The organism is Streptomyces sp. NPDC085900 (assembly GCF_044540925.1).
Classification (GTDB): Bacteria; Actinomycetota; Actinomycetes; order Streptomycetales; family Streptomycetaceae; genus Streptomyces; species Streptomyces gilvifuscus.
Window position 1 is genome coordinate 1 of the sequence record NZ_JBITSP010000002.1, and the last position, 224,229, is coordinate 224,229.

Sequence of the window (224,229 nt, forward strand, 5' to 3'; positions counted from 1 at the left end):
AAACGCCCGGTTACATTTCGAACCCGGAAGCTAAGCCTTACAGCGCCGATGGTACTGCAGGGGGGACCCTGTGGGAGAGTAGGACGCCGCCGAACTCCTTTTAGAGCTCTGGCTCTTGGGCAATCAAGCCCAAGAGCCAGAGCTTTTTTGCGTTGAGGTAGGGTCAGGGGGCATCGTTGGCTCGTTTCCCACAGGAGGCCCCCGGGTGGAGGTCCAGGAGACCCGTGTCCAGACGGACCGGGTCCTCACCATCCCCAACATCCTCAGCATGGCGCGACTCGTCGGCGTGCCGATCTTCCTGTGGCTGATCCTGAGGCCTGAGTTCGGAGGGCCGCAGAGTGACGGGTGGGCCCTGCTGGTACTCGCTCTGAGCGGCATCAGCGACTATCTGGACGGCAAGCTGGCGCGGCGCTGGAACCAGGTCAGCAGCCTTGGCCGGCTGCTGGATCCCGCAGCCGACCGGCTCTACATTCTCTCGACTTTGGTCGGTCTCACCTGGCGCGAGATTCTCCCGCTGTGGTTGACCGCTGCACTTGTCGCGCGAGAGCTGCTCTTGCTGGTGATGGTGGGCATCCTCAGGCGGCACGGCTATCCGCCGCCGCAGGTGAACTTCCTGGGGAAGGCCGCAACCTTCAACCTGATGTACGCCTTCCCGCTGCTCCTGCTCAGTGACGGAACTGGCTGGCTCGCGTCACTCGCTGCTATTTTCGGATGGGCGTTCGCCGGATGGGGTACAACGCTGTATTGGTGGGCAGGAGTCCTCTACGTGGTACAAGTCCGCCGCCTGGTCCGTGCGGACGCCATGGCCGACTGAACCCCTGATTGCCGCGGCCCTAGCGGCTGGATGGCCCCCGGTGCAAAAGTGCGGGACAATCTCAACGGGTGAAGTCGGCTAGACCGTCGTCTCTTGAGGAGGACGCTTCCGACATGAAGGCCGTCGTGATGGCCGGAGGCGAAGGCACCCGCCTTCGTCCCATGACTTCGAGTATGCCCAAGCCGCTCCTGCCCGTGGCGAACCGCCCGATCATGGAGCACGTGCTGAGGCTGCTCAAAAGGCATGGGTTGAACGAGACCGTCGTAACTGTCCAGTTCCTGGCCTCATTGGTCAAGAACTACTTCGGTGACGGCGAAGAGCTCGGCATGGAGCTTTCCTATGCCAACGAGGAGAAGCCGCTCGGTACCGCCGGGAGCGTGAAGAACGCCGAGGCGGCGTTGAAGGACGATGCTTTCCTTGTCATCTCCGGCGATGCGCTGACCGACTTCGACCTCACGGACCTGATCAATTTCCATAAGGAAAAGGGCGCGCTCGTCACTGTATGTCTGACACGTGTGCCCAATCCGCTGGAGTTCGGCATCACGATCGTCGACGAGGAAGGCAAGGTCGAGCGTTTCCTCGAGAAGCCGACCTGGGGGCAGGTCTTCTCCGACACCGTGAACACCGGAATCTATGTGATGGAGCCCGAGGTCTTCGATTACGTCGACCCCGATGTGCCCGTCGACTGGTCCGGTGACGTCTTCCCGCAGTTGATGAAGGAAGGGAAGCCGATCTACGGGTATATCGCGGAAGGCTACTGGGAGGACGTCGGCACCCACGAGAGCTATGTGAAGGCGCAGGCCGACGTCCTTGAGGGCAAGGTCGACGTCGAGCTCGACGGTTTCGAGATCTCCCCGGGCGTATGGGTCGCCGAGGGTGCCGAGGTGCATCCCGACGCGGTTCTGCGCGGGCCGCTGTACATCGGCGACTACGCCAAGGTCGAAGCCGGCGCGGAAATTCGTGAACACACGGTCATCGGATCCAACGTCGTCGTGAAGAGCGGGGCCTTTCTGCACAAGGCCGTCGTGCACGACAACGTGTACGTGGGACAGCACAGCAATCTGCGCGGCTGTGTCGTCGGCAAGAACACCGACATCATGCGAGCTGCACGCATCGAGGACGGCGCGGTCATCGGTGATGAGTGCCTGATCGGTGAAGAATCGATCGTGCAGGGCAATGTTCGGGTCTACCCGTTCAAGACGATCGAGGCCGGTGCGTTCGTCAACACCTCGGTCATCTGGGAGTCCAGGGGACAGGCGCATCTCTTCGGGGCCCGTGGTGTCTCGGGCATCCTGAACGTGGAGATCACCCCGGAGCTCGCCGTCCGCCTCGCCGGCGCCTACGCGACGACCCTCAAGAAGGGCTCCACCGTCACCACGGCCCGCGACCACTCCCGCGGTGCCCGGGCGCTCAAGCGCGCGGTGATCTCGGCGCTGCAGGCCAGCGCCATCGACGTACGAGACCTGGAGAACGTGCCGCTGCCCGTCGCGAGGCAGCAGACGGCGCGGGGCAGTGCCGGCGGGATCATGATCCGGACCACGCCCGGGGTGCCGGACTCCGTGGACATCATGTTCTTCGACGGCAACGGCGCCGACCTGTCCCAGGGCAGTCAGCGCAAGCTGGACCGGGTGTTCGCGCGTCAGGAGTACCGGCGGGCGTTCCCCGGCGAGATCGGTGACCTGCACTTCCCGGCCAGCGTGTTCGACTCGTACACCGGGTCGCTGTTGCGGAACGTCGACACGACCGGCATCAGCGAGTCCGGGTTGAAGGTCGTCGTGGACGCGTCCAACGGCAGTGCGGGGCTCGTGCTGCCCAGCCTGCTCGGCAAGCTGGGCGTGGACTCCCTGACCGTCAATCCCGGCCTCGACGAGGCCCGGCCCACCGAGACCGGTGACCAGCGGCGGTCCGGGCTGGTCAGGCTCGGCGAGATCGTGGCCTCGTCCAGGGCGGCATTCGGCGTCCGGTTCGACCCCGTGGGCGAGCGGCTCTCCCTCGTCGACGAGAAGGGCCGGATCATCGAGGACGACCGGGCCCTGCTGGTGCTGCTCGACCTGGTCGCCGCCGAGCGGCGCAGCGGTCGGGTGGCGCTTCCGGTGACCACGACGCGGATCGCCGAGCAGGTGGCGGCGTACCACGGGACCCAGGTGGAGTGGACGACGACCTCGCCCGACGATCTCACCCGGGTCGGGGGCGACGACTCGACCATCTTCGGCGGTGACGGCAAGGGCGGCTTCATCGTCCCGGAGTTCAGCAGTGTCTTCGACGGCACGGCAGCCTTCGTGCGGCTGATCGGGCTGGTGGCGCGGACGCAGCTCACGCTGAGCCAGATCGACGCGCGGATCCCTCGTGCGCACGTCCTCAAGCGGGACCTGGCGACTCCCTGGGCCGTCAAGGGACTTGTGATGCGACGGGTCGTCGAAGAGGCCGGAGACCGCTTCGTGGACACCACGGACGGCGTGCGTGTCGTCGAGACCGACGGCCGTTGGGTGATGGTGCTGCCCGACCCCGCCGAGGCCGTCACCCATCTGTGGGCGGAAGGGCCGGACGACGCCTCCGCGCAGGCCCTGCTCGACGAGTGGGCGGCGGTCGTGGACAGCGCCGGGCGCTGAAAAACCCTGCACGCGTGCGTGCCGGACAAGTGTCCCCAAGGGGGCCAGTCCGGCACGCAGGTGGGGTCATTCGGAGGTAGCGGTCGCAACGTGCGACGATGTGCGGCATGCCGCAGCAGCCCCCCATTCGGAGCACACCGACGCGCCCTTCGCGGCCGGACGCGTCCATGTTCCTCCTCACCAACGTCATGGATCACAGCCTCGACGACGGCTACGCAGAGGCGGCCGCCCGGAAGAAGGCCGCGGGCGCCGGCGGCATGCCCAGGACGCTGCGGGCCAGGCTCGGCCTCGCGGCCGGGCTGGTGCTCGCGGCGCTGGTCGTGACGGTGGGGGCGGCACAGGCGCGGGTGGCGGCTCCCGTCGTCGCCAAGGAGCGCCAGGAACTGATCGACCGCATCGACCGTGAGACGGCGACCGCGGACAAGCTGGAGCACTCCGTCGACAAGCTGCGCGACGACGTGAGCGCCCGGCAGCGGGAAGCTCTGAAGAAGAGCGGTGGCGGCGACCAGTCGGAGCTGGTGGGCCTGCTCTCGGGCGCCGTCGAGGTGCACGGCCCCGGGGTGCGGCTGGTCGTGAACGACGCCAAGGAAGCGACCTCCGGGGGCAATGGCAACCCGCGCGAGACCTCTGACTTCTCCGACACCGGCCGGCTGCGGGACCGGGACATGCAGCGTGTGGTGAACGGGCTGTGGGAGTCGGGGGCGGAAGCCATCTCCATCAACGGGCAGCGGCTGACCGCGCTGTCGGCGATCAGGGCCGCGGGTGACGCGATACTGGTCGACAACCGGCCGCTGGTGCCGCCCTATACCGTGCTGGCCGTGGGCAACGGGAAACAGCTGAGCACCAGGTTCCAGAACAGCGCCGACGGGTTGTACCTGCACGCCCTGCAGGAGAACTACGGCATCAGGACCGGCATCTCGGTGCAGGGCGACCTCCGGCTGCCCGCCGCACCCAGTGTGATCGTACGTACAGCACAGCCGAAGAACGAGAAGACGGAGAAGGGCACATCGTGATCGCCGTACTGGGCCTCGTCGTAGGAGTCGTGGCCGGACTGTTGGTCCGGCCTGAGGTTCCGGCGGTCGTCGAGCCTTATCTGCCGATCGCCGTCGTCGCGGCGCTCGACGCCGTGTTCGGCGGGCTGCGGGCCATGCTGGACGGCATCTTCGACGACAAGGTCTTCGTGGTGTCGTTCCTGTCCAACGTGGTCGTGGCCGCGCTGATCGTCTTCCTGGGCGACAAGTTGGGCGTGGGAGCCCAGCTGTCCACCGGTGTCGTCGTGGTCCTGGGCATCCGCATCTTCTCGAACGCCGCGGCGATCCGTCGGCACGTGTTCAGGGCGTGAGGCCGATGAGCGACGCAAAGGACGAGCCCGAGAACAGGCTGCGCAAGGAACTGCCCGAAGAGGTGCCCGCGACGATCCCCGAGGCCGCTGACGAGGCAACTGAGGCGAAGCCCGAGGAGACGCCTGCGGAGACGCCCGAGGAGGCGCCCCGGCTGACCGGCCGGCAGCGGCTGGTTCAGGGGCTGTGGCCGCCTCGGGTGAGCCGCGCTCAACTGATCGTCGCGGTGCTGCTGTTCGGCCTCGGCTTCGGCCTCGCCGTCCAGGTGGCGTCGAACAGCGACAGCGACAGCGCGCTGCGCGGAGCGCGTCAGGAAGATCTTGTTCGCATCCTCGATGAACTCGATGACCGTACTCAACGTCTTGAGGACGAGAAGCAGGGGCTGCAGAAGCAGCGCGACGAGTTGGAGAACAGCTCCGACCAGGCCGAGGAGGCCCGCAAGCAGACCGTCGAGAAGGAGAAGCAACTCGGCATTCTGGCGGGCACGGTGGCGGCGCAGGGGCCCGGCATCACGATGACGATCGACGACACGAAGGGGACGGTCCAGGCGGACATGCTGCTCGACGCGGTCCAGGAGCTGCGCGCGGCGGGGGCCGAGGCGATCCAGGTGAACGGCGTACGCGTCGTGGCCAGCACCTATCTCTCGGACTCCGGCAAGAGCGTGAGCGTCGACGGGAACAAGATCAACGCGCCCTATCGTTTCAAGGTCATCGGCAAGCCGGAGGACCTCGAACCGGCGCTCAACATCCCTGGAGGCGTGGTGCAGACTCTCGAGAAGGAGCAGGCCACCGTCACTGTCGACCGATCGAACAAGATCGTCGTGGACGCCTTGCGAGCGGCGAAGCGGCCTGACTACGCTCGGTCGTCCTCCCAGTGAACCGGCGGTGCATGGGGGGCGACCGGCAGGGGCATGAGGTTGCGGGGGGTCGGCGCACCGATTGGGTGGTGCGTGGTGGAAACTGTCTGGTGGATACGGACGTTGTGAGGATGTCCGGGTCGGCCGGCGTATTGAGTCAGGGTTCGTCCTGCCCCACGGGCGGGTCTGTTTCGGTCAAGGGGAATCGCCCGTGAAGTTGTTTGCGAAGTTGTTCGGCAAGAGCGCGCGAGAGGGCAGCGACAATGCCACTGCTCGTCATCGCGCACAGCCCGAGGCGGAAGGCCAGCGGCCCCTCTTCCGGGACCAGGTCCCTGGGCCGGGCGGTGACATTTCCGGAGGTCAGGGCGCGCCGTCGGTTGACCCTGCGCAGTCCGGCGGCATAGGTTTCGGGCAACCGTCAACCTCAAGTACGGGTGGAGGGTTTTCCCCTATGTCGGCCCTGGTGTGTACGAGGTGCGGTAACCGCAACGCGGAGAACAGCCGCTTCTGTTCCAACTGCGGCGCCCCGCTGCGCGGCGGAGCCGCCGCCGAACGGCCGTCCGAGACGACCTCCACGATCTCCATCTCCGGTATCGAGGCCTACGACGCCGAGGTCACCGGCCAGACGCAGCTGCCGGCGCTCTCCCCCGAGGCGCAGGCGGCCGTGGACGCGCTGCCGCTGGGCTCCGCCCTGCTGGTCGTGCGTCGCGGGCCGAACTCGGGAAGCCGCTTCCTCCTGGACGGCGACCTGACCACGGCGGGCCGCCATCCGCAGAGCGACATCTTCCTGGACGACGTGACGGTCTCGCGTCGTCACGTGGAGTTCCGCCGCGGTGCGGACGGCACGTTCACGGTGGCCGACGTGGGCAGCCTCAACGGCACGTACGTCAACCGAGAGCGGATCGACCAGGTCGCCCTGAACAACGGCGACGAGGTCCAGATCGGCAAGTACCGGCTGGTCTTCTACGCGAGCCAGCAGGGCTACTGACCGCTCCCGGACTCCGTCCGGGGGGACCCCAGGGAATGTCCATGCTGCAAACACCGAGCGGTGGTGCCGGCCACGGCACCGCCGCCACGGACGGTCTGATGAGCATCGGCGCAGTGCTGAACGTGCTGCGCGAGGAGTTTCCCGAAGTCACCATCTCCAAGATTCGCTTCCTGGAGTCGGAAGGGCTCATCGAGCCGCAGCGGACCCCTTCCGGGTATCGCAAGTTCACCGTCGGCGACGTCGAGCGTCTAGGCCACGTCCTGCGGATGCAGCGCGACCACTACCTGCCCCTCAAGGTGATCCGAGAGCACCTGGACGCCATGGAGCGCGGCGAGGCCGTGGCGCTGCCCGCGGTGGGCCGCCAGCGGGACGGTGAGGTCGTCCTGGAGCCCCTCGAGGGGCCGACGGCCGCCAGGATCGGAAAGGACGAGCTGCTCGCCGCCGCCGAGATCGGTGAGGAGCAGCTCAAGGAGTGGGAGTCCTACGGTCTGCTCACTCCAATGCCGGACGGGTCGTACGACGCGGAGGCGGTCACCGTCGCCTCGCTCGTCGTGGAGCTGGGGCGGTTCGGGATCGAGCCGCGGCACCTGAGGGCCATGAAGGCCGCCGCCGACCGCGAGGCGGGGCTCGTGGACCAGGTGGTGGCCCCGCTGAAGCGGCACCGCAATCCGCAGACCAGGGCCCACGCGGAGGCCCGCACGAAGGAGCTGGCGGCGCTCACGGTGAGGCTGCACGCGGCTCTCGTGCAGACCGCGCTCGGTGTGCGACTGCCCTGAGCCGGGCCTGCGTCGCGGGGCCGGATCGTCCCCCCGTTTCCTGCCCGACTACCCAAACGTCCCGGGCACGTCCTAGGGTTGCTGTGTGAACGAGCTCGATGTCGTAGGTGTCCGGGTCGAAATGCCCTCCAACCAACCGATCGTGCTCCTGCGTGAAGTGGGAGGCGACCGCTACCTCCCCATCTGGATCGGGCCCGGGGAGGCGACGGCGATCGCCTTCGCCCAGCAGGGCATGGCCCCCGCGCGACCGCTGACCCACGACCTGTTCAAGGACGTGCTGGAGGCCGTCGGCCAGGAGCTCACCGAAGTGCGCATCACCGACCTGCGTGAGGGCGTCTTCTACGCGGAGCTGGTGTTCGCCAGCGGAGTCGAGGTGAGCGCCCGTCCGTCCGACGCCATAGCGCTGGCGCTGCGCACCGGAACGCCGATCTACGGCAGCGACGGCGTGCTCGACGACGCGGGCATCGCGATTCCGGACGAGCAGGAGGACGAGGTGGAGAAGTTCCGCGAGTTCCTCGACCAGATCTCGCCGGAGGACTTCGGAACCAGCAGCCAGTGAGGCGAGGCCGGCCCGGCGGACACCGGTGGTCCGTCAGCGGCCGGTTCGCAGGCGATCACGGCTCAAATGCCCGCATTTGCCGGCGGCCAGTGCGAGCGTCCTGCGGCTCGCTCCGAGCTCATTCGGCTAGCCTTTCCCCGCGGTGGGGCACGGTAAACCACTCTCAGGGTGATTATCACTCGGCGTGCCGAGTGTGGCGGTCGTTGACGCACCCCTGGTGGCTGCCTACCGTCGAGGAGGCAGGTCAAGGACGGAGGTCGGCGTGAGAAGCAGCGGCGACGGTACGGCTGGGGGTGCCCCCGGACGAGGTCCGGAGGACAGCGGATCGTACCCTCCCCCGAGCTCTCAGCTGCGTGCGAGTTGGGGGGACCCCCATCACGGCAGCGCGGCCGATCACGTTCCGCAGCGACCTGCGGCCGTGCCGACCAGCGGAGGGGCGGCGTCCATGGCGTCCGAGCAGATCGGCTACCGCGGGCCGACGGCCTGCGCGGCCGCCGGCATCACCTATCGGCAACTGGACTACTGGGCGCGCACGGGGCTCGTCGAGCCGAGCGTGCGGCCCGCGTACGGCTCGGGGACGCAGCGGCTCTACAGCTTTCGGGACGTCGTCGTCCTGAAGATCGTGAAGCGGTTCCTGGACACCGGTGTGTCGCTGCAGAACATCCGCAGCGCGGTGCAGCACCTGCGGGAGAGCGGGTTTCGGGACCTGGAGCGCATGACGCTGATGAGCGACGGCGCCACGGTCTACGAGTGCACCTCGCCGGACGAGGTCCACGCACTGCTCCAGGGCGGCCAGGGCATCTTCGGGATCGCCGTCGGGGTGGTCTGGCGGGACGTAGAGAGCGCGCTGTCCCAGCTGCACGGCGAGCGGATCGACACCGGCGAGACCCTGGTGGGGCCCAACCCGGCCGACGAGCTGGCGCGGCGGCGCAACCGGGCCGTCTGAGGCGGGAGCGACGGCAGTCCGGCCGTCGCACGGGGGCATTGTCAGTGGCGTAGGGCAGCATCGGAGTTGTGAGAAACGCGCCCACGATCCTGCATCTCGACATGGATGCCTTCTACGCCTCGGCGGAGCAGGGGTCCAAGCCGAGTCTGCGCGGGAAGGCCGTGGTCGTGGGCGGACTGGGGCCGCGCGGGGTCGTGGCGACGGCCTCGTACGAGGCGCGGGTGTTCGGGGTGCGGTCCGCGATGCCGATGGCCCAGGCGCGGCGGCTGGCGCCGAACGCCGCGTATCTGGTGCCCCGGTTCGGCTTCTACCGGGCGATCAGCGTGCAGGTCATGGGGCTCCTGCACGCCCTGTCGCCCCTGGTGGAGCCGTTGAGCCTGGACGAGGCGTTCGTGGACCTGGAGGCCGGTGGGGTGGCCTGGGACGCGGTCTCGGCGCGGCTGGTGGGGGAGAAGCTGCGGGCCGACATACGGACCGTCACGGGGCTCACCGGGTCCGTGGGACTCGCGGCGTCCAAGATGCTCGCGAAGATCGCCTCCGAGGAGGCCAAGCCGGACGGGCTGGTGCTGATCGAGCCGGGGACCGAGCGGGCGATGCTCGGGCCGATGTCGGTGCGGACCCTGCCGGGGGTCGGGCCGGCGACGGGGGACCATCTGCGGCGGGCCGGGATCACCACGGTCGACGACCTCGCCGAGGCCGGGGAGGACGAGCTCGTACGGCTGCTGGGCAAGGCGCACGGGCACGCGCTGCACGCCATGGCGCTGGCTCACGACGATCGGCCCGTGGTGGCCGAGCGCGAGGCGAAGTCGGTGTCCGTCGAGGACACGTACGACGTGGACATCCATGACCGGCTGCGGGTGGGGCTGGAGGTGCAGCGACTCGCCGACCGGTGTGTGCGGCGGCTGCGGGCGGCGGGGCTGTCGGGGCGGACCATCGTGCTGAAGGTGCGGCGGTACGACTTCTCCACCCTGACCCGGTCGGAGACGCTGCGGGGGCCGACCGACGATCCGGCGGTGGTGCGGGAGGCCGCCGCGCGGTTGCTGGACTCCGTGGACACGACGGGGGGTGTGCGGTTGCTGGGGGTCGGGGTCAGCGGACTGGCCGACTACACACAGGAGGACCTGTTCGCCCAGGCGGCCGGGGAAGGGGCGGCCGAGCAGGTGGCGGAGGAGGGGGTCGAGGAGGCGGTCGAGGAGCAGCAGGTGGTCGTCGAGCGCCGGTGGCCCGCGGGGCACGACGTGCGGCATGCCGAGTTCGGGCACGGGTGGGTGCAGGGGAGCGGGCTGGGCAGGGTGACCGTGCGCTTCGAGACACCCGGGTCGGAGCCGGGGCGGGTGCGGACGTTCCGGGTCGACGATCCCGACCTGGAGCCGGCCGATCCGCTGCCTTTGGTCGAGGGGGCGGCGGGGGTCTCCGTCGAGGGGGTCGGCGCGTGACCGGGTACGCGGTCGGCCCTAGGCGTCCGCGTCCTCCGTTCCCGCGAGCTTGCCGAAGCTGCGGTCCGGGAAGGACGGCGGGGGTGCCACGTCCAGGCCGTAGTGGTGGTAGAGCTGCAGTTCCTGTTCGGGGGAGAGGTGGCGGCCCACACCGAAGTCGGGGGCGTCCTTGATGAGGGAGCGCTCGAAGGGGATGTGGAGAGTGCCCTCGACCAGTTCGCTCGGTTCCAGGGGGACGAAGGCGTCGCGGGAGAACAGACCGGTGCGTATCGCCGCCCACTCGGGCACGCCGGTCGCGTCGTCCAGGTAGACCTCGTCGACGGTACCGATCTTGGTGCCGTTGCGGTCGAACGCCTTGCGGCCGATCAGGTTGCGCGGATCGATGTCGGTCTGCACGTGCCCTCCTGTTGCTCGCAACTCGTCCTAAGCACTACAAAAGAGCACAACGGGACGGGCGGCCACTCGAAAGACCCCTGTGTTGTGCCCGCTGGTACGCTGGCACTGGCTGCTGACCCCGTGCGGGAGAGTCCTCCGGAGAACTCCGGAGGCGCCGAAGGAGCAAATCCTCCCCGGAATCTCTCAGGCTCACGTACCGCACGGACGAGGTCACTCTGGAAAGCAGGGCGGGTGTCGACGGCTTCCGCTCTCACCGACGGTGAAAACCGGGCGCCCCTGGGCGATCCGGTGAAGCTCTCAGGTTGAGATGACAGAGGGGGAGGCCGTCCGGGTACCCGCGCCGTGGTGCCCCTCGAAGGTCGTGTGTCAGACCAGGAGGCCTCCGCAATGACCGCCCACCGCATTCCGCTCTCCGAGCTCGAACAGGGAATCCCCTTCGAGCAGCGCCACATCGGCCCCGACCACGAGGCGCGGGCGAAGATGCTCGCGCAGGTCGGGTACGGCTCGCTGGACGAGCTGACCGCCGCCGCGGTACCGGACGTGATCAAGAACGCCGACGCGCTCGATCTGCCGGGCGCGCGGACCGAGGCCGAGGTGCTCGCCGAGCTGCGTTCGCTCGCCGACCACAACCAGGTCCTCGACTCCATGATCGGGCTCGGGTACTACGGCACCTTCACGCCGCCGGTCATCCTGCGGAACGTGATGGAGAACCCCGCCTGGTACACGGCGTACACGCCGTACCAGCCGGAGATCTCGCAGGGCCGGCTGGAGGCCCTGCTCAACTTCCAGACCGTGGTCGCCGACCTCACCGGCCTGCCCACCTCCGGTGCCTCCCTGCTCGACGAGGGGACGGCGGCCGCCGAGGCCATGGCGCTCTCCCGGCGTATGGGGAAGAACAAGAAGGGGCTCTTCCTCGTCGACGCGGACGCGCTGCCGCAGACCATCGCGGTCATCGAGACCCGTGCCGAGCCGGCGGGCGTGGAGGTCGTGGTCGCCGACCTGCGGGACGGCATTCCGGCCGACCTCGCCGGACGCGAGATCAACGGCGTACTGGTGCAGTACCCCGGCGCCTCCGGTGCCGTGAGCGACATCAAGCGGGTCATCGACCAGGCGCACGAGCTCGGCGCGCTCGTCACCGTGGCCGCCGACCTGCTCGCACTGACGCTGCTGAAGTCGCCCGGCGAGCTCGGCGCGGACATCGCCGTCGGTACGACGCAGCGCTTCGGTGTGCCGATGGGCTTCGGCGGACCGCACGCCGGCTACATGGCCGTACAGGAGAAGTTCGCGCGCAGCCTGCCCGGGCGGCTCGTCGGCGTGTCCGTGGACGCGGACGGGCACAAGGCCTACCGGCTGGCGCTGCAGACCCGTGAGCAGCACATCCGCCGTGAGAAGGCCACCAGCAACATCTGTACGGCCCAGGTGCTGCTCGCCGTCATGGCCGGCATGTACGCCGTCTACCACGGGCCGGAGGGCCTGAAGGGCATCGCGCGGCGCACCCACCGGTACGCCGCCATCCTGGCCGAGGGGCTGCGGGCCGGCGGGGTCGAGGTCGTGCATGGCGCCTACTTCGACACCCTGACCACGCGCGTCCCCGGGCAGGCGGCCGAGATCGTCGCCGCCGCCCGGGACAACGGCGTCAACCTGCGGTTCGTCGACGCCGACCACGTCTCTATGGCCTGCGACGAGACCACCGGCCGGGCCCAGCTGAGCGCCGTGTGGAGCGCCTTCGGGGTCAAGGGCGACATCGAGGCGCTGGACGCCGTCGTCGAGGAGACGCTGCCGCAGGAACTGCTGCGCGACGACGACTTCCTCACCCACCCCGTCTTCCACCAGCACCGCTCCGAGACCGCGATGCTGCGCTACCTGCGCCGCCTCGCCGACCGGGACTACGCGCTCGACCGCGGCATGATCCCGCTGGGCTCCTGCACCATGAAGCTCAACGCGACGACCGAGATGGAGCCGGTCACCTGGCCCGAGTTCGGGCAGATGCACCCCTTCGCGCCCGCCGAGCAGGCCCAGGGCTACCTGACGCTCATCCGCGAGCTGGAGGAGCGGCTGGCCGAGGTCACCGGGTACGACAAGGTGTCGTTGCAGCCCAACGCCGGGTCACAGGGCGAACTGGCCGGTCTGCTCGCCGTCCGCGGCTACCACCGGGCCAACGGGGACGAGCAGCGGACCGTCTGCCTCATCCCGTCGTCCGCGCACGGCACGAACGCGGCCAGCGCCGTCATGGCGGGCATGAAGGTCGTCGTCGTCAAGACCGCCGGGGACGGCGAGATCGACGTCGAGGACCTGCGGGCGAAGATCGAGCAGTACCGCGACGAGCTGGCGGTGCTGATGATCACCTACCCGTCGACGCACGGTGTGTTCGAGGAGCACGTCGCCGACATCTGCGCGCAGGTGCACGACGCCGGCGGGCAGGTGTACGTCGACGGCGCCAACCTCAACGCGCTCGTGGGGCTCGCCAAGCCCGGTCACTTCGGCGGCGACGTCTCGCACCTCAACCTGCACAAGACCTTCTGCATCCCGCACGGCGGCGGCGGTCCGGGCGTCGGCCCGGTCGGCGTGCGCGCGCACCTGGCGCCGTACCTGCCCAACCACCCGCTGCAGCCGGCCGCCGGGCCGGAGACGGGCGTCGGCCCGATCTCCGCCGCGCCCTGGGGCTCGGCGGGCATCCTGCCGATCTCCTGGGCCTACGTCCGGCTCATGGGCGGCGAGGGGCTGAAGCGGGCCACGCAGGTGGCCGTGCTCTCCGCCAACTACATCGCCAAGCGGCTCGAACCCCACTACCCGGTGCTCTACACCGGCCCCGGTGGGCTGGTCGCGCACGAGTGCATCATCGATCTGCGGCCGCTGACCAAGGCGACCGGCGTGAGCGTGGACGATGTCGCCAAGCGGCTCATCGACTACGGCTTCCACGCGCCGACGATGTCCTTCCCGGTGGCCGGCACGCTGATGATCGAGCCGACCGAGTCCGAGGACCTCGGCGAGCTCGACCGGTTCTGCGAGGCGATGATCGCCATTCGCGCGGAGATCGAGAAGGTCGCCGCGGGTGAGTGGCCGGCGGACGACAACCCGCTGCGGGGCGCCCCGCACACCGCCGCCGCGCTGGGCGGGGAGTGGGAGCACGCCTACTCGCGTGCGGAGGCCGTCTTCCCGGGCGGGGTCTCGGCCGCCGACAAGTACTGGCCGCCGGTGCGCCGGATCGACCAGGCGTTCGGCGACCGCAACCTGGTCTGCTCCTGCCCGCCGCTGGACGCGTACGAGGACTGAGCCGGCAGGCTCCAGGTTCGGAGGAGGGCCCCGCTTCGGCGGGGCCCTTTCGCGTGGGGTGCGGGCGCCGCGTGTGCTGTCCGTCAGGCCGTGGCGAGCGAGATCTCCGTCGCCTTGATCAGGGCGACGACCGAGGTGCCGGACGCCAGACCGAGGTCCTGTGCGGCGTCCTTGGTGATGACGGACGTCAGTTCGGCGCCCTGGACGGCCACCTTGACGGAGGCCATGGCGCCGCCGGTGGCGAGGCCGGTGACCGTCCCGGGCAGCTGGTTGCGGATGGACAGGCCCGAGACCGGGGCGGTGGCCAGGGAGATCTCGGTCGACTTCACCAGGGCGCGTACGGCGGTGCCGGTGGTGAGGCCGAGGTCCTCGACGGACTCCCGGGTGATCGCCGCGGTGATGTCCTGGCCGCCGGTGAGGCGCACCTTGACCGTTGCCATCACCTCGCCGGGGGTGACGGCGGTGACCGTGCCGGGGATCTGGTTGCGGATGCTCAGGGTCATGGGCAAACCCTAGGGCCGGGCGCCCTTCATGCCGGGTATGCGTGTGTCTGCGTCGCCTTGACCGTCGCCCAGACCACGGAGCCGGGGTGCAGGTCGAGTTCGGCCGCGGCGACCGTGGTGAGGTCGGCGGCCAGCGGGAGTTCGCCGGTGAGGTCGGCGCGGATCTGGTCGCCGTGGGTCTCCAGACCGGCCACCTCGCAGCGCCAGTGGTTGCGGGCGCTGGAGCCGGTGGGCGGGTCGCGGAAGAGGGTGACGGCGCTGGGCGGGAACGCGACGAAGACCGGGCCGGACAGCATTTCGGTGGTGGTGATGGTGGGACCCGAGTCGAGGCGGACGGTGTGCCCGTCGGCCCGGCCCTTGTAGAGGTTCAGGCCGACCAGTCTGGCGATGTAGTCCGTACGGGGGTGACGGGCGATGTCGGACGGGTTGCCCTCCTGGACGACCTCGCCGTGCTCGACGACCACCAGCCGGTCGGCCAGCACCATGGCGTCCAGGGGGTCGTGCGTGACGAGGACGGCCACGGCCTCGAACTCCGCCAGGTGGCGGCGGAGTTCGGCGCGTACGTCGAGGCGGGTGCGGGCGTCGAGGGCGGCGAGGGGTTCGTCGAGGAGGAGCAGTCGCGGGTTGGTGGCCAGGGCGCGGGCGAGGGCCACGCGCTGGGCCTGGCCGCCGGAGAGGCGGCGGGGCCTGGCGGTCATGTGGTCCGCCAGGCCCATGCGGGTCAGCCACTCGGTGGCGCGGGCCCGGGACTCGGCCTTCGAGGCGCCCTGACAACGCGGGCCGAAGGCGACGTTGTCCAGGGCGGTGAGGTGGGGGAAGAGGAGATAGTCCTGGAAGACGACGCCGACGGGGCGGTTCTCGGGGGGTGTACGGGTCAGGTCGGTGCCGTCGAGGCGGAGGTGGCCGTCGGTGAGGGGGGTGAGGCCGGCGAGGGCGCGCAGGGCGGTGGTCTTGCCGGCGCCGTTGGGGCCGAGGAGGGCGACGACGTCACCGGGGGCCGCGGCGAGGGTGATGTCCAGGCGGAAGTGGGGGTGGGCGACCTGGAGGTGGGCATCCAGGGCGGCGGGGGTGGACTTCGGGGTGGGGTGCGGGTGCGTTCTCAGGCCTTCGGCCGGAATGGGGTTCCCACCCGCACCACGCGTGACGGGGTCGGGCGCGGGTGGCCCCTGTGGGGGCCGAGCGCCATCGGCGGCTGCGGGGTGGGAGTTCGGCATCACGTGGCGCTTTCGCTTGTCACGAGGTTGTCATCCAGCGGTCCCGCAGCCCTGCCAGTACCGCGATCGAGACCGCCAGGAGGACCAGGCTGAGGGCGATGGCCGCCTCCGGGTCGTTCTGGAGGGCCAGGTAGACCGCCAGGGGCATCGTCTGGGTGCGGCCGGGGAAGTTGCCCGCGAAGGTGATCGTCGCGCCGAACTCGCCCAGTGCCCGGGCCCAGGCAAGGACGGCGCCCGCGGCGATGCCGGGGGCGATGAGGGGCAGCGTGACGCGGCGGAACGCGGTGAAGCGGGAGGCGCCCAGGGTGGTGGCCGCCTCCTCGTAACGGGGATCCGCCGCGCGCAGGGTGCCCTCGACGGAGATGACGAGGAACGGCAGCGCCACGAAGGTCTCGGCGACCACGACGCCGGTCGTGGTGAAGGGGAGGGTGATGCCGAACCACGAGTCCAGCCACTGGCCCACGATGCCGTTGCGGCCGAGGGCGAGGAGGAGGGCGACGCCGCCGACGACCGGGGGCAGGACGAGGGGCAGGGTCACCAGGGCCCGTACCAGACCGCGGCCGGGAAAGTCGGTGCGGGCCAGCAGCCAGGCCAGCGGGACGCCGAGGACCAGGCACACCAGGGTCGCCGACGTCGCGCACACCAGGGACAGCCGCAGCGCCTGCCACACCTCGGCGCTGGTCAGCTGGTCGGGGAGGGTGCTCCAGGGGGCCCGGACGAGGAGGGCGAGCAGTGGGAGGAGCAGGAAGGCCAGCCCGAGCAGGGCGGGGAGCAGGAGGGGCAGCGGGACCCCGCGGCCTCGCGGGTGCCGCCCGTACGACGTCCGTCCGCGTGGGCCGCGCGGGCGGGAGCCGGTCTCGCCCCGGCGGCCCTCGTGCCGGGACGATCCGGTCTTGCGGACGCGGCCGCGCCGCGGGCCGCCCTCGAGGGTGTCGGCCGCGGCGTCGGGCTCGTCGTCGGAGGTCATGGCTTGAGGAACCCGGCCCCGCTCAGCACCTTCTGGCCCTCGGCAGACTTCACCAGCTGGATGAAGGCCTGGGCCGCGGCGGCGTTGGGCGCGTTCTTGAGCAGGGCGATCGGGTAGTCGTTGATGGCGTCGGCGGACTCGGGGAATTCCACACCCTCCACCTTGTCACCGGCGGCCTTCACGTCCGTCTTGTAGACGACGGCCGCGTCGGCCTCCTTCAGCTCGACCTTCGTCAGGGCGCTCTTGACGTCCTGCTCGTAGGAGACCGGGGTGAGCTTCAGCTTGCTCGCGTCGAGGGCCTTCTGAGCCGCGGCGCCGCAGGGCACTGTCTTGTCGCACAGGACAACCTTGAGGCCCGACCTGGTGAGGTCCTTCAAGGAGGCCACCTTGTCGGGGTTGCCCGGCAGGGTGGCGATCTCCAGCTGGTTGCGGACGAAGGTGGCCGGGGTGCCGACCGCGTCCTTCTTGTCGGTCACGATCGCCATCGTCTTGGGGCTGGCGGCGGCGAAGACGTCGGCCGGGGCGCCGCCGGTGATGCTCGCCGCCAGGGTGTCGCTGCCGCCGAAGTTGAAGGTGACCTTCGTGCCCGGGTGTTCCTTCTCGAACTCCTTGCCCAGGGTCGTGAAGCTCTCCTGGAGGGAGGCGGCGGCGAAGACGGTGACCGTGCCGGACAGCTTCGCCGACGAGGACGGCGAGGACGCGGACTTCGTGTCGTTCGAGTCGGAGGACGAGCAGGCGGTCAGGGCCAGCAGCGCGGCGGCTCCAGCGCCGGCCGCCCGCAGGGGCCGGCGCGCGGAACGGGTCATCACGGGGTCCACTCCCTCGGTTGCCTCCGTGGAGGAGCCCGTCGGGTCCCTCCCATGCGTCGATCATACTGGCGCATATGCGAGGCGTAAGTCTCCTGTCGCTTCGCATGAGCTGGCCCAATGGGCGCTGGGGGCGCGCATGTGCGTTTCTACGGAACGCGCGGGGCGGACGGGTCAGGCGCGGTCGATGTGGACGTTGGTCGACTTCACTCGGGCGGTGGCCTCCATGCCGACCTCCAGGCCGAGTTCCTCGACCGCCTCGCGGGTCAGCAGGGAGACCAGGCGGTGCGGGCCGGCCTGGATCTCGACCTGGGCGGCCACGTCCCCGAGTTTGATCGCGGTGACGATCCCGGGGAAGGCGTTGCGGACCGAGGTGTACGGGGCTTCGTCCTCGGTGCTGCCGGTCTTGGCGAGTTCGACGGAGAAGGCCGCAAGCGCCCGGCCGTCGATGAGCCGGCGTCCGCCCTCGTCGCGGTGGGTCGCGACCCGGCCGGCGTCGGCCCAGCGGCGCGCGGTGTCCGGGCTGACGCCGAGCAGCCGCGCTGCCTGGCCGATCGTGTAGCTCTGCATGCGGTCACGATAGGGCCGGGAACGGATCGCGGCGGAAAAGGGGTTGAGCCCGGGGCCCGTCCGGCGGACGGCTCGGGCGGCCCCGTCCAGCCGCGCGTCGAGATACTGGGCCGGATGAGCTTCGGGCGGTGGTGGTGCGGCCGCAGCGGCGTCGGCGGATCAGGAGAGCCCGGACTGTCCGAGGACCGCCCGGACCGTCTCGTCGTCGATGCGCCGGCCGAGGCGCCGCAGGACGTCGAAGCCCTGGTGCAGGGTGCCCCGTTCCAGCGAGCGGCGCGCTCCCGTGTCCAGTTCGTGCCACAGCAGGGGGTTGGCGATCAGGACCCGGGGGTCGAGTTCCAGCCGGTGGCCGTGAACGTCCCGGAGCACCAGGTGGGAGGAGACGCCGCCGTACTGCGTCACCGCCGTCAGGGCGTCCGTGTGGATGGTCCGCCGGTACAGGGGGCCGCGTGTGGTGAGGAGGCCCGGGCCCGCGCTGACGTGCGGCGGAAGCAGGACCGTGAAGACCGCGAGGGAGAGGGTGAGCCAGACCAGGGCGCGCAGGGGCGTCAGGGTGTGTGCGTCCCAGTCGACCAGTTCGGCCAAGGCGCAGAAGACGAGCGCGCAGCACCCGGCCAGCCGTGCGCTGCCACGCCAGTGGCGGTCGCCGGCCGGGCTCGGCGGTCCGCTGCCTCGCATATCGAGACCGTAGGCCGAGGCGCGTGCGGGGACGACGGGCCTTGACGGGGTCCTGACGGAGGGAGGCCCGGTCTTGACGCGATGCTGACGCGTGCCTCAGCCCGTGTGCACGCGCGGCCGGCGGGCGCGGTCCGGTTCCGCCTCGCGCAGCACCTCCCTGGTGACCGGGGCGACCTCGCCCTGGCCGAAGAGGAAGAACCGCAGGAAGTTGGCGAAGGGGGTGCCCTCGGTCCACTCGAAGTAGATGTGCGGGATGCAGCCGGTGGTGTCGCGGACGTGGAGGAGGAGCGCGGCCAGGGCGTTCGGGATGGAGGAGGACTCCAGGGTCAGCACGCGGTAGCGGTTGTGCAGGACCTCGCCGCGCACCGTGAGACCGGCCTCGAACTCGGAGGGGTCGGTGACCGTGACCTCGACGAAGACGAAGTCCTCCGCCTCGGGCATGTCGTTGTCGGCGCGGATCTGCTCGATCTTGTCGCGGTACTCGGCCTTGTCCCGCTGATCGGGCTCATTGGCGATGAACCGTATCTTCCGGCTGGCCATGTCCCGGATGAATCGTTGCGCCATGTCGTCGAGCTGGACGTCGGTGACGCGCAGCTCGAAGGCGCGGGCCAGCCGTGACAGCAGGGAGACCAGGATGATCCCGGCGATGAAGCAGGCGCCGATCTTGACGCCGTCGGGGCGTTCGACGACGTTGGCGCCGGTGACGTAGAGCAGGACGGCCGAGACGACGCCGAAGCCGATCGTCCAGCCGCGCTGCCCCGCGCGGTGGGCGGCGATGGTCACCGCGATCGCCGCGGAGGACATCAGGACCAGTACGCCGGTGGCGTAGGCGCCGCCCTGGGCGTCGACGCTCGCGTCGAAGACCCAGGTGACCAGGAAGGCGATCAGGGTGAAGACGATCACCATCGGGCGGACGGCGCGAGCCCAGTGCGGTGCCATGCCGTAGCGGGGCAGATAGCGCGGCATCAGGTTGAGCAGGCCGGCCATCGCGGAGGCGCCCGCGAACCAGAGGATGGCGATGGTGGAGACGTCGTAGACCGTGCCGAAGGCGTTGCCCAGGTATTCGTGGGCGAGGTAGGCGAGGGCGCGTCCGTTGGCCTGGCCGCCGGGCTTGAACTCGTTCTCGGGGATCAGCACGGTGGTGATGAAGCTCGTGACGATCAGGAAGACGCTCATGATCAGGGCGGCGGTCGTGAGGAGCTTCTTCGTGTCGCGGATGCGGCCCTTGGGGTTGTCCTCGGTGTCGCCCGGGTCGCCCTGCACGTGCGGCATGACGGCCACGCCGGTCTCGAAGCCGGACAGGCCCAGTGCGAGTTTGGGGAAGACCAGCAGGGACACGCCGATCATGGCGAAGATGTTGCCGTGCTCGGCCGTCAGGGCGCTGGTCCAGTCGGTGATGACGCTCTCCGCGGTGAGCACGTGCCACAGGCCGACGGCCACGACGACCGCGTTGAGGCCGAGGTAGGCCACCACCAGGGCCACCGCGACGCCGATCGCCTCCAGGAAGCCCTTGAGGAAGACCGCGCCGAGCAGGGCGACGAGGACCAGCGTGATCAGCATCTGGCGGCCGTGCAGCACGCTGGTCAGGTGCGGGTTCTCGACCATGTGGGTCGCCGCGTCCGCCGCGGAGAGGGTGATGGTGATCAGGAAGTCGGTGGCGGCGAAGCCGAGCAGCGCCAGGACGAAGAGCTTGCCCTTCCAGAACGACAGCAGGCGTTCCAGCATGGCGATCGAGCCCTCGCCGTGCGGGCTCTCCTCGGCGACGCGGCGGTAGACGGGCAGTGCGCCGGCGAGGGTGACGATCACGAGCACGATGGTCGCCACCGGTGACAGCAGTCCGGCGGCGAGGGCCGCGATGCCCGGCTGGTAGCCCAGGGTCGAGAAGTAGTCGACGCCGGTCAGGCACATCACCCGGTACCAGCGCTGGCCCTTGTGCGGGGGTTCCGGCTTGGCGTGCGGCGCCTGCTGGACGCCCTTGCCCATGTCGGAGAGCCCCTCCAGCATCCAGGCGCGCAGGCGACTGGGGGGTGGGTGCTCGGTGGTGGCCATCGACGTGCTCCTGAGGTGCGGCTCGGCGTGTGGTGGGGGCCATCACGCGGACGGCGGCACCAGCGTAAGCGGAGCGTGACGTGCGGGCCCATGGATGAGGGGGGTGAGGGCGTCAAGCTTGCGTTAAGACCGGCCTGGTGAGAGCTGTCCGCAGGGCCGGGTCGGAGCGTGCGGCCGTGGCGGGCGTCGGATGGGCTGGACGGGGGAGGGGCGTGGGCGGACACCCAGCGTCATCTCCGGGCGCCATGGCGAGCCCGGCCGTCTTGGAGCGTCCCGCAGAGTGGGGGCGGCCGTCTTGGTGCGTCACCGCAGGGTGAGCCCCGCCGTCTTGGCGCGTCCTTGACGCAATCTTGGACTCTGTCAGGTACACGGCCGGAACAGCCCGCACGGTCCGAGCCGTTCGCCTGATGTGACGTCGACCCACCCCGCCCGCACGGAGCCCGGCCAGAGATCCCGGCACATGGTGATCTGCGGCGACGACGGACTCGCGCACCGGCTCGCCGTCGAGCTGGACGCCGTGTGCGGTGAGATCGTCACCGTCGTGCTGCCGTCGGCGAGCGACCAGCACGGCGCCCAGGTCGCCGAGCTGCACGAGGACCCGCGGTCACCGGTCGAGCTGCACGTCTCCGCCCGCCCGGACGAACGCACCCTGCGCGCGGCGGGCGTGGAGCGGGCGGCCGCGCTCGCCCTCACCTACCGTGACGACCAAGTCAACATGACCGCCGCTCTGCTGGCCCGCACCGTCAACCCCTCCGTCCGGCTGGTCGTCCGGATGTTCGACCGCGAGCGTGGCCGTCATCTGGAGCGGCTGCTGGACCGGGCGGCCGGGCTGAGCGAGGACCTCGCGCGGGACACCTCCACGACGGTGCTCTCCGACGCGGACACCGCCGTACCGGAGCTCGTGGCGGCCGCGGCGCTGGGCCGCGGACACACCCTCCAGGTCGAGGGCAGGGTCTTCCGCGGTGTCGTACGCCCCGCCGGCACCCCCTCGCACGCCACCGACCTGACCACCCTGGCCGTCCTGTCCGGCGCCCACCAGGACGACCCGGCCAGCCAGGACAGCGCGGAGACGGCCGGTGAGGAGGGCACCCAGCTGTTGCCCGACATCGGTACCGCGCGGCACCGGCAGGGTACGCACGGCCGGCTGATGCTGGAGGAGGTCGGCCGGCATCCGGCCGAACCGGCCGTCCGTGCCCGGCGCTTCCGCCCCCGCAAATGGCTGCGGGCGCGCCTGGCGCACCTGCCCTGGAAGGTCTTCCTGTCGCACCAACTCGCCGCGGTGTACGGGGCGTTGGCGGCCGTCGTGGTGGCCCTGTCGACCGCCACCGCGCTCTTCACCGACGAACATCCGTGGTGGAAGAACTTCTATCTGCCACTGCTGGACATCTTCACCATGGGCGACCCGGCCACCGAGGAGTCCCCCGCCCGCCGTGTGCTCCAACTGCTGGCCGGTTTCGTGGGGTTGGCGGTACTTCCGCTCGTGGTCGCCGCGACCATGAACGCCACCGAGGCCTTCCGCACCGCCTCGGCGAGCCATCCCCCCGACGAGGACGTCAACGGTCATATCGTGCTGGTCGGTCTCGGCATGGTCGGCACCCGGGTGCTGGCCCGGCTGCACGGCACCGGTCACCAGGTCGTGGCCATCGAGTGCGACCCGCAGGCCCGCGGTGTCGCCCTCGCGCGCGAACTCGGCATCCCGCTGATCCTGGACGACGCCACGATCCCCGGGGTGCTCGAACGGGCCCGGGTCCGGCACAGCCGCTCGCTGCTCGTCCTCACCCGCGACGACGGCCGCAACCTCGACATCGTCATGGCGGTGCGGGAGACCGACCCCGAGGTGCGCGTGGTGACGCGGTTGTACGACGACGGGTTCGCGGCCACCGTCCAGCGCACCCTGCGCGCCTCCTACCCGGATGCCCTGACCCGGAGCAGGAGCGTCTCCGCGCTGGCGGCGCCGTCGTTCGCCGCCGCGATGATGGGCCGCCATGTGCTGGGGGTGATGCCGGTGGAACGCGGGTCGCTGCTGTTCACCTGCGTCGACGTGGCCGGGCACCCGGAGCTGGAGGGGCGCTCGGTGCACGAGGCGTTCCGGGAGAACGAGTGGCGCGTGCTGGCCGTGGGCACCGCCGCCGGGCCCCTTCCGCAGCCCGCGGCCGCTGAGGCCCCGGCCGGGACCCGTCCTGATCGGACCGGTTTCGACTGGCGTCCTGAGCAGGGCCGTCTTCTGCGAGCGGGGGACCGGGTGGTCCTCGCGACCACACGGCGCGGCCTGGACATCCTCCTGGCGGACGTGCACCCGTAGCCCGGGAGGGGGCGTACTGCCGGCCGCCGGGCTCGGCACGGACTCCCTGAACACGCGGCACAGGCTGTTGCTGTCCGCGGCCACCGACCTCTCCGCAGACATCCGGCCTCGACCCGGACATCTCACCCCGCTACGCCGCAGTCGGTGTGTCGGGTCTCTTGCGGGACACCCGCACGACAGCTGGGCGTGGTAGACAACGCCGATGACGGTACGGAGCGTTCACGGCCGTGGTGAGAGGACTGGGTGACCGGTGATGCTGAAGACCTTCCGTTGGGCGTTCGCGGTCACCGCGCTCGGTCTGGCCGCAGGGGTGCTCTACGGAGGCTGGACCGCGTTCGGCATCGTGGCGATCCTGGCCGTGCTGGAGATCTCCCTGTCGTTCGACAACGCGGTGGTCAACGCCGGGATCCTGAAGAAGATGAGCGCCTTCTGGCAGAGGATCTTCCTCACGGTCGGCGTGCTCATCGCGGTCTTCGGTATGCGGCTGCTCTTCCCGGTCGTCATCGTCGCCGTCACCGCCAAGCTGAACCCGTACGACGCCGTCCATCTGGCGCTGACCGAGAAGAACCGTTACGAGCAGCTGGTGACCGACGCGCACCCGGCGATCGCCGCCTTCGGTGGCATGTTCCTGCTGATGATCTTCCTGGACTTCATCTTCGAGGACCGTGACATCAAGTGGCTGGGCTGGATCGAGCGCCCGCTGGCCAAGCTCGGCAAGGTCGACATGCTGTCGGTCTGCATCGCCCTGATCGTCCTGCTGATCACCTCCTTCACCTTCGCCACCCACGCCCACCAGCACGGCGGCGCGCATGCCGACAAGGCGCAGACCGTCCTCGTCTCCGGCATCGCGGGCCTGGTCACCTACCTGGTCGTCGGCGGCCTGTCCGGTTACTTCGAGAACAGGCTGGAGGACGAGGAGGAGCGGGAGCAGAGCAATCCCTCGGCCGGCACCCTCGTGGGCCGTGCAGCGTTCTTCATGTTCCTCTACCTGGAGGTCCTGGACGCGTCCTTCTCCTTCGACGGTGTGATCGGCGCGTTCGCCATCACCAACGACATCGTGCTGATGGCGCTGGGTCTGGGTATCGGCGCGATGTACGTCCGTTCGCTGACGGTCTACCTGGTGCGCCAGGGCACCCTCGACGACTACGTCTACCTGGAGCACGGCGCCCACTACGCGATCGGCGCCCTGGCCGTGATCCTCATGGTCACCATCCAGTACGAGATCAACGAGGTCGTCACCGGACTGGTCGGCGTCATCCTGATCGCCTGGTCCTTCTGGTCCTCCGTACGCCGCAACCGCGCACTCGCGGCCGCCGAGGGCGAGACGGAGCGGGCCGACTCGGTCTCCGTGCGGTAGCACCGGGACTCGGTCTCCGTGCGCTAGCACCGCCTGATCGGTTCCGTAATGTTCGCGTGCGGAGCCGAATGTTTCGACCGGTCGGGAAGTGACGGGCGAGAATCGTCGCCCCTGTCGGGCCGGGCCTGAGTCCCCCATTGTCGCCGCTGGGCGAAGTCGCGTGCAGATTCACCGCGTACAAGGGGTTGCCACCGTTTGGGAGCTGTCTCTAGGGTGCGGCAACAGCGAAGCTTTCTGGATCATCTCCGAAACTTTCGGTCCCAGTGGACGGTCGTGGACGCGCCGTCCCTACCCCAAGGAGCACAAAATGGGCGACCGGGCACTGTCCCGCCGCGGGTTCCTGGCGGCCTCCGCCGCGGCCGGTCTGGGCATGACGGCTCTGAGCGCATGCGGCGGCGACTCGGACGGAGGGTCGGCCGACGGGAAGACCACGATCGAGTGGTGGAACATCTCCACCACCGAACCCACCAAGACCGTCTGGGCGGGGCTGGCCAAGAAGTTCGAGGCCCAGAACCCCAAGGTCAAGGTGAAGATCGTCCAGATGGAGAACGACGCCTACAAGTCGAAGATGACGGCGCTGACCGCCTCCGGGAAGCTCCCGGACATCTTCCACACCTGGGGCGGCGGCGTGCTCCAGCAGCAGGTGGACGCCGGACTCGTCGAGGACCTCACCGACCGGACCAAGCCGTGGGCCGACGGCATGCTGTCCGTCGCGAAGCAGGCGTACATCCTGGGCGACAAGGTGTACGGCATCCCGTTCGACATCGGCATGATCGGCTTCTGGTACAACAAGGCGCTCTTCAAGCAGGCCGGGATCACCGCCCCGCCCACCACCTGGAGCGGCTTCCTCGACGCGGTCAAGAAGCTGAAGGCGAAGAACATCACGCCCATAGCCCTGGCCGGCAAGGAGAAGTGGCCCGGCATGTACTACTGGGCCTACCTCGCGATGCGCACGGCCGGCATCGACGCGCTGAAGAAGGCCAACGACGACAAGGACTTCACCGCCCCCGGGCTCGTCCAGGCCGGACAGCACCTCCAGGACCTGGTCAAACTCCAGCCGTTCCAGAAGGGCTTCCTCGGCGCCGCCTACTCCACGCCCACCGGCCAGGCGGCCACCATGGGCAACGGCAAGGCGGCCATGGAACTCATGGGCCAGTGGGCCCCGGTCGTCGAGGCCGACTCCGGCAAGGGCCTCGGCTCCGACCTGGGCTTCTTCCCCTTCCCGGCGGTCGAGGGCGGAAAGGGCGCCATCACCGAGGTCTTCGGCGGCGGCGGCGGACACGCCCTGCGCAAGGGCGCCCCGCAGGCGGCCGTCGACTTCCTGAAGTTCTTCGCCTCCGAGGCCACCGACCTGGTGCTGGTGAAGAAGACCAACACCCTCCCGGTGGTCCCCGGCGCCGAGAAGGGGCTCTCCGACCCCAACACCAAGGCCGTACAAGCCCAGTTGAAGGCGGCGACCGGCTTCCAGCTATACCTCGACCAGGCCTACGCGCCCGCCGTCGGCCAGGAGGTCAACGACAGCGTCGCCGCGCTGATCTCCGGCTCCAAGTCGCCCGAGCAGGTCACGCAGTCGATCTCCAAGACCGCGAAGGAAGAGCAGTAACCGGCGATGACCTCCACTTTCCTTCCGGACAAGCGGACGGGCCCGGACGTCGCCCTCCCCGCCCCGACCACGACGTCGGGGCGGGGGCGGGCGCGCCGGCGCCTGATGAACTGGCTCACCGCGGTCGGCTTCCAGGTGCCCGCGCTGGTGCTGTTCATCGGGCTGGTCCTGCTGCCGATGCTGTTCGCGCTGTACGCCGCGTTCTTCCGCTGGGGCGGCTTCGGCATGCCCTCCGACTACATCGGCGGCGACAACTTCACCCGCCTCTTCCAGGACGACGTCTTCCTCGGCGACCTGTGGCGCTGCGCACTCCTGGTCGCGCTCTCGCTCCTGCTGCAACTGCCGTTCGCGCTGGCCATGGCGGTGGCACTGAACCAGAGGCTGCGCGGCCGGGCCGTCTACCGCATGCTGTTCTTCGCGCCCTACGTCCTGTCCGAGGCCATCACCGGCGTGCTGTTCAGCATGGTCTTCGCTCCGGACGACGGGCTCGCCGACCATGTCCTGGGCGCCGTCGGGCTGGACGGCGTCGGCGGTGAGTGGTTCGCCGACCCCTCCTACGTCATGGCGACCCTCTTCCTCGTCATGACCTGGAAGTACTTCGGCTTCCACATGATGCTGCTGCTGGCCGGACTTCAGTCGATCCCGGCCGAGTTGACGGAAGCGGCGCTGATCGACGGCGCCAATGCCTGGCAGCGCTTCCGCAACGTCACCCTGCCGCTGCTCGCGCCCACGATCCGCATCAGCGTCTTCCTGTCCGTCATCGGGTCCATCCAGCTCTTCGACCTGGTGTGGGTGATCACCCAGGGCGGTCCCGACCACCACTCCGAGACGATGGCCGTGACCATGTTCCAGTACGGCTTCAAGCGCTACCAGGTCGGCTACGCCAGCGCGATCAGCGTGGTCATGTTCGGCATCTGCCTCGTCTTCGCCCTCGCCTACCAGCGGTTCGTGCTCCGGCGCGACCTCGAGGGCGCCACCACGAACATGAGGGGAGACGGCAGGTGAAGACGCTGCGCACAATGCCGCTGCACGTGGTCCTCGTCGTCGTCGGCTCGGTGATCGTCGTACCGCTGCTGTACGCCGCGCTGTCCGGCTTCAAGTCCACCGACGAGCTCTCCCGCAACCCCTTCGGGCTGCCCGAGCGCTGGCTGACCGGCAACTACACCGACATCCTCGGGTCCGGCGACTTCTGGCGGCTGCTCGGCAACAGCACGCTGGTGGCGGTCGCGACGTGCGTGCTCGTGGTCGCCGTGTCCGCCCTCGCGGCCTTCTCCTTCGCCCGGTTCGCCTTCCGCGGCCGGGAGTTGATGTTCACGTTCTTCACGATGGGGCTGATGTTCCCGCCCGCGGTGGCCGCGCTGCCCCTGTTCCTCCTGCTGCGCTCCCTCGGCCTGCTGGACAACCCCCTCGGCGTGATCCTGCCGCAGGCCGCCTTCGGCCTGCCGATGACGATCATCATCCTGCGCGGCTTCTTCCGGCAGATCCCCGGCGAACTGGAGGAGGCGGCCACCCTCGACGGCTGCAGCGCCTTCGGCTTCTTCTGGCGGGTGCTCCTGCCGATGGCACGGCCCGCGCTCGGCACGGTCTCCGTCCTCGCCGTCGTCACCAGCTGGAACAACTACATGCTGCCGCTGCTGGTCTTCACCGACTCCAAGTGGTGGACGCTGCCGCTCGGCGTCGCGCAGTTCCAGGGCCAGTACTCGGCCGAGTACGCCCGTGTCTTCGCCTACCTCGTCCTGGCGATGGTCCCCGCCCTCGCCCTCTACTCGGTCGCCGAGCGCCAGCTCGTCGGCGGCCTCACCGCCGGCGCCACGAAGGGATGACGCGCGCCGCCGGATGTACGGCCCCGCACCCCACCCCGTGAGGAGTCGCACCATGCCCAAGACCCGTCTCAGACTCGTCGGAGCCCTCGCCGCCGTCCTGGTCGCCGCCGGCGTCACCACCGGCACGCCCGCCCAGGCGCACGAACGGCCCGCCACCCTCGCCGAACTCGCCCACCGCCACGGCCGCTACTTCGGCAGCGCCACCGACAACCCCGAACTCACCGACACCGCCTACACCTCCGTGCTGGGCAGCGAGTTCGACATGATCACGCCCGGCAACGGCATGAAGTGGTACGCCACCGAGCCCCAGCAGGGCGTCTTCGACTGGACCAACGGCGACGAGATAGTCGACCTCGCTCGCAGGCACCACCAGCGGGTGCGCGCCCACACCCTGGTCTGGCACAGCCAGCTGCCGGACTGGCTCACCGGCCGCGACTGGACGGCGGACGAGCTCAAGGCCGTACTGAAGAAGCACATCCAGACGGAGGTGCGGCACTACCGCGGCAAGGTCTACTCCTGGGACGTGGTCAACGAGGCGTTCAACGAGGACGGCACCTACCGCGACACCATCTGGTACCGCACGCTCGGCCCCGGCTACATCGCCGACGCCCTGCGCTGGGCCCACCAGGCCGACCCGCACGCCAGGTTGTACCTCAACGACTACAACATCGAGGCCGTCGGCCCGAAGAGCGACGCCTACTACCGGCTCGCCCAGGAGCTGAAGGCACAGCACGTCCCGCTCGACGGCATCGGCCTGCAGGCCCATCTGGCGCTGCAGTACGGCTATCCGACCACCCTGGAGGACAACCTCCGCCGCTTCTCCCGGCTCGGGCTCGACACCGCGCTCACCGAGGTCGACGTCCGCATGATCCTGCCGGCGACCGACGAGAAGCTGGCCCAGCAGGCCGACTGGTACCGCGACCTGACGTCGGCCTGTCTGGCGGTGCGGCGGTGCGTGGGGATCACGGTGTGGGACTACACCGACAAGTACTCCTGGATCCCGGCGTTCTTCCCCGGGGAGGGTGCCGCGCTGCCGTACGACGAGCAACTGCGGCCCAAGCCCGCGTACTTCGCGATCCGGCAGGCGCTGGGCGGCAAGTAGCCCTCGAGGGAGGGGTTTCCGGAACGCCCCGGCGGTGCATTGGGGAGCACCGCCGGGGTCCCGGCACCCCCGGTGAGTCAGGGTGCCGGGGGTGCCGTGCTGGACCGAACCACCAGCTCGGTGCCGAGTTCCACGCGCGGGGAGTCCGGCTGTTCGCCGCGGGCCAGCCGCAGGACCGTACGGACGGCCAACTTGCCCATGTCGGCGAGCGGTTGACGGACCGTGGTGAGGGGCGGTGCCGACCAGCGGACCTCCGGGAGGTCGTCGAAGCCGACCACGCTCATGTCCTCCGGCACCCTCAGACCCCGCCGGCGCAGTGCCTCGATCGCGCCGAGCGCCATCTGGTCGCTGGCCGCGAAGAGCGCTGTGGGCGGTTCGGTGAGGGCGAGCACGGCGTTGCAGCCGGTGAACCCCGACTCTGGGTGGAAGTCCCCGGGAACGACGAGGGAGCCGTCGGGGGCGATGCCGGCGCCCTCCAGGGCGGCGCGATAGCCGTCGAGGCGGGCGCGGGAGCACAGCAGCCGCGGCGGGCCGGCGATCAGACCGATCCTGCGGTGCCCCAGGGAGAGCAGGTGCTCGGTGGCCGCCATACCGCCCGACCAGTTGGCGGCGCCGATCGTCGGGACGTCCAGGGCGGGGGAGCCCGCCGGGTCGACGACCACCAACGGGACGCCCAGGGCGCGCAACTCCTCGTGCAGCACCGGCTCCAGCGCCGAGGTGACCAGGATGACGCCGTCGGAGGCGCGGGCTCGCAGGTTGCGCATCCACTCACGGGCGTCGCCGGAGCGCCCGTGGATCGCCGACACCACCGTGCCGACCCCGGCGGCGTGGGCGACCTCCTCCACGCCGCGCAGGATCTCCACCGCCCAGGGGCTGTCGAGGTCGTTGAAGACCAGGTCGAGCAGGGCGGCGCGGGAACCGGAGGCGCTCGCGCGCTTGCGGTAACCGTGCCGCAGCAGCAGATCCTCCACCCGTGCCCGGGTCCGCGGCGAGACGTCGGAGCGGCCGTTGACGACTCGGGAGACGGTCGGCACCGATACCCCGGCCTGCCGGGCGATCTCCGTGATCGTGACCTTCCCCCGGCTCTCGGCCACCGCCTCGGCACCGGCCTCGTCTGCTGCCAATTCCCCCACCTCCGTGGACACTCGCCGTGAAACTTCCAGAAGTCTTCCGGAAGACGCGCGCCACAGGGAAGGGCGATCGGTACCGGGATCGCCGGGTGATCGGTACTTGGATGACCGGGGGGCAGTACCGGCCCGCCACCGGCGTCACCCCATGACCCTGGTACGCGCGCGTAACTACGGTGCGTGATCGGCGCCGGACGTGCGTCGGGGCCGGCTCGCGGCATGTCCTCCGCTACCGGCCCCCGGAAATTCGCCGGGCGGCTGGTCGGCCGCCCGGATGCCGCCTCAGGCGGCCGTCATCACCTGGCTGGCGCCCAGCGGGCGGTGCGGGGCGATGATCTGGCCGTCGGGCAGCAGCTCACCGGTGTCCTCGAAGAGCAGAACGCCGTTGCACAGCAGACTCCACCCCTGCTCCGGGTGGTGCGCCAGGAGTCGGGCGGATTCCCGGTCGGCGGAGTCTGCTGAAGGGCACGGTGGCTGATGCTGGCACATTGGTGGGATCTTTCGCTGTGTCGTGGTGTCGGAGATGGCTGTCGTGTCTGTGCTGCGGCTTGAAGCGTTGTCCATGGCCGCCCCCCGTTGGTTTAAGTCGGTCCAGTCCAGTGTTGCCCCACGGAGGCGAATCCGCAGGCATTTCGGCGCACCACTTCTTCACAGGTTGATGACGCGTCGGCCGCCCGGACGGTTCAGTTCAACTGCACTGTCCCTTCGGGTGGTTCGCACTGGTCGGATGGGGCTAGTCCGTACCGGTCGGGGCCGCTTTCAGGCTCGTACGAGCATTTATTCGCTCGTACGAGCGTAGTGGCCTCCGTGTATGGCGTCGGGTAAAACGTCGTGCCCCGCCGTCGGTGAATTCGACGGCGGGGCACGAGGTGGTTCGTCAGGCGATCTGGCCGAGCAGTGGGGCCGGAGTCACCCGATGGGTCAGCACCGGGAGCAGTTCGGCGACGCGGTGCGGGCGGTGCGCCGCGATGCCGGGCGGGGCAGGGGCCAGCGGGACGAGCAGGTCCGTGGCCGCCGGGTGGCCGGCCGCGCCGTCCGCCGCGCAGTCGCCGTGCAGCCAGAGCGTGAGCATGTACAGGCTCGGCACCGACAGCAGGCGCGCCTGGTAGGGCTGTTTCATCGTCTCGGCCTGGCGCAGCGCGAGCTCGGTGGAGGCGATGTAGGGGCCTTCGAAGAAGTGTGAGAAGGCCCAGCCGTCCGGGGTCAGCATGGTCTCGGCCGCGGCCACCGCACGGTCGCCGCAGCGGATCAGGAACCGCCAGCCGGCCAGCCGGCTGACGGAGGCGCCCTCGGGGGTGAGCTCGTCCAGCACGTGCACGGGAAGCGGCAGTTCCGGTGTGGCGGGTCCCTGGGAGCGCAGCAGGGAGGGTGTTCGGGCCTCGCGAACCGCGGTGGGCGAGCCGAGCGCGGTCAGGACGGTGCGAAGGGCGGGCGCGGGAGCCGGGGGGACATGCAACGGCATGGTGGGTCGCCTCTCATTCGACAGGCACGGTGGCGCGAGGGCGGGGGCGGACGGCGCTGTCTGCTCACGAGGCGAGAGAGACGGGGCGGGGTCCGGGTACGAGGGGTGTGAGTGAGACCTGTCGCTCGTCACCTGACGGCAGGTCTCGAAGACCGGGGGCGCCGACCCTCTGCCTGTTCGCGGAGTTTATACGACACATGTTCAGACGGTGTTTCGTCTAGCCGTTTCCGGAGCACTCGGCAAGGGGTTATCCGGTCGGCGACACGCGGGAATCACCCCCGATTTCGCTCGGCCCGGAGGCGGTGACCTCGGTAAATGCCGAAGGCGCGGTCGGCCAATTCTCGTCGGCGTTTTTCACGAGTTCGTCGCGTACATGAAACTGCGCCGTGCCGCATGCCCGGCGAATGTGCCGCCGGTCACATGTGACCAGAGTAGCGCGCGACCCGCTCGCGTGGGGACGTTACCGATCGCCGACGCTGGGCATTATCCCACGTGACCCGACACCGGCGGCCGGGATCCGAAGCGCCGCCCGATCGAGGAGGGACGCTCCGATGGGGGAGAAGGTCGTGGCAGGTCGTTTCGATCTGTCCGATCGGCAGCTCTACCGCGACAAGCTCCGCAGGTGCCTGACGGGGCTGGAGCGGCTCCTGGCCGAGAAGCGGTTCGACCGCCCCAGGAACCTGATGGGGCTGGAGATCGAATTGAATCTCGCCGGTGCCGACGGCATGCCGAAAATGCTCAATGCGCAGGTCCTGGAACGGATCGCGAGCCGAGATTTCCAAACAGAACTCGCCATGTTCAATCTGGAAGTGAACATAGCCCCACACCGCTTGCAGGGGCGGGTATTCGACCGGCTCGGAGAGGAACTCAGGACCTCTCTGGCATATGCCGACCGAAAAGCCGGTGAGCTCGACGCGGGAATAGTGATGATCGGCATTCTGCCGACTCTCGACCGGGACGACCTGGTCTCCTCCAACCTTTCCGCGGTCGACCGCTACGCCCTGCTCAACGATCAGATCGTCGCCGCCCGCGGCGAGGACTTCGTGCTCGACATCGACGGCGTGGAGCGCCTGACGTGCACCTCGAAGTCGATAGCGCCGGAAGCCGCCTGCACCTCCGTGCAGCTGCACCTCCAGGTCACCCCGGGCCGATTCGCCGACGTGTGGAACGCCGCCCAGGCCGTCGCCGCCGTACAGATAGCCGTGGGCGCCAACTCGCCCTTCCTGTTCGGGCGCGAGCTGTGGCGCGAGTCCCGGCCTCCGCTGTTCCAGCAGTCCACCGACACCCGGCCGCCCGAGCTGCAGGCCCAGGGGGTGCGCCCGCGCACCTGGTTCGGGGAGCGCTGGATCACCTCCGCCCACGACCTCTTCGACGAGAACCTGCGCTACTTCCCGGCGCTGCTGCCCATCTGCGACGAGGAGGACCCCCTGGAGGTCCTCGACGCGGGCGGCACCCCGAACCTGCACGAACTCGTCCTGCACAACGGCACGATCTACCGCTGGAACCGCCCGGTCTACGGCATCGCCGACGGCGTACCGCACCTGCGCGTCGAGAACCGGGTCCTGCCCGCCGGCCCCAGCATCATCGACGTCATCGCCAACGCGGCCTTCTACTACGGTCTCGTCCGCGCCCTCGCCGAGGAACCCCGCCCCGTGTGGACCCGGCTGCCCTTCGAGGCCGCCGCCGCCAACTTCGACGCCGCCTGCAAGCACGGCATCGACGCGCGCCTGGAGTGGCCGCGGCGCGGGCGGTACGGCGGTACTGCGCAGGTCGACGCGGTGAGCCTGGTCCGCGACGAGCTGCTGCCGCTCGCCGAGGCCGGTCTGGACGCGTGGGGCATCGAACCCGCCGACCGCGATCTCTACCTCGGCGTCATCGACGAACGCTGCCGGCGCCGGGTCAACGGCGCGTCCTGGCAGGCGGCCACCTTCCACCGGGCCCTGGAGACCGGCATGTCCCGGGACGCGGCGCTGGCGGCCACCACCCGGCGCTACAGCGAGCTGATGCACATGGGCGATCCGGTGCACACCTGGCCGGTCGGCATGCCGGAGCCGGTGCCGCTGGGGTGAACCGGCGTCCGTGGAGCGAGAGCGGGCGCCGCTGGGGTGAGCGCCGCCGTGTCCCTGAGGTGAACGGCGGTCAGCCGGTGCCGCTGCCCTGGGCGCCTGCCGCCACGATCGCCTTCAGCATCACCGACTGGATCTGTGAGGGGTTGTTCACCGACTGGCCCGAGCCGCCGGTCGCACCGGCGATCTCCTCGGCCTCCTCCCGGTCGGCGTCGGGCCCCACGGCAATCATGATCAGCGGCACCGGGTGCTCGGGGTCCGTGAGCTTCTGCAGCTCACTGATCAGCTCGGCCCGGGAGATGCTGCCGGGGTCCTGGTTGACGCCGTCGGTGAGGACGACGAGCGCGTTGAACTTCCCCTTCGCGTACGACGACGTCGCCGCCCGGTACGCGGCGAGCGTGGTGTCGTACAGTCCCGTCGCGCCGTCGCGGACCGGCTTCAGGGCGCCGAAGGCGGCCGACAGCCGATCCCGCTGGGTGCCGTCGCCGACCCGGTCGCCGAGCCGCTCGGTCGGCACCAGGACCCGGTAGTCCTTGGCGCCGTCCAGCTTCGTGGAGAACTCCCACAGGCCGATCTCGTCCTCCTGCGTGAAGGTGGCGAGCGCCTGCAGCAGCGACGCCTTCGTCACCTCCATACGGGACTGCCCGCCGCTTCCCGGCACCGGCTCGGACATCGAGGAGGAGGCGTCCACGACCGTGGTGAGCCGGGCGCTCTGCACCGTGATCGTCCAGGTGCCCAGGGCCTTCTGCAGCGCCTCGTCCGTGGCCGGCTGGACGGCAGGCTCCGCGTACGGCTGCGGGCTGCTGCCGCCCGCCTCGGCGACCACCGCCTCCGGCGCCTCCTCGTCGGAGGTGCGGAAGCCGTACTTCTGCAGCAGCCGCAGCTGGGCCGGCTGCCGCAGATAGTTCATGAACCGCAGCGCGGCCCGGCTCTGGTCGGTGCTGAGCTGCCCGACCATCGCGTAGGGAAAGTCCAGCTGGGGCGAGCCGTCCTTGGGATAGAACATGTCCAGGCCGTCGCCGCCGTCCGCCGACGAGTTGTACGTGTACGCCGCCTGCTCGCTGAGGATCAGCGCCTGGTTGCGTCTGGGGTTGCCCTGCTCGGTTCCCGAGGTGTTCCTGGGCAGCGTGTCCAGGACCTGACCGTCACTGTCCGAGGTGCGCTGCGACAGCGTCTTCATCATCGCCGCGGCCTGGGTGTCACCGCCCTTGAGCCCGGCCGCGTGGGTGGTCAGCTGGGTGAGCGCGAGCAGCCCGGTGGCGCTGCGCGAGGGGTCGGCCGCGCCCAGCCTGAGCGCGTCGTCCCCCATGGTCGCGCCGGCCAGCTCGATCCAGCTGTACTTCTTCTTCGGCCAGCCCAGCGACTGGGCCGCCTCGGGCACCATGGCCACGCCGACGGGCGTGGAGGCGACCGCGCCCGCCGGGGTCACCTCGGTCGCGGTGTTGTCGTTCGTGATCCGGTCGACCCACATGTCGGAGTCCGCCACCCACACCTGGACGTCGGTCTTCCTGCCCGCGGCGAGCGTGTCCGCCACCTTGTAGGAGTCGCGGGCGGTCACCGAGACCGCGACACAGCGCCCGTCGGAGGTGATGTTCTGGTCCCGGGCCCGCTCGGCCGCGGCCGTCAGGGCGGGGGCGATGTCCGGGGAGGCGGCCAGCCGCAGCCGCACCGCGTCGTCCTGGCAGGACGATCCGAAGGAGAGCAGCCCGCTCTTCACCGCGACGGCCGTGCCCCCGGCCACCGTCAGGACCATGATCGTGGCGACGGCCATCGTGCGGCGGCGCGCGCGGGGACGGGGGTCGCTGCCGCCCGCTCCATAATGATCGGGCAAGCTGTGACGTCCCATGACGGTGGTGCCCCTCCCTGTCGAACCTCGTGCCGGCAAGCGGCCGTACGGCATGCGGAGGGGAGGTACGCCCCGTACGGCGTCCGTCCCCCCTGACGGCCAAGCGCACGATCTTCGTAAGTTCTTTCGAGACCCTAGCGGGGCGAGGATGGGGATGAGGCGGGATTACTGAATTGGAGTCAGGTGTGCAGGCGGAGACGGGTGCGGTGGCCGATTCTGTTCCTCCCGAGCGGCTTTCGCGGCGAATCCTCCGTGACGAGACGCTGCTTGTTCTGGCGCTTTCGCTCGGTGCGAGCGGAGTGTCCGCCCTGATCAGCTTTGTCGGCTCGGTCACGAAACCGGGAGGGCTCAAGGATCAGGCGGCGACCCTCAACGCCTCGGCGGCGCCGGGTCGGCCCTGGCTGGATCTCGCCTGGCAGCTGTTCGGGATCGCGACCGCTTTGGTGCCGGTAGCCCTCGTCGCGCACCTGCTGATGCGCGAGGGCGGCAGCCTGCGCACCCTCGGCTTCGACCGCACCCGGCCCTGGCCCGACCTCGGCCGCGGCGCCGCCGTCGCGGCCGTGATCGGCAGTACCGGAATCGCCTTCTACCTGGCCGCGCGGGGCTTCGGCGCCAATCTCACGGTGGTGCCCGAGGCCCTGCCCGACGTGTGGTGGAAGTACCCGGTGCTGATCCTCTCGGCGATCCAGAACGCGATCCTCGAAGAGGTCATCGTCGTCGGCTACCTGCTGCGCCGGCTCGGACAGCTGGGCTGGACCCCGGGGACCGCCCTGGTGGCCAGTTCCGTACTGCGCGGCAGCTACCACCTCTACCAGGGCATCGGCGGCTTCGTCGGCAACATGGTGATGGGCGTGGTCTTCGTCTGGCTGTACCGGCGCTGGGGGAGGGTGGGCCCCCTGGTGGTGGCGCATTCCCTGCTCGACATCGGGGCGTTCGTCGGTTACGCGCTGCTCGCCGGCAAGGTGGGCTGGCTGCCGACCGCCTAGAGCGTGCCGGGCGGGACTTTCGAAGCACGCCCGGACACGACCCGCCTTCTAGGCCAGCAGCTCGCCGTCGATCACGGTCACCGCGTGGCCGCTCAGCAGGGTGCGGTCGCCGCGCAGTTCGGTGCGGACGCGGCCGGAGCGCTGCGAGGCCTGCAGTCCGGTCAGGACGGCGCTGCCCAGGCGCTCCGACCAGAACGGGGCCAGCACGGTGTGGGCGCTGCCGGTGACCGGGTCCTCGTCGATGCCGACGTTCGGGAAGAAGCAGCGTGAGACGAAGTCGTAGCCCTGGGTCGGGTCCGCGGCGCGGGCGGTGGCGATGATGCCGCGCTCCGAGTAGGCGCCGAGCGCCCTGAGGTCGGGGGAGAGGGCGTGGACCGTCTTCTCGTCGGCGAGTTCGACCAGCAGGTCGCCGACGTTCGGCCCGGTGTCGTACGCGCGGAGCGGTTCGGCGCCCAGCGCGTCGGCGACCCCGGCCGGCACCTCCACCGCCGTGAGCGGCGCGGTCGGGAAGTCCAGCGTGATCGAGCCGTCCTCCCGGGGCGTCGCCACCAGGACGCCGCTGCGGGTCGCGAAACGCACGGTGCCCTCGTGGGCGCCGGTGGTGTGCAGCACGTGGGCGGTGGCGAGCGTGGCGTGGCCGCACATGGCCACCTCGGTCGCGGGCGTGAACCAGCGCAGCGCCCAGTCCGCCTCCCCGCCCTCGGGCAGCCGGTGCGCGAACGCCGTCTCGGCGTGGTTCACCTCCAGCGCGATCTTCTGCAGCCGTTCGTCGTCGGGGAAGGAGTCGAGGAGCAGCACGCCGGCGGGGTTGCCGGCGAAGGCGCGGTCGGTGAAGGCGTCGACGATTCGGATTCGCATGGTTCGACGCTAGGGCGGCGTGGCCTTCGCCACCAAGTCCAATTCGCGGCTCGTGGACCGTTTTTCGGAGCGTGTGCCGCCGAGAACCGGTCATCGGCTGACACCCTGTACAGACAGGCGTTGACAGTTCAGCCCCGCCCAGGAGGCCGTCATGTCCCAGCCGTCCGTGCTTGCCGCCCTTCTCGCGGGGCTGCGCAGCGGCGCCGTAGAAGTCGTCGACCTCACGCAGTCGCTCTCCTCGACCACCCCGGTGATCCAGCTGCCGCCTCCCTTCGGCCAGACCCAGACCTTCGAACTGGAGGAGATCAGCCGCTACGACGACCGGGGACCCGCCTGGTACTGGAACAACTTCCGCAGCGGCGAGCACACCGGCACCCACTTCGACGCCCCCGTCCACTGGGTCACCGGCAAGGACCTCGCCGACGTGGCGTCCGTGCCCGCGAGCCACCTGATCGCACCGGCGGCCGTACTCGACTTCTCCGAGCAGGCCGCCGAGGACCCCGACTTCCTCGTCGAGGTGGACCACATCAAGGCCTGGGAGGCCGCCAACGGGCCACTCCCGGACGGCGGTTGGCTGCTCGTGCGCACTGGTTGGGACGCGCGCTCGCACTCGCAGGAGGAGTTCCTCAACGCCGACGACAGCGGCCCGCACACGCCCGGCCTGTCACCGGAGTGCGCCCGCTGGGTCGCCGAGGAGTCCCCGGTGATCGGCCTCGGCACGGAGACCGTGGGCACGGACGCGGGCCGCGCCCACTCCTTCGACCCGGCGTTCCCCTGCCACTCCCACCTCCTGGGCGCCGGCAAGTACGGCCTGACCCAGCTGCAGAACCTGGCCGTCCTGCCCGCGACCGGCGCCCTCGTCGTCGCCGGGCCCCTGCCCATCGTCTCCGGCTCCGGCGCCCCCGCCCGGGTGCTCGCCCTGGTGGAGCGGTCGTGAAGGTCGCCGAAGCCGTCGGACGGGTGCTCGTCGCGTCCGGGATCAACCATGTGTTCGGGGTGGTCGGCTCGGGCAACTTCCACCTCACCAACGCCATGGTTGCCGCCGGCGCCCGGTTCGTCGCCGCCCGGCACGAGGGCGGCGCGGCGACCATGGCCGACGCCTACGCCCGCACGAGCGGCACCCTCGCCGCGCTCAGCGTCCACCAGGGCCCCGGCCTGACCAACGCCCTCACCGGCATCACCGAGGCCGCCAAGAGCCGTACGCCGTTGCTGGTGCTGGCCGCGGAGGCGACCGCCCAGCGCTCCAACTTCCGTGTCGAGCAGGCCGTACTGGCCCACTCCGTCGGTGCCGTCACCGCCCGCGTGACCACCGCGCACGACGCCGTCGACCAGGCTGCGGCGGCGCTGCGCCGGGCCCGGCACGAGCGCCGCACCGTGCTGCTCAACCTGCCGCTGGAGGTCCAGGCCCTGGACGTCCCCGCGGGCGTCCCGCTCGACGCCGTACCGCCGGCCGGACCGGAGCCGGTCGAGCCGTCGCGGAAGGCGGTGGAAGATCTCGTACGGGCCCTGGAGCGCGCCCGGCGCCCGGTCTTCGTGGCCGGTCGCGGAGCCCGCACCCCCGCGGCCCGGGACGCCCTGATCGCCCTCGCCGAGCGGCACGGCGCCCTGCTGGCGACCTCGGCGGTGGCCCGCGGCCTCTTCCGCGCCAGCCCCTGGTCGCTCGACGTCTCCGGCGGCTTCGCCTCACCGCTGGCCACCGAACTGATCCGGGGCGCCGACCTCGTCATGGGCTGGGGATGCGCGCTGAACATGTGGACCATGCGGCACGGCACCCTCATCGGCCCTGACGCGGCCGTCGTGCAGGTCGACGACGATCCGGAGGCGCTCGGCGCGCACCGGGAGGTGGACCTCGGCGTCGTCGGCGACGTCGCGCGCACCGCATGGCGCGCCCTCGCGGCCGTCACCGACGGCCGCGAGGGCTACCGGACCTCGGGCGTCGCCGCCGCGCTCGCCGAGGGGGCGCGATGGCGGGACGTGCCGTACGAGGACGAGGGCACCCGGGAACGGATCGACCCGCGGACGCTGAGCATCGCGCTCGACGAGATCCTGCCCGCGGAACGGGTCGTCGGCGTGGACTCGGGCAACTTCATGGGCTACCCGAGCGCGTACCTGTCCGTGCCGGACGAGAACGGCTTCTGCTTCACCCAGGCCTTCCAGTCCATCGGACTGGGCCTCGCGACCACGATCGGCGCGGCGCTCGCGCGGCCGGACCGGCTCCCCGTGGCCGCCCTGGGAGACGGCGGTGCGCTGATGAGCGCCGTGGAACTGGACACCGTGCGCCGGCTCGGGCTGCCGATGGTGGTCGTCGTCTACAACGACGAGGCCTACGGGGCCGAGGTGCACCACTTCGGCCCGGACGGGTTCCCGCTGGACACGGTCACCTTCCCGGAGACCGACATCGCCGCCGTGGCGCGCGGCTACGGCTTCGAGGCGGTGACCGTGCGCACCCCCGCCGACCTGAAGGCGGTGGCGGACTGGGTCGCCGGACCGCGCTCGGCACCCCTGCTCGTGGACGCCAAGGTCACCCGGGAGCACGGCGCCTGGTGGCTGGAGGAGGCGTTCCGAGGACATTGACCGAGGGCCCCGGCGGAGCTTCTCCGGCCGCCTGCCCGCTGCTCTTCCTGGATGTCGACGGCACGCTCGTGCCCTATCGCGGCGCACGGCTTCCCACGACGGAAGAGGGGTGGGCCGCCTGGCAGCACGCGTCGAATCCCCAGCTGTCGCGGATGGATCCCGGGCACGGCCCGCGGCTGCTGGCGCTGCCCTGCGCCCTGGTGTGGGCCACCGCGTGGATGGGGGACGCGGACACGGTCATCGCCCCCTTGCTCGGACTGCCCGAGCTTCCGGTGGCCGCGCTGCCGGAGGCGCCGCAGGAGTATCCGGCGGACGTACTGAACTGGAAGACGGCGGCGCTGGTCCGGGTCGCTCGGGGGCGACCGTTCGTCTGGGTCGACGACTCGATCACCGAACTGGACCAGGCGTGGGTGTCGGTCAACCATCCCGGTCCCGCCCTGCTGCACCGCGTCGACGCCTTGGCGGGTCTCGCCGCCGCGGACTTCGCGGTCATCGGCGACTGGCTGCGAGATCACCTCGACTGACAAGCGCGAGGCAGCCCCTTGCCTTGGGTGGGGGCGCCTTCGGCAGGGGCTTGTCATCCGAACGCTTCCGATATATCGTTGACGCATCGCGACAGATCAACGATGGAATGGAGTGATTGCGATGCGTTCCCATGGATTCGAACGTGGACACGGTGGAAAGGGCTCTCGTGGCCGGGGTGGTTTCGAGGGCCGGCGTGGTGCCTTCGGCCCCTTCGGGCCGGGTGGCCCCGGCGGCCCGGGTGGTCCGGGCTTCGGTTTCGGCGGACCCGGCTTCGGCGGCCCGGGCCCCTGGGGGCCGCGAGGACGCGGCGGACCGAGGGGGAGGGCACGGCGCGGCGACGTACGGGCATCGATCCTCGCCCTGCTCAAGGACCGGCCGATGCACGGCTACGAGATGATCCAGGAGATCGCCGAGCGCAGCGGCGGGGCGTGGAAGCCCAGTCCCGGCTCGGTGTACCCCACCCTCCAGCTGCTGGAGGACGAGGGCCTGATCACCAGCGCGAGCGAGGGCGGCAAGAAGCTCTTCTCGCTCACCGAGTCCGGCCGCGCCGCGGCCGACGAGGGCCCGGACGCGCCCTGGGAGGAAGCCTCCCGCGGCATCGACTTCGAGGCGCTCGGTGAGATCCGCCAGGCCGGCTTCGGCCTGATGGAGGCCTTCGGGCAGGTCTGGAAGACCGGCAGCAAGGAGCAGCGCGAGAAGGCGCTGGCCGTCATCAACGAGGCCCGCAAGAAGCTGTACCTGATCCTCGCCGACGAGGACTGAGGGGCTACGGCGACGAAGGCGCCCCGCGGAGCAATCCGCGGGGCGCCTTCCCGTGTCCGCTAGGTCAGGACACCAGCCCGGCGAGCTTGCGCAGCGACTCGTTCAGCGCGGCCGTACCCGAGTCCTTCAGCCTCCCCGCCATCAGCGTGACCGCGGCGCCCGTGAACTCGCCGTCGATACGCACCTTCGTGGCGTCGCCGTCGGGGGTCAGGGTGTAGCGCGTGGCCAGGTTCACGGCCATCGGGCCCTTGCCGGTGATGGCGAGGACCCGGGCCGGGTCCAGCTCCGAGATGGTCCACTCGACCTCGGCCGGGAACCCCATCAGCTTCATGTTCTCCTGGAAGGTCCCGCCCACTTCGAGGGAGGTCGGGCCGCCCTGCGGAAAGCTGGTGTGGGTGGCGTTCCACTCGCCGTAGGCGGGCCAGTCCGTGAGCTGTGCCCAGACCTTCTCGGCCGGCGCCTCGATCCGTGCCTCCGCGCTGATTTCGGGCATGCGACCACCTCTTCGTGTCGGGCTGTGGTGTCGCGGAAAGTAACCGCAGAGGTCGCAACATTCAATACTGATGAACCGTCAGGAATTGTGGAGGGCGACCGCCCTCGGGGCTCAGCCGACCCGGCGGATGACCGCCGCGTCGAACTCGTCCCACGCGCGCGGGAGGGCGCTCTCGTCGTGGCAGTGCCAGGCGTCCCAGAACAGGTCGGCGGGCAGCGCGTCGTCCGGGGCGTACACCCGATACACGTACTGCTTGCCGTCGACGGCCGGCAGGGCGACCAGCCAGCTCCCGCGCTCCATGCACCTGTTGGACGTGAGAGGGGGCATTCCGGTTGCGTGCCGGGCGTGCCGGGGCGCACGCGCCCCTCGGGCCGACTCGGCCTGATCTCATCCGTAGGGAGGAGATTTCGGCGCCCCGGGTCCACTCTGTGTGGGACGCCGAAATGCTTCCCGTCGGGGATGACCGGAGGCGGAGAGCCTGATGGGGTAAGGGGTGTGCAACCCCGTATCCCCCGGCAGCAGGTCGGCGACCAGTCCGCCGGGCCGCGCCCGGACAACGATGCCGGGCTCAGCGACGAGCTGGCCTCGGTCGTCACCGGCGCCCGCCGCCGGGCGCTGCGCGACGGGGACCGGCAGATCGACACGGCCCATCTGCTGCACTCGCTGCTCGAGTACGACCCCCAGGCGCGCGCCGTCTTCGGCGACGGCCCCGGCATCGCCCGGCTGCTCGGGTACCTGGTGCAGCGCAGCATCGGCTACGGGCTGCGCTGGCAGGGCTCGGTCGAGGACTCCGGCGCCGTCCCCGTGGTGACGGCGGCGGAAGGGATGTCGCCGCTGGCCGCGGGCGCCATGGAGTACGCCCGCGAGCGCGCCGCCGCCCGGGGTGACGGCGCCGCGCTCGGCATCGACCTGCTGGCCGCGCTCGTCGCCGACCGGCAGGCTCGCGCCGTGGAGGTCCTGGACCGCGCCGGGATCGACAGCCACGAGATCCTCGCCCGCGTCGAGCGGTTGCCCGCCGAGTCGTGGTGACGTCCGGGCGTCGCGGCGGGGCTCCGCGACCCGGCCGCGCGTCCAGCCGGTGAGACAGGTGTCAACAGGGGTGACGCTCATGTCGTCGCCTGTCATCATGTGGCGGTGCACAGGTCTGAGAGCAGTCGGGGCGGCCACGGCAAGGGAGCCGGGCTCGGGCTGGCGTTGGCATCCGCCGTCGCCTTCGGCGGGTCGGGTGTCGCGGCCAAGCCGCTGATCGAGGCCGGGCTGGACCCGCTGCACGTGGTGTGGCTGCGGGTGGCCGGCGCGGCCCTGGTGATGCTGCCGGTCGCCGTACGCCACCGTGCCCTGCTGCGCCGCCGCCCCGTCCTGCTCGCCGGCTTCGGCCTGCTGGCGGTGGCCGGGGTGCAGGCCTGCTACTTCGCGGCGCTCTCGCGCATCCCCGTCGGGGTCGCGCTGCTCGTCGAGTACCTCGCGCCCGGCCTCGTGCTGGGCTGGGTGCGGTTCGTGCAGCGGCGCCCGGTGACCCGCGCCGCCGCGCTCGGCGTGGTCCTCGCCGTCGGCGGCCTGGCCTGCGTCGTCGAGATCTGGTCGGGCCTGGGTTTCGACGCCCTCGGCCTGCTGCTCGCCCTCGGCGCCGCCTGCTGCCAGGTCGGCTACTTCGTCCTGTCCGACCAGGGCAGCGACGCGGGCGAGGACGCTCCGGACCCGCTCGGCGTCATCGCGTACGGCCTGTTGATCGGCGCGCTCGTGCTGACCGCGGTGGCCCGCCCGTGGACCATGGACTGGACCGTACTGACCGGCACCGCGCGGATGGACGGCGATCCGGTCCCCGCCGGCCTGCTGCTGGCCTGGATCGTCCTCGTCGCCACCGTCCTGGCCTACGTCACCGGTGTGCTGTCGGTGCGGCGGCTCTCCCCGCAGGTCGCGGGTGTCGTTGCCTGCCTGGAAGCGGTCATCGCCACCGTGCTGGCCTGGGTGCTGCTCGGCGAGCACCTCTCCGCACCGCAGATCGTCGGCGGCGCGGTCGTCCTGGTGGGCGCGTTCATCGCCCAGTCGTCGGCGCCGGGGAAGGGCACGGGCGCGCCGGTGGCCGGCGGACCGGCCGGCGCGGAAAGTGGGTTGCCCGCCCGCGAGACCGCCGCCTAGGGTCCGGTCCGTGCGTTCGACCACCTACGTCATCGTCTCTCCGCCCGCCGCCTGAGGCGGGCTCCCGAACAACCGCGCCCGGCACTGCCAGGGCGCTGACGGTGCTGCCCGCGGACGAGGTCCGTTCATTCGTCGACTTCCGCGTGGCCGCCGCCCGAGGGCCGCCGCCACGCGGCTGCGGAGAGACTCGTGTCGAACGCTGTTTCCGGCCTGCCCGTGGGGCGGGGCCTTGGCTGTCTCATCGTCGCCGGTGCCGTCTGGGGCACCGCGGGCGCGGCCGCGTCGCTGGTCGGGAGAACCAGCGACATGGGCCCCGTCGCCCTGTCCTTCTGGCGCTGCGCCGCCGGGCTCCTGCTGCTGCTCGCGGTCCGCGCCCTGCGCCGTACGCCCGGCCCGGCCGACCGGGACCCGCTCGGCCGCCGGATCACGCGGGGTGCCGCGACCGGGCTGGGGCTCGCCGTGTTCCAGGCGGCCTACTTCGCCGCCGTCTCGGCCACCGGCCTGGCCGTGGCCACCGTCGTCACCCTGGGCACCGGCCCCGTCCTGGTCGCGCTCGCCGCGCGGCTGGTCCTGGCGGAGCGGCTCGGACGCGGTGGCGCGGTCGCGGTCGCCGGAGCGCTGCTCGGGCTGGGCGTCGTCGTCCTCGGGGGAGCGGGGGCGACGGTGCGGCCGTGGGGTGTGCTGCTCGCCGTGCTGTCCGCCGTCGGTCAGTGCGCGATGACGCTGCTCACCCGACGGGACGGGGCGACGGACGCCTCCGCGGCGGCCGTGGCCACCTTCGCGGGGGCTTCCCTGTGGCTGCTGCCGCTCGCCCTGACCGCGGGACTGCTGCCGCGGATCGCCGAACCTGGCCCGTTCCTGCTGCTGTTCGCGTACCTCGCGACCGTGCCCACGGCTCTCGCGTACACCCTCTACTTCGCGGGTGCCGCCGTCGTACGGTCGACCACCGTCGCCGTGATCATGCTGCTGGAGCCGGTCGGCGCGACCGTCCTCGGCTTCGCTGTGTTCGGCGAGCGGCTGACCGCGGTCACCCTTACCGGAATCGGGCTGATGCTCGCCTCCGTCGCGGGCCTGGCGCGCGCGGAGACGAGGGAGTCACCGCAGAGGTGAGAGGAGAGGGACCCTCCCCCGTGAGGTCCCTCTCCTCAGTGATCTGCGTCGGCACGGCTGTTCGTGTCACACCTGGTGTCACACCCCGTGCCGGCGCAGCAGATGCTCGCGCGCGGCGGCGTCCCGCGGGCCGCCCCGCTCGTCCAGTCCGGCAAGCACCCGCTCCCGCACCTCGGGCTTGCGGCCCGCGTACTTGAACTTCGCCCGTACGTCGACGACTTCGAGCCGCAGCCCGCGCAGACCGGACAGCAACCTGCCGTACGGCACCTCGCCCACCGCCACCTCCGCCGAACCGCCCTCCGGCTGGAAGTGCCCGAGCTGACGGTTGAGCAGGGCGGCCTTCTCCGCCGGGTCGTCCACCACGTGGGCGCGGCAGCGCAGTTGTACGGCCGCGTAGTAGCTCGTCGGCGTGCCGTGCTCGGTCGGCTCGCCCGGCGCGACCTGCCAGTACCCCGGCGCGTAGACGTAGTCGTCGACCACGCTCAGCAGCACCTCGGGTCCGGCTTCCAGCGCGGGCCACAGCGGGTTGGGCCGGGCGAGATGGGTGAGGACCTCGGCGCGTCCGGCGTCGTAGACGAAGTGCAGCGGCTGGACGTACGGTGCCTCGCCCGGCGGGCCGCTGACGGCGAGCTGCCCGAAGTCGTGCACGGCGAGCCACCGTTGCCACTCGGTGTCGTCCAGTGCCGCGTCCCAGGGGTGGATGAGCATCACGGCACCGCCAGGTAGTCGGGGAGGCCGATGCCGGGGGTCAGGTCGCCGTCGGCGACGGGGGTCTCGTAGCCCTTGCGCAGCGGGACGACGCCGGCCCAGTGGGGGAGGGACAGGTCCTCGGGCTCGTCGTTCACACCGCCGGTGCGGAGCTTGGCGGAGACCTCGTCCAGGTCGAGCCGGATCACGGCGGTCGCGGCCAGCTCCTTCTTGTTCGCGGGCCGGGAGTCCGCCGCCCGCCCGGGCACGACGTGGTCGACCAGCGCGTCCAGCGCCGCGCGCTTCTCCTCGGGGTCGGTCACGTCGTGGGCGATCCCGTGCACCACGACCGACCGGTAGTTGATCGAGTGATGGAAGGCCGAACGGGCCAGGATCAGCGCGTCCACGTGCGTGACCGTCAGACACACCGGCAGGCCGGGGTCGGCCTGGCCGGTCATCCGCAGCGGGCGCGACCCGGTGGAACCGTGCACGTACAGCCGGTCGCCGACCCGCCCGTACAGGGTGGGCAGCACCACCGGCGCCCCGTCCCGCACGAAGCCCAGGTGGCAGACGTACCCCTCGTCGAGTATCGCGTGCACCAGCTCCTTGTCGTACGACGCCCGTTCCGCGGAACGGGTGGGGACGGTGCGGTCGGTCGGCGTGTAGGCGGTGGCCTGCGATGTCGGCTGGGCGGTCCCCTGCATGGCGGTCTCCGTGATTCCTCGACTTGCTGAACAATATTGCACTAGTGCATAATCTGGTTTGTGCTAGGAGGATATCGGATCGAGGGTCGGGGCGCAGCAGGGATTGCGGCCAGCGTCGAGCGCGCGGTGGGCTCGGGCGAGCTGGAACCGGGTCAACTGCTGCCTCCCATGCGGGAGTTGGCGGTCGAGCTGGGGGTGAACCCCAACACGGTCGCGGCCGCCTATCGCATCCTGCGTGAGCGCGGGGTGATCGAGACCGCCGGACGCCGGGGCAGCAGGGTGCGCTCCAAGCCGGCCACGACGGGCCGCGAGTACGTGCGGATGGACGTGCCCGAAGGGGTGCGGGACGTGGCGAACGGCAACCCGGACCCGGCGCTGCTGCCACCGCTGGGCAAGGCTTTCGCGGCGGCGGCCGAACAGCACGACCGGCGGCCCGTCCTGTACGGGGACGCCCTGGTCGACCCGGAGCTGGAGAGGGCCGCGCGGACCCGGCTCGACGCCGACGGCGTCCCGGAAGGCCCGCTCGCCGTGCTCTCCGGCTCGCTGGACGCCATCGAGCGGGTCCTCGCCGCCCACCTCAAGCCCGGCGACACGGTCGCCGTGGAGGACCCGGGCTGGGGCAGCCTCCTCGACCTGGTCCCCGCCCTGGGCCTGCGCACGGCCCCGGTCGGCGTCGACGACGAGGGCCCGCGCCCCGCCGACGTCCGCCGCGCCCTCGACGCCGGCGCCCGCGCACTCGTCGTCACCGACCGCGCCCAGAACCCGACCGGCGCCGCGGTGACCGCCACGCGTGCGCGTGCCCTGCGCGCCGTGCTGCGCGATCACCCGGAGGTCCTCCTGATCGAGGACGACCACGGCCACGGCATCGTCGACCTGCCCCTCCACCCCCTCGCCGGCGTCACCCGCCACTGGGCCTTCGTCCGCTCGGTCGCCAAGGCCTACGGCCCCGACCTCCGCCTGGCCGTCCTCACCGGCGACCCCACCACGGTCGACCGGGTCACGGGCCGCCACCGCCTGGGTCCCGGCTGGGTCAGCCGCATCACCCAGCGCGCCGTGGTCGAACTGTGGAGCGACGACACGCTCGACACCGGAGCTGTGGCGGCGGCCTACCGCGAACGGCGCGACCTGCTGATCGACGCGCTGGCGGACCGGGGCGTCGAGGCACACGGCCGCAGCGGCATGAACGTCTGGATCCCCGTCCCCGACGAGACCGGAGCCGTCGCCCGCCTCCTGCACGCGGGCTGGGCGGTGGCCCCGGGCGCCCGCTTCCGCCTGAGCGCCCCACCCGGCATCCGTATCACGGTGTCGACCCTGGGGCCGCAAGATGTCGTTCCCTTGGCGGACGCGGTGGCCGGGGCGGTGGCCCCGTCACCCACCAGGAATTACGTGTGAGCGGTCGCTGCGACGTCCCAGGGGCGCGGGGAACTGCGCGACCAGCCCCATCGAACCCGCAGCCGCCAACGCTCCCCGCCCCCACCCCCCTAACGCTCCCCGCCCCCACCCCCTAACGCGCCCGCCCCCTCACCGCCCCTTCCCCCGCACCTGCGTCAGCGCCGCCCCGGCCAGTACGATCACGGCCCCCACGGGCGTGGACCAGCTCAACGACTCCCCGAGAATCGCCACACCCGCCCCCGTGGCGATGACGGGTATGAAGTACGTGACCATCTGAGCCGTCGTCGGCCCGACCTCGGCGACCAGCCCGTACTGAATCAGAACGGCCAACCCGGTGCCCAACGCCCCCAGCGCGGCGACCGCGAGCAACGGCACCACGGCGACCCGCCCCGGGAAGGAGGTGAACAGTGGTGTCACGACAGCGAGTTGCACCGTCGCCAGCAACAACTGCGCCCCGGTCAGCGACAGATGCGAATACCCGGATCCGGCCAGCGTGCGACGGACGTAGATCCACCCGACCGGATAGCTCAGCGAGGCCAGCAGCGCCATCGCGGTCCCCCTGCCGTCCAGCCCGTGGAACCCCTGCCAGGCGCCGAGGACCGTCAGCACCCCCAGGAACCCGATCCCCAGCCCCGCGACCCGCACCCGGGACGGCCGGTCCTCGGACAGCGCGACCAGGGACAGCGCCATGCCCCACAGCGGCGAGGTCGCGTTGCAGATCCCCGCCAGCGTGGACGGGATCGTCAGCTCGGAGTACGCGAACAACGAGAACGGCAGCGCGTTCAGCAGGAACGCGGCCACCGCCAGATGCCCCCACGTCCGCAGCCCGCGGGGCAGCCGCGCCCGCTTCACCGCCATCGCCAGCGCGAGCACCGCCGTCCCGAACACCAGCCGGCCCAGCGTGACCTGGAACGGCGCGTAGCCGTCCGTACCGACCTTGATCAGCAGAAAGCTGAAGCCCCAGATCAGGGACAGGGCGCCGAAGCGCAGACGCCAGTCGAGGGCAGGGCGGCGGACGGGAGCGGGCGCGGCGGTCCGGGCCGTGGTCACGGTGGTCATGACCGTAACCATGCGACAGAACAATCTCGTAGCACAATCGAGTTCTTCTCCGGATACCTCGTAGTATTGCTTACATGTTGAACCTGGAGCGCCTGCGCACCCTCGACGCCCTCGCCCGGCACGGCTCGGTCAGCGGCGCGGCCGAGGGTCTGCACGTGACGACGTCGGCGGTCTCGCAGCAACTGTCCAAGCTGGAAAGGGAAGTGGGCCAGCAGCTCGTCGCGAAGAACGGCCGCGGCGTGCGGCTCACCGACGCCGGCCGGCTGCTCGCGGAGCACGCGGCCCGCATCCTCTCCCAGGTCGAGCTCGCCCAGTCCGACCTGGAGGCGCACCGCGGGGAGGTGGTCGGCGAACTCCGCCTCGCCGCGTTCCCGACCGCCGCGCGCGGCCTGTTCCCGGTCGCGCTGTCACAGCTGCGCAAGGCGCACCCGGGCCTGCGCACCACCTCGCGCGAGATGGAGCCCGAGCCGGCCGTGCTCGCCGTGATGCGCGGCGACTTCGACCTCGCCGTCGTCCTGGACTGGTACAACAGGCCGCTGCCCATGCCGGAGGGGCTGGTCAAGGCCGTCATCCTCGACGACACCGCCGACGTGGCCATGCCCGCCGACCACCGGCACGCGGACCGCGCCGAGGTGGACCTGGAGGACTTCGCCGACGACGACTGGGTCACCTGGAACGAGAACGAGTTCTGCCACGAGTGGCTGATCCACACCCTGCGCTCCAAGGGCATCGAACCGCGCGTCGCCCACCGCGCCGAGGAGCACCCCACCCAACTCGCCCTCGTCGGAGCGGGGTTGGGCGTGTGCGTGGCGCCGCGACTGGGCCGCGGTCCGGTGCCGGAGGGTGTACGCACCGTGCCCGTACGGCAGTCGGTGCGGCGCCAGATCTACGCCGTCTGGCGCGCGGACGCCGACCGCCGCCCGTCGATCCGGGCGGCGGTGGAGGCGTTGCAGGAGGCGGGGCGGACGGTGGGCTAGGCGGGCCCCAGCTTGCGGAAGTCCCAGGAGACGATCTTGTCCGGGGTCAGTCGTATCCAGGCGTGGCGGCCGTCGTGCGGCATCTCCTCCAGGCCGAAGTTCTTGCGGGCGAACAGCGTCTCGGGGACGTCGAGTTCGGCGCACAGCTCGCCGGTGCGCGGGAACTCGCCCACGAACTCGACCGATCCGGACAGCTCGACGCCGCGCAGCTCCTCGTACTCCTCGCCCGTGTCCACCACGATCGCCACCCGTGGGTCGCGGCGCAGGTCGGTCCACCGCTTGCTGCGCACGACGGAGTACAGCCACAACGACGTGCCGTCCCAGGCGAACCACAGGGTGCTGACGTGCGGAGCACCGTCCTTCGACACGGTGGCGACCCGACAGGTGCGCTGGCTCACGAGGAACTCGTCCAGCTCGCCGGGCGTCATCATGATCTTCCGGCCTCGACGCTGAGTGACGGTCATGTGTCCCCCTCTTCTCTCACGTCGTGTCAGAGGAACTCGGATGATCCTCTGACATCACGTCAGAAAAGGATGGGTCGTCTTCCGTCCTCGCGCAATGGTGGTTACTCTCGCGCCCGCTGGGGACCGCAGGCGACCAGGGGGAACCGTGCCGTCGTACGAAAAGCTCAGTGAGCTCCTCGACCCCGCCACGACCGTGCTGCTCACCGTCGAGTGCCAGCAGGGCGTCGTCGGCCCGGACAGCGCCCTGCCCGAACTCGCCCGTGAGGCACGCTCGTCCGGCGTCCTCGCCAACATCGCGCGGCTGGTCGCCGCCGCCCACGACAGCGGCGTCCAGGTCCTGCACGCCGTCGCCGAGCGGCGCCCGGACGGCCGCGGCGCCAACCGCAACGCCCGTCTCTTCCGGGCCGCCGAACGCCTCCCCGTCCAGCAGCTGTCCGGAACCACGGCGGCCCGGGTGGCACCCCCGATCGAGGTGGCCGAGGAGGACCTCGTCGTACGACGGCTCCACGGACTGTCCCCGATCCAGGGCACCGACGTCGACGCGCTGCTGCGCAACCTGGGCTGCCGCACCCTCGTCGTCACCGGCGTCTCGGCCAACGTCGCGATCCCCAACGCCGTCTTCGACGCGGTCAACCGCGGCTACACCGTCGTGGTGCCGTCCGACGCCATCGCGGGGGTGCCCTCCGACTACACCCCCGCGATGATCCGCCACACCCTCGCCCTGGTCGCCACGGTCGCGACCACGGACGAGGTGCTGGGCTGTCTGCGACGGCCCCGGGGCGCCCGGGTCACGACAGCGTGATCGAGTCCCCGCTCACCGTCACCTTCTCGGCCGTCAGCCCCGTGGTCGCCGGGCCCTTCTTCACACTGCCGTCCTCGACCGAGAACTGACTGCCGTGGCACGGGCAGACGATGACGCCGTTCGCGATGCTGCTCACCGCGCACCCCGCGTGCGGGCACTTGGTGGAGAAGGCCTTGAAGGTGCCCGAGGCCGGCTGGGTGACCACCACGGCCTGGTCCTTGAAGATCTTGCCGCCGCCCTCGGGGATGTCGGCGGTCTTCGCCAGGGCCGTGCCGCCGCCCGAGCCGGTGGAGGCGCTCGCGCCGGTGTCACCGGTGGTGCCGCCGGTGGTGTTCGCGCCGGCCTGGGTGTTCGAGCCGGACGAGGCGGAGTCGTCGTCGGAGGAGCCGCACGCGGTCAGCGCGACGGCGAGTCCGGCCGCGCCGACCGCCGCCACGACGGTCCGGCGGCCGGGCGCCGCGGTGGGGGGAAGCGATTCGCTGGTCGTCATGCCGACGTCCCTTCATAGCAAGCTTCGTAGATCTGGACAGGGGTACGGGCTGGAGCCGTTGGTTGTTCAGACGATGTCGAGATCTAAACGCGTTCGAGTTCAGGGCGGGGTAAACCTGAGCTGTCGGTTCGCTGTCGGCCAGTAACCTGGGGCGATGCTCAAGGAAGTCATCGCGACCCGGTACATCACGCCCCTGCGTGAGGGCGGCTCGCTGCCGGGACTCGTCGAGGCCGACGACTTCGGGACGTACGTCATGAAGTTCACCGGCGCCGGACAGGGCCGCAAGACTCTGGTCGCCGAGGTCGTCTGCGGGGAACTCGCCCGCAGGCTCGGCTTCCGGATGCCCCGCCTGGTGACGCTCGACCTCGACCCGGTGGTGGGCCTCGGCGAACCGGACCAGCAGGTGCAGGAGCTGCTGAGGTCCAGCGGCGGCACCAACCTCGGCATGGACTTCCTCCCGGGCGCGCTCGGCTTCGACCCGCTCGCCTTCGAGGTGAGCGCCGAGGAGGCCGGGCGGGTCCTGTGGTTCGACGCGCTGATCAACAACGTCGACCGCTCCTGGCGCAACCCCAACCTGCTGATGTGGCGCGGCGAGCTGTGGCTCATCGACCACGGCGCCACCATGATCTGGCACCACAACTGGCCCGGCGCCGAAGCCTCCGCCGCCCGCCCCTACGACGCCTCCGACCACGCCCTGAGGTCCTTCGCGCCGGACGTCGCCGGGGCCGCAGCCGAGCTGGCGCCGCAGGTCACCGAGGACCTCCTGGCCGAGGTCACCGCCGAGGTCCCGGACGCCTGGCTGGCCGGCGAACCCGGCTTCGACACGCCGGACGACCTCAGGCGCGCCTACGCCCGGCCGCTGCTGGCCAGGGCCGCGTCCGTCCACGAGCGCATCACGGGAATCGAGGCAGGCAAGTGAGCGAGCGCCACATCCACATGGCAGGCGCCGTGGTCGAGCGGCACATCATCCGGGGCGGCGAGGCCAACGAACGGGACGTCTTCGAGTACGCCCTGCTGCGCGTCGTGCCCCGCGCCGAGCGCGGCGAGTGCATCAACGCCGGCGTCCTGCTGTACTGCCGCGCGAAGGCCTACGTCGGCGCTCGCACCCACCTCGACGAGGCGCGGCTGCTCGCCCTCGACCCGCAGGCCGACGTGGCCGGCATCCGCGCGGCGCTCGGCGCCGTCGAGCGGGTCTGCGGCGGGGGAGAAGCGGCCGGACAGGCCGCCGGCGAGGACGCCGGACGGCGCTTTCGCTGGCTCGTCGCGCCGCGCTCCACGGTCGTGCGGCCCGGACCGGTGCACACTGGGCTCACCGCCGATCCGGCGGCCGAGACGGAGCGCCTGCTCGACCTGCTGGTGAGGTAATCGATCACACCGGGCCCGTGTGACGTTGACACCGCGTGCCAGGGCTTCTAGCGTCACGTGCGACGAAGGTACTAAGCGGTCGCTCACCGGGCCGCGGGTTCTCTCAAGGGCGAGGAGAAGCAGCAATGTCCACCACTGAGCAGCGGGTCGCCGTGGTCACCGGCGGAGCGCGTGGGATCGGCGCCGCCACCGCCGTACGACTGGCCGCCGAGGGTCGCGCGGTCGCCGTGATCGACCTCGACGAGGCCGCCTGCAAGGACACCGTCGAGAAGATCACCGCGGCGGGCGGCAAGGCCATCGCGGTCGGCTGCGACGTCTCCGACGAGGCGCAGGTCGAGGCCGCGATCGCCCGCATCGCCGAGGAACTCGGCGCGCCGACGATCCTGGTCAACAACGCGGGCGTGCTGCGCGACAACCTGCTGTTCAAGATGAGCGTCTCCGACTGGGACACCGTCATGAACGTCCACCTGCGCGGCGCGTTCCTGATGTCGAAGGCCTGCCAGAAGCACATGGTCGACGCGGGCTTCGGCCGCATCGTCAACCTGTCCTCCTCCTCGGCGCTCGGCAACCGCGGCCAGGTCAACTACTCGGCCGCCAAGGCCGGTCTGCAGGGCTTCACCAAGACCCTCGCCAAGGAGCTCGGCAAGTTCGGCGTCACCGCCAACGCGGTCGCGCCCGGCTTCATCGCCACCGAGATGACCAAGGCCACCGCCGACCGCGTCGGCATGGGCTTCGAGGACTTCAAGGCCGCCGCGGCCACCCAGATCCCCGTCGCCCGGGTGGGCGAGCCCGACGACATCGCCAACGCCATCGCCTTCTTCACCGGCGAGGCGGCCGGATTCGTCTCCGGCCAGGTGCTGTACGTCGCCGGCGGACCGCTCGACTAGGAGAACTCCCAGCCATGACTGAACTCCCCGCACTCTCCGGCAAGGTCGCCCTCGTCACGGGCGCCAGCCGCGGCATCGGCTACGGCGTCGCCGAGGCGCTCGTCGCCCGCGGCGACCGCGTGGCCATCACCGGCCGCAACGAGGACGCCCTGAAGGAGGCCGTCGACCAGCTCGGCGCCGAGCGCGTCATCGGCATCGCCGGCAAGGCGCACGACCTGGAGCACCAGGCCGAGGCCGTCGAGCGCACCATGGAGGCCTTCGGCCGCGTCGACTTCCTGGTCAACAACGCCGGCACCAACCCGGTGTTCGGGCCGATCGCCGACCTCGACCTGAACGTGGCGCGCAAGGTCTTCGAGACCAACGTGATCTCCGCGCTCGGCTTCGCGCAGAAGACGTGGCACGCCTGGCAGAAGGACAACGGCGGCGCCATCGTCAACATCGCCTCCGTCGCGGGCCTCGCGCCCTCGCCCTTCATCGCCGCCTACGGCGTCAGCAAGGCCGCGCTGATCAACCTGACCCAGCAGCTCGCGCACGAGTTCGCGCCCAAGGTGCGGGTCAACGCGATCGCCCCGGCCGTGGTCAAGACCAAGTTCGCGCAGGCCCTGTACGAGGGCCGGGAGGCCGAGGCGGCCGCCGCCTATCCGCTGGGCCGGCTCGGCGTGCCGTCCGACATCGGCGGCGCCGCGGCGTTCCTCACCTCCGAGCAGTCCGACTGGGTCACCGGCCAGACGCTCGTGGTCGACGGAGGCATCTTCCTGAACGCCGGAGTGGCCTGACGCCACCCGCCCGCGAGGGTAACGATCGGGCACCCGAGGGCGCCGTTTCCTTGACGGAAACGGCGCCCTCGTCGTCGTACAGGAGGGGCACACTCCGATGACAACGTCGTCATAAACGAGCTGATCAAGCCCCTTGTGCGAGGCGGGTTCAACCTCCGTTGCCCTGCGGTATGGTCTGCCGACCCTTGGTACGGCAGATCGAGGAGCGAGCGCGTGTTCAACCGGAAGCGACGCCTGCGTCAGATGGCGGCCATCGCGTCCATATCGTCCCTGGTGACGGGATGCGGTGTCCTGTCGTCGGACTCCTCCGACAGCAAGGGGCCGATCACGGTCGGCACCACCAGTGCGCCCAGCACACTGGACCCCGCCGCCTCCTGGGACCAGTCCTGGGAGTTGTTCCGCAACATTTACCAAACGCTCCTCAGCTACCCCTCGGGGGCGACGACTCCACAGCCCGACGCGGCGGACAACTGCCGCTTCGCGGACAGTTCGAACAGAACGTACAGATGCCAGCTGCGTTCCGGACTGAAGTTCTCCGACGGACACACGCTGAACGCCGCGGCGGTCAAGTACTCGATCGACCGCATCAGGAAGATCAACCTCAACGGCGGCCCCGCGGGCCTGCTCGGCAGCCTCGACCGGGTCCAGGTGCTCGGCGACAACGAGGTCGTCTTCCACCTCAACAAGCCGGACGCCACCTTCCCGTTCGTCCTCGCCACACCCGCCATGTCGATCGTCGACCCGGAGGAGTACCCGGCCTCCTCCCTGCGCAAGGACGACAAGGTCTACGGCTCCGGGCCGTACACCCTGCGGTCCTACGAGGACGGCAAGCGGGCCGAACTCGCAAAGAACGACAGCTACAAGGGCGCCGCCGACCGCAGGAACGACGCGGTGACCATCCGGTACTACCGAGAGTCGGCCCCCATGGTCGCCGACCTGAAGAAGGGCAGCCTCGACGTCGCCTTCCGGGGCCTCGACGCCGACGACATCGTCGACCTGCAGAAGCACAACACGGACGGCAGCCTGCAGCTCATCGAGGGCGCCGGCATCGAGATCAACTACCTGGTGTTCAACCCGAAGGACCCCTGGGCCGGGAAGGCCGCGGTGCGCAAGGCGGTCGCCCAGGTCGTCGACCGCGGCGCCATCGCGCACAAGGTCTACAAGGACACCGTCGAGCCGCTGTACTCGATGGTCCCCAAGGGCCTGACCGGTCACACGACCGACTTCTTCGACGACTTCGGCAGCCCCAGCGCGGCCAAGGCACGCAAGATCCTCACCGACGCCGGCATCACCCAGCGCGTCCCGCTCACCCTCTGGTACACCAGCGACCGCTACGGCTCCCAGACCAAGCCGGAGTTCGCCGAGATCAAGCGCCAGCTGGAGGACTCCGGCCTGTTCACGGTCACCCTCAAGAGCCGTCCCTGGAAGACGTACGTCACGGGCTACCAGAAGGGCGAGTACCCGGTGTTCGGGCGCGGCTGGTTCCCCGACTTCCCGGACCCCGACAACTTCATCGCGCCCTTCGTGGGCAAGCAGAACGCGCTCGGCACGCCCTACCCGGCGCCCGAGATCACCGGCGTGCTGCTGCCCCGCTCGCGCAGTGTCAGCGACCGCGCCAACGTCGTCTCGGACTTCGAGCAGGCCCAGCAGATCCTCGTCCGCGACGCCCGCCTGCTGCCGCTGTGGCAGGGCAAGCAGTTCGTGGCCGCCAGCGACGACATCTCCGGCGCGGAGCAGGCGCTGGACCCGTCGACGATCATGATGATGGGGGAGCTGTCCCGCAAGACCAGCTGGTAGCGGGCGCGGTTCGGGGAGCGGAGGACCGTTGTCAGTGGTCGCCTGTAGGTTCTGAGACCTGGAAGTGACCGCACACCGTTCACCGCACATCGTGAGGAAGTTGACGTGACCGACATCGCCATGCTGCCCGAGTCCTGGCGCGGGGTTCTGGGCGACGAGCTGCAGCAGCCCTACTTCAAGGAGCTGACGGAGTTCGTCGAGGAGGAGCGGGCGAAGGGTCCCGTCTACCCGCCGCGCGAGGAGGTCTTCGCCGCGCTGGACGCCACCCCGTACGACAAGGTGAAGGTCCTGATCCTCGGTCAGGACCCCTACCATGGCGAGGGCCAGGGACACGGCCTGTGCTTCTCGGTGCGTCCCGGCGTGAAGATCCCGCCCTCCCTGCGCAACATCTACAAGGAGATGCACGCGGAGCTCGGCACCCCCGTCCCGGACAACGGCTATCTGATGCCGTGGGCCCAGCAGGGCGTCCTGCTGCTGAACGCGGTGCTCACGGTCCGCTCAGGCGAGGCCAACTCCCACAAGGGCAAGGGCTGGGAGAAGTTCACCGACGCGGTGATCCGCGCGGTCACCGAGCGGCCCGACCCGGCGGTCTTCGTGCTGTGGGGCAACTACGCGCAGAAGAAGCTCCCGCTGATCGACGAGTCCCGGCACGTCGTGGTCAAGGGCGCGCACCCCTCGCCGCTGTCGGCGAAGAAGTTCTTCGGCTCCCGTCCGTTCACGCAGATCAACGAGGCGGTGGCGCGGCAGGGCCACGAGCCGATCGACTGGACGGTCCCGAACCTGGGCTGAGCCGCCGCCGGGCCGGTTCCGCGGGGGACCGGCCCGGTGCCGCCTGACCGGGAATGCCGGTCGCTGCGGTTAGCGTCGGTGAGCAGTAGCCGACGAGTGGGCGGAGTACGCGGTGGCCAAGGGACAGGAGCAGACGGCGCCGGACGCCGTGCTGACACGCATCGGACAGGTCGTCATCCTGCACCACGCCGGAGACCGCGAGGAGGCCCGGCACCGCTTCCTCGAACTGTGGGCCGAGATCGGCACGGACGGCGACCCGCTGCACCGCTGCACCCTGGCCCACTACATGGCCGACGCCCAGGACGACCCGTCCGACGAGCTGGCCTGGGACCTGAGGGCGCTGACGGCCGCGGAGGAGCTGGCCGGGGCGCGCTCCGCCGAGCACGTGAGCGCCCCCGCGGTACGGGCGCTGTACCCCTCCCTGCACCTGAACCTGGCCGCCGACTACCTGAAGCTCGGCCGCGACGGCGCCGCCCGCACCCATCTGCGCCGAGCCCGGACCGCCGCCGGGACCCTCGGCGACGACCGGTACGGCGAGGGGGTACGGGCGGCCATCAGCCGGCTGGAGTCCAGCCTGGGGGAGCGGGGCACCGACGGGGACGGGCGATGGGGGCCGCCGAGACAGCGGCCCTGACGGGGCGGGTGGCTCAACGCCCGTACGCCTGCTTGCAGATGACCGACTCCGGGCTGTCCGCGTGCCAGCCCCCGTACTGCCGGCCCAGCGCGCACAGGTCCTTCGTGTTCTTCGGCACCGAGTTGCCCGCGCCCGGGACCTCCACGCGCGGCTGCTGCTGGTGGTGGTGCCGGTGCTTCGGCTGTGGTGCCCGGGGGTGCGGCCGCGGACGTGAGCGGGGCGCCGACGGCTTCCCGGCCGGTGCCGGCGCCTTCGCCGCCGGTCCGTGGTGCTGCGGTGTCCTTGGCTCCGGCCGCCGGGACGGGCCGATCATCTCCAGCGCCTCCTTGGCCGGTGCCTGCACGGTCTGCGGCTCGCGCTCACCGTCCGGGCGTGGTGCCGACGGCTGGGACGGCGCCGTCGGCGGCGGGCCGGAGAGGGGCGGGCGCTGGACCGTCACACAGCCGGTGAGGGCCGCTACAGCGACGGTGACCAGGAGCGTTGCGGTGGTCGTCGTTCGATGCACCCGCTCAACGATGGCCCCTCCGCCCGCCCCGCGGAACAGCGGACGGGCGGAGGATGCCCCGCACGGGTGATCTCCGGCCCCTTACGGACGGCGCGGGAGCGGCCGGGCTGACGTCAGTCGCCGGTGGCGCCGTCGATCCGCTCGCGGAGCAGGTCGGCGTGGCCGTTGTGGCGGGCGTACTCCTCGATCATGTGGGTGTAGATCCAGCGCAGGTTGAACTGCTCGCCGGTGCGCCGGTGCCGCCCCTTGGAGAGGTCGTCCAGGCCGAAGTCGGCCGCGATGGTGCGCGCCGCCTCGATCTCGGCCTGCCAGGTGTCCCGCGCCTGCGCCCAGGTGTCCGCCTCGGTCAGGTGGAACTCGCCGTCGAGGTCCTCGTCGGTGAAGTGGATCGGCCCCGCGTCCTCGTCCGCGAGGACCCGGCGGAACCAGCCGCGCTCCACGTCCGCCATGTGCCGTACCAGCCCCATCAGGGACAGCGTGGACGGCTCCACGGACGCGGTCCTCAGCTGGGCGTCGGTCAGGCCCTCGCACTTCCAGGCCAAGGTCTGCCGGTGGTACTCGAGCCAGCCCTCCAGCATGGTGCGTTCGTCGGCGGTGGTCGATGGTTCACGGCGTTCGGTCGTCATAGGGGCATCCTCGTCCAACCCGTCGGCCGCGACCACGGGTTATTGCCCGGCCCGGTGGCCCGTCATCGGACGCCCAGCATGCCGTCCAGCAGTTCCCGCAGCCCCGCCCGCACCTGCCGCAGGCTCGGCGCCTCGGCGTTGAACGACCCCGCCACGCAGGAGAACATCAGCCCGTCCGCCCAGGCCGCCAGCGACAGCGCGTGCCGGGCCGGGTCCGTCGAACCCAGGTCCGTCACCAGTGCCGTGAGCAGGTCGCGGAAGCGGGCGCCGGCCGCGTCGAAATGGACGCGCAGTTCGGGGCGGCGGGTGGCCTCCAGGGCGAGTTCGTAGCGAGCGAGGGTGAGCTCGCGGTTGCGGGTCAGGGCCCGGTGCGTGGCGAGGGCGAGGGCGTCGGCCGTCGCGGCCGCCCCGGCCCGGGGATCCGGCAGTTCGTGCAACGCCAGCACCCGCGCCTCCCGGTCGGCCAGCCGCCGCACCGTGAGCTCCAGCAGAGCCTGCCGGGTCCGGGCGACATTGGACGTGGACCCCTGGGGGAGCCCGGCCGCCTCGTCGACCGCCCGGTGGGTGAGGCCGCGCATCCCGCGTTCGGCGAGCAGGGCGAGAGCGGCGTCGGCGACGAGGTCGGCGCGGGAGGCGGTGCGTTCGGACATGGAGCTCAACCTACCCGGGTCACTACGCCTGTAGTACATTCGAGGCAAGGCGTCACTACATCTGTAGTGAGCAGAGACCGGCGTCAGGAGGAGTCATGGCTCTGCCGGAACGAGCCGTCGTCATCGGCGGCGGCATAGGCGGCCTGACCGCGGCGGCCGCACTGCACCGGCGCGGCATGGAGGTCACCGTGCTGGAGCGGGCCGGCTCACTGGAACCGGTCGGCGCCGCCATCTCGCTCGCCCCCAACGCCCTGCGCGCCCTGGACGTCATCGGCCTGGGCGACGAGATCCGCGAACTCGCCGCCTGGCAGGGCGACGGCGGACTGCGCGCCCCGGCCGGCCGCTGGCTCTCCCGCACCAGCGCGGAGGCCGCCGCGCAGCGCTTCGGCGGCCCCCTTGTGCTGCTGCACCGGGCCACGCTGGTCAACAGCCTGGCCGCGAGGCTCCCGCCGGGCACCGTCCGCACGGCCGCCACCGCGACCCTCGCCGATCCGGGCGACGCCGACCGCCCGGCCCGGGTGCGCACACCCGACGGCGAGCTGGTGGCCGACCTGGTCGTCGCGGCGGACGGCATCCACTCCGCCGTACGCGGGCGACTCTTCCCGGAGCACCCCGGTCCCGTCTTCTCCGGCTTCACCACCTGGCGGATGGTCGTACCGGTCCCCGGCGTCGAGTTCGCCTCCCACGAGACCTGGGGAAGGGGGTGCCTCTGGGGCACGCACCCGCTCAAGGACGGCCGGGTGTACGCCTACGCCGCGGCCGTCTCCCCGGCAGGTGAGCGGGCGCCCGACGAGCGGGCCGAACTGCTGCGGCGCTTCGGCGACTGGCACGACCCGATCCCCGCCGTCATCGCCGCCACCCGCCCCGAGGACGTCCTGCGCCATGACGTCCACCACCTCGCCACACCGCTGCCCGCCTTCCACCGCGGCCGGGTCGCCCTGCTCGGCGACGCCGCGCACCCCATGCCACCGACGCTCGGCCAGGGCGGCAACCAGGCCATCGAGGACGCCATCGTGCTGGCGCACCACGCCGACGCGCTCGCCGCGTACACGGTGGCCCGCCTTCCCCGTACGACGGCCATCACCCGGCAGGCGGTCCGGGCGGCCCGCTTCAGCATGGCGACCGGCCGCGCCCGGACGGCCGCCCGTGACACCGCCATCGCCGCACTCTCGCGAGCCGTACCCGGCCTCCTGCTGCGGGGCTTCGCCTCGATCGCCGACTGGCGGCCGCCGCGCCCGCCGTATGCTTCCGGCAGGACCACGGCAGGCAACCGTTAGAGGAGCACACCCCGTGAAGGTCGGCTGCATCGGACTCGGCGACATCGCGCAGAAGGCCTATCTTCCGGTGCTCGGCGCCCTGGCCGGGGTCGAGCTGCACCTTCAGACCCGTACCCCCGCCACGCTCGACCGGGTGGCCGACAGCCTCCACCTTCCGGCCGACCGCCGCCACCGCGACCTCGACTCCCTCCTCGCGCAGAACCTCGACGCCGCCTTCGTGCACGCGCCCACGCTCGCGCACCCCGAGATCGTCACGCGGCTGCTCCAGGCGGGCGTGCCGACCTACGTCGACAAGCCTCTCGCCTACGAACTCGCCGACTCCGAACGGCTGGTGGCGCTCGCCGAGGAGCGCGGTGTGTCCCTCGCCGTCGGCTTCAACCGGCGCTTCGCCCCCGGGTACGCGCAGTGCGCCGACCACCCGCGGGAACTGATCCTCATGCAGAAGAACCGGATCGGACTGCCGGAGGAGCCCCGGTCGATGATCCTCGACGACTTCATCCACGTCGTCGACACCCTGCGGTTCCTGGTGCCTGGGCCCGTCGACGACGTGACGGTACGCGCGCGTGTGGAGGACGGGCTCCTGCACCACGTCGTGCTGCAGCTGGCCGGGGACGGCTTCACCGCGCTCGGCGTGATGAACCGGCTCAGCGGCTCGGCGGAGGAGATCCTGGAGGTGTCCGGCCAGGACACCAAGCGTCAGGTGGTCAACCTCGCCGAGATAATCGACCACAAGGGGCAGCCGACGGTGCGGCGGCGCGGGGACTGGGTGCCGGTGGCCCGCCAGCGCGGCATCGAGCAGGCCGCCCTGGCCTTCCTCGACGCGGTACGCGCGGGCAAGGTGCTCAGCGCCCGGGACGCACTGGCGACTCACGAACTGTGCGAGCGGGTGGTACGTGCGGTTGAGGACCAGGGCGCCTGAGGCGGATCCCCCGCATACCCTCCGTCGCGCACCACACGGCGAGGATCAGGATCGCGCCGTGCACCGGCCAGTCGCCGTAGCGGACGTACGGAGTGATCCCGTGGGCCAGCGGAATCTCGAACACCGCCGATGAGCTGCGGTCCGTGCCCACCCACGAGCCGATCCGCTGCCCGCTCGGCCCGTAGACGGCCGACACGCCGGTCAGCGTCGCGTGCACCATGGGGCGGCCGGTCTCGGCGGCGCGCAGGGCGGCCAGCGAGGCGTGCTGCTCGGGCGCCCAGCTCTGCTGGAACGACGACGTCGCCGACTGCGCGACCAGCAACTCGGCGCCGTCCTGGGCGAGGTGACGGCTCATGTCGGGGAACGCCGACTCGAAGCAGACCATGGGGCCGGCGCGCAGCCCGTGTCCGACGTTCATCACGACCTGTTCGCTGCCGCGCCTGCGGTCCTCGCCGGCCGCCTTGCCGACCGAGGTGACCCAGCCGAGCAGCGACCGGGCCGGTATGTACTCGCCGAACGGCACCAGCCGCATCTTGTCGTAGCGGTCGCCGGTGAGGCCGCCCGGGCCCACGAGGACCGAGCTCTTGTAGATGCCCGGCCTGTCGGAGCGCCGGGCGTCGACGTTGACGAGGATGTCGGCCTTCGTCTCGCGGGACAGCGCGGCGATGCGCCGGGCGAGGTCGGGCCGGTGGCCGAGGTCGTAGCCGACGCTGCTCTCGCCCCAGACGATGAGATCGAGGCCCCGTCCGGCGAGTTCGCGGGTCAGCCGCTCCTCGCGGTCGAAACGCCGGTCCGGGCCGTCGATGACACCGGGCTGCACCACGGCGACCCGCACCCGGCCGTCGACGTCCGGGCGGGGCGACCACACCCAGGCCGCGGAGGTCGCCGCGGCCGTCGCGACGATCCCGGCGACGGCCGGCACCCGCGTCTCACGCACCGACAGCAGCACGGCGACGGCCACGTTGACGGCCACCACCAGGAAGCTCAGCAGCCACACCCCGCCGACCGAGGCGAGCCGCAACGCCGGCCCCACCTGCCACTGGCTGGAGCCCAGCACCCCCCAGGGCCCGCCCAGCCCCTGCCAGGAGCGCACCAGCTCCACCATCAGCCAGGCCGACGGCACGACGAGCAGGCCGGCCAGGACCCGCCCCGGCCCGGGCACCCCGCCCAGGAAGCGGCGTACCAGCCAGCCCCACGGCACCCACAACGCGCCCAGCAGCGCCGCCAGGACGAAGATGAAGACGTTCAGGCTCGGCAGCAGCCAGTGGTGCACCGCCACCATGTAGCCGAACCCGCCGCACCAGCCGTCGTACGCCGCCCGTTTCCCGGTCGGCGCGGAGCGGACCAGCACGATCCACGGGACGAGGGCGACGTACGCGAACCACCACAACGACGGCGCGGGGAAAGCGAACACGGGCAGAGCGCCGGCCAGCGCGGCGACGGCCGAGCGGCGCCACGGAGAGGCGAGCCAAGGACCCAAGGTCTTCATACGGCCCCTCTCTACCCAGCTCTGGCTCCAGTGTGCGTGTTTTCGGTGATCCGGGACAGAGCTGCCGCGGTCATTCGGCCACGGCCGCGGGCCGCGGCCCCGGCAGCCGCCGCCACTTCTCCTCGACGACGACCTCTGTCAGCCGCCAGCCGTCGTGCGTGCGCAGCAGGGCGAAGGCGTAGCGCCCGCCGCACACGAAGTCGGGCACGGAGCCGTCCGGATCGAGCCGCATCGGGTTGACGTAGTCGGCCCGCACCCGGGCCGTGTCGCCGGTGTCCTGCTCCAGGGTCCCGAACCGTACCCGGCGGTTGACGATCAGATGCTGCCGCATCGGGAAGAGCAGCATGCTCTCGGCGAGCCAGGCTGCGACGCTCCCCGCGTCGCCCTCGATGCCGCCCGCCGAGCGGTAGTCGGCGCGCCCGTCCGGCGCGAACAGCCCCCGGTACGCCTCCCAGTCGCCGTCGTCCACCGCCGTCGCGTAGTCGGTGACCACCTCGTCGACGGCCAGCCGGTCCAATACGGTCGCGAGCTCCACACGCTGCGTCATCGGCTCAGTGTTGGGCATGAGGCGGGCCGGGCCAAGGGGCGTGGCACCACAATCGACGCTCCCCACTCCCCGGTCCGCGCGGGTCGCAGTGGCGCCGGGGGTGGCCTCGGCCGAACCACCCCTCAACTCCCTTGCCCCGCATACCGATTCCGGCGTGATGCCGGCGCGGGCCCTTCCTATACTGACCGAATGATCACCGTCCCGCTCAGCGCGCTCGAGGTGGCCATGGTCCAGTCGGGCGCCCCGGCCGTCGACACGCTGCGCGACACCACCGAGTTCGCCCGGCGCCTGGAAGGCCTCGGTTACGAGCGGCTCTGGTACGCGGAACACCACCACTCCCCGGCCATCGGGGCGTTCCCGCCGGTCGTCCTGACTGCCCACGCAGCCGCCCTGACCTCGTCACTCAGGCTCGGTTCCGGAGGGGTGCTCGCGCCGAACCACGCCCCGATCATGCTGGCGGAGCAGTTCGGGACGCTCGCCGCACTGCACCCGGACCGCATCGACCTGGGCATCGGTCGCGGCCCGGGCACCTTCGACGAGCCCACGGCCAGGGCCCTGCGCCGGGGAGCGGCCCCGACCACGGACGCGGAGTACCGCGACGACGTCACGGCGATCCTGCGCCTCCTGGAGGAGGAGGTGGCGCTCGGCCCGCTCCCCGAGCCCTGGCTGCTGTCCTCCAGCACCGCCGGTGCCGCGCTCGCCGCCGAACTGGGACTGCCGATCGCCTTCGCGCATCACATCCGCCCCGACAACACCTCGGCAGCGCTCGGCCACTACCGCGAGCACTTCACCCCGTCCCGCTGGTGCGCAGGGCCGCGCGTGCTGGTCTGCGTGGAGACGGTGTGCGCCGAGACCGACGAGGAGGCCGCGCGGCTGGCGGGCCCGATGGACGTCGTCAAGGCCGGGCTGCTGCAAGGGCGCAGCGAGGTCCCCTTCCCGACGCCGGAGGAGGCGGCGGCCCACGCGTTCACCGAGCAGGAGGAGAAGGCGCTGACGGCCTTCCGTTCCCAGCAGGCGCACGGATCGCCGGCGTCCGTGGTGAAGCGCCTGACGGAAGTGGTGGAGTCGACGGGGGCGGACGAGCTGATGCTGGTGACGCCGGTCTACGCGCTCGCCGACCGGCTGAGGTCGTACGAACTCGTGAAGGAGTACGCCCGGGGGTAGGTTTCCCGGAGGGTTCGCCGCCGTCGTCCCCGCCGACACAGACCGGTGGCCGTCGGGCGGCTAGGGTGATCGATGATCGATCATTCGGCTCCAGTTCGGGAGGTCCCATGAAGCGTCTCGTCACCGTCGTCACCGGGGGCAGCAGGGGAATCGGTGCCGCGACCTGTCTGCGGCTCGCCTCCGAGGGGCATGACGTGGTCGTCGGGTACGTCCGTGACGCCGAGGCCGCCGAGAAGGTGGCGGACGGGGTGCGCGAGGCGGGCGCTCGCGCGGTCGCGGTGCGGGTGGACACCTCCGTGGAGGCCGACGTCGAGCGGCTCTTCGAGACGGCGGAGCGCGAACTGGGGCCGGTGACGGGGCTGGTGAACAACGCGGGCGTGACCGGCCTGCTGGGCCGCCTCGCCGACACGGACACGGCGACCCTGCGCAGGGTTGTCGACGTCAACCTCCTGGGGACACTGCTGTGTTCACGCCGAGCGGCACAACTCATGACGGCACGGGGCGCCGGTGTCATCGTGAACGTGTCGTCGGGCGCGGCCACGCTCGGCAGCCCCGGCGAGTACGTGCACTACGCGGCGACCAAGGCCGCCGTCGACGCGCTCACCCTGGGCCTGGCCAAGGAGCTCGGACCGGACGGCATCCGCGTCAACGCGGTCGCGCCGGGTGCGGTCGACACGGAGATGCACGCGGCGATGGGGGACCCGGACCGGGCCTGGCGTATGGCGGAGGGCATTCCGCTGCGGCGTCCGGGGCGGGCGGAGGAGATCGCGGCGGCCATCGCATGGCTGATGTCGCCGGACGCGTCGTACACGACGGGGGCGGTGCTGCGGGTGGCGGGCGGGCGGTGAGGGGCCGGGGCGTTCGGGCTCCGTCGCGCGGTCGGGCGGGCGCCGGGGTGCCGGCGCCGTCAGGCCGCCTCGATGACGTCGCCTCGGATCGCCTCGGCCCACTCGACCACCAACAGCTCGTACTCCGTGCGCTCCTGGGCCGACAACGAGCCGCCCGCACGCATCCACAGCGCCCGGATCTGCTCGTTCACCTCGGCGGCAGAGCGCACGGAACCAGAGGTCACGGAATCGGGGGACATGGGGACAAGCCTAGGGGCAAGCACTGACAGTGCGCTACCGAACGGCTACTGATCCCGTATGTCTTTGCTCACGGGTTCCTTGATCACACCGCACGTACTGACTCGTGGGTCAGCCGATCCGCGGGGAACCCGGCCCGGCCGGACTACACCTGCTTGGCGCCGCCGTCGACGAAGATCTCGGTGCCGGTGATGAAGCTGGCCTGGTCGGTGGCGAGGAAGAGGGCGAGCGAGGCGACCTCCTCCGGCTGACCCAGGCGGCCCAGGGGCACGATGCCGGCGAGGGTCTTGCGCAGCTGTTCGGCACCTTCCTCGTCCGCGGCGAGGCCGTTGAGACCCGGGGTGGTGATGGGGCCGGGGGAAATGGTGTTGACGCGGATACCGCGCCCGCTGAGTTCGTTGGCCCAGGTGCGGGAGAAGGAGCGGATGGCGGCCTTGGAGGCGCCGTAGACGCCGAAGGCGGGGTCGCCGGAGACGCCCGCGACGGAGCCCGTGAGGATCACCGACGCGCCGTCGACCAGGTGGGGAAGCGCCTTCTGGACGGTGAACACGGTGCCCTTGACGTTGCTGTCGAAGGTGCTGTCGTAGTGCTCCTCGGTGACCTGGTCGAGGGGGGCGAACTCGCCGCCGCCTGCGTTGGCGAACAGGACGTCGATCCGGTGTCCGGCGTCGGCGACGGTCGCGTAGAGCCGATCGAGGTCGGCCAGGTTCGCGCTGTCGGCCTGGACCGGGGTGACGTTGCCGCCGATCAGTTCTGCGGCCTGGTCGAGGGTTTCCTTGCGGCGTCCCGTGATGTAGACGTGGGCGCCTTCCTGCGTGAAGCGACGGGCCGTGGCCAGTCCGATGCCGCTGGTGCCGCCGGTGATGACGACCGTCTTGCCGTCCAGCTGTCCCATGGTGTCTCTCCCGATGTGTGCGCCGACGACCTGCCCGGTCGCCGATTCGTTCAACTTTCAATGACCCTAGAACCAGATAGGTGACGTGTCAACTATAAAGGTGAAGCGTCACCTATCTCGGCGTTCTGCGGTGCTGCGAAGGGGCGAGCGAAGGCGCCACCCCGGTCGGCGGCGTCCGCGTGGGCCGCTGCTTCGCCGGGCGGCGCCTTCAGTGGCCCCGGTACGTGGTTCCGGTCGTCAGCGCCAGCCGAGTTCCGGCGCGACGTGCTTCAGGATGCTGTCGAGGACGTGAACGTTGTACTCGACGCCCAGTTGGTTCGGCACCGTGAGCAACAGGGTGTCGGCGGCCGCGATGGCCTCGTCCTCGGCGAGCTGCTTGACGAGCACGTCCGGCTCGGCGGCGTAGGACCGGCCGAAGATGCTGCGCGTGTTGGCGTCGATGTAGCCGATCTGGTCCTTCGAGTCGCGGTCGCGGCCGAAGTACGCCCGGTCCATGTCGTCGACGAGCGGGAAGATGCTGCGGCTGACCGACACCCTGGGGGTGCGGGTGTGGCCGGCGGCCCGCCATGCCTCGTGGTACGCCTCGATCTGCTTGCGCTGCTGCACGTGGAGCGGCTCGCCGCTCTCGTCGTCCTTGAGAGTCGAGCTCTGCAGGTTCATCCCGAGCCCGGCCGCCCATACGGCGGTGGCGTTCGAACCGGAGCCCCACCAGATGCGGTCCCGCAGGCCCTCGGAGTGCGGTTCGATCCGTAGCAGGCCCGGCGGGTTGGCGAACATCGGCGAGGGGTCGGGCTCCGCGAATCCCTCACCGGTGAGCACCTTGAGCAGTTCCTCGGTGTGCCCGCGAGCCAGGTCGGCGTCGGTCCCGCCCTCCGGCGGGCGATGGCCGAAGTGCCGCCAGCCGTCGATGACCTGCTCCGGTGAGCCGCGGCTCAGGCCGAGCTGGAGCCGGCCGCCCGAGATCAGGTCGGCCGCGCCCGCGTCCTCCGCCATGTACAGGGGGTTCTCGTAGCGCATGTCGATCACACCGGTGCCGATCTCGATCCGGCTGGTGCGCGCGCCGATCGCCGCGAGCAGCGGGAACGGCGAGGCGTGCTGCCTGGCGAAGTGGTGAACCCGAAAGTAGGCACCGTCCGCGCCCAGCTCCTCCGCGGCGACCGCGAGGTCGATCGCCTGCAGCAGCGAGTCCGACGCGGAGCGCGTCCGGGAGTGCGGTGACGGCGTCCAGTGTCCGAACGACAGGAACCCGATCTTTTTCATACCGCTTTCAACAATCGTGGGACGTGTTCATTCCGTCCGTCCCGCGAAGGCGGCGTGGCGGCGACGGGCCGGGCCGGGTGAGGGTCCCGGAGGCACACCTCAGTTGATGTCGATCTTCTCGATGACCGTGTCGGTGATCTCCGCCAGCGACGCGATCTGGCCGGGCGACAGGTGGTCCAGAAAGAGACGCCGGACGTCCTCGACGTGCTTCGGCGCGGCGGCCTCCAGTGCTTCCCGGCCGGCCGGAGTCACCATCATGTACGCCCCGCGTCCGTCGTCGAGGCACTCCTCCCGGGCGACCAGACCGCGCTTCACCATGCGTGAGAGGTGGTGCGACACCCGGCTCTTCTCCCAGCCGAGCACCTTCGCGAGCTCCAGCACGCGCAGTCGGTCGCCGGGCGCGCGGGTCAGTTCGGCGAGCACGGAGTAGTCGGTGGCGGACAGCCCGAACTCGCTCTGCATGGTCCGGCCGGCCTGGTTGACCAGCAGGTCGTGCATGCGCAGCATGCCGCGCCAGGCTCGTTCCTCGACGGGGCTCAGCCAGCGGGGTGCTTCCTCCATGGCCCCACCATAGGAGGTGGTTGAGCTTTCCATCACCTCAGCCTGCCGGAAGGCGCGGCGGGGTGAGGCGGGCGGAGTGCCGTCCGCCGTCGTTCGCCGACTGCGGCTGCGTGGGGGCCGGTCGCGCGGTTTCCCGTGCCCCCTCAGGGGGCGGCACGGCACCGGCGTTCACCGGTGCCGTCCTCCCGGGTCAGCCCGCCGACTCCGCCGCGTGCGGGCTCAGGACGCCCGCCGTCACCAGGCCGATGATCACGATGCCGAGCGCGATGCGGTACCAGACGAACGGCATGAAGCTCTTGGTGGAGATGAACTTCATGAACCACGCGATGACGGCGTACCCGGACGCGAAGGCGATCACCGTCGCGAACAGCGTCGGGCCCCATGCCACGTGGTCGCTCTCCAATGCGTCCTTGGTCTCGAACAGACCGGAGGCCAGCACCGCGGGGATGGCGAGCAGGAAGGAGTAGCGGGCCGCGGCCTCGCGCCTGTAGCCCATGAACAGGCCGCCGCTGATGGTGGCGCCGGAGCGGGAGACGCCCGGGATCAGCGCCGCCGACTGGCACAGGCCGTAGACCAGGCCGTCCTTCACGCCCAGGTTCTCCAGTGTCTTGCGCTGCTTGGGCGCGCGGTGCCGGCCGCCCGTCTCGTCCCGCGCCGCCAGCCGGTCGGCCACGCCGATCACGACGCCGACGACGATCAGCATGGTCGCCGTGATCCGCAGATCGCGGAACGGCCCCTCGATCTGGTCCTTGAACAGCAGCCCGAGCACACCGATCGGTATGGAGCCGACGATCACCAGCCAGCCCGTCTGGGCGTCGTGGTCCTTGCGCATCTCCCTGTTGAACAGCGAGCGCGTCCACGCCGAGATGATCCGGCCGATGTCCCTGCGGAAGTAGATCAGCACCGCGGACTCCGTGCCGATCTGCGTGATCGCCGTGAAGGCCGCGCCCGGGTCCTTCCAGCCGGAGAAGGCCGCCGTCAGCCGCAGGTGCGCGCTGGAGGAGACGGGGAGGAACTCGGTCAGCCCCTGGACGAGTCCGAGGATGAGGGATTCAAACCAAGACATGAAGTTACGGCGTCCAAGTGCTCGTCGAGGCAGGCGCGACGAAGCGTCACGCCGCCGGGCGTGGTGATCACGGGTGTGCAGGGCAGCCTAGCGTCCGACGGCGACGGGACCGTCACAGGGGTTTCACCGCCCCCGCCGGGCCTTGGCTGTCGGGTGGTTGACCTTGTGCGGGGGCGGAGCTTACGTTGCAGGGAGGAGAAAGCGCTTGCTGCTCGTCCTCCTCACAAGGCCGCCGTTCCCGGAGGAGTGCTGATCGCGTCCATGTCCACGTCCGAGCCCCGGTCCGGGACCTCCCCGGCCCCCTCCACGCCTCTCGCCGGACGCCGCATCCGGGCCGCCCTCGTCGGCATCGGCGCCATCGGGCGCGGCTCCCACCTGCCTGCCCTGGCCGAGCTCGCCGAGGAGGGCGAGACGGAGGTCGTGGCCGCCGTTGACATCGATGCCACCGCGGTGGGGGAGTTCTGCGCGGCGAACGGGATCCCGCACGCCTACACCGACCTCGACCGCATGCTGCGCGAGCAGCGTCCGGACCTGGTGAGCATCTGCACCCCGCCCACGCTGCACCGCGACCAGACCGTCGCCGCGCTGCGGGCCGGGGCCTGGGTGTGGTGCGAGAAGCCGCCCGTGCCGACCCTCGCCGACTTCGACGCCGTACAGGCCGAGGAGGGCACGGACGGCGGGCCGTACGCCTCGATCGTCTTCCAGCACCGCTTCGGCTCGGGCTCGAAGCACGTACGCCGGCTGCTGGCCGAGCGGGCCATGGGCCGGCCGCTCGTCGCGCACTGCCAGACCACCTGGTACCGCGACGCCGCCTACTACGCGGTGCCCTGGCGCGGCCGCTGGGCGACCGAGGGCGGCGGGCCCGCCATGGGACACGGCATCCACCAGATGGACCTGCTGCTGGACCTGCTCGGCCCGTGGAGCGAGGTGCGCGCGATGGCCGGGCGCATGGTGCACGACGTGGAGACCGAGGACGTCTCCACCGCCCTGGTCCGCTTCGCGAACGGCGCCATGGCCACGGTCGTCAACAGCGTGCTGAGCCCCGACGAGGTCAGCCGCATCCGCATCGACTGCGAGCGGGCCACCGTCGAGCTCACCCACCTCTACGGCCACTCCAACGCGAACTGGCGCATCACCCCCGCCCCGGACGTGCCGGGCGACGAGGCCGACGCCTGGCGGGACTTCGGCGCGGACGTGCCCAGTTCGCACCTGGAGCAGTTGCGGGAGCTGGTCGTGAGCATGCGCGCGGGGCGGCGTCCGCGCAGCAGCGGGGCCGACGGGCGGACCAGCCTGGAACTCGTCGCCGCGCTGTACAAGTCGGCGTTCACGGACACCACGGTGCGCGCGGGGGAGATCGGGCCCGGCGACCCGTTCTACACGGCGATGCACGGGGACGCCCCCGGCTGGGCACCCGTCCACTCCACCGCTCCCGTCGCCGCCGAGGAGGTCTCCGCATGACGGGCCTGCGCCTCGTCCACGCCCACGGCGACCGGATCACGGTCACCGAACCGGTCACCGGCGTCGAGCTGCTCAGCTACGTGTACGCACCGGAGGCGGCCTGGGAGGCACCCAAGCCGTACATCCATCCCCTGCGCACCCTGGCCGGCGACGTCGTCACCGACTACCGCCCCAACGACCACCGCTGGCACAAGGGGCTGCAGCTGACGGCCTCGCACCTGTCCGGCGCCAACCTGTGGGGCGGCAACTCCTACGTCCACGGCGAGGGCTACCTCGAACTCCCCGAGCGCGTCGGCTCGATGGCGCACGTCGCCTTCGACGAGGTCGCCGTGCGCGACGACCGCGTGGTCATCGCGGAGCGGCTGACCTGGCACCCGAACAACGGCGAGCTGTGGGCCGAGGAGGAGCGCCGGATCGAGATCCACGACGTGGACCGCGAGTCCGGATCCTGGGCGCTGACCTGGTCCAGCGCGGTCACCAACCACCGTGACGAGCCGCTGCGCTTCGGCAGCCCCACCACCGCCGGCCGCGAACTGGCGGGCTACACCGGCCTGTTCTGGCGCGGCCCGCGCGGCTTCAGGGGCGGGCACATCATCGGCCCCGACGCCGAGGGCCCGGGCCTGATGGGGGAGCAGGCGCCCTGGCTCGCCTACTCCGGCGAGCACGACGGCGCCGACGGCCACGCCACCCTGCTGTTCGCGCACGCCCCCGAGAACGATCACGACGGCGCCCACGGCACCCACCCCGCCCACTGGTTCGTACGCAACGAGCCGTTCGCCGCCGTGGCCCCGTCCTGGGCGTTCTACGACGAGCTGGAACTCGCCCCCGGGGACACGCTGGCCCGCCGCTACCGGGTCGTCGTGGCCGACGGTGCCTGGGAGCGGGAGGAGATCGCCAAGTACCTGGAGGCGCACCCGTGGTGAGCGGCGCGGGCTTCACCGGTCTACCGAGCGGCGTCGCCGTCTCGCATCTGGCCGTCTACGACTGGCCCGCCGCCGACGGCGTCCGCGGTGGAACTCCCCATATGCACCTGACGTGTTCGGAGGCGTACGTCGTCACCGGTGGGCGCGGCGCGGTGCAGACCCTCACGACGTCCGGGTACGAGGTAACGCCCCTCGTACCCGGCACGGTCGCCTGGTTCACTCCGGGCACCATCCACCGCCTCGTCAACGAGGAGGACCTGCGCATCACGGTGCTGATGCAGAACAGCGGCCTTCCGGAGGCGGGCGACGCGGTGCTGACGCTGCCGCCGCGGTATCTGGCCGACCCCGGCACGTACGCCGCCGCGACCGCCATCCCGCCGGACGCTCCGGAGGAGGAGCAGGCCAGGGCGGCCCGGGCCCGCCGCGACCTCGCCCTGGAGGGCTACCGCGCGCTGTGCGACGCGGACGGCCCCGAGGCGCTGGCCGCCTTCCACCGCGCCGCCGCGGCACTGGTGCGACCCCGGCTCGCCGAGTGGCGGGAGCGCTGGCGGCGGGGCGCCGATGCGGCCGCGGCCGCCACGGGGGAGCAGCTGGACCGCCTCGAGACGGGCGACGCAGGCCACCTCGCCGAGGCCGCCGTACGGGCGGAACAGCCGTCGGCGCACGGGAAGTTCGGGATGTGCGGGCGGCTGGACGTGTACTCGGGACCCGCCTGACGCCCGCGGGCGGCACGCCGCCGTGAGCCCGACCTTTCTGACGCCTACGGGCGGCATGTCGCCGTGAGCCCGGCCGCCTGAGGCCCAAGGGGCGTCACGCCGCCGTAGGACCCGTCACCGTCCAGCCCTCGGCCTGGGGGTGGGCCGTCAGGTCCTCGTGGTGGACCTGTTCGCCGCAGGCCCGGCAGGTGACCACCGGGACCATCTCGTTGCCGCAGGTGTGCTCGACCACCATGGGCAGGTCGACGCCGCCCCGCAGGTGGCGGTCGCCCCATTCCTTGAGGGTCATCAGGACCGGCTCCAGTTCGAGCCCCGCCGGTGTGGGCCGGTACTCGAAGCGCTGCGGGCGTTCGCTGTAGACGCGCTTGGTCAGGATTCCGGCGTCCACCAGCCGGCGCAGCCGCGTGGCCAGGATGTCGCGCGGGGCGCCGATGTTGCGCACCAGCTGGTCGAACCGGCCGTTGCCCAGGCACACCTCGCGCAGGACGAGCAGGGAGTACTTCTCGCCGACCAGTGCGAGGGCGTCGGCGATGGAGCAGGGGCGCGGGTCTTTGGAGGCGGCCATGGCGCCAGTCTAGGGGAGGGTTTGATTTTCCAACCCACCCGGTTATGGTGAGTTCGGATTTCCTACCGACCGGTAGGCCTGTCGGTCGTCCCCGTCGACCCCGTCGACCCTTTGTCCCGGAGGCCCGCACCATGCGTGACGCAGTCATCGTCGAAGCCGTACGCACCCCGATCGGCAAGGGCAAGCCGAACGGCGCCCTCGCGCACGTCCACCCCGTGGAACTCCTCGCCCACACCCTGCGCACCCTCGTCGAGCGCTCCGGCGTGGACCCGGCGCTGATCGACGACGTCATCGGCGGCACCGTCGACCAGGTCGGCGAGCAGGCCATGAACACCACCCGCTACGCCGTGCTGTCGGCGGGCTTCCCGGACACGGTCCCGGCCACCACCGTCGACCGCCAGTGCGGCTCCTCCCAGCAGGCCGTCCACTTCGCGGCACAGGGCGTGCTCTCCGGGGCGTACGACATGGTCGTCGCCTGCGGGGTCGAGTCCATGAGCCGGGTGCCGATGTGGTCCAACGTCCCGCCCGGCAAGGACCCCTTCGGCCCCGGAGTCGCCGAGCGCTACCCGGAGGGCCTGGTCCCGCAGGGCATCAGCGCCGAACTGATCGCCGCCAAGTGGTCGATCACCCGCGAGCGGATGGACGCCTTCGCCGTCTCCTCGCACCTGAAGGCCGCCGACGCCTGGAACCAGGGCCTGTTCGACGCCGAGGTCGCACCGCTGGAGGGCGTCACCCGAGACGAGTGCGTACGGCCCAACAGCACCACCGAGATCCTCGCCGGCCTCAAACCCGCCTACCACGACCCGAACTTCGCCGAGCGCTTCCCGCAGATCGAGTGGAACGTCACCGCGGGCAACGCCAGCCCGATCAACGACGGCGCCTCCGCCGTCCTCATCACGTCCGGTGAGACCGCGGCGCGCCTCGGCCTGCGCCCGCTCGCCCGGCTGCACAGCTTCGCGGTGACCGGCTCCGACCCGCTGCTCATGCTCACCGGGGTGATCCCGGCGACCGACAAGGTGCTGCGCCGGGCCGGACTGAGTCTCGACGACATCGACCTGTTCGAGGTCAACGAGGCCTTCTCCAGCGTGGTCCTGGCCTGGCAGCAGGAGACCGGCGCCGATCTCGCCAAGGTCAACGTGCACGGCGGGGCGATCGCCCTCGGCCATCCGCTGGGCGCCAGCGGCACCCGGCTGACGACCACCCTCGTGCACGCCATGCGCGCGCGGGGCGCCCGCTACGCCCTGCAGACGATGTGCGAGGCGGGCGGTCTGGCCAACGCGATGATCCTGGAAGCCGCCGTGTAGGGAGCCGTACGGGCGGTCAACGGCCCCGGATGTGATGCCGCTTGCGCCATGCCACCACCGCGCCCACCAGGGCCGGTGCGGCGATGCAGGCCATCGCGATCAGGAAGGCGGGAGACGTCGGCGCCGAGGCGCGGGCGCCCGCGACGACGTACGCGGCGGTGTTCGGGATCGAGCCGAGCGCCGTCGCGACCAGGAAGGGCACCCAGCCCATGCGGGAGACGGCGGCACAGTAGTTCGCCGCCCAGAACGGCACCCCGGGGAAGAGCCGGGCCGCCATCATCGAGCGGAAGCCGTGCCGGCTGAGCTGTCCGTCCGCCGCCTTCAGCAGCCGACCCCGCAGCAGCGGGCGCAGCGCGTCCTGCCCCAGCACCCGGCCCAGGCCGAAGGCGATACCGGCCCCCAGGACCGTGCCCACCAGGGTCGTGCCGATACCCAGTTGGGAGCCGAACAGCGCGCCCCCCGCGAGGTTCAGCAGCGGCCGCGGCACGAACGCCACGGTGCACAGCCCGTACGCCCCGGCGAACACCACGGCTGCCGTGGCCCCGTCGAGCTGCGGCGGCCAGCCGTGCGCGAGCAGTCTCTGCGGCTCGAACAGCAGCACGCACGTGGCGGCGGCGGCCAGCAGGAGGACGAGCAGCGACAGCCGCGACCACGGCGAGAGCAGCACGCGTGCGCTGCGCGCGCCCGGGCCGGGCGGGGCTGAGGCGGGGACGGTGGCGACGGCGAGCTCCGTTGCGGCGGCCCGGGGAGAGGCCGTGGCGGTGCCCCCAGAGCGGGTGGTGGCATCGAGCATCCGGTGACACTAACCGACCGGTGTGTGTGATCGCCGTATGGTTCGTCGCATGGGCGTCACGGACGAGGTCACGATGGATGTGCCGTTCAGCACACTCGCCGACACAGTGCTGGAGCGGCTGACCGCCGTCTACGCCGACGCGGCCGACCCCGCGCGGGCCGCGCCCATGCGCGCGTACATGAAGGACGTGGCCCCCTTCCTGGGCCTCACCACACCCGTGCGCCGCGCGCTGTCCCGCGTGGTCGTGGACGGTCTGCCGCGCCCGGACGAGACCGACTGCGCGGCGATCGCGCTGCGGTGCTGGCGGCTGCCCGAGCGCGAGTACCAGTACTTCGCCGTCGACTGTCTGCGCCGCCACGCGCGCGTGTGCTCCTCGGCCTTCCTCCCCGTCGCCCGCCACCTCGTCGGCACGCGCTCCTGGTGGGACACGGTCGACCTGCTCGCGGCGCACGTCGTGGGCGCCCTGGTGGCGGCCGACCCCGCGCTGACGGCGGACATGGACGCCTGGATCGCCGACGACGACCTGTGGATCGCCCGCACCGCCCTCCTGCACCAGCTGCGCTACAAGGAACGCACCGACGCCCGACGCCTCTTCGCCTACTGCCTGCGCCAGTCCGGCCACCCCGACTTCTTCATCCGCAAGGCCATCGGCTGGGCCCTGCGCGAGTACGCCAGGACCGACCCGGAGGCCGTACGGGACTTCGTGGCGCGGGAGCGCGGACGGTTCGCGCCGCTGACGGTGCGTGAGGCGCTGAAGAACATCGGGACGTAGCCGCGCCGGAGCGCGGCGACGCCCGGGCCCGCGGCGCACCTGGGAAAACCATTCGACGCCGGGCGGCCCGTCGGCGATGATCGATCCCATGTTCCGGCACGCCTTCCTCCTCGCAGCATCCGCAGTCGCGGATGCTCCGAAGGCTGCCGTCCTGATCTCCCCGGCCGCAGCCGACGGCGCCCGAAGCTGACCCTCTCCGGATCGTCCGGCGGACCCCGCAGGGGGAGGGTCGGCGAGTCCTTGGGGTCCCCGCTTTCCTTCGAAGAGGCTTCGAGGTACTCAGCCATGCCCAAGACGGCGTACGTACGCACCAAACCGCATCTGAACATCGGCACGATGGGCCATGTCGACCACGGCAAGACCACCCTGACCGCCGCCATCACCAAGGTCCTGGCCGACCGCGGCAGCGGCACCTTCGTGCCGTTCGACCGCATCGACCGCGCCCCGGAGGAGGCCGCCCGCGGCATCACCATCAACATCGCGCACGTCGAGTACGAGACCGACACCCGGCACTACGCGCACGTCGACATGCCCGGCCACGCCGACTACGTCAAGAACATGGTCACCGGAGCCGCGCAGCTCGACGGCGCCATCCTGGTCGTCTCCGCCCTCGACGGCATCATGCCGCAGACGGCCGAACACGTCCTGCTCGCCCGGCAGGTGGGCGTCGACCACATCGTCGTCGCCCTCAACAAGGCCGACGTGGGCGACGAGGAGCTGACCGACCTCGTGGAGCTGGAGGTCCGCGAACTGCTCACCGCGCACGGCTACGGCGGCGACGCCGTGCCCGTCGTACGGGTCTCGGGGCTGAAGGCCCTGGAGGGCGACCCGCGCTGGACGTCCGCCGTCGAGGCGCTGCTCGACGCGGTGGACACGTACGTGCCCATGCCGGAGCGGTACTTGGACGCGCCGTTCCTGCTGCCGGTCGAGAACGTGCTCACCATCACCGGCCGCGGCACGGTGGTCACGGGCGCGATCGAGCGCGGCACCGTGCGCGTGGGCGACCGGGTCGAAGTGCTCGGCGCCGGTGTCGAGACCGTGGTCACCGGCCTGGAGACCTTCGGCAGGCCCATGGACGAGGCGCAGGCCGGGGACAACGTGGCGCTGCTGCTGCGGGGCGTCCCACGGGACGCCGTGCGGCGCGGGCACGTGGTGGCGGCGCCGGGGAGCGTGGTGCCCGGGCGGCGGTTCTCGGCGCGGGTGTACGTGCTGTCGGCGCGCGAGGGCGGACGTACCACCCCGGTGGCGAGCGGGTACCGGCCGCAGTTCTACATCCGGACCGCGGATGTCGTCGGTGACGTCGACCTCGGTGACGTCGCCGTCGCGCGGCCCGGCGACACGGTCACGATGACCGTCGAGCTCGGGCGCGACACACCGCTGGAGCCCGGCCTCGGGTTCGCGATCCGGGAAGGCGGGCGGACCGTGGGCGCGGGGACCGTGACCACCGTGGAGTGAGGCCGGGGTGTGTGGGGGACCGCGGGGCCGTTGCGGCCGGTCGCGCGGTCCCCCCGCGCCCCTTGGGGGCGTTGCCCGGCCGCACAATGGAGGAGTGACCGAACCCATCCCCGTCAGCAGGGCCACCGACCTCGGTGTCGCCAAGCTCATGCCCGACGTCGACCGCGATCGGGCCTGGCTGCTGACCGTCGACGGGGCGCCGCAGTCCTACGTCGACCTCGACGAGCCGGCGTACCTGGAGTTCGAGTACGCGCAGCGGCTGGGACATGTGCTGGACGTCGTCGACGAGCCGGGGCGGGCGCTGGACGTGGTGCATCTCGGGGGCGGCGCGCTGACCCTGCCCCGGTACCTCGCCGCGACCCGGCCCGGTTCCCGGCAGGACGTCGTCGAGGCCGACCGCGCACTGCTGGAACTGGTCGTGGAGCACCTGCCCCTGCCCGAGGACGCCGGGATCGCGCTGCACGCCGCCGACGCCCGCGTCTGGCTGGAAGCCGCCCCCGACGGGTCCGCCGACGTCGTCGTCGCCGACGTCTTCGGCGGCTCCCGCGTCCCGGCCCACCTCACCTCCGTCGCCTACGCCCGTGAGGCCGGCCGGGTGCTCCGCGACACCGGCGTCTACCTGGCCAACCTCGCCGACGCCGCGCCCTTCGACTTCCTGCGCTCCCAACTCGCCACGTTCGCCACGGTCTTCGAGGAACTCGTGCTGATCGCCGAACCGGCCGTGCTGCGCGGCCGCCGCTTCGGGAACGCGGTGCTGGCCGCCTCCCACCGCCCCCTCGACACACTGGCCCTGGCCCGGCTCTCCGCCTCCGACGCCTTCCCGGCCAGGGTCGAACACGGCCAGGGCGTACGGGACTTCATGCGCGGCGCACGGCCCGTCCGGGACGAGGACGCCGTACCGTCACCCGAGCCCCCCGACGGGGCGTTCGGCATCGGCTGAACCGCTCCCGACGGCCACCTCCTTGGTACGGCGCCGCAGGTTGCGCACGTCCGGCACGGTCAGCACGGCCGCCGTGACCAGCACGACCAGCGCGGAGCAGCCCCACAGCGACGCCGTACGCCCGAAGGCCTCCTCGGCGGGACCGGCCAGCGCGGTGGCGAGCGGCACCAGGGCGACCGAGCCGAACCAGTCGTACGCGGAGATCCGCGAGAGCTTGTCCTCGGGTATCTCCTGGTGCAGGGCGGTCATCCAGGACACCCCGAACACCTCGACGAGCGCGCCGGACAGGAACATCACCGCGCACAGCGCGCCGACGGGGACCGGGACGGCGAGCGCGGCCGACGGCAGGGCCAGCGGGAAGACGCACAGCGTGCCGGCGAGGAGCAGGCGGCGCGGCTTCCAGCGGGTCATCAGCAGCGCACCGGCCACCGTGCCGGCGCCGAAGCAGGCCAGCGCCAGCCCCCACGGTCCCGCGCCGCCCAGGTCGTCCCGGGCGACGAGCGGGCCGTAGACGGCGTCGGCGGCGCCGACCACGGCGTTGGCGATCGAGAACTGCACCACGATGCCCCACAGCCAGGGACGTCCGGAGAATTCCCGCCAGCCCTCGCGCAGATCGGCGAGCATGCCGCCGCCCGCCTCGCGCGGGGGGATGTGGCTCACGTCGAGGAAGGCCCGCAGCGCGCCCGCGACCGCGAAGGCCGCCGCGTCCGCGGCGAGGACCCAGCCCGGCCCGAGGGCGGCGACCATGGCGCCGCCGAGCGCGGCTCCGCCCAGGCCCGCTCCCTGCATCGCCATCCGGAACACGGCGAACGCGCGGCCCGCGTGCTCCCCCTGGACCGACGACATCAGCATGCCCTCGGCCGCCGGGCTGAAGAAGGCCTGGCCGGTGCCGCCCAGCGCGGTCAGCAGCATCATCTGCCACAGCTGCGGCTGCCCGGCGAGGACCAGCGCGGCGAACGCGGCCTGGGACAGGCAGTTGAGGGCGTTGGCCGCGACCATCACGCGATGCCGGGGCAGCCGGTCCGCCACCGCCCCGCCGATCAGCAGGAACACCACCAGGGGCAGTGTGCGGGAGGCCGCCACCAGACCCACGTCACCGCCGTCACCGCCCGCGTCCAGCACGGCGAAGGCGGCGGCGATCAGCGCGCCGTTGCCACCGAGGCTGGTGACGACCGCCGCGGCGGTCAGCAGGCTGTAGTTGCGGTGGGCCGCCGGGGGGCCGGGGGAGTGTGCGGAGGCAGGGGTCACCGGCTGACTATCCCCGCTGGTGGCGCCGCCTGCCAAACCGTTTCCCCGGCGTCCGCGGCCCGGACCTCGCGACCGCGCGGCGGCCGGCTCGGTGTGGCGAACGACCATCGCACGGATCTGGCCACTCGCTGCTACTCATGGGTAACATCCCCGCATGAGCGCAGACCAGATGTCGATCGGCGAGATGCTCGCCGCGACGGTGCCGATGGCCCGGACCCTGAACCTGGAGTTCCTGGAGACCACGCCGGAGAAGGCCGTGGTGGTCCTGCCGGACCAGAGCGAGTACCACAACCACGTCGGCGGACCGCACGCCGGCGCGATGTTCACCCTCGGCGAGACCGCGAGCGGGACGATCGTGCTGGCGGCCTTCGGGCAGCAGCTCTCGCGGGCCGTGCCGCTCGCCGTGAGCGCCGAGATCGCCTACCGGAAGCTGGCGATGGGCCCGGTCACCGCCACCGCGACCCTCGGCCGTCCGGCCGCCGACGTGGTCGCCGAGCTGGACGCCGGGCAGCGCCCGGAGTTCCCCGTGTCGATCGAGCTCAGGCGCGAGGACGGCGCAGTCACCGGCGAGATGACGGTCGTCTGGACGCTGCGTCCCAACGGCTGAGGCGGGAATGGTTCGGCGCGGGGCCCGGGGCGTACGCCGCCCGGGCCCCGCGCCGTGTTGTCAGGCCGCCGACCGGCGCCGTTCCGCGGCGGTGCGGCTCTCCAGTCCCGCGACGAACTCCTTGAGCCAGGCCACGAATTCGGGACCCAGGTCGTCCCGCTCGCAGGCCAGCCGGACCACCGTACGCAGATAGTCGGCCTTGTCGCCGGTGTCGTAGCGCAGTCCGTCGAAGACGACGCCGTGCACCGTGCCGCCCGCGGCCAGTTCCTGCAGGGCGTCGGTCAGCTGGAGCTCGCCGCCGCGGCCCGGCGGGGTGCGCTCCAGGGTGTCGAAGACGGCCGGGTCGAGGACGTAGCGGCCGATGACGGCGTAGGTGCTCGGCGCGTCCTGGCGCGAGGGCTTCTCCACCAGGCCGGTGACCCGGACCACGTCGTCCTCGCCGGTCGCCTCCACGGCCGCGCAGCCGTAGAGGTGGACCTGCTCCGGAGCCACCTCCATCAGGGCGACGACGCTGCCCGAGTACTGGTCGCGGACGTCCAGCATCCGGCTGAGCAGGGTCTCGCGGGGGTCGATCAGGTCGTCGCCGAGCAGAACGGCGAAGGGCTGGTCGCCGACGTGGCGGCGGGCGCACAGGACGGCGTGGCCGAGGCCCAGCGGTTCGCCCTGGCGGATGTGGTGGATGTTGGCCAGCCGGGCCGGATCGCGCACGGAGTCCAGCCGTACGGTGTCTCCCTTGGCGGCGAGGGCCTGCTCCAGCTCGAAGGCGTTGTCGAAGTGGTCCTCGATGGCCCGCTTGTGGCGGCCGGTGACCATCAGGACGTCGTCCAGCCCGGCCGCGGCCGCCTCCTCGACGACGTACTGGATGGCCGGCTTGTCGACGACCGGCAGCATCTCCTTGGGCGTGGCCTTGGTCGCGGGCAGGAAGCGGGTGCCGAGCCCGGCGGCGGGGACGACGGCCTTGGTGACGGTACGGACGGAGGCGGGGGCGCTCGTGGCGTGGGGGGCGATCATGCGGCCCATGCTGGCCGACGCGGATGAGAGCGCCCCGGGAGAAACCTCGGAGGACGCTGTGGGTCCGGCCGGACGGAACGTCAGAACTTGAAGGTTTCGTGCGCCGGTCGCCTTTTTCCCCACACAACTTGGCGGCGGTGCGACCGTTTTATCGAATGCCGGTGCGGATACCGCGGGTAACTTATCTGAACTTTCGCGGTTTTGAACTTCGGTCACTCGAACTTCTTGTTTCCCATGCATCAATTGTGCGAAAGTGAACGGCCCTATAGCGGTCCCGGCACTTGACGCGCATAGGTACGCACCAATCAGGTCCCCGCTTTTCGGTGAACCCGCGAATTCCGTACGTCTTCCTGCGGCTTGGAAGGAATCGGTTCAGTGCAATCCCCTTACCCCCCACGTCCCCCCTATCCGCCGCGTCCCGGATCGGGTCCGGGAGAGTCCGACCGCAACCTCGTCGCACAACTGAACCGCGGTGCCGCGGGTGTCCACGCGGGCGCGTTGCTGCTGGCCAGGCACTGGCGAGCGGCATATGACTACGCCGTCGTCTGTCTCGTCGGAGCGGACGACCCGGCGTCCATGGTCACGGCCGCCGCATTCCATCGGGTGCTCGACCGGCCGAACGGCGGCGCACTGCGGCCGCAAATTCTGATGGCGGTGCGCGAGATCGTCAAGGAGTGGGTCGCCGACGACCGCATTTCCCTGGTGCTGCCGGAACTCCGCAAACCGACCGGCGGCCGTGGGCTGCGGGCCGCACGGTCCGTGACGCCCGAAAGGCGGCAGCTCGCCGAACGGGCATTCAGGGCTCTTCCGGGGGCCTCCCAATGCCTGTTGTGGCACGCCGAGGTCGAGGCGGAACCCATAACCATACCAGCCGGTCTGCTGGGCGTGGACGCGCCCACCGCGGCGGTCGCTCTGGAGCAGGCGCGCGAGCAATTCCGGGTCGGCTGTGTACGCGCCCACCGGGAACTCGCGCCCGGCCGGGAATGCCGCTTCTACAACCGGCTCCTCGACGTCCCGATACGCCGCGGGGGCGCCCTGCTCCCGGACGTCCAGCAGCATCTGGCGGAGTGCCGCTACTGCCGGCACGCCGCCGAGCAGCTCAGCCACTTCGAGGGCGGTCTCGACGTGCTGCTCGCCGAGACCGTGCTCGGCTGGGGCGCACAGCGCTACCTCGACTCCCGGCCCGGACGCGGCGGGGACCGACTGGTGCGACCGGGCAGCCCCGGCGCCCGGCCCCCGGGCGGCGGCCGCCACCGCCCCGCTCCCTCGGCCAAGCGCGCCACGGTCATCGCCCTGGGCGTCGGAGTGACGGCCCTCGCCCTGCTGGTGACGGTTCTCGTGGCCAAGGGCTGGACCGACGACAACGGTGTCCCGGCTCCCCACGCCACCTGGGGAGCGCAGATGCACTAGCCGACGGGGTCACCCTGCTCGGGGTGGCCCCGCCCTCCTTTGCCGTCGGCGCCCGCACCGTTCCTTTTCCTGTGCGGGCGCGCCGCCGTGCCGCAGGCCTACGTCGGACGCTCGCCCGACCTCCGACTCGACCAGGCGGTACGGGTGTTGGGCGCTACGGCAGGCTCGAGCTCCGAGCGGGGGAGCTGCGGCGCGTCCGCGTGGAAGTCGCCGCACGCACATTGTCCTCATCGGATCCGAAGCGCCACGATGGGTGCTCGGCACCGATCGGCGCTCCCTCGGGGCGGACCTCTCCCTCAGGACCGCCTCCAAGGGCGGTGACACCCTCAGCACCACCGTGCGCAAGGAGCACCACTGCGACCTCTGGGACCGCCTCGCCGCCGGCTGACCCGGTAGGCTTCCCGGCGTGCACCCCCGTGCGGCGCACGCCGGGAACACGGCGAATTGAGGGTCACGAACCGGGAGGAACCGGCTTTGCACGTCCAGGAGTGGCTCGACACCGTGCCGGCCGCGGCCGTCTACGCCGTGGTGGCGCTGGTCATCGGTCTGGAGAGCCTGGGCATCCCGCTGCCCGGCGAGATCGTCCTGGTCTCGGCGGCCCTGCTGTCCTCACAGCACTCGGGCGTCAATCCCGTGATCCTCGGCGCCTGCGCCACCCTCGGCGCGGTCGTCGGCGACTCCATCGGCTACGCCATCGGCCGCAAGGGCGGCCGGCCGCTGCTGGCCTGGCTGGGCGCGAAGTTCCCCAGGCACTTCAGCGAGGGGCACGTGGCCACGGCCGAGCGGTCCTTCGAGAAGTGGGGCATGTGGGCCGTCTTCTTCGGCCGCTTCATCGCCCTGCTGCGGATCTTCGCCGGTCCGCTCGCCGGTGTGCTGCACATGCCGTACTGGAAGTTCCTGATAGCCAACGTCCTCGGCGGCATCTGCTGGGCGGGCGGCACGACGGCGGTCATCTACTACGTCGGCATCGTCGCCGAGGACTGGCTGAAGCGCTTCTCCTACCTGGGCCTGGTGGCCGCGGTGCTCGTCGGCCTGGCGTCGATGCTGGTCATCAGGCGCCGGGCGAAGAAGGCGGCACAGCAGCAGGCGGCCGAGCCCGAGCCCGTCCCGGCCGCCGACTGACGGCTACGGCTTCTCGTACAGCTCGCCGTGGGCCGTCGCCAGTGACGCGTACAGCGTTCCGTTGAGGGTGACGCCCTCGCGCTCCTCGTCCGTCAGCTGCCGCTTGACCTTCGCGGGGACACCGGCGACCAGTGAGCCGGGCGGCACCTGCATCCCCTGCGGCACCAGCGCCTGCGCGGCGACCAGCGAGCCCTCGCCGATCACGGCCCCGTTGAGCACGGTCGCCCCCATCCCGACCAGGCAGTCGTCGCCGACGGTCGCCCCGTGCACCACCGCGTTGTGACCGACCGACACGCGCTGCCCGATGCTCACCGGGAACCCGGGGTCGGCGTGCAGCGTGCAGTTGTCCTGGATGTTGGCCTGGGCCCCGACGGAGATCCGCTCGACGTCGCCGCGCAGCACCGCCCCGTACCAGACACTCGCTCCGGCTTCGAGCGTCACGTCCCCGATCACCGAAGCGGTCGGCGCCACGAACGCCTCCCCGTCGATCTTGGGCTCCCTGCCGCCGATACCCCTGATCAGCGCCTCGTGCGTCATCGGTCTCTCCTCCTCGTCGGTACAGCACGCACCGTAGGCGATGAGCCACCACGGGAGCGCACCGGGCCACGCGTCAGCCCCTGAGGGACAGGGAGGGGGCCGCCGCGAGCCGTGGGCGGCTTCCTCACGTGGGCGCGCCGTACCGGTCACGGTCCGTGGAGGCGGCGTCAGGTGCCGGCCGTGTTCTCCGGCGCCGCCGGGCGGGTCCAGTCGCCGCCCGGCGGAGTCGCCGCGGTACCCGTCGGGTGCCCGTCGTCCCTCACGGGCGTCCACTCCGCACCCGTCCGCTCGCGGTAGGCGGCGACGGCCGCTTCGACGGTCGGGAAGAAGTGGGCGGGGTCGATGGTGCGGGTCAACTCGTAGCGCTCGATCTTGCGCCGCACGGGATCCTTGAGCTCGGCGAACACCAGGCTCGTGCCCCGCTCGTTGAGCGCCTCGTCCAGCTCCTCCAGCTCGTCGGCCGCGGTGGTGTCCACGTCGGTGATGGGTTCGGCCGCCAGCACCACCCAGACGGGCGCCGGGTCCGCGACGGCCAGCCGCATCACCTCGTGGCGGAACGCCTTGGCGTTGGCGAAGAACAAGGGGCCGTCGAAGCGGTGGATCACCAGGCCCGGGAGTTGCTGGGCCTCGGGGTAGGACCGCACGTCGTGGTAGCCGGGCAGCCCCGGCACCCGCCCCAGCACGGTGTTGTACGGCCACCACGCCCTGCGGAAGACGTTGAGGATCGACAGGCCGACGGCGACCGCGATGCCCGGGAGGACACCGAGCAGGGCCACGCCGAGGAAGGCCGCGATCGACAGCATGAACTCCGCCCTGCGCTGTTTCCACAGCCGCGCGGTCCCGGGGAGGTCGGCCAGCGAGAGCGAGGCGGTGATGACCACCGCGGCGAGGGCCGGCTGGGGCAGGTTGCGGAACAGCCCCGGCAGAAGGACGAGCATGAGGACGATCAGCCCCGCGCCGACCACGCCGGTGAGCTGGCTGCGGGCCCCGGCCCGCTCGGCCACGGCGGTGCGTGATCCGCTGGTGCTGACGGGGAACCCCTGGAACAGCCCAGCGGCGATGTTGGCCGCGCCGATCGCGGTCATCTCCTCGTTGCCGCGCACCTGTTGACCGGTGCGGGAGGCGAAGGCCGAGGCGTTGGAGATGGTGTCCGCCAGCGAGACCACGGCGATGCCCAGGGCTCCGGCGCACAGCGGGGCGAGATCGTCGAGCCGGACGTCGGGGAACGTCAGCGGCGGGAATCCGCGGGGCAGTTCACCGACCAGGCTCACCCCGTGCTTGCCCAGGTCGAAGGCCGAGGCGGCCGCGATGGACAGCACCACCATGACCAGGACGGCCGGCACCTTGGGCAGCCGGCGTTGCAGGACCAGGATCAGCACGATCCCGGCGCCTCCCACGGCCACCGCGGCGGGCACGGCCTTGCCGTCGGCCAGCCCCCGGACGAAGGCGTCGAACTCGCCGATCAGCCCGTCGGCGTCCGTCTTGAAGCCGAACAGCTTGGGCAACTGGCCGATCAGGATGGTCAGCGCCAGCCCGTTCATGTAGCCGATCATGGTGGGCTTGGAGATGAGATCCGCGATGAAGCCCAGCCGGCACACCCCGGCGAGGACCGTGATGGCGCCGACCATCAGCGCGAGCATCGAGGCGAGCGCCACCGCCCGTGCGCTGTCGCCGCCGGAGGCGATCAGGGGCACGAGCGTCGCCGCGATCATCGGCCCCAGGGAGGAGTCCGGGCCGAGCACCAGGATGCGTGACGGCCCGAAGACCGCGTAGGTCAGCAGACAGAGCACCGAGGTGTACAGACCGGTGATCGCCGGCAGCCCCGCCAGCTCGGCGTAGGCCATGCCCTGCGGCACCAGCAAGGTGGTCAGCACCACGCCGGCGACGACGTCCTTGACCAGCCAGTCCCGCCGGTAGGCCAGGAGGATGCGCAGCCCCGGCGGGACGAAGCGGGCCTTGGTGTCGTCACCCGGCATGGCGGTCCTCCAAGGGCGTGCGGCGGCTCAGCCGGTCGGCAGGGCAGCCGTGGGCCGGCGCCGTCGGGCGATGGCCTTGCCCGCCTCCCACAGCCCGAGCAGCGCGAGGGCCGGCAGCAGCGCCCATCCGAACTGCCCCAGGGTGAGGGGAGTGGTGCCCAGCAGCCGGTTGAAGACGTCGGTCTGGGTCGCCAGCACGGCGAGCACGAACTCGCCGAACACCGCCCGGTTCATCTGCCGGCTGTCGAAGGTCGACGTCGTCAGCACCGTCTCGGTCTCGCTGCGGCACTCCAGGGCGGCCACGATCAGGCAGAACGCGAACGACGTGAACGCGATCGAGTTGCCGACGGCCGCGCTGTCGAAGCGCGTCTCCCCGAGCTTGATCATCGACAGCAGGCCGATGGTGATCGCCAGTCCGGCGAGGCCCACCGTGACCATGAGGCGGTTCGTCATCACCGGTTCGCCGCGCGGCCTCGGCCGGCGCTCCATCAGCCCGGGACTGACCTGGTCGAAGCCCAGGGCGAAGCCGAAGGCCGCGTTCACGAAGAAGTGGATCCACAGCACCTGGGGCGGCGTGAACGGCTCCCCTCCCGCGATGTCGAGCAGGGACGCGCCGAGGAAGGTCAGGACGAACACCACCAGCAGCACCAGCACGAAGCGGATGTACTTGGTGAGGTTGTCGTAGATCTTGCGGCCCTGCTCCACCGCGAAAACGATCGTGGCGAAGTTGTCGTCGGACAGGATCAGCCGTCCGGCGTTCTTGGCCACCTCGGTGCCCGAGCCCATGGCGATCCCGATGTCGGCGGCCTTGATGGCGGGGGCGTCGTTGACGCCGTCCCCGGTCATCGCCACCACGTCACCCTTCTTCTTCAGGGTGTCGGCGAGCAGCACCTTGTGCTCGGGGGCGACCCGGCCGATCACGCCGATGCCGTCGATGCGCTCCAGCCGCTCCGCCTCGGAGAGGGCGGCGAAGTCGGACCCGAGCATCGCCTCTCCCTCGATGCCGACCTGTTCGGCGATGGCGGCGCCGGTGATGACGTCGTCACCGGTCACCATGCGCACCCGGATGTTGGCGGCCTGGGCGCCCGCCACCGCCTGTTTGGACTCCTCGCGCGGCGGATCCTCCATGCCGACCAGGCTCGCCACCTGAAGGTTCTCCACGTGGGCGAGCAGATCGTCGGCCGAGAAACCGGCCGGGTCCAGGTCGCGCACGGCAGCGGCCATCACGCGTCGGCCCGCCCGCTCCATCCGCTCCATCTGCGCGTGCGCCCGCTTGTCGAGGTCGGCGTCCCAGGGGATGGACACGCCGGCGGAGAGAGCGGTGGACGCGCGTCCCAGCACCGCGGGCGCCGCGCCCTTGACGAAGCAGCGGACGACGGGCCGGCCGCGGCCGTCCGTGGCCGCGTTGAAGGTGGCCATCAGCTTGTACGAGGGGTCGAACGGCAGGGTGGCCAGTCGCGGGAAACGTTCGCGCGTCGCCTCGACGTCGAGTCCGGCCTTGTGGCCCAGGACCAGCAGCGCGCCCTCGGTGGGATCGCCCAAGACCTTGCCGTCCACCAGCTTGGCGTCGCTCGCGACGAGGTAGGGCAGGATCGCGTCCTCGATGTCCGGCGAGCGGCCGGCGGCGTGGTGCACCCTGCCCTCCAGGCCGTAGCCGGTGCCGGAGACCGTGTAGCGGTCGAAGGCGTCCACGACCTCCACGGCGGTCATCTGGTTCAGCGTCAGCGTGCCGGTCTTGTCGGAGTTGATCGCCGAGGTGAAGCCCAGCGTCTCCACCGACGGCAGGTCCTTCACGATCGCGTGGTGGTGTGCCAGGTCGAGTCCGCCGAGCGACAGGATCGTCTGGGTCACCGTGGGCAGCGCCTCGGGGACGGCCGCGATCGCCAGGGAGACGGCGCTGACGAACAGCGCGTCCCAGGCCTCGCCCCGGCTGCGTCCCAGGACGAACATCACGATCATGGTCAGCCCGGCCGCGCCCGCGATCCACAGGGTCAGCCGGTCGAGCTCCCTGGTCAGCGGCGACGCCTCCCGCGGGGTCGCGGACAGCATCCCGGAGATCTTGCCGAGTTCGGTGCCGGACCCCGTCGCGGTGACGATCATGGTGCCGCTGCCGTGGGTGACGGGGGTGTTCATGAACGCGGTGTTGGTCCGGTCGCCGGGGCTCAGTCCTTCGCCCCGCACCACCGCGGTGTCCTTGGCTGCGGGTGTGCTCTCGCCGGTCAGCGCCGACTCGTCGATCTGCAGGGCGCTCGCCGCGACCAGCCGGCCGTCGGCGGGCACGTCGTCCCCGGCGGTGATCAGCACGACGTCCCCGGCCACGACCTGCTCGGCGGGGATCTCGGTCTCCGTGCCGTCCCGCCGGACCCGGGCGGTCGCCTGCATCATCGACTTCAGGGCGTTCATGGCGCTGGCCGCCTTGCCCTCCTGGCGCATCCCGATGACCGCGTTGAGCACGGTCAGCACCAGCAGGAGCACGGCCGTGGCCCACTCCTGGATCAGCAGCGACACGATCGCCGCGGCGACCAGGATGATCTGCATGTAGCTGCGGTACTGCTCGAGCACCCGCCGCCACCGCGGGGGCGGCTTTTCCTCCGGCAGCGCGTTGGGGCCGTCCCGGGTGAGCCGCTCGGCGGCCTGTGCGGAGGTGAGGCCGACGGCCGGGTCCACGCCGAGCGCCACGGCCACCGCCTCGGGCGACCGCTCGTACCAGGTGCGGGCCGGCTCGGCGTCGTCGCGTGGACCGCCGGTGGAGGAGGTCGAGGAGGTCATCGCCGGTCACGTCCCTTCCGGTCGTCCGCGACCGGCGCCGCGTACGGGTCGGCCGCCGCGCCGGGCGGTGCCGCGGCCACCAACTCCTCCTTCACCACGAACAGTTCGTGCCGGGCCTTCTCGCCGACCTCGGGGTACTGCGGATCGATGTCGATCAGGGTGTGGGCGAGCACCGCGGCCGCGCAGATGCGCGCGAACCACTTGTGGTCCGCGGGGACCACGTACCACGGCGCCCATTTCGTGCTGGTGGCGGAGAGCATGCGGGAGAACGCCCTCTGGTAGTCGTCCCAGAAGGACCGCTCACGCGCGTCGGCGGCGGAGAACTTCCAGTTGCGCTCGGGCACGTCGATCCGTTTGAGGAAGCGGACGCGCTGCTCCTCCTTGGACAGGTTCAGGAACAGCTTGACGATCCTGAAGCCGTTGTCGTGCAGATAGCGCTCCCAGTCGTTGATCTCCCGGTACCGCCGGCGCCACACGCCCTTGCGGCGGGCCCCGTCCGGGAGCCGCTGGCGGTCGAGGTGCTCCGGATGCACCCGGACCACCAGCACCTCCTCGTAGTGCGAGCGGTTGAAGATGCCAATCTCCCCGCGCCGGGGGAGCCGGCGGGCATACCGCCACAGGAAGTCGTGGTCGAGCTCCTCGTCGGAGGGCACCTTGAAGTTCGACACATGGACGCCCTGCGGATTCACCCCGCTCATGACGTGCCGGATCGTGCCGTCCTTGCCGCCGGCGTCCAGCGACTGCAAACACATCAGCACCCCGTATCTGCCTTCGGCGGCCAGGCGACGCTGATAGTCGGCCAGCAGGGTGACACCGGTGCGCAGCAGCTCCCGCCCGTCCTTCTTGCCGCCGATGCCGGCCTTGAAGCCGGGATCGAAGTCCCTGGACAGGTCGACCTCCGATCCCGGCTTCACCCGCAGCGGGGCGATGAACTCGGCGATCCGCTCGGCTCGTTCGTCCGACATGCGCCACCGTCCTCCGCTCTCAGTACGTCGTGTCCCGCTCCACCACGCACAGGCCCCAGATGACGAAGGCGTACAGCGCGATCATGGTCAGCGACCAGAACGGGTAGTACGGGAGGGACAGGAAGTTGGCGATGATCAGCAGCGATGCGATGGCGATGCCCATCACCCGTGCCCAGGTCGCCGCCCTGGTCAGTCCGATGCCGACGCCGACGGCGATCACGCCGAGGACCAGATGGATCCAGCCCCAGCTGGTCAGGTCGAACTGGAACACGTAGTTGCGGGTGTTGACGAAGACGTCGTCGTTCGCGATCGCCATGATGCCGCGGAAGACATCGAGGATGCCGCACATGATCAGCATCACGCAGGCGAATGCCGTCAGACCGCTCGCCGCGGCCAGGGCGCCTTCCGAGCGGTGGTGCTTCGGGGTGGTCGTGGCCATGTCTGGACCTCCGTCGGGGACGGCCGCCGGTGGCGGCCCTTGTCACGATTCGTACTCCGCGCCAGGGACGGCCGCGTCACCTCGTACGGGTGAGGGCGGCGTCAGAACCGGTGGTAGCGGACCGAGGTGGCCACGGCGACGTCCTGGAGCGACGCGCGACGCCGGCTGAAGGGGATCCAGAACAGTCCGACGGGGAACACGAGGCACAGCACGGCCCGCAGCAACGCCCGCGGGACGCCGAGCAGCCGGCCGCCGCGGCCGGTGACCCGGAGACCCATCAGCCGGTCGCCCACGGTGCCTCCGGTCGTCGCCCAGCAGACGGCCAGGTAGAGCACGGCGAGGATCCAGCCGGTCACGCCCGTCAGCCAGTCGGCGAGGTCCGGCATGCGGAACGGCGGCCCGGTGACGAGCAGCCGGAGCGCGGCGTACGCGAACTGCGCGGCCAGGCCGATGCCGGCCACCACCAGCACGTCCACCAGAGCGGCCAGGCACCGTGTGACGACCCCGGCGGCGTCGCCGTACGGACTCCGCTCCCGGCTCGCCGGGCTCATGGCGCCGGTCCGAGCGACCCCCCGCGACCGTCGGCCCGGGTCGTGTCCGGCACCCGCCGCCCTTCGTCGCCGTCGCTGCCGCCGTCGGCCAGGGCCGTCTCTCGCCCGTGCGGCACCGCGTCGCCGCCGGCCCGTGTCGTCTCCCGCGCGTGCGGGCCCCCGTTGCCGTGGGCCCCTGGAGGCTCCGGTGCGGGCCGGTGCAGCAGCCGGTCGGCGACGCGGTTGACGATGTGGTCGGCCCGCGCGCTCCGCAGCCGCAGCGCGTCGACCGTCTCGTCGGCCATGCCGCCGCTGGTCTCCCGCACGATCCGGCCCAGGTCGATCTCCTCCAGCACGGCTCTGGTGAGCGTCACCAGGTCGACCCGGGCGATCACCCCGTCGATGTCAAGGCGCGCGGCGATCCGGTCGACGTCGACCCGCGCCGCGATACGGTCCAGGTCGATCCGCCCCGCCACCGCGTCCACGTCCAGCCGCGCGGCCACCCGGTTCACGTCCACCTGCTCGACGATCCGGTCGACGTCCACCCGTCCGATGATCCGGTCGACGTCGACCCGCTCGATGATCCGGTCGACGTCCACCTGGTCCGCGAGGGCGTCGACGTCGGCCCGGCCGGCGACCCGCATCACGTCCACCCGGTCGGCGACCCGGTTCACGTCGAGGCGGTCGGCCAGGTCGTCGAGGTCGAGGCGGTCGATCACGGCGGCCGTCAGGGTGCGGATCAGCCGGTCCGTCACGTAACCCGCGGTGGACAGTCCGAACCGCGCCGCGCGCTCTATCGTGCGGCGGGGGTCGATGAGACGGAGCAGGGTCACCCGGTCATCGCACCACCGCCCCGCCACGGCCGCCTCATCCGCTACGGGTGAACCGCGCGGAGGCTGCCGTGCCCTCGGTGGGGCGAAGATCACAGCACCACGGCCTCATGGGCGCGCGGCGTGCTGAGTACGGTGACTCCGTGCCGAAGAGCAAGAACACGTTCTCATCCTGGCGGCGTCGCCTCACACAGCGCGCCGTCCACGCGGGCTGGGCCTGGGTGCAGCGCACGGGCTCGGTGACGGCCGAGAGCCCCGGCCGCTTCCGCTTCGGCTCGATCGGCGCCCACACCCGCCTGGCCTTCCCGCTCGGCACGGTCTTCGGCGAGCCCTGGATCCACCTGGGCTCCCACTGCATCGTCGGCGAACAGGTCACGCTCACCGCCGGCCTCATGCCCGACCTCGACCTCGGCCCCGAGCCGATCCTGCGCATCGGCGACGGCGTGGTCCTGGGCCGCGGCAGCCACGTCATCGCCGACACGACGGTCACCATCGGCAGCGACTGCTACTTCGGGCCGTACGTGTACGTGACCTCGACGAACCACTCGTACGACGATCCGCACGAGCCCATCGGCAAGCAGTGGCCGCGGATGGAGCCCGTGGAGATCGGGCCGGGCTGCTGGATCGGCACCGGCGCGGTGATCCTGCCGGGCGCGCGGATCGGACGGAACGTGGTCGTGGCCGCGGGGGCGGTCGTGCGGGGCGTGGTGCCCGACCACGCCGTGGTGGCCGGGGCGCCCGCCCGTGTCGTACGGCGCTGGACGGCCGCCGACGGCTGGCAGCCGCCGCTCAGGACGCCGGCGCCGGTGCCGCTGCCCGACGACATCACATCCGAGCAGCTGCGCGCGCTCTCGGCGCTGGACGAGGAGACGGCCGCGAGGCTCGCCGAAATCGACGAGGAGACGGTGGCCCGGCTCGCCCAACTCGACGCCGACGCCTGACCGGCACGTCTGACGGGCACGTCTGACGGGCACGCCTTATGGGCCGGCTCAGCCCGTCGCCAGCAGGAGCGTGCCGACCAGGGCGAGACCGGCGCCCGCCGCCTGCACGCCCCGCAGGCGTTCCCGCAGCACCCCGCGCGCGGCCAGGGCGGTCACCACCGGGTACAGCGAGGCGAGTACGGCGGCGACGGTGACCGGGCCGTGCTGGGCGGCGACCGAGTACGTGCCGTTCGCCGCGACGTCCGCCAGCCCGACGAAGCCGAGGGCCGGCAGGGAGGCCCAGGGGAAACGGCCGTCGGGGAGCGCCTCGGCGCCCCGCTTCACGGAGGCGTACAGGGCGACACCGCCCGCGGCCACGTTCGTCAGCCGCTGCACGAAGAGGGCGAGGAACAGGCCGGTGACCGTCGTGGAGGCCTCCGCGATCAGCGCGAACACCGCGCCGAAGCCGAGTGCCGCGATCAGGGTGAGCACGATGGCCTGCCGCCGCACGGCCGCGCCCCCGCGCTGCGGGCCGCCCGCCAGGACGACTCCGACGACGGCCACCGCGATGCCCGCGACCTGCACCAGGCCGGGACGCTCGCCGAGGAAGAGGCCCACCCCGACCGGTACCGCCACGCTGAGGGTGGCCAGCGGGGAGACGACGCCCATGGGGCCCAGGGCGAGCGCCTTGTAGAAGGAGATCATCGCCACCGGTCCGGCGAGGCCCGCCGCGAACGCGAACCACAGCCGCGGGCCGGCCTCGCTCCAGCCGCCCGTGGCCGCCACGATCGCGCCGAGCACGGCGGCGGCGATCGTCTGCGAGACGACGACCACGGTGAGCGCGGGCAGACGCCGCGTCAGCAGTCCGCCGCCGAAGTCGGCCAGGCCCCACAGCAGGCTGGTGGCCAGGGCGAAGAGTGCTGTCACGGTCTGCCTCGCAGTACAGTTCGGTGAACGATCGGGTGCACCCCACCGTAGTTCAATGGAGTGAACTCTGTCATCCAGAATATTGACCTCGACCGGCAAGGCATTGGACGGAACGTGTCGGATCTCGATCTGCTGACCCAGTCCCTCGCGCGCAACGTCAAGCGCTGGCGCAACGAGCGTGGCTTCACGCTGGACACCCTCGCCGCCCGCGCCGGGGTCAGCCGCGGGATGCTCATCCAGATCGAGCAGGCCCGCACCAACCCGAGCATCGGCACGGTCGTCAAGATCGGCGACGCGCTCGGGGTCAGCGTCACCACGCTGCTCGACTACGAACAGGGTCCGAAGGTCCGCATCGTCCCCGCCGACCAGGCGGTACGGCTGTGGCACACCGACGCGGGCAGCTACAGCCGGCTGCTCGTGGGCACCGAGGCGCCCGGTCCGCTGGAGATGTGGGAGTGGCGGCTGATGCCGGGCGAGGGCAGCGCCTCCGACCCGCACCCCGCCGGCACGGTCGAGCTCGCCCATGTGACCGAGGGCGAGCTGACGGTCACCGTCGACGGCGCCGATCACCGAGTCCCGGCCGGAGCCAGCGTCACCTTCGAGGCCAACGCCCCGCACAGGTACGGCAACACCGGCACCGTCCCGGTGGAGTTCGTGCTCACCGTCTCCGTCCCGCCGGTGCGCTGAGCGGTCCTGTTAGCGTGCGGTCATGGACGCACCCATCGGACGCTTCGACACCGCGCTGCCCGCCCCCGACGCCCTCGACGAACTGACCGACCCGGTCGCCGACGCCGTACTCCACTGGCGCGGCAGCGTCCCCGCGGAGCAGATCGTGTACGTCGACACCGACCCGCAATGGGCCGACACCACCGTCTTCGTGCAGCACTACGGCCAGGAGCTGCTGGAGCGGTCGGCGAACTGCGTCGTCGTGGCGGGCAGGCGGGGCGGCGAGACGACCCTGGCCGCGTGCGTGGTGCTCTCCACCACCCGGGCCGACGTCAACGGTGCGGTGCGGCGCCAACTCGGCGCCCGCAAGGCCTCCTTCGCCGCCATGGACGTCGCCACGGGGGAGACCGGCATGGAGTACGGCGGCATCACCCCGATCGGACTGCCGGACGCCTGGCCGGTGCTGGTGGACTCGGCCGTCGTCGACCTGCCGTACGTCCTGGTGGGCAGCGGACGCCGGCGCGGCAAGCTGCTGGTGCCGGGCAAGGCGTTCGCGGAACTGCCGGGAGCGGTGGTGCTGGAGGGGCTGGGCGTGGCCTGACCGCCGTCAGGACGCCGATCTCCGGCCCAGGTACTGCTCCGCGAACGCGGCCGCGGCGGCGGGCGACTCGAAGAGACGGCGCAGCCGGGCCAGGGTGGTGCCCGCCCGGTAGGCGTCCCCGGAGGACGCGCCGTGGTACACCTCCGACAGCCACTGCGAGAACTCCTGGTAGTCCCACACCCGGCCGAGACAGGCCGCGGAGTAGCCGTCCAGTCCGGCCGCGTCGCCCTTGGTGAGGTACGCGACGAGGCCGTCGCCCAGCAGGAACGCGTCGTGCAGGGCGAGGTTCATGCCCTTCGCCGCGATGGGGGCGGTGAGGTGGGCCGCGTCGCCGGCCAGGAACAGCCGGCCGAACACCATCGGTTCGACCACGTGGTTGTGCATGTCGAGAACGCGCTTCTCGATCAGCCTGCCCTCGGTGAGCGGCGGCCGGTCGGCGGCGCCCAGGCGTTCCTGCAGCTCCGCCCAGACCCTGTCGTGCGACCAGTTCTCCGGGTCGTCGCCGGGCGGGCACTGGAGGTAGTAGCGGGTGACCTCCGGGCTGCGGGCCATGTGCCCGGCGAAACCGCGCGGATGGATGCCGAACACCACGCAGTCGCTGGACGGCGGCGCCTCGGCGAGCAGCGCCAGCCAGCCGACGCCGTAGTCGTGCCGGGCGATCCGGGCGCCCTGCGGCAGCACGGTCCGCGTCACTCCGCGCGCCCCGTCGCAGCCGGCGACGAAGTCGCAGTGCACCAGGTGCCGTTCACCCGTGGCGGGGTCGGTGTACGACACCGTGGGGCGGTCCGAGTCCAGCCCGTGCAGCTGCACGTCCCGCACGCCGAACCGGATGGCGCCGCCGCGCACGTCGGCGTACCCGCGCACGAGGTCGGTCACCAGCAACGGCTGCGGATAGACGTAGTGGTGATGCCCCGTCAGTTCGTGGTAGTCCAGCCGGTATCGCTCGTGGCCGAACCGGAACTCGCACGCGGTGTGCAGCTGCGCGCGCTCCAACAGGCTCTCCGCCAGCCCTCGTTGCTCCAGTCCGCGGACGGCCCACTCCTCCAGCACGCCGGCCCGGGGCCGCCGTTCGATGAACTCGCGCGTCTCCGTCTCCAGGACCAGGCAGTCGACCGAGGCGGCCCGCAGGATGTTGCCGATGGTGAGGCCGGCGGGTCCCGCGCCCACGATCACGACCGGAAAGCGGCGCGCGGACGGGGACGCGGAGTGGGGTGCGAGGGAGGTCACCGGAGCATTATGACGGTGGACCGTCAGACGCTTCGTGCGCAGCGGAATCCCGTGTGCCGACCGGAGCCGTCCGGTGCGTCGGCGCTGCGGTGCCCGGTCCGCGGCACGTACCTGTGGCCGCCCCGGTGCCCCCGTGCGTCCCGTCAGCCGAGTCGCGGGATCTCGATGGCGGGGCAGCGGTCCATGACCATGTCGAGACCGGCCGCGCGGGTGCGCTCGTACGCGGCCTCGTCGACGACGCCGAGCTGGAACCAGACGGCCTTGGCGCCGATGGCGGCCGCTTCGTCGGCGACCGATCCGGCGAGGTCGCTGTTGACGAAGACATCGACGACGTCGACGTCGAAGGGGATGTCGGCGAGGGAGGCGTACCCCTGCTCGCCGTGCACCGTCTCCGCCTTGGGGTGCACGGGCACGATGCGCTTGCCGAAGCGCTGGAGGACGTCGGCGACGCCGTACGCCGCCCGCCTCTCGTTCGTCGACAGGCCCACGATCGCCCAGGTGTCGCCGAGCTCGGTGAGGATCTTGCGGACTGTTGCTGAGTCGCCGTACACGCTCGGTCTCCTCGTGAATCCGTGAAGGCTTGCGAAGCCGACAACAGAGCGGGGAGCGCGGTGATTCCTCCGGTGCGGTGAGAGCGTGGCCCGGTGCGCGGGCCACGCTCCCCGTCGGCCCTACCGCTGGGTGTAGATGAAGCCGATCTTGTCGACCGCGTCGCCGGAGCGTCCGTGGAAGCCCGCGATCTGCCAGCCGCTCGGGGCGGTACGGGTCACGCAGTCGGAGGTCGTGGTGCCGCCGGCCAGGGTGCGGCCGAGGTTGGTCGTGTACTTGGCGTAGAAGATCCGTGTGTGGCCGTTGTACTGGTCCTGGCAGAGGTAGGCCGAGGTGACGTACTCGCCGCTGCCGAGGGTGAGGGAGGCCGCGGTGCCGCCGGTCCCGCCGTGGGCGAGCGTGGTGCCGTTCGCCAGGGTGAGGCTCATCTGGTCGACGCGGGAGCCGGAGCGCAGGCCGATGGTGGTGGCGCGGGCGCCGGCCGGCACGCTGTCGATGTCGTTGTAGTAGTCGCCGTGCGGGCCGCCGAACTGGTCGCTGAGCTGGAAGGCGGAGTTGCGCGACCAGGTGAAGCCGACGGTGATCGGGTCGTGGTCGGAGAGCATCAGCCCGTCGGAGGTGAGGAACTTGGCGTGCTCGTTGTTGTACGAGGTCGCGTTCAGGGACACGAGCTTGCTGCCGCGGTAGAGGACCTTGTCGACCACCTCGCAGGTGTTGGGCACGGTGGCCCCGGACTGGTCGCAGACCAGCGCGTCGCTGCCCTTGGCGGGCGGGGTGCCGCCCCGTATCAGCTGCACCCAGGCGTCCGTGAGGCCGTTGGCGGAGGCGAACTCGGCGATGGTGTCGGCCGAGCGGGTGTAGCGGGTGTTGGTGTCGCCCATGACCACGACGGCGTTGCCCGCCGAGTGCGCCTTGATGAAGGCGGTGAGCTGGTTGAGGTTGTCGGCGCGGGAGGCCTCGTCGCCGTCGTTGGTGCCGGCGTTGGTGTGCAGGTTGTAGAAGTCGACGTAGACGCCCTCGGCCAGACGTTCGCGCATGAAGGTGAAGCCCTTGGGGGTCAGGCAGTCACCCGAGTCGACCTGGCAGGAGTTCCAGTGGACGCGCTCGAAGTCGTCGGTGTCGTACGGGATTTTGGACAGGGTGTTCAGGCCGCTGCCGATGCCGGCGCCGCCGCTGGTGGGGGTGCGGTAGGCGTGCGCGGTGTCGGCTGCGTAGAGGTACGCGTGGTAGTTGAAGTCCTCCTCGACGTGGACGATGTCGTAGGGCGCGATCCGCTGGCCGATGGCGGTGGTGCTGGTGTCACGCGGCGTGGAGGCGCTGGAGAGGCTCTCGGGCAGGCCGGCGACGTTGTAGCTGAGGACGCTGAAGGAACCCGAGTCCGCGGCGGCCGCGGAGGGGGCGGCCGCGGTGAGCCCGCCGAGCGTGGCGGCGGCCGCGGCCAGGCAGGCGAAGAGTCTGCGCATGGGGTGTGTCTCCTGTGGAGGGAAAGCGGTTGCGGTGAGGAGCGTGACAGAAGTTACCGCCGGTTACCCCAGGCCTGTCGAGTGTTTGGACGCTCTTTCACAGGAGTTGCCTGCCGTACACGGGCGGTTCGGACGACGGTCGAGGGCGTTGCACGTACCGGGGCGCGCCCTCACCTCACGCGCGCGTGCCGTCCGTCGCCCCCGGCATGACCGGACGGGAGACGCGACTCGCGCCCCGCGATCGGTTGTTTGTCGCCGCCTTGTCCCGAATCCGTGCCGGATGCCTGCGCCCGGCCGTTCCGCCGCCTACGCTCACTCCGTGCTGCGCATCACCGACGCCCGAACCGGCGAGTCCCTCGAGGCCGCCCCCGCCCGCCGGGGCCTGACCCGGGTCGAGGCCCACACCGCGGGGGCCGACACCGGCGCCCTGCGCGTGCTGCTCGTCGCCGACCTGCTCGTGCGAGCCCTCGAACTCGGCGGCACCCCCGTGTGGTCCGTGCTGATCTGCGAGCGGGACCGGGCCGAGTTGCAGGCCGGGGCAGCCACGCTCGGCATCCGCCCCTTCGAGGACAGCCGGGACGTGGGTTCCGGGCTGGGTGAGGCACAGGTCATCCATGTCGTCGCGGAGGGGAGCGGGACGCCCGACGGGCCCACGGTCGCCGTCGCCCCGGTCCACGGCACGGCCGAGGGCGCCGACCCGACCGCCCTGCGCCTCGCCCTGCTCGCCCGGGACCGCGCCGCACCGGCCACCCTCGACCCGGCCGGCCTCGACGAGGCCCGCGCCACCCTCGCCCGATGGCGCGGCCGCGTCGCCGCCTGGGCACGGCAGCCGTCCCGGCCCATTCCGGACGAGGCCCGGGCCCGGCTGCGTGCCGCGTGGGAGGACGACCTGGACGTGCCCGCCGTGCTCGACACCCTGACCTGGGTGGAGACTTCGCCGGACCTGCCGGACGGCGCGCGCTTCGAGACGTACGCCTACGCCGACCGGCTCCTCGGCCTCGAGCTCATGCGCGACCTGGGAGCCCCGGCGTGATCGCGCGCATGGGCGCGGGGCCGCTGCGCCGGCTGGTCGTGCTGCGGCACGCCAAGTCCGCCTGGCCGGTGGGCGTCCCGGACCACGAGCGGCCCCTCGCACCGCGCGGCCGCCGGGACGCCCCGGCCGCGGGGCGGGCCCTCGCCGAGGTCGACTGCCTGCCCGATCTCGCCCTGTGCTCCACCGCCGTACGCGCCCGTCAGACCTGGGAACTGGCCTCGGCCCAGTGGGGCACGCCCCCGCCGGTACGGCGGGACCCCAGGCTGTACGCCGCCGAGGTGGCCGACCTGCTGGAGGCCGTGCACGAGGTGTCCCCGGAGGTCGAGACGCTGCTGCTGATCGGGCACAACCCCGGACTGGAGGAACTCGTCCTGGAACTCGCCGGGGACGGCCTCGACGACGCCCTGGACGAGGTGCGCACGAAGTTCCCGACCTCGGCGATCGCGGTCCTGGCCTGGCACGGCACCACCTGGCGGGCGCTCGCCCCGGGCACGGCGCTGCTGACGAGCATGATCGTGCCCCGGGGGAGGAAGAAGGGCGACGGGAAGGGCTGAGTCAGCCCACGCGCACGTGTGGCCGACGCTGCGGATCCGGCTCGGCACGCCTGAGCACCTCCCGGGTGACGGGAGCGACCTCGCCGTCCCCGAACACCAGGAACCGGATCAGATGGCTGACGGGGCCGCCCTCCGTCCAGCTGAAGTAGGCACTGGGCACCTCGCCGGTGCGGTCGCGCAGCTCCAGCAGCACGGCCGCGATCGTGTTGGGCACGGTCGGTCCCTGTACGCGCAGCCTGCGCACGCCGTGCTTCTCGTCGCCGTGCACGGTGATGTCCGACGTGAAGTCGGAGGAGTCGCGCACGAAGACCTCCAGGAACAGCAGCGGGCCGCCCTCGGGGATGTGGGTGTGGGCCCGCTGGTCGTACTCCTTGGCGCGGTACTCCCGGGTGCTGTGCTCCTGCGGCTCGTTCGCGATGAGCCGGAGCGGACCGCTGCGCGCGGCCTCCTCGACGAACCGGGCCGCCGTCTCGTCGAACGTCACCGCGGCGGCACGCAGTTCGAACGCCCGGTGCACCCGCGAGCCGAACGACGTCACCAGGATCGCCACGATGAAGATCAACGCGATCTTGAGGCCGTCCGGCCGTTCGATGACGTTCGTGACCAGGGTGTACGCGAACACCGCCGTGATCAGCCCGAAGCCCGCCGTCGCCGCCCGGTGGCCCCGCCGGTGCACGGCGACCGTGGAAGCGAACGACGCGGACAGCATCAGCACCAGCACACCCGTCGCGTACGCGCCGCTCTGCGCGTCCACGTTCGCGTCGAACCACAGCGTGATGCCGACGGCGGCCACCATGAAGACCAGCACCAGCGGCCGCACGGCCCGCGTCCACTCGGGCGCCATGCCGTAGCGCGGCAGATAGCGCGGTACGAGGTTCAGCAGGCCGGCCAGCGCGGAGGCGCCCGCGAACCACAGGATCGCGATCGTCGACATGTCGTACACCGTGCCGAACGCCTGGCCGAGGTGCTCGTGCGCGAGATAGGCGAGCGCGCGCCCGTTCGCCGGGCCGCCGCTCTTGAAGTCCTTCTGCGGGATCAGGATCGTCGTCGCCAGGCTGGACAGCAGCAGGAAGCAGCTCATGATCACGGCGGCCGTGGTGAGCAGCTTGCGGGTCTCCCGGATGCGGCCGGACGGCTTCGCGTACGTGTCCGTCGGATCCCCCTCGACCTGCGGCATCACCGCCACACCGGTCTCGAAGCCGGACATGCCGAGCGCCAGCTTCGGAAACACCAGCAGTGCCACGCCGACCATCGCGAGCGGCGAGGAGTGCGCGGCGGTCAGCGCGTCGGTCCAGTTCCCGATCCGCACCGGATGGCTCAGCACCTCCCAGACGGAGACGGCCAGGACGACGACGTTGAGGGCCAGATAGGTCCCCACGAGAACCACGGCGATCCCGATGGCCTCCCGGAACCCCTTGAGGAACACCGCGCCCAGCGCACCGACGAGGGCCAGCGTGATCCAGAGGTTGCCGCCCTCCAACCAGTGCGGGGCGAAAGGGTTCTCCACGACGTGCGCGGCGGCGTCCGCGGCCGACAGCGTGATCGTGATCAGGAAGTCGGTCGCCGCGAACCCCAGCAGGACCAGGACGAAGATCTTCCCCGACCACCACGACAGCAGCCGCTCCAGCATGGCGATCGACCCCTCGCCGTGCGGGCTCTCGTGCGCGACCCGCCGGTAGACCGGCAGCGCGCCCAGCAGGGTCAGCGCGATCAGCACCAGCGTCGCGACCGGGGAGAGCAGGCCCGCGGCGAGCGCCGCGATGCCCGGCTGGTAGCCGAGCGTGGAGAAGTAGTCGACACCCGTGAGACACATCACCCGCCACCACTTGTGGCCCTCGTGCTCGGGGCGCGGGGTGGCGTGCGGTCCGGGGTGCCGTGCCGACTGCTCGCTCAGCCCCTCCAGCAGCCACGCCCGGAAGCGGGACCCTGTGGAGGAGGACGCGGATTCGCCGGGATCGGTGGTGCCGGGGCTGTCCACCTCGGTGCCGGTCATGGGGTGTTCTCCCGGTGTGGGGTCATGGCCTCGGGGGCCGTGCGGACGACGAGGAGCGAGTATCCCCGACGCCGCCGCCCGCACCTGCGGCGGGGCCCGGGGTGCGCGGGCCGCATAGGCTGGTCGGATGCAGGACGAGTACCGCACAGTGGCCCGCGCGGGCGTGCACGAGACCGAGGTCAACCGCTCCCGCTTCCTGTGCGCCCTCGCCCCGGCGGCCACCGAGCAGGAGGCCCAGGACTTCGTCGCCGCCGTCCGCAAGGAGCACGCGGACGCCACCCACAACTGCTGGGCCTACGTCATCGGTGCCGACGCCTCGGTGCAGAAGGCGAGCGACGACGGCGAACCGGGCGGCACGGCCGGCGTCCCCATGCTGCAGATGCTGCTGCGCCGCGAGATGCGCTACGTCGTCGCCGTCGTCACCCGCTACTACGGCGGCGTCAAACTCGGCGCGGGCGGCCTCATCCGGGCCTACGGCGGCGCGGTCGGCGAGGCGCTCGACGCCCTCGGCACCCTCACCCGCCGCCGCTACCGGCTGGCCACGGTGACCGTCGACCACCAGCGCGCGGGCAAGGTGCAGAACGACCTGCGCTCCACCGGCCGCGAGGTACGTGACGTCCGTTACGGCGAGGCCGTCGCCATCGAGATCGCCCTGCCCGACGCCGACGTGGACGCCTTCCGGGCCTGGCTGGCCGATGCGACGGCCGGGACGGCGGGGTTCGAACTGGGCGGGGATGCTTACGGGGACGCGTGACGTCGGTCGCTGAGGTGCGTGGCAGGCGTGTGATGTTCTTCGTGAAACGGTCATAACGGGCCGGTGTAAGGCGGCTCATGACGGGCCGATACGGGAGTAACCGCCCGTGATGTCAGACCCGGCCGTTAGGGTCGGGGATCATGAGGCTGTTGCACACTTCCGACTGGCATCTCGGCCGGGCGTTCCACCGGGTCAACATGCTCGGGGCCCAGGCCGAGTTCATCGGCCACCTGGTCACGACCGTGCGCGAGCACGGCGTGGACGCGGTGGTCGTGTCGGGAGACGTGTACGACCGTGCGGTGCCCCCACTGGCCGCGGTCGAGCTGTTCGACGACGCCCTGCACCGCCTCGCCGACCTCGGCGTCCCGACGGTGATGATCTCCGGGAACCACGACTCGGCCCGCCGGCTCGGCGTCGGCGCCGGGCTCATCGGGCGCGCGGGCATCCACCTGCGCACCGAGCCGGCCGCGTGCGGGACACCGGTGGTGCTCACCGACGCCCACGGGGACGTGGCCTTCTACGGACTGCCCTACCTCGAACCGGCCCTGGTCAGGGACGAGTTCGGGGTGGAGAAGGCCGGTCACGAGACGGTGCTCGCGGCCGCCATGGAGCGCGTCCGCGCCGACCTCGCCACGCGCGCGCCCGGCACCCGCTCTGTGGTCCTCGCCCACGCCTTCGTCACCGGCGGCGAGGCCAGCGACAGCGAACGGGACATCACCGTCGGCGGGGTCGCCTCCGTGCCCGCCGGCGTCTTCGAGGGCGTCGACTACACGGCCCTGGGCCACCTGCACGGCTGCCAGACCATCACCGAGCGGGTCCGCTACTCCGGCTCCCCGCTGCCGTACTCCTTCTCCGAAGCCGACCACCGCAAGACCATGTGGCTGGTCGACCTCGATGCCGACGGCGCAGTCACCGCCGAACGCGTCGACTGCCCGGTGCCGCGCGCGTTGGCCCGCGTCCGGGGCACCCTGGAGGACCTGCTCGCCGACCCCCGTCTCGCGCCGCACGAGGAGGCGTGGGTCGAGGCCACCCTCACCGACGCCGTCCGCCCTGCCGACCCCATGGCCCGCCTCGCCGAGCGCTTCCCGCACACCCTCAGCCTGCTCTTCGACCCCGACCGGGCCCCGGACGACCCCGACGTGTCGTACGCCCGACGGCTCGCGGGCCGCAGCGACCAGGAGATCGCAGAGGACTTCGTCGCCCATGTGCGCGGCGCGGGACCCGACGAGCGCGAACGGATGGTGCTGCGGGACGCGTTCGACGCGGTGCGCGCGGACGAGGCCGTGCGGGAGGTGGCGCGGTGAGGCTGCACCGGCTGGACATCACCGCCTTCGGGCCCTTCGGCGGCTCCCAGTCCGTCGACTTCGACACCCTGTCCGCGGCCGGGCTGTTCCTCCTGCACGGACCGACCGGCGCCGGCAAGACGTCCGTCCTGGACGCCGTGTGCTACGCGCTGTACGGCACCGTCCCGGGCGCCCGCCAGAGCGGCCAGGGCCTGACCCTGCGCAGCGACCACGCCGCGACCGGCACCCGCACCGCGGTGACCCTCGAACTGACCGTCGCCGGGCGCCGGTTGGAGGTCACCCGGCAGCCACCCTGGGAGCGGCCCAAGAAGCGCGGCTCGGGCACCACCCTCGAAAAGGCGCAGAGCCGGCTGCGCGAGTACGACGCGACGGCCGCCGCCTGGAAGGACCTCAGCCGCTCCCACCAGGAGATCGGCGAGGAGATCACCCAGCTGCTCGGCATGAGCCGCGAGCAGTTCTGCCAGGTCGTGCTGTTGCCCCAGGGCGACTTCGCCCGCTTCCTGCGCGCCGACGCGGAATCCCGCGGCAGGCTGCTGGGCCGCCTCTTCGACACCCACCGCTTCGCCGAGGTCGAGAAACGCCTCGCCGAGCGCCGGCGTGCCGCCGAGGCCCGGGTCCGCGAGGGAGACGCGACCCTGCTGGCCGACGCACACCGCATGCAGCAGGCGGCCGGCGGCGCCATGACACTGCCGGAACTCCAGCCGGGCGAGCCGGGTCTGGCCGAAGCGGTGCTGACGGCCGCCGCCGTAGCCCGCGCGACCGCCCGCGAGCAGCTGACGATCGCCCGCTGCCGCCTGACGGCCGCGGAGTCCGCGCAGGCGGCGGCCGAGCGGGAACTGGGCGAGGCGCGCGAACTGGCCCGGCTGCAGCAGCGGTTCACCGAGGCCCGGGAGCGTGCCGCACGGCTGCACGAGCACGCCGACGCCCACCGGGCGGCGCAGGAACGCATGGAGCGGGCCCGCAAGGCCGAGGCGGTGGCGCCCGCCCTGGAACTGCGGGACGCGGCCGACGCCGAACACCGCAGGGCGGCCCAGGCGGAGGCACGGGCGCGTGCGCTGCTGCGCGACGCCTTCGCCGCCGAACGGCCGGCCGGCGCGCCGGGAGAAGGTTCCGGGGAAGTCACCGGTGACGTGGACGCGTCGGCCCACGCCGGGGCCTCCGGGCTCGCCGTCGCCGCGCGGCGGGCGGCCGAGGAGCTGGGCGGGCTGGAGTCGGCCCGCCGTGCCGAGCAGCGGCTGGGCGAACTCCTCGCGGAGCGCGCCGGGCTGGACCGGGAGGAGCGGGCCGACGCGGAGGTCCTGCAGGAGGCCGAGGCCTGGCTCGCCGGCTGGGAGGAGATCCGCACCGGCCTCCAGAGCGCCGTCGAGTCCGCCCAGGAGGCGGCCACCCGGGCCGAGCAGCTGGCCGTGCAAAGGGACCCCGCCCGCAGGAGGCTCGCCGCGGCCCGGCAGCGCGACCAGTTCGCGCGGGACACCGACGACGCCCAGCGGCAGGTGACCGCCGCCACGGAGCGCGCCCTGAAGGCCCGCGCCGAGTGGCTGGACGTCAAGGAACAGCGGCTGAACGGCATCGCCGCCGAGCTGGCCGCCCAGCTCACCGACGGTGAGCCCTGCGCGGTCTGCGGCGCCACCGAACACCCGGCACCGGCCCGCAAGGACGCGGGACACGTCGACCGGGAGACCGAGGAACGCGCGCTCGCCGCCTCCCAGCACGCCGACGACCAGCGCGCCGAGACCGAGCGCCGCCTCGGCGTCGTACAACGGGCACTGGCCGCCGCCGAGGGCGAGGCCGGCGACACGCCCACCGAACAACTGGCCTCCCAAGTACAGGAGTTGGAGCGCCTTTACGCCGAGGCGCGAAACGGGGCGTCCGCGCTGCACACCGCGAGCGAGCGGCTGCGCCAGGCCGAGCAGGAACACGAGCGGCGAGTCGCCGCCCGGCAGCAGGCCGCCGTACGGACCGCCTCCCGGGTCGCCCGCCGCGACGCCCTCGACGGGGAACGCGCAGCCCTGGAACAGGAGCTCACCCACGCGCGGGGCACCGCCGCGAGCGTCTCCGTCCGCGCCACCCAGCTGGAGCGCCGGGTCGCCCTGCTCACCGACGCCGCCGACACCGCGCGCGCCGCCGAGGACACCGCACAGCGGCTCAAGGACGCCGACGCCCGGCTCGCCGACGCCGCCTTCCGTGCCGGCTTCGACACCCCGCAGGCCGCGGCCGCCGCGCTCCTCGACGCGGCCGCCCACCGCGAACTGCAACACCGCCTGGACGCCTGGCAGTCCGAGGAGTCGGCGGTCCGCGCCGTGCTCGCCGAGGACGACACCGCGGCCGCCGCCCGGCGATCCCCGGCCGACCTCGCCGGCGCGCAGCAGGCAGCCGCCGCCGCGGCCCAGCGCCTGCGCGAGGCCGCCTCGGCCCGCGACGCGGCGGCCCGCCGCTGCGCCGAACTCGACCGGCTCTCCGCCCGTTCGGCCGAGGGCGTCCGCGCACTGGCACCGCTGCGCGAGGAGTACGACCGCGTGGCCCGCCTGGCCGCCCTCACGGCCGGCACCTCCGCGGAGAACGAGCGCAAGATGCGCCTGGAGTCGTACGTGTTGGCCGCCCGCCTGGAACAGGTGGCCGCCGCGGCGACCGTCCGCCTCCAGCGCATGTCCTCCGGCCGCTACACCCTGGTCCACTCCGACGACCGCGCCGGACGCGGCCGCAGCGGTCTCGGACTGCACGTCGTCGACGCCTGGACCGGACGCGAGCGTGACACGGCGACCCTGTCCGGCGGGGAGACCTTCTTCGCCTCCCTCGCCCTCGCCCTCGGCCTCGCGGACGTCGTCACGGACGAGGCGGGCGGGGTCCGCCTGGACACCCTCTTCATCGACGAGGGCTTCGGCAGCCTCGACGACCAGACCCTCGACGAGGTCCTCGACGTGCTCGACTCGCTGCGCGAACGCGACCGCAGCGTCGGCATCGTCAGCCACGTCGCCGACCTGAGACGGCGCATCCACGCCCAGCTGGAGGTCGTGAAGGGCAGATCGGGATCGCTGGTCCGGCAGCGCGGTCAGTGACCCAGCGGGCGCCGGGGCAGCGGTGAGGAGTACACGACGCTCGTCGTCACCGAACCGAGCGACCCGATCTTCCCCGACACCTCCTCCAGGTGCCGCATCGAGCGGGCGGCGACCTTGATGACGAAGCAGTCGTCGCCCGTCACATGGTGCGCCTCCAGGATCTCGGGCGTCACGGCGACCAGGTCGTGGAAGGGCTTGTAGTTGCCGGTCGGGTAGCGCAGCCGGACGAACGCGAGGATCGGCAGCCCCAGCCGCTCGGGGTCCACGACGGCGGCGTACCCCTGGATGACCCCCGCCTCCTCCAGCCGCCGCACCCGCTCGGTGACCGCGCTCGGCGACATGGACACGGCACGGGCCAGCTCGGCGAAACTGGCCCGTCCCTCACGCTGCAGGACGTCGAGGATGCGCCAGTCGGTGGCGTCCGGGGAAAACACGGTCATGCCCGAGGAATAGCAGGGGAATCCCCGGTCGAGCAAGGAGAGGGCCGTGGAACAAGCCTTCAAGGTGCCGGTCGGCGACCGTAGATTCCTTGCCGTAGCGAGAACGTCGTGGCGAACGTGCGTCGTAGCGGACGTCCCTAGCCGCGAAAGAACGTCGTAGCGAGAGAACGTCGGCGAAAGGCCAGATCATGACCAGCACCACCACCGCCGTGAACCCCGTCCTGCGTGTCGCCCCGGCGGCCCCGGCCGAGGCCGCCGCCCACTTCCGGGCGAGCCTCGCCTTCCACGCCGACGTCTCCGACGTGGCCGCCGCGCTCGCGGCCGACGGCGATCCCGGCTTCGTCGTCCTGGACTCCCGCTCCGCCGAGTCCTGGGACCAGGGCCACATCCCCGGCGCCGTCCACCTGCCGACCGCGCTCATCCCCGAACAGGCGGAAGCGCTCCTCGACAAGTCCGTGCCGGTCGTCACCTACTGCTGGGGCCCCGGCTGCAACGGCGCGACCCGGGCCGCGCTCGCCCTCGCCGAACTCGGCTACCCCGTCAAGGAGATGCTCGGCGGTTTCGAGTACTGGGCACGCGAGGGTTTCGCGTACGAGACCTGGGAGGGCGCCGGCCGCCGCGCCGCCGACCCGCTGACGGCGCCGGTGGGCACGGAGGACTGCGGCTGTTGATGCTTCGCCCGGTATGACCGGTCACGATGGGTGGCCCCTATGGAGGGTTGGGGGACACCGAAAACGTGGGACTTCCCTGCGTGTAGGTTCTTGCGCCATGGTGCGATACGCGGATCCCGGGGCGTTGGAGTGGGTGGAGTCGGGCGGCGGCCCGCTCATAGCGGTGCCGGAGACGGTCCTGCCGTTCTGGGCGGGCGCGGACGGCGAGGAGACCGCCTCCGACTACGACCGCGCCTGCGAGGTCGACGGGGTCGTCGGCCTGCTCCCGGTCGGCGACTCGGCGGCCCTCGTCCTCGGCGACGAACCCGCCTCCACCGCCTACCTGCCGGAACACGGCGCCTTCGTACGGTGGTGCGCCGCGAACTCCGAGGACGAGCTGCTGTCCGGCGTCCCGGCCGCCCTCGCCACGGCAGACTGGGAGAACGAGGTGCGCTGGGAAGTGCCGGGCGCGGTCGTCCTGTTCGACTCGGCCTGGCCCGGCAGTGAGACCGGACGCACGGACTGCCTGAAGGTCCCCCTCCAGCCGGGCAGTTACGCCGTCCGCGCGGCCAACGTCCAGCCCGGCCCCGAAACTTGGCTCGGCCTCGTACAGCTTCGGCGGCTCGACTGACCCGAGTCCCCTCTGCCGACGGGTCGTTGGCAGGAGCTCGACCACCCGGTCCGCCTCGCAGTGTGGCTCTACGTCAACGAGGCGGACCGGACCACCGGGGAGTCAGCGACTCCCCGGGCGGATTCCGGCGCTGATCACAGTCGGGCCAGCTCGTCCACCAGGTCGTCCAGGCCCAGCGAGCCCTGCGAGAGCGCGGCCATGTGCCAGGCCTTGAGGTCGAAGGACTCGCCATGCTGCTCGCGGGCCTTCTCCCGGCCCAGCAGCCAGGCCCGTTCGCCGAGCTTGTAGCCGATCGCCTGGCCCGGGATGGTCAGATAGCGGGTCAGCTCGCTCTCCACGAAGTCCGCCGGACGGCTGCTGTGCGCGCCGAAGAACTCCTGGGCCAACTCGGGCGTCCAGCGCTCACCCGGGTGGAACGGGGAGTCCGCCGGGATCTCGAGCTCCAGGTGCATGCCGATGTCGACGATGACCCGGGCCGCCCGCATCATCTGCGCGTCCAGGTAGCCGAGCCGCTGCTCCGCGTCCTTGAGATAGCCGAGCTCGTCCATCAGCCGCTCCGCGTACAGCGCCCAGCCCTCGGCGTTGGCGCTGACTCCGCCGAGCGTGGCCTGGTAGCGGGAGAGGTTCTCGGCGACGTGCGCCCACTGCGCCAGCTGCAGATGATGCCCCGGCACGCCCTCGTGGTACCAGGTGGAGACCAGGTCGTAGACCGGGAAACGGGTCTGGCCCATCGTCGGCAGCCAGGTGCGTCCCGGACGGGAGAAGTCCTCGGAGGGCGGCGTGTAGTACGGCGCCGCCGCACCCCCGGGCGGGGCGATGCACGACTCCACCTTCCTTACCCGCTCGGCGAGTTCGAAGTGCGTGCCGTCGAGGTCGGCGATCGCCTGGTCCATCAGGCCCTGCAGCCAGTCGCGGACCTCGTCGACGCCGTCGATGTGCTTGCCGTGCTCGTCGAGGTGCGCGAGCGCCACCCACGGGGTCTCGGCGCCGGGCAGGATCTTCTCGGCCTCCCGCTTCATCTCGCCGAGCAGCCGGTGGAACTCCGACCACCCGTACGCGTAAGCCTCGTCCAGATCGAGGTCGGTGCCGTTGAAGTAGCGGGCCCAGCGGGCGTAGCGCTCGCGGCCGACTGTGTCCGGCGCGCCCTCGATCGCCGGCGCGTACACGTCGCGCATCCAGTCCCGCAGCTCCACGACCGCCGCCGTCGCCCCACGGGCGGCCTCGTCCAGCTCCGCGCGCAGCGCCTCGGGGCCGGCCGAGGCGAAGTCCTCGAACCAGCCGCGGCCCTTGCCGTCGGTGTCCGACCACTCGGTGAGCTGTCCGATGAACGTGGCGGTCGGCCGCGGTGCCCCGTACAGCTTGCGCTCCAGCCCGAGCTCCAGGGACTCCCGGTAGCCGGCCAGCGCGGCCGGCACCCCGCGCAGCCGCTCGGCGATCGCCGCCCAGTCCTCGTCGGTCCCGTTCGGCGTCACGGTGAACACCTCGCGCACCGAGTGCACCGGCGTGCCCAGGTTGCCGACCCGGCGCAGGCCCTCCTCGGCCTCGTGCACGGCGAGCTCCGCGGTGAGCCGCTCGCGCAGCAGCCGGCCGCACCGGCGCTCGACGTCACTGTCCGCGCCGGGCTGCCGTTCGGCCTCGTCGAGCCGGGCCAGGGTGCGGCGCGCCAACTGAGCCAGCGCCTCCTGGCCGGCGGGCGAGAGGTCGGGCAGTTTGCTGGAACTCTCCTTCACGCCGAGGTACGTACCGGTCACCGGGTCGAGGGCGATGACCTCGTCGACGTACGCGTCGGCGACCTGACGGGGCAGCATGTTCGTGGTCTGCGACATGCGGTCCATCCTGGTGGACGGTCCGGCGCACGTCACCCCGATTGTGCCGAGGGCGAAGGCGGCAGCAGCGGCCCGCAGTCCCACTGCTGGAAGATCAGGCGCGTCTCCACCCGGGCCACTTCCCGCCGGGACGTGAACTCGTCCAGCACCAGACGCTGCAGATCCGCCATGTCCGCGACGGCCACATGGACGAGGTAGTCGTCCGGTCCGGTCAGGTGGAAGACGGTACGGGACTCCGGCAGGGCCCGGATGCGCTCCACGAACGGTCCCACCAGCTCCCGTCGATGCGGCCTGACCTGCACCGACAGCAGGGCCTCGAGCCCCCGCCCGAGCTTGGCCGGATCGAGCCGCAGCTGGTGTCCGAGGATCACCCCGCAGCGGCGCAGCCGCGTCACCCGGTCCAGGCACGTCGAGGCCGCGACGCCCACCTGCGCGGCGAGGTCACGGTAGGTGGTCCGGGCGTCGTTCTGCAGCAGGCGCAGAAGATGGAGGTCCACCGGATCCAGTACGACAGATTCGGCCATCGGCCGAACGTAGCACGGTGTCCGGCCCGTGTGACCCGGCCGTTGTTCACGCTTCGGGCATGGAGTCCACGAGAGCTCTGGCCACCGAGGCCGTGCACGCCGGCCGCGACGACCTCGCCCGGCAGGGGCTGCACGCCCCGCCCATCGACCTGTCGACCACCTACCCCTCGTACGACAGCCGTGGCGAGGCGGCCCGCATCGACGCGTTCGCCACCACGGGCGCCGAGCCCGACGGCCCGCCCGTCTACGGCCGCCTGGGCAACCCCACCGTCGCCCGCTTCGAGACCGCGCTCGCCCGCCTGGAGGGCACGGAGTCCGCGGTCGCCTTCGCCAGCGGGATGGCCGCGCTGAGCGCGGTCCTGCTCGTACGCGCCTCGCTGGGCCTGCGCCATGTCGTCGCCGTACGCCCCCTGTACGGCTGCAGCGATCACCTGCTCACCGCGGGACTGCTCGGCTCCGAGGTGACCTGGACCGACCCGGCCGGCATCGCCGACGCCCTGCGCCCGGACACCGGGCTGGTGATGGTGGAGTCCCCGGCCAATCCGACGCTCGCCGAGGTCGACCTGCGCGCCGTCGCCCACGCGTGCGGCTCCGTCCCTCTCCTGGCGGACAACACCTTCGCCACACCGGTCCTCCAGCGCCCGGCCGCCCTCGGTGCGCGGCTGGTGCTGCACAGCGCCACCAAGTACCTCGGCGGACACGGCGACGTGATGGCGGGCGTGGTCGCCTGCGACGAGGAGTTCGCCGGCCGGCTGCGCCAGGTCCGCTTCGCCACCGGCGGCGTCCTGCACCCGCTCGCCGGCTACCTCCTCCTGCGCGGTCTGTCGACCCTGCCGGTCCGCGTCCGCGCCGCCTCCGCCAACGCCGCCGAACTCGTCCGCCGCCTTTCCGCCGACCCGCGCGTCACCCGGGTCCACTACCCGCGCATCGGCGGCGCGATGATCGCCTTCGAGACGGCCGGCGACCCGCACGAGGTCATCGCCGCGGTCCGCTTGATCACCCCGGCGGTCAGCCTGGGCAGCGTCGACACCCTCATCCAGCACCCGGCGTCGATCAGCCACCGCATCGTGGACGCGGACGACCGCCGGGGCTCCGGGGTCGGCGACCGGCTGCTGCGGATGTCGGTGGGCCTGGAGGACGTGGACGACCTGTGGGCCGACCTGGACCAGGCGCTGGGGGAGCCCCCGACGAGGGGCACGGGGAACCGCGCGGGCGGGCACGATGCACTCGCGCCCGCCGACGCGGCCCCGGCCGCTACGGCGCTTCCGCGTTGGTGACCCTCACCAGCCCGGCGTCCACCCCCAGCCGAGCCGTGATGACCAGGGTGCCCTCCTCGATCTGGTAGTCGAGGGGGAGCCCCAGGCCCCGCATGGCCGCGACCATCCCGGTGTTGGAGGCCTGCGTCACGGCGTACACGCTCTCGCAGCCGGCCTCGGCGGCCATCGCCACCAGCCGCTCCAGGAGCTCCGCGCCGATGCCCCGCCGCTGCCACTTGTCCTCGACGAGCAGCGCGACCTCGGTCTCGTCCCCGTCCCACAGCAGATGCCCGAGCCCGACGACGCGGCCCGAAGCGGTCTGCACGGCGAGTGTCCGGCCGAAGCGCGGGCTGAGCAGGTGGTTCAGATAGCGGTCCGCGTCCCCGATCGGCCCGTGGTAGCGCATGGAGAGCGTCCGGGAGGAGCACCGTTCGTGCATCTCCCGCGCCGCCTCCAGGTCACCCGGGCCGGCCCGGCGCACCGTGATCTCGTTGCCCTCGGGCAGCGTCAGTACGTCTCTGCCGCGCGGCACCCGCGGCCCGAGCCGCGCGTCCAGCTCCACCAGCGCCCGCGCCCGGGCGAACTCGGTCGGGGTGAACGGCAGATACGGCCGCTCCACGGTGATCACGCCGCCTTCCGGTGCCCGCAGCCGCATCACCGTGTCCTCCAGCACCCCGTCCAACGGCACGCCCTCCGGGCCGCGGCCGCCCCCCACCGGCGTGGCCGGCAGCTGGCGGATGGTGCACCGGCCCAGCAACTGCCTGAGCGCCAGCGGCAGTTCCGCCGCGTCCAGGGCGGTGCGGGCCGCCAGGCCGAGCACCCGGGTCGGCGCGTCCACCAGGTCGTGGGCGTCGGCCCGCTCCATCCAGGTGTCGACGCCCCCGGCCCGCGCGACCACCTGCGTGAGCTTGGAGGCCATGAGACCTTCGGGAGCCCGCAGCAGGAACTCGTCGACGGTGCCCTCGGCCAGCGGATGCGTCTGCAGGCTCAGGATGTCGACGCGCTGCCCGGCGAGCGCCATGCACAGGGCCGCCAGCGACCCCGGTTCGTCCTTCACGGTCGTCCGCATCCGCCACAACACGCTCTCGTCCGGCCCGGCCTGCCGCTCACTGGGCAGCGGCCGGGCACCGGTATCGCCCGCCGGCGGCGCGTGTCCGTGGCGGCGTGACCACCACGTCTGGAACACCGAGGCGAGTCCGGCCACGCCGCTCCGCCCGTGGTGCCCGCAACGGGCCTGTCCCTCTGGTGTCACATCAGACATGTCTCGACTCATGGAACCACTGTGAAGGAAACGTGTTGCGTGATCACGAACGGTTTGTGACTGATCGGTAAAGCGTGCTTATGTTCCTTTTGTTGATTTCTATACGATTGAAGCGTGCGGTTTTCCGCTCATGCGGCGATCTCCCATGTCAGCGCGGTGCGCAACCGCCGAGCCTGCGCCACGATCCGGGACGAGCCGCGCCGGTCCGCGGTCTGCGCGAGGTGCGGTATCTCACCCCGGGCCCCACAACGTTCGGCGGACTCCGCGGCCACGGCGAGCAGTTCCCCGAGCCCCCGGGCCGACGCTCCCGCGCCGCCCGTCGCGAACTCGGCGAGCAGGAGGGGCAGCGTGTGCCGGAGCGTCTCCCAGACGGTGGCGTCGGCGCCCGTGGCCGCCGAGGTCCGGGCCGACTCCGCGAGCCGCAGCGGCTTGACCGCGCCGCGCCGGACCAGCTGCCCGAGGTCCGCGCCGAGCCGCGCCGGGTCGAGCTGACCGCGTGCCGCCAGCGTCAACAGCGCGTCCACGGCGGCGAGCCGGTCCTCCGCATGCCGGGCACCGAGCCCGTAGGCCAGGCCCAGGTGCACGGCCTCGCCGGCCTCGCCGCCGGACTCGGCGAGCTGCGGCAGGACGGCGGCACCCCGGTCGTCGTCCACGGCCAGGGCCGACAGGTCCCGCAGCAGGCGTACGGCGACGAGCTCCCGCCGCTCGGGCAGCACGGCCAGCCAGTGCTGACGTGCGTCGTCGTTCCAGTGGTGGCAGTACCAGCGGTCGGTGAAGACCCCCACCGGCCGGCCCAGATGCCGGTACTCCTCCGGGAAGTCCCGCTGCAACTGAGGCAGTTCATCGCACTCCAGCAGGATGCGGCTGCCCGAGATCCGGCGCCGGGTCACCGGCTGCGCGTCGTCCGGTGCGCCCAGCCAGCCGGCGAGCCGTGCGCCCTCCCTCGTGCCGAGGGCCGCGGCGCGCTCGGCGGCCCGCCCGGCCGCCGGCCGGTCCGCGCGCCGCACTCGCAGCAGCGCCTGCGCGAAGTCCGCCGCCGACACCCGCGCGCCCAGCCGCCGGTACTCGGCCAGCCGGTCCACCAACTCGTCCGGCTCCAGCAGGCCCGTGCTCCAGGTCGGGGTCGACAGCAGGAAGGGCAGTGGGTCCGTCCGCAGGCGGTACGCGACCTCCCACAGCCGGGCGGCGAAGGCCCGGCTCAGGGCGCTGTGCCCGCACTCGCGGGGCGTGGAACCGTGCTGGACGACCGCGTGCAGTGTTCCGAGCTCCACCTTTCCGAGGAGGGTGGCCAGGAGGAGGTCGAGGCCGTCCTCCGCGTCCGAGACGGAGAAGTCGCTCCTGCTGAACCGGCTCTGGTACCGCAGACCGCTGTCGGCGTCGTTCCACCAGCGCCGGGCGAGCACCGGCCCGAGCGCCTCCACCAGGGCCTCCCGGTCGTGGTGGACGTGGCGCACCAGACCGTCCAGCACCCTCTCGAACCCGGCCACACCGGGCTCGGTCTCCATAGCCGCCCCCACCTCCTCGGCGACCTCGGCCGCGGACACCGGAGCGGGTTCGAGGCGCGTGGGCAGCGGGACGGGCGGGAGCACCTCCTCGTACGGTTCGGGGTCCACCGAGGCGGCCGCGGTGCCCAGGAGCCGGACCGCGCGGACGCGCAGACCCGGGATCAAGTTCTCGGCCTCCGCCGCGATCTCCCCGCGCACCTCGGTGCCGTCCGCCTTCTTCAGGTGCCGCTCCACCAGCTTCAGCGCCCGCTCCTGCACGTCCGAGTCCTCGTGGCCGAAGGCGCGGGCGACCACGGGCAGCAGCTCGTCGGCCGCGCCGGCGTCGCGGGCGAGGACCTTGCCGAGCAGCACGAGCTGGGCGCGCACCAGCTTCTTCTCGGTGCGGAAGAGCACAGCGGACGACATCTCCGCCAACCGTCGGCTGCTCAGTTCGCCGTCGAGGGCCAGGGCGGACAGCACCGCCTGGGCGTGCGCGGCCACGGGGGAGACCGCGTCGCAGGCCAGCGCCAGCCAGTCGGCCCTCCGCTGCCGTTCCTCGTCCCCGGTCAGGTCCAGGCCCTTCAACAACCGCAGGAAGAAACGCTGTTCGGTGGTGGTACCGCCCCGCAGCAGACGGGCCACGCACGCGTCGATCATCACCTCGCGCTCCACGAGCCTCTCTGCGGCCAGCCCCGACAGCGCACCCGTCCAGCTGTCCGGCCCGTCGCCCCGCGGCCATTCGAGCAGGCCGCCGATGTCGTTCGTCTCGAACAGCGCCGCCACGAGCTCTTCGAGATGCGGATCCTGGCGCATGCGGTCGAGCAGCGTGCCCCCGCGCTGCCAGGCCCAGCCCACGTGCCCCATCCAGCCCCGCACGTACGCGTCCGTGGTCGGCACCGGGCAGCCCGACAGCCGTACCAGCCCCGACATCAGTTCGTACGGCACCCCGGAGGCGGCCGGGCGCTGGGCGAGCCGGTGCGTCAGATCGGCCAGCCACTCCGGGGAACGGTCGCCGAGCAGCCGCAGCAGCAGGGCCGCGGACGTCCCCGACCAGCGCATGTCGGCGGCGGCGATCCAGGACGCGACGGCTGCCGCACCCGTCTGACAGGCCACCCCGGCCGCATACAGCGCCGGATACGCGCGACGGGACGCCGCGTCCCAGGGGGCTGCTCTGAGCTCCTTGCGCAGGGCCTTCAACTCCGGGAAAGCGGAACGCCGTTCGGCATCCGTCAGCTCGTCGAGCAGACCGACCACCTCGGCCGTCCGGCCGGCCCGTACCGCTTCCATCAACGCGCTCATCGCGCACCCCCGTCGACTCGAACCGTCTCCTGCTGTGCCACGGCACCCCGCCGCACCATCCGCACCGCCAGCGCGTGCTTGCACGGCCCGCGTCCACCCCGGTACCTCGCCCACCACTGGCAGCTGCAGCTGAGCACCCCCGACTCGTCGCGCACCCGGTGCACATGGCCGTCCTCGGCCGTGACCGTCCCCAGGGCGCCCTCCAGCGCGACGGCGCCCGCGGCCACCAGCGCCCGGGCCGAGCGCAGCCGGGGGTTGTGGCGCTCCACGCGCTCGGCGTCGTAGGGGAGTTCACGGTGGAAGTAGGCCGCCTCCGCGGTGTCGTACCCGACGCGGCCCGAGGTGCCCAGGCGCACCAGGGCCGCCCGCACCCGCTCGGCCGTGAGGCCGCAGGAGGCGGCGAGGTCGGCGATGTCGATGCGGGGTTCCCAGGCGAGCAGCACGGAGACCAGCTCCGCGTCCTCGGCGGCCTCGTCCGTGGCCAGCGCGTCCAGCACGCCGCCCTCGCCGGAGAAGCCCCGCGAGGCGTCGGGCGACAGGGTGAGCGTGAGCCGCATCCCCGGCAGCACGGCCTCCCAGGCGCAGGCAGTGGAGGCGCTGCCGGTGGCCGCGGGCCCGTAGACCCGCAGGGCGGTCGCGTGCCGCAGCACGCGCTGCAGCGCGACCAGCCGCTCCGGGCCGGGCAGGCACACCGCGCCCGGCACCGCCCGGGTGGTCGGCCGCAGTCCACGGCCGGCCGGCACCACCCACCGCGGCCCGGTCGTGGCGCCCCGCCCACCCCCGCGGGGCAGGATGCGGAGGAACCGGACGGCCTCGGCGGCGGAGAGCTCGGCCCGCAGGTCGAAGCCGGCCGCGATGACCTGCGCCTCCGCGAACCCGCGCAGCCAGCGGTCGGGCAGCGGCACCTTCTTCTCGACGACCGGCCCGTCCAGCGTGGTCACCGCCAGTTCCTCGGGGCCGACCCGGAGATGAAGCGGGTCGTCGGAACCGATACGGGAAAGGGCCTCGCGCAGCGGGTTGTTGACGTCGACGTTCGTCGTGCCGTGCCCGACCTCGTCGCCGTCGAGGCCCGCCGCCAGCACGTCGAGGCGGGCGTAGACCCCGCCGCAGCCCGAGAACGACTCGAAGCGCAGCCGGTCGCCGTTGCCCGTCACCACCGGGTCCAGCTAGGCGGGCAGCTGCCGCTGGTAGTACCGGGCGGCCGCCACGTCCGCCACCGCCAGCAGCCCCGCGGACGCCGCCTGGGGCGACGTCAGAAAGCCCGCGAAGAAGCGCGGATGGTCCTCGGCGCCGGTGGGCGTCGCACCCCGTGAGGTCTCGAGTCCCAGGCGTCGCCCGCCCGCCGAGGACTCCAGCACGGAGGGTCGGCGATAGGCCACGGCCTGCAAAGATCGCGTCATGGAAAGACCGTAGAGGCGACCACTGACAATCGGCCCTGACCTGTGAAAACGAGCCCTCGGCAGGGGAGTTGGCGGCTACGGGACAGGGCCGCGCGCCAGGGGATGACGCCGGTGCGCGGCCCTGTTGAGAGGGTACGGCAGTTACTGGCCGACCAGCCCCGGCCGCAGGGTCTTCGTGAACAGCACAGTGCCGTCGTACTCGCGCAGCCGCACCGTCAGCTCACCGCTGTCGCCGTCGATGTCGACCTCGCCGAAGAACTGGTAGCCCTCGGCCGGCGACACGTTCGCGGCGGTCGGGGCCTTCACGAACACCCGGTCCGGGCCGAAGGTGCCGTCGAGCGCGTTCGCGGGGAAGGCGCCGGCGTTCAGCGGGCCGGAGACGAACTCCCAGAACGGCTCGAAGTCCTTGAACGCGGCCCGCGAGGGGTCGTAGTGCTGGGCCGAGGTGTGGTGGACGTCGGCGGTCAGCCACACCGTGCCGGTGATCCGGCGGTGCTTGACGAACCGCAGCAGTTCGGCGATCTGCAGCTCGCGGCCGAGCGGCGCGCCCGGGTCGCCCTGGGCGACGGCCTCGAAGTTCGCCTTGCCCTCCACCGGGTCCGGCACGACCAGGCCGAGCGGCATGTCCGCGGCGATCACCTTCCACACGGCACGCGACCGGGACAGCTCGCGCTTGAGCCACCGCAGCTGTTCGGCGCCGAGGATGCCCTGCGGGTCGGTGGTCTGGTCGTCGGGCGAGTTGGCGTTGCGGTAGGTCCGCATGTCGAGGACGAACACGTCCAGCAGCGGGCCGTGGTTGACCACGCGGTAGATCCGGCCGTCCGGGCGGCCGCTGACCGTGGAGATGGGGAAGTACTCGGAGAAGGCCCGCCGCGAGCGCACGGCGAGGTCGTCGAGCCTGGTGCCGGCCGGGTAGGCGGTGCCGGTGCCGATGACCTCACCCGGGTACCAGTTGTTGCGGACCTCGTGGTCGTCCCACTGGACGATGTTCGGCACCTGGGCGTTGAAGCGGCGCAGCGCCTGATCCAGCAGGTTGTAGCGGAAGTTGCCGCGGAAGTCGTCCAGCGTGACCGCGACGTGCGACTTCTCCTCGGTGGTGAGGTTGCGGTAGACGCTGCCGTCGGGCAGTGCCTGCGTCGCCGGGATGACGCCGTCGGCGTAGATGTTGTCGCCGCTGCACAGGAAGAAGTCCGGGTCGACCTTCGCCATGGCGTCGAAGATGCGGTAGCCGCCGATCGACTCGTTGATGCCCCAGCCCTGGCCCGCCAGGTCTCCGGACCACACGAACCGCACACCCTGGCGCCGCTTCGCGGGCGCCGTGCGGAACGTGCCGGTGACCGGCTCGCCGGTGCGGCGCGGGTCGTCCGGGTCGGCGAGCAGTACGCGGTAGTGGATCTGCTCGCCCGCGGGGAGCCCGTGCAGCCGGGTCGTGCCGGTGAAGTCCGAGTCCGCGCCGAGCAGCGGCCCTTGCCATCTGCGCGGGTGGCGGAACGACTCGGTGGCCGACGTCTCGACGACCATCCGGGCGGGACGGTCCGACCGCACCCACACCAGACCGGAGTCCCGGGTGACGTCACCCGCCTGCACACCCCAGTCCGCCCTGGGACGACCGGAGAGCGCGAAAGCCGGTGCCGCGGACACGGCGGTGGGCAGGGCCAGGGCCGCGGACGCGGCGAGGGAGCCGCGCAGCACGCTGCGGCGGCCGGGGAACGGACGGTGTGACATGGATGCGCCTCCAGGGACGGGATCCGGCCGGTGTGCGATGCCACAACTACTGGTGCGCCGCAGCGCACACGGAAACCACAAGTGAACAACTGGCCGCGGGAGCGGGTGGACCGACGCGCGCGAGGAACGAAACGCCGGCTCCGGGAGGAGCAACCCGGCGTGCGGACATGTGAGCCGTACGGCCGGGCGATCCCCCGGTCGTGCCCGGCCCGGAGGGGTCCGGTCGTGCCCGGCCCCTCCGCTCACACGGCCGCCGCCATCAGGCGCACACCCGCCCGGATCCGTCCGGGTGACAGATGCGCGTAACCGAGGACCAGGCGCACACCGTCGTCGCCGTCGCCGTGTTCGGCACGCGCGTGCGTGTACGCGCTCAGCGGGCGTACGGCCACCCCGGCGGCCCGCACGCGCGCGAGGAAGCGCTCCTCGGGGCCGTACCGGGCGGGAAGGGCGGCGATGACGTGCAGGCCCGCGGCGATCCCGGTCAGCTTCGCCCCCGGGAAGTCCTCCGCCAGCGCGGCGACGAGGGTGTCGCGCCGCTCCCGGTAGGCACGCTGGCAGCGGCGCAACTGGCGGTCGTAGTCGCCGCGTTCCACGAAGCGGGCGAACAGCGCCTGGTCCAGGGCGGGATGGCCGAGATCCATCGTCCGTTTGCGTTCGACGATCTCCTCGGACAGCGACCGCGGGACGAGCAGCCAGCCGAGCCGCAGGCCCGGGGCGAGGGACTTGCTGACCGAGCCCGCGTAGGCCACGTGCTCCGGGTCGAGCCCCTGAAGGGCGCCCACCGGGGCGCGGTCGTAGCGGAAGTCGCCGTCGTAGTCGTCCTCCAGGACCAGTCCGTCCACGGACCGCGCCCAGTCGAGGAGTTCGGCACGGCGGCGCGCCGAGTAGGCGATGCCGGTGGGGAACTGATGGGACGGCGTGGCCGTCACGGCCCGCAGCCCCGACTCCCGCAGCGCTTCGATGCGCAGTCCTTCCCCGTCCAGCGGCACCGGAACGGTGGTGACCCCCGCCGAGGCGTACAGCGCGTCGTGCTGAGGGCTCCCGGGATCCTCGACGCCGACCTCGCGCACTCCGCGCGCGTGCAGCACGAACCCGAGCAGTGCCGTCGCCTGCGCCACCCCGGAGACCACCACGAGGCGTTCCGGGTCGGCCACCACGCCCCGGCGCCGCGTCAGCAGCTCGGCCAGCGCCGTGCGCAGCCGGGGCAGTCCGCGCGGGTCGGGATAGCCGAGGTCGTCGTGCGGCAGCCGGGCCAGCACATCGCGCTGCGCGGCCGCCCAGGCGGCGCGCGGGAACAGCGACAGGTCCGGCGTCCCGGCCACGAAGTCGGCCTCGGTGCCGGGGGAGCGCGGCGCGAGGTCACGCGCGCGTGGCGGCGCCGCCCGCACGGCGCCGCCCACCCAGGTGCCGGCGCCCCGCCCGCTGCGCAGATACCCCTCGGCCGTCAGCTGCTCGTACGCCCCGGTGACCAGCCCCCGCGAGACGCCGAGGTCGGCGGCGAGATCCCGGCTCGACGGCAGCCTGGTACCCGGCGGCAGCCGCCCCGAGCGCACCGCCTCCCGGAGCGCGGCCTGCAGTGAACGGCCACGCGTGCGTGCGGGAGCGGAGACGGCGGGCAGCAGCAGCTCCCAGGCGGGCGAGGCACTGTGGTCCGTGCCCGTGCCTCCGGCCGGCTTCTCGGCACCGGCCTCGTCCGGATTGGTCCCCGATGGCGTCATGGAAATGGATCTTAAACCGGGCCGCCGCCGTACCTAGCGTCTCCGGCATGAACGCCACCGCCGCCCGTGGAGCACTGCTCGCCGCGCTCGCCGCCGTCCTCGTCGGAGGTTCCTTCACCGCCAACAGCGTCCTGGGCCAGTACCCGTACGCCGGAGGCCAGTTCCTGCGCTACGGACTGGCCTGCCTGCTGCTGATCCCGCTCGCCGGCCGCGGCTCGGCGGCCCGGTTGCGCATGCTCGGGCTCCGTCAGTGGGGCCGGCTCGCCGCCCTGGCCGCGGTGGGCATGGTCGGCTTCAACCTGGCCGTGCTCGCCGCCGAGCGCACCGCGGAACCGGCGGTCCCCGGCGTCTTCGTCGGCTGCGCCCCGGTCGTCGTGGCCGTCGCGGTGCCGCTCCTGGAGGGGCGCGAACCCCGGCGCACCGTGCTGTACGGGGCCTCGCTCGTCGCGGTCGGCGCGTTCACGGTCCAGGGGTGGGGCCGTACGGACGGCACCGGGATCGCCTTCTCCGCCTGCGCGCTGGCCGGTGAGGTGGGCTTCGCCGTCCTCGCCGTCCCCGTGCTGCGGCCGCTGGGGCCCCGGCTGCTGTCCGCCACGGTGTGCGGCGTCGCGGCCGTCGAGTCGGCCGTCACCGGCCTGCTTCTGGACGGCGCGGCGTGGCTGCGCCGCCCCGACGGCGCCGAGGCCGCCGCGCTGCTGTGGCAGGCGGCGGTGGTCACCGTCGTCGGCTTCGTGTGCTGGTACGTCGGCATGCAGCGGATCGGTGCCGAGCGCGCGACGCTGTTCTCCGGCCTCATCCCGGTCGCCGCCGCCTGCACCGCCCCGCTCGTCGGAACGGGCTCCTACGGGCCCGCCCAGGCCGTCGGCAGCGCCCTGGTGGGCGCCGGAGTCGCCCTCGGCTCCGGCGCGTTGAGCCGGCGGCCGGCCGGGTCAGCGGCTGCCGTCGAGGATGACGCGGGCCACCAGCGCCGGGTCGTCGTTCATCGGGCAGTGCCCGCAGCCGGGCAGCCGCACCAGACGGGCCCGCGGAATGATCTGCTTGGCGCGCACTCCCTGACGGCGCACGAGCAGCATGTCCCTGGTGCCCCAGGCCACGGTGACCGGCAGATCGGGGATGTCGTCGGTGAACTGCACGGCGGTACCGGCGCGGAGCGTCGCGTCGAACCCCGTGGCCCGGGCGAGGGCCAGCGTCTCGGCGACCACGGCGTCGGGTGAACGGCGGCCGGGGCGGGCGTAGATGGTGCTCGTCAGCATCGTCCGGCCGGCCGCCGACCGGGACAGCCGCTGCACCAGCGGAAGCGGCAGGCGCTGCGCGATGCGGCGCATGGTGAGCAGCACGCCGAAGGCGTAACGCCGCTCGGCCTCGGACCAGAAGCCGGCCGGCGACAGCGCGGTGACCGACCGGACGAGCTTCTCGCGGGCCAGCTCCAGGGCCAGCAGCCCGCCGAGGGAGTTGCCCGCCACATGCGGCCGGTCGAGCTCCAGAGCTTCGCAGAACGCGCCGAACACGGCGGTCGTGGTGGCCAGGTCGTAGGCCAGGCCGTCCGGGAGCCCCGGGGAGGCGCCGAACCCGGGGAGATCCACGGTGATCACCTCGCGCTCGGTGGCGAGGATGTCCACCACCGGGTCCCAGGCCTGCCGGTGGTGACCGATGCCGTGCAGCAGGAGCAGCGGTGCGCCGCTGCCCACGCGCGCGTAGGAGACGGTCACGGGCTGCGGGCCGCGTGGAGAGGGGACCTTGAAGGAGACGGTGGCGGACATGGGGGTGCTCCTCGTCTGGGGCTCACTGACGGACGCCGGGTAGACAGCTTGTCAGCAATTGCTACCGACGGGTAGCCCCCAGTTCACGCGACCTCGCGGCCGTACCCCGTTCCGTGCCCCGCTCAACGCGCGGTGCCTCGTGCCCCGCTCAACGCGCGCTGCGGATCTCCATGTTGAACTCGCCGTGCCCGAAGTGCCGGAACAGGTCGACCCACAGCGGCAGCGCCATCTCCACGGCGCGAGCCGACCGGATGCCGCCCAGGTCCAGCACCCGGTGCGACGGCCATCCGAACTCCCCGAGCAGGGCGGTGACCTGCTCCTTGGCCGCCGCGTCCTCGCCGCACACGAAGATCTGGTGTTCGCCCGGTACCAGGGTCGGTTCCACCATCACCTTGCAGTTGACGGTGTTGAGGGACTTCACCACGCGCGCGTGCGGGAACGCCCGCTGGATCTGCTCACCCACGCTGTCCGACTCGACGGGGTCCAGCCGCAGCTGCCCGTCCTCGAACGCCAGGGGATTGCTGACGTCGATGACGACCTTGCCGTCGAGGTTCGCCGCCCCGGCCGCCTCCAGCGCCGACAGCGCCACCCGTCCGCCCACGGCGACGAAGACCACCTCGGCCGACGAGGCCGCCTCCTCGAACGTGCCCGACCGGGCGCCCGCTCCGGCATCCCGCGCCCACTCCAGGGCGGTCGGATTGTCCTTGCTGCGAGAACCCAGCGTCACCTCGTGGCCCAGGTCGACCAGCTTCCCGGCCAGCGTCCGGCCCACCTCGCCCGTGCCCAGAACCGCGTACCGCATCGCAACCTCCGCCACTCCGGTCCGCCGACCACCGGCGGCCCCCACGCCATTCTGCTCCGCGCACGCCGATTTCTCCTGGACATGTCCCCACACGTCGCGTGGGATGGACGACGTGACCACCGACACCGCCACCGACGTCTTCGAAGATCACCGCCCCGTCCTGCTGGGAGTCGCCTACCGCATGCTCGGGCGGGTGGCCGACGCGGAGGACGTCGTCCAGGAGGCCTGGCTCCGCTGGTCCGGCGCGGACCGCGGCGACGTCCGTGAACCGCGCGCCTACCTGGTGCGCGTCACCACCCGCCTCGCCATCGACCGGCTGCGCCAGGTCAAGGCGCGCAACGAGGCGTACGTCGGCCCGTGGCTGCCCGAGCCGTACGCGACCGACTTCGGAGACACCGTCCCCGACACCGCCGAGAAGGCCGTCCTCGCCGACTCCGTGTCCCTGGCCGTTCTGGTCGTCCTGGAGTCGCTGTCACCCCTGGAGCGGGCGGTGTTCGTCCTGCGGGAGGCCTTCGGCTATCCGTACGCGGAGATCGCCTCCATGCTCGACCGGGGCGAGGCCGCGGTGCGGCAGCTCGCCGGGCGGGCCCGCAGGCATGTCGAGGAGCGCAGGCCGCGCTACGAGGTCGACCCCGGCCGACGCCGCGAGCTCACCGAGCGCTTCCTGGCCGCCGCCGGGGAGGGCGACCTGGAGGGGCTGATGGCGCTGCTGGCGCCCGACGTACGTCTCGTGGGCGACAGCGGCGGCAAGTCGCGGGCGCCGCTGCGCGTGCTGGAGACCGCCGACAAGGTGGGCCGGTTCGTCATCGGCGCCGCCGCAAAGGGCCTGCCGGACCCGTCCTTCCGCTTCATGGAGCTCAACGGCGGGCCGGCTCTCGTCGTCCTGTCCGCGGGGAGGCCCGACAGCGTCTTCCAATTGGACGTCTTCGACGGCCGGATCCAGTCGGTCTACATCATCCGCAACCCTGACAAGCTGCTGTCGCTGCCGATCACATAGACAGCGTTTTCTGTCCGTACTTCGCAACCGCTCTCTGCGTTCGCTATGGGATCGAGGATTGGTCTTGACCAAGGGTGGGGGCCGCCCTATGGTCGCAGATAAGTGCAACAACCTTTAATAAACAAGGGCGCTAAAACGCCGCCGGACCACGGCGATTGCGGAGGACAGGGTGGGGACCACGCAGCTGGAAACGGTGCCGGAACCGAAGTACTGGCATCTCAAGACAGTGCTCAGTGAGGCACTGGAGTCCGAATTCTCCGTGGGCGAGATCCTTCCCAACGAGCGCGATCTCGCCGCCCGTTTCGGCGTCGCCCGTGCCACGCTCCGCCAGGCGCTGGAGCAGCTCGAACTGGAAGGCCGACTGCAGCGCCGCCGCGGGGTCGGCACCACTGTTGCGCCCCCGCGCGTGGGCGTCGCCGTCGGCACCGAGCAGCACGCCTGGCCGGGCGCGGGCAACGACGTCTGGCAGGCCGTGGACTGCGCGGTCGCAGCCCCGCCCGCGGCAGTCGCCGCCGTGCTGGAGACCGGCCGGGAGGAGGCCGTGTACACCGTGCGGCGCTCCCGGGTGTCGCACGGCCAGCCCGTCGCGGCGGAGCTGCTCTACGTCCCGGCCTCCTCGGTACCGGAGCTGTCCGCCATAGACGCCCCGTCGGGACCGGCACGCGCGCGTGCGGTCCTGCGCGAGCTGCAGCGACTCGAGCTGGAGGGCCAGGAGAGCGCCGTCGAGCTGGGCTCGGCCCGTGCGGACGACGCCAAGGAGCTGGACCGTCTTCCCGGCGCTCCCGTCCTGGTCGTCACCACTCGCTTCCTCGCCGACGGCCGCACGGCCGCGCTGTCCGTCGCCACCTACCGCGCCGACACCTGCCGGCTGACCTTCGGCGACTCGGGTGGCGTGGAGATCCACCAGGACCCCGAGCGCCGGGCCTCCTGACCCTCGTACCACCACAGGGATCGTGCGCCCCGGAACTCACCCGGGGCGCAGCCGTTTCACCGGCCAGGTGATCCGTTCAGCGGCGTGCCGTCACCGTGCCCTCCACCGCGAAGAGTTGTTCCTCCACGTGGTCGAGGGCCAGGCGCAGCGCGCCGGTCGCGACCGCGGCCTCGCCCAGGAGGGACAGCGTGACCTTCGGCGGGCGCAGGCAGTAGCGGGCCAACTCGCGGCGCAGCGGCTCCAGTACGCCGTCCAGGCCGGTGGCCCAGCCGCCGACGACGACGAGTTCCGGGTCCAGGGCGAGGGCCAGGGCGGCGACGTCGTGCACGAGACGCTGGATGAAGCGCTCGACGGCCGCGCGGGCCCGCTGGTCGCCCTTCCGGGCCTGCGCGAAGACCTCGGCGACGGCCTGTTCGTCCAACGGGTGCAAGGGCTCGTCCGTGGTGGACAGCAGGGTCTCGGGCGTCACCTCGCGGCCCAGCAGATGCAGCGCGCCGATCTCGCCCGCCGCCCCGCCGTACCCGCGATGCAGCCGCCCGCCGATCAGCGACCCGGCACCAGGGCTCAGCCCGGCCAGCACGAACACGACGTCGTCGGACTCGGTCGCCGCGCCCTTCCAGTGCTCGGCGACCGCAGCGGCGTTGGCGTCGTTCTCGACCAGCACCGGGCACTTGAAGGACCGGCTCAGGCGTTCGCCGAGACGCAGCCCCGTCCACTCGGGGAGCGCGGCGCACAGTCGTACGGTGCCGTCGGCCTCGACGACGCCCGGCGAGGCCACGCCCACGGCGCGCAGCGAGTCACGGGCGACCCCGGCCCGGCGCAGCAGCTCGGCCACCGCCGTGCGCAGCCGCTCCAGCCGCTCGTCGGCGGACGCCGACTCGTCGACGTCCTTGGCGACCGCGCCCAGCACCCGCCCGTCCAGGTCTGCAAGCAGCGCGGCGACCCGGTGCGAGCCGATGTCCAGACCCAGCAGATGCCCTGCCTCGGCCCGGAACCTGAACCGCCGCGCGGGCCGCCCCTGACGTCGTACGACACTCTCGTCCGGGGCCTTCTCGACGACGTATCCCGCCTCGATGAGCCCTTCCACGACGCCCTCGACCGTCGGCCGGGACAGTCCGGTCACCCGGGTGATCTCCGTCAGCGTCGCCGCGTCCGTGGCGCGCAACGCGTGCAGTACCACCGCGGAGTTGATCCTTCGCAGCAGCGAGGGATCCCCGCCGGTCAGCCGCCCCAACGTCCGTCCTCCCAGCTCGTGCGCGTGTTGGCCGGATCGTACTCGCAGCGGCGGACACCGGCGAGTGCCGGGCCGCCCGGGCGGCGGATCACCCCGGCGTCACGAACCCCGACTCGTACGCGGCGATCACGGCCTGCGTGCGATCCCGGGCGCCCAGCTTCGCCAGCACGGAGCTGACGTGCGACTTCACCGTCTCCGTGCCGACGACCAGCCGGGCGGCGATCTCCGCGTTCGACAGCCCGCGGGCCATCAGCCGCAGCACCTCGCCCTCCCGCTCCGTCAGCTGTGCCCGCTCCAGCGCCTCCCGGGCCGCCCGGTTCCCGCCCCCGTCCCCGAACTCTGCGGCCAGCCGCCGGACGGACGCCGGGAACAGCAGCGACTCGCCCTCGGCGACCAGCCGTACCGCCTGCACGATCTCGGCCGGCCGCGCCCGCTTCAGCAGGAAGCCGTCCGCTCCGGCCCGCAGCGCCTCGTAGACGTACTCGTCGTTCTCGAACGTCGTCACCACCAGGATCTTCGGCGGGTCCTGGACCGTCCGCAGCACCGCGCGCGTGGCCTCGATGCCGTCCAGGAGCGGCATGCGCACGTCCATGGCGACGACGTCCGGACGCAGCTGCCGCACCAGCGGGATCACCGCCGCGCCGTCGGCCGCCTCCCCGACGACCTCGATGTCGGACTGCGCCTCCAGCACGGCACGCAGCCCCGCGCGTACGAGGGGCTCGTCGTCGACGAGGAGAACGGTCACCGGCATCCGGCCAGCGTAGATCAACTCACCGGCAGCTCCACATGCACCTGCCACTCGCCGTCGGCGGGGCCGGTCCGCGCGCGGCCACCCAGCAGGGCCGCACGCTCGCGTATGCCGCGCAGTCCGCTGCCCCCGCCGGCCCCGGCCGTGTCGCCGGTCAGCGGATTGCGCACCTCCAGCACCAGCCGCCCGTCCGCGACGTCGACGCCGACGCGCACCGGGACGGCTCCCGCGTGCCGCAGGACGTTCGTCAGGGCCTCCTGAAGGATGCGGTAGCCCTCGCGGGAGACCGGGCCGGGGACCGACTCCAACGGGCCCGAGACATCCGCGTCGATCTTGGCCCCGGAGGCGCGGGCGGACTCCAGCAGCCGGTCGGCGTCGGTGAGCGTGGGCCGGCTGCCGACCGGGCGCCCGGACTCGCGCAGCACGCCGAGCACGCGCTCCAGGTCCTCCAGGGCGGCCCGGCCGGTCTCCTCGATGGCGGCCAGCGCCCGGTCCGTGAAGGCGGGATCACCGGCCGCACGGGCGGCGCCCGCCTGCACCACGGCCACGGTCAGCGCGTGACCGATGGAGTCGTGCAGCTCACGGGCGATCCGGGTGCGCTCCAGAAGCTGGTCGGTGCGCTCCTCCAGAGCGGCGAGGCGCTCGGCGGCGGACGGCCCGAGGAGGGCACGGGCGACGGCCGTCGCCAGCCTGCCGAGGCCGACGACGACGCCGTACAGCGCGAGCAGGGGCAGCGGGGCGGCGAGCGCCCAGGCCCAGTGCCCCGGTATGTCCCGCAGGACCGGCACCTCGCCGCCGGGATCGCCGAGGGCGGCCCGGACCAGCCCGTAGCACGTGACGGGCAGCCAGACGCAGGCGAACGCCGCCAACGCGCCCAGCACAAGGCGCACTTCGAGCCAGACCGTGGTGCGCAGCCGGTCGCGCCAGGTCGTCGACGGCGCCATCGAGAAGCCCGCGTCCGGTTCCCCGGGCGTCAGCATCCAGCGGGCCTGCACGCCCTCACCCGTGCGCACGGCCGGGATCAGCCCGACCGGAGCCAGCAGCAGCGCCGGCACCCACGGCCATGACGGGCCGATGAACATCCACACGCTGACGAACAGCATCGGCACCCACAGGTGCAGCAGCCGTGTGTAGGTCGTCCCCCGGAGCAACGGGCGCAGAAAGCGGGCCATTTCGTCATCGTGCCAGCCGCCACCGACAACGGACCTCCCCCGCGCGGGGGAGACGATCTCCACCGGCGGGGGAGGCCGCCACCCCGCCCCACCGGCCACGCTGCTGCCATGACCAGCATCGACGTCCAGAACCTCACCAAGGAGTACGGCACCCGGCGGGCCGTGGACGACCTCACCTTCAGCGTCCGTCCCGGCCGTGTCACCGGCTTCCTCGGCCCCAACGGCGCCGGCAAGTCCACCACCATGCGGCTCGTGCTCGGCCTGGACCGGCCCACCTCCGGCACCGTCACCATCGGCGGCCGCCCCTACGCCGGCCTGCGCGAACCCCTGCGCCACGTCGGCGCCCTCCTCGACGCCCAGGCCGCGCACGGCTCCCGCACCGGAAGGGACCATCTGCGCACCCTGGCCACGAGCAACCGGATCCCCGGCCGGCGGGTCGACGAGGTGCTGGAGGAGACGGGCATCGCCGCCGTCGCCCGGCGCCGGGTGCGGACGTACTCGCTCGGGATGCGGCAACGGCTCGGCATCGCCGCCGCCCTGCTCGGCGACCCCGAGGTGGTCATGCTCGACGAGCCCTCCAACGGCCTCGACCCCGAAGGCATCGTCTGGATCCGGGCGTTGCTGCGCCGGCTCGCGGCGGAGGGCCGCACGGTACTGGTCTCCAGCCACCTCATGAACGAGACCGCCTCCTTCGCCGACCACCTCGTCGTCCTGGGCCGCGGCCGCCTGCTGGCCGACACCCCGATGCGGGAGTTCATCGACACGCGCGTGTGCCCACGGGTCCGGATCAGAACGAGCGACGCCACCGCGCTCACGGGCGTGCTCGCCCGGCACGGTCACGAGGCCGTGCGGCACGAGGCCGGGCACTGGATCGTGGACCACGCACGCGTGGACGACATCGGGCGCCTCGCCTCCGCCGCCGGCGTCCCCCTTCTCGAACTCGCCACGGAGGAGGGCACCCTGGAGCAGGCCTATTTCGATCTCACCGGTGGCGAGGCCGAGTTCACCGCACCGTCCCAGGAGGCCTGATCATGGAGTTCACGCCTGTTCTCCGTTCGGAGTTGCTCAAGATCCGCACGCTGCGGTCCCTCGTGGGCGGCCTGTGCGCGGTGCTGCTCTCGACCGCCCTGTTCTCCGCCCTGGCCGGAGCCGACAGCGACGGCCCGGACTTCGACCCGCTCTTCTCCGTGTTCTTCGGGGTCGGCTTCGGGCAGATCGCGGCGATCGCGTTCGGCACGACGGCCGTTGCCGCCGAGTTCCGGGGCGGCGCGCTGCGGGCGACCCTCGCCGCGGTTCCTCACCGGGGGCGGTGGTTCGCGGCGAAGGCGGTCGCGGTGGGCGTACCCGTGCTGGCGGTGGGTCTGCTGACGGGCGGGGTGAGCCTGGCCGTGGGCAAGGCCGTTGTGGGGGAGAGGGCGGATCTGACCTGGGGCGAGGAGGTTCGGGGCGTCGTCGGCTGCGGGCTCTATCTGACGCTGATGGCCCTGCTCGCGGCCGGACTGACCGCCGTGCTGCGCAGTGGCGTCGCCACGTTGAGCCTGCTGATTCCGTTCCTGCTCATCGTCTCCTTCGTCATCGGCGACATGTCCAACTCCGTCGCCGACCTGCTGCCGGACCGGGCGGGCCAAGTGGTCCTCCACCGGACCTGGGACGGACCGTTCGGCCCGTGGACGGGCCTCGCGGTGACGGCGCTGTGGACGGCGGCCGCGCTGGCGGCGGGGGCGTGGAGCGTGCGCCGGCGGGACGCCTGACACCTCACCAATTGTCAGTGGCGCCCGCTTTACTGGACCGTATGGACATCGCGCACTACATCGCTCTCGTCGATGAGCTGTGCTTCCGCCCCTTTCCGGCGGGACGCGGTGATCACGAGGCCGAGTTGGAGGTCAGCCACGGCCTTCGGGGCGGCGACCTCGCGGAGCGGGCGGTGACGGCGGAGCAGTACCGGAAGTACCGGGACGCCATGTACGACCGCTTGGCGTCGCGCTGGGGCGAGAGGGAGCCCTTCAACCTGCAGACGGTCCTGCTGCGCACGGCGGAGGAGGAGATACCCGAGCCGTGGGCCTCCCTCAGCGCACGCGCCGACGTGGCCTACCTCTGGGAGGTGCCGGACACCGCCCGCTGGGTCGCCGTCGCCGTCGCCGACCGGGACGTCACGGACGAGGTCCAGCTCGTGGCCGTGGTCACCGAGGCCGCGCCGCCCTGACGCACCGAAAACCATGAGCCGCCGACCTCGACCGTCACGAACTCTCGACCGCCGCCGACCTGAGCCGCGCGAACTCCTCCGCCATCGTCTGCGCCGTCCAATGCGCGTTCAGGCCGCTCGGGTTGGGCAGCACCCATACCCGCGTCTCCCCGATCACCCGCTCCTGCGGCCCCACCCGGGCCTTGCGGTCGTCGAAGGCGGCCCGGTAGGCGGTTACCCCCACCACGGCCAGCCACCGGGGCTTGAGCCGGGCCACCTTCAGCGCCAGCTGCCGCCCGCCCTCCTGGTACTCCTCCGCGTCGAGCTCGTCGGCCCGAGCGGTGGCCCGTGCCACGACGTTCGTGATGCCGAGCCCGTAGGACAGCAACTCCCGTTGCTCCGACGGCTTCAGCAGACGCGGCGTGAACCCGGACAGGTGCAGCACCGGCCAGAAGCGGTTGCCGGGCCGGGCGAAGTGGTGACCCGTCGCCGCCGACATCAGCCCCGGGTTGATACCGCAGAAGAGCACGGAGAGGCCGTCCGCGACCACGTCCGGGACGAGACGGTCGCGGGCGGCCTCCAGTTCCGCCGGGGTGAAGCGGGTCAGAGGATCGCCCCCGGCGTGTAGCCCGCTGCCTCCGGGTGCTGCTTGACGATCTCCTCGACGCGGCCGACCACCGCGGCGACCTGGTCGGCGGCGGCGCCGGTGAAGGACAGCTTGTCGGCCATCAGCGCGTCCAGCTGGGCGCGGTCGAGCGGGATGCGCTCGTCGGCCGCCAGCTTGTCCAGCAGTTCGTTGCGCTCGGCACCCTGCTCGCGCATCGCCAGCGCGGAGGCGACGGCGTTCTCCTTGATGGCCTCGTGCGCGAGCTCACGGCCCACGCCCGCGCGGACGGCGCCCATGAGTACCTTGGTCGTGGCCAGGAACGGCAGGTAGCGGTCCAGCTCACGGGCCACGACGGCCGGGAAGGCGCCGAACTCGTCGAGCACGGTGAGGAAGGTCTCCAGCAGTCCGTCCAGGGCGAAGAACGCGTCGGGCAGCGCCACCCGGCGCACCACCGAGCACGAGACGTCGCCCTCGTTCCACTGGTCGCCCGCCAGCTCGCCGGTCATCGACGCGTAGCCGCGCAGGATCACCATCAGGCCGTTGACGCGCTCGCAGGAGCGGGTGTTCATCTTGTGCGGCATCGCCGAGGAGCCGACCTGGCCCGGCTTGAAGCCCTCGGTCACCAGCTCGTGCCCGGCCATCAGCCGGATCGTCTTCGCGAGCGAGGACGGCGCCGCGGCGAGCTGCACCAGCGCGGTCACGACCTCGTAGTCCAGCGAGCGCGGGTAGACCTGGCCGACCGAGGTGAAGGCCTGCGCGAAGCCGAGGTGCGCGGCGATCCGCCCCTCCAGGTCCGCCAACTTGGCGGCGTCCCCGCCGAGCAGGTCCAGCATGTCCTGCGCCGTGCCGACGGGGCCCTTGATGCCGCGCAGCGGGTAGCGGCCCAGCAGTTCCTCGACCCGGCCGTAGGCCACCAGCAGCTCGTCGGCGGCCGTCGCGAACCGCTTGCCCAGCGTCGTGGCCTGCGCGGCCACATTGTGAGAGCGGCCGGCCATGACCAGCTCGCCGTACTCGCCGGCCAGCTTGCCCAGGCGGGCGAGGACGGCCACCGTACGGTCGCGCATCAGCTCCAGCGACAGCCGGATCTGCAGCTGCTCGACGTTCTCCGTCAGGTCGCGGGAGGTCATGCCCTTGTGCACGTGCTCATGGCCGGCGAGGTCGTTGAACTCCTCGATCCGGGCCTTGACGTCGTGCCGCGTGACCTTCTCGCGCTCCGCGATCGAGGCCAGGTCGACGGTGTCCAGGACACGCTCGTAGTCGGCGATCGCCGCGTCCGGCACCTCGATCCCGAGGTCCTTCTGGGCCCGCAGCACGGCGAGCCAGAGCTGCCGCTCCAGCTTCACCTTCTGCTCGGGCGACCAGAGCGTGGCGAGCTCGGCGGAGGCGTAGCGTCCGGCGAGGACGTTCGGGATGCGGGGCTTGGCGGGAGCGGAAGTCACGTAGACGGATTCTACTGGCGATTCGTGCAGGCCAGCGCCAGGGCCCTGTTCGTCGGATGCTACGAGACGCCCGTCACGGCACCTGTGTGTCGGCGAGCTCGGCCAGCACGTCCGCGTGGCAGAGCTCGGGCGCGCACCAGCAGGCCAGCGTCCGGCCGCGCAACGGCGGCACCAGCTCCAGCAGTTCGGGCCGCTCCAGCAGATACGCCCGGTACATGGCCATGACCTCCTCCCGCGTCCCGTCCCGACGGCGCTTGGGGGTGTCGTAGGCGAAGGGGTTGTACAGCGGGTGCTTCGGCAGGTCCCAGCCGCCCATGGTCCAGCGGCGGCCGACGTAGACGAGGTCGGCGGGCGCGTGCTCGAGCCGGGGGCCGTACTCGTGGAGGCGGCCCCTGACGTTGACCACGCGCGTGCGCACCGCGGCCTACCGCTCGTAGGGGAGGAGGTCGGGGCGCTTCGCGGGGCGTCCGTCGCCCGACGAGCGTCCGGTCAGCCGCCGGCCTATCCAGGGCAGCAGGTGCCGGCGGGCGAACCGGGCGTCCGCGATGCGGCGGGCGACCCAGCCGGGCGGCACGGTGGCCGGCATCGGCGTGTGCCACTCGGTGTCCTCGGGGTCGTAGCCGAGGGCCTGCCAGACCGCCTCCGCGACCCTGCGGTGCCCCTCGGCCGTCAGGTGCAGCCGGTCGACGTCCCACAGGCGGGGGTCGCTCAGCGAGGGCGCCCCGTACAGGTCGACGACGAGCGCGTCGTGCCGTGCCGCCAGCTCCTCGACCGTGGCGAACAGCTCCTCCATGCGCGGCCGGAACCGTTCCAGGACCGGCCCCTGGCGGCCCGGGCTGCGCATCAGCACCAGTTGCTTGCAGGAGGGGGCCAGCCGTTCCACGGCCTCGGTGAGCAGGCTCCGCACCCGTCCCATGTCGCACTTGGGTCGCAGGGTGTCGTTCAGCCCGCCCACCAGCGTGATCACGTCGGGCCGCATCGCCGCGGCCACGTCGACCTGCTCCGCGACGATCTGACCGATCAGCTTGCCGCGCACCGCGAGGTTGGCGTACCGGAAACCGGGCGTGACGGCGGCCATCCGGCCCGCGAGCAGGTCGGCCCAGCCGCGGTAGGAGCCGTCGGGCAGCAGGTCCGACATGCCCTCGGTGAAGGAGTCGCCGACCGCGACCAGGCTGGTGTGAGTGGGGTTCGTCTGCATGGCGACGGAAATGGTAACCCGCCTCCATACCCGTCGGTCGGTCGGCCTCCCATCGTCCCGTGGGCTCAGGTCCGTTGCCCGAACAGCTCCCTGAGCACGTCCTCCATGGTCACCAGGCCCGCCAGCCGTCCGTCGTCGCCGAGGACGGCCGCCAGGTGGGTACGGCTGCGGCGCATCGCGGTGAGCACGTCGTCCAGCGGTGTGCCCGCCCGTACGCGCGCGATGGGCCGCATGTCCCGCACCCGGAACGGCACGTCCCGTGGCGAGGCGTCCAGCGCGTCCTTCACGTGCAGGTAGCCGACGATCCGGCGGTTCTCGTCCACCACGGGGAACCGGGAGAAGCCGCTCTCGGCCGACAGCCGCTCCAGTTCCTCGGGCGTGACGCCCACGCGCGCGTAGACGACGCGCTCCAGCGGCAGGACGACGTCGCGCACGGGTCGGCGGCCCAGTTCCAGGGCGTCCCGCAGCCGTTCCTGCGCCCGGTCGTCGAGCAGGCCCGCCTCACCGGAGTCCCGTACGATGCGGATCAGTTCGGCGTCGGAGAAGGTGGCCGCGACCTCGTCCCTGGTCTCCACCCGCAGCAGCTTCAGCACGGCGTTGGCGAAGGCGTTGATCGCGTAGATCACCGGCCGCAGGGCCCGGGACAGGGCCACCAGCGGCGGCCCGAGCAGCAGGGCGCTGCGCACCGGCTCGGCGAGTGCGATGTTCTTGGGCACCATCTCGCCGAGCAGCATGTGCAGATAGGTGGCCAGGGTCAGGGCGATCACGAAGGACACCACGTGGCCCGCGCCCTCCGGCACGCCCACGGCGTGGAAGACCGGCTCCAGCAGATGGGCGATCGCGGGTTCCGCGACCACGCCGAGGACCAGGGTGCACAGCGTGATGCCGAGCTGTGCCGCCGCCATCAGCGCGGACACGTGCTCCAGACCCCACAGCACGCTCTTGGCCCGCCGGTCGCCCTCCTCGGCGTACGGCTCGATCTGCGACCGGCGTACGGAGATCAGCGCGAACTCGGCGCCGACGAAGAAGGCGTTGACGACCAGGGTCGCGAGACCGATCAGCAGCTGTACGGCGGTCATCGCGCCCCCTCCTCGTGCCTCGCGGCGTCCGCGTGGTCGTCGAACGGGGCGTGCAGCAGCACCCGTGCGGCCCGGCGCCCGGAGGCGTCCACCACGTCCAGCCGCCAGCCGTTGACCTGGACGGTGTCGCCGACGGCCGGGATCCGGCCGAGCTCGGCCGCGACCAGGCCGGCCAGCGTCTCGTACGGCCCCTCGGGGGCCCGCAGTCCGACGCGGGCGAGCTGGTCGATGCGGGCCGAGCCGTCGGCGGAGTACAGGGCGTGGCCCTCCTCATCGGTGCCGGCCGGGGCCAGGTCGGGTGTCTCGTGCGGGTCGTGCTCGTCGCGTACCTCGCCGACGACCTCCTCGACGATGTCCTCCAGGGTGGCGACGCCCGCGGTGCCGCCGTACTCGTCGATGACGACGGCCATGGTGCGCCCGCCGGAGAGCCGGTCCAGGAGCCGGTCCACGGTGAGGGACTCGGGGACCAGGAGCGGTTCGCGCATCACCTCGGAGACCGGCACGCGCGTGCGCCGGTCGGCCGGTATCGCGAGCACGTCCTTGATGTGGACGGTGCCCACGACCGAGTCGAGGGTCGAACGGTAGACGGGGAAGCGGGACAGGCCGGTAGCCCGCGTCGCGTTGGCCACGTCCTCGCAGGTGGCGTGGGCTTCGAGGGCGATGACCTGCACGCGCGGGGTCATCACGTTCTCCGCGGTCAGGTCGGCGAGGTTCAGGGTCCTCACGAACAGCTCGGCGGTGTCCGCCTCCAGCGCGCCCTTCCTGGCGGAGTGCCGGGCCAACGCCGCGAGCTCCTTGGGGCTGCGGGCCGAGTCGAGCTCCTCGGTGGGTTCCAGGCCCAGGCGGCGCACCGCGCGGTTCGCGGTGTTGTTGAGGTGGGTGATGAAGGGCCGGAAGGCCGCGCTGAACCATCGCTGCGGGTTGCCCACCCGCTTGGCCAGGGCCAGCGGCGAGGAGATCGCCCAGTTCTTCGGGACGAGCTCGCCGACGACCATCAGGAAGACGGTCGACAGCGCCGTACCGAGCACCAGTGCCAGCGAATGCGCTGTGGACCCGGAGAGGCCGAGCGCCTCGAGCGGGCCCGCGATCAGCTTCGCGATCGACGGTTCGGCGAGCATGCCGACGACCAGGTTGGTGACGGTGATGCCGAGCTGGGCGCCGGACAGCTGGAAGGTCAGGTTGCGTACGGCCTTCAGGGCGCCCGCGGCGCCCCGCTCGCCGCGCTCCGCGGCCCGTTCCAGCTCGCCGCGCTCGACGGTGGTCAGCGAGAACTCGGCCGCGACGAAGGCACCACAGGCGAGCGAGAGCAGGATCGCCACCAGCAGGAGGAGCACTTCGGTCATCGGGTCACCTCCGTCCCATCGTCGGGCAGGGCGGGGAGGACCGCTCGATGTCGGGCACCACGCGTGCTACTGGGGGGCTCGCCCATGGATGGACGCTCACACCTTTCATGGAGGAACGGGTGGTCCGCAAAGGCAGGACCGAACGTTCCCCCAATAGTAAAGGATGAGCAAAGTGCCGGCTCGGGGGTCAGTCGGTGAACGGCTTCACCCAGCGCCGCCAGTGCTCCTCGGGCGCGTACCCGGCCGCCCGCCACGCGTGCTGCGCGGTCTCGTTGCGGACCAGCACCATCGCGTCCCCGCGCCGCCCGCCCAGTCGTACGAACCGCTTCTCGGCCGCGGCCAGCAGCGCCGAGCCGATCCCCTGGCGGCGCCGCTCGGGGTGCACGGCGAGCCGGTAGAGATGGCAGCGCCAGCCGTCGAAGCCGGCGATCACCGTGCCGACGAGCTCGCCGTCCCGCTCGGCCAGGATCAGCGCCTCGGGGTCCCGCTCGACCAGCCGTTCCACGCCCGCGCGGTCGTCGCTGATGCTCGTCCCCTCGGCGGCCGTCTTCCAGAAGGCCAGGACGGCGTCGAGGTCGGCGGGGGTGGCGGTTCGTGTCCGCAGTTCGGTCATGGACCGATCCCACCAGCCACGGCCGCCGCCGGCCCGGAATTCCAGCATCCGGACGGTCGCCGGGGCAGGGGTCCCGGGCCGTCACTCGTGAGCGATCGCCGCCAGCACGTTCATCCGGGACGCACGCAGCGCGGGCAGCAGGGCCGCCACGATGCCCACCACCGCCGAGCCGATCACCACCGCGACGATCGTGCCCCACGGGACGGCCAGCGCCTTCATGCCCTGCAGCGCCAGGACCTGCTGGGTGCACACGCCCCACACCAGGCCGAGCGCCAGGCCCAGGACCGCGCCGAAGACCGCGATCACCACCGACTCCAGCCGGATCATCCGGCGCAGCTGCCGCCGCGCGAGCCCGATCGCCCGCAGCAGGCCGATCTCGCGGGTGCGCTCGACGACCGACAGGGCGAGGGTGTTGACCACGCCGAGCACCGCGATGACGATCGCGAGGCCGAGGAGGGCGTAGACGAGGTAGAGCAGCACGGCGATCTGGTCGTGGATGAGCTTCTTGTAGTCGGCCTGGTCGCGGACCTGGACCTGCGGGTACGACTTGAGGGTGGTCTCCAGGTTCTTGCGCAGCTGGTCGGCGCCGGTCCCGGCGGAACGGTTGACGAACAGGACGGTGTCCTGGCCGTTCGGCACGTACTTCTCCACCGTGGAGATGCCGAAGAAGAGCCCGCCCTCGCTGCCGAAGCCGCTCGAGCCCTCCTGGTCGGTCAGGGCCGCCACCTTCACCTGGGCGGTGTGGCCGCCGGGGAACTCCGCGGGGAGCACGCTGCCCAGCCGTACGCGATGGTCCTCGGCGTACTTGCGGTCCATGGCGATGTTGCCGTCCGCCAGCGCGGCCGCCGTGTCGCCCTGCGCGTAGGCGATGTGGGCGACGTCGTCGAGCCGCGGGTCGAAACCGGCCGCCGTGGTCTCGACGCGCTTGCCGTCGGGCAGTCGTACCGCGATCCCCGTGAACCGCTCCCGCACGACGAGACCGACCCCGTCCGTGGCCCGCACCTTGTCGGTGACCTCCTGGGAGAACGGCATGAAGTTGCTGTTCTGCACCATGAAGTCGGCGCCCAGCGTCCTGTCGATCTGCCGGTCGAAGGACTTGGACATCGAGGCGCTCGCCACGGACATCCCGCCCACCAGGGCCAGGCCGACCATCAGGGCGGCCGCGGTGGCGCCGGTACGGCGGGGGTTGCGCAGGGCGTTGCGCTGGCTCATGCGGCCGACCGAGCCGAACAGCGCCGGGAAGGCGCCGCCGAGCACCCGGATCACGGGACGCACCAGCAGCGGACCGGCGACCACGGTCGCGATCAGCGTCAGGACGACCCCGAGCCCCAGCAGGGAGGCCGCGGGCGCCGTCTTCGAGGAGGTGGCGCAGCCCGCCAGGGCGGCCGCGCCGAGCGCCCCGACGACCGAGCCGACGATCGCCCGGGTCCGCAGCGGCCGGCCGATGCCGGCGGTCTCGGCGTCCGCGAGCGCGGCCATCGGGGAGACGCCCGCCGCCCGCCGGGCCGGCAGGTAGGCGGCCACGAAGGTGACGCCGATGCCGACGACGTAGGCCACCACGGGTGTGCCCCAGCCCACCACCATCTCGGTGGCCTTGAGGTTCATCCCGAACGCGCTCATGAGCTTGATCAGTCCGGCGGCCAGTCCGATGCCGGCCGCGAGGCCGAGCGTGGAGCCGACCAGGCCGAGCAGGACCGCCTCGGTGAGCACCGAGCGCCGCACCTGCCGCCGGTCGGCGCCGAGCGCCCGCAGCAGGCCCAGTTCGCGCGTGCGCTGGGCGATCAGCATCGAGAAGGTGTTGACGATCAGGAAGATCCCGACGAGCACCGCGATCCCCGCGAAGCCGAGCATCACGTACTTGATGACGTCGAGGAAGCCGCCGAGCTGCTCGGCCGAGGACTTGGCCTGCTCGTCGGCCGTCTTCACGTCGTAGGCGCCCGTGCCCGTCACGGCGAGGACGCGGGACTTGAGCTGCGCGTCGCTGACGCCCTTGGCCGCGTCCACGGAGATGCTCGTCGCCCGGTCCGCCGAGCCGAGCAGCTTGACGGCCGCGATGTCGGGGTCCAGGTAGACCAGGGCGGCACCGGGGTTGGTGGTGGTGAACGTGGCGATGCCGGTGACCCGGACCTTGAACGTGCCGGGCTGGGCCATCACCGTGAGCGTGTCGCCGATGCGCACGTGCTTCTTGTCGGCGGTGTCCGCGTCCAGCAGGGCCTCGCCGGGGCCGTGCGGGGCCTGGCCGGAGGTCAGCTTCACGGGGCTGCGGGAGGTGAGGTACCAGTCCGTGGCGATGGTGGGGGCGCCGCTGGTCGGTCCGACCGACTTGTTCTTCCGGTCGACGATGGTGATGTTCTCGACGCCGACGTCGGCGTGCGCGGACTTGACGCCCGGGACCGTCGCCAGCCGCTTCGCGAGCGCCGAGGGCACGGTCTGCGTCTCGCCGGTGGGCACCGACGACTTCAGGTCCTTCCTGGGCTGGACGGTGACGTCGGCGGACGTGTGGGCGAAGAGGCGGTCGAAAGTGCGGGTGACCGTGTCGGAGAAGATCAGGCTGCCCGCGACGAACGCCACGGACAGGATGATCGCGAGGGCCGACAGCATCAGCCGGCCCTTGTGTGCGAGGAAGCTCCGGAGCGTCGCCTTCAGCACCGCGCTACTCCTGTCCGTCCGTGCCCTCGACCTGACCGCGGATGACGTCGAAACGCTTCATGCGCTCCAGCACCGCCTCCGCCGTCGGCCGTTCCATCTCGTCCACGATCCGCCCGTCCCCGAGGAAGAGCACCAGATCGGAGTGGGCGGCGGCGCCGGGGTCGTGGGTGACCATCACGACGGTCTGCCCCAGCTCGTCGACGGCCTGGCGCAGGAAGGCGAGCACCTCGAGGCCGGCCCGCGAGTCCAGGTTGCCCGTCGGTTCGTCCGCGAAGATCAGCTCGGGGCGGGAGACCAGCGCCCGCGCGCAGGCGACGCGCTGCTGCTGGCCGCCGGAGAGTTCGGCGGGCCGGTGCTTGAGGCGGTCGCGCAGCCCCAGGGTGTCGATGACCTGGTCCAGCCACTTCTCGTCGGGCTTCTTGCCGGCGATGTCCATGGGCAGGGTGATGTTCTCGGCCGCGTTCAGCGTCGGGATCAGGTTGAACGACTGGAACATGAACCCGATCCGGTCCCGCCTGAGCCGGGTCAGTTCGCGCTCCTTCAGCCCGGTGATCTCGGTGTCGCCGAGCCAGACCTGGCCCGCCGAGACCGTGTCGAGCCCGGCCAGGCAGTGCATCAGGGTGGACTTGCCGGAGCCAGACGGCCCCATGACCGCCGTGAAGCGGCCGCGCGCGATGTCCACGTCCACCGAGTCGAGGGCCAGGACGGTCGTCTCGCCGGAGCCGTACGCCTTGGTCAGACCGCGTGCGCGGGCCGCTACCCCGTCGGCCGGCGCCTGGTCCGGGGCGTGCTCCGCAGCAGGTGTGGACAAGGCTGCCTCCTCGCTCGCGTGGACGTGCCGACTCCTCGTCGTGGCCGAGGTTAGTGCGAGCCACTCGTACCCGACATCCGCCGAAGGTCCCGGGTGGTCTCCACCGCAGGTCGGGTCCCTGATACGGATGTAAGGGCCACGCTCCACCCGTGGGAGGACCTCGGCCTTGCCCTGCTAGCGTTTCGGCGCTAGCTTCGAGGTATGGCGAAGACCCAGTTGAACGTGCGAGTGGACGAGGGCACGGCCCGCGCCGCCCGTGAGCGTGCCCTGGCGCGCGGCATGAGCGTCAACCGCTACATCGAGGAACTGGTGAGACAGGACACCGGGGAGGTCGGCCAGACGTTCGTCGAGGCCGCGGCCGACTTCATGAAGCAGTACGAGTCCGTCTTCGCTGAGGAGTTCGGCGGCGAGAACGACACCACGCGCGAAGGTCGCCGCTGATCCCTTGAACAACCTCAGCATCGATCTCGCCTGGCTGCTCATGCTCGCCGAGCAGCGGACACCCGGGGACCCCCAGGTCATCGACTGGGGCGCCCTCGTCGCCGCCGTGGCCCGCCACGACGCCCAGATATTCGACGTCCCCGTATACGACAACCCGCACGCACGGGCCGCCGCCCTCCTCCAACTCCTCATCCACGTCCCCGCGTTGGAGCGCTCGAACGCCCTCTTCGCCTCGGCCGTGGCCTACGCCTACCTGGTCGCCAGCGGCCTGCGCGTCTCCACCTCGCCGACCCGGGTCCGCGACCTCGCCCGCATGGTCAAGCGCGGCAACGCCACGGTGTACGACATCGCGGCCGAACTGCGCGCCTGGACGATGTGAGTCAGTCGGGCGTCTCCCCGCGCTCCGGCCGCCAGGCCGTGCCCAGCACGCAGTAGGAGGTGGGCAGCGTGGGACCGGTCTCCGGCATCAACAGCCGCCGGTAGGGGCCGAGTTCGAAACCGGCCTCGCGCAGGGCGGCGACCGGGTCGCGGGCCAGATGACAGCCGCCGCTGAGCGGTGGCCACAGTGTGCGGTCCAGGGCGCGCTGGGTGAAGTGCATCGCCGCTCCGCCGCCCCGGCCGTGCTCGAAGAACCGCACGACACCGCCGGGCCGCAGGACCCGCCGTATCTCCGCGAGGGCCCGCGGCACGTCCCGCACGCTGCACAGCACCAGCGACACCACGACCGCGTCGAACGCCTCGCTCTTGACGGGCAGCGCCTCCGCGGCACCCGGCACCACGTCCACCGGGACGTCGGCGCGCAGCGCGTTCTCGACGGCCAACTGCCGCAGCCGGCGCTCCGGTTCGATGGCGACGACCTCCGAGACCGTACGCGGATACCGGGCGAAGTTCAGTCCGTTACCGGCGCCGATCTCGATCACCCGCCCCGACAGCCCGGACAGCAGGCGGTCACGGATGGCGCGCATCCCCAGCCGGGTCTCGGCGGCGACGCTGGCCCGGGCGTAGTAGCGGGCGAACAGCGGGTGGTGCACGGGATCCCGGAGCGGCCTCGCGGAACCGGGCGACCGTAGCGGCATGGGGACCTCCTCCACCGGACGGGCCTTACCGCGATTGTCCCCCGATCGGGCCCCGCGCACCCCCGCCGCAGGTCACGCGATGAAGCCGCGCACCTGCTGGTACACGCCGGGGTCGTTGTTCATGTCGGTGTGCGAGATGCAGCCGGCGTCGACATTGGTCGCGCCGCTCAGGAGCGCCGAGCTGTTGGGGACGACCGCGCTGTCGCAGTCGGACCAGTAGCTCGCGTAGGACACCGCGCCCGGTGTCTCGTCGCCGGAGTTCAGCGCGGTCAGGAAGGAGCTGCCGGTCTGCATCTCCTTGCAGGACGTGTACAGCCAGGCGCACCACGAGGCCACGGACGTCCCGTGGTTGACGCCGGCGACCGAGACGAAGTCGTCGACGTACGACGTCCCGCCCAGGTTCTTCAGGTAGTAGCGGGAGGACAGCGCGCCCATGGAGTGGACGACCAGGTCCACCTTCGAGGCGCCGGTTCTCGCGAGCACGTTCTTGACCTCGGTGGCCAGCTGCTGGGCCGTGGTGGCGTTCGACTGCGTCCAGTCGTACGAGAACGCGTCCAGCTCGGAGGACGAGTAGCCGTCCGCCTCGAAGTCCGCGATCCAGTCGTCCCAGCTGCTCGCGTCACTGCTCAGGCCGTGCACGAAGACGACGGGGTTGTGGGTCGCCGCCCGAGCGGGGGCGGCGGTGAGGGGGAGGGACAGAAGGAGCGATGCGGCCACGGCCGACAGTGCCGTGGCGATACGACGCGTGTGGCGCTGCATGATGCCTCCTGACACGGGTGGGGTTCGTCAGGAGTGTCGGCGCGGGTCTACGCGCGCCGCATCGGTGAGATCGCCGGTCTTTACGATTCAAGTAACCCGCCAGTAACGTCAATTGTGTGGTGACTCCGGTGAACCCCCCGCCCCTTCCCCGCACTTCGCCACCGCGGCACACGGCGCCCGAACTCCCCGAGGGCGTCCGCCTACGGGTCCTGCACGCCGTCTACGGCGACGCGCGCGCCGCCGCCGAACTCGCCACCCGCCTCACCGACCGCCAGCGGTCCGGCCTCGACCCCCTCCCCACCCAACCCGGCCTGCTTGCACCGCGGTTGCTGCAGAGCCTGCGCGCCGAGATCCGCGCGCTCCCGGACGACAGCCGCCTGCTGCTGCTCCTCGCCGCCGCCGACCAGTACCCGCTCGCCACCCACGCCTTCCTGCGCGCCGTCGCCGCCGCCCGCCTCGACACCCGCCCCCTGGAGGCCGCCGAGGCCCCGGGCATCGCGCACGCCGGTGCGGGCGGCGTCGTCTTCCGCGACGCCTGGACCAGGATCGCCGCCTACGAGTACGGGGCACCGTCGGACCGGCGCGAGGTCCACCGACTGCTCGCCCGCGTCCTGAACGGCGACGGCGAGACCCCGCGCCGCTCCTGGCACCGGGCGGCGGGCGCCCTGGGGCCCAGCGGCCGGCTCGTCGCGGAGCTGGACGCGGCCGCCGGACAGGCCCGCGCGACCGGCCGCCTCACGCTCGCCCGGGCCCTGACGGAACGCGCCGCGGCGCTCTGCCCCGACCCGGCCCGGCAGGCCCGCCTCCGCACCCGCGCCGCCGCCGACGCCTGGCAGGCCGGCGACGCCGACCGCGCCCGCGGGCTGTTCCGCGCCGGGGCGGCCGACGACGCGCTCACCGGCCTGTTCGCGCTACGCGCGGAGAACGCGACGGAGGCGTTCGACGCGCTGCTGACGGCGGCGGTCCAGGCGGGGGACGGCACAGGGCGGCGGGGGGCGCGGATCCAGGGCCGCGACGGTGCCGCTGGCGCGGACGGTCCCGCTCCCGCGGCCGAGCGCGCTCGGGCCGCCGACTCCTCCGCCCCCGCTCGCGTCGCCGGCTCCTGCCACGCGCCTCAGGTCGCCGCTCACCTCCTGGCCCGCGCCACCGAAGCCGTCATCTACACCGGTGACCTGCGTCGATGCCGAGACGTCGTTCGGGTGGCGGGCCGGCTCGGGATCGATGCGCCCGGGGCGCTGGGCGGGCTGGCCGCCGCCGTGGAGGGGCGGTACGAGGACGCGCGGGACCTGCTGGAGGCGGCGGCCGGCCGGTGCGGACCGGGCGGCGACCCCACCCTGCTCCTCCACGCGGGCATCGCCGCGCTCATGCTCGGCGACCACGCCCGCGCCGCCACCGCCACCGTGCGGGCGGCCGCCTCCGCCCGGGCGCGGGGCGCGACCGCCACCGTGGCGCAGGCCCTGGAGTTCCGCGCCTACGCCGACTTCTGGACCGGCCGCCCGGACGCCGGCGCGGCCGCCGCGACGGACGCCCTCCGGCAGGCGTACGCCTCCGGCCAGGACAACGGCGCCTGCCATCTGCAGGCCGCGCTCGCCATGTTCGCCGCGGTCACCGGCGCCGCGGACGTCTGCCGCGAACGGGCGGCGGCCGTACGGTCGTACGCCCTCGCCCGGGGCCTCGGTCTGCCCGCCGCGCTCGCCCAGTGGGCGCTCGCCTTCCTCGACCTCGCGGAGGGGCGCTTCGCCGCGGCCGCGGCCCGGCTGCGCGCCCTCGCCGGATTCGGCCCCGGCCACGGTCACCGCGCCATCCGGCACCTGGCCACCCCGCACTACGTCGAGGCCGCTGTCCGGACCGGGGACACCCGCGTCGCCCGGGCCGCGCACGCCGACTACCACCGCTGGGCGACGGCCGTGCGCAGCCCCGACGAGTTGGCCCTCAGCGCCCGCTGCCGTGCCCTGCTCGCACCTGGCGCCGAGGCGGTCGACCTCTACCACGAGGCCCTCGACCTGCACGCCCTCGGCACCCGTGACTTCGAACGCGCCCGCACCGAGCTGCTGTTCGGCGCCGCGCTGCGTCGGCTGCGCCGCCGTACGGAGGCCCGCGACCGGCTGCACAGTGCCCTGGAGGCGTTCGAGCAGTTCGGTGCCCTGCACTGCGCGGTCCAGGCGCGGGCGGAACTCCGCGCCCTCGGCTCCCCGGCCGCCCCGTCGCGGACCGACGACGGTCCCGGCGGCCGCCTGACCGCACAGCAGCTGGTGATCGCCCGCATGGCGGCCGACGGCGCCACCAACCGGGAGATCGCCACCCGCCTCGCCCTCAGCCCGCGCACGATCGACCACCATCTGCGGGGCGTCTTCGAACGGTTGGGAATCCGCTCACGGATCGAGCTGGTGAGGCTGCTAGCGGACGGAGATCCGTAATCCTCTAATTCGTGATCCCGCAGTCCCCGTCGTAGCGTTCCCGCCGGCCCGGCGGCGTGACGACGGGCCCCTAGGATGCCTCCCGCCCCCGGAACACCTCGGCGTCCCACGTCCCGTTCAGTCGCGGCGCGAGCCAACCCGGCGCCGCGGCGCGGAAGCCGGTGGGATCGAGCGCTCCCGCGCCCATGGGCAGGGCGCCCAGCAGAGGGGCTCCGGCGACGTCCGGCAGGTCCGTGATGTTGCAGCGCATCGCCAGGTCGGGGGAGTCGGGCCAGCCGCCGATGACGACACCCAGCAACTCCACTCCACGGGAGCGGAGTTCACGGGCCGTCAGTTCCGTCGTGTTCAGCGTGCCCAGCCCCGCCGTCGCCACCACCAGCACCGGCGCGCGCAGCAGCTGCGCCGCGTCCGCCAGGGTGCCGCCCGCCTCGTCGAACCGGACGAGCAGCCCGCCGGCTCCCTCCACCAGCACCAGGTCGTGTTCGGCGGCCAGTTTGCCGGCGGCGTCCGCGACGTCCTGCGGGCGCACGGGGGTCATACCGGCCCGCCGGGCCGCCGTCGCCGGAGCCAACGGCTCGGGATAGCGGGCCAGTTCCGCCGTCGTCACGGCTCCCGCGAGCCGCGCGACCTCGTCGGCGTCCCCGCGTTCGTCCGGTCGTACGCCCGTCTGCGCGGCCTTGAGCACGGCCACCGAACGCCCGGCCGCGACGGCCGCCGCGGCCACGGCAGCCGTGGTGACGGTCTTGCCGACCTCCGTGCCCGTGCCCGTGATCACCAGTACCGGCATGTCATCCCTCCCGCGCCGCGGCGCACACCGCGCGCGCGATCCGTGCCACGTCCCCGTCCCCGGTGACGTACGGCGGCATCGTGTAGATCAGGTCGCGGAAGGGCCGCAGCCACACGCCCTCGCGCACGGCCGCGTCCGTGGCCGCCTTCATGTCGACCGCGTGGTCCAGCTGCACGACCCCGATGGCCCCCAGGACGCGGACGTCCCGCACGCCGGGCAGATCTCGGGCGGGCGCCAGGCCCTCCCGCAGTCCCGCCTCGATCCGCTTGACCTCCGCGAGCCAGTCCTGGCCCAGCAGCAGCTCGATCGAGGCGCAGGCGACGGACGCCGCGAGGGGGTTGCCCATGAAGGTCGGGCCGTGGGCGAGCACCGGGACCTCGCCCCGGGAGATGCCGTCGGCCACGCGCGCGGTGCACAGCGTCGCCGCCATCGTGAGGTAGCCGCCGGTCAGCGCCTTGCCGATGCACATCACATCCGGCGTCACGGCCGCGTGCTCCGCGGCGAACAGCGCGCCCGTGCGGCCGAAACCGGTGGCGATCTCGTCGAACACGAGCAGCACGTCGTGCGCGTCGCACGCCTCGCGCAGCACCCGCAGATAGGCGGGGGAGTGGAAGCGCATCCCGCCCGCGCCCTGCACCACCGGCTCGACGATCACCGCGGCCAGCTCGTCGGCGTGCTCGGCGATCGCCGAGCGCAGCGACTCGGCGTACGCCTCCTCGTACTCGGCCGGAGGCGCGTCGACGAACACCTGCCGGGGCAGCACCCCGGTCCACAGCTCGTGCATCCCGCCCTCGGGGTCGCACACCGACATCGGCTGCCAGGTGTCGCCGTGGTAGCCGCCGCGCCAGGTCAGCAGGCGCTGCTTGCCGGTGCGGCCCAGCGACCGCCAGTACTGCAGGCACATCTTCACCGCGACCTCGACCGACACCGAACCGGAGTCGGCGAGGAAGACGTGCTCCAGGCCCTCGGGCGACATGTCGACAAGGAGCTTCGCGAGGCGCACGGCGGGCTCGTGGGTGAGCCCGCCGAACATCACATGGCTCATCCGGCCGAGCTGCTCGCGCGCGGCCTCGTTGAGCACCGGGTGGTTGTAGCCGTGGATCGCCGACCACCAGGACGCCATGCCGTCGACCAGCTCGCCCGAACCGTCGGCCAGGCGCAGCCGCACTCCGCTCGCCGCCTCGACGACGAGCGGTTCGACCCGCCCGGGCATCGGCCCGTACGGGTGCCACACATGCCGCCGGTCGAGCTCCAGCAGCTCGGGGACGGGCAGGTCAGGCATTGGGCGCGAGGTCCGTTCCGGCACCGCGCCGGCGTACGGCGACCAGGTCGGTACGGGGCTCGTTCGCCGCCGGCGCGGCAGCGGCCGTACCGCACACCCCGCCGTCCGCGTGCGACCCGCACCCGCCGCCCTCGTGCGACCCGCACCCGCCGCCCTCGTGCGACCCGCACCCGCCGCCCTCGTGCGACCCGCACCCGCCGCCCTCGTGCGACCCGCACCCGGCGTCCGCGTGCGACCCGCACCCGCCGCCCTCGTGCGACCCGCACCCGGCGTCCGCGTGCGACCCGCACCCGCCGCCCTCGTGCGACCCGCAGCCGGCTTCGGCGTGCGACCCGCAGCCCCCGCCCGCGTGCACCCGGTGCTCCGGCAGGGTCACCTGGTCGGCGCCCTCCACCTCGAAACCGGCGTCCGCGATCATCTCCAGGTCGGCCTTGCCCGCCTGGCCCTCGGTGGTGAGGTAGTCGCCCAGGAAGATCGAGTTGGCCAGGTGCAGGGCGACCGGCTGCATCGAGCGCAGATGGACCTCGCGGCCGCCCGCGATGCGCACCTCGATGTCGGGGCAGACGAAGCGGACCATCGCCAGGATGCGCAGACAGCGCTGCGGGGTGAGGTTCCACTCCGCGGCCAGCGGGGTGCCCTCGACCGGGATGAGGAAGTTGACCGGCACCGAGTCCGGGTCCAGCGCCCGCAGCGAGAAGACCACGTCGACCAGGTCCTCGTCGCTCTCGCCCATGCCCGCGATCAGGCCGGAGCAGGCGGACAGACCCGCCGCGTGCGCCTTGTTCACGGTGTCGACGCGGTCGGCGTAGGTGTGCGTGGTCGTGATGTCGCCGTACGTCGACTCCGACGTGTTGAGGTTGTGGTTGTAGGCGTCCGCGCCCGCCTCGCGCAGCCGCTCGGCCTGGCCGTCGGAGAGCAGACCGAGGCAGGCGCACACCTCCACGCCCTCGTTCTGTTCCTTGATCGCCTTGATGGTGCCCGCGACCCGGTCCACGTCACGGTCGGTCGGACCGCGCCCGGACGCCACCAGGCACACCCGCTTGGCGCCTCCCGCCAGACCGGCCGCGGCGGCCTGGGAGGCCTGCTCCGGCTTGAGCCAGGTGTACTTGAGGATGCCCGTGCTGGAGCCGAGCCGCTGGGAGCAGTAGGAGCAGTCCTCCGGACACAGCCCGGACTTGAGGTTGACGAGGTAGTTGAGTTTCACCCGTCGCCCGAACCAGTGCCGGCGCACCTTCCCGGCCGCGGCCACCACATCGAGCACGTCGTCGTCGGAAGTGGCGAGGACGGCCAGAGCTTCCTCGCGGGTCGGCAGCTCGCGCCGAAGCCCCTTGTCCACCAGCGTGTTCAGCAGGTCCATGAGAGCCGATCCTGTCCTACGGACCCGCCCCGGGCCAAGGAGAGAATGAACAAGACGTGCGCTTCGACGTGTGGGTATTGCCACATCATGGGGTGCGGCCGGTCCGGCTAGTGTCTGTCCACTGCCTACAAAAGCACTCGGAGGAGTCATGGCGTTCGGCTGGATCGACGAGCAGGCGGAACTGCGCCGCCGCGCCGGACTCGTACGGCGGCTTCGTCCGCGCCCGGCCGACTCCCCGCTCCTGGACCTCGCGAGCAACGACTACCTGGGGCTGACCCACCATCCCGAGGTCGCCGAGGGCGCGGCCGAGGCCGCCCGGACCTGGGGCGGCGGCTCCACCGGCTCCCGCCTGGTCACCGGTACGACGGAACTGCACGCCGAGCTGGAGCGGGAACTCGCCGACTTCTGCGGCTTCGAGTCGGCGCTGGTCTTCTCCTCCGGCTACGCGGCCAACCTCGCCGCCGTCACCGCGCTGGCCCCGCACGGCTCGCTGATCGTCTCCGACGCGGGCAACCACGCCTCGCTGATCGACGGCTGCCGGCTCGCCCGGGGCGGCACGCAGGTCGTGCCGCACGCGGACCCGGAGGCGGTGCGCAAGGCGCTGCGGACCCACGACGGCCCGGCCGTGGTCGTCTCCGACACCGTCTTCTCGGTCGACGGGGACGCGGCCCCGCTGGCCGCCTTCGCCGGCGCCTGCCGGGAGCGGGGCGCGGGGCTGCTGGTCGACGACGCGCACGGGCTCGGCGTCCTGGGCGACGGGGGCCGGGGTGCCGTATGGGCGGCGGGCCTCGCGGGCGACGGCGACGTGGTCGTGACGGCCACGCTGTCGAAGTCGCTCGGCAGTCAGGGCGGAGTGGTGCTGGGCCCGGCCAAGGTGATCGACCACCTGGTCAACGCGGCCCGGACGTTCATCTTCGACACGGGTCTGGCGCCGGCGGCGGCGGGGGCGGCCCTGGCCGCGCTGCGGCTGCTGCGCCGCGAGCCCGAGCGGGCGGCGCGGGCTCGCGAGGTGGCGGCGGAACTGCACGCGCGGCTGACCGCCGCGGGCCACGAGGCGGTGCGCCCGGACGCCGCGGTCGTCTCGGTGCGCGCTCCGTCCCCGGAGGGGGCCGTGCGATGGGCGGCCGACTGCCGTACGGCAGGCCTCGCCGTGGGCTGCTTCCGTCCTCCTTCCGTTCCCGACGGCATCTCACGGCTCAGGCTGACCGCCCGCGCGGACCTCTCCGGGGCGCAGATCGAACATGCGGTGAAGGTGATCGGCGAGACGCGACCATGAGTCGGCGTGACACGGCCGTGTGCCGCGCGATCACGGACTGATCAGGACCTGACGACCGCGAGGAAGCCCGCCCAGCTCTCGGGGGAGAAGAGCAGCGCGGGTCCCGCGGTGTCCTTGGAGTCGCGCACCGCGAGCAGTCCGGACCATGGGCCGGAGTGCGGCAGTGCCGTCTCGACGCAGTTGTTCGCTCCCGTGCTGTAGCTGCTGCGCAGCCACCGCACGCCGTGCAGTTCGGTGCTGGAAGGTACGTTCCGAGGCAGTGCGGACATGGTGCCTCCTTACGCGCCGTCAAACTGTCGCGGCGATGTAATCCAACGAGTCCTCGGGTGAAAGGGCATGAATCCGAAGGGCGTTGAAGGCCTGTGTATAGGCCTCCAGGTCTTCTTTCCGTTCGAGGTAGAGGCTACTCGTCAAGTGGTCGAGAACAACCACGTCCAGATCAGAAGTGCGCGAAAATGAGAAGATTACGAAAGGGCCTGTGACACCGACATGTGCCCCGGCGGCGAACGGCAGCACCTGAAGCCGAACTTGGGGCAGACGGGCCGCTTCCAGGAGCCGTTCGCGTTGCCGTGCCATGACGTCCGGACCGCCGATCTCCCGGTGCAGCACCGCCTCGTCCAGGACCGCTGCCAGCTCCAACGGCGGATCCGCGCGCAGTACGTCCTGCCGGGCCAGCCGCACCTCGACCAGAGCGTCCAGCCGTTCGTCGTCCAGTCCGTCGACCGCCGCGCGGGTGACCGCACGCGCGTATTCGGGCGTTTGCAGCAGACCGGGCACGACGGACGTCTCCAGCGTGCGCATCGCGCTCGCCTGCGACTCGAGGCTGATGAAGTCGCGATAGGTGGGCGGGAGAATTCCGCGATAGGCGTGCCACCAGTGGTGGCGCCCGCCCCCCTCGTCGGAGCCCGCCAACACCAAAAGCAACTCGCGCAGTTGGGAGTCCGCGACACCGTAGGCGTCGAGAAGTAACCGCACATCGGCCGGTTTCACCCCGCTGGCGCCCGTCTCTATCCGGCTCACCTTCGACTGGTGCCAGCCCACGAGCCGGGCCGCCTCACCACTGGTGAGGCCCGCCCCCGTGCGCAGGGCGCGCAGTTCGGCGCCCAGCTTGCGGCGGCGCACCGCGGGACCGTTCTGCATGCGGTACTCCTTACTCCTTCCGGGGCGCCCAAATACGGTCTTCCGTCGTAGAGTTCACCGCTTTGAGCGACAGATATATGCATATCTTGGTGGATCGCCACCCGTGACCGTCGCGGTAATGGCAGTCTGGCGAAGAAGCACCAGTCCGGGACCGTACTCGAACCATCCGCTCCATGTCGGACTCCGGTCCCGTGGGAAAGGGACGACGTCGCCATGGCAGACCACCTGGAAGCATCCGTCACTCTGCCGAGCGAGCCGGCCTCGGTCTCCGCCGCTCGCGGCTACGTGGTCACCACGCTGGCGGAATGGGGTCTGCCCGCCCACACCGAAGCGGCCGAGACGATCCGCCTCATTGTCTCCGAACTGGCCACCAACGCGGTACAGCACACCTTCGGGCAGTCCCCCACCTTCACGGTGGACCTGCGGCTCGACCGTGACGAGCAACTGCGGATCGGTGTCACCGACAGCCATCCGCGCTTCCCCAAGCGGCTGCCGGCCGCGGTCCAGCAGGACAACGGCCGGGGCATGGTGATCATCCGTTGGCTGGCGGCCGAGTGCGGCGGCAAGCTGCGGGTGCGGCCCACGAGAGAGGGCGGCAAGACGGTCTCCATCGAACTGCCGTGGACCGTTCCGGCCCAGCCGGTCACGGCGGGGCAGCAGGAGCCGTGAACCAAGACGCCCAGGCGCGATACGCCTGGGTGCGAAGAAGTGTCGAGCCCCGTGGGGGTGACGGCAGGTCAGGGTGCCGCCACCCCCACGGGAGAGTCAGCTGATCCGGCCGTACCAGACGCTCCTGGTCCAGATCTTCTGGAGCTTCACGACGTCCCCGGTCTTCGGGGCGTGCCAGATCTTCCCCTTCCCGGCGTAGATGCCCACGTGGTAGACGTTCGAGCCCGAGTGGAAGAACACCAGGTCTCCGGCCTTGCGGTGGCTCGCGGAGATGTGGTGGGACTTGTTGTACTGCTGGGCCGCCGTACGAGGCAGTTTCTTGCCCGCCTTCTTGAACGAGTACAGCGTGAGCCCCGAGCAGTCGAAGCGGCGCGGTCCGGTGGCGCCCCACTTGTACGGGGATCCCTTTTTGGACGCCGCTACCTGAAGCGCCTTCGTCGCCGTCGTCGCGGCCGCGGCGTCGGTGGCGACGCCCGGGAGCACGACGGAGCCGCCCACTGCGGCGAGAGTGAGGGCCGAGGCCGTGCCGGCCCGGACCATCAGCGACGGGACACGATTGAGCGCAGTCATGCGCAACCCTTCGTCAGCCGCCTGTGAAGGATGACCTGTCGGATTCGGGCTGGCGAAGTTGCCCGGCCGCTGCTGCGGCTTCACCCCAAGGGCTGCTCGGTCCGGTCATGGCGTGACCGTGCCGGCGACCCGTCGTGCTTGGGTCCTCCACTCCTGCCGATCCACTCCTGTCGACCGGTCATCCGGGCGGCGGCAGGACTCGGCGTCCGCCCGGATCGCCCCGCCGCTGTGGCGGGGGCTTGTCGTCAGACAGGGATCTTGGCTCACTGATGTCCGAAAATCCCAATGGAATCGGGGATTTGTGGCGTTACTCACCACTCACCCGTTCGGGTGGACACCCTGTTTTTCGAACAGCCGTCGCGGTATCGAGGAGCCCCGGACCAGGGGCGGAACGTCCCATTCCGCCCTTTGGGTACGCGTGTTGCGCAACCGGAACGGTCCCGAAACAGCAGCCGCGTCTACTCCAAAAGGGGGTACGCCGTTTGGTCCGTTTCAAGCCCGGTCCGGACGGTCGCGTCAACTGTCGGACTGCGGCGGCACGGTGACCCGTGCCGTACGCCGCTCGCCGTCCAGCACCCGCATGGCCCGACCCAGCGTGGGGGCGTGCAGTTCGGTCTCGCCCCGCTGGTGCATCAGCACCAGGGCGTCGCGCAGTTCGGCCGCCTTGGTCACCAGCGCCTGAGCGGCGCGGAGGCCGCGGTACGTGTCTCCGTGGTGCGCCGGGTTGATGCGGCCGAGCAGGTCGACCACGTCGAGGTAACGGTCGATCAACTCGCCCTCGGCGCGCGTGAGGGCGGGCAGCGGCGGGAGTTCGGGTGGCAGCACCGGCCGCTCACCTCCCCGCGGGCGGCGCGAGGGGGGACCTGCGGCTGGGGACGATCCGGTCCACCAGCCCGTACTCCACCGCCTCCTGGGCGTCGAGGATCTTGTCGCGCTCGATGTCCTCGGTCACCTGCTCCCGGGACCGCCCCGTGTGCCGTACCAGCATCTCCTCCAGGCGGGTGCGCAGCCGTGACAGCTCGTCGGCCTGGATGGCCAGGTCGCTGGCCTGACCCTGCACCGGTTCGTACAGCGCGGGCTGACGGATGACCATGCGCGCGCCCGGCAGCGCGGACCGCTTGCCCGGCGTGCCGGCCGCCAGCAGCACCGCCGCCGAGGAGCCCGCCTGCCCCAGGCAGATCGTCTCCACGTCGCAGCCGACGTACTGGATCGTGTCGTAGATCGCCGACATGGCGGTGAACGAGCCGCCCGGGGAGTTGATGTACAGCGAGATGTCCCGGTCCGGGTCCTGGTACTCGAGGTGCATGAACTGCGCCATCACGTCGTTGGCGGAGGTGTCGTCGATCTGCGTCCCGAGGAAGACGATCCGTTCCTCCAGCAGCTTCGAGTACGGATCCATCGTCTTGAGCCCGAAGCTCGTGCGCTCGGTGAACTCGGGCAGGACGTAGCGGGCGGACGGTCGGGTCATGGCATGCCCCTTCTCGCGGCAGAGCGATCTCTCACGCAGCTGTCTGTAAGAAATGTACAGGACGTACGTGACGTTATGATGGGGCTATGGCCTACGAGATTCCGGTGACGCAAGCCAGGGCTGAGCTCGCCGATCTGATCAACCGGGTGGTGTACGGCGGTGAGCGCGTCGTCGTGACACGGCACGGCAAGCCCCTCGTCGCCCTTGTCTCCGCCGCCGACCTGGAACGCCTCGAACAGCTCCAGGAGCCCGACGAGGAGCAGGTGATCAGCTCGGTGTCGGGCGTGCGCGACGTCGCCTCCGCTCCCCGCGAACAGCAGCGCTTCGGCATCGCGGCGCACCATCGGGGAGCCGGCGCCTCCTAGAGCCGCCGCCCGTATACGGCCCCCACGAGGCGCGGGGCCTCGGGGAGCGGCTCGCGTGAGAAGCCGCGGGTCGGTCTACGGGCGTCGACCGGCGAAGCGGGGTCACAGCTCGGTTAACTTGCCTGAAACCCGGCGCAACTAGCCTGCCCATCCACGCCACCAGGCACTTTGCCCCGTGGCCGCGGCAACCGGGCCCGCACGGTCCGGAGCGAGACTGTGAGGTGGGACGTGCAACTGACCCCGCACGAGCAAGAGAGGCTGCTCATCCATGTGGCGGCCGACGTGGCGGAGAAGCGCCGGGCCCGGGGACTGAAGCTCAACCATCCCGAGGCGGTCGCCCTCATCACGTCGCACATCCTCGAGGGCGCCCGGGACGGCCGCGGCGTCGCCGAGCTCATGGCCTCCGGACGCAAGCTGCTCACCCGGGACGACGTCATGGAAGGCGTGCCCGAGATGATCCACGACGTCCAGGTCGAGGCCACCTTCCCCGACGGCACCAAGCTCGTCACCGTCCACGACCCGATCGTCTGACGGGGAGGCCGCCATGATTCCCGGAGAGATCCTCTTCGCCGAGGACCCGATCGTCTACAACGCGGGCCGCGAGGTCACCCGCCTGACCGTCCTCAACGCCGCCGACCGGCCGGTCCAGGTCGGCTCCCACTACCACTTCGCCGAGGCCAACCCCGGCCTGGACTTCGACCGCGCCGCCGCCCGCGGCAAGCGGCTCAACATCGCCGCCGGTACGGCCGTGCGCTTCGAGCCCGGCATCCCCGTCGACGTCGAACTCGTCCCCCTCGCCGGCGCCCGTGTCGTGCCCGGCCTGCGCGGGGAGACCGGAGGTGCCCTCGATGCCTGAGATCTCCCGCGCCGCGTACGCCGACCTGTTCGGCCCGACCGCCGGCGACCGCATCCGGCTCGCCGACACCGATCTGATCGTCGAGATCGAGGAGGACCGTTCCGGCGGGCCCGGGCTCGCCGGTGAGGAGGCCGTGTTCGGCGGCGGCAAGGTCATCCGCGAGTCGATGGGCCAGTCACGTGCCACACGCGCGGAGGGCACCCCGGACACGGTCATCACGGGCGCGGTGATCGTCGACCACTGGGGCATCGTCAAGGCCGACGTCGGCATCCGGGACGGCCGGATCACCGGGATCGGCAAGGCGGGCAACCCCGACACCATGGACGGGGTCCACCCGGACCTGGTGATCGGCCCCGAGACCGAGGTCATCGCCGGCAACGGGCGCATCCTGACTGCGGGCGCGGTCGACGCGCACGTGCACTTCATCTGCCCGCAGATCGCCGACGAGGCTCTGTCCGCGGGTGTCACGACGCTCGTGGGCGGCGGCACGGGGCCGGCCGAGGGCTCCAAGGCCACGACGGTCACGCCCGGCCCCTGGCACCTGGCGCGCATGCTGGAGGCGATGGAGCAGTACCCGCTCAACATCGGCTTCCTCGGCAAGGGCAACACCGTCTCGCACGAGGCGATGCTCTCGCAGATCCGAGGCGGCGCCCTGGGACTGAAGCTGCACGAGGACTGGGGCTCGACGCCGGCCGTCATCGACGCCTCGCTGACGGTGGCCGACCGGACGGGCATCCAGGTCGCCATCCACACCGACACCCTGAACGAGGCCGGGTTCGTCGGCGACACGCTCGCCGCCATCAACGGCCGCGGCATCCACGCGTACCACACCGAGGGCGCGGGCGGGGGGCACGCGCCCGACATCATGACCGTCGTCTCGGAGCCGCACGTGCTGCCGAGCTCGACGAACCCGACGCGGCCCTTCACCGTCAACACCGCCGAGGAACACCTCGACATGCTGATGGTCTGCCACCACCTCAACCCGGCGGTGCCGGAGGACCTCGCGTTCGCCGAGTCGCGCATCCGCCCCTCGACGATCGGGGCGGAGGACATCCTGCACGACCTGGGCGCCATCTCGATCATCTCCTCCGACTCCCAGGCCATGGGCCGGGTCGGCGAGGTCGTCCTGCGGACCTGGCAGACGGCACACGTGATGAAGCGCCGGCGCGGGGCGCTGCCCGGCGACGGACGGGCCGACAACCACCGGGTACGGCGCTATGTCGCCAAGTACACGATCAACCCCGCGCTCGCGCAGGGACTGGCCCGCGAGATCGGCTCGGTGGAGACCGGGAAGCTCGCCGACCTGGTGCTGTGGGAGCCGGCCTTCTTCGGCGTCAAACCGCACCTGGTGATCAAGGGCGGCCAGATCGCCTACGCGCAGATGGGCGACGCGAACGCCTCCATCCCGACGCCGCAGCCGATCCTGCCCCGGCCGATGTACGGGGCGATCGGGCGGGCGCCCGCGGCGAACTCGTTCAACTTCGTGGCCCCCCTCGCCGTCGAGGACGGGCTGCCGGAGCGGTTGCAGCTCGGGAAGCGGTTCGTGGCCATCGAGTCGACGCGCGGGGTCACCAAGGCCGACATGCGGGAGAACGACGCGCGGCCACGCGTGGAGGTCGATCCCGACAGCTTCGCGGTGCGCATCGACGGGGAGCTGGTCGAGGCCACGCCCGCGGCCGAACTGCCCATGGCCCAGCGTTACTTCCTCTTCTGATGTCCAGGACGGCGCTGCTCGTGCTGGCCGACGGCCGGTTTCCCGCCGGAGGGCACGCGCACTCCGGCGGGGCCGAAGCCGCGGTCAAGGCCGGCCGGATCACCGGAGCCGCGAGCCTGGAGGGTTTCTGCCGGGGCCGGCTGCACACGGCCGGCCTGGTCGCGGCCTCGCTGGCCGCGGCCGCCGTACTCGGCGCGGACGCGGGGGAGTTGGACGCGGCCGCCGATGCCCGAACACCGTCCCCCGCGCTCCGCGTCGCGGCGCGCCGGCTCGGCCGGCAGCTGACGAGGGCCGCCCGGGCCACCTGGCCGTCGGACGAACTCGACGCCATGGCGACGCAGTTCCCCAAGGGCGCCCATCAGCCGGTGGTGCTGGGGCTGGTGGCCCGGGCGGCCGGTCTCGAACCCGTCGACGCCGCCCACTGCGCGGCGTACGAGAGCGTGAGCGGGCCGGCGAGCGCCACGGTGCGGCTGCTGAGCCTCGATCCGTTCGACGCCACAGGGGTGCTGGCCCGGCTGGCCCCGGAGGTCGACCGGGTGGCGGACCGGGCGGTCGAGGCGGCCCGGCGGGTGCTCGACGAGGGGGTCGACGCGTTGCCCGCGGGGTCTGCGCCGCTGCTGGAGATCGGCGCGGAGCTCCACGCCGCCTGGCCCGTGCGGCTGTTCGCCTCGTAGTCCCCCGACCTGCCCGACCCTGAAGGACCGTAGGAGTCACCCATGCATCTCGACCACTCCCACGACGGCCCCTCCGCCGTCAGCGCCGACGCCCGTCGTCCCGACGGATCGCGGCGGGCCCTGCGGATCGGGCTCGGCGGTCCCGTCGGCTCCGGGAAGACCGCGACCGTCGCCGCCCTGTGCCGGGCGCTGCGCGAGGAGTTGTCCCTCGCCGTCGTGACCAACGACATCTACACCCGGGAGGACGCCGACTTCCTGTTGCGGGAGGCCGTGCTGCCGCCCGAGCGGATCACCGCCGTGGAGACGGGGGCTTGTCCGCATACCGCCATCCGGGACGACATCTCCGCGAACCTGGAGGCCGTCGAGGAGCTGGAGGACGAGGTCGGGCCGTTGGACCTGATCCTGGTCGAGTCCGGCGGCGACAACCTCACCGCGACCTTCTCCAAGGGGCTCGTGGACGCGCAGATCTTCGTCATCGACGTGGCCGGCGGCGACGACATCCCGCGCAAGGGCGGGCCGGGCGTGACCACCGCCGACCTGCTCGTCGTCAACAAGACGGACCTTGCGCCCTATGTGGGCTCGGACCTCGGACGCATGGCCGCCGACGCGAAGGCGCAGCGCGCCGAACTGCCCGTCGTTTTCCAGTCGCTCAGGAGCGAGAGCGGCGTGCGGGACGTGGCCGCGTGGGTGCTGGCTCGGCTCGCCGCCTGGACGGCGTGACCATGGGCGGGGTGCGGGCCACCGCACGCATCCGGGCGACCGCGGACGGACGGGGCGGCACCTCGCTGCCCGTGCTGGAGGGGGAGGGGCCACTCGCCCTGCGGCGGACCCGGGGGAGCGGTCCCGAGGCCCGGGTGATGCTCGTCGGGGCGATGAGCGGACCGCTCGGCGGAGACCGTTTCCGGGTCGAGTGCGGCGTGGAGGACGGGGCCCGGCTGCGGGTCGGGTCCGCCGCCGCCACCATCGCACTGCCCGGGCAGGTGAAGGGGGAGGCGCGGTACGACGTCCGGCTGGACGTGGCCGACGGCGGCGAACTGGTCTGGCTGCCCGAGCAGTTGATCTCCGCCGGCGGAAGTGATCTGCGGGTCGCCACCCGGGTGGACGTCGGCGCCGGGGCGCGGCTCGTCCTGCGCGAGGAGCAGGTGCTCGGACGGGTGGGGGAGCAACCCGGGCGGCTCGGCAGCCGTCTCACCGTTCGGGTCGCCGGTCGTACCGTGCTCGATCAGGAGCTCGGGTGCGGGCCGGGAGCGCCCGGTGGCTGGGACGGGCCCGCCGTACTGGGCGGATACCGGGCGGTGGGTCAACTGGTCGTCGTACGACCGGAGTTCGACAAAGAGCCGGTGCCGGCCCGGGTGCTGGGGGAGGGCGCGGTGCTCGCGCCGCTGGCCGGGCCCGCCGTGCTCCTGAGCGCGGTGGCCGAGGACGCGCTGCGCCTGCGCCGCGTGCTGGACGAGGCGATGGCCGCCCTGAACGTGTGACGTTCCGCTGAGCGGGACCGCACTCACCGTTTATCGGAATGGTAAAGAAGGTCAACAGCCCCTGTTCTCAGGCAGCACACAGCCGCAAGGATCCCTCTGTCAATCGAACAGATGGAGGGGGAGGTCCCACTTGAGGGGCAACAGAGCCAAGAGGCGTACCACGGCGCTCGGTTCGGCCGGAGTGCTCGTGACGGCGACGCTGATGGCCGGAGCCGTCGCGGCGCCCACCGCCAGCGCGAGCGCGGGGCACGGGCGGGACAGCGAGGCCCGGGGCGCGGCCATCGCCGCCGAGCGGGCCGCGAAGGCCGGCATCGACTGGCAGGACTGCCCGGCCGACTGGGGCTTCGCCAAGCCCATCCAGTGCGGCTGGGTCAGCGTCCCGCTCGACTACGCGCACCCGTACGGCAAGCAGCTCAAGCTCGCCGTCGACCGCATCGGCAACACGGGGACCAAGGAGGAGCGCCAGGGCGCCCTCGTCTACAACCCGGGCGGCCCCGGCGGGTCCGGCATGCGCTTCCCGACCCGCGTCACCAACAAGAACCCGATCTGGGCCAACGCGGCCAAGGCCTACGACTTCGTGGGCTTCGACCCGCGCGGTGTCGGCCACTCGGCGCCCATCTCCTGCATCGACCCGCAGGAGTTCGTCAAGGCGCCCAAGATGGACCCGGTGCCGGACAGCGAGGCCGACAAGACGGCCCAGCGCAAGCTGGCCCGCGAGTACGCCGAGGGCTGCGCCGAGCGCAGCGGCACCGCGATGCTCCGGCAGATGACCACGCCCAACACCGTGCGCGACCTGGACGTCATCCGTGCCGCGCTCGGCGAGAAGAAGCTCAACTACCTGGGCGTCTCCTACGGCACCTACATCGGCGCCGTCTACGGCACGATGTTCCCGGGCCACCTGCGCCGCATGATCGTCGACAGCGTCGTCAACCCCTCCCGCGAGAAGATCTGGTACCAGGCCAACCTGGACCAGGACGTCGCCTTCGAGGGCCGCTGGAAGGACTGGGAGGACTGGGTCGCCGCCAACGACGCCGCCTTCCACCTCGGCACCACCCGCGACGCCGTCCAGGCCAAGTGGCTCCAGCTGCGCGCCACCGCCAAGAAGAGCCCCATCGGCGGGGTCGTCGGCCCGGCCGAGCTGATCTCCTTCTTCCAGAGCGCCCCGTACTACGACTCCTCGTGGGTGCCGATCGCGACGGTCTTCAGCAAAGTCGTCGCCGGTGACACCCAGGCGCTGGTCGACGCCGCCGCCCCCGACATGTCCGACACCGCGGGCAACATATCCGCGGAGAACGGCAACGCCGTCTACACGGCCGTCGAGTGCACCGACGCCAAGTGGCCCACCAGCTGGAAGAAGTGGGACAAGGACAACACCGAGCTCAACAAGAACTACCCGTTCATGACCTGGGCCAACGCGTGGATGAACCTGCCGTGCGCCACCTGGCCGGTCAAGCAGCAGACGCCCGTGAACGTCAAGACCCACAAGGGCCTGCCGCCGGTCATGATCGTGCAGTCCACGAATGACGCCGCCACCCCCTACGACGGCGCCGTCGAGCTGCACCACCGCTTCAAGGGCTCCCGCCTGATCACCGAGAAGGACGCGGGCTCGCACGGTGTGACCGGCCTGCTCAACCCGTGCATCAACCAGCGGGTGGACACCTACCTGCTCACCGGGCAGCTGGACACCGCCGACGTGACCTGCACCCCGCACGCCACGCCCAAGCCGTAGGCGCCGGCAGTACGAAGCAAGGGGCGGCCGGAACTCCTCCGGCCGCCCCTCTCTTCATGTCCCCGAGGTCAACTCAGCGGCGCCCGCGGGAACTTGCGTTCCTTGGCGCCCTTCGCCTCCGCCTGCTGCGCCTTCGCGACGGCCGCGTACTCGTCGACGTACTCCTGCTCCGAGAGCGACAGGATCGCGTACATGATCTCGTCGGTGACGGCGCGCAGGATCGCCTTCTCGTTCTCCATGCCGGCATAGCGGGAGAAGTCGAGCGGCTTGCCGAAGCGGATGACGACCGGGTGCAAATTGGGGATCACCTTCCCGGGCGGCTGCGCCTCGAAGGTGCCGATCATCGCGCAGGGGATGACCGGAACCTGCGCCTTGAGCGCCATCACCGCCACGCCGACCTTGCCCTTGTACAGGCGGCCGTCGTGCGAGCGGGTGCCCTCGGGGTAGATGCCGAGCAGTTCGTTCTTGCGCAGTACGCCCAGCCCCTCACGGATGGCGGCCTGGCCTGCCTCCTTCCCGGTGCGGTCGACCGGGATCTGCCCGGCGCTGCGGAAGAAGGCCGCGGTCAGACGGCCCTTGACGCCGGGACCGGTGAAGTACTCCTTCTTCGCCAGGAAGGTGATGCGGCGTTTGAGCATGGCCGGCATCAGGAAGTGGTCGGAGAAGGACAGGTGGTTGCCCGCGATGATGGCGGGTCCTTCGTCCGGGACGTGTTCGAGGCCCTCGATGCGAGGCCGGAAGAACAGTCTCAGCAGGGGTCCCAGCAACACGTATTTGAGCACGTAGTAGAACAAAGGGGACGCTCCTCACTCCGGCGGATCGCCTCGGCCGCCGCGTTCCAGCAGGTCAACCGGCGTGTCGTGGGGCTGCCAGTGTATGTGCAGGCGCAGTTCGCCGGAACACGGCGGACGCCGTGTCGCATGCGCGGGGAACGCCTGCCCGACCAGCCTCCTGTCACTGATCGACACGAGGCAAGTCGATCGCACCTGTTTGGCGCGATCTTCCCGGGAAAAAACTCCGCGCGCCGACCGGGCCGACGGCGATACGGTCCCCAAATGCTCGATGAGGACGGCTACTTCGGAGAAGAGATCGCTGCCGGCTACGACGACTCGGCTGCCGACATGTTCCGCCCCGAGGCCGTCGGCCCGGTGGTCGACGTGCTGGCCGGGCTCGCCGGCGACGGCAGGGCGCTCGAACTCGGCATCGGCACCGGCCGGATCGCGCTGCCGCTGGCCCGCCGCGGCGTGCCGGTGCACGGCATCGACCTGTCCCGCGCCATGGTGGACCGGCTGCGCGCCAAGGAGGGCGGCGCGGACATCGGGGTGACGATCGGGGACTTCGCCACCACCCGGGTGGAGGGCGAGTTCTCCGTCGCCTACCTGGTCTTCAACACGATCATGAACCTGACCACGCAGGACGCCCAGGTGGAGTGCTTCCGCAACGTCGCCCGGCACCTCGGGCCCGGCGCCTGCTTCGTCGTCGAGGTGATGGTGCCCGAACTGCGCAAGCTGCCGCCCGGGCAGAACGCCGTGCCGTTCCACATCGGCGAGACCAAGTGGGCCTTCGACACCTACGACCTCGCCACCCAGGCCATGAGCTCCAACTACGTCACCGTCGTCGACGGACGCGCCGAGCACTGGTCCATCCCGTTCCGCTACGCCTGGCCGGCCGAGCTGGACCTGATGGCCAGGCTGGCCGGACTGCGGCTGCGCGACCGCTGGGAGGACTGGGCGCGCACCGCCTTCACCGGCGACAGCCCGAGGCACGTCTCGGTGTGGGAGAAGCCCGCCGGCTGACCGGCGCCGCGCCTCACAGCCGTACGATCACCAGCGCCGTGTCGTCGGTCGCGCCCCCCGGCGGCAGCAGCTCCAGCAGGACCGCGTCCGCCAGGGACTCGGCCGGCAGGGCGCGGTGGCGGGCGAGAGCCTCGGCGAGGCGGTCCAGGCCGGTGCCGATGTCCTCGCGGCGGCGCTCGACCAGACCGTCGGTGTAGAGGGCGAGGGTGGCGCCCGCGGAGTAGGTCGTGGACGCCTGGGGTCTGGGCATCGGATCGGGGTGGGCGTCGAGCGGCGGGTCGGTGGCCTGGTCGAGGAACTCCACCCGGCCGTCGGTGTGCACCAGGACGGGCGGGAGGTGGCCGGCGCTGCTGTAGGTGATGGTGTGCTCGTCGAAGTCGATGAACGTGGTGACGGCGGTGGCCGACTCGGCGCCGTCGACGACGTGCGCGTACCGGCCCAGGACGTTCAGCGCCTCGGCCGGGCCCGCCGCGACGCGTGATGCGGCGCTCAGCGCGCTCCGCAGCTGGCCCATGACCCCGGCGGCGGCCAGCCCGTGGCCCACCACGTCGCCGACCGACACGCCGATGCGGTTGCCGCCGACCAGGTCGACGATGTCGTACCAGTCCCCGCACACGTTCAGCGCGCCGATCGCCGGCCGGTAGCGCACGGCGGCCCGTCGGTCGCCGACCTGCCGGGAGGCGGGCAGCATCGCCTCCTGGAGGGCGATGGCGACCTCGCGCTCCCGGGCGTGGGACTGGCGCAGCCGCTCGTTGAGCTCCTGCAGTTCGCGGGCGCGGGTGTAGAGCTCGGCCTCCAGGACCCGTGCCCGGCTGCCGGTCGGGCCCCCGCGGGCCTTGATCAGCTCGGTGACCTCCTCCACGCGGTGCACCAGCAGCACCACCTTGCCGTCCTCGTCGAGTACCGGCGCGTTGACCGGGCTCCAGTAGCGCTCCTGCCACTCCCCGGGGCGTTCGGGGTCCTCCACGTCGTAGCGCTGCAGGGCCATCGCGTCGCGTGCGCCGGTGTCCAGCACCCGCTGAAGGGAGGCCGCCAGGTTGCGCATGCCGGACGCGGCGCCGTCATTGGGATTGTCCGGGAAGACGTCGAAGAGGTAGCGACCGACCACCTGGTCGCGCCGGCGCCCGGCCCCCCGCAGAAACTCCTCGTTGACGTCCGCGTACACCAGGTCGGGCGTCAGCAGGGCCACCATCCCCGGCAGGCACTGGAACACCCCCGCATAGTCGATAGCCGCATCGTTCATGGCTTCCGCCTTACCGCCGGGTCTGCACTATTTTCACACGTCAAGCGATATAAGTCGGGATTGCGCCGGTCAGGCCGGGGGGCCGGTCAGCGACTGCTCGGCCCAGATGACCTTGCCCTCGGGCACGAAGCGGGTCCCCCAGCGGTCGGTGAACTGGGAGACCAGCAGCAGGCCGCGGCCTCCCTCGTCGGTGGTCCGGGGATGACGCAGATGAGGCGCGGTGGCACCGCCGTCGCAGACCTCGCAGACCAGTGCACGCTCCCTGATCAGCCGCAGCCGGATGGGGCCCTGCGCGTACCGGATGGCGTTGGTGACCAGCTCGCTCACCACCAGTTCCGTGGTGAACGCCAGGTCCTCCAGGCCCCACTCGGTCAGCTGCCGTGCGGCCTCCTTGCGGGCGTCGGCGACGACCGCCGGATCGGCGGGCAGGTCCCAGTCGGCGACCTGGTCGGCGCCCAGCAGCCGGGTGCGGGCCATCAGCAGCGCCACGTCGTCGTGCGGCCGGGCCGGCATCAGCGCGTCCACCACCGTGCGGCAGCGCAGATCCAGCGAGGGCGCGGCCTGCTCCAGAGCCCGGCGAAGCCGGTCGCGGTCGCCGTCGAGGGACCACTCCACGCCCTCACGGGCGAGCAGTCCGTCGGTGTGCAGGGCGAGCGTGCTGCCCTCGGCGAGCACGAGCTCGACCGCCTCGAAGGGCGGCCCGCCCGAACCGAGCGTCGACCCCTGCGGCAGGTCGACGAAGCGGACGGAGCCGTCGGGCAGCACGACGGCGGGCGCGGGATGCCCGGCGGCCGCCATCGTGCACTGTCCGTCGGCGGGGTCGTAGACGACGTAGAGACAGCCGGACCCGGCGACCTGGATGCCGACGCCGTCGGGTGCGTCCGGGTCGACGCCCTCCTCCCGGGCCGTCCGGGCCACCTGGTCGTCGAGGTGCGCGAGGACCTCGGCCGGCGGCAGGTCGAGAGCGGCGAGGGTGCGTACGGCGGTGCGCAGCCGTCCCATGGCCGCGGCGGCGTCGATGCCGTGACCGGGCACCTCGCCGACGACCAGGGCGACGCGGGCGCCGGACAGCGGGATGAGGTCGTACCAGTCGCCGCCGAGGCCGGTCAGTTCGTCGGCCGGCCGGTAGCAGGCGGCGACCTCCACCGCGTCCTGTTCCGGCAGCCGGTGCGGCAGCAGGCTGCGCTGCAGCGCCAGGGCCGCGTTCCGTTCCCGGGTGTAGCGGCGGGCGTTGTCCACGCAGACGGCCGCCCGGGACACCAGGTCCTCGGCCAGGGCCAGGTCGTCCGCGTCGAAGGGATCCTGCCGCCCGCGCCGGAAGAAGCTGGTGACGCCGAGAGTGACGCCCCGCGCGCGCACCGGAACGATCATCACGCTGTGCAGGCCCAGCTCCAGGAAGGTCGCCTCCCGCCCGCCCGGTATGTCGGTCGCCCACTCCTTGGCGAGCGGGTCCAGCCGCTCCTCGCGCCAGGACCGGCCCGTGGTCAGGCTGCGGATCGGCGGCGAGCCCGCGAGATACGTGGCCACCTCGCCGATCTCCACGACGGCCTCCGGCACCCCGGCGTTCACCGACTGGTGGCCGGCCCGGCGCAGCGGCACCCGGTCGGTGTCGACGGGCGGCCCCGCCGCGGGTTCCGCGCCGCGCAGCACCGACTCCAGCAGGTCCACGCACACGTAGTCGGCGAACCCCTGCACGGCCACGTCGGCCAGCTCCTGCGCGGTCCGGGTGATGTCCAGGGTGCGGCCGATCTGCTCGCCGGCCCGATCGAGCAGGGCGAGGCGCCGACGAGCGCGATGCTTTTCGGTGATGTCGACGACGGTGTAGTAGACACCCATCGGGTGACCGCGCTCGTCCTCGAGACGGGTGAACGACATCATGTGCGCGGTCTCCCGGTGCGGCGCCGAGCGCACCTGGCCCACGTGCTCGTACCCGACGACCGGCCGTCCGGTCTCCAGCACGTGGCGCATCTGGGTCTCGATGCTCTCGGAGTCGATGCCCGGCTGGATCTCCGCCAGCCGTCGCCCCAGCCGCCGGACGGCCGAGCCCCCGCCGAACTGCTCCAGGGCCGCGTTCGACCAGACGCACCGCAGATCGGCGTCCACGATCGCTATCCCGACGGGGGAGCCGGTCACCATCTGCTCCAGCACCGTGCGGCTCATGTCCCAGCCGCGGGCCCCCGCCGTCACGTCGGAGAGCAGCACCAGCCAGCGTGGCGCGCCGCCGGGCTCCATCGCCGGGGTGATCCGCGCCATCACCCGCACCGCCCGCCCGCCCTTGCGCCGGGCGGTCAGCAGCCCCGCCCAGCCGCCCTCCCGGCGGCACCGCTCGACCAGTTCCGGCACCCGGGCGGCGTCGTCGGGGACCAGCAGGCCGGCCACCGGACTGCCCACCACCTCGGTGGGTGTGTACGCCAGCAGCCGCTGGGCGTCCCGGGTCCAGCTGCGCACCACGCCCTGGGCGTCGAGCAGCAGGGGCGCGGCATCGGCCACGTCGAACCGCTGCCCGGCAGCGTCCTGCTCCTCTTGAGTGCCCACGGCCGACCTCTCTGTCGCTGAGAGTGGTCTACCACCTCTTGACCCAGTCTTCACCCTTCGCACGAAACCGGCCGTGCGGACGGCGCGGGCCCGGACCTCCAAGAGGCGCCCGGGACCGGCCGTCCCCACCGCCACACGCAGGTCAGGAGCGCTCGGTCAGCACCTCCGCCAGTGTGCCCAGCGCGCCCTCCAGCTCCTCGCCGGTGATCGTCAGCGGCGGCGCCAGCCGGATCGTCGAGCCGTGCGTGTCCTTGACCAGGACACCCTTGCGCATGAGCCGGGCGCTGACCTCGCGGCCGGTGCCGATGGCCGGGTCGATGTCGACGCCCGCCCACAGTCCCCGCGCGCGGAAGCCGACGACCCCCCTGCCCAGCAGCCCCGACAGCCCGCCGCGCAGGACCACGCCCAGCTCGGTGGCGCGGCGCTGGAACTCGCCCGTCTCCAGCAGGTCGATCACGGCGGTGCCGATGGCCGCGGCCAACGGGTTCCCACCGAACGTCGACCCGTGCTGGCCCGGCTGCAGCACACCGACGACGTCCCGGCGGCCGACCACCGCGGAGACCGGCACGATGCCGCCGCCCAGCGCCTTGCCCAGCAGCACGAGGTCGGGGACGACCGACTCGTGCTCGACGGCCAGGGTGCGGCCGGTGCGGCCGAGACCCGACTGGATCTCGTCGGCGACGAAGAGGCAGCCCTTGCGCCGGGTCAGCTCCCGTACGCCGGTCAGATAACCCTCGTCCGGGATGATGACGCCCGCCTCGCCCTGGATGGGCTCGATCAGCACCGCGGCCGTCGTGTCGTCGACCGCCGCCTCCAGCGCGGCCAGGTCGTTGTACGGCACGATCTTGAAGCCCGGTGTGAAGGGGCCGAAGCCGGCGCGGGCGGTCTCGTCCGTGGAGAACCCGACGATCGTCGTCGTACGGCCGTGGAAGTTCTCCGCGGCGACGACGATCGTCGCCCGGTCGGCGGGCACGCCCTTGACCTCGTAGGCCCACTTGCGGGCGACCTTGATGCCGGACTCGACGGCCTCGGCGCCGGTGTTCATCGGCAGCACCATGTCCATGCCGGTCAGCGCCGCCAGCCGCTCGGCGAACTCGGCCAGCCGGTCGTTGTGGAAGGCGCGCGAGGTCAGGGTCAGACGGTCCAGCTGGCGGTGGGCGGCCTCGATCAGCGCGGGGTGGCGGTGCCCGAAGTTCAGGGCCGAGTAGCCGGCCAGCATGTCCAGGTAGCGGCGGCCCTCCACGTCCTCCACCCAGGTGCCCTCGGCGCGCGCGACGACCACGGGCAGCGGGTGGTAGTTGTGCGCCAGGACGGGCTCCTCGGCGCGGATCAGCTCGGCGGACGAACGGATGTGGACAGCAGCGGTCATGAACGGATCTCCTGGGTGCAGCACTTGATGCCGCCGCCTGCCTTGCGGAACTCGGACAGGTCGACGGGCACGGGGACATAACCGCGGTCGGCGAGGGCGGTGGTGAGCGCCTCTGCCTGGGGCGCGATGAAGACGTGACGGCCGTCGGAGACGGAGTTGAGGCCGAAGGCCAGCGCGTCGTCGAGGGTGGCGAGCACCGCGTTCGGGAACAGCCGCGCCAGCACCTCCCGGCTGCCCGGCGAGAACGCCTCCGGGTAGTAGGAGACATTGTCGTCGTCCAGGACGAACAGTGCGGTGTCCAGATGATAGAACCGCGGGTCCACCAGCGTCAGGCTGATCACCGGGTGGCCGAAGAACTCCTGCACCTCGCGGTGCGCCTCACGGGTGGTGCGGAAGCCGTGGCCGGCCAGCATGTACCGGCCCGTCCACACCAGGTCGCCCTCGCCCTCGCAGACGGACCCGGGGCGGTGCACGTCGAAGCCGGCCGTCTTGAACCAGGTGTCGTAGTGCGTGGACTCCGGGCGTCGCTCGGGCGCGTGGAAGAGGGAGCCGAAGACCCGGCCGTCCACGACCACCGCCGAGTTCGCGGCGAAGACCATGTCCGGCAGCCCGGGGGCCGGCTCGACGGTGTCGACGTCGTGGCCGTGGGCCCGGTAGGCGCCGATCAGCGCCTGCCACTGCTGGTGGGCCAGGTCCACGTCGACGCGGACATCGGGTTGCATCCAGGGATTGATCGCGTACTGCACGGCGAAGTGTCTGGGTTCGCAGACGAGGTACCGCCGCCGGCGCGGCACACGGGAGTCGGACACAGAGGGGTTCCTCCGCTTCCTGGGGTGTCGACTGAGGGTTGACACCAAGGTAGGAAGTGACCGAGACGGGCGACAAGCGACGACAATTGCGTGTCCGCGCAGGAATGCTGCGTCTTTGGCCGGTTCGAAGCAGGGCTGCTGCGTGGCCGGATGTTTATTCGGGCGCGGGCTGGGTCGCGCCCGCTTCCGGGCTTTCCGGGAGCAGATGGGACAGCACCATCACGCTGATCGTCTTCCGGATGAACGGCTCCACGCGGATGCGCTCCAGCACCTCCTCGAAGTGCTCCACGTCCCGCGCCCGCACGTGCAGCAGCGCGTCCGCCCCGCCCGTCACCGTCATCGCCGCTGTGATCTCCGGATGGTTGCGCACCACCTCCGCCAGCCGCCGCGGCGGCGCCGCCCCCTCGCAGTACACCTCCACGTACGCCTCCGTGCGCCAGCCCAGCGCCGACGGCCGGACCGTCGCCGTGAACCCGGTGATCACACCGGTCTCGCGCAGCCGGTCCACCCGCCGCTTCACCGCCGTCGCCGACAGCCCGATCGCCGAGCCGATCTCGGCGAAGCTGGTGCGCGCGTTCGCCATCAGGGCGGTGACGATCTTCCGGTCGAGCTCGTCGAACGGTGCGGGCCTGCTGTTCATGTCGGCACTGTATCCAGCGCGAACGTCCACACCCCGGCGCATGTCCACCCGTGCGGATTCCTCCTACACTCCGGGTTCATGCTGCGCGCCCTCGCCGTCGACGACGAACGCCCCTCGCTGGAGGAACTGCTCTACCTGCTGAACGCCGACCCCCGCATCGGCAGCGCCGAGGGCGCCGGCGACGCGACCGAGGCGCTGCGCCGCATCAACCGGGCGCTGCAGTCCGGCCCCGGCGGCCCCGAGGCCATCGACGTCGTCTTCCTCGACATCCAGATGCCCGGCCTCGACGGTCTGGACCTGGCCCGGCTGCTGACCGGGTTCGCCCAGCCGCCGCTCGTCGTGTTCGTCACCGCCCACGAGGACTTCGCCGTCCAGGCCTTCGACCTCAAGGCCGTCGACTACGTGCTCAAGCCGGTCCGCAAGGAACGCCTGGCCGAGGCGATCCGCCGCGCCGCCGAACTCACCGGCAACACCCCCCGCATACCCGTCCACGAGCCCGACCCCGACCACATCCCCGTCGAACTCGGCGGCGTCACCCGCTTTGTCGCCGTCGACGACATCACCCACGTCGAGGCCCAGGGCGACTACGCCCGCCTGCACACCGACAAGGGCAGCCACCTCGTCCGCATCCCGCTGTCCACCCTGGAGGACCGCTGGCGGGCCCGCGGGTTCGTCCGCATCCACCGCCGCCACCTGGTGGCCCTGCGCCACATAGGCGAGCTCCGCCTGGACGCGGGCACCGTGAGCGTGCTCGTCGGTGGCGAGGAACTGCAGGTCAGCCGCCGGCACGCGCGCGAGCTGCGGGACCTGCTGATGAGGAGGCCGTAGCACGTGCCCCACCAGGACCCCGGCGAACGCCGCGTCGTCGTCACCGGCCCGCCCCGCCGCACCCGGCGCGCCTCCGGCTACTACCGGCCGCGCACCGAGATCGACGAGCAGACCACCCTCGGCCACACCTACGTCCGCTCCCTCATGCGCACCCAACTGCGCGCCGCCCTCGCCGTGTTCGCCGTCCTCGGCCTGCTGATCGGCCCGCTGCCGCTGGTCTTCGCCGCCATGCCCGACGCGCACCGCCTGCAGTGGGGCATCCTCGGCTTCTGCCTCTACGCCCCCCTCGTGCTGCTCGCCCTGTGGTACGTCCGCCGCGCCGAGCGCAACGAGCGGGACTTCGTACGGCTCGTCGAGGACCGGTGAACTCCGGTTACGCCGTCCCGGCGGTGGCTCTGGTGGTCGTGGCGACCGTCCTGGTCGGCGCCTTCGGCCTGCGCGTCTCGCGCACCACCTCCGACTTCTACGTCGCCTCCCGCACCGTCGGCCCCCGCCTCAACGCCGCCGCCATCAGCGGCGAGTACCTCTCCGCCGCCTCCTTCCTGGGCATCGCGGGACTGGTCCTGATCCAGGGCCCGGACATGCTCTGGTACCCGGTCGGCTACACCGCCGGCTACCTGGTGCTGCTGCTGTTCGTCGCCGCCCCGCTGCGCCGCTCCGGCGCCTACACGCTCCCCGACTTCGCCGAGGCCCGGCTCGCCTCCTACGGCGTACGACGGCTGGCCGGGGCCTTCGTCGTCGGCGTCGGCTGGCTCTACCTGCTGCCTCAGCTCCAGGGCGCGGGGCTGACCCTCACCGTCCTCACCGGCGCTCCCGACGGGCTCGGCGGGGTCATCGTCGCCGTCGTCGTGGTGGCCACCGTCGCGGCCGGCGGCATGCGCAGCATCACCTTCGTGCAGGCCTTCCAGTACTGGCTCAAGCTCACCGCCCTGCTCGTCCCCGCCCTCTTCCTGGCCCTGGCCTGGCAGAGCGACGGAGCGCCCCACCACGCCTTCGCCGAACCGCCGACCTTCCGCGAACAGCGCTCCGTACGCGTCGCCGACAGCCTCGACCTCAGGCTCGAACGGCCCCTGACCGTCACCGTGACCGGCACGGTCGACGGCTCCCCGCACGACGGCAGCCGAGTGCGGCTCGCGGCCGGCACCCATCACATCGCCCAGGGCACCCGCCTCAGCTTCGCCAAGGGCACCGCCGTCCCGTCCGCCGACCCCGGCACCAACGGCGGCATGTCCACCTCCCTCGCCTCGGGCCGCGAGGAACGCCCGCTGTACGCCACGTACGGCCTGATCCTCGCCACCTTCCTCGGCACCATGGGCCTGCCGCACGTCGTCGTCCGCTTCTACACCAGCCCGCACGGCGTCGCCGCCCGCCGCACCACGGTCGCCGTCCTCGGCCTGATCGGCGCCTTCTACCTGCTGCCGCCCCTCTACGGCGCCCTCGGCCGCCTCTACACCCCCGAACTCGCCCTCAGCGGCAACGCGGACGCCGCCGTCCTGCTCCTCCCGGACCGCATGATCGGCGGCGTCGGCGGCGACCTGCTCGGCGCGCTGGTCGCGGGCGGGGCCTTCGCCGCGTTCCTGTCGACGGCGTCCGGACTGACCATGGCCGTCGCCGGCGTCCTCACCCAGGACGTCCTGCCGACGCGCGGCGTACGGCACTTCAGGCTCGGTACCGTGCTGGCCATGGCGGTGCCCCTCGCAGCCAGTCTGCTGGTCGGCGGGCTGCCGGTGGCCGACGCGGTGGGCCTGGCCTTCGCCGTGTCCGCGTCCTCGTTCTGCCCGCTGCTCGTGCTCGGCATCTGGTGGCGGCGGCTGACCCCGCCCGGCGCGGCGGCCGGCATGCTCGTCGGGGGCGGCTCGGCGTTCGTGGCGGTGGCCGCGACGATGGCGGGCCTCCCCGGCGCGGGCCCGCTGCACGCCCTGCTGGCCTGGCCGGCGCTCTGGTCGGTGCCGCTGGGCTTTCTCACCATGGTGCTGGTCTCCCTGGCGACGCCCTCGCGGGTACCGACGGGCACGGAGGCGATCCTGGCGCGGTTCCACCTGCCGGAGGAACTGCGGGCGGAGGTGAAGGCATGAGCGGCTTCCTGGCCGGCCTGTGCGTGGCCGCGCTCCCGCTGCTGGCGGCCGGGTTCTGGTTGGGCCGGCGCACGGCCCGCCCCGAGAGCCTCGGCGGCCTCGGCACCCCCGTCGAGCACGCCACCTTCCAGACCCTGCACACCGCCTCCCTCGCCGCACCCCCGCTGCGCGCGGGCCTGACGGAGGAGACCGCCCGCAAGTCCGCCCGCAGGCTGCGCTCGCTGCTGGGCACCGACGCGCTGTGCCTGACCGACCAGAAGGACGTCCTGGTCTGGGACGGCGTGGGCGGCCATCACCGCACGCAGATCATGGAACGGCTCGCCGGCCCGCTGGAGACCGGGCGCGGCGAGGCCTTCCGCCTGCACTGCGGCCACCCCGACTGCCCGGTGCGCTGGGCGGTGGTCGCCCCGCTCACCGTCGACGACCGGGTGCACGGTGCACTGGTGGCCTGCGCGCCGCGGGAGTCCGCCGTACTGGTCCGCGCGGCCGGGGAAGTGGCCCGCTGGGTCAGCGTCCAGCTCGAACTCGCCGACCTCGACCAGTCCCGCACCCGCCTGATCGAGGCCGAGATCAAGGCGCTGCGCGCCCAGATCTCCCCGCACTTCATCTTCAACTCGCTCGCGGTGATCGCCTCGTTCGTCCGCACCGACCCCGAACGCGCCCGCGAACTGCTCCTGGAGTTCGCCGACTTCACCCGCTACTCGTTCCGCCGGCACGGCGACTTCACCACCCTCGCCGACGAACTCCACGCCATCGACCACTACTTGGCGCTCGTCCGGGCCCGCTTCGGCGACCGGCTCTCCGTCACCCTGCAGATCGCCCCCGAGGTGCTGCCGGTCACCCTGCCCTTCCTGTGCCTTCAGCCGCTCGTCGAGAACGCCGTCAAGCACGGACTGGAGGGCGGGGCCGTCTCCGCCGGGGGCAAGTGCCGTATCTCCATCACCGCGCAGGACGCCGGCGCCGAGGCGCTGGTCGTCATCGAGGACGACGGCGTCGGCATGGACCCGGTCGTGCTGCGCCGCATACTCGCCGGCGAGGTCAGTCCCTCCGGGGGCATCGGCCTGTCCAACGTCGACGACCGGCTCCGGCAGGTCTACGGCGACGACTACGGGCTCGTCATCGAGACCGCCGTGGGCGCGGGCATGAAGGTCACCGCCCGGCTGCCCAAGTACCAGCCGGGCGTGCACTCCGCGGGTCGGATCACCCAGGACCTCGGGGGGTTCTCCGGTGACCTCGCCGGGGAGTGAGCCTCACACGCTGCTGCGGGTGGCGATCATCCCCAGCGTGAGCAGCCCCAGCACGACCCAGCCGAACCACAGCCAGCCGTTGCTGCCGAGCGCCACCGTGTAGGCGGTCACCACGACGAGACCGCCGACGGTGAGCACCCCCATCGCCTTGGTAGAACCGTCCGTGGAACCGGGCATCGCGACACCCTCCTCAGGATTCGTCCCCCTCCATGGTGCCCCCGTTCTGCTTCCTGACGGTGCACACGACGAAATGCGTGCCCGACTTCCAGGCTCCCTGGCTGGTCCAGGACCCCGACGTGTAGACCGACGGGTCGAAGCCGTAGTCGCGCGGCGGCACGTCCTTCGCGCAGGCCGCGTCCGACCGCGTACGGGCCTCGGTGAGCGTGACGTCCCTGCCCAGCCGGGTGAAACCGAGCACCTGCTCGTCGTGCGGGCCGGAGCAGGAGACCAGGCCGGCGTCCCGCTCGGAAGGGGCCCGCAGACAGTCCCGGCGCTGCATGTTCGCCGTGTCGGTGAAGGACGAGCCCAGGCTGCGGTGGGCGCCCAGTGGCCCGTACACGGGCCCGTGCGCGCCCAGCACCAGACAGGCCGTCCGCCGCCCCGCCGCCTCGAAACCGGCCCCGGTCGGCACGACCGCGAGGCTACGGACGTCCGCCAGCCGCTCCCGGATCTCCTGGGTCCGCTCCTCGCACCGCGCCGGCCCCTCCTTGCGGGCCTCGTCCGCCGAGGCCGCCGCCGCGAACGCCATCACCTGCCCGTCCGGCGCCTGGGCGCCGCAGGAGGGGTCGAGCGTCAGCCGGGGCGTGCCGGTGAAGCGGTCGGGTCCGGGCCAGTCCGCGAGCACGCAGTCACCGTCCTTCAGCGGCCGGGCCAGCCCGACCGCCGAGCCGTACGGCGGCGCCTTCCCCGTGCCGCCTCCGCCGCCCTGGCGGGCCATGGCGTACCAGACGCCGCCCAGCGCCAGCAGCAGGCCGAGCGAGGCGGCGAGGACGGCACGCAGCACGCGGGGAACCTCCCGGCGGTGCCGGGGAGCGGACGGGGGCGCGACCACCGGCCCGAAGCCGTCCGGTGCCGGGGCCGGCGGCGGCGCGGGGACCACGCCCGCCCACGGCGGCTGCGAGCCGAGATCGGTCCTGGTCCGGGCGTACGGTTCGGCCCGCGGCGTCACGATCTCCGAGAGCGCCGCCTCCGCCCGCGATGCCGACGGCCGCCGCCCGGGATCCTTCTCCAGCAGACTCCGCAGTACGGGGCCCAGCGCGCCGGCCCGCGCCGGCGGACGCGGCTCCTCCATCACCACCGCGGTGACCTCGGCCAGGTTCGACTCCCGGTCGAAGGGGCCGTGGCCCTCGACGGCGTAGTACAGGGTGCAGCCCAGCGAGAACAGGTCGGCGGCCGGGGTCGGCGGACCGCCCTTGGCCCGCTCCGGCGCCAGATAGCCGGACGTCCCCACCAGCACCGACGCCAGCGTGTACCGGGTCTCCCCGGCGTCCGGCCGCACCGAGATGCCGTAGTCGGTGAGCAGGACGCGGCCGTACGGCGCCCCGGTGCGGTCCGGGGCCAGCAGGATGTTGGCCGGCTTCACGTCCCGGTGCATCACACCCGTCTCGTGTCCCGAGTTCAGCGCGTCGAGGACGGCGAGGCCGATGCGGGCGCACTCCGCGGGCGCGAGCGGGCCGCGCCGCTCGACCAGGTCGCGCAGATCGGTGGCGCCCGCCACGTACTCCATGACGATCCACGGCAGCCCCTCGTGCTCCAGCACGTCGTGCACCGTGACCACGTGCGGGTGACCGCGCAGCCCCGCCGCGTACCGGGCCTCCGCGCGCGCCCGCGCGACCCTGGCCTCCCGCTCCTCGCCCGCCGGATCGAGGTCGCGGAACACGATCTCCTTCAGCGCCACCTCGCACGCGAGTCTCTGGTCGTGGGCGAGCCACACATGGCCCATGCCGCCGCTGCCGAGGCGGTTCAGCAGCAGATAACGGCCGGCGATGACCCGGCCCACTCCCGACGTCGGTGATCCTGAATGCATCCGGTGACTCCCGGGTTGTGCTGGGGCACTAAGTGATCGCGCTCGACGCGGGCCCGGAGGAAACGGGCTCGCTCGCGGCGGGGGCGCTGGTGGTGACGGGCGCGCTCGACGGGGGCGGCGCGCTGGTGGTGATCGGGGTGCCGGGTGGGGGTGGCGCGCTGGTGGTGACCGGGGCGCTGCTGGGCGGCGGCGGCGGTGGTGGTGCGCTGCTCGTCGCCGGAGCGCCCGTCCTGGTCGAGCCGGTCTTCGGCGCGGACGACGGCGGCGAGGACGAAGGGGAGAAGGACGAAGGCGCCGACGACGACGGCGGGGCCTTGGGGGTCCTGGACGGCGGCGAGGACCGCGGGGACGGCGAGGTCGCCGGGGGAGCGGTCGGCGCCCCCGACGGCCCCGACGAGGTCCCGTCGGTCGTGCTCAGGGTCACGTACTGCCCGAACCGCAGCCGCGTCCCGGCCGGCGGATCGGAGACCGTGACCTGCGCGTCGTCCGCGGGCCGCGCCTTCCCGGCGTAGCCGACGGCCAGCCCCTGCCCGGTCAGCATCCGGCTCGCCTCGGCGAACGTCGCCCCCCTCAGGTCGGGCACCGCACGGCGCCTGCCCGCGTCGAAGGACTCGTCGTGGCCGCCCGTCGTGCCCACCGGCCGGGCGATGCCGCGGGCGGGGTCGGTCACGTCGACCAGGGCGAGCCGTTCCAGCTTCCGGGGCGCCGGCCGCACCGCCACCACGGAAGAGCGCTCGTATCCCTCCCACTTCCGGCTGCCGTTCCCGAACTTGACCGAAACGCGGTTCGTGTCACCCGCGAAGGGCCGCAGGGGATTTCCGCACGAACACTTCACGGCCGGAAGTCCCTGTTCGTCGACGAGAACGGCGATTCCGGCCTGCAACAGGGAGTCGAACGGAGTCGCCTTTCCCTTTTTGTAGTCGTGATTCCGCACGAGAGTGTCGTGACGCAGGAGAACGGGAGTGAGTCCGTCCAGATATCCCGGAATGCGGTCGGTGGTGATGTCCAGCGCGGCCGCCCACGCCCGTGCCTTCCGGTGATTGGCGGGATCCGTGAGAAAGGCCTTGAGTTTTGCGACGTCACAGACACTCGTCTCACGCGTGCCCCCGTACAGGCCGGGAGTGTCCCCCTGTTGCAGGCTGCCGCGCCCGATCGACGGGCGTATCGCCTGGTCGTGGCCCAGGCCGCGGTGTTCGTCGAAGAACGGCGAGAGGGCGGGAACGCCCGCCGCGACCGCCCGGACCAGGGTCAGCGGCGGGCTGCGATCACATCCGCCGACCGCGATTACGAGGACGAGCAGCACGGCGATCCTGCGAATCGCCGATTTCCCGGCCCTTTGCATAAATGCGCGAAACGTCATCACCGCTCCCCCCGGCGGTTTCCCCCTGACGCCTCATGCTACTGAAAGCCGCCGAATGGCGAAGCCTTTCAGTGTCCGCGCGCGTTCAATGAGGCCAAATAGGCGTTGTAGGCCTCGAGTTCCTTGTCGCCGTCCCGGTCGGCGGCCCGGTCCTTGCGCTTGGCCTGCCGCTGTTCGGAGCTGTACCACTGGAACAGCAGGGCGAGGAGCACCAGTACGGACGGGACCTCGCTGAACGCCCAGGCGATGCCGCCGGCCGCGGTCTGGTCGGACAGGGCGTCGATGCCCAGGGAGGCCGGGGGGTTCTTGAACGTCTCGACCATCGGCGTCGACGCCATCATCAGGGCGATGCCGAAGAACGCGTGGAACGGCATGCCCGCGAACAGCTCCAGCATCCGCATCAGATGGCCCGGCCGCTGCGGGCCCGGGTCCACACCGATGATCGGCCAGAAGAAGACGACACCGACGGCGAGGAAGTGCACCATCATCGCGACGTGTCCCGTCTTCGACCCCATCAGGAAGTCGAACAGCGGGGTGAAGTACAGCGCGTACAGGCTCGCGATGAACATCGGAATGGTGAACGCCGGGTGCGTGATGATCCGCATGTAGCGGCTGTGCAGCAGCATCAGCAGCAGTTCGCGCGGGCCCTTGCGGCCCTTGCCCGCGGTCGGCAGTGCGCGCAGGGCGAGGGTGACGGGGGCGCCGAGCAGGATCAGGATCGGCGACAGCATGCTGATGATCATGTGCTGGACCATGTGCACGCTGAACATGACCATGCCGTAGTCGTTGAGGGCGGTGCACATCACCAGCCCGATGGTCAGCACGCCGGTGACGAACGAGACCGTCCGGCCCACCGACCACGCGTCCCCGCGCCGCCGCAGCCGCACGACACCCCAGCCGTACAGCGCCAGCCCCAGCACGCAGGCGACGAGGAAGAACGGGTCCGCGGACCATTCCAGACCCCGTCCCAGCGTGAACGGCGGCAGGTCCATGGTCATGCCGTGCCCGCTGTGATCCATCGGCCGGCTCCTGATTCGTGGGGGTTGTGCAAATGTGTCCGCACACAGACTAGAACTGCCCGCGGACGCCCCCGCGACCGGGGGCCGCCCCTCACTCGCCTCGGCGCAGCACCGACTTCTCCCACAGGGCCGTCGCCTCGGACGCCGCCCGCGGGGCGACGAGCAGCAGCGGTGTGTCGTACGCCGGAAGCTCCGGCACCGCCACCGCGCCCGCCTCCGTCGCGATCAGCAGCGGTGGCAGGGCGTCCACGGGGTGGAACTCGCCGATGGCCGCCGCGACGGCCCGGCCGGCTGCGACCTGCACCAGCGACAGGGCCGTCGACCCCATGATCCGCACCGTGCAGTGGCGGGCCGCGAGCTCCCGCATCAGGTCGTCCATGCCGGGCCAGTGGGCGTGGGCCGCCCATTCCGTCAGGAACGCGTGGCCGGTCAGGGTGTCGTGGGCGGCCGCGTGGACCGGCCGGCCGTCGAGGCGGGCGCCGCCGCCCTTGACCGCCGAGAAGATCTCACCGCGCCACGGGTCGGCCACCACGCCCAGCAGCGGCTCGCCCTGTGCCGTGGCCAGGCCGAGGGAGAACGAGCACCAGCCGATGCCGTGCGCGTAGTTCGTCGTACCGTCCACCGGGTCGATCACCCAGTGCGGGGCGCCGGGCGTGCCCTCGTGGACGCCGTACTCCTCGCCCTCGATGCCGTACTGCGGGAACTCCCGGCGCAGCACGGCACGGACGTGGGCCTCCACCGCCTCGTCCGTGTCCGTCACGATGTCGGCCGGGGAGGCCTTCTCGCGTACCTCGTCCGTGGCGCGCGGCCGGCGGATGCGGTCCGCGGCCCACTCGGCGAGTTCCGTGGCGATCGCGAGTTCCCGCTCCATGCCTAGAGGACGCACTCCGCTTCGTCGTAGCGCTCGGTCGGCACCGTCTTGAGCGTCTCGACGGCCTCCGCGAGCGAGACCATCACGATGTCGGTGCCGCGCAGCGCGGTCATGTTGCCGAACTCGCCGCGGTGCACGGCCTCCACCGCGTGCCAGCCGAACCGCGTGGCCAGCACCCGGTCGTAGGCCGTCGGCGTGCCGCCGCGCTGCACATGGCCGAGGATCACCGGGCGGGCCTCCTTGCCCAGGCGCTCCTCCAGCTCGATCGACAGCTGACGGGCGATGCCGGCGAACCGCTCGTGCCCGTAGATGTCCTTGCCGCCCTCGTCGAAGTCCATGGTCCCGGCCCTCGGCTTGGCGCCCTCCGCGGCGACCACGATGGCGAACCGCTTGCCCTGGTCGAAGCGGGCGCCCACCCGGGCGGCCAGTTCCTCGATGTCGAAGGGCCGCTCGGGGACGACGATGGCGTGCGCGCCGGCCGCCATGCCGGAGTGCAGCGCGATCCAGCCGGTGTGCCGGCCCATGACCTCCACCACCAGCACCCGCTGATGGGACTCGGCGGTGGTCTTCAGCCGGTCCAGTGCCTCGGTCGCCACGCCCACGGCCGTGTCGAAGCCGAAGGTGACGTCCGTGACGGCGATGTCGTTGTCGATCGTCTTGGGGACCCCGACGATCGGCAGACCGTTGTCGTACATCAGCCGGGCCGCCTTCAGCGTGCCCTCGCCGCCGATCGGGATGATCGCGTCCAGACCGAGTTCCTGGACGTGCTCCCTGGCCCGTGCCACGCCGTCGCGCAGGTGCGAGGGCTGGACCCGGGAGGAGCCGAGGATGGTGCCGCCGCGGGCCAGGATGCCGCCCACCGCGTCGAGGTCGAGCTTGAGGTAGTCGCACTCCAGGAGGCCCTTCCAGCCGTCCCGGAAGCCGATGACCTCGTCACCGTGGTCGACGACGGCACGGTGGACGACGGACCGGATGACGGCGTTCAGGCCGGGGCAGTCGCCGCCGGACGTGAGGACACCAATGCGCATAGCCCGAGAGAACCTTCTCAACGTGGTCGGCACCGGACCACGCTGTCCGGCTCGAACCCCGCCACCCTAGCGGCAGGAGGGGGCGGGGCCGCACCGTGCGTCCGACTGCTGGACGACCCCGCTCACCTGTGCGTACTCGGCGTCAGACGGGCTGGTTACGAGGGGTGGGACAGGAGGTGTCAGGCGGGCTGCTGAGCCGATGCGATGCGCTCGTTGCGCAGCGCCTCGTACCACCGGTCGTCGGTCGGGGGCAGCGCGTTCACGTCGAGCGCCAGCTTCAGCAGCAGGTCGGCGATCAGCGGGTTGCGGGCCAGCACCGGCCCGTGCATGTAGGTACCGAAGACCGTGTCGTTGTACGCGCCCTCCGTGCCGTCTCCCGTGCCGTTGCCGTTGCCGAGCTTGACCTGGGCGAGGGGGCGGGCCGTCGGGCCGAGGTGGGTGACGCCCTGGTGGTTCTCGAAGCCGGTCAGCGGGGGCAGGCCCAGGCGCGGGTCGATGTCGGCGAGCACGTCGCCGACGCACCGCTGGCCCTCGCCGCGGACCGAGACGACGTCCAGCAGTCCCAGGCCCGGCTCGCGCTGGCCGAGGTCGTTGATGAACTCGTGGCCCAGGATCTGGTAGCCGGCGCAGACGGAGAAGACGATCGCGCCGTTGCCCACGGCCCGGTGCAGGCCGCCGTCCCGGCGCAGCCGCTCGGCCGCCAGCCGCTGGGGCCGGTCCTCGCCGCCGCCGATGAGGTAGATGTCACCCGACGTCGGGATCGGCTGGTCGCTGCGCACGTCGAGCCGGGCCACGTCCAGGCCGCGCTGCCGCGCCCGGCGCTCCACGACGAGGACGTTGCCCTGGTCGCCGTAGGTGCTGAGCAGGTCGGGGTAGATCCAGACGATCCGCAGTTGGTTGTCGCTCACAAAAGTCCCCTGATGTCTCAGTTGCCGACGCGGCGGCGCAGGTCCTGGAAGGCGGTGTAGTTGGCGATGACCTCGATCCGGCCCGGCGGGCTCATCTGGACCGCCTGGTCGAGGTTGTCGCACACCTGGAAGTTCTGGTTGGCGACCTCCAGACGCACCGCCAGGTCCAGCTTGCGGTCGCCGATCACGCAGATCGGGTGACCGGACAGACGGGTGTAGTCGACGTCCCAGAGCCAGGAGGTGTCGGTGCCGTCGGCGCTGCGCGCGTTCACCGAGAGGATCACCGGGGTCGGCGGCGGATCGATCAGGCTGAACGTTTCGAGCCAGCCCGCCGGGTTCTTCGCCAGCAGCAGCCGCAGGTCACGCCCCTGGAACTGCACCACGTCATAACGGCCCGCGACGGCCTGCACCTGCCACATGCGCTCCAGGGCGACCTGCGGAGGCACCCCGAAGACGGCCGCGACGGCGGCCGAGGAGGCGGCGTTGGCCTTGTTGGCGCGGCCCGGCAGCTGCAGGTGGATCGGCCAGGCCGAGCCGTGCGGGTCGAGCACGTGGTCACCGGAGAGCGCCCAGCTCGGCGTGGGCCGCCGGAAGCCGCACTCGCCGCAGAACCAGTCGTCGCCGGGCCGCTGCATCACGCCACCGCAGGACGGGCAGGACCAGGCGTCGTCCTTCCACATCTGCCCGGCGGCGACCCAGACCACGTTGGGGGAGGAGGAGGCCGCCCACACGACCAGCGGGTCGTCGCAGTTGGCGACGACGACGGCCTTCGAACCGGCGAGCCCCTCACGCCAGTTCTCCGCCAGCATGCGGGTCTCGGCGGCGCGGTCGAGCTGGTCGCGGGAGAGGTTGAGCAGGGCGATGCACTTCGGGGCGGTGTCCCGGGCCACGCCCGCCAGGTACTTCTCGTCGACCTCGATGACGCCGTAGCGCGCGTCGGAGCTGCCGGCGAGCGCGGAGGTGATACCGGCGGGCATGTTGGCGCCGAGGGCGTTGGAGACGACCGGCCCGGCGGCCCGCAGCGCCTCGGCGATGAGCCGGGTCGTGGTCGTCTTGCCGTTGGTCGCGGACACCAGGACCACGTCCAGGTTCTGGGCGAGCCGGGCGAGAAGGTCGGGATCGAGTTTGAGCGCCACCCGGCCGCCGATCACCGAACCGCTGCCGCGCCCCGCGGCTCGCGACGCCGCTGCGACCGCCTTGCCCGCGGTCACGGCCAGCTTGGCCCGCGGCGTGAGCGGGTCCGAGTTGCCTGACATCAGTTCTCGATCCTCCTTGCGTACGCGCCGCGCCTCAAGCCTGACGGCAACGTGGTGTGGACCTCAGCCTATCGAGATCCACTCGCAGTCCCGAACCACGGCATGGCCAAGACGCGCGCGACCGTACGCTTGCGGCCATGCGAAACGGCTCCATTCCGGGCGCCCGCGGGCGAGTCCGGCCCCTCACCCTGCACGGGGAAGCGGCACTGCACGCCCCCTGCGCGGAAGTCTCCGACTTCGGCCCCGAACTGGCGGCACTCGTGGAGGACTTGTTCGCCACGATGTACGCGGCCCAGGGCGTGGGCCTGGCGGCCAACCAGGTGGGGGAGCCGTGGCGGGTCTTCGTCTACGACTGCCCGGACGACGAGGACGTCCGCCACCTCGGCCATGTGGTCAACCCGCGTCTGGTGGAGGCCGACGGAGTGGTGGTCCGCGGCCCGGAGGGCTGCCTGTCGCTGCCGGGCCTGGAGGCGGGGACCGAGCGCCACGACCACGCGGTGGTGGAGGGGTTCACGGTGACCGGGGAGCCGGTCACCGTGCACGGGACGGGATTCTTCGCACGGTGTCTGCAGCACGAGTGCGACCATCTCGAGGGCCGGGTCTACGCCGATCGCCTCACGGGATGGCGCAGACGGAAGCTGCTGCGCCAGGTGGCGAAGGCCTCGTGGCACCGGCCGGGCCGCGGTCCTTCCTGACGGAACTCCGCGGGAGGGGGGCGCTCAGAAGCCGGGGCCGCCGATCCGGTCGCCGGCCGCGGCCAGCCGCCCCCACAGCAGGTCGGCCAGGCTGCGCACCAACTCCGCCCGCGAGCAGGGCCGTTCGCCCAGCCACCAGTCGCCGGCCGCGTGCATCATCCCGACTATCCCGTGCCCCCACACCCGGGCCAGCCGCTGGCTCTCCGGGCCCAGGTCCAGCCGGTCCTCGATGACCTGGGCCAGCTCCTCGCCCATCCTGCGCAGCAGCGGCGCCGAGTGCTTGCCGACGTCGAAGCTCTGCTCGCCCCCCGAACCGCCCTCGGCCGGGTGCATCAGGAACCGGTACACCTGGGGCCGCGCCTCGATCGCCGCGAGGTAGGTGTCCAACGTGGCCTCGACGCGCTCGCGGCGGTCCGCGGGCGCGTCCAGCGCGGCGCGCAGGGAGTTCAGCAACGCGTCCGTGTGCCGTTTGGCCAGCGCGGCGTACAGGCCGCCCTTGTCGCCGAAATGGCGGTAGAGGATCGGCTTCGTGATGCCCGCCTCCGCCGCGATGGCGTTCATCGAGGCCTGTGGGCCATCCCGTAGCACCACCCTGTCCGCGGCCTCCAGCAACTCGCGCCGACGGCGGTCGGCGGACCGCTGCTGCTCGGTCCGCTGCGTGGTGTCCATGAGCTCTCCCCACCCGTGCTGAATCGGTAACGCCTGCGCAAACTAACACCCAACATGCCCACTGCATCGAACAGGCTGCCGAGACGTCGTCGGAGTTGACTTTTCCTACCCGTGGGTAACAGACTCGGGTTACCGCTAGTAACACATTTGCACGTCGCCGCTGGAGGGGACATGGCCGAGTTCACCATGGAGCTCAACGACGAACAGAAGGAGGTCCGGGACTGGCTGCACGGATTCGCCGCCGACGTCATCCGCCCCGCGGCCGCCGAATGGGACGAGCGTGAGGAGACTCCCTGGCCGGTCATCCAGGAGGCCGCGAAGGTTGGCATCTACTCCCTCGACTTCTACGCCCAGCAGTACTTCGACCCCACCGGGCTCGGCATCCCGATGGCCATGGAGGAGCTGTTCTGGGGCGACGCGGGCATCGCCCTGTCGATCGTAGGCACGGGTCTGGCCGCCGTGGGCGTTCTTGCCAACGGAACCGAGGAACAGATCGGCACCTGGATCCCCCAGATGTACGGCGACGCCAACGACGTCAAGGTCGCCGCCTTCTGCTCCTCCGAGCCCGACGCCGGCTCCGACGTGGCCTCCATGCGCACGCGTGCCGTCTACGACGAGGCCAAGGACGAGTGGGTGATCAACGGCACGAAGACCTGGGCGACCAACGGCGGCATCGCCAACGTCCACGTCGTCGTCGCGGTCGTCGACCCCGAGCTCGGCTCCAAGGGCCACGCCTCCTTCATCATCCCGCCGAACACCCCCGGGCTGTCGCAGGGCCAGAAGTTCAAGAAGCACGGCATCCGCGCCTCGCACACCGCCGAGGTCGTCCTGGAGAACGTCCGAGTCCCCGGCTCCTGCCTGCTGGGCGGCAAGGAGAAGCTCGACGAGCGCCTGGCCCGGGCCCGCGAGCGGGCCAAGCAGGGCGGCGAGCGCGTGAAGAACGCCGCCATGGCCACCTTCGAGGCCTCCCGCCCGGCCGTCGGCGCGATGGCGGTCGGCACCGCCCGCGCCGCCTACGAGGTCGCCCTCGACTACGCCAAGACCCGCGAGCAGTTCGGGCGGCCGATCATCGACAACCAGGGCGTCGCCTTCCAGCTCGCCGACATGCGCACGTCCGTCGACGCCGCGCGGCTGCTGGTCTGGCGGGCCTCGTGGATGGCGATCAACGGCAGGCCGTTCACCGCGGCCGAGGGCTCGATGTCCAAGCTGTTCGCGAGCGAGACGGCGAAGAAGGTCACGGCGCAGGCGATCCAGATCCTCGGCGGCAACGGCTACACGCGGGAGTACCCGGTGGAGCGGATGCACCGGGACGCCGCGATCTACACCATCTTCGAGGGCACGAGCGAGATCCAGCGCCTGGTGATCGCCCGCACCCTGTCGGGCATGCCGATCCGCTGAGCCTCCGCTGAAGTGCCGCGATGTGCGGTCGGTCGTCCGCGGCGCCGTCGTGGCCGGTCGCGCAGTTCCCCGCGCCCCTTCGGGGCGCTGCCGGACCGCAGCGACTTCACCGGGTCCGCTCAGCGCGGGCTCAGCGGCCCGTGCGCGGGACGACCAGGCCGCTGTCGTAGGCCAGGATCACGGCCTGGACCCGGTCGCGCAGGCCGTACTTCTCCAGGATGTGGGCGATGTGCGTCTTCACCGTCGTCTCGCCCACACCGAGTTCGAGCGCGATCTCCGCGTTCGACAGACCGCGGCTGAGCGCCCGCAGCACGTCGAGTTCACGGCCGGTGAGGGCGTCGAGCCGGGCCGGCACGGGCGCCTCGGCCGGCGCGCCCAGGTGCGCGAAGCGGTCCAGCAGCCGGTGCGTGACGCGGGGCGAGAGCACGGCGTCACCGCCGGCGACCGTGCGGATCGCGCCCACCAGCGAGTCGGCGGGGCCGTCCTTGACCAGGAACCCGCTGGCCCCCGCGCGCAGGGCGTCCACGACGTGCGCGTCCAGGTCGAAGGTCGTCAGGATGACGATCCTGCTGGCCGAACCCGCCTCCACGATGCGCCGCGTGGCCTCCACGCCGTCCGTGCGCGGCATGCGGATGTCCATCAGGACGACGTCGGGGCACAGGGCCCCGGTCAGCTCGACGGCCTCCGTGCCGTCCGACGCCTCGCCCACGACCGTGATGTCGGGCTCCGCCTCCAGGATGAGCCGGAATCCCGTGCGGATCATGGGCTGGTCGTCGACCAGCAGGACCCGGATGACCTTCATGCGCTGTGCCCTTCGTGCCGGGGTTCGGGGACCGGGAGCGGGATGACGGCGTGCACGCACCAGCCGCCGCCGGGCCGGGAGCCGGTGTGCAGGGAGCCGCCCACCGCGCCGACCCGCTCGCGCATGCCGACCAGACCGTGCCCGCTGCCGTGCGCCGCGACGGGCGGCCGCACCGGCTCGCCGTCGGACGCCGGGCCGTCGTCGCACAGCCGCACGGTGAGCCGCTCCCGCTCCGGCTCCCAGGCCAGGTCGAGCGCGGTCCTGGTGCGGCCGGCGTGCTTGAGCGTGTTGGTGAGCGCCTCCTGCGCGATCCGGTACACCGCCAGGTGTGAACCGGCGGGCAGTTCGACCGGCTCACCGCTGGTGCTGAAGTCGACCCGCAGTCCGGCCGCGCGCACCGAGTCCACCAGAGCGGGCAGCGCCTCGACGGTCGGCTGCGGCGGTTCCCGGCTCGGGTCGCCCGGCCCCTCCTCGTCGGTGCGCAGGACGTCGAGGAGGTGGCGCAGCTCCGTGACGGTGGCCCGCCCGGTCTCCTCGATGGCGCCGTGCAGTTCGTGCGCCTTGTCCCGGTCGCGGTCCTGGACGCGGTCGGCGGCGATCGTCTGCACCACCATGAGGCTCACGTTGTGCGCCACGATGTCGTGCAGCTCGCGCGCGATCCTGGCCCGCTCCGCCATGACCGCCGCCCGCGCGTCGGCGGCCTGCTCCCGTTCGAGCGCGGCGGCCCGCTCCAGCGCCTGGTCCCGGATCGCGGCCCGCGCCCTGGCCAACCGCCCCAGCGCCCACGCGGCGATCAGCAGCACCGCCTCGGTCAGCAGCGCGGCCACGCGGTGCCCCGACGGGGCGAGCACCGCCTCCGTCACGGCGGCCGCCGGGATGAGCACCCAGCCGACCAGGGCCGCGACCCGCGGTGTGGTGCGGGCGGCGGTGAGGAAGACGGCCGTGGCGACGGCGAGGTAGGTGGGCCCGATGGACGTGCCGTCGGGCCCGGACAGGTCCGGAACGTAGTGCCGGGCCTGCAGCACCCCCGCGGTCGCCGACATCACCAGCAGAGCGGGCAGCGGCCACAGCCGATGCACCGCCAGGGGCAGCGTGGTGAGCAGGACGAGGACGACCCACAGGGCGTCCGCCGCGCGCAGATCGGGGCCGTCGTGCGGCATCGCCAGGGGCAGCGCCAGACAGCCGACGGTCAGCAGCAGGGCGAGAGCCGTGTCGGTGACGGCCCGCGGCCAGGGGCGCCCCGCCAGCGACTCCATCCGGTTCATGCCCCTTACCGTAGACGGACCGCGAACCCCCGTGATCTCACCTGAGGTTGAAAGCCGGGACCGCCTCTCCTCCGTCGAGTCTCCTCCGCGAGGAGGAGACGCCCACCCGCCTCGCCCACCCGGCCGAGACCCCGGTTCGGCTGCTCGGCCGAGGCCAGGTCCCGCCGCCCACGATGCACTTGAGACACCACTGACGGACAGTCGCTAGGGGAGTCACGGTGCTCGCAAGCCGGTACGCGGTCCAACTCACGGACGTGACCAAGCGGTACGGGGAGGGCCCGGACGCCGTCCTCGCCCTCGACAAGGTCAGCGCGGGCATCGAACCCGGCACCTTCACGGCGGTGATGGGCCCCTCGGGGTCCGGCAAGAGCACCTTCCTGCACTGCGCGGCCGGCCTGGACCGGCCCACGGCGGGCGAGGTACGCCTCGGCGACCAGGACCTGTCGGCGCTCAGGGAGCGGAGGCTGACCGAACTGCGGCGGACCCGGGTCGGGTTCGTCTTCCAGGCCTTCAACCTGCTGCCGTCACTGACCGTCGAACAGAACATCCTGCTGCCCCTGCGCCTGGCCGGGCGACAGCCCGAACCGGACTGGCTGCGCCACATCGTCGGCGCCGTCGACCTCGGCGGACGGCTGACCCGCTACCCCGCGCAGCTCTCCGGCGGCCAGCAGCAGCGCGTCGCGATCGCCCGCGCCCTGGTCACCCGGCCCGAGGTGATCTTCGCCGACGAGCCCACCGGCGCCCTCGACCCGGAGACCGCCCGCGACATCCTGCTCCTGCTGCGCCAGGCCGTCACCGATCTGCACCAGACGGTGGTGATGGTCACCCACGACCCGGTCGCCGCCGCCCACACCGACCAGGTCCTCTTCCTCGGCGCCGGACGCGTCGTCGACGGCATGGTCACCCCCAGCGCCGACCGGGTCGCCGAGGTCATGACCGGCCTGCGGAGGGCCGCGTGATGCTCGCTCTCGCCCTGCAGACCCTGAAGTCCCGTGCCGCCGGGTTCGCCGGCACCTTCCTCGCCCTGCTGCTGGGCGCCGCCGTGCTCAGCGCCTGCGGCATCCTCCTGGAGTCCGGCATCCGGGCGGGCTCCCCGCCCGAGCGGTACGCGGCGGCCGACGTCCTCGTCACCGGCCGCCAGGACCTCGAACTGACCCTGAAGGACGTGGACGGTTCGACGACGCAGCAGTCCCAGCCGCTGCCCGAGCGCGTACCGCTGCGGGCATCCCTGGCGGAGCGGATCGGGAAGGTGCCCGGGGTCCGCGCGGTGACCGAGGACGACGGCGCGACCGTACGCCTGGCCACGGCCGCGGGGCGGCCCGTGCCCGGCCGGCACGGCAGCGCACCCCAGGCGCACAACTGGTCGGGCCTGGGACTCGGCGCCTTCCGGCTCACCCGGGGCCACGCGCCCCGCACCGCGCGGGAGGCCGTCCTGGACGCCGAACTCGCCGGCCGGGCCGGCGTCCGCCCCGGCGACACCGTCCGGCTGATGACCGCCTCCGAGCCCCACGCCTACACCGTGACCGGACTCGTCGCCCTCGACGACGGCCGGGCGCCCCGCCAGTCGGTGCTGTTCCTCACCGGCCCGGGCCTGCGCCAACTCGGTTCCACCGCCTACGCCTTCGGCGTCCGGGCCGCCCCGGGCACCTCACCGGGCCGGCTCGCCGACGCCCTGCGGTCCGCGCTCGGCGACGACGGGCTCACCGTGCACACCGGGGACGGGCGCGGCCGGGCCGAGTTCCTCGACGTCGCCGTCAGCGGCTCCGACCTCACGGTCCTGGCCGGCGCCGTCGGCGGGAACGTCCTCCTCATCGCCGTCTTCGTCCTGTACGCCACCAGCGCGCTGTCCGTCCGCCACCGCCGCCGCGAGATCGCCCTGCTGCGGGCCATCGGCACCACGCCCGGCCAGCTGAGGCGCATGCTGGCCGCGGAGGCGGCCGTCACCGGGCTCGTCGCGGGGCTGCTGGGCTGCCCGCTCGGACTGCTGCTGGTGCACTGGCTGCGCGACCGGTTCGCCGGACACGGCATCGTGCCGCCCGACTTCGCGCTCGCCCTCAGCCCGCTGCCGTTCCTGGCCGCCGTCCTGGTGACCGTGCTGACCGCGCTGGTCGCCGTCCTCGTCGCCGCCCTGCGCGCCGGCCGTATCCGGCCGACCGAGGCCCTCGGCGAGGCGGCCGTGGAGCCCGCCGGCCTCAGCCGCGGGCGCCGGATCACCGGCGGGGTCCTGCTGGCGCTCTCGGCCGGGGTCTTCGTCACCGGCCTGGTGCAGCATGCCGACTTCCTCACCCTGGTCGGCCTCGCCAACTCCCTCGTGCTCCTCCTGGTGATCGCCGGCGCCGTCCTGGGCCCACTGATCGCCGGCGCGGCCGTACGCCTGCTGGCCCCGCTGCTGGAGCGGACCGGCGTCACCGGCCATCTCGCGGCGGCCAACTCCCGGGCCAACGCCGGACGACTGGCGGGCGCGATCACCCCGCTGATCCTGGCCGTGTCCTTCGCGTCGACCGTCGTCTTCACCCAGACCACCGCCCTGCGGGAGTCCTCCGAGCAGATCCACTCCGGCCTTCTCGCCGACCACGTGCTCACCGCGCCGGCCGGGGTGTCGCCCGACCTCGCGGCGAAAGCACGGGAACTGGGGCAGGTCGCCGCCGCCACCGGCCTGGTGAAGTCCAAGGTCGTGGCCGCGGGCGAACTCATGGGCGCGCAGGAAGCCGTGTCGCTGAGCGCGCAGGGCGTGGACCCCCGCGCCCTCACCGCCACCCTCGACCTGCGCACCCGCGAGGGCGACCCGACCTCCCTCTCGCGCGACACGGTGGCGATCAGCACCACCGCTGCCTCCTGGCTCGACCTCGGCGTGGGAGACACCGCACGGCTCCACCTCGGTGACGGCACACCGTTCCGGGGCCGGGTGATCGCCGTCTACGGCCGGGGTCTCGGCTTCGCGGACATCACCCTCGACCACGACCTCCTGCTCGCCCACACCACCCAGAAGGCCGACACGTCGGTCCTCGTCCGCGCCGCACCCCGGGCGCACGGCCTGACCCGCGCCCTGACCGACCTCGCCGCGGCCTACCCCGGCACGACGGTACGAAGCGGCCTCACCGCCGACGACCAGCTGGCCGAACAGCGCGCCAACGCCTGGGTCAACTACCTCGTCGTCGGCGTGATCATCGCCTACACCGCGATCACCGTGGTCAACTCCCTCGCGATGACGACGGCCGCCCGCCGCCGCGAGTTCGCGCTGCTCCGGCTGTCCGGCACCGCCCGCCGTCAGGTCGCCGGCATGATGCGCAGGGAGAGCGCCGTCGTCGTCCTGGCCGGCGTGGGGACCGGCACGCTCCTGTCCGTCTTCCCGCTCCTCCTGGTCGCGCTGGCGCTGGGCGGGGCGCCGTGGCCCGCCGTGCCCGCGCTCGGGTACACGGTGATCGCCGGCGCCCTGGCGGCCCTGGCCACCGTGGGCGTGATGGTGCCGACCCGACTGCTGCTGCGGATCTGTCCGGTCGAGGCCATCGGCGTCCGGGAGTGAACCCGATCCCCGCCCCCGGTGCGCCTCCGCGCACTCGTGAGCACCCGACAGGGCGACGACCTCGCGGCGGGCCGCTCCGGGTCGGGGATCCGTGCGAAGGTCGGAGCAGGAGCCCCCCACCCCACCGACGGAGGACGCGATGGCGCCGACGGCCGCGGAACTGCTGGAGAACACCACCGCACAGCTGGCCCCGGACCCCCACGCCAATCCCCTCGTCCCACTGATCGCCCGCGGCGAGGCCCCGCGCGACGCGCTCGCCACCCTGGCCCTGGAACAGCAGTGGGTGATCCCCGCGGACCGGGCGGCGTTCCTGCTTCTGGCGCGGCGCGCGGCCGAGGAGCCGGAGGCGGCGGCGTTCTTCGAGATGCTCGCGGAGGGGGAGTCGCTGGCGCAGGAGCGGCTGCGGCCGTTCGCGTCGGCCTGCGGCATCGACGAGGCCCGCTCGCGCGCCTACGCCCCCCTGCCCGGCTGCCAGGCCTACCCGGCCTACGTCGCCTGGCTCGCCCTCAACGCCTCCCCGGCCGACACGGTCCTGGCGATCACCGCCAACTTCTCGGCGTGGGGAGGCTACTGCGCGCAGATCGCCAGGGCCCTGCGGGTCCACTACGGCTTCAAGGACGAGGCCTGCGCGTTCTTCGACTTCTTCGCCCGGCCGGCGCCCGAACTGGACCGGACGGCGGAGGCGGCGGTGCAGGCGGGCCTGGACGCCGGAACCCTGAGCGAGGACCGCGCACACGCCTACGGCCGCCTGCTGCAGAGCTACGAGGCGATGTTCTGGAGCACCCTGTCCACTCTGCCCTCGCTGCCCTGAACCCCTACGGCGCACCCCCGCTGCTGTGGGCGATGCACGCCACGTCGATCCGGTCGGCGAGCTTGGCCAGCTCGATGGTCAACGCGGCCACCGTGTCCTCGTCGAGACCCTCCTCACCGGCCTCCACGAGGTGCAGCCACCGACCGCCCACGGTCCGCAACAACTTGCTCACGTCGGCGGCGGCCACCTGCAGGGTCCCGCGGTCGTCGACGATCAGAGGCAGAGTCACTTCGCGGTTCACAACCGGGATGTTAGCCGCGCAACACTCACGCCCCGTGCCAAACCGTCGTGATGTTGCAGAACTCTCGGATTCCGTGCCCGGCCAGCTCACGCCCGTACCCGGACCGCTTGACCCCGCCGAACGGGAACGCCGGATGGGAGGCGGTCATCCCGTTGAAGAACACGCCGCCGGCCTCCAGGTCCCGTACGAACCGGTCCACCTCCGCCTCGTCCCGGGTCCACACGTTCGAACTGAGCCCGAACGGCGAGTCGTTGGCGATGAGCACGGCCTCGTCCAGGTCCGCCGCCCGGTACAGCGTGGCGACCGGCCCGAACGCCTCCTCGCGGTGGATCCGCATCTCCCGGGTGATCCCGGCGAGCACGGTCGGCGGGTAGTACCAGCCGGGTCCGTCCGGCCGCTGCCCGCCGCACAGCACCTCGGCGCCGCTGCGCCGCGCGTCGTCGACCAGCTCCTCCAGATCGGTCCGTCCCTGCTCGCTGGAGAGCGGCCCGACCTCCGTGTCCTCCTCCATCGGGTCGCCGACCCTGAGCGCCTTCATGCCCTCGACGAACCGCTCGGCGAACCGGTCGTAGACGTCCGTGTGCACGATGAACCGCTTCGCGGCGATGCACGACTGCCCGTTGTTCTGCACCCGCGCGGTGACCGCGACCTGGGCCGCCCGGTCGATGTCGGCGGAGGGCATGACGACGTACGGGTCGCTGCCGCCCAGCTCCAGCACCGTCTTCTTGATCATCTCTCCGGAGGTGGAGGCGACCGCCCGCCCGGCCGGCTCGCTGCCCGTCAGCGTGGCCGCCTTGACCCGGTCGTCGCGCAGGATGTCGTCCACCGCGCCGGAGCCGACGAGCAGCGTCTGGAAGCAGCCCTCCGGGAAGCCCGCCCGGTGGAAGAGGTCCTCCAGGAACAGGGCCGTCTGGGGGACGTTGGAGGCGTGCTTGAGCAGGCCCACGTTCCCCGCCATCAGCGCGGGCGCCGCGAACCGGACCACCTGCCACAGCGGGAAGTTCCACGGCATCACGGCGAGCACCGGGCCCAGCGGCCGGTAGTGCACCCGGACGCGCGACGCGCCCGAGTCCTTGACGTCGAAGTCGGACGGCTCCTCGTCGGCGAGGAGTTCCTCGGCGTGCTCGGCGTACCAGCGCATCGCCTTGGCGCACTTGGCGGCCTCCGCGCGGGCCTGCTTGACCGGCTTGCCCATCTCGGTGGTCATCACCCGGCCGATGTCCTGCTGCATCCCGTCGAGCAGTTCGGCGGCCCGGTTCAGCAGGCGGGCGCGCTCGGCGAACGACGTCGTCCGGTACGTGCGGAACGTCGCCTCCGCGAGCTGGAGCCGGCGCTCGAGCTCCTCCTCGCCCATGGCCTCGTATGTCTTGAGCGTCTCGCCGTTCGCCGGGTTCACCGTCGCGATGGGCATGGCCGACCTCCCTGCGGCTTGGTGTTACGACCTTCCCGCGGGGCGCGGGCGACCGCAACGCGTGTGCGTCTCTCAGGGCTCCGCGGAACCCGTCAGGCCGAGTGCTCCGCGAGCCGGTCGAGAAACGCGGACTGCGCCTTGACGATCACCTCGCGGCCCCGGTCGAGGCCGAACCACGCCACGCGGTCCAGCTCGGGGAACTCCTGGGTCCGGCCCGACCTCGGCGGCCACTCCATGACGAACGTGCCGGGAGTGACGGCCGCCGGGTCCAGGTCGGCCTCGATCGCCCAGGCCGTGACGGTCTTGCCGTTGGTCTGGCGCACCTCGCCCAGCGCCACGGCCTCCCCGTCGGGCGGCTCGAGCCCCAGTTCCTCGCGGAACTCCCGGCGGGCCGCCTCCCAGGCGGGTTCGTCGGGCTCGTACTCGCCCTTGGGGACGGTCCACGCCCCGGCGTCACGCTTGGCGAAGAACGGCCCACCCATATGGCCCAGCAACACCTCCAGGCCGTCTTCGGTGTGCCGGTACAACAGCAGGCCCGCGCTGCGCTTGCCGGTCACACCCCCACCTCCGGGTGGGCGGCGAGCAGCGTCTCGACGGTGTCGGCGTCCTCGGGGCGCTTGTCCTCGCGGTAGCGCAGCACACGGGCGAAGCGGAGGGTGACGCCGGCCGGGTAGCGGGTGGAGCGCTGCAGGCCGTCGTAGGCGATCTCGACGACGAGTTCGGGGCGTACGGTCACCACATAGCCGCTGCTGTCGACCGCCAGTTCCTGCAGCCGCTCGGTCTGCCACTCCAGCATCGCGTCGGTCATGCCCTTGAAGGTCTTGCCGAGCATCGCGAAACCGCCGTCCGCGGTGCGGGCGCCGAGGTGGAGGTTGGAGAGCTTGCCGGTGCGCCGGCCGTGGCCCCATTCGGCGGCCAGGACGACCAGGTCGAGGGTGTGCACCGGCTTGACCTTCAGCCAGGACGCGCCGCGCCGGCCCGCGCTGTAGACGGCGTCGAGGGCCTTGACCACCACTCCTTCGTGGCCGCGCGCGAGGGTCGCGGCCATGAAGGCCTCGGCCATGCCGGCGTCCTCGGGTCCGGTCACCAGCGCGCGCCGCACCCGCATCGGCTCCGGTACCAGCGTGGCGAGTTCGGCGTGCCGTTCCGAGAACGGCAGATCGAGCAGGTCGCGGTCGCCGACGGACAGGGCGTCGAAGAAGACGGGGGAGACGGGGATCGACTTGGCGGCCGTGTGCACGTCCACCCGCGAGCCGACGCGGCCGGCCGTCTCCTGGAAGGAGCGGGGCCGGCCGTCCTCGCCGAAGGAGATGACCTCGCCGTCCAGCACGAACCGCCGGCCCCGCAGCCGCAGCGCGGCGCCGGTCACCTCGGGGAGGCGGTCGGTGATGTCGTCGAGGGTGCGGGTGTAGACCCGTACGGCGTCGCCGTCGCGGTGGACCTGGACCCGGATGCCGTCCAGCTTCTCCTCGACGGCGCAGGCGCCGAGCTTGTCGATCGCCTCGGTCACCGAGGACGCGGTGTGCGCCAGCATGGGCAGGACCGGGCGGCCGACGGTGAGGCGGAAGCGGTCCAGGGCCGCGGTGCCCTCGGTGAGCAGGGCCTGTGCGACGGTCTGCAGGGAGCCCGCCAGCATCACCGCCCGGCGGACGTCCGCCGGCGGCGCCCCGGTGGCCTGCGCGAGGCCCTCCACGGCGACGGCGTCCAGGGCGCCCTGCCGGACCTCGCCGGTGAGCAGGCCGAACAGGAAGCGCTGCTCCTCCTTGGTGGCGGCTCCCATCAACTCGCCGACCAGCCGGCCCCGTTCGGCCTGCGAGCCGGGGCCCGAGACCTTGCCGAGGCCGGTGAGGAGGGCGTCCACCTCGCGCACGGTCAGGGTGGGCTCGGCGGCGGGGGCGACCGGCCGACTCAGCACCTTCCAGCCGACGCCGAGCCGCCCCTGGGGCAGCCGCCCCGCCAGATACGGGATCACGATCGGTACGTCGTCCGCCTCGGCGTCCCCGAAGAGTTCGGCGAGCAGGGCGATCTTCCGGGACCGCGCCGAGGTGGCGGCGACCTCCTGGGACACATGGGCCAGCCGGGCAAGCAGCATGCTGCCATGGTGCAACGCGCTCGCCCGGGATACACCTGGACGAGCGGGTCCGGGTGCCGACCGCGCCCGTGCGGCCGAGCCGCACACCTGTCCGACGCCGGCGTCTACGGCGTCGCGTCCAGGTCGGTCATCAGCAGCTCCCCGTTGATGGTCGCGCCCGCGCGGTAGCCGCCCGCCGCCGCGTTGACGACCTGCTCGGCGAAGCCCATCGCGTTGCCGGCCGCCCAGACGCCGGGCACGGTCGTCCGCCCCGTCTCGTCGACCACGGGATACGCGCCGAACGGCGTCTCGCGCAGTTCGGCGCCGAGTCGCTCCAGCAGATCCGTCCGCGGTACCGCGCGGGGCGCGACGAAGACGACCTCGCGCGCGTGCGTCGCCCCGTCCGCCAGCCGGACGCCGGTCAGCCGGTCGTCCTCGACGACCAGCTCCGCGACCCCGCCCGGCACCACCTTCACGCCGGCCCTGGCCAGCCTGCGCAGGTCCTCGTCCGTCAGCTCCCGCTCGTCGACGGTGTGCAGGAAGAGGGGCACGTCCTTCGACCACTGGGACACCATCAGCGCCTGGTGCACGCTCATCGCGGTGGTGGCGAGCACGCCGAAGGCCCGGTCGCGCACCTCCCAGCCGTGGCAGTACGGGCAGTGCAGCACATCGCGGCCGAACCGCTCGGCGACCCCGGGGACCGTCGGCGGCTCGTCCTTCAGGCCGGTGGCCACGACGAGGCGCCGGGCGCGTACGGTCCGACCGCTCGCGAGCGAGACGGTGAAGCCGGGGGCGACGTCCACCGCCCGGTCGCGGACCAGTTCGACGCCGTACCGGGCGATCTCCTCCCGGCCGGTCGCCAGGAACTCGGCCGGCGGCATGCCGTCCCGGGTCAGATAGCCGTGCATGTGGGCGGCGGGCGCGTTGCGGGGCTCGCCCGCGTCGACGACCAGGGTGTGACGCCGGGCCCGGCCCAGCACCAGCGCGGCGGAGAGCCCCGCCGCACCGCCGCCGACGACGATCACTTCGTACTGCTCGGTCATGGGTGACCACCTCCACGCCCGACGGTCGCCGCACCGGTGCGGGATTGACAAATATGTTTGCCGAAACTGCAATGGCGTCATGACGGACGACACGGACGGTGTGCTCGCGGAGGTCGGTCCCCGGCTGCGCCGCATCCGCAAGGAGCGGGGCGCTACGCTCGCCGGCCTGTCGGCGGCGACGGGCATCTCGGTGAGCACGCTGTCCCGGCTGGAGTCGGGGCTGCGCAGACCCAGTCTGGAGCTGTTGCTTCCGATCGCGCGGGCGCACCAGGTGCCGCTCGACGAACTGGTGGGCGAGCCGCGGACGGAGGATCCGCGCGTCCAGGGCAAGCCGGTCGTCCGACACGGCCGCACCTTCTGGCCGCTCACCCGGCAGCCCGGCGGGCTGCAGGCCTTCAAGGTGCTGGTGCCCCGCGGTACGGAGGAACCCGAGCCGCGCACCCACGAGGGCTACGAGTGGCTGTACGTGCTGTCCGGGCGGCTGCGAGTGGTGCTCGGCGAACACGACGTGGTGCTCACGGCCGGGGAGGCGGCTGAGTTCGACACCCGGGTGCCGCACTGGTTCGGCTCGACCGGGGAGGGCCCGGTGGAGTTCCTGAGCCTGTTCGGACCGCAGGGGGAGCGGATGCACGTGCGGGCGCGGCCGAAGCGGGCGTGATCCGCCCGGAGGGCGCGGCCGCGCCGGCGGGTCAGGCCGGGGCGTGCGGCCGGTTGTCGGGCGCGGTGCGGTCGGCCTCGGCCCGCGCCAGCACGGACAGCAGGGACGCCACGGTCAGACCGGCCTCGGCCGGGTGGCGCAGGACCATGCTCGGCTCGATGCGGTAGGTGTTGGTGCGCCCCTCCCGGACATGGGAGAGGTAGCCGTCCCGTTCCAGATCCGAAATGATCTTCTGAACGGCGCGTTCGGTCAGCCGGCAGTGAGCGGCGATGTCACGGATCCTGGCGCTCTGGTTGTCGGCGATCGCGGCCAGCACGCGTGCGTGATTCGTCAGAAACGTCCATCCGGTGTGTGGCTCGGGCACTCCATCCATGCCTCCACTCTACCGAGCGAGCATTCACGTATTCAAAAACCCGAACTCGATTTCGTGTATTAGTTGACGTGCTTGGGGCAGTCGAGGGAATCTGAGGGTGCCATGCAGACACGTACACGAGGGAGAAGGGCCATGCCGGAATCCGCGGACTCGGCGCAGCCCCTCACCGCCCAGGAGCCCCCAGGCAAGGTGCCCGACGACGGCCCGCGAACGGGGACGCCGTGTCTGGCCACGATCGAGTCCGTCGCCGACGGCGACCGCATGCTCGTCACCGTGCACGGCGAACTCGACCTCGGCGGCACCGGGCTGCGGACGGCGCTGGGTGACGTCCTCGACCGCTCGGCCACCGGCCTCGACCTGGATCTGACCGCGCTCGGCTTCTGCGACTGCGGCGGCCTGAACATCCTTCTCGACCTGCGGCGACAGGCCCTCGCCCAGGGCAAGACCGTCGGTGTACGGGCCTGCAGCCCGGCGGTGACCCGGCTGTTCGAACTGACCGGCACCCGCGAGCTGTTCGCGCCCTCCGGTCCCGGCGGACGGCGCGACGAGCCCGTCGCGGAGGCCCCGGTGCGGCGCGCGAACGTCGACCAGGAGCTGCGCACGGAGGTCGCGCAGCTGCGCCGGGCCATGCGGACCCGGCCGGCCATCGACGTGGCCCGCGGCATCCTGATGGCGACCTTCGGTCTGAGCGCCGACGCCGCCTGGACCGTACTCGTCACCGCCTCCCAGAACAGCAACACCAAGCTTCACCAGCTCGCCCAGGACCTGGTGGGGGCCGTCGACGGAGCCCGGCTGTCCGGAGAGGTGCGGCAGCAGATGGCGGCGGCCGTCGCCAAGGTGCGGGAACGATCGGACGGCACCCGGCCCCGGGTGCGGTAGCGATCGTGCGGCGCCCGGCCTCAGGTGCGGTAGCGATCGTGCGGCGCCTGGCCCCGGGTGCGGTAGAGATCGGGCGGCGCCTGGCCCCGGGTGCGGTAGCGATCGTGCGGCGCCCGGCCTCGGGTGCGGTAGCCGCGGTGTGACGTTCCCGGCAGTCCTGTTCCCTCCACGGCAAGCGACCGCTTAGTATGCGATGGATCCCGGTCAAGACCCCGGTCCGACGACGCTGTCCCGTGGAGGCACCGCATGCAGGCATGGCAAGTGCACGAGCTCGGCGAGCCGAGTGAGGTGATGCGGCTCCAGGACGTCCCGGCGCCCACTCCCGGCGACGGCCAGGTGCTGCTGAAGGTGCGGGCCGCCAACATCAACTTCCCGGACGTGCTGATGGCCCGCGGCCACTACCAGGTGCGCCCGCCGCTGCCGTTCACGCCGGGCGTGGAGATCTGCGGCGAGACGGAGGACGGCCGCCGAGTGCTGGCCAACCCCGCTCTGCCGTACGGCGGTTTCGCCGAGTACGCCGTCGCGGACGCCGCCGCCCTGCTGCCCGCGCCGGACTCGCTGGACGACGCCGAGGCCGCCGCGCTGCACATCGGCTACCAGACCGGCTGGTTCGGCCTGCACCGCCGCGCCCACCTGGAGGCCGGCGAGACGCTGCTCGTCCACGCTGCCGCGGGAGGGGTCGGCAGTGCGGCCGTGCAGCTCGGCAAGGCCGCCGGGGCGACGGTCATCGGTGTCGTCGGCGGTGCCGAAAAGGCCGCCGTGGCCCGCGAGTTGGGCTGTGACGTGGTCGTCGACCGCAAGAGCGAGGACGTCGTCGCCGCGGTCAAGGAGGCGACCGGCGGCCGGGGCGCCGACGTGATCTACGACCCGGTGGGCGGCGAGGCCTACACCCAGTCCACCAAGGTCGTCGCCTTCGAGGGCCGGATCGTGGTCGTCGGGTTCGCCAGCGGCGCCATCCCCAGCCCGGGGCTCAACCACGCCCTGGTGAAGAACTACTCGATCCTGGGCCTGCACTGGGGTCTGTACAACACCAAGAACCCCAAGCTGGTCCTGCACTGCCACGAGCAGCTCACCGAACTGGCCGCCCGGGGCGCCATCAAGCCGCTGGTGAGCGAGCGCGTACCGCTCGGCGAGGCGGCCGCCGCCGTGCAGCGCGTCGCCGACGGCGTCACCACCGGCCGGGTCGTCGTCGTCCCGTCCCTCGCGAACGGAGCCGCCGCATGACCGTCGACGCAGCCGAACTCCGGCGCCGCACCGCCGAGTTGCTGGCGGCACATCCGCCGGCCACGACCGACCGGCTGGACTTCCTGCGCGCCCGCTTCGACGCGGGACTGGCCTGGGTGCACTACCCGCAGGGCCTCGGCGGCCTCGGCGCGCCCCGCTCCCTCCAGGTCGTCGTGGATGCCGAGCTGGAGGCCGCCGGCGCCCCCGACAACGACCCCCGCCGGATCGGCATCGGCCTGGGCATGGCCGCGCCGACCATCCTCAAGTACGGCACCGAGGAGCAGAAGCAGCGCTATCTGCGGCCCCTGTGGACCGGCGAGGAGGTCTGGTGCCAGCTCTTCAGCGAGCCCGGTGCCGGCTCCGACCTGGCCGCGCTCGGCACCCGCGCCGTACGGGAAGGCGAGGACTGGGTCGTCAACGGGCAGAAGGTGTGGACCTCCAGCGCCCACCTCGCCCGCTGGGCCATCCTCATCGCCCGCACCGACCCGGACGTGCCCAAGCACGCGGGCATCACCTACTTCCTGTGCGACATGACCGACCCCGGCGTCGAGGTCCGCCCACTGCGGCAGATCACCGGAGAGGCCGAGTTCAACGAGGTCTTCCTCACCGGCGTCCGCATCCCCGACTCCCGCCGCCTCGGCGAGGTCGGCGACGGCTGGCGGGTCGCGCAGACCACGCTCAACAACGAGCGCGTCGCCATCGGCGGCATGCGGCTGCCCCGCGAGGGCGGCATGATCGCCCCGGCCGCAAAGACCTGGCGCGAGCGGCCCGAACTGCGCACCCACGACCTGCACCAGCGGCTGCTGAAGCTGTGGGTCGAGTCCGAGGTCGCCCGCCTCACCGCCGAGCGCCTGCGCCAGCAGCTCGTGGCCGGCCAGCCCGGCCCGGAGGGCGCCGGCATGAAGCTCGCCTTCGCCCGCCTCAACCAGGAGATCAGCGGCCTGGAGGTGGAACTCCGCGGCGAGGAGGGCCTGTTGTACGACGACTGGACCATGCGGCGGCCCGAGCTGGTGGACTTCACCGGCCGCGACGCCGGCTACCGCTACCTCCGCTCCAAGGGCAACAGCATCGAGGGCGGGACCAGCGAGGTCCTGCTGAACATCGTCGCCGAGCGCGTCCTGGGCCTGCCCGCCGAGCCGCGCACCGACAAGGACGTCGCCTGGAAGGACCTGGCCCGATGACCGACCTGCTGTACTCGGAGGAGGAAGAGGCCCTCCGGTCCGCCGTACGGGACCTGCTCGCCGACCACTGCGACGCGCCCGGCGTCATCGCGCGCACCGAGTCCGACACCCCGCACGACCCCGCCGCCTGGAAGGCCCTCGCCGACGGCATGGGCCTCGCGGGCCTGCTGGTGCCCGAGGCACTGGGCGGGCAGGGCGCCGGCCACCGCGAAGTGGCGGTCGTCCTGGAGGAACTGGGCCGGGCCGTCGCCCCCGTGCCGTACCTCACCAGCGCGGTCGTCGCCACCGAGGCCCTGCTGGAGTGCGGCGACGAGGAGTTGCTCGGCCGGCTGGCCTCCGGGCGGACCGTCGCGGCCCTCGCGGTCGGACTGCACCGGGCCCCGGGCACCGCCATCCCCGCCGCACGGCTGGAGAACGGCACCCTGCACGGGGAGCTGAGCGGCATCGCGGACGCGGCGGCGGCCGACATCCTGCTCGTGCCGGCCGAGGACGGCGGGCTGTACGCGGTGGCGGCGTCCGACGCCACCGTCACCCCGCAGGTCTCCCTCGACCTCACCCGGCCGCTGGCCGCCGTCGTCCTCGCCGGCGCTCCCGGCCGCCGCCTCGGCGATGCCGAGCCCGCCGTGCGACGGGCCCTGCGCGCCGGCGCCGGACTGCTCGCCTCCGAACAACTCGGCCTCGCCGAGTGGGCGTTGACCGAGGCGGTGCGCTACCTCAAGGAGCGCAAGCAGTTCAACCGGCCCGTCGGCGGGTTCCAGGCGCTCAAGCACCGGCTCGCCCAGCTGTGGCTGGAGGTCGTCAGCCTCCGCGCCGCCGCCCGCAACGCGGCCGACGCGCTGGCGACCGGCGAGGACGTCGACCTGGCCGTCGCCGTCGCCCAGGCCTACGCGGCGCCCGTCGCCGTGCACGCCGCCGAGGAGGCGCTGCAACTGCACGCCGGCATCGGCATGACCTGGGAGCATCCGATCCATCTGTATCTGAAGCGCGCCAAGGCCGACTCGATCGCGTACGGCACGGCCGGTGCGCACCGGTCCGCGGTGGCCGAACTCGTCGACCTGCCGACCCCCTGAGCATCCTCCGGTGAAGCCCGCCCCACCTGGGGCGGGCTTCTTCGTGCGCTTCGTCGGAAGGAGTGAACGGACGACGGCGGTCCGGCCAACTCCTGGCACGTACAGATACTTTGGGGCCTCGACGGCCCCATACTCCCTGTGGTTCCGACCCGCCCCACAGGGAGGCAGAACATGGCCCTCGTCACCCGCCGCAGAGCCCTCACCGCCTTGGGTGCCACACTCGCAGCCGTCCTCGCCCCGCCCGCGGGCAGCGCGTTCGCCGCCGAACGCGGGCACCGCAAGGCCCCGTTGTGGCGCGCCCACGCCCACAACGACTACGAGCACCCCCGCCCCCTCTTCGACGCCCTGGACCACCGCTTCGGCAGCGTCGAGGCCGACATCTTCCTCGTCGGCGACCAGCTCCTGATCGGCCACACCGAGAGCGACCTCGACCCGACCCGCACCCTGGAATCGCTCTACCTCGACCCGCTGGCCGCCCTCGTCAAGGCCAACCACGGCTCCGTGTACCGCGGTTACCGCAAGCCGCTGCAACTGCTGATCGACATCAAGACCGAGGGTTCCTCCACCTACCTCGAACTCGACCGCCACCTCCGCCGCTACAGGCACCTGTTCACGACCTACGCCCACGGCCGGATGTACCCCGGCGCGGTCACCAACGTCATCTCCGGAGACCGCGCGGCCCGCACGCCCATGGAGGCGCAGAGCGTCCGCCGCGCCTTCTACGACGGCCGGCTCACCGACCTCGGCACCTCCGCGCCCGCCTCCTTCATCCCGCTGATCAGCGACAACTGGCAGCTCAACTTCACCTGGCTCGGCGAGGGCGCCTTCCCCGACGCCGAGCGGCAGAAGCTGCGCGCCCTTCTCGCCCAGGCGCACGGGGCCGGGCAGAAGGTCCGCTTCTGGAACACCCCGGACCTGGCCGGACCCGCCCGGGACGCGCTGTGGACCGAACTGCTGGACGCGGGCGTCGACTACTTCAACACCGACGACCTCGCCGGCCTCGAAGCCTTCCTCGACGCCCACAGGACGGCGTAGAACCACACGTTCGGCGGACAGGTCAGCCGTGCCGACCGGCCCTCCGCTACGCCACACTTGCGGCCGAACGCCGCGAAACGGGCGTGGCGGAGGAGGTTGACGATGGCGATTTCCATCTCTGTGGTGCTGCTGCTCCTGATCCTGGCGGTGATCTTCCTGCGCAACGGCGGCCTGAAGGTCTCCCATGCCCTGGTCTGCCTGCTGCTGGGGTTCTTCCTCGCCGGCACGAGCATGGCGCCCACCATCCACAGCGGCATCACGGCGACCGCCGACATCGTCGGCAGCCTGCGCCCCTGAGTCCGGCGGCCGCGGTCAGGGCGTCGTGAACACGCCGATGCCGTTCGGCACCGGGCGTTCGGCGTCGCCGGAGGGATGGTTGCGCACGGTCACGGCGCTCGCGCCCGGAGCGCGCGCGACCAGGGTGGTGGAGCCGCCGCCGTCCAGGCTGAACGCGTCTGCGGCCCCCAACTCCCGCATTTCTGAAGCCACTTCGGCGATCGTCAGACCCTTGCGGTAGTCGGTGGCGCCGTCCAGCGCGAACAGCAGCAGCCGTCTGCCGCCGCCCGCGATGCCGACGGCCGTGCGTACGGCCGAGGTGGTGCCGTCCAGTCCGGGCAGCGGCTGACCGCGCCTGAGGACCGGATAGCCGCCGAGAGCGAAGCGGTAGGGGACCTTGGAGTGGGCCGCGACCAGGCGGTGCGTCACCTTCACCGGCTCGCCCACGGTGAACTTCCGCAGCTGCCGGGCGCCCTCCTCCCGGCCGACGAGTACCGTGGTGCCCGCGGCCACGGTGCCCCGGCCCGGGGTGTCGGCCACCGCCACGACCCGGCCGTGCCGGACGGTGACCTCGTAGGTGTCCGTGCTGCACGCGGCGCCCCGGTCGGTGTCCGTGCCGCAGGTCGCGCGGATCCGGGAGACCGCGCCCCAGTCCGAGGTGAACGCGCCGATCGAGTTCTCGGGCAGCGCGAACTGGTTGAGGCCGCCCAGCGGCAGGTGTCCGGCCGGAGTGCGGATGGTGCCTTCGAGGGCCAGGCCGTCCAGCCGGGCCCTGCGGTCGACGCCCACACCGAACACGTCCTGGGTGCTGGTGCCGGGCGGCAGCGCCGGGCCGAAGCGCTGCCCGTCGGGCACCGCCGCCTTCAGGACGTGCTCGGCGGCGATCGCCGGCCCGTCGGTGGCACCGGTGGCCTCGACGCCCGGGTGCTGGGTCTCCGAGATGTTGAAGAAGTCGCCGTTGACGCCCGCGACGGCGCCCTGCGCGTCGGCCAGCCGGGAGACCGGGGCCCGGGCGGCGACCGCCCCCGGATACAGCAGGCCGAGTCGTACGTGCGGATCGCGCAGGTCGACCGTGAGCAGGTGAGCGTGGGCCGGCCCCTTGCTTCCCTGGATGTCGAACTGCCGGTAGGTGACACCGCGCGCGATCGCGGCGGCCGTGGGTACGGCACCGGCCGGTGCCGCCCCCACCAGGGCGGCACCGGCCAGCGTGCCCAGTACCGTGACGAACGAGAGTGCGGATCTGTGTGCCGTGGAACGCTTCTGACGACGCGTCACTCTGCCCCCTGAGGTCTCGTCAACTCTCCAAACTCTCAGGGGAAGTGCAGCAGACCGCGGTGGTCCGCGCAGCGACTACGCGTCGACTACGCGAGAACGGGTGAGAAAACGCACCCCCTCGGGTGCCTCCAGCGAGAAACCGCTGCCGCGACCGGTCACGACGTCCACGATCAGCCGCGTGTGGCTCCAGGCCTCGTACTGGCTGCGCGACATCCAGAACGTCACCGGCTCCGGGACCCCCTCCACCTCCAGCTCCGCCAGCAGCACGTCGGAGTCACCGGTGCGGAACTCGCCCTCCGGGTAGCACATGGGCGCGCTGCCGTCGCAGCAGCCGCCGGACTGATGGAACATCAGCGGGCCGTGCGTGGCACGCAGGGCTCGCAGCAGGTCGGCAGCGATCGGGGTGAGTTCGACGCGCGGGATCTCCTCGTCCATGCCGTTCAGGGCACCACGGACAAGGTTGCGAGAGGGTTGCGCGACCGCGGTGGCTGAGGGTTGCGCGACCGCGGTGGCTAGGGAGCGGCCCAACACCCCAGGGACACCGACTGGTCAGGCGCCCAGCGCTGTTCCACCACGGCCAGCAGCTCCCAGCCGAGCCGCTCGTACAGGGCCGTCGCCGCCGTGTTGGAGACGACGACGTCGAGCACCGGATGCAGCCCGCGCGCCCGGGCCTCTGCGACGGCCCGGGCCATCAGGGCGCCGCCGAGTCCGTGTCCGTGCGCGGTGGGCGACACGAACAGGCGGCCCACGACGGCGGTGTCCTCCACGCCGACCCCGGCGCGGGCGCTCCACAGGCCGGGAGCCACGTCCCCGCCGTCGGGCCGCGACAGCTCCACGTGCCCGACGACACGGCCGTCGAGTTCGGCCACCCAGGCGGCCTCCATCGAGCTCGGGGTGAGCCAGCGCGCGGGATCCGCGGGCCAGTTGACCGGATAGCCGCTGTGCCGGTGCACCGCGCCGAGGGCCGCCACACAGGCATCGAGATCGTGGTCGGTGCGCTGCCGGACAAGGGATTCGACGGTCTTCATGATCGGCCAGTATTCCGTGGGTCAGGAGTCGCCGCCGAGTCGCCGGTGGCGCAGAGGGAACCCACAGGGCGGCCAACCCCTCCTATCGGTTGACGTAGTGGCCGACACGATCGAGGTGTGTCTGTTGGACGGCATCGAGGCCTCCGCCGCCGGACCGCGCACGGTTTCCCGCCGCCGGTTCATGGTGTACTCCCTGTCCACGGCCACCCTCACCGTGGCCGCCCCGCTAGGCTGCGACACGTCCACGGCCCAGGGGTCCGAGCCCGCCCGCCCGCCGGCCGACACGGTGGTGACGGGCACCGACGAGGAGATGCTGGTCCTGGAAGTCACCCGGGAGAACAAGGTGGTCGTACGGCTGCCCCGGGTCGAGGTCGGCCAGGGCATCACGACCGCCGTCGCCATGATGATCGCCGAGGAGCTGGACGCCCGCCTCGCCGACGTCCACATCCCCCTTGCCGACGCCCGGACCAAGGGCAACCAGAACACGGGCGGCTCGGACTCCGTCCGCTCGCTGTACGACCCGGCCCGCCGGCTGGCGGCCACGGCACGCGCGCGCCTGGTGACCGCGGCCGCCCGGCGTTGGCGCGTCCCCGCCTGGAGCCTGCGCACCAAGGACACCCAGGTCATCGCCCCGGACGGCCGCACCGCCACCTTCGGCTCGCTCAGTGCGAGCGCCGCCCGCGTGCGCCGCACCTCCGTGTCCGACCGGCCCAAGCCGGCCTCCCGGCACCGGCTGATCGGCAGGCCCACCAACCGCGTCGACGGCCGCGACATCGTCACCGGCAGGGCCACCTACGCCGGCGACCTGCACGTGGCCGGGGCGAAGCCGACGGTCGTGGCCAGACCGCCGACGCTCGGGGGCAGGCCGGTCTCGGTCGACGACCGGGCCGCCCGCGCCATGCCGGGCGTCCACTCGGTCGCACGGGTTCCCGGCGGGATCGCCGTCGTGGCCGAGACCTTCCACCACGCCTTCCAGGCCCGCGACGCCCTGAAGATCAAGTGGGCGCCCGGTCCGCTGGGCTCCCTGTCCGACGCGGGCATCCGCTCCAAGCTCAAGGCCGCCGTCCCCGCGCTCGGTTCGCCGCCGCGCGGGTCGAAGCAGGTCGAGGGCGAGTTCGAGTTCGCCTTCGTCAGCCACGCCCCGATGGAGGTGCTCACCGCGATCGCGGACGTGCGCGCGCACCGGGCCGAGATGTGGTTCTCCGCCCAGGGCCCCATGGGGGCCCGCGACGACATCGCCTCCGCGGTCGGCCTGCCGGCCTCCGCGGTCACGGTCCACGTCATGCGCGGCGGCGGCTCCTTCGGACGGCGGCTGACCCATGAGGCCGCCGTCGAGGCCGCCCTGATCTCCAAGGCGGCCGGCCGGCCGGTCAAGCTCATGTGGAGCCGCAACGACGACACCCGCCACGGCCGGATGCGCCCGGCCACCCATCACCGCGTCCGCGCCAGCCACAAGGACGGCCGGGTCATCGCCTTCGCCCACGCCATGGCCTCGGTGAACGAGTCGTACGGGCGGAAGGGCGGCGCCGAGCAGGCGCTCTTCGTCCGGCCGGCGGCCCGCCCCGCCCCCAGCGACTCCGGGCTGTACAACTTCGGCCGCCTGTCCGGGGATTCGGGCGGCGTCGAACTCGCGATGCCGGTCGGCGCCTGGCGCTCGGTGGACTCCGGGACGATGCGCACCGCGGAGGAGATCCTCGTCGACGAGATCGCCGACAGCCTGGGCGTCGACCCGGTCGCGTTCCGCCGTACGACCCTGCGGAGCAAGGCCGTCAGGGCCGTACTCGACAAGGTCGCCCAAGCGGGGAGCTGGAACGCGCCGCTGCCCGCCGGACACGGACAGGGCGTCGCCGTCCACGAGGAGTACGGGTCCTGCGTGGCCTGCCTCGCCGAGATCGACGCCACCGACCCGAGGAAACCACGGGTCGTCAAGGTGGTGATGGCCGCCGACGTCGGCACCGCAGTCAACCCGCGCGGCCTCCAGGCCCAGCTCATGGGAACCGCCGTCGACGGGATCTCCACGGTGCTCAGCGCCGGGCTGCACATCGACCGGGGCGCCGTGCGCGAGGGCAGCTTCGCCGACTTCCACTGGGCCCGCCAACGGCACGCCCCGCTGCACTTCGAGGCACACATCATGCCGTCCACGGCCGAGCCCGGCGGCGCGGGCGAACTCGGCGTACCCGCCGCCTCCGGAGCCGTCGCCAACGCCTACGCCCGGGCGACCGGCACCAGACCCCGCCGCTTCCCGCTGAACTTCTGAACCCCTTCGAGAAGGTGCCGATGCCGTCCTACTCCTTCGTCCTCAACGGCGAGAAGGTCACCGTCGAGGCCCCGCCCGACATGCCGCTGCTGTGGGTGCTGCGCGACCTGCTGCACGTCACCGGCCCCAAGTACGGCTGCGGCGTCGGCGTCTGCCGGGCCTGCACCAGCCACCTCGACGGCGAGGAGATCCAGCCCTGCGTCGTCAAGGTCAAGGACTGCGCGGACCGGAAGGTCACCACCATCGAGGGCCTGGCCGACGGCGACACCCTGCACCCCGTGCAGCAGGCCTGGCTCGACTGCGACGTCTCCCAGTGCGGCTTCTGCCAGCCCGGGCAGATCATGGCCGTCGTCGCCCTGCTGAAGAAGACACCCCACCCCACCGACGACGACATCGACGGCATCGAGAACGTCTGCCGCTGCGGCACCTACGCCCGCATCCGCGAGGCGATCAACAAGGCGGCCACGAAAATCACCCCCTGAGTGGCCCGGGTCACATGGCCACGGGCGCATGGCACCGACACCATGGGGGACGTTCGTCGGCAGGCTGAAGGGAGCGGTGATGTTCCGCAAGGTGCTGGTCGCCAACCGTGGTGAGATCGCGATCAGGGCGTTCCGCGCCGGCTATGAGCTGGGCGCGCGGACGGTCGCCGTCTTCCCGCACGAGGACCGCAACTCGTTGCACCGGCTCAAGGCCGACGAGGCCTACGAGATCGGCCAGCCCGGCCACCCCGTGCGGGCCTACCTGTCGGTCGAGGAGATCGTCCGCGCCGCGCGCAGGGCCGGCGCGGACGCCGTCTACCCGGGCTACGGCTTCCTGTCGGAGAACCCCGAGCTGGCCAAAGCCTGCGAGGAGGCGGGCATCACCTTCGTCGGGCCGAACGCGCAGACGCTGGAGCTCACCGGCAACAAGGCCCGAGCCGTGGCCGCCGCCCGCGCGGCCGGCGTGCCCGTGCTCGGCTCCTCCGAGCCCTCCAACGACGTCGACGAACTCGTCCGCGCCGCCGAGGAGATCGGCTTCCCGGTCTTCGTGAAGGCGGTCGCGGGCGGCGGCGGGCGCGGCATGCGCCGCGTCGAGGACCCGGCCCAGCTCCGCGAGTCCATCGAGGCCGCGTCCCGCGAGGCCGCCTCGGCGTTCGGCGACCCGACCGTCTTCCTGGAGAAGGCCGTCGTCGACCCCCGCCACATCGAGGTGCAGATCCTCGCCGACGGCGAGGGCAACGTCATCCACCTCTTCGAACGCGACTGCTCCCTCCAGCGCCGCCACCAGAAGGTCATCGAGATGGCGCCCGCGCCCAACCTCGACCCGGAGCTGCGCGACCGGATCTGTGCCGACGCGGTCCGCTTCGCACGCGAGATCGGCTACCGCAACGCCGGCACCGTCGAGTTCCTCCTCGACCGCGACGGCAACCACGTCTTCATCGAGATGAACCCGCGCATCCAGGTCGAGCACACGGTCACCGAGGAGGTCACCGACGTCGACCTCGTCCAGGCCCAGCTGCGCATCGCCTCCGGCCAGACCCTCGCCGACCTCGGCCTCTCCCAGGACACGGTCAAGCTGCACGGCGCGGCCCTGCAGTGCCGTATCACCACCGAGGACCCCGCCAACGGCTTCCGCCCGGACATCGGCCGCATCAGCGCCTACCGCTCGCCCGGCGGCTCCGGAATCCGCCTCGACGGCGGAACCACCCACGCCGGTACGGAGATCAGCGCGCACTTCGACTCGATGCTGGTCAAACTCACCTGCCGGGGGCGGGACTTCAAGGCCGCCATCGGCCGGGCCCGGCGCGCGGTCGCCGAGTTCCGCATCCGCGGTGTGGCCACCAACATCCCCTTCCTGCAAGCCGTGTTGGACGACCCGGACTTCCAGGCCGGGCGGGTGACGACGTCGTTCATCGAGGAGCGCCCGCACCTGCTGACCGCGCGCTCCTCGGCCGACCGCGGCACCAAGCTGCTCACCTACCTCGCCGACATCACGGTCAACAAGCCGCACGGCGAGCGGCCCGAGCTGATCGACCCCGTCACCAAGCTGCCCGCTCTGCCGGCCGGTGAGCCCCCGGCCGGCTCCCGCCAGAAGCTCGTCGCACTCGGCCCCGAGGGCTTCGCCCGCGCCCTGCGCGAGTCGCCGACGATCGGCATCACCGACACCACCTTCCGCGACGCCCACCAGTCGCTGCTCGCCACCCGCGTGCGCACGAAGGACCTGCTGGCCGTGGCACCGGTGGTCGCCCGCACACTGCCCGAGCTGCTCTCCCTGGAGTGCTGGGGCGGAGCGACGTACGACGTCGCCCTGCGCTTCCTCGCCGAGGACCCCTGGGAACGGCTGGCCGCCCTGCGCGAGGCCGTCCCCAACCTCTGCCTGCAGATGCTGCTGCGCGGCCGCAACACCGTCGGCTACACCCCGTACCCGACGGAGGTCACCGACGCCTTCGTGCACGAGGCCGCCGCCACCGGCATCGACATCTTCCGCATCTTCGACGCCCTCAACGACGTCGGCCAGATGCGCCCCGCCATCGACGCCGTACGCGACACGGGCACCGCGGTCGCCGAGGTCGCCCTCTGCTACACCTCCGACCTGTCCGACCCGAACGAGCGCCTGTACACGCTGGACTACTACCTGCGGCTGGCCGAGCAGATCGTCGCGGCCGGCGCGCACATCCTCGCGATCAAGGACATGGCCGGTCTGCTGCGCGCCCCCGCCGCCGCGAAGCTCGTCTCCGCGCTGCGCCGCGAGTTCGACCTGCCGGTCCACCTGCACACCCACGACACGGCGGGCGGCCAGCTCGCCACCTACCTCGCCGCGATCCAGGCGGGCGCCGACGCGGTGGACGGCGCGGTCGCCTCGATGGCCGGTACGACCTCCCAGCCGTCCCTGTCCGCGATCGTCGCCGCCACCGACCACTCCGAGCGGCCCACCGGCCTCGACCTCCAGGCCGTCGGCGACCTGGAGCCGTACTGGGAGAGCGTCCGCAAGATCTACGCCCCCTTCGAGGCGGGCCTCGCCTCCCCGACCGGGCGCGTCTACCACCACGAGATCCCCGGCGGCCAGCTCTCCAACCTGCGCACCCAGGCCGTCGCGCTCGGCCTCGGCGACCGCTTCGAGGAGATCGAGTCGATGTACGCGGCCGCCGACCGCATGCTCGGCCGGCTGGTCAAGGTCACCCCGTCGTCCAAGGTGGTCGGTGACCTCGCCCTGCACCTCGTCGGCGCCGACGTCACCCCGGAGGACTTCGAGGCGACGCCGAACAGGTTCGACATCCCCGACTCGGTGATCGGCTTCCTGCGCGGCGAGCTGGGCACCCCGCCCGGCGGCTGGCCGGAGCCCTTCCGCAGCAAGGCGCTCGAGGGCCGCGCCGAGGCCAAGCCGGTGCAGGAGCTGACACCGGAGGACCGCGAGGGCCTGGCCAAGGAGCCCCGCGCCACCCTCAACCGGCTGCTGTTCCCCGGCCCGACGCGCGAGTTCGACACCCACCGCCAGGCCTACGGCGACACCAGCGTCCTGGACAGCAAGGACTTCTTCTACGGTCTGCGCCCGGGCAAGGAGTACGCCGTCGACCTCGAACCCGGCGTCCGGCTGCTCATCGAGCTGGAGGCCGTCGGCGAGGCCGACGAGCGCGGCATGCGCACCGTGATGTCCACCCTGAACGGCCAGCTTCGGCCGATCCAGGTGCGCGACAAGGCCGCCGCCTCGGACGTCCCGGTCACCGAGAAGGCCGACCGGTCCAACCCCGGCCATGTGGCGGCCCCGTTCGCCGGTGTGGTCACCCTCGCGGTCGCCGAGGGCGACGAGGTGGACGCGGGGGCGACCGTGGCCACGATCGAGGCGATGAAGATGGAGGCCGCGATCACCGCGTCCCGCGCGGGACGGGTGAACCGGCTGGCGATCAACCGGATCCAGCAGGTGGAGGGCGGCGACCTGCTGGTCGAGATCGGCTGAACCTGCGGTGGGTGGCGCGCGGGGGAGGGGCGACGGTGAGCCCGTGTCCCGAGCCCGCGTGTGACCTGCACCGCGGTGGGAACCCGGGGCGCGCCCGACGCAGGGAGCACGGGCGGTCCAGGGAGGTTCCATGACAGGGCAGGCCTCGCAGTACGACGACGGAGGCACCCCTCTCGCGGGTTACGCCACCCTCGCCGCCGCCTTCACGGCCGGCGTCACCGGCTTCGCCGCCTTCGTACGGCGGCGCGGGATCCGGCCGCCCCGCGAGGTTCCGCCCTGGGACGTCGCTCTCCTGGGCGCGGCGACCTACAAGGCGTCCAGGCTGCTGACCAAGGACGAGATCACCAGCTTCGTCCGGGCACCGTTCGCCCGCCGCAGCGGCGAGGGCGAGGGCCCCGAGGTCATGGACGAACCGCGCGGGCACGGCGTGCACCGCGCCGTCGGCGACCTGGTGACCTGCCCGTTCTGCGCCTCCGTCTGGGCAGCCGGCGTGCTGGTGTGCGGATACACCGTCGTCCCCCGCGCCACCCGGCTGATCTGCGCGGGACTCGGGGCCGTCACGATGGCGGACTGGCTGCAGTACGCCTGGACCTGGACTCAGCGGACGGCCGAGGACTGAGGAGGGTTCTACCCGTCGCTGTCGCCGCTCTCTCCCACGAAGACCCGCACGTCCCACGCGCGGGGTGGTCAGGATGGCTGGACCTCTTCGAAGAGGGCGAGGGCTTCGGCGGGGTCCGCGCTCACCAGGCGTTCCAGGCCGGCCGTCGTGATCCTCGCCCACCGCTCGGCCCGGGCCCACATCCGTTCCTCGAAGGCGCGGACGGTCTCGTCCAGGTCCTGGGAGCCCGTGGCGATGGCCTCGGCGAGTTCGGCGCCCTCCAGCATGGCGAGGTTCGCACCCGCCCCCAGCGGGGGCATGAGATGCGCGGCATCGCCCAGGAGCGTCACCCCCGAGGTGTGGGCCCAGGTGTGGGAGACGGGCAGGACGTACAAGGGGCGGTGGGCGAAAGCGGCGCCGCGGCGCAGGAGTTCGAGAACGGGGGCGGCCCAGCCGTCGAACAGCGCCAGCAGGCTCGCTCGCACCGCCTCGGCGTCGGCCAGGTCCAGGTCCCCGTGCCAGTCCAGCGGCGCGCGGAACTGGGCGTACACCTTCACGTGGCCGCCGCTGTTGCGCTGGGCGACGAGCTTTCGGTTCATGCCGTACACGGCCACGGAGCCGTCGCCGATCAGCCGGGCGAGGTCGGGGTGGCGGGAGTCGACCTCGTCCAGGGAGGTCTCCACCGACGTGACGCCGGTGTAGTGCGGCGTCACCGGTGACACGGCGGGACGGACCCGGGACCAGGCGCCGTCCGCGCCGACGACGAGGTCGAACGCCTCCTGCCGCCCGTCCGCGAAATGGACCAGCGCGCCGCTCCCGGTCCCCGGCGTCACCTGCGCCACGCCCCGCCCCCACTGGACTTCGAGCGGGCCGAGCAGCAGGTCACGGAGTTGCCCGCGGTCGATCTCGGGATTGGCCCGCTCGTCCGGGCGCGGTCGCCAGTCGCGCAGGACGGTGCCGTCCGTGTCGAGGATGCGCATGGCCTGCCCCTCGGGGCGGGACAGCGCCTGGAACTCCGCCAGCAGTCCCGCCTTGTCCATCGCGAGCTGACCCAGCCCCTCGTGCAGGTCCAGCGTGCCGCCCGGAGGACGGCCGTCGGGGGAGGGGTCGCGCTCGAAGACGGTGGCGGGGTGCCCGTGGCGGTGCAGTACGCGGGCGAAGGTGAGTCCGGCGGGGCCGCTTCCGACCACGGCGATACGATGTCTCATGCCGATACACTGTATTTCTCGCTTACGATGCACCGCAAGCAACAGAACGGTGTGATCATGACTGTCTGGGACCGGCCCGAGCCGCCGGCTCGCCCGGCACCGCTCGATCGGGAGCGGATCGTCGCCGCCGCCATCGCGCTGGCCGACGAGGGCGGGCTGGAGGCGGTGTCGCTGCGCAAGGTCGCCGCCCGGCTCAATGCCGGCCCGATGCGGCTCTACGGCTACATCTCCACCAAGCAAGAGCTGTTCGACCTCATGGTGGACGAGGTCCAGGGCGAGATTCTCCCCGAGGAACCGCCCGATGACTGGCGGGAGGCACTGAGCACGCTCGCCCACCGCACCAGGCAGACCGCACTCCGGCACGAATGGCTGGCCGACCTGCTCGGCGGCCGCCCGACCCTGGGCCCGAACGGCCTCGCCGTGACCGAGGCCACGCTGGCCGCCCTCGACGGTCTCGCCGACATCGACACGGTCATGCGCGCCGTCGAGACCGTCAGCGCCTACTTCACCGGCGCGATCAGGCGCGAGATCGCGAGCGTGCGCGCCGAGCGGGCCACGGGCCTGTCGAAGCGCGAATGGCAGCGCGCCTCCGGTCCTCACGTGACGAAGATGCTTGCCACGGGGCGGTTCCCGGCGCTGAGCAGGGCGGTCCACGACGGCACGGACGTGGACGCCGAAACGTCCTTCGCGACCGGCCTGGAGTGGGTCCTCGACGCCGTCGCGGCGAGGCTGGCGCGGTCGTCGAGCTAGGGCGGGCCGGTCTGGGGGAGCAGAACCGGAAGGCGCCTGACGCTGGCCGGCGATCGGCGATCGGCCATCGGCAATCAGGCAGGTCAGGCGCCTCCCCGGCGTCTCTAGAAGAAGCCCAGCTTCTTCGGGGAGTACGACACCAGAAGGTTCTTGGTCTGCTGGTAGTGCTCCAGCATCATCTTGTGCGTCTCGCGCCCGATGCCCGAACCCTTGTAGCCGCCGAACGCCGCGTGCGCCGGGTAGGCGTGGTAGCAGTTCGTCCAGACGCGGCCCGCCTGGATCGCGCGGCCCGCCCGGTACGCCGTGTTGATGTCACGGGTCCACACACCCGCACCGAGCCCGTACAGCGTGTCGTTGGCGATCTTGATGGCGTCGTCGAAGTCGTCGAACGACGTCACGGAGACGACCGGCCCGAAGATCTCCTCCTGGAAGATCCGCATCCGGTTGTCGCCCTCGAAGATCGTCGGCTGGACGTAGTAGCCGCCCTTCAACTCGCCGTCGTACTCGATGCGTTCGCCACCGGTGAGGATCTTCGCGCCCTCCTGGCGGCCGATGTCCAGGTAGGAGAGGATCTTCTCCAGCTGGTCGTTGGAGGCCTGCGCGCCGATCATCGTGTCCGTGTCCAGCGGGTGGCCCGTCTTGATCTGCTCGGTCCGGGCGACCGCCGCCTCCATGAACTCGGCGTAGTGGCCGCGCTGCACCAGCGCACGGGACGGGCAGGTGCACACCTCGCCCTGGTTGAGCGCGAACATCGTGAAGCCCTCGAGCGCCTTGTCCCGGAAGACGTCGTCGGCCGCCGTGACGTCCTCGAAGAAGATGTTCGGGGACTTGCCGCCGAGTTCGAGGGTGACCGGGGTGATGTTCTCCGACGCGTACTGCATGATCAGCCGGCCGGTCGTGGTCTCCCCGGTGAACGCCACTTTCGCCACCCGCGGGCTGGACGCCAGCGGCTTGCCCGCCTCGACGCCGAAGCCGTTGACGATGTTGATCACACCCGGCGGGATCAGGTCGGCGACCAGGCTCAGCCAGTAGTGGATGGACGCCGGGGTCTGCTCGGCCGGCTTCAGCACGACCGCGTTGCCCGCGGCCAGCGCAGGTGCCAGCTTCCAGGTCGCCATCAGGATCGGGAAGTTCCACGGGATGATCTGCGCGACCACCCCGAGCGGCTCGTGGAAGTGGTACGCCACGGTGTCCTCGTCGACCTCGCCGAGCGAGCCCTCCTGCGCCCGGATCGCGCCCGCGAAGTAACGGAAGTGGTCGATCGCGAGCGGGATGTCGGCGGCCAGCGTCTCCCGGATCGGCTTGCCGTTCTCCCAGCTCTCGGCGACCGCCAGCTTCTCGAGGTTGGCCTCCATACGGTCGGCGATCTTCAGCAGGACGTCGGAGCGCTGGGTCATCGACGTACGGCCCCAGGCCGGAGCCGCCGCGTGCGCCGCGTCGAGCGCCCGTTCCACGTCCTCCGCGGTGCCGCGCGCGATCTCGGTGAACGGCTGCCCGTTCACCGGGGACGAGTTCTCGAAGTACTGCCCCCGGGCCGGCGGCACGTACTCGCCCCCGATGAAGTGGTCGTAGCGCGCCTGGTAGGAGACGATCGCGCCCTCGGTGCCGGGCGCCGCGTAACGGGTCATGCTGGTGCTCCTTCAGAAGCGCTGCCCGCCGTTGGGCAGCTTTCCTGCGGAGGCTAGGGACGGGGACGTTGCAACCACGTTGCCGGGCGGCCAGGCGGGGCGGGGGCGCCTGTCGGCGGGTCAGCGCGGGCGGGCCGTCGGTGCCGCCAGTTCCGTCTCCAGTGCCGTGAGGCGCGACCGTACCGCCGGCGTCGGGCGGACCGCGGCGAGCGCCCGCCACACGTCGAGGTCGTCCTCGCCCCAGGGCGCGTGCGCCCAGTCCGCGAGGAGGTCCGGGTCACGGCGGGCGATCAACGCCGTGCGCAGTCCGTCGGCCAGGCGGTGCCTGAGCCGCACCACCGCCGGGGCGTACGAGCCGGGCAGCAGTGGTCCCGCGTACGCCCTCGCGGCCGCCGTGACCGCCCCTGTCTCCAGCCGCCGCTCGACCACGGCGACGTCGCACTCCACCGGCACCGTCAGCCGGTAGGGTCGCGAGGCCAGCAGCCCCGGGCCCAGCACCCTGCGCAGCCGGGCCAGTTCGGCACGCAACGTCACCGGCGTCACCGACTCGTCCTCGTACAGCGCGCACAGCAGCTCGTCGCCGGTCAGTCCCTCCGGGCGCCGCGCCAGCAGGACGAGGATCTCGCTGTGCCGGCGGCTGAGCCGGATCCGGCGTCCGTCGATGCGCAGCTGGGCCTCGTCGCGGCCCAGCACGGTCAGTTCGGGCGTGTCGGTGCCGGGCCGCTCCGGCACGAGCAGCGCCAGCTGCGACTCGGCGGCCCGCGCCACCGCCTGCACGAAACCCAGGCTGTGCGGATGCGCCAGCCCGTCCCCACCGGTGATGTCCACGGCGCCGAGCACCCGCCCGGTCCGCGGATCGTGCACCGGGGCCGCCGCGCAGGTCCAGGGCTGCACCCGCCGGATGAAGTGCTCGGCCGCGAACACCTGCACCGGCCGGTCCACGGCGACCGCGGTCCCCGGCGCGTTCGTCCCCATCGCGGTCTCCGCCCACCGGGCACCCGGTACGAAGTTCATCCGTCCCGCATGCCGCCTGGTCGTCGGATGCCCCTCGACCCACAGCAGCCTGCCGTGCGCGTCGCACACCGCCAGCAGGTGCTCGCCGTCGGCGGCGAACGTCCCCATCAGCTCCCGGAACAGCGGCATCACCCGCGCCAGCGGATGCTCGGCCCGGTAGGCGCCGAGGTCGTCGTCCATCAGGTCCACATCCGCCAGTCCGTCGGGCCCCACTCCGGCCCGCGCCGAACGCCGCCACGACTCGGCGACCACCGAACGCACCGGGCGGGTCACCGTGCCCGCCTCGGTGAACGTCTCGTGCGCGCGGCGCAGCATCCGTGTGCGTTCGGCGAGGTCGGCCCCCGGCTCCAGGGCCACCCACGGATCGGTCAACTCGGCCTCCCCGGAAAAGCGATGCGGCTGAGGACATCGTCACTCCGGGTACGCGCCCCGACAACCGTTTCGACCACGATCACCCGGACGAGGCGCCGGTTTCCTCGCGTCGAGCCAACCGGACGGGGCACCGGCCACGGCACCACCAGGTACCGGCCCGGGCGCCGACCCCCCTTGCTCAGGCGAAGTTGACCATCCTTATAAACCGCGTCCAGTCCCAGTTGGGCCCGGGATCGGTGTGGTCCGTCCCCGGCACCTCGTAGTGGCCGATGATGTGCGCCCGGTCCTTCGGGATGCCGTACTTGGTGCAGACCGCCGCCGTCAGCTTGGCCGACTGCTCGTACAGGGCGTCGGTGAAGTAGGCGGGCTGGTCCACCCAGCCCTCGTGTTCGATGCCGATGCTGCGCGTGTTGTAGTCCCAGTTCCCGGCGTGCCAGGCGACGTCCTTCTCCCGGACGCACTGCGCCACGTGCCCGTCGGCCGAGCGCACCAGATAGTGCGCGGACACCGCCTTCTTGGAGTTCTGGAAGATGGCGAGGGTGTCCGCGTAGGTCTCCTGGGTGACGTGGATGACCACGTAGTCGAGCGGATAGGACGTGGGCCGGTTGGACGCCGTGTAGTTGGCGGACGTAGCGGGCTGCCATTCCGCGGACGGGTAGTCGACGGCCTGGACCTTGGCATCTGCCCGAGCGTCGGGCAGCAGGACGTACGGAACGGCGGCCAGCGCGGCCCCTTTGAGGAACCGTCTTCTTGAGGTGCCGGGTCTTGCTCGCTCCATCGAGCCGTGCCTTTCGTGTGGGGGGACGAGGTGGGCCTGCTCAGTGCGGCAGCGGGGCGGCGGTCTCCCGAAGCCGGGCGTGCATCCCGCGGTAAGTCTCGCGCTCGGGCAGCCACTGCTTGCGGATCTTCGCCACGCACGTGTAGTTGGTGTCGCACACGTTGGCCAACGGCGATTCCACCGCCTGCGTCGCGAACTGGTACGCGTCCAGCTCACCGAACCCGTAGTCGCGCACCAGCCACTGCACCAGGTCGAGCTGCGAGATCCGGAAGGCGTCCTCGAGCGGACGGGCCGAGCCCGTCGAGATGATGTGCGTGTCCGACTCGATGCGCGGCCAGGGCGTGGCCACTCCCTTGAGCAGCTCGACGATCACCACGGTGTTCATGGCGCACTCGACGGCGACCCCGCAGGTCTCGCCCTCGCCCTGCCGGGCGTGCCCGTCGCCGAGGCTGAGCAGCGCTCCTTCCACGTTGACCCCGAGATAGCAGGTGACGCCGGCCCGCATCTCGGGCGTGTCCATGTTGCCGCCGTGCGCGTCGGGCACCAGCGCGGAGCGGACCTCCAGGTTGGCCGGCGCGACGCCCACCGTGCCGTGCATGGGGTCGAGGGGCAGCTCGGCCTCGATGTCACTGTCGTGCGCCCGGAACAGCACGGTGCGCCGGGTGAGGTCGAGCTGCCAGATCCACACGGTCTCCGGCAGCGGCGGCTGCAGCGTGGCCGTGGCGTGCGTGGAGGTGAGCGCGCCGAACAGGGGGACCGTCGTCGACGCGGCCCAGTCGCGCGCCGGTTCGATCGACACGAAGTGCACGGCGACGGTGTCGCCCGGCTCCGCGCCCTCGACGTGGAACGGGCCGGTCTGCGGATTGAGGAACGGGAACTCGCACACCTCGGACACCAGGTCCTTCTCGGACCGCACCCGCCCGGCGAAGCAGTCCTCCGTGTACAGGTCGAGAACCGTGCCCGGCGCGATGCGTGCCACGGGCGGTGCACCGCCGAACGTCCAGGCGTACTCGCCCGGTTCGGGCCGGACGGTCAGGATCCGGGGGTCGCTCATCGGTGTGTCGCTCCGTTCTGCGCGGGATCGGTGGGGGCGGGTTCGGCGAGGTGGGCGCGGGAGGTGTCGGCTATTCGCCCGGGATGACGCCGCATCAGCACCTCGCGCAGCCCGATCGCGTCGCGCCGGAGCCTTGCCCCTGCTTCCCCCGACATGCGAATCCCCCTCAATCCACGGCGAGTTGTCCGAGCCCCTTGAGGCCGACGGCTGCGCCTTGCGTGACTCACGGTACGGCGATCGCCGGACGGGCAGAAGGGCACGGCGTGCTTCGGTGGACGACGGCGCGGATGTGGATAACTCCGCCACTCGGACGGGTGAAGGGGGCGTGGATCGGGCCGCCCGGGAGGGGGCGCCCGGGCACGCCGGCCAGGCAGCGCGACCGGGGTCAGCCTCGCTCCGCGACCGCCGCCGGATCGTCGAGGACCGCCCGTACCACCGAGTGCGCGGCGCCCAGGAGCGGTCCCTCGGAACCGAGACCCGACACCGTCACCGGGCAGGCGGGGCCGGCGGTGCGCCGGGCCAACTCGGCCTCCAGCGACGGCAGCAGCCACGGCGCGAGCCCGGCCAGCGCGCCGCCCAGCACCACGGCCTCGGGATCCAGCAGGTTGACCGCGCCCGTGAGCGCTATGCCGAGCGCCTCACCGGCGTCGTGCAGGGCCCGCCGCACGTCGGCGTCACCGTCGGCGGCCCGGTTCGCCAGCAGGCCGACGCGGTCCTCGCCCGGTTCCAGTCCCGCCGCCCGCAGCACCGCCTCCTCACCGGCGTACTGCTCCAGACATCCCCGGCCGCCGCAGGGGCAGGACGGCCCTTCCGGACGCACGGGCACGTGTCCGAGCTCGCCCGCGAACCCACGGGTCCCGCGCAGCAGCCCGCCGGCCACGACGACCGCGGCGCCGATACCGATCTCCGCGGACACGTGCAGGAAGTCGCGCGGTGTGCCCTCGCCGAGCCAGAGTTCGGCGAGGGCGCCGAAGTTGGCCTCGTTGCCGACGGTCAGGGGCCAGTCGGTCGGCAGCAGTGCGCCGAGGTCGGTGTCGTGCCAGTCCAGGTTGGGGGCGCGGACGACGGTGCGGGCGTCGCGGGCCACCAGGCCCGGCACGGCGACCGCGAGCCCCGCGGGCCACAGTCCCTCGCCGTGCGCCTCGGCGACGACGCGGTGCACCAGTTCGGTGAGTTCCCCGATCACCGGCTCGGGGGAGCGGCCGCGGTTCGCGCCGTGCCGGACGGCCTTCGCCCGCACCTGTCCGCGCAGATCGACCGCGCACACCGCGAGGTGGTCGACGCCGACCTCGGCGCCGATCCCGGCAGGGCCGTGTCCGCTGACGGCGAGTGCCGAGCCGGGGCGGCCCACCCGGCCGGGCCGCTCGGGGCCCAGCTCGTCGAGCAGGCCGGAGCGTATGAGCTCGTCGACGAGGCTCGACACCGCCGCCCGGGTCAGTCCGATGCGGGAGGCGACAGCGGCACGGGAGAGCGGGCCCTCGGCGCTGACGGTGTGCATCACCCGGGCCAGGTTGCGGCGGCGCATGCCCTGCTGGGTGTCCGGCAGCGCTCGCCCGGGCCCGGCCGGGTGTGCCTCGTGCAGCGGTGCGGTCATGCCCCCGTCCTCAGCGGTTCTCGGTGCTCCGCTCCAGCAGCGGGGCCGCGTCGGAGAGTACCCCGGCGATCCTTTCCAGCGTCTCGTCGTCCCGCTCCACGGCATCCAGCACCGGCCCGGCGGCCGTGTTCCAGCGCCGGGCGACCGCGGCCGGATCCTCGCCGGTCAGCAACCCCGCCGCCTGCGCCGCCGCGCCGAGCGCGACCAGTTCCCTGGCCTCGGGCACCTGCACCGCCCGGCCCGACAGCCGTCGTACGGTCTCCTGCCAGGCCCGGCCGCGGGCGCCGCCGCCGATCAGCAGCAGCGGCACGGAGCGGTCCGCGTCCGCGTCGAGGACGAGGTCGAGCGCGCCGAGCAGGGAGTGCACGGCGCCGTCGTAGGCGGCCTGCAGGAGCTGACCGGCGGTCGTGTCGTGGCGCAGGCCGTGCAGCAGCCCCGACGCTCCGGGCAGGTTCGGGGTGCGCTCGCCGTCCAGGTAGGGCAGCAGGGTGACACCGGTGGGTTCCACGGCCTCGCGGTCGAGGCCCAGCAGGGCGGCGACGCGGTCGACGGCGAGGGTGCAGTTCAGGGTGCAGGCCAGCGGCAGCCAGTCGCCGTGGGCGTCGGCGAAGCCCGCGACGGTGCCGGTGGGGTCGGCCGGGCGGCGCCTGGAGACGGCGTACACGGTGCCAGAGGTGCCGAGGCTGAGTACGGGGGCGCCGGGCCGCAGGCCGAGGCCCAGCGCGGCGGCCGCGTTGTCGCCCGTCCCCGGCGCGACCAGGGTGCCCTTGGAGAACGGCAGGTCATGGCTGTCGCGCACGGTGCCCGCCACCTCGCCCGGCCGCACCACGCGGGGCAGCATGGCGGGGTCCAGGCCCACGTGCGCGAGGGTCTCCTCGTCGTAGGCCTCCGTCCCGGATGCCCACCAGCCCGTGCCCGAGGCGTCGCCGCGGTCGGTGGTGCCCTGTCCCGTCAGGCGCTCGGTGAGGTAGTCGTGGGGTAGGCGCACCGCCCGGGTGGCGCGGACCGCCTCCGGCTCGTTCTCGGCCAGCCACGCCCACTTGGTGACCGTGAAGGACGGCCCGGGGACGCTGCCGGTTCGCTCCGCCCAGGCCTTCGGGCCGCCCAGCTCCTCGATCAGGCGGCGGGCCTGCGGCGCCGAGCGCACGTCGTTCCACAGCAGGGCCGGGCGCACCGGTTCGCCCCGCTCGTCCAGCGTGACCAGGCCGTGCTGCTGACCGCCGATCGAAATGGCGGCCGCCTCGTGCGCCGCGTCGCCGCACTGGCGCAGGGCCTCGCACAGGGCGTCCCACCACTGGCGCGGGTCGCTCTCGCGGCCGGCCCCGGAGGAGACCGTGTGCGGCGCCTGTCCGCTCGCGACGACCTGACCGGTGGCCGCGTCGACGACGAGCGCCTTGGTGGACTGGGTGGACGTGTCCACGCCGACGACGAGCGGTCCCTCGGCTGCTGACATCGGGCTCTCCCTCTCCCGCGGCTCAGCGGGATGTTTCGTGACAGACCCCCTGGACTCTTCCCAGGGCTGCGTCCGCATACTAATTTGTAAACGGCCATGACGAAATAGTTCGCCATAGTCCGCACGACAGTCTGCGAAGCAAGGAGCCGCGGCATGAGCTACCAGCCCACCCCCGAGGACAGGTTCACCTTCGGCCTGTGGACCGTCGGCTGGCAGGGAAGGGACCCGTTCGGCGACGCCACGCGGCGTGCCCTCGACCCGGTCGAGACGGTGCAGCGCCTGAGCGAGCTCGGCGCCTACGGCGTCACTTTCCACGACGACGACCTGATCCCCTTCGGATCCTCCGACAGCGAGCGCGAGTCGCACATCAAGCGCTTCCGCCAGGCCCTCGACACGACCGGCATGACCGTGCCGATGGCCACCACCAACCTCTTCACGCACCCGGTCTTCAAGGACGGCGCGTTCACCGCGAACGACCGCGAGGTGCGCCGCTACGCCCTGCGCAAGACCATCCGCAACATCGACCTCGCGGTCGAGCTGGGCGCGAAGACCTACGTCGCCTGGGGCGGACGCGAGGGCGCCGAGTCCGGCGCCGCCAAGGACGTCAGGGTCGCCCTGGACCGCATGAAGGAGGCCTTCGACCTCCTCGGCGAGTACGTCACCTCCCAGGGCTACGACCTGAAGTTCGCCATCGAGCCCAAGCCGAACGAGCCGCGCGGCGACATCCTGCTCCCCACGGTCGGCCACGCCCTCGCCTTCATCGAGCGCCTGGAGCGCCCCGAGATGTACGGCGTCAACCCGGAGGTCGGCCACGAGCAGATGGCCGGGCTGAACTTCCCGCACGGCATCGCGCAGGCCCTGTGGGCGGGCAAGCTGTTCCACATCGACCTCAACGGCCAGTCCGGCATCAAGTACGACCAGGACCTGCGCTTCGGCGCCGGCGACCTGCGTGCCGCGTTCTGGCTGGTCGACCTCCTGGAGAGCGCCGGCTACGACGGCCCGCGCCACTTCGACTTCAAGCCGCCGCGGACCGAGGACCTCGACGGCGTGTGGGCGTCGGCGGCGGGCTGCATGCGCAACTACCTGATCCTCAAGGAGCGCGCCGCCGCCTTCCGCGCCGACCCCGAGGTGCAGGAGGCCCTGCACGCCTCGCGGCTGGACCAGCTCGCCCAGCGGACCGCGGAGGACGGCCTGGAGGCGCTGCTGGCCGACCGCAGCGCCTTCGAGGACTTCGACCCCGAGGTGATCGCCGCGCGCGGGATGGCCTTCGAGCGGCTCGACCAGCTGGCGATGGACCACCTGCTGGGGGCGCGCGGCTGAGCACTCACGCGCGTGCACGTCCTTGCGCACGCGCGCGTGCCCGCCGAACGGCGCACACGCGTGCGTGCGCTGCCGGAACGCGTGCGTTTGTGAACGGGTTCCGCACGGAAAGCGCCGGAATCGTAGGGTCCACGGAATGGGGCCGTATCAAGTTCCGTGCGGGGCTCGCGCGTTGTCCGGTCCGAGGCGACTCTGGACGGTATGGCCATGCCGCCGGTACCGCCTCGCCCGCCCGGACCGCCGGGTGACACGCCGCCTCCGGGCGGCGGCTTCGGACCGCCCTCCTACGACGACCGGCCGCCGGGCCCCCCACCGCCGGAGGGCCCGGACCGGCCGCCGGGGCCCGGAAAGCGGCGAAGCCCGCTCTTCGTCGTCCTGGTGGCGCTCGCCGCGATCGCGGCCGTCGCCGTCATCGTGCTCATGGCGACGTCCCGGCACGACGGCTCATCCGACAAGAAGTCGCCGCCCCGCAGCAGCACCGGTACCGGCGGCTCGCCGTCCCCGTCCCTCGGCCTCCCGACGAAGCTGCCCAGCGAACTGCCGTCGAAGCTGCCCAGCCGACTGCCGAGCGAGATTCCGAGCGGCATCGAGTCGCTGATTCCGTCTTTGGGCGGCCTTGAACTGCCATGACGTCCGGTCCGGTCGCACGCCGCGACCGTCCGGTCCGGTCGCGCACGCGACCTCGTGCGGGGCGGTTCCTGGCAGGTTGCCGTGCGCCAGGACCCGGGACCGGAAGGCACCGTCCATCAGCCGTCGCCGTCCACGGCAGCCGCCTCCAGTGAGGCCAGCGCTGTCGCCGGGTCCCGGGACGCCCCACCGGCGGGTACCCAGCACCCGCGCTCCTCGCGATACGGCCACCAACGCCCATCCCGCCCCAGCCGCAACTGGACCGGCGCACCCACGACCGTCCACCTGTTGCCGGCCGACCGCAACGACGGCCGTTCCTCGTCCTCCCACGCCCCCTCAAGGGCGGCACGCGCGCGAGTGAGCGTTTCGCCCGAGACGGTCCATTCCTCCTCCAGTACGGCGAGCGCTGCCGCACCTCCGAGTTCCCACGCGCGCGCGGCCCGCGCCAGCCCCTCGCGGTCCCGTCCCGAGCCCTCGGCCAGCCGGTCCGCCACGGCCTCCAGGGGCCCGCCCAGAGCCAGCCGCACCGCGTCCTCCGCGATCGTCAACTCCTCGGCGGAACCGGCCTGGTCCGGTCCGGCGTGCAGAGCCTCGGCGAGCAGCCGGTGCGCTTCCGCGGCCGTCCGGGCGGCCAGGTACCGCAGCGCGTCCGGATCGACGCCCGCG

215 protein-coding genes, 1 rRNA gene, 3 pseudogenes and 2 riboswitches (1 of these 221 only partly in view) are annotated in these 224,229 nt (G+C 72.1%); of the genes and pseudogenes, 106 read left to right on the top strand and 113 right to left on the bottom strand.

The annotated features are described in order from the left end of the window. The 11 genes from rrf to ACIGDI_RS04770 all read left to right on the top strand — a co-directional run. Positions 1–95: ribosomal RNA gene (gene rrf / locus ACIGDI_RS04720) — 5S ribosomal RNA — on the top strand; the annotation flags it as partial. 110 nt (positions 96–205) lie between these two features. Continuing rightward, positions 206–814 carry a CDP-alcohol phosphatidyltransferase family protein gene (locus ACIGDI_RS04725; RefSeq protein ID WP_399890515.1) on the top strand — a complete coding sequence of 203 codons (609 nt, stop codon included), beginning with the start codon at positions 206–208 and terminating at the stop codon, positions 812–814. A gap of 113 nt (positions 815–927) precedes the next feature. Beyond that, positions 928–3,423 carry a sugar phosphate nucleotidyltransferase gene (locus tag ACIGDI_RS04730; protein ID WP_399890518.1) on the top strand — a complete coding sequence of 832 codons (2,496 nt, stop codon included), beginning with the start codon at positions 928–930 and terminating at the stop codon, positions 3,421–3,423. A 107-nt stretch (positions 3,424–3,530) separates the two neighbouring features. Then, on the top strand, positions 3,531–4,436 hold the full coding sequence (locus ACIGDI_RS04735; RefSeq protein WP_200704303.1) for a DUF881 domain-containing protein: 906 nt from the start codon (positions 3,531–3,533) through the stop codon (positions 4,434–4,436). After that, the gene (locus ACIGDI_RS04740; RefSeq protein WP_003988855.1) at positions 4,433–4,765 is read left to right on the top strand and encodes a small basic family protein; all 333 of its coding nucleotides are present in this window, start codon (positions 4,433–4,435) and stop codon (positions 4,763–4,765) included. Before ACIGDI_RS04735 ends, ACIGDI_RS04740 begins: the two co-directional genes overlap by 4 nt. A 5-nt stretch (positions 4,766–4,770) precedes the next feature. Then, entirely contained in the window at positions 4,771–5,640 is an 870-nt protein-coding gene (locus ACIGDI_RS04745) for a DUF881 domain-containing protein (RefSeq protein WP_399890521.1), read from the top strand. A 61-nt stretch (positions 5,641–5,701) separates the two neighbouring features. Continuing rightward, positions 5,702–6,607: an FHA domain-containing protein gene (locus ACIGDI_RS04750; RefSeq protein ID WP_200704305.1), complete on the top strand. Its 906-nt coding sequence runs from the start codon at positions 5,702–5,704 to the stop codon at positions 6,605–6,607. Positions 6,608–6,648: 41 nt separating this feature from the next. Beyond that, complete coding sequence (locus ACIGDI_RS04755; protein WP_399890525.1) at positions 6,649–7,383, top strand: MerR family transcriptional regulator; 735 nt, start codon at positions 6,649–6,651, stop codon at positions 7,381–7,383. Positions 7,384–7,468: 85 nt separating this feature from the next. Further along, positions 7,469–7,942, top strand: a complete 474-nt coding sequence (locus ACIGDI_RS04760) for a bifunctional nuclease family protein (RefSeq protein ID WP_004002801.1) — start codon at positions 7,469–7,471, stop codon at positions 7,940–7,942. A gap of 262 nt (positions 7,943–8,204) precedes the next feature. Continuing rightward, positions 8,205–8,888 (top strand): MerR family transcriptional regulator, encoded by a 684-nt coding sequence (locus ACIGDI_RS04765; protein ID WP_399890528.1) that lies wholly within the window; start codon positions 8,205–8,207, stop codon positions 8,886–8,888. Between the two features lie 68 nt (positions 8,889–8,956). Continuing rightward, on the top strand, positions 8,957–10,324 hold the full coding sequence (locus tag ACIGDI_RS04770) for a DNA polymerase IV (RefSeq protein ID WP_399890531.1): 1,368 nt from the start codon (positions 8,957–8,959) through the stop codon (positions 10,322–10,324). An 18-nt stretch (positions 10,325–10,342) separates the two neighbouring features. Here ACIGDI_RS04770 and ACIGDI_RS04775 read toward each other — a convergent pair whose 3' ends face one another. Beyond that, on the bottom strand, positions 10,343–10,720 hold the full coding sequence (locus ACIGDI_RS04775) for a PRC-barrel domain-containing protein (RefSeq protein WP_142150237.1): 378 nt from the start codon (positions 10,718–10,720) through the stop codon (positions 10,343–10,345). Between the two features lie 113 nt (positions 10,721–10,833). Next, positions 10,834–10,929, top strand: a riboswitch (glycine riboswitch). Positions 10,930–11,107: 178 nt separating this feature from the next. Between ACIGDI_RS04775 and gcvP the strand changes: the two genes are divergently transcribed. After that, positions 11,108–13,993: an aminomethyl-transferring glycine dehydrogenase gene (gcvP, locus tag ACIGDI_RS04780; RefSeq protein WP_399890535.1), complete on the top strand. Its 2,886-nt coding sequence runs from the start codon at positions 11,108–11,110 to the stop codon at positions 13,991–13,993. A gap of 83 nt (positions 13,994–14,076) precedes the next feature. On the opposite strand, the gene ACIGDI_RS04785 is transcribed toward gcvP, so the two are convergent. From ACIGDI_RS04785 to ACIGDI_RS04815, 7 genes are all read right to left on the bottom strand, one after another. Next, positions 14,077–14,496, bottom strand: coding sequence for a molybdopterin-binding protein (locus ACIGDI_RS04785; RefSeq protein ID WP_399890538.1), 420 nt, complete (start codon positions 14,494–14,496; stop codon positions 14,077–14,079). Between the two features lie 26 nt (positions 14,497–14,522). Then, positions 14,523–15,710 carry an ABC transporter ATP-binding protein gene (locus ACIGDI_RS04790; RefSeq protein ID WP_399890541.1) on the bottom strand — a complete coding sequence of 396 codons (1,188 nt, stop codon included), beginning with the start codon at positions 15,708–15,710 and terminating at the stop codon, positions 14,523–14,525. Between the two features lie 19 nt (positions 15,711–15,729). Then, complete coding sequence (locus ACIGDI_RS04795) at positions 15,730–16,677, bottom strand: ABC transporter permease (RefSeq protein ID WP_399890544.1); 948 nt, start codon at positions 16,675–16,677, stop codon at positions 15,730–15,732. Continuing rightward, the gene (gene modA / locus ACIGDI_RS04800) at positions 16,674–17,483 is read right to left on the bottom strand and encodes a molybdate ABC transporter substrate-binding protein (RefSeq protein WP_399890547.1); all 810 of its coding nucleotides are present in this window, start codon (positions 17,481–17,483) and stop codon (positions 16,674–16,676) included. The genes ACIGDI_RS04795 and modA overlap by 4 nt, the downstream gene beginning before the upstream one ends. Positions 17,484–17,657: 174 nt before the next feature. Then, positions 17,658–18,053: a molybdopterin-binding protein gene (locus ACIGDI_RS04805; protein WP_399890550.1), complete on the bottom strand. Its 396-nt coding sequence runs from the start codon at positions 18,051–18,053 to the stop codon at positions 17,658–17,660. Between the two features lie 159 nt (positions 18,054–18,212). Next, positions 18,213–18,731 carry a hypothetical protein gene (locus ACIGDI_RS04810; protein ID WP_399890553.1) on the bottom strand — a complete coding sequence of 173 codons (519 nt, stop codon included), beginning with the start codon at positions 18,729–18,731 and terminating at the stop codon, positions 18,213–18,215. Positions 18,732–18,827: 96 nt separating this feature from the next. Beyond that, on the bottom strand, positions 18,828–20,780 hold the full coding sequence (locus ACIGDI_RS04815; protein WP_399890556.1) for an amino acid transporter: 1,953 nt from the start codon (positions 20,778–20,780) through the stop codon (positions 18,828–18,830). 460 nt (positions 20,781–21,240) lie between these two features. Here ACIGDI_RS04815 and ACIGDI_RS04820 point away from each other — a divergent pair, with 460 nt between their 5' ends. From ACIGDI_RS04820 to ACIGDI_RS04845, 6 genes are all read left to right on the top strand, one after another. After that, on the top strand, positions 21,241–23,082 hold the full coding sequence (locus ACIGDI_RS04820; protein ID WP_399890559.1) for an NAD-binding protein: 1,842 nt from the start codon (positions 21,241–21,243) through the stop codon (positions 23,080–23,082). Between the two features lie 250 nt (positions 23,083–23,332). Next, positions 23,333–24,439, top strand: a complete 1,107-nt coding sequence (locus ACIGDI_RS04825) for a DUF475 domain-containing protein (RefSeq protein WP_399890561.1) — start codon at positions 23,333–23,335, stop codon at positions 24,437–24,439. Between the two features lie 307 nt (positions 24,440–24,746). Next, positions 24,747–26,042, top strand: coding sequence for an extracellular solute-binding protein (locus ACIGDI_RS04830; protein WP_399890564.1), 1,296 nt, complete (start codon positions 24,747–24,749; stop codon positions 26,040–26,042). A gap of 6 nt (positions 26,043–26,048) precedes the next feature. Further along, positions 26,049–27,047, top strand: coding sequence for a carbohydrate ABC transporter permease (locus ACIGDI_RS04835; protein WP_399890567.1), 999 nt, complete (start codon positions 26,049–26,051; stop codon positions 27,045–27,047). 14 nt (positions 27,048–27,061) lie between these two features. Beyond that, complete coding sequence (locus ACIGDI_RS04840) at positions 27,062–27,865, top strand: carbohydrate ABC transporter permease (RefSeq protein WP_384820146.1); 804 nt, start codon at positions 27,062–27,064, stop codon at positions 27,863–27,865. Positions 27,866–27,917: 52 nt separating this feature from the next. After that, positions 27,918–28,967 (top strand): endo-1,4-beta-xylanase, encoded by a 1,050-nt coding sequence (locus ACIGDI_RS04845; protein WP_399890570.1) that lies wholly within the window; start codon positions 27,918–27,920, stop codon positions 28,965–28,967. 77 nt (positions 28,968–29,044) lie between these two features. Here the strand turns inward: ACIGDI_RS04845 and ACIGDI_RS04850 are convergent, their stop codons facing one another. The 3 genes from ACIGDI_RS04850 to ACIGDI_RS04860 all read right to left on the bottom strand — a co-directional run bounded on the left by ACIGDI_RS04850 (position 29,045) and on the right by ACIGDI_RS04860 (position 31,556). Then, positions 29,045–30,091, bottom strand: coding sequence for a LacI family DNA-binding transcriptional regulator (locus ACIGDI_RS04850; RefSeq protein ID WP_399890573.1), 1,047 nt, complete (start codon positions 30,089–30,091; stop codon positions 29,045–29,047). 285 nt (positions 30,092–30,376) lie between these two features. Then, on the bottom strand, positions 30,377–30,583 hold the full coding sequence (locus ACIGDI_RS04855; protein ID WP_334314336.1) for a DUF5999 family protein: 207 nt from the start codon (positions 30,581–30,583) through the stop codon (positions 30,377–30,379). A gap of 388 nt (positions 30,584–30,971) precedes the next feature. Next, a complete protein-coding gene (locus ACIGDI_RS04860; protein WP_399890577.1) occupies positions 30,972–31,556 on the bottom strand; it encodes a hypothetical protein in 585 nt (194 codons plus the stop codon). A gap of 551 nt (positions 31,557–32,107) precedes the next feature. Here ACIGDI_RS04860 and ACIGDI_RS04865 point away from each other — a divergent pair. Further along, on the top strand, positions 32,108–33,625 hold the full coding sequence (locus ACIGDI_RS04865; protein WP_390629599.1) for a glutamate-cysteine ligase family protein: 1,518 nt from the start codon (positions 32,108–32,110) through the stop codon (positions 33,623–33,625). A gap of 70 nt (positions 33,626–33,695) precedes the next feature. Here ACIGDI_RS04865 and ACIGDI_RS04870 read toward each other — a convergent pair whose 3' ends face one another. Then, positions 33,696–35,468, bottom strand: coding sequence for a substrate-binding and VWA domain-containing protein (locus ACIGDI_RS04870; protein ID WP_399890581.1), 1,773 nt, complete (start codon positions 35,466–35,468; stop codon positions 33,696–33,698). Positions 35,469–35,653: 185 nt separating this feature from the next. Between ACIGDI_RS04870 and ACIGDI_RS04875 the strand changes: the two genes are divergently transcribed. Continuing rightward, positions 35,654–36,454 carry a CPBP family intramembrane glutamic endopeptidase gene (locus tag ACIGDI_RS04875; protein ID WP_399890584.1) on the top strand — a complete coding sequence of 267 codons (801 nt, stop codon included), beginning with the start codon at positions 35,654–35,656 and terminating at the stop codon, positions 36,452–36,454. A gap of 48 nt (positions 36,455–36,502) precedes the next feature. On the opposite strand, the gene ACIGDI_RS04880 is transcribed toward ACIGDI_RS04875, so the two are convergent. Beyond that, positions 36,503–37,312, bottom strand: coding sequence for a PhzF family phenazine biosynthesis protein (locus ACIGDI_RS04880; RefSeq protein ID WP_399890587.1), 810 nt, complete (start codon positions 37,310–37,312; stop codon positions 36,503–36,505). Positions 37,313–37,463: 151 nt separating this feature from the next. Between ACIGDI_RS04880 and ACIGDI_RS04885 the strand changes: the two genes are divergently transcribed. From ACIGDI_RS04885 to ACIGDI_RS04900, 4 genes are all read left to right on the top strand, one after another. Next, positions 37,464–38,249, top strand: coding sequence for a cyclase family protein (locus ACIGDI_RS04885; RefSeq protein WP_399890590.1), 786 nt, complete (start codon positions 37,464–37,466; stop codon positions 38,247–38,249). Continuing rightward, complete coding sequence (locus tag ACIGDI_RS04890; protein WP_399890592.1) at positions 38,246–39,886, top strand: thiamine pyrophosphate-binding protein; 1,641 nt, start codon at positions 38,246–38,248, stop codon at positions 39,884–39,886. The genes ACIGDI_RS04885 and ACIGDI_RS04890 overlap by 4 nt, the downstream gene beginning before the upstream one ends. Next, positions 39,883–40,410, top strand: coding sequence for a hypothetical protein (locus ACIGDI_RS04895; protein ID WP_399890595.1), 528 nt, complete (start codon positions 39,883–39,885; stop codon positions 40,408–40,410). Before ACIGDI_RS04890 ends, ACIGDI_RS04895 begins: the two co-directional genes overlap by 4 nt. Before the next feature lie 121 nt (positions 40,411–40,531). Continuing rightward, positions 40,532–41,173, top strand: a complete 642-nt coding sequence (locus ACIGDI_RS04900) for a PadR family transcriptional regulator (RefSeq protein ID WP_399890598.1) — start codon at positions 40,532–40,534, stop codon at positions 41,171–41,173. Positions 41,174–41,237: 64 nt separating this feature from the next. Here ACIGDI_RS04900 and ACIGDI_RS04905 read toward each other — a convergent pair whose 3' ends face one another. Next, positions 41,238–41,666 (bottom strand): SRPBCC family protein, encoded by a 429-nt coding sequence (locus ACIGDI_RS04905; RefSeq protein WP_399890601.1) that lies wholly within the window; start codon positions 41,664–41,666, stop codon positions 41,238–41,240. Positions 41,667–41,777: 111 nt separating this feature from the next. Beyond that, positions 41,778–41,966, bottom strand: coding sequence for a hypothetical protein (locus ACIGDI_RS04910; protein ID WP_399892923.1), 189 nt, complete (start codon positions 41,964–41,966; stop codon positions 41,778–41,780). Between the two features lie 195 nt (positions 41,967–42,161). Between ACIGDI_RS04910 and ACIGDI_RS04915 the strand changes: the two genes are divergently transcribed. The 3 genes from ACIGDI_RS04915 (at position 42,162) to ACIGDI_RS04925 (ending at position 44,915) form a co-directional block, all read left to right on the top strand. Then, positions 42,162–42,695, top strand: coding sequence for a Clp protease N-terminal domain-containing protein (locus tag ACIGDI_RS04915; RefSeq protein WP_399890603.1), 534 nt, complete (start codon positions 42,162–42,164; stop codon positions 42,693–42,695). A 99-nt stretch (positions 42,696–42,794) separates the two neighbouring features. Further along, on the top strand, positions 42,795–43,805 hold the full coding sequence (locus ACIGDI_RS04920; RefSeq protein WP_399890605.1) for an EamA family transporter: 1,011 nt from the start codon (positions 42,795–42,797) through the stop codon (positions 43,803–43,805). Between the two features lie 189 nt (positions 43,806–43,994). Continuing rightward, positions 43,995–44,915 (top strand): DMT family transporter, encoded by a 921-nt coding sequence (locus ACIGDI_RS04925; RefSeq protein WP_399890607.1) that lies wholly within the window; start codon positions 43,995–43,997, stop codon positions 44,913–44,915. 78 nt (positions 44,916–44,993) lie between these two features. Here ACIGDI_RS04925 and ACIGDI_RS04930 read toward each other — a convergent pair whose 3' ends face one another. Beyond that, positions 44,994–45,623 (bottom strand): FMN-binding negative transcriptional regulator, encoded by a 630-nt coding sequence (locus tag ACIGDI_RS04930; protein WP_399890609.1) that lies wholly within the window; start codon positions 45,621–45,623, stop codon positions 44,994–44,996. Beyond that, positions 45,623–46,306, bottom strand: coding sequence for a pyridoxamine 5'-phosphate oxidase family protein (locus ACIGDI_RS04935; protein ID WP_200703941.1), 684 nt, complete (start codon positions 46,304–46,306; stop codon positions 45,623–45,625). Before ACIGDI_RS04935 ends, ACIGDI_RS04930 begins: the two co-directional genes overlap by 1 nt. A 60-nt stretch (positions 46,307–46,366) precedes the next feature. Between ACIGDI_RS04935 and ACIGDI_RS04940 the strand changes: the two genes are divergently transcribed. Beyond that, positions 46,367–47,698 carry an aminotransferase class I/II-fold pyridoxal phosphate-dependent enzyme gene (locus ACIGDI_RS04940; RefSeq protein WP_399890611.1) on the top strand — a complete coding sequence of 444 codons (1,332 nt, stop codon included), beginning with the start codon at positions 46,367–46,369 and terminating at the stop codon, positions 47,696–47,698. 129 nt (positions 47,699–47,827) lie between these two features. Here ACIGDI_RS04940 and ACIGDI_RS04945 read toward each other — a convergent pair whose 3' ends face one another. After that, positions 47,828–48,757 (bottom strand): DMT family transporter, encoded by a 930-nt coding sequence (locus ACIGDI_RS04945; protein WP_399890614.1) that lies wholly within the window; start codon positions 48,755–48,757, stop codon positions 47,828–47,830. 74 nt (positions 48,758–48,831) lie between these two features. Between ACIGDI_RS04945 and ACIGDI_RS04950 the strand changes: the two genes are divergently transcribed. Next, positions 48,832–49,734, top strand: coding sequence for a LysR family transcriptional regulator (locus ACIGDI_RS04950; protein WP_399890617.1), 903 nt, complete (start codon positions 48,832–48,834; stop codon positions 49,732–49,734). On the opposite strand, the gene ACIGDI_RS04955 is transcribed toward ACIGDI_RS04950, so the two are convergent. Further along, complete coding sequence (locus tag ACIGDI_RS04955; RefSeq protein WP_142150175.1) at positions 49,731–50,198, bottom strand: pyridoxamine 5'-phosphate oxidase family protein; 468 nt, start codon at positions 50,196–50,198, stop codon at positions 49,731–49,733. The genes ACIGDI_RS04950 and ACIGDI_RS04955 overlap by 4 nt on opposite strands. A 145-nt stretch (positions 50,199–50,343) precedes the next feature. Between ACIGDI_RS04955 and ACIGDI_RS04960 the strand changes: the two genes are divergently transcribed. After that, positions 50,344–51,000, top strand: a complete 657-nt coding sequence (locus ACIGDI_RS04960) for a cysteine hydrolase (protein WP_399890620.1) — start codon at positions 50,344–50,346, stop codon at positions 50,998–51,000. Here the strand turns inward: ACIGDI_RS04960 and ACIGDI_RS04965 are convergent. Continuing rightward, positions 50,987–51,490 (bottom strand): Rieske (2Fe-2S) protein, encoded by a 504-nt coding sequence (locus ACIGDI_RS04965; protein WP_399890623.1) that lies wholly within the window; start codon positions 51,488–51,490, stop codon positions 50,987–50,989. The two genes, ACIGDI_RS04960 and ACIGDI_RS04965, sit on opposite strands and share 14 nt — an antisense overlap. A gap of 154 nt (positions 51,491–51,644) precedes the next feature. On the opposite strand from ACIGDI_RS04965, the gene ACIGDI_RS04970 reads away from it, so the two are divergent. The 7 genes from ACIGDI_RS04970 (at position 51,645) to ACIGDI_RS05000 (ending at position 57,738) form a co-directional block, all read left to right on the top strand. Then, the gene (locus ACIGDI_RS04970; RefSeq protein ID WP_399890626.1) at positions 51,645–52,409 is read left to right on the top strand and encodes a HipA family kinase; all 765 of its coding nucleotides are present in this window, start codon (positions 51,645–51,647) and stop codon (positions 52,407–52,409) included. Beyond that, positions 52,406–52,855 carry a DUF3037 domain-containing protein gene (locus ACIGDI_RS04975; protein WP_272178767.1) on the top strand — a complete coding sequence of 150 codons (450 nt, stop codon included), beginning with the start codon at positions 52,406–52,408 and terminating at the stop codon, positions 52,853–52,855. Before ACIGDI_RS04970 ends, ACIGDI_RS04975 begins: the two co-directional genes overlap by 4 nt. A 125-nt stretch (positions 52,856–52,980) precedes the next feature. Continuing rightward, on the top strand, positions 52,981–53,742 hold the full coding sequence (gene fabG, locus ACIGDI_RS04980) for a 3-oxoacyl-ACP reductase FabG (protein ID WP_399890629.1): 762 nt from the start codon (positions 52,981–52,983) through the stop codon (positions 53,740–53,742). 14 nt (positions 53,743–53,756) lie between these two features. Beyond that, the gene (locus tag ACIGDI_RS04985) at positions 53,757–54,518 is read left to right on the top strand and encodes an SDR family oxidoreductase (RefSeq protein ID WP_399890632.1); all 762 of its coding nucleotides are present in this window, start codon (positions 53,757–53,759) and stop codon (positions 54,516–54,518) included. Between the two features lie 213 nt (positions 54,519–54,731). Continuing rightward, entirely contained in the window at positions 54,732–56,315 is a 1,584-nt protein-coding gene (locus ACIGDI_RS04990) for an ABC transporter substrate-binding protein (RefSeq protein ID WP_399890635.1), read from the top strand. 105 nt (positions 56,316–56,420) lie between these two features. Further along, entirely contained in the window at positions 56,421–57,104 is a 684-nt protein-coding gene (gene ung / locus ACIGDI_RS04995; RefSeq protein WP_399890637.1) for a uracil-DNA glycosylase, read from the top strand. 112 nt (positions 57,105–57,216) lie between these two features. Next, positions 57,217–57,738 (top strand): hypothetical protein, encoded by a 522-nt coding sequence (locus ACIGDI_RS05000; protein ID WP_200703196.1) that lies wholly within the window; start codon positions 57,217–57,219, stop codon positions 57,736–57,738. A 13-nt stretch (positions 57,739–57,751) separates the two neighbouring features. Here the strand turns inward: ACIGDI_RS05000 and ACIGDI_RS05005 are convergent, their stop codons facing one another. The 3 genes from ACIGDI_RS05005 to ACIGDI_RS05015 all read right to left on the bottom strand — a co-directional run bounded on the left by ACIGDI_RS05005 (position 57,752) and on the right by ACIGDI_RS05015 (position 59,519). After that, a complete protein-coding gene (locus ACIGDI_RS05005; RefSeq protein ID WP_399890640.1) occupies positions 57,752–58,243 on the bottom strand; it encodes a hypothetical protein in 492 nt (163 codons plus the stop codon). Positions 58,244–58,356: 113 nt separating this feature from the next. Next, on the bottom strand, positions 58,357–58,869 hold the full coding sequence (locus ACIGDI_RS05010; RefSeq protein ID WP_399890643.1) for a DinB family protein: 513 nt from the start codon (positions 58,867–58,869) through the stop codon (positions 58,357–58,359). Positions 58,870–58,931: 62 nt separating this feature from the next. Continuing rightward, positions 58,932–59,519: a TetR/AcrR family transcriptional regulator gene (locus ACIGDI_RS05015; RefSeq protein WP_399890646.1), complete on the bottom strand. Its 588-nt coding sequence runs from the start codon at positions 59,517–59,519 to the stop codon at positions 58,932–58,934. Between the two features lie 95 nt (positions 59,520–59,614). On the opposite strand from ACIGDI_RS05015, the gene ACIGDI_RS05020 reads away from it, so the two are divergent. Both ACIGDI_RS05020 and ACIGDI_RS05025 read left to right on the top strand, forming a co-directional pair. Beyond that, a complete protein-coding gene (locus tag ACIGDI_RS05020; protein WP_399890649.1) occupies positions 59,615–60,796 on the top strand; it encodes an FAD-dependent monooxygenase in 1,182 nt (393 codons plus the stop codon). 13 nt (positions 60,797–60,809) lie between these two features. Beyond that, the gene (locus tag ACIGDI_RS05025; RefSeq protein ID WP_399890652.1) at positions 60,810–61,715 is read left to right on the top strand and encodes a Gfo/Idh/MocA family protein; all 906 of its coding nucleotides are present in this window, start codon (positions 60,810–60,812) and stop codon (positions 61,713–61,715) included. Here the strand turns inward: ACIGDI_RS05025 and lnt are convergent. Both lnt and ACIGDI_RS05035 read right to left on the bottom strand, forming a co-directional pair. Beyond that, positions 61,639–63,204 carry an apolipoprotein N-acyltransferase gene (gene lnt / locus ACIGDI_RS05030; RefSeq protein ID WP_399890655.1) on the bottom strand — a complete coding sequence of 522 codons (1,566 nt, stop codon included), beginning with the start codon at positions 63,202–63,204 and terminating at the stop codon, positions 61,639–61,641. The two genes, ACIGDI_RS05025 and lnt, sit on opposite strands and share 77 nt — an antisense overlap. A gap of 70 nt (positions 63,205–63,274) precedes the next feature. Further along, positions 63,275–63,751, bottom strand: a complete 477-nt coding sequence (locus tag ACIGDI_RS05035; protein ID WP_399890658.1) for a nuclear transport factor 2 family protein — start codon at positions 63,749–63,751, stop codon at positions 63,275–63,277. A 189-nt stretch (positions 63,752–63,940) separates the two neighbouring features. Here ACIGDI_RS05035 and ACIGDI_RS05040 point away from each other — a divergent pair, with 189 nt between their 5' ends. Then, positions 63,941–64,915, top strand: coding sequence for an LLM class flavin-dependent oxidoreductase (locus ACIGDI_RS05040; RefSeq protein WP_399890661.1), 975 nt, complete (start codon positions 63,941–63,943; stop codon positions 64,913–64,915). Between the two features lie 107 nt (positions 64,916–65,022). Beyond that, complete coding sequence (locus ACIGDI_RS05045; protein WP_200703203.1) at positions 65,023–65,763, top strand: SDR family NAD(P)-dependent oxidoreductase; 741 nt, start codon at positions 65,023–65,025, stop codon at positions 65,761–65,763. Positions 65,764–65,822: 59 nt separating this feature from the next. Here ACIGDI_RS05045 and ACIGDI_RS05050 read toward each other — a convergent pair whose 3' ends face one another. From ACIGDI_RS05050 to ACIGDI_RS05070, 5 genes are all read right to left on the bottom strand, one after another. After that, complete coding sequence (locus tag ACIGDI_RS05050) at positions 65,823–66,002, bottom strand: hypothetical protein (RefSeq protein WP_200703204.1); 180 nt, start codon at positions 66,000–66,002, stop codon at positions 65,823–65,825. Between the two features lie 143 nt (positions 66,003–66,145). After that, complete coding sequence (locus tag ACIGDI_RS05055) at positions 66,146–66,895, bottom strand: glucose 1-dehydrogenase (protein ID WP_399890665.1); 750 nt, start codon at positions 66,893–66,895, stop codon at positions 66,146–66,148. 237 nt (positions 66,896–67,132) lie between these two features. After that, positions 67,133–68,155 (bottom strand): LLM class flavin-dependent oxidoreductase, encoded by a 1,023-nt coding sequence (locus ACIGDI_RS05060; RefSeq protein WP_399890668.1) that lies wholly within the window; start codon positions 68,153–68,155, stop codon positions 67,133–67,135. Positions 68,156–68,254: 99 nt separating this feature from the next. Beyond that, positions 68,255–68,716, bottom strand: coding sequence for a MarR family winged helix-turn-helix transcriptional regulator (locus tag ACIGDI_RS05065; RefSeq protein WP_399890671.1), 462 nt, complete (start codon positions 68,714–68,716; stop codon positions 68,255–68,257). A 190-nt stretch (positions 68,717–68,906) separates the two neighbouring features. After that, positions 68,907–69,782, bottom strand: a complete 876-nt coding sequence (locus ACIGDI_RS05070; protein WP_399890674.1) for an undecaprenyl-diphosphate phosphatase — start codon at positions 69,780–69,782, stop codon at positions 68,907–68,909. A 261-nt stretch (positions 69,783–70,043) separates the two neighbouring features. Between ACIGDI_RS05070 and ACIGDI_RS05075 the strand changes: the two genes are divergently transcribed. From ACIGDI_RS05075 to ACIGDI_RS05085, 3 genes are read left to right on the top strand one after another with little or no spacing between them, the layout of a single operon-like run. Then, positions 70,044–71,240: a Gfo/Idh/MocA family protein gene (locus ACIGDI_RS05075; RefSeq protein WP_399890677.1), complete on the top strand. Its 1,197-nt coding sequence runs from the start codon at positions 70,044–70,046 to the stop codon at positions 71,238–71,240. Next, positions 71,237–72,163, top strand: a complete 927-nt coding sequence (locus ACIGDI_RS05080; RefSeq protein WP_399890680.1) for a PmoA family protein — start codon at positions 71,237–71,239, stop codon at positions 72,161–72,163. Before ACIGDI_RS05075 ends, ACIGDI_RS05080 begins: the two co-directional genes overlap by 4 nt. Continuing rightward, positions 72,157–72,879 (top strand): cupin domain-containing protein, encoded by a 723-nt coding sequence (locus ACIGDI_RS05085; RefSeq protein WP_399890683.1) that lies wholly within the window; start codon positions 72,157–72,159, stop codon positions 72,877–72,879. The genes ACIGDI_RS05080 and ACIGDI_RS05085 overlap by 7 nt, the downstream gene beginning before the upstream one ends. 94 nt (positions 72,880–72,973) lie before the next feature. On the opposite strand, the gene ACIGDI_RS05090 is transcribed toward ACIGDI_RS05085, so the two are convergent. Continuing rightward, a complete protein-coding gene (locus tag ACIGDI_RS05090; RefSeq protein ID WP_399890686.1) occupies positions 72,974–73,444 on the bottom strand; it encodes a winged helix-turn-helix transcriptional regulator in 471 nt (156 codons plus the stop codon). Between the two features lie 131 nt (positions 73,445–73,575). Here ACIGDI_RS05090 and ACIGDI_RS05095 point away from each other — a divergent pair, with 131 nt between their 5' ends. Continuing rightward, entirely contained in the window at positions 73,576–74,748 is a 1,173-nt protein-coding gene (locus ACIGDI_RS05095; RefSeq protein ID WP_399890688.1) for a thiolase family protein, read from the top strand. A 16-nt stretch (positions 74,749–74,764) separates the two neighbouring features. On the opposite strand, the gene ACIGDI_RS05100 is transcribed toward ACIGDI_RS05095, so the two are convergent. Next, a complete protein-coding gene (locus ACIGDI_RS05100) occupies positions 74,765–75,541 on the bottom strand; it encodes a TVP38/TMEM64 family protein (RefSeq protein ID WP_200698333.1) in 777 nt (258 codons plus the stop codon). 49 nt (positions 75,542–75,590) lie between these two features. Here ACIGDI_RS05100 and ACIGDI_RS05105 point away from each other — a divergent pair, with 49 nt between their 5' ends. The 3 genes from ACIGDI_RS05105 to ACIGDI_RS05115 all read left to right on the top strand — a co-directional run bounded on the left by ACIGDI_RS05105 (position 75,591) and on the right by ACIGDI_RS05115 (position 78,708). Beyond that, positions 75,591–76,313, top strand: coding sequence for a DNA alkylation repair protein (locus ACIGDI_RS05105; RefSeq protein ID WP_399890691.1), 723 nt, complete (start codon positions 75,591–75,593; stop codon positions 76,311–76,313). A gap of 285 nt (positions 76,314–76,598) precedes the next feature. Then, positions 76,599–77,768 carry an elongation factor Tu gene (gene tuf, locus ACIGDI_RS05110; protein WP_399890694.1) on the top strand — a complete coding sequence of 390 codons (1,170 nt, stop codon included), beginning with the start codon at positions 76,599–76,601 and terminating at the stop codon, positions 77,766–77,768. Between the two features lie 94 nt (positions 77,769–77,862). After that, on the top strand, positions 77,863–78,708 hold the full coding sequence (locus tag ACIGDI_RS05115) for a spermidine synthase (RefSeq protein ID WP_399890697.1): 846 nt from the start codon (positions 77,863–77,865) through the stop codon (positions 78,706–78,708). Here ACIGDI_RS05115 and ACIGDI_RS05120 read toward each other — a convergent pair. Next, on the bottom strand, positions 78,670–79,956 hold the full coding sequence (locus ACIGDI_RS05120; protein WP_399890699.1) for an MFS transporter: 1,287 nt from the start codon (positions 79,954–79,956) through the stop codon (positions 78,670–78,672). The genes ACIGDI_RS05115 and ACIGDI_RS05120 overlap by 39 nt on opposite strands. 169 nt (positions 79,957–80,125) lie before the next feature. On the opposite strand from ACIGDI_RS05120, the gene ACIGDI_RS05125 reads away from it, so the two are divergent. Beyond that, entirely contained in the window at positions 80,126–80,563 is a 438-nt protein-coding gene (locus ACIGDI_RS05125) for a DUF4442 domain-containing protein (RefSeq protein ID WP_399892926.1), read from the top strand. Between the two features lie 60 nt (positions 80,564–80,623). Here ACIGDI_RS05125 and galU read toward each other — a convergent pair whose 3' ends face one another. After that, positions 80,624–81,574 carry a UTP--glucose-1-phosphate uridylyltransferase GalU gene (gene galU, locus ACIGDI_RS05130; protein ID WP_399890702.1) on the bottom strand — a complete coding sequence of 317 codons (951 nt, stop codon included), beginning with the start codon at positions 81,572–81,574 and terminating at the stop codon, positions 80,624–80,626. Between the two features lie 375 nt (positions 81,575–81,949). On the opposite strand from galU, the pseudogene ACIGDI_RS05135 reads away from it, so the two are divergent. From ACIGDI_RS05135 to ACIGDI_RS05145, 3 genes and pseudogenes are all read left to right on the top strand, one after another. After that, positions 81,950–82,972: pseudogene (locus ACIGDI_RS05135) on the top strand (hydrolase); the annotation flags it as partial. Between the two features lie 265 nt (positions 82,973–83,237). Next, positions 83,238–83,372, top strand: a complete 135-nt coding sequence (locus tag ACIGDI_RS05140) for a hypothetical protein (protein ID WP_399890705.1) — start codon at positions 83,238–83,240, stop codon at positions 83,370–83,372. Between the two features lie 86 nt (positions 83,373–83,458). Next, a complete protein-coding gene (locus ACIGDI_RS05145; RefSeq protein ID WP_142150111.1) occupies positions 83,459–84,106 on the top strand; it encodes a DedA family protein in 648 nt (215 codons plus the stop codon). Between the two features lie 3 nt (positions 84,107–84,109). Here ACIGDI_RS05145 and ACIGDI_RS05150 read toward each other — a convergent pair whose 3' ends face one another. The 7 genes from ACIGDI_RS05150 to ACIGDI_RS05180 all read right to left on the bottom strand — a co-directional run bounded on the left by ACIGDI_RS05150 (position 84,110) and on the right by ACIGDI_RS05180 (position 92,155). Then, positions 84,110–84,643 carry a gamma carbonic anhydrase family protein gene (locus ACIGDI_RS05150; protein WP_272178748.1) on the bottom strand — a complete coding sequence of 178 codons (534 nt, stop codon included), beginning with the start codon at positions 84,641–84,643 and terminating at the stop codon, positions 84,110–84,112. Between the two features lie 167 nt (positions 84,644–84,810). Beyond that, positions 84,811–86,619 carry a SulP family inorganic anion transporter gene (locus ACIGDI_RS05155; protein WP_399890709.1) on the bottom strand — a complete coding sequence of 603 codons (1,809 nt, stop codon included), beginning with the start codon at positions 86,617–86,619 and terminating at the stop codon, positions 84,811–84,813. 27 nt (positions 86,620–86,646) lie between these two features. After that, positions 86,647–89,388 carry a cation-translocating P-type ATPase gene (locus tag ACIGDI_RS05160; protein WP_399890712.1) on the bottom strand — a complete coding sequence of 914 codons (2,742 nt, stop codon included), beginning with the start codon at positions 89,386–89,388 and terminating at the stop codon, positions 86,647–86,649. Beyond that, entirely contained in the window at positions 89,385–90,353 is a 969-nt protein-coding gene (locus tag ACIGDI_RS05165) for a polyphosphate kinase 2 family protein (RefSeq protein ID WP_399890715.1), read from the bottom strand. Before ACIGDI_RS05165 ends, ACIGDI_RS05160 begins: the two co-directional genes overlap by 4 nt. Positions 90,354–90,372: 19 nt before the next feature. Further along, positions 90,373–90,792, bottom strand: coding sequence for a hypothetical protein (locus ACIGDI_RS05170; RefSeq protein WP_399890718.1), 420 nt, complete (start codon positions 90,790–90,792; stop codon positions 90,373–90,375). A gap of 101 nt (positions 90,793–90,893) precedes the next feature. After that, a complete protein-coding gene (locus tag ACIGDI_RS05175; protein WP_399890721.1) occupies positions 90,894–91,343 on the bottom strand; it encodes an RDD family protein in 450 nt (149 codons plus the stop codon). Further along, on the bottom strand, positions 91,340–92,155 hold the full coding sequence (locus tag ACIGDI_RS05180) for a hypothetical protein (protein WP_399890724.1): 816 nt from the start codon (positions 92,153–92,155) through the stop codon (positions 91,340–91,342). The genes ACIGDI_RS05175 and ACIGDI_RS05180 overlap by 4 nt, the downstream gene beginning before the upstream one ends. A gap of 140 nt (positions 92,156–92,295) precedes the next feature. Here ACIGDI_RS05180 and ACIGDI_RS05185 point away from each other — a divergent pair, with 140 nt between their 5' ends. Further along, complete coding sequence (locus ACIGDI_RS05185; protein WP_399890727.1) at positions 92,296–93,093, top strand: acyltransferase; 798 nt, start codon at positions 92,296–92,298, stop codon at positions 93,091–93,093. Between the two features lie 48 nt (positions 93,094–93,141). Here the strand turns inward: ACIGDI_RS05185 and ACIGDI_RS05190 are convergent, their stop codons facing one another. After that, entirely contained in the window at positions 93,142–93,999 is an 858-nt protein-coding gene (locus ACIGDI_RS05190; RefSeq protein ID WP_399890729.1) for an EamA family transporter, read from the bottom strand. Between the two features lie 114 nt (positions 94,000–94,113). On the opposite strand from ACIGDI_RS05190, the gene ACIGDI_RS05195 reads away from it, so the two are divergent. Next, a complete protein-coding gene (locus ACIGDI_RS05195; protein WP_399890732.1) occupies positions 94,114–94,686 on the top strand; it encodes a helix-turn-helix domain-containing protein in 573 nt (190 codons plus the stop codon). Between the two features lie 22 nt (positions 94,687–94,708). Continuing rightward, positions 94,709–95,266, top strand: coding sequence for a YbaK/EbsC family protein (locus ACIGDI_RS05200; RefSeq protein WP_399890735.1), 558 nt, complete (start codon positions 94,709–94,711; stop codon positions 95,264–95,266). 6 nt (positions 95,267–95,272) lie between these two features. On the opposite strand, the gene ACIGDI_RS05205 is transcribed toward ACIGDI_RS05200, so the two are convergent. The 3 genes from ACIGDI_RS05205 to ACIGDI_RS05215 all read right to left on the bottom strand — a co-directional run bounded on the left by ACIGDI_RS05205 (position 95,273) and on the right by ACIGDI_RS05215 (position 98,505). Further along, entirely contained in the window at positions 95,273–96,493 is a 1,221-nt protein-coding gene (locus tag ACIGDI_RS05205) for a 4-hydroxybenzoate 3-monooxygenase (protein WP_399890738.1), read from the bottom strand. 143 nt (positions 96,494–96,636) lie between these two features. Next, complete coding sequence (locus ACIGDI_RS05210) at positions 96,637–97,044, bottom strand: CoA-binding protein (RefSeq protein ID WP_399890740.1); 408 nt, start codon at positions 97,042–97,044, stop codon at positions 96,637–96,639. A 120-nt stretch (positions 97,045–97,164) separates the two neighbouring features. After that, on the bottom strand, positions 97,165–98,505 hold the full coding sequence (locus tag ACIGDI_RS05215) for a jacalin-like lectin (RefSeq protein WP_399890743.1): 1,341 nt from the start codon (positions 98,503–98,505) through the stop codon (positions 97,165–97,167). A 280-nt stretch (positions 98,506–98,785) separates the two neighbouring features. Between ACIGDI_RS05215 and ACIGDI_RS05220 the strand changes: the two genes are divergently transcribed. Both ACIGDI_RS05220 and ACIGDI_RS05225 read left to right on the top strand, forming a co-directional pair. Next, positions 98,786–99,538, top strand: a complete 753-nt coding sequence (locus tag ACIGDI_RS05220) for a hypothetical protein (RefSeq protein WP_399890746.1) — start codon at positions 98,786–98,788, stop codon at positions 99,536–99,538. Further along, positions 99,535–100,092, top strand: coding sequence for a SixA phosphatase family protein (locus tag ACIGDI_RS05225; RefSeq protein WP_399890749.1), 558 nt, complete (start codon positions 99,535–99,537; stop codon positions 100,090–100,092). The genes ACIGDI_RS05220 and ACIGDI_RS05225 overlap by 4 nt, the downstream gene beginning before the upstream one ends. A gap of 1 nt (position 100,093) precedes the next feature. On the opposite strand, the gene ACIGDI_RS05230 is transcribed toward ACIGDI_RS05225, so the two are convergent. After that, on the bottom strand, positions 100,094–102,085 hold the full coding sequence (locus ACIGDI_RS05230) for an amino acid transporter (RefSeq protein WP_399890752.1): 1,992 nt from the start codon (positions 102,083–102,085) through the stop codon (positions 100,094–100,096). Positions 102,086–102,212: 127 nt separating this feature from the next. Between ACIGDI_RS05230 and ACIGDI_RS05235 the strand changes: the two genes are divergently transcribed. The 3 genes from ACIGDI_RS05235 (at position 102,213) to ACIGDI_RS05245 (ending at position 107,199) form a co-directional block, all read left to right on the top strand. Next, positions 102,213–102,839, top strand: coding sequence for a YigZ family protein (locus ACIGDI_RS05235; protein WP_399890754.1), 627 nt, complete (start codon positions 102,213–102,215; stop codon positions 102,837–102,839). Between the two features lie 140 nt (positions 102,840–102,979). Beyond that, positions 102,980–104,143 carry an exonuclease SbcCD subunit D gene (locus ACIGDI_RS05240; RefSeq protein ID WP_399890757.1) on the top strand — a complete coding sequence of 388 codons (1,164 nt, stop codon included), beginning with the start codon at positions 102,980–102,982 and terminating at the stop codon, positions 104,141–104,143. Continuing rightward, positions 104,140–107,199, top strand: coding sequence for an AAA family ATPase (locus tag ACIGDI_RS05245; protein WP_399890760.1), 3,060 nt, complete (start codon positions 104,140–104,142; stop codon positions 107,197–107,199). Before ACIGDI_RS05240 ends, ACIGDI_RS05245 begins: the two co-directional genes overlap by 4 nt. Here ACIGDI_RS05245 and ACIGDI_RS05250 read toward each other — a convergent pair. Beyond that, entirely contained in the window at positions 107,193–107,639 is a 447-nt protein-coding gene (locus tag ACIGDI_RS05250; protein ID WP_200699197.1) for an Lrp/AsnC family transcriptional regulator, read from the bottom strand. The genes ACIGDI_RS05245 and ACIGDI_RS05250 overlap by 7 nt on opposite strands. A gap of 188 nt (positions 107,640–107,827) precedes the next feature. On the opposite strand from ACIGDI_RS05250, the gene ACIGDI_RS05255 reads away from it, so the two are divergent. Together ACIGDI_RS05255 and ACIGDI_RS05260 are read left to right on the top strand one after the other, a co-directional pair. Further along, a complete protein-coding gene (locus ACIGDI_RS05255; RefSeq protein WP_399890763.1) occupies positions 107,828–108,310 on the top strand; it encodes a rhodanese-like domain-containing protein in 483 nt (160 codons plus the stop codon). 97 nt (positions 108,311–108,407) lie between these two features. After that, complete coding sequence (locus ACIGDI_RS05260) at positions 108,408–108,920, top strand: immunity 21 family protein (RefSeq protein ID WP_200699199.1); 513 nt, start codon at positions 108,408–108,410, stop codon at positions 108,918–108,920. A gap of 134 nt (positions 108,921–109,054) precedes the next feature. Here ACIGDI_RS05260 and ACIGDI_RS05265 read toward each other — a convergent pair whose 3' ends face one another. Next, complete coding sequence (locus ACIGDI_RS05265; RefSeq protein ID WP_399890766.1) at positions 109,055–110,746, bottom strand: DUF885 domain-containing protein; 1,692 nt, start codon at positions 110,744–110,746, stop codon at positions 109,055–109,057. Between the two features lie 32 nt (positions 110,747–110,778). Continuing rightward, positions 110,779–111,270 carry an Lrp/AsnC family transcriptional regulator gene (locus ACIGDI_RS05270; protein ID WP_399890769.1) on the bottom strand — a complete coding sequence of 164 codons (492 nt, stop codon included), beginning with the start codon at positions 111,268–111,270 and terminating at the stop codon, positions 110,779–110,781. Between the two features lie 59 nt (positions 111,271–111,329). Here ACIGDI_RS05270 and ACIGDI_RS05275 point away from each other — a divergent pair, with 59 nt between their 5' ends. Continuing rightward, positions 111,330–112,547 (top strand): trans-sulfuration enzyme family protein, encoded by a 1,218-nt coding sequence (locus ACIGDI_RS05275; RefSeq protein WP_399890772.1) that lies wholly within the window; start codon positions 111,330–111,332, stop codon positions 112,545–112,547. Here the strand turns inward: ACIGDI_RS05275 and ACIGDI_RS05280 are convergent. From ACIGDI_RS05280 to ACIGDI_RS05300, 5 genes and pseudogenes are all read right to left on the bottom strand, one after another. Beyond that, positions 112,525–113,799, bottom strand: a complete 1,275-nt coding sequence (locus ACIGDI_RS05280) for a GNAT family N-acetyltransferase (RefSeq protein ID WP_399890774.1) — start codon at positions 113,797–113,799, stop codon at positions 112,525–112,527. The two genes, ACIGDI_RS05275 and ACIGDI_RS05280, sit on opposite strands and share 23 nt — an antisense overlap. 116 nt (positions 113,800–113,915) lie before the next feature. Further along, positions 113,916–116,570, bottom strand: a complete 2,655-nt coding sequence (locus ACIGDI_RS05285; RefSeq protein WP_399890777.1) for a DUF6493 family protein — start codon at positions 116,568–116,570, stop codon at positions 113,916–113,918. Then, positions 116,567–117,970, bottom strand: a pseudogene (locus tag ACIGDI_RS05290) (SWIM zinc finger family protein). The gene ACIGDI_RS05285 and the pseudogene ACIGDI_RS05290 overlap by 4 nt, the downstream one beginning before the upstream one ends. Positions 117,971–118,111: 141 nt before the next feature. Further along, the gene (locus tag ACIGDI_RS05295; RefSeq protein WP_399890780.1) at positions 118,112–119,695 is read right to left on the bottom strand and encodes an alkaline phosphatase D family protein; all 1,584 of its coding nucleotides are present in this window, start codon (positions 119,693–119,695) and stop codon (positions 118,112–118,114) included. A 242-nt stretch (positions 119,696–119,937) separates the two neighbouring features. Then, positions 119,938–121,413: a PLP-dependent aminotransferase family protein gene (locus ACIGDI_RS05300; protein ID WP_399890783.1), complete on the bottom strand. Its 1,476-nt coding sequence runs from the start codon at positions 121,411–121,413 to the stop codon at positions 119,938–119,940. A 47-nt stretch (positions 121,414–121,460) separates the two neighbouring features. Here ACIGDI_RS05300 and ACIGDI_RS05305 point away from each other — a divergent pair. Then, a pseudogene (locus tag ACIGDI_RS05305) lies at positions 121,461–122,249 on the top strand (DMT family transporter); the annotation flags it as partial. A 93-nt stretch (positions 122,250–122,342) separates the two neighbouring features. Here the strand turns inward: ACIGDI_RS05305 and ACIGDI_RS05310 are convergent. Further along, positions 122,343–123,173 carry an alpha/beta fold hydrolase gene (locus tag ACIGDI_RS05310; protein ID WP_399890786.1) on the bottom strand — a complete coding sequence of 277 codons (831 nt, stop codon included), beginning with the start codon at positions 123,171–123,173 and terminating at the stop codon, positions 122,343–122,345. A gap of 148 nt (positions 123,174–123,321) precedes the next feature. Continuing rightward, positions 123,322–123,975 (bottom strand): NADPH-dependent F420 reductase, encoded by a 654-nt coding sequence (locus ACIGDI_RS05315; protein ID WP_399890789.1) that lies wholly within the window; start codon positions 123,973–123,975, stop codon positions 123,322–123,324. A gap of 112 nt (positions 123,976–124,087) precedes the next feature. Here ACIGDI_RS05315 and ACIGDI_RS05320 point away from each other — a divergent pair, with 112 nt between their 5' ends. Together ACIGDI_RS05320 and ACIGDI_RS05325 are read left to right on the top strand one after the other, a co-directional pair. Then, a complete protein-coding gene (locus tag ACIGDI_RS05320) occupies positions 124,088–124,972 on the top strand; it encodes an RNA polymerase sigma-70 factor (RefSeq protein WP_399890792.1) in 885 nt (294 codons plus the stop codon). Positions 124,973–125,141: 169 nt separating this feature from the next. After that, positions 125,142–125,903: a GntR family transcriptional regulator gene (locus tag ACIGDI_RS05325; RefSeq protein WP_399890795.1), complete on the top strand. Its 762-nt coding sequence runs from the start codon at positions 125,142–125,144 to the stop codon at positions 125,901–125,903. 76 nt (positions 125,904–125,979) lie between these two features. On the opposite strand, the gene ACIGDI_RS05330 is transcribed toward ACIGDI_RS05325, so the two are convergent. From ACIGDI_RS05330 to ACIGDI_RS05340, 3 genes are all read right to left on the bottom strand, one after another. Beyond that, on the bottom strand, positions 125,980–127,137 hold the full coding sequence (locus ACIGDI_RS05330) for an ROK family transcriptional regulator (protein WP_390629661.1): 1,158 nt from the start codon (positions 127,135–127,137) through the stop codon (positions 125,980–125,982). An 88-nt stretch (positions 127,138–127,225) separates the two neighbouring features. Then, positions 127,226–127,888 carry a response regulator gene (locus ACIGDI_RS05335; RefSeq protein ID WP_399890798.1) on the bottom strand — a complete coding sequence of 221 codons (663 nt, stop codon included), beginning with the start codon at positions 127,886–127,888 and terminating at the stop codon, positions 127,226–127,228. Between the two features lie 14 nt (positions 127,889–127,902). Beyond that, the gene (locus ACIGDI_RS05340; protein ID WP_399890801.1) at positions 127,903–129,057 is read right to left on the bottom strand and encodes a sensor histidine kinase; all 1,155 of its coding nucleotides are present in this window, start codon (positions 129,055–129,057) and stop codon (positions 127,903–127,905) included. Positions 129,058–129,165: 108 nt separating this feature from the next. Here ACIGDI_RS05340 and ACIGDI_RS05345 point away from each other — a divergent pair, with 108 nt between their 5' ends. The 3 genes from ACIGDI_RS05345 to ACIGDI_RS05355 are packed head-to-tail and all read left to right on the top strand — an operon-like array spanning position 129,166 to position 131,260. Beyond that, a complete protein-coding gene (locus ACIGDI_RS05345) occupies positions 129,166–130,086 on the top strand; it encodes an ABC transporter ATP-binding protein (RefSeq protein WP_399890804.1) in 921 nt (306 codons plus the stop codon). 2 nt (positions 130,087–130,088) lie between these two features. After that, a complete protein-coding gene (locus ACIGDI_RS05350; RefSeq protein ID WP_399890807.1) occupies positions 130,089–130,808 on the top strand; it encodes an ABC transporter permease in 720 nt (239 codons plus the stop codon). Positions 130,809–130,849: 41 nt separating this feature from the next. Further along, on the top strand, positions 130,850–131,260 hold the full coding sequence (locus tag ACIGDI_RS05355; protein WP_399890810.1) for a hypothetical protein: 411 nt from the start codon (positions 130,850–130,852) through the stop codon (positions 131,258–131,260). Positions 131,261–131,294: 34 nt separating this feature from the next. On the opposite strand, the gene mug is transcribed toward ACIGDI_RS05355, so the two are convergent. The 9 genes from mug to ACIGDI_RS05400 all read right to left on the bottom strand — a co-directional run bounded on the left by mug (position 131,295) and on the right by ACIGDI_RS05400 (position 140,978). Then, positions 131,295–131,846 carry a G/U mismatch-specific DNA glycosylase gene (mug, locus tag ACIGDI_RS05360; RefSeq protein ID WP_399892929.1) on the bottom strand — a complete coding sequence of 184 codons (552 nt, stop codon included), beginning with the start codon at positions 131,844–131,846 and terminating at the stop codon, positions 131,295–131,297. Beyond that, on the bottom strand, positions 131,843–133,285 hold the full coding sequence (purB, locus tag ACIGDI_RS05365) for an adenylosuccinate lyase (RefSeq protein WP_200699214.1): 1,443 nt from the start codon (positions 133,283–133,285) through the stop codon (positions 131,843–131,845). Before purB ends, mug begins: the two co-directional genes overlap by 4 nt. Before the next feature lie 73 nt (positions 133,286–133,358). Beyond that, complete coding sequence (locus ACIGDI_RS05370; RefSeq protein WP_399890813.1) at positions 133,359–133,703, bottom strand: DUF4326 domain-containing protein; 345 nt, start codon at positions 133,701–133,703, stop codon at positions 133,359–133,361. A gap of 6 nt (positions 133,704–133,709) precedes the next feature. Then, positions 133,710–134,483, bottom strand: coding sequence for an SGNH/GDSL hydrolase family protein (locus ACIGDI_RS05375; protein ID WP_399890816.1), 774 nt, complete (start codon positions 134,481–134,483; stop codon positions 133,710–133,712). Positions 134,484–134,548: 65 nt separating this feature from the next. Next, the gene (locus ACIGDI_RS05380) at positions 134,549–135,562 is read right to left on the bottom strand and encodes a hemolysin family protein (protein ID WP_399890818.1); all 1,014 of its coding nucleotides are present in this window, start codon (positions 135,560–135,562) and stop codon (positions 134,549–134,551) included. Further along, positions 135,559–136,905 (bottom strand): hemolysin family protein, encoded by a 1,347-nt coding sequence (locus ACIGDI_RS05385; protein WP_399890820.1) that lies wholly within the window; start codon positions 136,903–136,905, stop codon positions 135,559–135,561. Before ACIGDI_RS05385 ends, ACIGDI_RS05380 begins: the two co-directional genes overlap by 4 nt. Positions 136,906–137,092: 187 nt before the next feature. After that, on the bottom strand, positions 137,093–137,518 hold the full coding sequence (locus ACIGDI_RS05390) for a GNAT family N-acetyltransferase (RefSeq protein ID WP_399890823.1): 426 nt from the start codon (positions 137,516–137,518) through the stop codon (positions 137,093–137,095). Positions 137,519–137,599: 81 nt separating this feature from the next. Continuing rightward, the gene (locus ACIGDI_RS05395) at positions 137,600–140,167 is read right to left on the bottom strand and encodes an ABC transporter permease (RefSeq protein WP_399890826.1); all 2,568 of its coding nucleotides are present in this window, start codon (positions 140,165–140,167) and stop codon (positions 137,600–137,602) included. Positions 140,168–140,171: 4 nt separating this feature from the next. After that, entirely contained in the window at positions 140,172–140,978 is an 807-nt protein-coding gene (locus tag ACIGDI_RS05400; protein WP_399890828.1) for an ABC transporter ATP-binding protein, read from the bottom strand. 201 nt (positions 140,979–141,179) lie between these two features. Between ACIGDI_RS05400 and ACIGDI_RS05405 the strand changes: the two genes are divergently transcribed. Together ACIGDI_RS05405 and ACIGDI_RS05410 are read left to right on the top strand one after the other, a co-directional pair. Continuing rightward, positions 141,180–141,419, top strand: a complete 240-nt coding sequence (locus ACIGDI_RS05405) for a toxin-antitoxin system HicB family antitoxin (RefSeq protein WP_383663350.1) — start codon at positions 141,180–141,182, stop codon at positions 141,417–141,419. A gap of 4 nt (positions 141,420–141,423) precedes the next feature. Next, complete coding sequence (locus ACIGDI_RS05410; protein WP_399890831.1) at positions 141,424–141,798, top strand: fic family toxin-antitoxin system, toxin component; 375 nt, start codon at positions 141,424–141,426, stop codon at positions 141,796–141,798. A 1-nt stretch (position 141,799) separates the two neighbouring features. Here ACIGDI_RS05410 and ACIGDI_RS05415 read toward each other — a convergent pair whose 3' ends face one another. Both ACIGDI_RS05415 and ACIGDI_RS05420 read right to left on the bottom strand, forming a co-directional pair. Continuing rightward, a complete protein-coding gene (locus ACIGDI_RS05415) occupies positions 141,800–142,495 on the bottom strand; it encodes a class I SAM-dependent methyltransferase (RefSeq protein ID WP_399890834.1) in 696 nt (231 codons plus the stop codon). Positions 142,496–142,567: 72 nt separating this feature from the next. Then, positions 142,568–143,254 carry a triacylglycerol lipase gene (locus ACIGDI_RS05420; RefSeq protein ID WP_272178243.1) on the bottom strand — a complete coding sequence of 229 codons (687 nt, stop codon included), beginning with the start codon at positions 143,252–143,254 and terminating at the stop codon, positions 142,568–142,570. Between the two features lie 116 nt (positions 143,255–143,370). Between ACIGDI_RS05420 and ACIGDI_RS05425 the strand changes: the two genes are divergently transcribed. After that, complete coding sequence (locus ACIGDI_RS05425; protein WP_399890839.1) at positions 143,371–145,671, top strand: LuxR C-terminal-related transcriptional regulator; 2,301 nt, start codon at positions 143,371–143,373, stop codon at positions 145,669–145,671. A 70-nt stretch (positions 145,672–145,741) separates the two neighbouring features. Here the strand turns inward: ACIGDI_RS05425 and bioD are convergent, their stop codons facing one another. Genes bioD through bioB form a run of 3 tightly spaced genes read right to left on the bottom strand, consistent with a single transcriptional unit; the run spans position 145,742 to position 149,097 of the window. Beyond that, positions 145,742–146,458, bottom strand: coding sequence for a dethiobiotin synthase (bioD, locus tag ACIGDI_RS05430; RefSeq protein WP_399890842.1), 717 nt, complete (start codon positions 146,456–146,458; stop codon positions 145,742–145,744). Position 146,459: 1 nt separating this feature from the next. After that, the gene (locus tag ACIGDI_RS05435) at positions 146,460–147,740 is read right to left on the bottom strand and encodes an adenosylmethionine--8-amino-7-oxononanoate transaminase (RefSeq protein WP_399890844.1); all 1,281 of its coding nucleotides are present in this window, start codon (positions 147,738–147,740) and stop codon (positions 146,460–146,462) included. Next, positions 147,733–149,097 (bottom strand): biotin synthase BioB, encoded by a 1,365-nt coding sequence (gene bioB, locus ACIGDI_RS05440; RefSeq protein WP_399890847.1) that lies wholly within the window; start codon positions 149,095–149,097, stop codon positions 147,733–147,735. The genes ACIGDI_RS05435 and bioB overlap by 8 nt, the downstream gene beginning before the upstream one ends. Before the next feature lie 148 nt (positions 149,098–149,245). Between bioB and ACIGDI_RS05445 the strand changes: the two genes are divergently transcribed. After that, the gene (locus ACIGDI_RS05445; protein WP_399890850.1) at positions 149,246–150,373 is read left to right on the top strand and encodes an 8-amino-7-oxononanoate synthase; all 1,128 of its coding nucleotides are present in this window, start codon (positions 149,246–149,248) and stop codon (positions 150,371–150,373) included. Positions 150,374–150,414: 41 nt separating this feature from the next. On the opposite strand, the gene ACIGDI_RS05450 is transcribed toward ACIGDI_RS05445, so the two are convergent. Next, positions 150,415–150,642: a DUF397 domain-containing protein gene (locus ACIGDI_RS05450; protein WP_200699231.1), complete on the bottom strand. Its 228-nt coding sequence runs from the start codon at positions 150,640–150,642 to the stop codon at positions 150,415–150,417. 19 nt (positions 150,643–150,661) lie between these two features. Next, positions 150,662–151,513, bottom strand: a complete 852-nt coding sequence (locus tag ACIGDI_RS05455) for a helix-turn-helix domain-containing protein (protein ID WP_399890853.1) — start codon at positions 151,511–151,513, stop codon at positions 150,662–150,664. Positions 151,514–151,726: 213 nt separating this feature from the next. Here ACIGDI_RS05455 and ACIGDI_RS05460 point away from each other — a divergent pair, with 213 nt between their 5' ends. Continuing rightward, on the top strand, positions 151,727–152,182 hold the full coding sequence (locus ACIGDI_RS05460) for an ATP-binding protein (protein ID WP_200699233.1): 456 nt from the start codon (positions 151,727–151,729) through the stop codon (positions 152,180–152,182). Between the two features lie 96 nt (positions 152,183–152,278). On the opposite strand, the gene ACIGDI_RS05465 is transcribed toward ACIGDI_RS05460, so the two are convergent. The 3 genes from ACIGDI_RS05465 to ACIGDI_RS05475 form a co-directional block, all read right to left on the bottom strand. Further along, positions 152,279–152,752 carry a C40 family peptidase gene (locus ACIGDI_RS05465; protein ID WP_200699234.1) on the bottom strand — a complete coding sequence of 158 codons (474 nt, stop codon included), beginning with the start codon at positions 152,750–152,752 and terminating at the stop codon, positions 152,279–152,281. A gap of 3 nt (positions 152,753–152,755) precedes the next feature. After that, positions 152,756–152,967, bottom strand: a riboswitch (cyclic di-AMP (ydaO/yuaA leader). A gap of 301 nt (positions 152,968–153,268) precedes the next feature. Next, positions 153,269–153,577, bottom strand: coding sequence for a hypothetical protein (locus ACIGDI_RS05470; protein WP_399890857.1), 309 nt, complete (start codon positions 153,575–153,577; stop codon positions 153,269–153,271). A 7-nt stretch (positions 153,578–153,584) separates the two neighbouring features. After that, positions 153,585–154,220, bottom strand: coding sequence for an ATP-dependent Clp protease proteolytic subunit (locus ACIGDI_RS05475; RefSeq protein ID WP_399890860.1), 636 nt, complete (start codon positions 154,218–154,220; stop codon positions 153,585–153,587). An 86-nt stretch (positions 154,221–154,306) separates the two neighbouring features. Here ACIGDI_RS05475 and ACIGDI_RS05480 point away from each other — a divergent pair, with 86 nt between their 5' ends. The 8 genes from ACIGDI_RS05480 (at position 154,307) to ACIGDI_RS05515 (ending at position 161,036) form a co-directional block, all read left to right on the top strand. Beyond that, on the top strand, positions 154,307–154,585 hold the full coding sequence (locus ACIGDI_RS05480; RefSeq protein WP_399890862.1) for a type II toxin-antitoxin system Phd/YefM family antitoxin: 279 nt from the start codon (positions 154,307–154,309) through the stop codon (positions 154,583–154,585). A gap of 228 nt (positions 154,586–154,813) precedes the next feature. After that, positions 154,814–155,116 (top strand): urease subunit gamma, encoded by a 303-nt coding sequence (locus ACIGDI_RS05485; protein ID WP_200699238.1) that lies wholly within the window; start codon positions 154,814–154,816, stop codon positions 155,114–155,116. Between the two features lie 13 nt (positions 155,117–155,129). Then, positions 155,130–155,441 carry an urease subunit beta gene (locus tag ACIGDI_RS05490; protein ID WP_200699239.1) on the top strand — a complete coding sequence of 104 codons (312 nt, stop codon included), beginning with the start codon at positions 155,130–155,132 and terminating at the stop codon, positions 155,439–155,441. Continuing rightward, entirely contained in the window at positions 155,434–157,155 is a 1,722-nt protein-coding gene (locus ACIGDI_RS05495) for an urease subunit alpha (protein WP_200699240.1), read from the top strand. Before ACIGDI_RS05490 ends, ACIGDI_RS05495 begins: the two co-directional genes overlap by 8 nt. Further along, positions 157,155–157,829: an urease accessory protein UreF gene (locus ACIGDI_RS05500; protein WP_399890867.1), complete on the top strand. Its 675-nt coding sequence runs from the start codon at positions 157,155–157,157 to the stop codon at positions 157,827–157,829. The genes ACIGDI_RS05495 and ACIGDI_RS05500 overlap by 1 nt, the downstream gene beginning before the upstream one ends. Before the next feature lie 42 nt (positions 157,830–157,871). Further along, the gene (gene ureG / locus ACIGDI_RS05505; RefSeq protein ID WP_399890870.1) at positions 157,872–158,549 is read left to right on the top strand and encodes an urease accessory protein UreG; all 678 of its coding nucleotides are present in this window, start codon (positions 157,872–157,874) and stop codon (positions 158,547–158,549) included. Between the two features lie 2 nt (positions 158,550–158,551). Next, positions 158,552–159,307, top strand: a complete 756-nt coding sequence (locus tag ACIGDI_RS05510; protein ID WP_399892932.1) for an urease accessory protein UreD — start codon at positions 158,552–158,554, stop codon at positions 159,305–159,307. Between the two features lie 130 nt (positions 159,308–159,437). After that, positions 159,438–161,036 carry an alpha/beta hydrolase gene (locus tag ACIGDI_RS05515; protein ID WP_399890873.1) on the top strand — a complete coding sequence of 533 codons (1,599 nt, stop codon included), beginning with the start codon at positions 159,438–159,440 and terminating at the stop codon, positions 161,034–161,036. Positions 161,037–161,104: 68 nt separating this feature from the next. On the opposite strand, the gene ACIGDI_RS05520 is transcribed toward ACIGDI_RS05515, so the two are convergent. Beyond that, on the bottom strand, positions 161,105–161,830 hold the full coding sequence (locus ACIGDI_RS05520) for a lysophospholipid acyltransferase family protein (protein WP_399890875.1): 726 nt from the start codon (positions 161,828–161,830) through the stop codon (positions 161,105–161,107). Between the two features lie 261 nt (positions 161,831–162,091). On the opposite strand from ACIGDI_RS05520, the gene ACIGDI_RS05525 reads away from it, so the two are divergent. Beyond that, positions 162,092–162,832, top strand: coding sequence for a class I SAM-dependent DNA methyltransferase (locus ACIGDI_RS05525; protein ID WP_399890878.1), 741 nt, complete (start codon positions 162,092–162,094; stop codon positions 162,830–162,832). A gap of 13 nt (positions 162,833–162,845) precedes the next feature. Here ACIGDI_RS05525 and ACIGDI_RS05530 read toward each other — a convergent pair whose 3' ends face one another. From ACIGDI_RS05530 to ACIGDI_RS05550, 5 genes are all read right to left on the bottom strand, one after another. Continuing rightward, complete coding sequence (locus tag ACIGDI_RS05530; protein WP_399890881.1) at positions 162,846–164,075, bottom strand: PP2C family protein-serine/threonine phosphatase; 1,230 nt, start codon at positions 164,073–164,075, stop codon at positions 162,846–162,848. Positions 164,076–164,144: 69 nt separating this feature from the next. Next, positions 164,145–166,610 carry a SpoIIE family protein phosphatase gene (locus ACIGDI_RS05535; RefSeq protein WP_399890884.1) on the bottom strand — a complete coding sequence of 822 codons (2,466 nt, stop codon included), beginning with the start codon at positions 166,608–166,610 and terminating at the stop codon, positions 164,145–164,147. Positions 166,611–166,752: 142 nt separating this feature from the next. Beyond that, entirely contained in the window at positions 166,753–167,979 is a 1,227-nt protein-coding gene (rocD, locus tag ACIGDI_RS05540) for an ornithine--oxo-acid transaminase (RefSeq protein WP_399890887.1), read from the bottom strand. Continuing rightward, complete coding sequence (gene ddaH / locus ACIGDI_RS05545) at positions 167,976–168,788, bottom strand: dimethylargininase (protein WP_272178233.1); 813 nt, start codon at positions 168,786–168,788, stop codon at positions 167,976–167,978. The genes rocD and ddaH overlap by 4 nt, the downstream gene beginning before the upstream one ends. A gap of 154 nt (positions 168,789–168,942) precedes the next feature. After that, positions 168,943–169,428, bottom strand: a complete 486-nt coding sequence (locus ACIGDI_RS05550; protein ID WP_351564824.1) for an Lrp/AsnC family transcriptional regulator — start codon at positions 169,426–169,428, stop codon at positions 168,943–168,945. Positions 169,429–169,506: 78 nt separating this feature from the next. On the opposite strand from ACIGDI_RS05550, the gene ACIGDI_RS05555 reads away from it, so the two are divergent. From ACIGDI_RS05555 to ACIGDI_RS05570, 4 genes are read left to right on the top strand one after another with little or no spacing between them, the layout of a single operon-like run. Continuing rightward, a complete protein-coding gene (locus ACIGDI_RS05555; RefSeq protein WP_058926751.1) occupies positions 169,507–170,256 on the top strand; it encodes a LytTR family DNA-binding domain-containing protein in 750 nt (249 codons plus the stop codon). Between the two features lie 3 nt (positions 170,257–170,259). Continuing rightward, the gene (locus ACIGDI_RS05560; protein ID WP_200699251.1) at positions 170,260–170,622 is read left to right on the top strand and encodes a hypothetical protein; all 363 of its coding nucleotides are present in this window, start codon (positions 170,260–170,262) and stop codon (positions 170,620–170,622) included. Further along, positions 170,619–172,331, top strand: coding sequence for a cation acetate symporter (locus ACIGDI_RS05565; protein ID WP_399890891.1), 1,713 nt, complete (start codon positions 170,619–170,621; stop codon positions 172,329–172,331). The genes ACIGDI_RS05560 and ACIGDI_RS05565 overlap by 4 nt, the downstream gene beginning before the upstream one ends. Next, positions 172,328–173,578, top strand: coding sequence for a sensor histidine kinase (locus ACIGDI_RS05570; RefSeq protein WP_399890894.1), 1,251 nt, complete (start codon positions 172,328–172,330; stop codon positions 173,576–173,578). The genes ACIGDI_RS05565 and ACIGDI_RS05570 overlap by 4 nt, the downstream gene beginning before the upstream one ends. Positions 173,579–173,581: 3 nt before the next feature. Here the strand turns inward: ACIGDI_RS05570 and ACIGDI_RS05575 are convergent, their stop codons facing one another. From ACIGDI_RS05575 to ACIGDI_RS05610, 8 genes are all read right to left on the bottom strand, one after another. Then, positions 173,582–173,755, bottom strand: coding sequence for a hypothetical protein (locus ACIGDI_RS05575; RefSeq protein WP_399890896.1), 174 nt, complete (start codon positions 173,753–173,755; stop codon positions 173,582–173,584). 13 nt (positions 173,756–173,768) lie between these two features. Then, positions 173,769–175,604 carry a protein kinase gene (locus ACIGDI_RS05580; protein WP_399890899.1) on the bottom strand — a complete coding sequence of 612 codons (1,836 nt, stop codon included), beginning with the start codon at positions 175,602–175,604 and terminating at the stop codon, positions 173,769–173,771. Between the two features lie 28 nt (positions 175,605–175,632). Further along, positions 175,633–176,964, bottom strand: coding sequence for a DUF6777 domain-containing protein (locus ACIGDI_RS05585; RefSeq protein ID WP_399890902.1), 1,332 nt, complete (start codon positions 176,962–176,964; stop codon positions 175,633–175,635). Between the two features lie 68 nt (positions 176,965–177,032). Further along, on the bottom strand, positions 177,033–177,983 hold the full coding sequence (locus ACIGDI_RS05590) for a cytochrome c oxidase assembly protein (protein WP_390629690.1): 951 nt from the start codon (positions 177,981–177,983) through the stop codon (positions 177,033–177,035). Positions 177,984–178,074: 91 nt separating this feature from the next. Next, complete coding sequence (locus ACIGDI_RS05595) at positions 178,075–178,854, bottom strand: inositol monophosphatase family protein (RefSeq protein ID WP_399890905.1); 780 nt, start codon at positions 178,852–178,854, stop codon at positions 178,075–178,077. 2 nt (positions 178,855–178,856) lie between these two features. Next, entirely contained in the window at positions 178,857–179,882 is a 1,026-nt protein-coding gene (locus ACIGDI_RS05600; protein WP_200699259.1) for a 6-phosphofructokinase, read from the bottom strand. 179 nt (positions 179,883–180,061) lie between these two features. Beyond that, positions 180,062–180,790: a glutamine amidotransferase gene (locus tag ACIGDI_RS05605; RefSeq protein ID WP_351564853.1), complete on the bottom strand. Its 729-nt coding sequence runs from the start codon at positions 180,788–180,790 to the stop codon at positions 180,062–180,064. Positions 180,791–180,807: 17 nt separating this feature from the next. After that, positions 180,808–182,046 (bottom strand): MurT ligase domain-containing protein, encoded by a 1,239-nt coding sequence (locus tag ACIGDI_RS05610; protein ID WP_200699261.1) that lies wholly within the window; start codon positions 182,044–182,046, stop codon positions 180,808–180,810. A 137-nt stretch (positions 182,047–182,183) separates the two neighbouring features. On the opposite strand from ACIGDI_RS05610, the gene def reads away from it, so the two are divergent. Further along, entirely contained in the window at positions 182,184–182,741 is a 558-nt protein-coding gene (def, locus tag ACIGDI_RS05615) for a peptide deformylase (RefSeq protein WP_399890910.1), read from the top strand. Between the two features lie 24 nt (positions 182,742–182,765). Here def and ACIGDI_RS05620 read toward each other — a convergent pair whose 3' ends face one another. Beyond that, positions 182,766–183,410, bottom strand: a complete 645-nt coding sequence (locus ACIGDI_RS05620; RefSeq protein WP_200699263.1) for a TetR family transcriptional regulator — start codon at positions 183,408–183,410, stop codon at positions 182,766–182,768. A gap of 171 nt (positions 183,411–183,581) precedes the next feature. On the opposite strand from ACIGDI_RS05620, the gene ACIGDI_RS05625 reads away from it, so the two are divergent. Beyond that, positions 183,582–184,808 carry an acyl-CoA dehydrogenase family protein gene (locus tag ACIGDI_RS05625; protein WP_142149936.1) on the top strand — a complete coding sequence of 409 codons (1,227 nt, stop codon included), beginning with the start codon at positions 183,582–183,584 and terminating at the stop codon, positions 184,806–184,808. Positions 184,809–184,938: 130 nt separating this feature from the next. Here ACIGDI_RS05625 and ACIGDI_RS05630 read toward each other — a convergent pair whose 3' ends face one another. Together ACIGDI_RS05630 and ACIGDI_RS05635 are read right to left on the bottom strand one after the other, a co-directional pair. Then, a complete protein-coding gene (locus ACIGDI_RS05630; protein WP_399890914.1) occupies positions 184,939–185,610 on the bottom strand; it encodes a response regulator in 672 nt (223 codons plus the stop codon). Continuing rightward, complete coding sequence (locus tag ACIGDI_RS05635) at positions 185,607–186,875, bottom strand: sensor histidine kinase (RefSeq protein ID WP_399890917.1); 1,269 nt, start codon at positions 186,873–186,875, stop codon at positions 185,607–185,609. The genes ACIGDI_RS05630 and ACIGDI_RS05635 overlap by 4 nt, the downstream gene beginning before the upstream one ends. Positions 186,876–187,093: 218 nt before the next feature. Between ACIGDI_RS05635 and ACIGDI_RS05640 the strand changes: the two genes are divergently transcribed. The 3 genes from ACIGDI_RS05640 to ACIGDI_RS05650 all read left to right on the top strand — a co-directional run bounded on the left by ACIGDI_RS05640 (position 187,094) and on the right by ACIGDI_RS05650 (position 191,209). Continuing rightward, positions 187,094–187,834, top strand: a complete 741-nt coding sequence (locus ACIGDI_RS05640; RefSeq protein ID WP_399890920.1) for an ABC transporter ATP-binding protein — start codon at positions 187,094–187,096, stop codon at positions 187,832–187,834. After that, entirely contained in the window at positions 187,834–190,398 is a 2,565-nt protein-coding gene (locus ACIGDI_RS05645) for an FtsX-like permease family protein (RefSeq protein ID WP_399892935.1), read from the top strand. The genes ACIGDI_RS05640 and ACIGDI_RS05645 overlap by 1 nt, the downstream gene beginning before the upstream one ends. A gap of 139 nt (positions 190,399–190,537) precedes the next feature. Beyond that, positions 190,538–191,209 (top strand): transcriptional regulator, encoded by a 672-nt coding sequence (locus ACIGDI_RS05650; protein WP_399890922.1) that lies wholly within the window; start codon positions 190,538–190,540, stop codon positions 191,207–191,209. A gap of 4 nt (positions 191,210–191,213) precedes the next feature. On the opposite strand, the gene ACIGDI_RS05655 is transcribed toward ACIGDI_RS05650, so the two are convergent. The 5 genes from ACIGDI_RS05655 to ACIGDI_RS05675 form a co-directional block, all read right to left on the bottom strand. Continuing rightward, positions 191,214–191,450, bottom strand: coding sequence for a DUF6213 family protein (locus tag ACIGDI_RS05655; protein WP_067428106.1), 237 nt, complete (start codon positions 191,448–191,450; stop codon positions 191,214–191,216). Between the two features lie 25 nt (positions 191,451–191,475). Then, on the bottom strand, positions 191,476–192,861 hold the full coding sequence (locus ACIGDI_RS05660; RefSeq protein WP_399890925.1) for an NADP-dependent succinic semialdehyde dehydrogenase: 1,386 nt from the start codon (positions 192,859–192,861) through the stop codon (positions 191,476–191,478). Between the two features lie 92 nt (positions 192,862–192,953). After that, positions 192,954–193,418, bottom strand: a complete 465-nt coding sequence (locus tag ACIGDI_RS05665) for an NUDIX domain-containing protein (RefSeq protein WP_399890928.1) — start codon at positions 193,416–193,418, stop codon at positions 192,954–192,956. Next, positions 193,415–194,953 (bottom strand): ATP-dependent DNA ligase, encoded by a 1,539-nt coding sequence (locus ACIGDI_RS05670; RefSeq protein ID WP_399890931.1) that lies wholly within the window; start codon positions 194,951–194,953, stop codon positions 193,415–193,417. Before ACIGDI_RS05670 ends, ACIGDI_RS05665 begins: the two co-directional genes overlap by 4 nt. Before the next feature lie 104 nt (positions 194,954–195,057). Continuing rightward, positions 195,058–195,975, bottom strand: coding sequence for an NAD(P)/FAD-dependent oxidoreductase (locus tag ACIGDI_RS05675; RefSeq protein ID WP_399890934.1), 918 nt, complete (start codon positions 195,973–195,975; stop codon positions 195,058–195,060). A 79-nt stretch (positions 195,976–196,054) separates the two neighbouring features. On the opposite strand from ACIGDI_RS05675, the gene ACIGDI_RS05680 reads away from it, so the two are divergent. Next, positions 196,055–196,633 carry a helix-turn-helix domain-containing protein gene (locus tag ACIGDI_RS05680; RefSeq protein ID WP_200699273.1) on the top strand — a complete coding sequence of 193 codons (579 nt, stop codon included), beginning with the start codon at positions 196,055–196,057 and terminating at the stop codon, positions 196,631–196,633. 31 nt (positions 196,634–196,664) lie between these two features. Here the strand turns inward: ACIGDI_RS05680 and ACIGDI_RS05685 are convergent, their stop codons facing one another. Continuing rightward, positions 196,665–197,006, bottom strand: a complete 342-nt coding sequence (locus ACIGDI_RS05685) for a helix-turn-helix transcriptional regulator (RefSeq protein WP_399890938.1) — start codon at positions 197,004–197,006, stop codon at positions 196,665–196,667. Positions 197,007–197,138: 132 nt separating this feature from the next. On the opposite strand from ACIGDI_RS05685, the gene ACIGDI_RS05690 reads away from it, so the two are divergent. The 6 genes from ACIGDI_RS05690 to ACIGDI_RS05715 all read left to right on the top strand — a co-directional run bounded on the left by ACIGDI_RS05690 (position 197,139) and on the right by ACIGDI_RS05715 (position 202,692). Further along, positions 197,139–197,885 carry an ANTAR domain-containing protein gene (locus tag ACIGDI_RS05690; RefSeq protein ID WP_399890941.1) on the top strand — a complete coding sequence of 249 codons (747 nt, stop codon included), beginning with the start codon at positions 197,139–197,141 and terminating at the stop codon, positions 197,883–197,885. Positions 197,886–198,131: 246 nt separating this feature from the next. Then, complete coding sequence (locus ACIGDI_RS05695) at positions 198,132–199,109, top strand: NADPH:quinone oxidoreductase family protein (RefSeq protein ID WP_399890943.1); 978 nt, start codon at positions 198,132–198,134, stop codon at positions 199,107–199,109. Continuing rightward, the gene (locus ACIGDI_RS05700; RefSeq protein WP_399890946.1) at positions 199,106–200,290 is read left to right on the top strand and encodes an acyl-CoA dehydrogenase family protein; all 1,185 of its coding nucleotides are present in this window, start codon (positions 199,106–199,108) and stop codon (positions 200,288–200,290) included. Before ACIGDI_RS05695 ends, ACIGDI_RS05700 begins: the two co-directional genes overlap by 4 nt. Next, complete coding sequence (locus ACIGDI_RS05705) at positions 200,287–201,360, top strand: acyl-CoA dehydrogenase family protein (protein WP_399890949.1); 1,074 nt, start codon at positions 200,287–200,289, stop codon at positions 201,358–201,360. The genes ACIGDI_RS05700 and ACIGDI_RS05705 overlap by 4 nt, the downstream gene beginning before the upstream one ends. Positions 201,361–201,531: 171 nt before the next feature. Further along, complete coding sequence (locus tag ACIGDI_RS05710) at positions 201,532–202,395, top strand: phosphatidylinositol-specific phospholipase C/glycerophosphodiester phosphodiesterase family protein (RefSeq protein ID WP_399890951.1); 864 nt, start codon at positions 201,532–201,534, stop codon at positions 202,393–202,395. Between the two features lie 102 nt (positions 202,396–202,497). Beyond that, positions 202,498–202,692: a hypothetical protein gene (locus ACIGDI_RS05715; RefSeq protein ID WP_200699280.1), complete on the top strand. Its 195-nt coding sequence runs from the start codon at positions 202,498–202,500 to the stop codon at positions 202,690–202,692. A gap of 15 nt (positions 202,693–202,707) precedes the next feature. Here the strand turns inward: ACIGDI_RS05715 and ACIGDI_RS05720 are convergent, their stop codons facing one another. From ACIGDI_RS05720 to ACIGDI_RS05730, 3 genes are all read right to left on the bottom strand, one after another. Beyond that, positions 202,708–203,946 (bottom strand): phosphodiester glycosidase family protein, encoded by a 1,239-nt coding sequence (locus ACIGDI_RS05720; protein WP_399890956.1) that lies wholly within the window; start codon positions 203,944–203,946, stop codon positions 202,708–202,710. Positions 203,947–204,021: 75 nt separating this feature from the next. Then, on the bottom strand, positions 204,022–204,381 hold the full coding sequence (locus ACIGDI_RS05725; protein ID WP_399890959.1) for a DUF779 domain-containing protein: 360 nt from the start codon (positions 204,379–204,381) through the stop codon (positions 204,022–204,024). Positions 204,382–204,458: 77 nt separating this feature from the next. After that, the gene (locus ACIGDI_RS05730; protein ID WP_399890962.1) at positions 204,459–204,974 is read right to left on the bottom strand and encodes a GNAT family N-acetyltransferase; all 516 of its coding nucleotides are present in this window, start codon (positions 204,972–204,974) and stop codon (positions 204,459–204,461) included. 181 nt (positions 204,975–205,155) lie between these two features. On the opposite strand from ACIGDI_RS05730, the gene ACIGDI_RS05735 reads away from it, so the two are divergent. The 4 genes from ACIGDI_RS05735 to ACIGDI_RS05750 all read left to right on the top strand — a co-directional run bounded on the left by ACIGDI_RS05735 (position 205,156) and on the right by ACIGDI_RS05750 (position 211,786). Further along, on the top strand, positions 205,156–207,231 hold the full coding sequence (locus tag ACIGDI_RS05735; protein ID WP_399892938.1) for a molybdopterin cofactor-binding domain-containing protein: 2,076 nt from the start codon (positions 205,156–205,158) through the stop codon (positions 207,229–207,231). Between the two features lie 20 nt (positions 207,232–207,251). Then, positions 207,252–207,713 (top strand): (2Fe-2S)-binding protein, encoded by a 462-nt coding sequence (locus ACIGDI_RS05740; protein ID WP_399890965.1) that lies wholly within the window; start codon positions 207,252–207,254, stop codon positions 207,711–207,713. A gap of 79 nt (positions 207,714–207,792) precedes the next feature. Further along, complete coding sequence (locus ACIGDI_RS05745) at positions 207,793–211,167, top strand: pyruvate carboxylase (RefSeq protein ID WP_399892941.1); 3,375 nt, start codon at positions 207,793–207,795, stop codon at positions 211,165–211,167. Positions 211,168–211,297: 130 nt separating this feature from the next. Then, entirely contained in the window at positions 211,298–211,786 is a 489-nt protein-coding gene (locus tag ACIGDI_RS05750) for a DUF1360 domain-containing protein (protein WP_399890968.1), read from the top strand. Between the two features lie 68 nt (positions 211,787–211,854). Here ACIGDI_RS05750 and ACIGDI_RS05755 read toward each other — a convergent pair whose 3' ends face one another. After that, entirely contained in the window at positions 211,855–212,973 is a 1,119-nt protein-coding gene (locus tag ACIGDI_RS05755) for an FAD-dependent oxidoreductase (RefSeq protein WP_399890971.1), read from the bottom strand. 57 nt (positions 212,974–213,030) lie between these two features. Here ACIGDI_RS05755 and ACIGDI_RS05760 point away from each other — a divergent pair, with 57 nt between their 5' ends. Next, positions 213,031–213,723, top strand: a complete 693-nt coding sequence (locus ACIGDI_RS05760) for a TetR/AcrR family transcriptional regulator (RefSeq protein WP_399890974.1) — start codon at positions 213,031–213,033, stop codon at positions 213,721–213,723. A gap of 104 nt (positions 213,724–213,827) precedes the next feature. Here the strand turns inward: ACIGDI_RS05760 and ACIGDI_RS05765 are convergent, their stop codons facing one another. The 7 genes from ACIGDI_RS05765 to xylB form a co-directional block, all read right to left on the bottom strand. Beyond that, a complete protein-coding gene (locus ACIGDI_RS05765) occupies positions 213,828–215,351 on the bottom strand; it encodes an aldehyde dehydrogenase family protein (protein ID WP_399890976.1) in 1,524 nt (507 codons plus the stop codon). 120 nt (positions 215,352–215,471) lie between these two features. Further along, on the bottom strand, positions 215,472–216,737 hold the full coding sequence (locus tag ACIGDI_RS05770; RefSeq protein WP_399890979.1) for a GAF domain-containing protein: 1,266 nt from the start codon (positions 216,735–216,737) through the stop codon (positions 215,472–215,474). Positions 216,738–216,915: 178 nt separating this feature from the next. Continuing rightward, positions 216,916–217,515, bottom strand: a complete 600-nt coding sequence (locus ACIGDI_RS05775; protein ID WP_399890982.1) for an N-acetylmuramoyl-L-alanine amidase — start codon at positions 217,513–217,515, stop codon at positions 216,916–216,918. A gap of 40 nt (positions 217,516–217,555) precedes the next feature. Then, a complete protein-coding gene (locus ACIGDI_RS05780; RefSeq protein ID WP_399890985.1) occupies positions 217,556–218,569 on the bottom strand; it encodes an acetamidase/formamidase family protein in 1,014 nt (337 codons plus the stop codon). Then, entirely contained in the window at positions 218,566–218,724 is a 159-nt protein-coding gene (locus ACIGDI_RS05785; protein ID WP_399890988.1) for a hypothetical protein, read from the bottom strand. Before ACIGDI_RS05785 ends, ACIGDI_RS05780 begins: the two co-directional genes overlap by 4 nt. A gap of 230 nt (positions 218,725–218,954) precedes the next feature. Next, positions 218,955–220,163, bottom strand: coding sequence for an ROK family protein (locus tag ACIGDI_RS05790; protein ID WP_399890991.1), 1,209 nt, complete (start codon positions 220,161–220,163; stop codon positions 218,955–218,957). 10 nt (positions 220,164–220,173) lie between these two features. Next, a complete protein-coding gene (gene xylB / locus ACIGDI_RS05795) occupies positions 220,174–221,616 on the bottom strand; it encodes a xylulokinase (protein WP_399890994.1) in 1,443 nt (480 codons plus the stop codon). A 153-nt stretch (positions 221,617–221,769) separates the two neighbouring features. On the opposite strand from xylB, the gene xylA reads away from it, so the two are divergent. Both xylA and ACIGDI_RS05805 read left to right on the top strand, forming a co-directional pair. After that, positions 221,770–222,936 carry a xylose isomerase gene (gene xylA / locus ACIGDI_RS05800; RefSeq protein ID WP_399890997.1) on the top strand — a complete coding sequence of 389 codons (1,167 nt, stop codon included), beginning with the start codon at positions 221,770–221,772 and terminating at the stop codon, positions 222,934–222,936. A gap of 201 nt (positions 222,937–223,137) precedes the next feature. Then, positions 223,138–223,566 carry a hypothetical protein gene (locus tag ACIGDI_RS05805; RefSeq protein WP_399891000.1) on the top strand — a complete coding sequence of 143 codons (429 nt, stop codon included), beginning with the start codon at positions 223,138–223,140 and terminating at the stop codon, positions 223,564–223,566. A gap of 116 nt (positions 223,567–223,682) precedes the next feature. On the opposite strand, the gene ACIGDI_RS05810 is transcribed toward ACIGDI_RS05805, so the two are convergent. Continuing rightward, positions 223,683–224,229, bottom strand: partial view of an SWF or SNF family helicase gene (locus tag ACIGDI_RS05810; RefSeq protein ID WP_399891003.1) — the 3' portion only. The gene runs 755 nt beyond the window's last position; the window shows 547 of its 1,302 coding nt (coding positions 756–1,302); the start codon falls outside the window, past its right edge — the gene reads right to left on this strand; its stop codon occupies positions 223,683–223,685.

Coding starts and splice junctions, on each gene's coding strand:
- ACIGDI_RS05580 (WP_399890899.1), bottom strand. CDS start 175,604: ATGCATTCAGGATCACCGACGTCGGGAGTGGGCCGGGTCATCGCCGGC.
- ACIGDI_RS05790 (WP_399890991.1), bottom strand. CDS start 220,163: ATGACCGCACCGCTGCACGAGGCACACCCGGCCGGGCCCGGGCGAGCG.
- ACIGDI_RS05335 (WP_399890798.1), bottom strand. CDS start 127,888: ATGCCGGTGACCGTTCTCCTCGTCGACGACGAGCCCCTCGTACGCGCG.
- ACIGDI_RS05160 (WP_399890712.1), bottom strand. CDS start 89,388: ATGACCTCCTCGACCTCCTCCACCGGCGGTCCACGCGACGACGCCGAG.
- ACIGDI_RS05635 (WP_399890917.1), bottom strand. CDS start 186,875: ATGAACCGGATGGAGTCGCTGGCGGGGCGCCCCTGGCCGCGGGCCGTC.
- ACIGDI_RS04855 (WP_334314336.1), bottom strand. CDS start 30,583: ATGTGCCAGCATCAGCCACCGTGCCCTTCAGCAGACTCCGCCGACCGG.
- ACIGDI_RS05235 (WP_399890754.1), top strand. CDS start 102,213: ATGCAGGACGAGTACCGCACAGTGGCCCGCGCGGGCGTGCACGAGACC.
- ACIGDI_RS05170 (WP_399890718.1), bottom strand. CDS start 90,792: ATGGCCACGACCACCCCGAAGCACCACCGCTCGGAAGGCGCCCTGGCC.
- ACIGDI_RS05460 (WP_200699233.1), top strand. CDS start 151,727: ATGGCAGACCACCTGGAAGCATCCGTCACTCTGCCGAGCGAGCCGGCC.
- ureG (WP_399890870.1), top strand. CDS start 157,872: ATGCATCTCGACCACTCCCACGACGGCCCCTCCGCCGTCAGCGCCGAC.
- ACIGDI_RS04735 (WP_200704303.1), top strand. CDS start 3,531: ATGCCGCAGCAGCCCCCCATTCGGAGCACACCGACGCGCCCTTCGCGG.
- gcvP (WP_399890535.1), top strand. CDS start 11,108: ATGACCGCCCACCGCATTCCGCTCTCCGAGCTCGAACAGGGAATCCCC.
- ACIGDI_RS05240 (WP_399890757.1), top strand. CDS start 102,980: ATGAGGCTGTTGCACACTTCCGACTGGCATCTCGGCCGGGCGTTCCAC.
- ACIGDI_RS05020 (WP_399890649.1), top strand. CDS start 59,615: ATGGCTCTGCCGGAACGAGCCGTCGTCATCGGCGGCGGCATAGGCGGC.
- ACIGDI_RS04730 (WP_399890518.1), top strand. CDS start 928: ATGAAGGCCGTCGTGATGGCCGGAGGCGAAGGCACCCGCCTTCGTCCC.
- ACIGDI_RS05150 (WP_272178748.1), bottom strand. CDS start 84,643: ATGACGCACGAGGCGCTGATCAGGGGTATCGGCGGCAGGGAGCCCAAG.
- fabG (WP_399890629.1), top strand. CDS start 52,981: ATGTCCACCACTGAGCAGCGGGTCGCCGTGGTCACCGGCGGAGCGCGT.
- ACIGDI_RS05780 (WP_399890985.1), bottom strand. CDS start 218,569: ATGAGCGACCCCCGGATCCTGACCGTCCGGCCCGAACCGGGCGAGTAC.
- ACIGDI_RS04900 (WP_399890598.1), top strand. CDS start 40,532: ATGCGTTCCCATGGATTCGAACGTGGACACGGTGGAAAGGGCTCTCGT.
- ACIGDI_RS05040 (WP_399890661.1), top strand. CDS start 63,941: ATGATCACCGTCCCGCTCAGCGCGCTCGAGGTGGCCATGGTCCAGTCG.
- ACIGDI_RS05420 (WP_272178243.1), bottom strand. CDS start 143,254: ATGCAGCGCCACACGCGTCGTATCGCCACGGCACTGTCGGCCGTGGCC.
- ACIGDI_RS05725 (WP_399890959.1), bottom strand. CDS start 204,381: ATGGACGAGGAGATCCCGCGCGTCGAACTCACCCCGATCGCTGCCGAC.
- ACIGDI_RS05275 (WP_399890772.1), top strand. CDS start 111,330: ATGGAGTCCACGAGAGCTCTGGCCACCGAGGCCGTGCACGCCGGCCGC.
- ACIGDI_RS05740 (WP_399890965.1), top strand. CDS start 207,252: ATGCCGTCCTACTCCTTCGTCCTCAACGGCGAGAAGGTCACCGTCGAG.
- ACIGDI_RS05455 (WP_399890853.1), bottom strand. CDS start 151,513: ATGCAGAACGGTCCCGCGGTGCGCCGCCGCAAGCTGGGCGCCGAACTG.
- ACIGDI_RS05450 (WP_200699231.1), bottom strand. CDS start 150,642: ATGTCCGCACTGCCTCGGAACGTACCTTCCAGCACCGAACTGCACGGC.
- ACIGDI_RS05055 (WP_399890665.1), bottom strand. CDS start 66,895: ATGGGACAGCTGGACGGCAAGACGGTCGTCATCACCGGCGGCACCAGC.
- ACIGDI_RS05250 (WP_200699197.1), bottom strand. CDS start 107,639: ATGACCGTGTTTTCCCCGGACGCCACCGACTGGCGCATCCTCGACGTC.
- ACIGDI_RS05385 (WP_399890820.1), bottom strand. CDS start 136,905: ATGACCGAAGTGCTCCTCCTGCTGGTGGCGATCCTGCTCTCGCTCGCC.
- ACIGDI_RS05255 (WP_399890763.1), top strand. CDS start 107,828: ATGACCAGCACCACCACCGCCGTGAACCCCGTCCTGCGTGTCGCCCCG.
- ACIGDI_RS05610 (WP_200699261.1), bottom strand. CDS start 182,046: ATGTCAGGCAACTCGGACCCGCTCACGCCGCGGGCCAAGCTGGCCGTG.
- ACIGDI_RS05280 (WP_399890774.1), bottom strand. CDS start 113,799: ATGAGTCGAGACATGTCTGATGTGACACCAGAGGGACAGGCCCGTTGC.
- ACIGDI_RS04905 (WP_399890601.1), bottom strand. CDS start 41,666: ATGCCCGAAATCAGCGCGGAGGCACGGATCGAGGCGCCGGCCGAGAAG.
- ACIGDI_RS04955 (WP_142150175.1), bottom strand. CDS start 50,198: ATGACCGTCACTCAGCGTCGAGGCCGGAAGATCATGATGACGCCCGGC.
- ACIGDI_RS05010 (WP_399890643.1), bottom strand. CDS start 58,869: ATGACGACCGAACGCCGTGAACCATCGACCACCGCCGACGAACGCACC.
- ACIGDI_RS05745 (WP_399892941.1), top strand. CDS start 207,793: ATGTTCCGCAAGGTGCTGGTCGCCAACCGTGGTGAGATCGCGATCAGG.
- ACIGDI_RS05405 (WP_383663350.1), top strand. CDS start 141,180: ATGGCGAAGACCCAGTTGAACGTGCGAGTGGACGAGGGCACGGCCCGC.
- bioB (WP_399890847.1), bottom strand. CDS start 149,097: ATGGACCTGCTGAACACGCTGGTGGACAAGGGGCTTCGGCGCGAGCTG.
- ACIGDI_RS05300 (WP_399890783.1), bottom strand. CDS start 121,413: ATGACGCCATCGGGGACCAATCCGGACGAGGCCGGTGCCGAGAAGCCG.
- ACIGDI_RS04835 (WP_399890567.1), top strand. CDS start 26,049: ATGACCTCCACTTTCCTTCCGGACAAGCGGACGGGCCCGGACGTCGCC.
- ACIGDI_RS05285 (WP_399890777.1), bottom strand. CDS start 116,570: ATGAGCGCGTTGATGGAAGCGGTACGGGCCGGCCGGACGGCCGAGGTG.
- rocD (WP_399890887.1), bottom strand. CDS start 167,979: ATGACCGCTGCTGTCCACATCCGTTCGTCCGCCGAGCTGATCCGCGCC.
- ACIGDI_RS05710 (WP_399890951.1), top strand. CDS start 201,532: ATGGCCCTCGTCACCCGCCGCAGAGCCCTCACCGCCTTGGGTGCCACA.
- ACIGDI_RS05680 (WP_200699273.1), top strand. CDS start 196,055: ATGACGGACGACACGGACGGTGTGCTCGCGGAGGTCGGTCCCCGGCTG.
- ACIGDI_RS05555 (WP_058926751.1), top strand. CDS start 169,507: ATGCTGCGCGCCCTCGCCGTCGACGACGAACGCCCCTCGCTGGAGGAA.
- ACIGDI_RS05070 (WP_399890674.1), bottom strand. CDS start 69,782: ATGTCTTGGTTTGAATCCCTCATCCTCGGACTCGTCCAGGGGCTGACC.
- ACIGDI_RS05060 (WP_399890668.1), bottom strand. CDS start 68,155: ATGAAAAAGATCGGGTTCCTGTCGTTCGGACACTGGACGCCGTCACCG.
- ACIGDI_RS04970 (WP_399890626.1), top strand. CDS start 51,645: ATGCTCAAGGAAGTCATCGCGACCCGGTACATCACGCCCCTGCGTGAG.
- ACIGDI_RS05350 (WP_399890807.1), top strand. CDS start 130,089: ATGGAGTTCACGCCTGTTCTCCGTTCGGAGTTGCTCAAGATCCGCACG.
- def (WP_399890910.1), top strand. CDS start 182,184: ATGCGAAACGGCTCCATTCCGGGCGCCCGCGGGCGAGTCCGGCCCCTC.
- ACIGDI_RS05750 (WP_399890968.1), top strand. CDS start 211,298: ATGACAGGGCAGGCCTCGCAGTACGACGACGGAGGCACCCCTCTCGCG.
- ACIGDI_RS05260 (WP_200699199.1), top strand. CDS start 108,408: ATGGTGCGATACGCGGATCCCGGGGCGTTGGAGTGGGTGGAGTCGGGC.
- ACIGDI_RS05695 (WP_399890943.1), top strand. CDS start 198,132: ATGCAGGCATGGCAAGTGCACGAGCTCGGCGAGCCGAGTGAGGTGATG.
- ACIGDI_RS05590 (WP_390629690.1), bottom strand. CDS start 177,983: ATGGATCACAGCGGGCACGGCATGACCATGGACCTGCCGCCGTTCACG.
- ACIGDI_RS05670 (WP_399890931.1), bottom strand. CDS start 194,953: ATGCTGCTTGCCCGGCTGGCCCATGTGTCCCAGGAGGTCGCCGCCACC.
- ACIGDI_RS05015 (WP_399890646.1), bottom strand. CDS start 59,519: ATGTCCGAACGCACCGCCTCCCGCGCCGACCTCGTCGCCGACGCCGCT.
- ACIGDI_RS04945 (WP_399890614.1), bottom strand. CDS start 48,757: ATGACCACCGTGACCACGGCCCGGACCGCCGCGCCCGCTCCCGTCCGC.
- ACIGDI_RS05175 (WP_399890721.1), bottom strand. CDS start 91,343: ATGAGCCCGGCGAGCCGGGAGCGGAGTCCGTACGGCGACGCCGCCGGG.
- ACIGDI_RS05415 (WP_399890834.1), bottom strand. CDS start 142,495: ATGCCGCTACGGTCGCCCGGTTCCGCGAGGCCGCTCCGGGATCCCGTG.
- ACIGDI_RS05090 (WP_399890686.1), bottom strand. CDS start 73,444: ATGGCCGCCTCCAAAGACCCGCGCCCCTGCTCCATCGCCGACGCCCTC.
- tuf (WP_399890694.1), top strand. CDS start 76,599: ATGCCCAAGACGGCGTACGTACGCACCAAACCGCATCTGAACATCGGC.
- ACIGDI_RS05270 (WP_399890769.1), bottom strand. CDS start 111,270: ATGGCCGAATCTGTCGTACTGGATCCGGTGGACCTCCATCTTCTGCGC.
- lnt (WP_399890655.1), bottom strand. CDS start 63,204: ATGAAGACCTTGGGTCCTTGGCTCGCCTCTCCGTGGCGCCGCTCGGCC.
- ACIGDI_RS05355 (WP_399890810.1), top strand. CDS start 130,850: ATGGACATCGCGCACTACATCGCTCTCGTCGATGAGCTGTGCTTCCGC.
- ACIGDI_RS05475 (WP_399890860.1), bottom strand. CDS start 154,220: ATGACCCGACCGTCCGCCCGCTACGTCCTGCCCGAGTTCACCGAGCGC.
- ACIGDI_RS05625 (WP_142149936.1), top strand. CDS start 183,582: ATGGCCGAGTTCACCATGGAGCTCAACGACGAACAGAAGGAGGTCCGG.
- ACIGDI_RS05630 (WP_399890914.1), bottom strand. CDS start 185,610: ATGAAGGTCATCCGGGTCCTGCTGGTCGACGACCAGCCCATGATCCGC.
- ACIGDI_RS05080 (WP_399890680.1), top strand. CDS start 71,237: ATGACGGGCCTGCGCCTCGTCCACGCCCACGGCGACCGGATCACGGTC.
- ACIGDI_RS05755 (WP_399890971.1), bottom strand. CDS start 212,973: ATGAGACATCGTATCGCCGTGGTCGGAAGCGGCCCCGCCGGACTCACC.
- ACIGDI_RS04795 (WP_399890544.1), bottom strand. CDS start 16,677: ATGACCTCCGACGACGAGCCCGACGCCGCGGCCGACACCCTCGAGGGC.
- ACIGDI_RS05550 (WP_351564824.1), bottom strand. CDS start 169,428: ATGAACAGCAGGCCCGCACCGTTCGACGAGCTCGACCGGAAGATCGTC.
- modA (WP_399890547.1), bottom strand. CDS start 17,483: ATGACCCGTTCCGCGCGCCGGCCCCTGCGGGCGGCCGGCGCTGGAGCC.
- ACIGDI_RS05065 (WP_399890671.1), bottom strand. CDS start 68,716: ATGGAGGAAGCACCCCGCTGGCTGAGCCCCGTCGAGGAACGAGCCTGG.
- ACIGDI_RS05500 (WP_399890867.1), top strand. CDS start 157,155: ATGTCCAGGACGGCGCTGCTCGTGCTGGCCGACGGCCGGTTTCCCGCC.
- ACIGDI_RS05585 (WP_399890902.1), bottom strand. CDS start 176,964: ATGACGTTTCGCGCATTTATGCAAAGGGCCGGGAAATCGGCGATTCGC.
- ACIGDI_RS05620 (WP_200699263.1), bottom strand. CDS start 183,410: ATGGACACCACGCAGCGGACCGAGCAGCAGCGGTCCGCCGACCGCCGT.
- ACIGDI_RS04865 (WP_390629599.1), top strand. CDS start 32,108: ATGGGGGAGAAGGTCGTGGCAGGTCGTTTCGATCTGTCCGATCGGCAG.
- ACIGDI_RS05315 (WP_399890789.1), bottom strand. CDS start 123,975: ATGCGGTACGCGGTTCTGGGCACGGGCGAGGTGGGCCGGACGCTGGCC.
- ACIGDI_RS05765 (WP_399890976.1), bottom strand. CDS start 215,351: ATGACCCGTTACGCGGCGCCCGGCACCGAGGGCGCGATCGTCTCCTAC.
- ACIGDI_RS05705 (WP_399890949.1), top strand. CDS start 200,287: ATGACCGACCTGCTGTACTCGGAGGAGGAAGAGGCCCTCCGGTCCGCC.
- ACIGDI_RS05265 (WP_399890766.1), bottom strand. CDS start 110,746: ATGTCGCAGACCACGAACATGCTGCCCCGTCAGGTCGCCGACGCGTAC.
- ACIGDI_RS04805 (WP_399890550.1), bottom strand. CDS start 18,053: ATGCAGAGCTACACGATCGGCCAGGCAGCGCGGCTGCTCGGCGTCAGC.
- ACIGDI_RS05735 (WP_399892938.1), top strand. CDS start 205,156: ATGGTGTACTCCCTGTCCACGGCCACCCTCACCGTGGCCGCCCCGCTA.
- bioD (WP_399890842.1), bottom strand. CDS start 146,458: ATGCCGGTACTGGTGATCACGGGCACGGGCACGGAGGTCGGCAAGACC.
- ACIGDI_RS04950 (WP_399890617.1), top strand. CDS start 48,832: ATGTTGAACCTGGAGCGCCTGCGCACCCTCGACGCCCTCGCCCGGCAC.
- ACIGDI_RS04790 (WP_399890541.1), bottom strand. CDS start 15,710: ATGCCGAACTCCCACCCCGCAGCCGCCGATGGCGCTCGGCCCCCACAG.
- ACIGDI_RS05075 (WP_399890677.1), top strand. CDS start 70,044: ATGTCCACGTCCGAGCCCCGGTCCGGGACCTCCCCGGCCCCCTCCACG.
- ACIGDI_RS05125 (WP_399892926.1), top strand. CDS start 80,126: ATGTCGATCGGCGAGATGCTCGCCGCGACGGTGCCGATGGCCCGGACC.
- ACIGDI_RS05715 (WP_200699280.1), top strand. CDS start 202,498: ATGGCGATTTCCATCTCTGTGGTGCTGCTGCTCCTGATCCTGGCGGTG.
- ACIGDI_RS05650 (WP_399890922.1), top strand. CDS start 190,538: ATGGCGCCGACGGCCGCGGAACTGCTGGAGAACACCACCGCACAGCTG.
- galU (WP_399890702.1), bottom strand. CDS start 81,574: ATGATCGCCCCCCACGCCACGAGCGCCCCCGCCTCCGTCCGTACCGTC.
- ACIGDI_RS05095 (WP_399890688.1), top strand. CDS start 73,576: ATGCGTGACGCAGTCATCGTCGAAGCCGTACGCACCCCGATCGGCAAG.
- ACIGDI_RS05645 (WP_399892935.1), top strand. CDS start 187,834: ATGCTCGCTCTCGCCCTGCAGACCCTGAAGTCCCGTGCCGCCGGGTTC.
- ACIGDI_RS05495 (WP_200699240.1), top strand. CDS start 155,434: ATGCCTGAGATCTCCCGCGCCGCGTACGCCGACCTGTTCGGCCCGACC.
- ACIGDI_RS04910 (WP_399892923.1), bottom strand. CDS start 41,966: ATGGAGCGCGGGAGCTGGCTGGTCGCCCTGCCGGCCGTCGACGGCAAG.
- ACIGDI_RS05785 (WP_399890988.1), bottom strand. CDS start 218,724: ATGTCGGGGGAAGCAGGGGCAAGGCTCCGGCGCGACGCGATCGGGCTG.
- ACIGDI_RS05155 (WP_399890709.1), bottom strand. CDS start 86,619: ATGCCGGGTGACGACACCAAGGCCCGCTTCGTCCCGCCGGGGCTGCGC.
- ACIGDI_RS05775 (WP_399890982.1), bottom strand. CDS start 217,515: ATGGAGCGAGCAAGACCCGGCACCTCAAGAAGACGGTTCCTCAAAGGG.
- ACIGDI_RS04860 (WP_399890577.1), bottom strand. CDS start 31,556: ATGCCGTTGCATGTCCCCCCGGCTCCCGCGCCCGCCCTTCGCACCGTC.
- ACIGDI_RS04755 (WP_399890525.1), top strand. CDS start 6,649: ATGCTGCAAACACCGAGCGGTGGTGCCGGCCACGGCACCGCCGCCACG.
- ACIGDI_RS05530 (WP_399890881.1), bottom strand. CDS start 164,075: ATGAACGATGCGGCTATCGACTATGCGGGGGTGTTCCAGTGCCTGCCG.
- ACIGDI_RS04885 (WP_399890590.1), top strand. CDS start 37,464: ATGTCCCAGCCGTCCGTGCTTGCCGCCCTTCTCGCGGGGCTGCGCAGC.
- ACIGDI_RS05165 (WP_399890715.1), bottom strand. CDS start 90,353: ATGTCGGACGAACGAGCCGAGCGGATCGCCGAGTTCATCGCCCCGCTG.
- xylB (WP_399890994.1), bottom strand. CDS start 221,616: ATGTCAGCAGCCGAGGGACCGCTCGTCGTCGGCGTGGACACGTCCACC.
- ACIGDI_RS05340 (WP_399890801.1), bottom strand. CDS start 129,057: ATGGCCCGCTTTCTGCGCCCGTTGCTCCGGGGGACGACCTACACACGG.
- ACIGDI_RS05490 (WP_200699239.1), top strand. CDS start 155,130: ATGATTCCCGGAGAGATCCTCTTCGCCGAGGACCCGATCGTCTACAAC.
- ACIGDI_RS05510 (WP_399892932.1), top strand. CDS start 158,552: ATGGGCGGGGTGCGGGCCACCGCACGCATCCGGGCGACCGCGGACGGA.
- ACIGDI_RS04880 (WP_399890587.1), bottom strand. CDS start 37,312: ATGCGAATCCGAATCGTCGACGCCTTCACCGACCGCGCCTTCGCCGGC.
- ACIGDI_RS05700 (WP_399890946.1), top strand. CDS start 199,106: ATGACCGTCGACGCAGCCGAACTCCGGCGCCGCACCGCCGAGTTGCTG.
- ACIGDI_RS05345 (WP_399890804.1), top strand. CDS start 129,166: ATGACCAGCATCGACGTCCAGAACCTCACCAAGGAGTACGGCACCCGG.
- xylA (WP_399890997.1), top strand. CDS start 221,770: ATGAGCTACCAGCCCACCCCCGAGGACAGGTTCACCTTCGGCCTGTGG.
- ACIGDI_RS04785 (WP_399890538.1), bottom strand. CDS start 14,496: ATGACCCTGAGCATCCGCAACCAGATCCCCGGCACGGTCACCGCCGTC.
- ACIGDI_RS05805 (WP_399891000.1), top strand. CDS start 223,138: ATGGCCATGCCGCCGGTACCGCCTCGCCCGCCCGGACCGCCGGGTGAC.
- ACIGDI_RS05575 (WP_399890896.1), bottom strand. CDS start 173,755: ATGCCCGGTTCCACGGACGGTTCTACCAAGGCGATGGGGGTGCTCACC.
- ACIGDI_RS04930 (WP_399890609.1), bottom strand. CDS start 45,623: ATGCTCATCCACCCCTGGGACGCGGCACTGGACGACACCGAGTGGCAA.
- ACIGDI_RS04745 (WP_399890521.1), top strand. CDS start 4,771: ATGAGCGACGCAAAGGACGAGCCCGAGAACAGGCTGCGCAAGGAACTG.
- ACIGDI_RS05595 (WP_399890905.1), bottom strand. CDS start 178,854: ATGGAGCGGGAACTCGCGATCGCCACGGAACTCGCCGAGTGGGCCGCG.
- ACIGDI_RS05760 (WP_399890974.1), top strand. CDS start 213,031: ATGACTGTCTGGGACCGGCCCGAGCCGCCGGCTCGCCCGGCACCGCTC.
- ACIGDI_RS05570 (WP_399890894.1), top strand. CDS start 172,328: ATGAGCGGCTTCCTGGCCGGCCTGTGCGTGGCCGCGCTCCCGCTGCTG.
- ACIGDI_RS05675 (WP_399890934.1), bottom strand. CDS start 195,975: ATGACCGAGCAGTACGAAGTGATCGTCGTCGGCGGCGGTGCGGCGGGG.
- ACIGDI_RS05045 (WP_200703203.1), top strand. CDS start 65,023: ATGAAGCGTCTCGTCACCGTCGTCACCGGGGGCAGCAGGGGAATCGGT.
- ACIGDI_RS05050 (WP_200703204.1), bottom strand. CDS start 66,002: ATGTCCCCCGATTCCGTGACCTCTGGTTCCGTGCGCTCTGCCGCCGAG.
- ACIGDI_RS05230 (WP_399890752.1), bottom strand. CDS start 102,085: ATGACCGGCACCGAGGTGGACAGCCCCGGCACCACCGATCCCGGCGAA.
- ACIGDI_RS04830 (WP_399890564.1), top strand. CDS start 24,747: ATGGGCGACCGGGCACTGTCCCGCCGCGGGTTCCTGGCGGCCTCCGCC.
- ACIGDI_RS04815 (WP_399890556.1), bottom strand. CDS start 20,780: ATGGCCACCACCGAGCACCCACCCCCCAGTCGCCTGCGCGCCTGGATG.
- ACIGDI_RS05445 (WP_399890850.1), top strand. CDS start 149,246: ATGGCGTTCGGCTGGATCGACGAGCAGGCGGAACTGCGCCGCCGCGCC.
- ACIGDI_RS05035 (WP_399890658.1), bottom strand. CDS start 63,751: ATGACGCAGCGTGTGGAGCTCGCGACCGTATTGGACCGGCTGGCCGTC.
- ACIGDI_RS05310 (WP_399890786.1), bottom strand. CDS start 123,173: ATGTCCGCCACCGTCTCCTTCAAGGTCCCCTCTCCACGCGGCCCGCAG.
- ACIGDI_RS05215 (WP_399890743.1), bottom strand. CDS start 98,505: ATGCGCAGACTCTTCGCCTGCCTGGCCGCGGCCGCCGCCACGCTCGGC.
- ACIGDI_RS05730 (WP_399890962.1), bottom strand. CDS start 204,974: ATGAAGACCGTCGAATCCCTTGTCCGGCAGCGCACCGACCACGATCTC.
- ACIGDI_RS05295 (WP_399890780.1), bottom strand. CDS start 119,695: ATGTCACACCGTCCGTTCCCCGGCCGCCGCAGCGTGCTGCGCGGCTCC.
- ACIGDI_RS04810 (WP_399890553.1), bottom strand. CDS start 18,731: ATGCGAGGCAGCGGACCGCCGAGCCCGGCCGGCGACCGCCACTGGCGT.
- ACIGDI_RS05105 (WP_399890691.1), top strand. CDS start 75,591: ATGGGCGTCACGGACGAGGTCACGATGGATGTGCCGTTCAGCACACTC.
- ACIGDI_RS04845 (WP_399890570.1), top strand. CDS start 27,918: ATGCCCAAGACCCGTCTCAGACTCGTCGGAGCCCTCGCCGCCGTCCTG.
- ACIGDI_RS05100 (WP_200698333.1), bottom strand. CDS start 75,541: ATGCTCGATGCCACCACCCGCTCTGGGGGCACCGCCACGGCCTCTCCC.
- ACIGDI_RS05685 (WP_399890938.1), bottom strand. CDS start 197,006: ATGGATGGAGTGCCCGAGCCACACACCGGATGGACGTTTCTGACGAAT.
- ACIGDI_RS05390 (WP_399890823.1), bottom strand. CDS start 137,518: ATGACCGAACTGCGGACACGAACCGCCACCCCCGCCGACCTCGACGCC.
- ACIGDI_RS05465 (WP_200699234.1), bottom strand. CDS start 152,752: ATGACTGCGCTCAATCGTGTCCCGTCGCTGATGGTCCGGGCCGGCACG.
- ACIGDI_RS05690 (WP_399890941.1), top strand. CDS start 197,139: ATGCCGGAATCCGCGGACTCGGCGCAGCCCCTCACCGCCCAGGAGCCC.
- ACIGDI_RS04965 (WP_399890623.1), bottom strand. CDS start 51,490: ATGACGACCAGCGAATCGCTTCCCCCCACCGCGGCGCCCGGCCGCCGG.
- ACIGDI_RS05375 (WP_399890816.1), bottom strand. CDS start 134,483: ATGCAGACGAACCCCACTCACACCAGCCTGGTCGCGGTCGGCGACTCC.
- ACIGDI_RS05480 (WP_399890862.1), top strand. CDS start 154,307: ATGGCCTACGAGATTCCGGTGACGCAAGCCAGGGCTGAGCTCGCCGAT.
- ACIGDI_RS05660 (WP_399890925.1), bottom strand. CDS start 192,861: ATGCCCATCGCGACGGTGAACCCGGCGAACGGCGAGACGCTCAAGACA.
- ACIGDI_RS04820 (WP_399890559.1), top strand. CDS start 21,241: ATGGTGATCTGCGGCGACGACGGACTCGCGCACCGGCTCGCCGTCGAG.
- ACIGDI_RS04935 (WP_200703941.1), bottom strand. CDS start 46,306: ATGCAGGGGACCGCCCAGCCGACATCGCAGGCCACCGCCTACACGCCG.
- ACIGDI_RS05220 (WP_399890746.1), top strand. CDS start 98,786: ATGCCTGCGCCCGGCCGTTCCGCCGCCTACGCTCACTCCGTGCTGCGC.
- ACIGDI_RS05435 (WP_399890844.1), bottom strand. CDS start 147,740: ATGCCTGACCTGCCCGTCCCCGAGCTGCTGGAGCTCGACCGGCGGCAT.
- ACIGDI_RS04840 (WP_384820146.1), top strand. CDS start 27,062: ATGCCGCTGCACGTGGTCCTCGTCGTCGTCGGCTCGGTGATCGTCGTA.
- ACIGDI_RS04870 (WP_399890581.1), bottom strand. CDS start 35,468: ATGGGACGTCACAGCTTGCCCGATCATTATGGAGCGGGCGGCAGCGAC.
- ACIGDI_RS05525 (WP_399890878.1), top strand. CDS start 162,092: ATGCTCGATGAGGACGGCTACTTCGGAGAAGAGATCGCTGCCGGCTAC.
- ACIGDI_RS05600 (WP_200699259.1), bottom strand. CDS start 179,882: ATGCGCATTGGTGTCCTCACGTCCGGCGGCGACTGCCCCGGCCTGAAC.
- ACIGDI_RS04985 (WP_399890632.1), top strand. CDS start 53,757: ATGACTGAACTCCCCGCACTCTCCGGCAAGGTCGCCCTCGTCACGGGC.
- ACIGDI_RS05380 (WP_399890818.1), bottom strand. CDS start 135,562: ATGACCGCCGTACAGCTGCTGATCGGTCTCGCGACCCTGGTCGTCAAC.
- ACIGDI_RS05200 (WP_399890735.1), top strand. CDS start 94,709: ATGGACGCACCCATCGGACGCTTCGACACCGCGCTGCCCGCCCCCGAC.